The organism is Yoonia sp. R2331, from assembly GCF_041103235.1.
In the GTDB taxonomy this organism is placed as follows: domain Bacteria; phylum Pseudomonadota; class Alphaproteobacteria; order Rhodobacterales; family Rhodobacteraceae; genus CANMYO01.
In genome coordinates, this window is record NZ_JBGCUN010000003.1 from 167278 (window position 1) to 346391 (window position 179114).

Consider the following 179114-nt stretch of genomic DNA (forward strand, 5'->3'; position numbering starts at 1 on the left):
TGGCCCAGAAGATCCAGATCAGGCCAATCATGCCCGCAAGACCGGCGGCAAAGGCGACGCGCATGCCAAGGACGACCATGACCAGCAGACCGCCGGTGACCCAAAGGCCAATGTCGATGGGTTCCATCAGTCCTGCCCCTCAAGTTGTTCGGCTTCCATGCGAGCTTGCGTGGCGGCGTCGGCGACAAGCGGCACGGCAATCGCGCGGCCGGTGGCGATGGCCCGCAGGTAGGCCCAGACTTGCAGACACAGACGCAGGCACAGCACGCCAAAGGCAAGCGGGGCCATGAGCTTCGCGGGCCAGATCGGCAGGGCAATATCCATAGAGCTGTCGCGGCTCCACAAGGGTGCGGCGAAATCAAAGCTACGGGCGAAATGCGCCCATGATCCCCAAACCAGCAGCGCCATCAGAAGCAATACGGCGAGGGTGGTAATCAGTTCAACGATATAAAGTGTGCGACCGTGCAGACGGCCCACAAGAATGTCCATGCGGATATGCCCGCCTTCGCGCATGACATAGGAAATCCCCATGAAGGCAATAAGCGGCATGGCCTGTTCGATCCAATCGACATAGCCCGGCAGCGGGGCGTTGAACCCGTTGCGCCCGGTCACAGAAACCACAGCCAGCACCATCAGGGCAAAGACACTGATCCCACTGATCAGGGCAAAGGCCCGTTCAAGGCGCAGCAATTTCAGGTCGAGTTTGCTGAGCGTGCTGTCATCTGTCAGCACAAGTGATGCAGTCGCCATCGGTCTCCCCCCTTGCGATGTGCAATCTTCAAAAATTGGCCCCGCGCGATGCGCGCGCGGGGCCAAAGGGAGGTTACATGCTTTCGGCAATCATGCCGGTCACAAGATCATACAGCTCTTGCGCGGGCAGGCCTGCGGCAGTGTTCTGCTCGATCCAGGCAGCGGCAGCAGGTTCGGCTGCGGCCTCTTTGAAGGCCGCGATCTCTGCATCGGTGAAGGTCACAACTTCGATCCCGCGCTCTTCCAGCGCCGGGCCCCATGCGTCCATCGTGGCACCGTTGTAGTTGGCGACGTAATGTTCGAGCGATTCATCAATGGACCCCAGCAGCGCCTCGCGATGTTCATCGGACAGACCGTTCAGCGCGTCGGTGTTGGCCACAACCGGGCAGTTCACCGTGCCGGGGTTCAGGTTCGACGTCCACCATGTGGCGTTTTCGATGGTGCCAAAGGACATATGCGCGTGCGGTGCAAAAGCCACGGCCTTGACCACGCCGGAATCCATTGCCTGGCGCACCTCGCTGGCCGACATAGAGGTCGGGACAGCGCCTACGGTTTCCATCGCGGCACCAATCCCACCGGTCGCCCGCACGCTGAGCCCGGCAAATTCGTCCAGTGTTGACGGCGCTTCGCCGACGCCCACGATATTGTACTGCGGCAGCGGCGACGGCATCAGCAAGGTGGCATTCCAACGGGCCAGATCGGCCACGGTGGCGGGATGCTGATAGACGGCCATCGACAGCTCGATCTCTTGCTCAAGCGAGCTGACGCCAAGGAACGGCAGTTCCAGCACGGTGATCGAGGGGTTCTTATCGCGGTGATAGCCGGCACAGAATTGCGCCATCTCAAATGCACCGATGGAGATGCCATCAAGGTTCTCGCGGTTGTTGGACAAACCACCATAGCTGATGTTCAGGGTAAATTCACCGTCTGTCTTTTCGCTGACAAGTTCAGCCAGCTTTTCAACATGCTCGGTAAAGGCGCGCTGTTTGCCCCAGAGCGAGACGTTCCATTCCTCGGCCATCGCATCGCCTGCAAAGGCCGTCACAAGTGCTGCCGCAGCCGCACGGGTCATAAGCGTTTTCATATTCGATTTCCTCCCAGAATATGGTGAGACACATTAAACCGCAAAAACCGCGCGGAATGCATGAAGAAAAATGCGCAGGCTTTTGTGGCCGCCCTGCGGATTTCCGCAGGGCTACAGCAGCGCGTCCTTATCAAGGCCCAGTTTGACGATTTTCTCGTTCAAGGTGCGGCGTCCTATGCCCAGTTCGGCGGCGGCATCATCCATACGGCCCGCGTGGGTCTGGATCGCCTTGCCAATCATCTGCCGTTCAAACGCAGCTACCGCCTCGCGCAGGCCGGGGCGCGGGGCGGCGCTGGTATCCGCGCCAGACATCGCATCGCCCATCGTGCCAAAGCCTTGCCGCGCGGCCATCACCCGCCGTTCCGCCACATTGCGCAATTCGCGCACATTGCCGGGCCAGTGATGCGACATCAGCGCGGCCAAATCCGCCTCTGACAATTCAGGCGGGGGCATTTCGAACACCGCCGCGGCCTCGGCCAGGAAGCGGATCACAAGCAACGCCACATCATCCAGCCGAGCCTGCAAGGGCGGCAAGTGTAGTGCGAACCCTTCCAGACGGTACAGCAAATCGCGCCGCAACCGCCCTGCCGCCACAGCTTCGGCGGTGTCCTCGTTGGTGGCCGAAACCACGCGCAAATCAATGCGTTCCGGCGCGCCCTGCCCCGGTTCCAACACCTCTTTGGCTTCGATCAAGCGCAGCAGCATCGGCTGGATATCCGCAGGACAAGCGCAAATCTCATCCAGAAACAGGGTCCCGCCCGCCGCACTACGGGCCACCAGCGGCAATTGCTCGGGCCCGATCTGGGCCGCATTCACCGCGATGAATGGCCCGTCGCACCGGCCCGAGATGTCGTGCAAGGCGCGCGCCACAAGGTCTTTGCCCGTCCCGGTATCACCATGGATCAAAACAGAGGCGTCAGCGTCGGCCATCATTGCGATGTTGTCGCGCAGGCGGGCCATCACCTCGGTTTGGCCCAGCAGAACGCGATCCAACCCCGACAACTGTTGCAGCCGCTCTTTCAGGCGCTGATTGCTGTTGCGCATCTGATGCTGTTCGGCGGCATGCGACAGGATCAGAAGTAAGCGCTTGGGGTCATAAGGCTTTTCCACAAAGCTATAGGCGCCACGGTTCATCGCATCGACCGCCATCGGGATATCCCCATGTGCCGAGATCAGCACAATGGGCGGCGGCGCATCCAGCGATTGCAGCAGTTCCAGCCCGGTCATCTCTGGCATCCGCACGTCCGACAGGATCACATCCGGGCGAAACTGGGTGATCCAGCGCGCGGCATCGGTAGCGCGCGGCAAGTCCTTGGCGACCCAGCCCGCCGCTTCGATCAGGTCCACAAGCGAGGTGCGCATCATCCGGTCATCATCAATCACAAGCACACGAAAGGCCGTCATGGCGATGCCTCCCCGGTGTTGCGCGGCAAGGTGACCCGGAACAACGCGCCGCCCTGCGCGCGGTCGGATGCGGTGATCGTGCCGCCATGGTCTGACACGATCCCGGCTGAAATCGTCAGGCCCAGTCCCATGCCCCGCCCGCTTTCGCGCGTGGTGGCAAAGGGTTCGCGCAGGTCGTCAAATGACTGATCCCCCAGGCCATGGCCGCTGTCTGCGACGGAGAACCAGACGTCATCATCCGCCTGCCCCATCTCAATCGCGATGCGGCGTTCGGCAGCATCCTCCATCGCGTCCAACGCGTTACGCACGATATTTGTCATCACCTGTTCGATCCGCAGCGCGTTGGCCCAAAGCGTGACATCGGATGTCGGGCGCTGAAAGTCCACCGTCGCACCGGTATGTGCGATCGTGGGCTCCAGCAGATCCAGCGCATTGGTCATCGCCGCCGCAAGGTCGATCTTTTCGAACTTGTCCCGGCCTTTACGGGAAAAGAACTTTAGCTGCCGGGTGATGTCCTCCATCCGGGCCACAAGGCCCTGCATTTTGTCGTTCAGCGTACTAGGCCCGGAGGTCATTTCGGCCGCTGCCAACCGATTACGCATGGCCGCAATTGGTTGACCCAATTCGTGCGTGACCGATGACGCCAGTTGCCCCAAGGCTGCCAACCGCCCGGCGCGCTCCAATTCTGCTTGGGTCTTTTGCAGGTTCTGTTCCGCGGCGCGGCGTTCCTCGATCTCGACAGCAAGACGCGCGTTGGCGGACCGCAACAGCGCCTGATCCTCTTCCGACTTTTGCAAAGCTGCGCCGATGCTGCGCACCCGACGCACCTGCAACGCGATCAACCCCAGCACACCCATCAGCAGCACGAACCCCGCACTGAGCGAGGCGCGGGTAACGGCCTGATCGTCGGGCACAAAGAAATGCAGCGACCAGTCGTTGGGCAGATCACGGGTGCGCAGATACAGCAAATGCTTGCCACCCACATTGGCCGTTTGGGCCGTGATGTCGCGGGTCCAGTCCAGCGGGTCCAGCGGCTCCTGCCCAAACTGGCGGGATGCGATAATCCGGTCGCGCTGATCCGCTGTCAGCGGGTCCAGCACGCGGTAGCGCCACGCCGGATCAGAGGCCAGAAGTACCACACCATCGGCATTGGTCAGCATGATCCGCTCGCCCGAGGCTTGCCAGCTGTTTTGCAGCGCGGACAGATCCAGCTTGATCGCGATGACGCCCTCCGCCGCCGCGCGCGATTGCACCGCCAGTGCATAGAAATACCCCGGAATGCCGGTGGTGGCCCCGATGCCATAGAACTCGCCCAGTGCGCCATCGCGGGCCGCCTGAAAATACGGACGGAACGCATAGTTTTGCCCGACAAAGCTGTTGGCAGCCGCCGCGTTCGAGGCCGAGATCGTCAGCCCCGCATCGTCCATCAGATAGATCGCATCCAGCCCCGCACTTTGCGCAAAGCGTGCCAGTCGCCGGTCAAGCGCGGTGGTATCGCCGCCTTGCAGGGTGGCCGCAACAAACGGGTCTTGCGACAAAAGGAACGGCAGATGGGCAAAGTGGCGCAGCTCTGCCTCGACCGTGCTGCGATACAGCGTCAGGCGGGCGGCGGCTTGTTCACGGACCTGCGCGCTGAAATAGGTGTAGGACGCCCAATACACACCCAATGTGCAGGCGACCAGGATCGCAATCGGGACAAGGTTCAGGTGCCGCATAACGCCCGTGGTGCCCGGTGGATGGCGGAAAATCAACCGCCACGGCAGATCAGCGCGCGCCAAAGATCCGGTAGTACATCCAGTCAGGCATGAATTGCGACAGGCGGAAAAGCCACGAGAACACCATCGGGAACGACTTTTTGAAGGCGTCATCGTTCATGTGGTCAAAGACCTCGTTGGCGGCATCCTCGGGCGTCATGATGAACGGCATGTTGAAATCGTTCTTGTCGGTCAGCCGGGTCTTGATGAAGCCGGGATTGATCACCTGCACCTTGATCGGGTGGGTGCGCAGATCGGCCTGCATGGATTCCGCCAGCGCCATTAGCCCGGCCTTGGACGCGGAATAGCCAATCGCCCCCGGCAGCCCACGGAACCCCGAAAGTGAACCGGTCAGAACGATGTGCCCCGCACCCCGTTCGACCATCTGCGGGATGACCTCACCCACCACGCGAGATGCGCCAAGATAGTTGACCTGCGCCATCATCTCGGCCTTGTCGTTATCCCATTCTTGCGCCTTCATCGGCCAGTAGACGCCCGCCAGATAAACCACGCCGTCGATCTGGCCGACCTTCTCGGCGGCTGCGCGCACGCTGTCCATGTCGGCCACATCCACGGTCACACATGACGCAGTACCGGGGAGTTCTGCGACCAGTTCGGCCAGCCGGTCCTCTGACCGGGCGGAGACGATCAGCTCTGCCCCGGCGCGCGACATCACATGGGCCACAGCGCGGCCCAATCCTTCGCTTGCGCCGACCAGCCAGTAGCGCTTTCCTTGCCAGCTTTGCACGTTATTCGCCCGCCACGGCGCGCGCATGCGCCGGGCGCATGGTGGCGACAAGCTCGGCCACCTTGATCCCGAATTTGCGGAACTGGCTGCGGTTCATCACGGTGCCGTTCGACATCAGATACATCCAGTCTGTGGTATCCAGAACGTGACCGCCCGCCTCTTCGGCCAATTTGATCCGGTAATTCAGCAGCACCGCAGAGCCGTTTTGCTGGCCCGATCCCGCACCAATCACATCGGGCGCCTCAGCCTTGATGCGACCGTCATTGCCCAGCGTCAGGGTCCAGACCCGGTCTTGGACATTGCCGCTATCGTAATGAAACACCTCTTTCATGGTGCAGACATTGCCATCCCATTGCGCATCGAAATGCGCAACAAACCGTGACGTGACGCGGCCAAATGGACCATAAATGATACCTTCGCATTCAATCGGGCCCTGAAAGGTGTCGCGGATGTTGAAGGTAGGGCCATCGGCATAGTCGTTCGGTTTCTGCGCCCAGAAGGACACATAGCGGGACTTGGCGATTAGCCCGATCAAAACCAAGGCGGCCCCGATCAGAATTGCAGCGAGTGACATTATCTGTCCTCTAATTTGGTGGCGACCAGCAGGCCAATTGCCACGAGTTTCAAAAGGCATGGCACCCCTGCGTAAAGGAGCGTCAGCATTGTCAGCGCCGCCTGCGGGTTGGTCTCTGCCCCTGCGGCAAATCCGGCCTGTTCCAGCAGCGGCAAAAGCACCACAGCGGCAAAGGCCAGCGTCAGTTTGTTCACCAGCGACCAAAGCCCAAAACCCTGCCCACCGTTTGGAGAAACCTGCGCCATGCGTTTTGCAAACATGGCAGGGAGGAGGGTCAGGTCTGCTCCGATCGTTGCACCACTTAGTACGCAGACAATGCTGAACTGGATCAGGTCGCCTGTGCCCAATGTCAGCGTGTAGCCAAATGACAAGATCGCCAGCACCATCGCCGTCAGCAGCACCGGCTTGGGGCCAAAGCGCGCCGCAAGGCGCGACCAAAGCGGGGCGGACATGGCCGCAGCCAGAAAAAACAGCACCAATAAAGGGCCTTCCCAGCCAACCGCGCCCAAACGGTCATCGACGTAGAACAGGAACAGGGTGGAACTGACGGCCAGCGGTGTGGCGTTGAACAGCGCCAAGATCAGAAGGCGTTTGGCCAAGGGGTCGGACAAAATGTCGCGGATGCCCATAGGTGCCGATGACGTGCGCCCGGTCCACTCGGGCCACATATAAAGCGCGGCCAGGGCTGTCAGCGCGGCAAAGCCATAGGCAAAAATCGCGAAAGGGCTTTCGGTCATCCCCATCAACACAGTGGGCACAATCGCCGCGATGCAGACCCCCAAAAGCGCGCCGGTTTCCCGCCATGCCGCAAGCCGGACGTGGCCCGCGGGGTCCGGCCCCGCCTTCGCGATGCCTTGCGCGTAAAAGTTGATGGTCAGAAAGCTGAACGCACTGAATAGGCCTGTGACGGTGATGGCGAACCACCAGATCGCCGGGATCGGCGGGGCCACGGCAAATAGCCCGATCATCGAAATCGCCAGAAGTGCCACGCCACCAGTCACGGCGAGCGCTTTGCTCCGGTTCAGGCGTTCGCTGATCCAGCCCAGCACCGGGTCCTGCACCACATCAATCAGCCGCAGCACAAACAGCACCGCACCCAGTGCTGTCAGACTGACACCATAGGATTCAGCGTAATAGGCTGGCGCATAGATATAGATCGGCAGCCCTGCGGCGCTGATGATGGCGGCAAAGAGTGAATAGGCGGGCAGGCGGTCGCGCACGGCGCTCACCTTGTGACCTCTTCGCTGGGGGGTGTGGGCTGACTGCGGAAAGTCGCGCCCTTCCACCACAGCTTGATCGCTTGCCAATGGATCAGCGTCAGCACCCGGCGCGATCCAAACGGGCGGCGCAAGGCAGCGCGCAGGATACCGGTGTCGGTCAGCGGCGCACGTGGACCTTTGAGCGTGGCAATAACCCCGCCATTGCCGCGGCTATAGTCGATGATGATGTGAATATTCTGTTCCGAAATATCAAATCTGAACACATATCCGCCTTCAATCGGCTGAAACGGCGAAACATGCATGATTTTCTGCGCAGCGAGTGTTTCATCCTTCGTGATCGGGCGCAGGTCGTCATGGGCACACAGATAACTGTGGCGGTCACCAAAGGTATTGGTCACCTCTGCAATCACGCAGCGCAAGACGCCGTCATCGTCATGGCACAGCCAAAAGCTGACCGGGTTGAACACATGGCCCAGCAGACGCGGCTGCGCGAGCAATTCGATCCGCCCCGACAGGGTAATCTGATGCGCCTGCAAGATATCGCGCACCCAAGCCGCCCCCATGCCTTGCTTTGGCGCGCCACCGTGATCGCTGTCTTGCAGCGACATCAGCGCGGCACGGTTGCGGGCAAACAGCTTGGGCGTTTGCAAATCAGCTTCTGCGTCCAGCAGCACATAGTCTATGGAATAGCGAAAGGCGTTTTTCACCGCCCCGCGCCGACCGTGATAGGTCTCTCCATTGATGTGCTGTACAGTGCTCACTCTGCTGCCATCTCCAACCGTTCAACCGCATTCAGGGCATGGACCACGTCATAAGCAGACGACAGCCCGTCCTCGTGAAAGCCATTCTTCATCCACGCACCGCAGAACCATGTGCGGTTTGATCCGTTGATCGCTGCCGCGGTTTTCTGGGCTGCGAGTGCGGCCATATCATAAACCGGATGCCGCAGGGTGGCGGTGTCCCAGATCAGATCATCGCGAATGGGCCGCGTGGAATTGAGCGTCACCATATAGTCACCACCGCTGATCGACGGCTGCAGCGAATTCATCCAATAGGTCAGGTCGATCTGATCCGACTGCTTGCCGCGATCCTCAGTATAGATCCACGACGACCAGACCTGTCTTCGCTTGGGCATTACAGCGGTGTCGGAATGCAGGACAATGTCGTTGGGCTGATAGCGGATCGCGCCCAGCGTGGCCTTTTCCGATGGCGTCGGGTCAGACAACATCGCCAGCGTGTCGTCGGAATGGGTGGCAAAGATGATCTCGTCAAAGCTTTCCCAATCTCCGCCTGCCTTGACGTCAACGCCAAAGGGCGTGCGGCGCACGGTTTGGATCGGGATGCCAAGGCGGATATCAACGCCGCGCCGCGCCATGTCTGTGCCCAGACGGTTCACATATTCAATGCCGCCACCGGTCACGGTGTACCACTGGTGCTGACCATGCACGCCCAAAAGCGCGTGATTGTCGAAGAACCGCAGCAGCGCATAGGCCGGGAAATCCATGATCTGTTCCTTGGGGGTTGACCAGATCGCGCCAGAGAACGGCAAAAGATAGTGATCGCGAAAGAAATCCGATAGGCCCAGTTTCGCAAGCAACCCACCCACGGTCAGGCTTTCGTCCGCTGCAGCTGCCAGCCCGTGTTTGTTGAAATGCAAAAGGTCACGGACCAGTCGCAAAAACTTGGGGCTTAGCGCGTTCATCCGCTGCGCGAATAGCGCATCCAGCGAGGTCAGCGCATATTCAAAGCGGCCCCCGTCAAAGCTGGCGCCAAAGCTCATCGTGCTCTTCTCGACCGGCACATCAAGGTGGTCAAAAAGGGCGGTCAGTTTGGGGTAGTTGGCGTAGTTGAAGACGATAAACCCGGTGTCCACAGCCACGTCGCGGTTTGGCCCCGCCATACGAGTACGCGCATGGCCCCCCAGCCGGTTTGCCGCTTCGAACAGAACCACGCGGTGGTCTTTGGCCAGCAAATGTGCCGCCCCCATGCCGGATATGCCAGCCCCGATGACGGCCACCTTACGGGGGGCCGCAGTTGCAGTTTCAAATGGCATGGAAGGTCCTCGTCGCTTTGTCTTTGGTCTTAGTACGTCACGCGACGCGGGCCGGATGAGTTTCGGTCAATAAAACAGAAATTTCTGTGATCCGATACCCGCGGGCCTGCGTAGACAGATCATGTTGACGACAGTGGAAGACAGCACAAAACCGGATGCGGCGGTTGCGATGGGCCTGTATGGTCCTGATAAATCGCGCCCTTCCGGCGCTGTAAAGGCAGATCGGTTGAACACGACGGACACAAGCAAACGGATGATGTGGGTCGCCCATGTCGTGGCCATTCGTGACCAGCAGGACAAGGATGCCTTTGCCGAACTCTTTGCGCATTTTGCGCCACGGGTGAAGTCGTTCCTGATGAAGTCGGGCACTTCGCCTGACATGGCAGAGGAATGCGCACAGGACGTGATGGTGACACTGTGGCGCAAGGCGGCAATGTTTGACCCCGCCAAGGCCAGCGTCAGCACCTGGATTTTTACGATCGCGCGGAATCGTCGGATCGACATCCTGCGCAAAGAACGCCGCCCCGAACCCGAAGAGCTTCCTTGGGGCCCCGAAGCAGAGCCCGATCAGGAAGAGACCGTGGCGCTGCAACAAGAGACGCAAAAACTGGGCGCGGCCTTGGCCGAACTGCCCGAAAAACAGCGGACACTGATCGAAAAGGCCTATTTTGGTGACCTTTCTCACAGTGAAATCGCAGAACAGACAGGGTTGCCGCTTGGCACGATCAAATCCCGAATCCGGTTGGCGCTGGAACGCCTGCGCCACGTTATGAAGTGAATGAAACCATGACACAGATTAAACACCACCTGACCGACGCCCTGCTGATGGGCTATGCCGCTGGCACCCTGCCTGAGGCGTTCAACCTTGTCGTCGCCACGCACATCAGTATGTGCGACACCTGCCGCGCAGCGCTTGCCGAATTCGAGGCGGTGGGCGGCGAGGTGATGATGGCCACCGATGCCGCATCGCTGGCAGAGGACAGCCTGACCGCGACTCTCGACAAGATCGCCAATGCGCCCGCAGCGCCCAAGGTGCCGGCGCGCAAAAAGGGCATCTTTCCTTCACCGCTGCAAAGCTATGTGAACGGTGATCTGGACGCGGTGAAATGGCGCAAGATTGGCGGAGGCGTCAGTCAAGCTGTATTGCCGACCTCTGAAGGGGCCACCGTGCGCTTGCTGCACATTCCCGCGGGCACCGCCGTGCCGGACCACGGCCATCGCGGCACAGAGCTGACGCTGGTGTTGCAAGGCGCATTTGTGGATGAAACTGATCGCTTTGGCGCAGGTGACGTCGAGGTCGCAAACGAAGACCTGCATCACACCCCCGTGGCCGAGGCGGGCATGGATTGCATCTGTCTGGCGGCCACCGATGCGCCGCTAAAATTCAATGGGCTGATGCCCCGCATTTTTCAGCGTTTCGTCGGGATCTAGGTCCCCCTCACACACAGGCAAAACGCGCGAAAGCCCCGGACCGACGTCCGGGGCTTTTTGCTGTTTACAGGGCCTTAAGCGTGGGCGAGCGCGCGTGCCGCCTTAAAGGATACAAGCCGCCGGTTGGCGCTGTCCCACAAGTCCAGCTGGGCGCATTTGAAGCTTTCCAGCAGGGTCATGCGGCTGCAATCCACCAGCTCTTCATGATCGCGCAACACCTCGTTCAAACGATAGAACGGAATACGGCTATACAGATGATGCACATGGTGGATGCCGATATTGGCGGAAAACCAGCGCAGGATCAGTGGCAGGTCATAGTGTGAACTGCCGTGCAGCGCCGCTTCGTGCAACTGCCAATCGTCATGTTCGTCCCAATGGGTCTGCTCAAACTGGTGCTGCACATAGAACAGCCAGACGCCGATAGACGCCGCCACCAGCGATGACGGCAGCATGACCAGAAACAGCGCGGCCCAGCCGCCGAAATAGACGATCACCGACATGATCAACAGGATCGACGCATTGGTGCCCATCGCGGAAATCCAATAGCTGCGGCCCTGGTCCATGAACCCCTTGGGCACGCGGTTTTGCAGGAGGAAAATGTAGCTCGGCCCGATCCCGAACATCACAATCGGATGGCGGTAGGCGCGATACAGAAACCGGCCGAACCGGCTGCGCTGGTGATATTCCTCGACCGTCAGGGTCATGATGTCGCCAAGACCCCGGTGCGCCAGATCACCCGCATGGCTGTGATGGATCGCATGGGACCGGCGCCAGACATCGTAAGGCGTCAGCGTCAGGACACCAAGTGACCGCCCGACCCAATCGCTGACATTACGATTGTCAAAGAACGACCCGTGGCCGCAATCATGCTGAATGCAAAAGAGCCGCAGCAAAAAACCACCATTCACAACCGAGATCAGAAAGGCCCCAAGGTAGCTATAGTTTGCGACCCAACAGGCCAGCACCCAAAACGCCACAAATGGCACCAAGGAAATCGCAAGCTCAAACGAGCTGCGCAACGTGTTGGGTTCACGATATTTGGCGAGGACGCGGACCCAGTCGCGGGCCGTGTCGATGGCGGGCGTTGTTGTTTTTGTCATGTTTGCCGATTTACTGCTGCTGGCTTGCGATACAGCAAACAGGACGTTGTGCAAATGAACTTTTTCGCCAGATGCGAGAACGCCCTTGAACCTGGCGCTATTGCGTGCGGGTTTCCAGCCCCTGCCCCTGATCGGTCACACGGGTCACGGCCCAGTTGCTGATCGGGCTTTCATCGTCCCAGGCCAGCGGCACAAATTGGCCATTCTTCTTCATCCAGCCATCGCCACCGGGCGAAAGATAAAAGGTGCGACCGGCATAAGCACCTGTAACGACGGCGTAATCCGGCGTCATTTGCAAGGTTGCCGCGCGCCCATGGGTTGACCCCGCACAAACGGTGGCACCACCCCGACAAGGGGCAAGCGTGTAGCTGTGCAGCTCTCCGTGTTCCTCGGTCAGGATTGTCACAGGGCCGGTATCAAATGGTTGGTCGGAAAACGCATTGGCCCAGGCGCGCTGCACCTGAACCGGGTTTTGTTCAAACGTCAGCGGCTCACCCGGCGCGCAGGCGGTAAGGGCCAGAAGGGGCAAGGTCAGGGCAAGGCGCATGGGACACTCCGTTTGGCGATTGGTGTGATCCTGCCCTCAGGTGCCGGGGGGCGCAAGGGGCACCACCTTGTCGTCGGCATCGGGGGCAAGTTCCTCAAAGTCGAAATTTCCCAGCCGGTTTGCACGTTTGCCCGCCTTGCCTGCGGAAATTTTGATGTCCTCGACGTCCTTTGAGGCTTGCGCAAAATGCTTGTCCAAGTTGCCGACACGGGTGACCAAACGATCAACGTCCCCGCCCAATAGCGCCAATTCCTTGCGGATCGCCCCGGTCTGTTCCCGCATTCGCGCATCTTTTAGGATCGCGCGCATGGTGTTCAATGTCGCCATGCAGGTTGTGGGCGAGACGATCCAGACCCGCGCATCGAACCCTTCGCGCACGATGGCAGGCAAGCGCGCGTGAAGCTCTGCATAGACTGCTTCGCTGGGTAGAAACATGATCGCACCATCGGCGGTCTCACCTTCGATGATGTACTTCTCGGATATCGCCTTGATATGCACCCGCACCGCATTGCCCAGATCGCGCAGCGCGATCTTCTGCATCTCGGGCGTCTCGGCAGAGGCGAGCGCCTCGTAGGCCTCAAACGGGAATTTCGCGTCAATCACAATCGGCCCCGGCGGATTGGGCAGATGGATCAGACAATCCGCGCGCTTGCCGTTGGAAAGCGTCGCTTGCAGGGCATAAGCATCCGCTGGCAGCGCCTTGGACACAATATCGGTCAGTTGGATTTCGCCGAACATGCCGCGCCGCTGCTTGTTGGACAGGATGTCCTGCAAGGTCAGCACATCGCCTGACAGCTTTTCGATGTTCGATTGCGCCTTGTCGATGGTCGCCAGCCGTTCTTGCAATTCGGTCAGCTGCTTGGTCGATTTTTCGGACGACCCGGTCAGGGTCTCCTTCATCTTTTCCTGCATTTCCGACATCGCGCGCGCAGATTTCAGCGCGTTGTCGGCCAGCCGTTCGGCCACTTGCGCATTTACCTCGGCCAGCCGGGTCTCCATCGTCTGGATCACGCGCACCTGTGCCGTGGCCTGCGCGTCGCTGACTGTCTGAATGTTGCCCGCCAACTGGCTTTGGTTCGCGTTCAGCACCTGCACGTCGTCGCCCAGACGGCTGACTTGCGTGGCAACAAAATTGACGGCCTGCGCCGATTGCCCGGCGCGGCGGACTGCAAGGATCAGCAGGACCACGATCAGCGCCGCCAAGACGGCAGCGACGATGATCCCGATAACGGCCGGTTCGCTCAGGTCGATTGATTGTCCTGCGATTTCAATCATGTGCGCCCGAAAAGCCGTTCGATGTCGGTCATCTTGAGTTCAACATAAGTGGGCCGCCCGTGGTTGCACTGGCCGGAATTCGGCGTCGCCTCCATCTCGCGCAGCAGGGCGTTCATTTCCGGCGCAGACATGCGCCGCCCGGTGCGGACAGAGCCGTGGCAAGCCACCCGCGACAGGATGGCGTTCAGCTTGGATTCCAGCAGTTTGCTGTCACCCTGATCAGTCAGCTCATCCAGAATGTCGCGGATCAGAGCGGTGGCATTGACCTCGCCCAACAGGGCCGGGGTTTCGCGAACAGCGATCGCACCGCCACCAAAGGGTTCAATCGTCAGGCCAAGGCGCGCAAGGTCGGGGGCAATCGCCAGCAGTTGCGCGGCTTCATTGTCGGTCAGGTCGATGATCTCGGGGATCAACAGCGCCTGTGCTGCGACACCATTGGCGGCCATTTGCGCCTTGAGTTTCTCATAAACCAGCCGTTCGTGGGCGGCATGAGCATCGACAAGGATCATGCCAGAGGTGGTTTGAGCAAGGATATAGTTCTCGTGCAATTGCGCACGGGCAGCACCCAGCGGCAGCGCCTCTTCGGTTGCTTGCGCGCCCTCATCGGCAGGTGGTTCAACACGGGCCGAACGATGTTCGGCAAAGCCGGACTGGAAGGTCATGGATTGCGCGGTGAACCGGGGTGCGGGGCGGTCCATCTGGTAGACGCGCGGTTCTGCCGACGGGATCTGCATCGCGCCCAGGGTCGCATCTGCGACGGTGCTCGACGCGCGGTGACCCGCACTTGCCAGCATGTGCCGCAGACCCGAAACGATCAGCCCGCGCACGGTGCCGGGATCGCGAAACCGGACCTCTGATTTTGCCGGGTGGACGTTGACGTCGACCAGCGTGGCGTCACAGTCGATGAAAAGTGCCGCGACCGGGTGACGGTCGCGTGACAGCACATCCATATAGCCCGCACGCAGCGCCCCCAGCAGCATCTTGTCACGCACCGGACGGCCATTGACGAACAGGAATTGCGCCACTGCAGCGCCCCGGCTGTAGGTCGGCAGCGCCGCATAGCCAGTCAGGTGAAAGCCGTCACGCGTCGCGTCCAGCGGCACAGCATTATCGGCAAATTCACGGCCCAACACCGACCGCAAGCGCCCGTGCAGCGCATCAAACAGATCACCGGTCTGGGCATCGGCCCTGAAAACCGTGCGCTGATCCCCGCCTGAAGTATCGCGCAGGACAAAGGTGATAAACGGCTCTGCCATCGCAAGACGTTTGACCACATCCGTGATCGCCTGGTTTTCAGCCCGGTCAGAGCGGAGGAATTTCAACCGCGCAGGTGTCGCATAGAAAAGGTCACGCAGTTCCACCACGGTGCCCTTGTTCAGGGCTGCGGGTTTGACAGCACCGGGCTGCCCGCCCGCCACGCTGATCGTGGCGGCATCCGCGCCTGCACGGCTGGTGATGGTCAGACGCCCGACCGCACCCAGCGACGGCAGCGCCTCGCCCCGGAACCCAAACGAATGAATGTTGAGCAGATCGGTGCCGTCGATCTTGCTGGTCGCATGACGCGACAGCGCCAGTGGCAGGTCACCGGGTGCAATGCCGCAGCCGTCGTCAGTGACACGGATCAAGGTCTTGCCGCCATCAGCGATCACCACCTCGATCCGGGTGGCCCCGGCGTCGATGCTGTTTTCCACCAACTCTTTGACTGCAGAGGCAGGGCGTTCCACGACCTCGCCCGCCGCGATCCGATTGATGGCGGCGTCATCCAGCTGCCGGATCACCGGCGCGGGCTTTATCTGGGGGTCAGCGACAGACATGCCACAATTTGTAGCATGATTGCAGGCGATTCTACGAGGGGAAAACCGACAGCCAGCAGCGGCTATTGCGCCACGCGATAGGCCACCAGACAATACCGTTGTCCGTTGTCACAGCGGACCAATCGGCCCTTTGGCGTGGTCAGGCGTTCGGCAAGGCTGGTCGGTTGAAAAACCGTTAGGGCCTGCGGGTCCAGCCCGCGCGGCCTGATCCGATCCAACCCGTCCGCCTGCTGCCCCAACAGCGGCATCAGCAGCCCCGCCAGTCCGCGTTTTTGCGAATACCGCCGCACCGGCATCTGATGCGGCGTAGCCGCAGCAGGGTCGTCAAACGTCAGATCCGCCGCCGCCACACGCGGGCCAAACGACAGCCAGAAGACAACAACCAAAGCACTCAGAACGAACCATCCAAGATCACGCATCACATGCTCCTGTCGGCCCCCCGCCGCCTGCGAGGGTTGAGCATCATGATGAACGAAAGGTTAAACCTGCCCCGGTGTTACAGTGCCGACAGATTTCGTGATTTTATTTAATGTTAACAAAGCGCCGTTAAGGGTTTCTTTAACTGTATGAATGTCGCGCTACATCTGCGCGCCCCCACATTTGCATTTCACGTTCAATCGTGCGTAAGCTATGACTTACATATATTTGGGGGAAACGATGCGCATTTTGATCGTCGGCGGCACGGGGTTTCTGGGGGCCGCAACGGCCACGGCGGCGGTGAACGCAGGCCATGACACCACCGTCCTGACCCGAACCGGCCCAGTGGTGACCGGGGCGACGGCGCTGGTCGCGGACCGGATGGCCCTGCCTGATCTGCAGGGTCAGTTTGATGCGGTGATCGACACCTGTGCCTATGGGCCGGATCACGTGGCGGCCTTGCATGATGCGCTGGGGTCAGTGGGCCAATATATCCTCGTCTCGTCCATTTCGGCCTACGATGATTTGTCGCAACCGAACGCGGATGAGGCAGCACCCGCCAGCCCCGCAACACCGCAGCAAATCGCGGCCTATCCGGTCAGGGAACACGGCGCCGATGCAATGGCCTATGGGTCCGCCTATGGTCCGCTCAAACGCAGTTGCGAGCTGCGCGCGCTGGACTGGGTGCCGGGGGCCGCGCTGATCCGACTGGGGCTGATCGTCGGGCCAGGTGACAAGACGGACCGTTTCACTTGGTGGCTGCGGCGGATTGATCAGGGCGGACAGGTGCCTGTGCCAATGGACCAGAAGGTGCAATTGATTGATGTGGCTGACGCCGGGCGCTTTCTGGTGCATATGGCAGAAACCGGTCAGGGCGGCGTGCTGAACCTGACTGGCGAGGCATCCGCGCTGACAGATATGCTGGCAAAAGCGGTGGCCGTTGCAGGCGCAAAGACGGTTCTGGCGCCGCGTGACATTGCGGAATTCGCCAAGGCAGAGGTAGCATTCTGGACCGACCTGCCGATGGTCGTGCCACCCGATGGCAAAGCCGCCGGGATGCTGGACGTGTCCACAGCCCGCGCGCGCAAGGCCGGGCTGGTCACGCGGCCCCTGGCGCAAACCATCGCCGACACGCTTGCGTGGGATCGCGGGCGGCGCGATGTGCCGCTGACCTGCGGGCTGTCAGCGGCGCAAGAGGCGCGTATTTTGAACGGTTAGAAGGGCAGATTGCCCATCCTAAAGGCCCTCGGGTTGCCCGACGACCACAAAGTGCAGGTTGTCGGGCTGCAACAAATAGGCCGCCACGCGGTTCACATCTTCAAGCGTCACGGCATTCAAAATGTCATTGCGGTTGATCACATAATCCGGCGGCAGACCGGTCAGCTGCATCCCGACAAGGATGCCCGCGATATCCGCATTGCCGTCAAACCGCAGCGGATAGGCACCGGTCAGATAGGTCTTCATCGCGTCCAGCTCGTCCTGTGTCACACCGTTCTCGGCAAAGTCGCGCCAGACCTCGCGTGTCACTTCAATCGCTTGCGCAATGGTCCCGTTGGACGATGCAACCTGACCGATGACCATTTCGGCATGAAATTTCGGCACCAGATAGCTGCGGATGCCGTAGGTCAGCCCGCGCTTTTCCCGGACCTCCATCATCAGGCGTGACTCAAAGCCCGATCCGCCCAACAGCTCGTTCAAGATATAGGCAGCCATATAATCGGGGTCGTCACGCTCAATCCCTGTGTGCCCGAACAGGGCAACGGATTGCGGCGTTTCGTAGTCGATGATTGTGGTTCCACCGACAAGACCAAAGTCGATGTCGTCAGGCAGGGGCGGCCCTGAAGCGGGCAGATCACCCAAAAGCGCGTCCAGAAGCGGGCCAAGCTCTTCGGCTGTAATATCCCCCACTGCACCCACATAGATCCGGTCACGGGTCAGGGCATTGCGGTGCGCGGTGATGATGTCCTCGCGGGTCAGGGCAGTCACGCTTTCCACTGTGCCATCCATCACAGAACCGTAGGGATGGTCAGGGAATGCCGCTGCATTAAACGCGTCAGAGGCAATGGTATTGGGGTCTTTTGCATCACTTGCCAGCCCCGACAACACCTGCCCGCGCACCCGGTCAATGGCGTCCTGATCAAAGCGCGGGTTGACTAAGGCCTCGCGCAGAAGCGCCAGCGCCTCGTCCCGGTTTTCGGTCAGGAACTCGGCCGAGATCGAGGTCAGATCATCGCCCGCCCGGAACCGGAAAGATGCCGCCAATTCTTCGCGCCGGGTCTGAAAGGCCTGCGCATTCATATCGCCTGCGCCTTCTTCGATCAGGGCCATCATCAGGTTGGTGGCCCCGCGCTTGCCCGGTTCATCCAGTGACGCCCCACCGCGAATACGGATTTCGAGCGCTGTGAACGGGATCGAAGGTTCTTCGACCAGCCAAGCGTCGATCCCACCGGGCGAGGTGATTTCCTTGATCTCAACTGCGGCAAGTGCAGCAGAGGCGGCAAAAGCAACCCAAAGGGTCAGGGCAAAGCGGATCATTTCGCGTCCTCCCGGCTTGCGACAACCCAGCCGGTGACGGCCTGATCAAGGTTGAGCACTTCGGCGGCGACCGCCTTGATATCGTCTTCTGTCACAGCTTGCAGGATGTCGGGCCAGGCCTGCACATCCGCGACCGTCAGCCCTTGGGTCAAAGCCGCGCCATAGCGTCGGGCAAGGCCTTGGACGTTGTCTTTGGCGTAAATCTCGGACGCACGCAGCTGACTGCGGATGCGGTCCATGTCTGCGGGGTCAATCGGGTTTGCCATGAAGTCCGCGATGACCTGATCCATCGCGGCCTCGGCCTCTGACAGGGTCACACCGGGCACGGGCACCACTGTGACGCCAAAGCTGGTGTCATCCAGCGCGTTGCCAGAATAGCCCGCGTTGGAATAGATCACGGTCTGGGTGTCGAACTGCAGCGCCTTGCCAAAGGCAGACGTGAAAGACGACCCCCCCAGCAACTCTGACAGATAGACCAGTGCTGCGGCCTTTTCCTGCGCACCGCTGTCGCGTTCCGGGGCAAGGTAGCTGCGGGTCAAGTAAGGTTGGCTGACACGGGGATCGACATAGGTGATCCGGCGTTCGGCGCGTTGCGGGGGCTCCTCAGGGCGGACACGTTCAGGCAGGTCGGGTTCCGCCGGGATCACGCCATAATACTCCTCGGCCAGTGCCAGCACTTCGGCGGGTTCCACGTCGCCTGCGACCACAAGGATCGCGTTGTTGGGGCTGTAGTAGAGGTCATAGAAATCCAGCGCGTCTTGCAGCGACAGGTCTTCCATCTCGTGCTTCCAGCCGATGATCGGCACGCCATAGCGGTGGTTTTGATATAGTGCCGCGCGGAACTGCTCCTGCGCCAAAGCACCGGGGTTGTTTTCGGTGCGCTGATTGCGTTCTTCCAGCACGACCATACGTTCCGTCTCAATGTCTTCGGCACTGATGCGCAGGTTGTTCATCCGGTCGGCTTCCATCTGCATCATCAGCGGCAGACGATCCGCTGCGACGCGTTGGAAATAGGCGGTGTAGTCATAGCTGGTAAAGGCATTGTCGCTGCCGCCGTTGGCCGCGACAGTGGCCGAAAACTCGCCCGGTGCGAGCGTATCGGTGCCTTTGAACAGCAGGTGTTCAAGGTAATGCGCCACACCTGAAGCGCCGACGGGTTCATCCGCTGATCCGACCTTGTACCAGACCATATGCACCACCACCGGCGCGCGGTGGTCTTCGATCACAACGACATCCATGCCGTTATCAAGGGTGTAGGTTGTGACCTCTTCCGCCTGAACCGTGAGTGGTGTCATGAATAGCAGGCAGGCAGCAAACGCTTGGCGGAGCATGGGGGACCTTTCGCGGTGTTATGCGCGTCAACCTACGTCACAATCCGCTGCGGGCAAGGCCTACCTACAGGTTTGTGACGCGGCGTGTGAAACGCCGCGCCACACACGTTCCGGATTACTAAGGCAAAAGCCGTTGCCCGTGCGGGTTGTCAATCACCATCAACCAGGCCCCGTCTGCCTGCCGCAGCAGCACCGCCACTGACAGGCCGCTCTCGGAAATGGCCGGACCGTCTGGCACTTGTCCGGTCATTGTCCAGGGTGTGATGTGCAGCGCCGTATCGCCGCTGATGATCACTTCGTGTTCCCCAAAGGTGAATTTGGGATCAATGCCAAAGACCTCGGTGAACCGTGCCTTGATCGTGGCGGCATCGGCAATCGGCGCGCCAGGGTCAAAGACGACGGTCGCGCCTTTCGCATAAGTCGCCATGATCCCGTCCAGATTGCGGGCCTCAAAGGCAGTGGTCATGGCAGTGATGGTGGACAGGGCGTTGGTTTGGTCAGGTGTCATATTGGGTCCTTCTTCTGACAGGGTTGGGGTTGGCAACAAGGCACACGCCAAGAGCCATGAGAAACGCAGTTTCATGGGATATCCTTTGGTTTGGGGTGGGGTTTGGGGTGTGGCCGCCTATGTCGGCGGGTCAAGGATGCGCAGCACGCGTGCTGCCAGCGTGGCCGGGGTGCGCAGTGTTCCGGTGGCGGTCTGCAGCTTGGCGGCTTGCAGCGCACCGGCCAAGGCCTGCGCCTGCCCGCGCACCGCGGCAAAGTCAGGTGCATCGTCCGGGGCCAATAGCTGCGCGCCGTCAATGCGCCCGGCGGCAAGAGCGGCGGGTACCCGGCGCGGGCAGCGGCAAGGGGCCGCGTCGTTTGCCAGCCCGCAACTGCGCGCGGTAAAGTCTGTTACGGCTGCGCGTGCGCGGGTCAGCCGCTGGCGATAGTTTGCCTTGGTGATGCCCAGCACGGCGGCAGATTCGGTCTGGTCCAATTCCAGCACATCACCCAGCACATAGGCCGCGCGCAACGGCGGGTTCAGGCACAGCAGCATTGCCATCGTGCAGGCAATCCGCACTTCGGTGACCAACACATGATCCTCTGCCGGGGCGGCGGTGTCATCGACAAGCCCCTGCATCAAATCCTCTGCAAACAGATCAAACGTCAGGCCGGGATCGCGGGCGCGGACTTTCTGCGCCGTCAAAAGGTAATTGGTACCGACGCGGTAAACCCAGGTCTCAAACCGGCTTTGCCCTTCAAAGGTCGACAGCTTGGTGACCACGCGGATCAAGATCTCTTGCGCGGCATCGCGGGCCGCTTCGGGGTCCGCCAGCATCCGCAGGGCAAGGTGATAAACGCGCGGGGTAATCTGCCGGACCACCGCATCCAGTGCGGTGGCTTCGCCGGTTTTGGCGCGCGCGACAAGTGCGGACAGGTCGTTGGGGTCGGTCATGCTGCATCCTTGGTGTCTATGTCAGGTTAGACAACCGGCAGCAGCGATGTGTGACAGATTATTTTGGCGCGGCTTACTGCGGCGGGGCCGTGGGCGTGGCGACGCCCAGATTGCGGAACTGGATCAGCGTTGCATAAGCATCAAGCGCCTGATTGGCATAGGCCTTGAAATAGCGGTCGCCGCCAAAGGGGTTCAAGGCGCTCAGCCGGGTTTTGCCAGCCCGAAAGGCCGCGTCTTCGCTGGCAAGTGTCTGGCGGATGTTCGCGGTCACCCCATTACGCCCGGCGTGGGCCACAAGGGCCGCATCATTGCTGGGAATACCACCGGCAAAGGCGGCTGCAGGGTTGCCGCCAAGTGCTGCAATCGCCTCGCCTTTGGGGTTGGCGTCTACCGGATTGGTACCACCCGGCGTGGGCGGTGGCAGAACAGACAGGTTTTCAGGGATTGTCAGCGGGGCCACGGGCAGCACGCTGAACTCATCAGGACCATCGGTGCCGGTGCTCAGGTCTCGCAAACCGCCGCCTCCCGCACAGGCGGATAGGCCCAGAACAGCCACACTGGCCAAAACAAACGTGCGCATCGTGATCCCTTTGGTCTTTGTTGCGGGCATGGATAACCGATTGCAAAGGCCGCGTCACGCCTTGAAAAGACGCAAGGATTTGCAATTGGCGCGCGGGCCAAGCAACGCCCCAACCGGACCATAGGCGCTTTGACGGGCGCCCCGCGCGTCAGGACAGCCCAACATCATAGGCGCAAATGTCATGGTACTGCAGCGTTACAGCCCCCCGATCCAGCGTGACGACGCCCATCGCCGGGGCCTCTGCTGCGGGGACAAAGCTGTCCCAATCCCACGCGGGCTGTGGGGGCGGGGCCTGATATAGAACCGACCGCATCGTCGCAAAAGGGATTCCGCGCACCACGCCTGTGATAGGCCGGTGCACATGACCGATCATCAGGTGGCGCAAGTTTCCGAACCCCGCGATGGCGTCCAGAAATGCCGCGCCCCCGGCCAGCCGGTCCTGATCCTGCATCGGCAGGCCCAGCGGCATCGGCGGGTGGTGCATGAACAAAACCGTGGGCGCGCCCTGCTTTAACACGTCCGTCAGCCAACCCAGCCGGGCGGCGCAAAACGCACCGCTGTCAGCGCGCGGGTCAAGCGTATCAAGGCAGGCGATTACACCATCCGGGGTATCAATGCGGTACTGCACAAAACCGTCCAGCCCCGCAGGCACATGCATATTTGCCGCCAGCCGCGCCCGGTCGTCGTGGTTGCCGACCATCGGCAGCACCGGCACCGTCAACCGCCCAAGCTGCGCGGCCAGTGCGGCATAATCCGCATCGGTGCCACGGTTCACCATGTCGCCCGAAATCACGCAATAGGCCGCGTCGGCATGATGCGCATTGATCCGGTCAATCGCTGCATCCAGCCGCACGCGCGGGTCATGGCCCAGCACATCGCCAGTTGCGGTAAAGTGTAAGTCAGACAACCAGATCAGCCTGTTCGGCATCAGCCCTTGGCCCGCGACTTGCGCGGTTTCTTGGCGCTGCCATCGGGCAAAAGCGCCAGTCCGATGGCGCCCACAAAGATCGCCACATCCGCCACGTTAAAGGCATAGGGGTTCTGGAAACCGCAGCACGACATGTTCAGAAAGTCGGCCACTGCACCGTAAATGATCCGGTCCAGCACATTGCCCAGCGCCCCACCAACCAACACGCCGCCTGCGATATAGCCCCATTTGGTCGCCCCCGACCGCCACAGCCAGATCACCACAGCGGCAGAGATCACCAGCGCCACGGCCACCAGCACCCAACGCATATCCAGCCCCGCGCCGATGCCAAAATTCACGCCCCGGTTCCACGCCATGCGCAGCACAAGGAAGGGCGGAAAGACCTTTTCTTCGGGCGCATAAGGCAACACACCATCACTGGGACGCAACTGGGCCCAACTGAACCCAAATACCCCCAACAACACTGTAAGCTTCGTGACCTGGTCAAGGACCAGAACCCAAGTGGCTGTCCAGAAAAGAAGGCGCATGCGGTGTTCCTGCAACGATCAAGGGCCGCCCCTGACAACGGGGGCTTGGCCATTACCTTAGTGCTTAAAGTGGCGCATACCAGTCAGAACCATCGCGATGCCGGCCTCGTCTGCGGCGGCGATCACCTCGTCATCGCGCATTGACCCACCGGGCTGGATCACGCAGGTGGCACCGGCAGCGGCAGCCTCCATCAGGCCATCGGCAAAGGGGAAAAAGGCGTCGGATGCCACGGCAGAGCCTTTGGTCAGCGCCTCGGGCAGGCCCAGCGCCTCGGCCATACGCTCTGCCTTTTTGGCGGCGATCAGGGCACTATCTAGGCGGCTCATCTGGCCTGCACCCACGCCCACCGTCGCCCCGTCCTTGACGTAGACAATTGCGTTGGATTTGACGTGCTTGCCGACTTTCCACGCGAATTTGAGGTCTGCCATCTGCGCATCGGTCGGTTTCACCTTGGTCACCACGCGCAGATCGTCATCAGCCACATGACCTGTGTCCTTGTCCTGCACCAGCATCCCGCCCGCGACCTGACGATAGGTTAGCATCGGCGCGCGCGGATCAGGCAGCGCGTCAGTGGTCAGCAGGCGCAGGTTCTTTTTTGCCGCAAACACGGCCTTGGCCGCGTCAGACGCACCGGGGGCAATCACCACCTCGGTAAAAATCTCGACGATGGCCTTGGCTGTGTCCTCGTCCAGTGGCTGATTCAGCGCCACAATGCCGCCAAAGGCGGATGTCCGGTCGCAGTCAAACGCCTTCTGGTAGGCCTCCAGCAAGGTCGCCCCCTGTGCCACGCCGCAAGGGTTGGCGTGTTTGATGATCGCCACCGCCGGGCCGTCCTGAAATTCAGCGACCAATTCAAAGGCCGCATCGGTGTCGTTGATGTTGTTATAGGACAGCTCCTTGCCCTGATGCTGCGTGGCGGTCGCCACACCCGGACGGCCAGAGCCATCGGTATAGAACGCCGCCTGCTGGTGCGGGTTTTCGCCGTAACGCATGGTCTGCCGATGCTCACCGGCAAAGGACCGGCGGCGCGGCTCTGCCAGATCGGTGGCCCCTGCCATCCATGTGCTGACGGCTGTGTCATAGGCCGCCGTGCGACCATAAGCCGTCTGCGCAAGCCGCTGCCGGAACGCCAGCGTTGTCTGACCGCCATTGGCGTCCAATTCCGCCAGCAGTTCAGCGTAATCAGCCACATCCGTCACCACGTTCACAAACGTATGGTTTTTGGCTGCAGAGCGGATCATCGCAGGGCCGCCGATGTCGATGTTTTCGATGCAGGTGGCGAAATCAGCGCCCTTCGCCACGGTCGCCTCAAACGGGTAAAGGTTCACCACCAGCAGGTCGATGCCGCCGATGCCGTGCTCTTCCATCGCCGCGACATGGCCCACGTTATCGCGCACGGCAAGCAGGCCGCCATGCACCACCGGATGCAGCGTCTTGACCCGGCCATCCATCATCTCGGGAAAGCCTGTGACCTCTGCCACGTCTTTGACATCGAGCCCCTCATCGCGCATCTGCTGCGCCGATCCGCCGGTGGACAGCAGTTCCACCCCGTGGCCTGCCAGCGCGCGCGCCAGGTCAATCATGCCGGTCTTGTCGGATACGGAAATCAGTGCGCGGCGCACAGGGTATAGGTCGGTCATCAAGGGTCCCCAGGGTTTAGTCGTCCAAGCCGCCGGGTGCAGGGGCAAGGTCACGGACCACATCAGGCGTGTCCTGCGCCTTGCTCAACGTCCAGCGCACGCGGGTCGCATAGGCCATTGCGGCCCCGGATAAAACCACCTGTTGCGCGTGTCGGGGCTTTATTCGCCCGTTTTCCAGATAAACCGAAGGCTCAAGCGACAATTCAGCGACGCCATCGTGCCGAAACACCCAGATTTCACCCGATTTCAGCGCCAGCGACACCGCCGCACCGCCCAAATCAACCGAGGCTTCGACATCGGGGTGCAGATGGAACCGGATCGCATAGGGCACGCCTTGCAGCGCGGTCATGTCCAGCGCGCGGTCAAAGCGGGCCTTGTCACTGTCATCGAGCGTGGTGATCAAATCCTCACCCACCAACCCGCGCCCGTGGGTCGCCAGATCAAGGATGCGGGCATGGGTCAGCCCATGGGTCGGTTGAAACCCGTTGTGCGACAGCTCTAGCCGCTTGCCATCATCCAGTTGCGACACTTCGCATTGCACCAGCTCTGGCGTATCGACCAGCATTTCCTGTTGCCCTTGCCCCAACCGCGCAGGCGCGCCCAGACGGGACGAGGAATAGCCCGCCAGCCCCAGCGTCGAATGGCTGGGCGTCGCCCGGCCTGCGCGCCGCCAATCGGGGCCAAAACTGGCACCGGACCCGCAATTGACGATCAGCGGGCGGCGGCCTGATGTCAGCTCGAACGCCAGCGTCGACGCATGAGCATTGACCGACGGGTCGCCCGTAGGCGGCGGGCTGGCGTCCACAATCAGCGATGTGCGCCCGGCACTGGCCCGGACATATCCCATATGCAGCCCTTCACCCGGCTGCGTGCGCACTGCACAGGTCGCAAGTGCCGTATCCAGCCGCCCATCAATGCCGCGCCCACCGCCATGAAACCGCGCCAGTCCGCCATCCGCATGGCGCAGGGCGCGCAGGGTCGGCGCCACGCGGGCAATCGCATCCGTCAAAGGCGCGGGCGGGGTCTGGCCCGATTCCCCAATCGCCTGCACCGCCCAATTGAGCAGCGTGAAAACTTCCAGCAGTTCTTCGGGGTTGCGTGTCGGGATGCCGCCTTGCGCATTGATCTGGCGGTCGCAATCCTCGGCCAGTGCGGAAATCGCAGGGCCCACATGTTTTTCCATGCCTTCCAGCGACAGACCCGCATAGATCATGCCGGTCAGCGCCTCGAACCGGGGCAGACCCGCGCGCGCGGTACGCCAGCGTTTCGACAGGAACAGCGTCTGCCGCCCCAAACTGCGGAAAAAGCGCTGGCTTGCGTCCTTTTCCACACCGCGCAGCAGGAAAATCCCGTGGTTGATCCAGCGGATCAGGCGGCGGCCCGTCAGGTCAGGCGTCCAGCCCGGACCGGTGCCATTGCCATACCGCGTGATCCAGTCCTGCACCCAGGCCTGCGCCTTTTCGCGGGCGCGGCTGTCGCCCACGGCGGCCAGATCATCCAACCAGGCACAACCTTGGGTTTCCGAGGTGACCAACCCGTCACCATTCACATCCCAGACCGACCCGTCCTTGGTTTCGGTCAGCGTGCCTGCAAACAGCAGGTTTCCGGCGACAAGTTGCCGACCGCGCGCAAAATGGCCGATGGTGCGTGGTTCGGGTGCGGTGACAAAGGCCGTCGCGGGTTTGGCACGCGCCGCGCGGCGCGCGGCAACGCGATGCATGAAAGCCGTGCGTCGCGCACGCCATGTCTGCGGTTCGGCCAAATCTGCTGCCTCGGCTTGCGGCGTTACGCCGTCTTGTTTGCAAAAGGTTAACGCAGTGCAAGATTCGTGTCACGCCGGTTTGGTCAAAACCGCCATATAAAATCCGTCCATTCCGCCCAAATCGGCCCAAAAATCTGGCCGCAGGCGCAATCCACCCTCCGGCGTGATCCACGCCGGATCGAGGCCGGGACGCGCCAAAGCAGCGCGATCCACGGTCAGATCATGGCGGGCAAGCGCCTCTTCCACCTGCACCTCGCCCTCATCCGGGAGAAGCGAGCAGGTGCAGAACACCAGCCGCCCGCCGGGCCGTAGCAAGCCTAGCGCATGGTCAATCATTGCGCTCTGTTGGTCGATCAGCATCGCGAATTCCGCCCCATCCTTGGCGTGCGGCAAATCGGGATGGCGGCGGATCGTGCCGGTGGCCGAACAGGGCGCATCCAGCAGGACAGCGTCCCACTGGCCCGTGACGTCAAAGGCATCACTCACCGCTGTGTCCGCTGTCAGCTTGGTCCGGGTCAGGTTTTCAGCCACCCGCGCCATCCGACCCGCTGAGGCATCGACCGCTGTCACCTGCGCCCCCGCTGCGGCCAGTTGCAAGGTCTTGCCCCCCGGTGCCGCACAGAGGTCCAGCACCCGCAGGCCCGTGACGTCACCCAGCAAGGTCACCGGGATCGCGGCTGCGGCATCCTGCACCCACCAGTCGCCCGTGTCATATCCCGGCAAGGTCGACACCTGCCCGGCATTGGCCAGCCGCACCGTGCCCGTAGGCAGCACTGTACCACCGGTGGCTGCGGCGACGGTTGCGGGGTCCTTGGCTGTCAGATCAAGCGGCGCGCCTGCAAAATGCGCCTTTTCCATCGCCGCCATCGCCTTGCGACCCCAGGCGGCGACCAACGGCTGGCGCAGCCAGGGCGGCATGATCGGCACCGGGGCGGCGTCCCATGCCGCGGCCGTGACTTTGCGCAGGACGGCATTCACCAACCCTTTGAGGCTGCTCGTGCGCTTGTTGCGCGCCACGATTTCCACGTAAGCATTGACCACACCATGCGCAGCCTCACCCTGCCCGATCTCGGCCACGCCAAGGCGCAGGGCGTTGCGCACGAAAATGGGCGGGTTCTTCTTCAGATGCGGCTTCAGCAACCGATCCGCACGGTCCAGCCCGCGCAGCGCCTCGGTCGCCAACCGCTGCGCACGGGCACGGTCAGCGGCGTCCAGCCGGTCCAACGCGCCACCGCCGATCAATTCGGACATCAATCGCCCCTCGGTGGTGATCTGCTGCAGCAGGGCATGTGCCGCGCGGCGCGGGGCGAGGCCGGATGTGTCGGGCTTGTCTGTCATGCGTTGCGGCGTATATCACTGCATCATGACCGACAAGCCAACAGATTTGCCCCCCGCTGCCCGCCGTGCGCTGGCCGAGGCCGAAGAGCGCCGCCGCCGCGCGGCAAGCGATGAGGCAGCACCCAAGGAATACGGTGGCCGTGACGGCCCTGAACCCGTCCGCTACGGCGATTGGGAAAAAAAGGGCATCGCGGTTGACTTCTAAACCGGTCGCGCGCCGCCTGACGCTGGATGATCAGCCCGGCATCATGCGGCTCTACAGCCACTTGATCACGAACGAGGCCTTTCCGACCGGCGACGCAGCAACCGGTCTGCTCGCCGCGATCCTCGATCACCCCGGCACATCACTTTTTGGGGCCGAAGCCGGCGGTCAGTTGCGTGCCATGTGCACGATCCACATTCTGCCCAATATCACCCGCACAGCACGCCCCTACGCCCTGATCGAGAATGTTGTCAGCGACGCGGGCCATCGCGGTCAGGGCTTTGCCCGCGCCGCAATGCAAGCCGCAATCGCCGCAGCGTGGGACGCCGATTGCTACAAGGTCATGCTGCTCAGCGGGTCATCTGACGGACACGGCTTCTATCCCAAACTCGGCTTTGACGGCGACGCCAAGCGCGGCTTTATCCTGCGCGCGCCCTAGCGCAGCCGGAATGACGCGCTGTCTCCGGCACCCTGATCGGTGGTGAACCGCATCTCGTTGCCCGCGACCTCGACCAACTGACAGTTATAGGGGATCGGGTCGCCGCCCCAAGCCATCTCGCGGCAGAAAAAGCCGCCCTGCCAGGACCAGGTGCCTGTCACGTCCCAGCCCATTGCAGACCCCGCGATCTGCCCCGATGGGGCCACGTCAAGCGACAGGTTATACAGCCGGTTGGTCAGGCTGCGGTCCGCAATCAGGGCCAGAAACTCGGACTGATCTGTCACGGGGCGATAATCTTGCGCCTCCGCAGGTAGGGCAAGGCCAACGGTGATGGCCGCAATGGTCAGCGCAGTTTTCATGATGTCCTCCGGCGTCAGTGTCTTTCTCAAGATACGGCGCAACCGGCGGATCGGTTCAGTTTTGGTGCGAAAGCCCGGCGAATACCGGCCTAAAGGCCCAGCACATCCATCATGTCGTAATGCCCCGGCTTCTGGTCCTGACCCCAAAGGGCCGCCCGGATCGCACCGCGCGCAAACAAGGCACGATCTGTCGCCATATGGCGCAACACGATACGTTCGCCGGGGGCTGCAAAGAGCACATCATGCTCGCCCACGATGTCGCCGCCCCGGATCGCGCTGAACCCGATGTCGCCCTTCTTGCGCGCGCCGGTGATCCCGTCGCGCCCGCTGTCGCGCACATCATTCAGGGCCACGCCGCGCCCTGCGGCGGCGGCTTCACCCAGCATCAGGGCGGTGCCAGAGGGGGCATCAACCTTGTGATGGTGGTGCGCCTCGATCACCTCGATGTCAAAATCGTCATCCAATGCGGCGGCAACCATCTTGGTCAGCTTGGTCAGCAGGTTCACACCCAGTGACATATTTCCCGCCCGCACAATGACCGCGTGATGGGCCGCATGGCCGATGGCAGTAATATCATCCTCGGTCAGGCCAGTGGTGCCGATCACATGCACCGCGCGCGCCTGCGCGGCCAGTTCTGAAAAGGCAACCGTGGCCGCGGGCGAGGTGAAATCAATCACCGCCTGCGCCTGTGCGAACGCCGGAAGCGGATCGTCAGTGACGGTCACACCAACAGGTTGCCCACCCATCGCAGTGCCCGCATCCTGCCCAACCCAGGCGTGGCCGGGTCGTTCCAGCGCGCCCACAAGCCGCGCCTTATCGCTCTCGGCAATCAGCTTGATCAGCGTCTGCCCCATACGGCCAGAGGCGCCTGTGACAACAATACCGGGTCGTTCAGTCATTGGATCTATCCTACTGTGTGCGGCTTTCTTAACGGGGCGTGCCAAGACAGGGAAGGTGCTGATTGGATCGCAGCACCGCGACCTGCATCCGGGGAAACAAATCCTTGCAAAGGATTTGGGGCCAGACTTTCTGCGAAAGTCTGAGGCCCGCCTAACCCACACCTTGGCAACAGCCGCCCGAACCCTTAGGTGGGCGGCATGGCAAAGAACCGATCATCCGAAGGGCGCGGGCCCTCCCAACGGCAGCTGCGCGTCGGCGAACTGATCCGGCGGCGTCTGTCAGAGCTGTTGCAGCGGGGTGAAATCCACGACCCTGATCTTGAACGCATGTCCATCACCGTGGGCGAGGTGCGCTGCTCGCCCGACCTTGGCGTCGCCACCGCCTACCTTTTGCCGCTGGGCGGCGAAGGCAAAGAAGAGATGCTCGCACTTTTGCGTAAGAACCGGCACGAGATCCGGCGCGAGGTCGGCAAGGCCCTGTCAATCAAGTTCACGCCCGAAATCCGGTTCCAGATCGACGACACCTTTGACCGCATGGACGCCACCCGCAAACTCTTTGAAGACGATCACGTCCGGCAGGACCTGGACGACTGATGCGCGCGTGGCTGGCCATCGCCGCGCTGTGGGCTACCCCCGCCGCTGCGGTGACCTGCGAAGACCTGACCTTTGAAGACCACAGCCTGACCGCCTGCACCGTTGACGCGGGCGAGGATCTGCGCTTGTTTCACAGCGATGCGGCGGGTGATGTCCTCGGCGGCTTCAGCGCGGTTGAGGGCCACGCAGGCGGCACGCTGGCTTTCGCGATGAACGCCGGTATGTACCACGACAACCGCGCGCCTGTCGGGCTTTACCGCGAAAATGGGGTCGAAACGCAGCGCCTGATCACATCTGACGGACCAGGCAACTTTGGCCTTCTGCCTAATGGTGTCTTCTGTTTTGGCAATGGCCGCGCGCGGGTGATCGAAAGTCTCGCGTTTCAGGCCGCCGCCCCCACCTGCCCACACGCCACGCAATCCGGGCCCATGCTGGTGATCGACGGCGCGCTGCACCCCCGGTTGATCCCCGATGGCACCTCAAAATTCACCCGCAATGGCGTCGGCACCCCTGCCGATGGCAGTGGCGCGGTCTTTCTGATCTCAAACGATCCGATCAATTTCCACACCTTCGCGCGGGTCTTCCGCGACGTGCTTGGCCTGCCCAACGCGCTTTACTTTGATGGCAAGGTCAGCAGGCTTTACGCCCCGCAACTGGGCCGTGCCGATTTCGGCTTTCAGCTTGGCCCGATTGTCGGCGTCGTCGAATAGCACGTGGCCTCTGCCGACGGGGGCATCGGCAAAGGCCAGTTTTGCACGCAATCAGGCAGGGCATCCCGATCGCGCGGGGCACGGGACCGACACTTCAGGCGAGGCGCGGTCTTTTAAAAACATCCCAAGCGCCGGGCTTCAGGCCACATGGCGCGTGATCATACCGATCATGATTCACGAATGCGGCTGTCCGCGTCTCCGTGAAGGGGTGGGATACATCGTCAACTGGTATGGGTACATCTGCTCTGTTGGCAGGGGCTTGGGTGCGCAATTTGCGCAGCTTGTCCCTGTAACTTTGCGCACCTTCCTCGGCCATCATGTGGCGGGCAAGGTAGTGCGCGACGTCTTCTTGGGCCATGAACACGGGAACACTTGTCTTCGTTTCCACAACGTTCAGATGATATTTGCGCAATTCCAAACGACCGCGCAAAAGGACGGCCTGCATAGGCGTTTTTTGGTGTGTCATCTTAGATCCTTTGGTTTTGAGGTGAGATATCGTCTTCCCCGGCAGCACGCTGCCACGTGCCGAATAGCCCCCTGGGCTTTGGCACGTGGATGCCTTCGTCAAAGAATTCCTGTTGGGGGATGCCATCAAGTTGGTTGTTATCCATTGGATACTCCATCGTTGTGCGGCGTCGGACCGGCGCACCATCGCGCGAGCCTCCGACCGGTATCAATTCTATATCAATCATCACGTTAGACAGGGGCGCTCATCGCCTCGCGAGTTTCGACGTCACTCTGCAAACGCTTGCAAACACGTCGAGTTCATGCAGTCTTAGGTTGAACAAGTTGCACCTTGTTAGAGATTTTCGAGGCCTAGCAGGGGCCGCGCCAGCCGTGAACCGACCGTGAAAGTGACGCTGTTTTGTCGAACTACCAAAGCCTGACCGCCCCACAAATCCTCACAGTCATCGACCTTTACGGCACATTCAAAAACTGCGGACGCAAAGAAACCCTCAAAGAAATAACGGGCCTGCGGATCAACCCAGGGCGCGCGAAGGACCGCAAATCCTATCCCCCCGGCTTCACAGAGGATCTGGCCGCGGCCGTGTCGAAACTGCCCGCATATGAAAAGGCCGCAATCGACACCTACGTCGCGGGCGCAACCAGACAGGCCAAACCAACGCTTGAATCCACCTTTGCCCGCTGGATCACCAAGGACGACATCGACAGCCGCGCATTTGCGGACAAATGCGCCAACGGCGTCGGCGACTATCTGATCCTGCGGATGCCCTCACCCAAGAAACTTGTCGCCGCACATATGAAGATCAGCTTTGACCCCGCGACAGATCTGATGCCGCACTTTGAAACATCGTCCTACTACGGCGGCAAACTGGCACGGCAGGTGTGCGGGCAGATATTTGCAAACGGCAATTACGCCTATGCGGTGGGCAAAGTGACCAACAATCCGGGACTGCGGGTGTCAAAACTGCGCCCGGCCACGCTGCCAACCGGGCAGACCGATCTTTACGGAATCCGTCTGGGCCAATCGAGAGAGGTCAACCGCCCCTACGGCCACCTGATCTATTGCTTGCAACTGGTCGACAACAAACCGGACGATGTGCTTGCCGATCTGCAAAGCGAAGATGGCATGACGCAAAGAAAGCTCGCGCAGCGGCTGCCTGATCTTGCGCGGATCATGAACTTGCTGAAACCGCAAAAGGCTGCCGAACTGGGGCTGACCGCCAACGCTGACTTTGGATGACCCCCGCCGGTTGACGGCGCGCCTTGGCAGGTTTAGCTGACCGCTTCACGTTCAAGAGGCTCATATGGCACGCAGGAAAAAAGGCCGGGATATTTCGGGCTGGCTGGTGGTGGACAAACCCGCCGGGATCACCTCGACCGCTGTGGTCAACAAGGTGCGTTGGGCGTTTGAGGCCAAGAAGGCCGGCCATGCAGGCACCCTTGACCCCGATGCAACCGGCGTGTTGGCCGTGGCATTGGGCGAGGCGACAAAGACCGTGCCTTTCATCACCGATGCGCTGAAGGCCTATCAATTCACCGTGCGGCTGGGGCAGGCCACAAACACCGACGACGCCGAGGGCGAAGTGATCGCCCAAAGTGATGCGCGCCCGTCTGACGATCAGATCAAAGACGCCCTTGGCGCCTTTGTCGGCGACATCATGCAGGTCCCGCCGCAGTTCTCTGCCGTCAAGATCGACGGCGAACGCGCCTACAAACGCGCCCGCGACGGCGAAGAGATGGAGATCGCAGCGCGCCCGCTCTGGGTCGAGGAACTTTTGCTGATCGACCGGCCCGATCCTGACCACGTGACGTTGGAAATGACCTGCGGCAAGGGCGGTTATGTCCGCTCCATCGCTCGTGATCTGGGCGCGGCTCTGGGCTGTCATGGCCACGTGCGCGAGTTGCGGCGTATCTGGTCGGGGCCTTTTGATGCAGCCGACGGGGTGTCACTCGACCTGATTGATGCCGAGGCACGGACCCCCGATCTGGACGCGCGCCTCTTGCCGTTGGAAATCGGCCTCTCCGACCTGCCAGAGGTGCGCTGCCTTGCGACCAGTGTCGCCAAACTGCGCAACGGCAACCCGGCAGAGGTGATCGCCAGTGACGCCAACTATGGCGACGAAGTCTGGGCCTCTTACGATGGCAAGGCGGTAGCCGTGGGCCAGTATCTGGGCGGCAGGATCCAGCCCAGCCGGGTCTTCAACACCCCATGATCACGCGGTCGCATGTGGATGACAGGGCGCGCTCAACCGCGCTTTACTCCGACTGCGAAACCTACCGCTATACCCTGACGCGCACATGGGGCGACGGGCCAAAGTTGCTTTATGTGATGCTGAACCCCTCCAAAGCCACCGAAACGGCGAACGACCCCACGATTGAACGCTGTGAACGCCGCGCGCGCGCTTTGGGTTACGGTGCGTTTTGCGCCACCAACATTTTTGGCCTGCGCGAAACCGACCCGCACAAGATGCGCAAGCATACCGCACCGGACGGCCCCGACAATGACGCTGCCTTGCGGGATGGGGCCGCTTGGGCGGACGACATTCTCGCGGCCTGGGGCGTTCACGGCGCGCATCGCGGGCGCGGGCCGCAGGTGGCACAGCTTTTGCGTGACACCGGCACCCCGCTCTATCATCTTGGACTGACCAAAGACGGGCATCCGCGCCACCCGCTTTACGTGGCCTATGCCCAGCCCCTGATCCGGTGGAGCGATGATTGAAGGGTTTACCCAAAGCGACGTAACCTGCGGCGACGTCCGCCTGTCCGTGCACCGCGCAGGCGCGGGCGCACCGCTGATCCTGTTGCACGGCTACCCGCAGAACCACCACTGCTGGGAAAAGGTGGCACCGACGCTGGCCCAGCATTTTGACGTCATCGTCCCTGACCTACGCGGCTATGGCGACAGCGATGCACCGCCCGACAATGCAGACCACAGCACCTATTCCAAACGCCAGATGGCGGCGGATATCGTGGCGCTGATGGATGCGCTGGACCTGCCGCGCGCGCATATCCTTGGCCATGACAGGGGTGGGCGCGTGGCCTATCGCTTTGCGCTGGATCACCCCGACCGGCTGGACCGGCTGGGGATTATCGAGATCGTGCCAACAGGGGATTTCTGGGACAGTTGGAACGCCGATCTGGCACTCAAAGCCTATCACTGGACCTTTCTGGCGCAGCCCGCCCCCCTGCCCGAACGGATGATCGGCGCGGATCCCGCGGGCTATATGGAATGGACGCTCAGCGCCTGGAACAACACCAAAACGCTGGCCCCGTTCAGTGCTGCCGCATTGAAAAGCTACACCGCGCAGGCCCAAGACCCCGCCCATCTTCACGCGATGTGCGCCGATTACCGCGCCGGGGCCACCTTTGACCGCGCGCTCGATAACGCCGACAAGGGCCGCACCATCGCAGCGCCCCTGCATTTCCTCTGGGCAGAGGGCGGTTTCCCGGCGCAAACCGGCGACCCCTTGGGCCTTTGGCGCAGATGGGCACCGCAGGTAACCGGGCAATCCTGCGTCTCGGGCCATTTCGCGATGGAAGAAAATCCCGATGCGGTGCTGGCCGCCTTCCTGCCGTTCTTTCAGGGTCATTAACCATAGGTACAGATTCATGGTTTGTTCTGGTCAATCCCGTGCTATGACCGCGCAGGTCGGGGGCGACCGTTTGAGGGTGCGTCATGTTTGAAATTCTGACTTTGTTTGGTGTGGCCTTGTCTGCCGCACTTTTTGCCGACTTTGGCGGATCGTCAGATGACGCGGATGACCAAGCCGCCGCAGCCCCCGATGAAACCGCCAAAATCACCTCTGTCAGTGACCTTTTGTCCGAAGGGGGCGAGGCGATGCCAGGGGCAGAGGCACTGGACCTTGGCGAGGACGAAACGCCCGTTGATCAGATCATCTATGCCGGGGACGACGATACCACGCTGATGACCGAAGGCGGAAATGACTTTCTTTTTGGCGGCGACGGTGCCGATGATCTGCAAGGCGGTGCCGGGCAGGATGACCTGCACGGCGGGCGCGGCGATGACGTGATCTTTGGCGAAGACGGCGATGACCAGTTGTCCGGCCATGTGGGCGACGACCAGCTTTATGGCGGCGCCGGTGCGGATACGTTGAATGGCGGCGATGGCGACGACATTCTTGATGGTGGCGAAGGCGACGACATCATGACCGGCTATCAGGGGGACGATACGCTTTATGGCGGTGCGGGTGCTGACATGCTCAATGGTGGCGCGGGCAATGATGTGATTGATGGCGGCGACGATGACGTGCGCGATTTCCTCAACGGTGGCGCGGGCGATGACCTGATCACCGCCGGACTGGGGGATCACCTCAATGGCGGCACCGGCGCGGATACCTTTGCGTTGCTCGGTAATACTGGCGCATTCATTGACGATTTCGACCCGGCCGAAGATGTGATCGAACTGGGCTACGACACCATCCCACCCATTCTGACCACTGCTCAGGGCGATGATGGCCTGACCCTTTTCGCCGATGGCGAGGCGGTGGCGACACTCGCCGGGGTCACCACGCTGGACCTGACGGCGGTCAAGCTTGTGGCGCTGCCCGCCGTCTAGGCGCAAGGGCGGCAACAAAACACTTTCATTTCACCACGTTTTTGCCTAAACGCACGCATCCGCACCGGGAATCCCCCGGCACGGACCCTCCACGGGCCTTTCTGGACGACATCCCGGATCGCGCCATCAACCCTTTAGAACAGGAGACCCCGATGTCGATTACTGCCGAAGACAAAGCCAAGATCATGAAGGACTTCGCCACCAAAGACGGCGATACAGGCTCCCCCGAGGTGCAGGTTGCGATCCTGTCCAGCCGGATTGCCACCCTGACCGAGCACTTCAAGACCCACAAGAAAGACAACCATGGCCGCCGCGGTCTGCTGAAGATGGTGGCCCAGCGCCGCAAGCTTCTGGACTACACCAAAGCCAAGGACGAGGCCCGCTATCAGGACCTGATCAAGCGTCTGGGTCTGCGCCGCTAAGCCGCGCACCACTGGAATTTTCGAAAACGCCCGCCATCGCGCGGGCGTTTTTGCGTCAGGCCCTTTGCCTGCGCAGCACCAAAAGCCCACCCAGCCCGGACAGCAACAGCAGCATCCCCGCAGGCAGCGGCACGGCGGTCAGGTCCAGCTCTGTCAGTCGGTAAAACTTGCCCGTGCCTTCCAAAAGCACCCCCGCGGTGCCATCGGCATAGGTGAACAGCCGTGGATCGGCCCGGCTGCCGCCGGCAAGTGACAAAAGCGATGTTGCGGCGCCCGTGCCATCCACCAGATTGACCGCAAAGACATCGTTCAGCGTGCCCCCAAACCCCGCAGTTGTGGCATAAAGCCCGCCCTGCGACAGGTCGCTGAACAACAGGTCAATCACATCAAATGACGCATCAGATGCAATCGGCCCCGAAACGGCGATAAAGGTCTGGCCCGCAGGTCGGCCAAATTGGGCATAGGGCTGAATGAACCCGGCCTCTGGCACCGGGGCGGTCCCAATGGCGGTCGCTGTCGTGCCGGGGACTGAAGTCGCACCGTCATTGATGTAGAATGTGCCTTCGCGGGCATTGCCATCCGCATTGCGGCCCCAGCCGAAATTCTCGACCGCCGTCAGGTCCGTCAATTCGGCAACATCGACGATATTCACCTCTTCCGCCGTGGATGCGCCGATATCGCCAAAGGCGATCTGGGTCTTGCTGTCATCGGTATAGGTCATCTGCTGAACATTGCGCACGCCTTTGCCTGCAACGGTCACAGCGCCACTGGTCCGGTCAACGATCAACAACTTTGAAACATGTTCACCGTCTTGCTGTGGGGCCGCCAACCCATCGCGGTTGAACGTCAGATTGTCACCGGTCGCATACAGCAGGTTGCCATCGGGCAGAACAATCATGCCGCCGCCCCGATGCCCGCGCGATACCGTTTCAAACGCCGTCAATGCGGTCGGGTTGGACAATGTGCCATCTGCGGCACGCTGATACTTGTAAACCACCTGGAAAACGGTTGGCGTCGCATCATACAGCGGATCGCTCGGCAATGCTGATGCCGTCATGCCGCTGGGCAAGGTGCTTGAGGTGAAAGCGACAAACACCTCATCGCCCGCCCCATCGGCGATGTTCACCACCGCTTGCGACCCCACCGCAGTCACCCCCGGTGGCGCGCTGGCCGCATCAAGGACAGTTAGAAATCCTGTAGCTGTCTGTTGCTGAACGGACCCGCGTTGATCCACGAACAACAGATCGCCATCCACGCTGACCGGCGATGCATAATTGTTGCCGGGTGCCGCAGCCCCGACCTGTCCGATCTCTTCGATCTGCACGGTAATGGATGACGGTAGCACAGCATCAGGCTGCAGCGTCGCAGCCCCGGCCGAGGTTGCAAACGCCCAAAAACTGATCGCAAGTAAGATCTTTCTCATGCCGATGCCCCCATCATTCAGGGCTCAGGTTACCCAAATACAGGGGCAAAGTCTTTCGTTTTGTACCTGATCCCGCTCAGGCAACGCGCACCCGGCGGACCCGCGCGCCATCAATCACGAACAGCACCACCCCCGCAGTCAGCGCCAAAGCGCAGCCAATCCAGGCAGTGCCGATATAATCGGTGAAGGTTGCAGCACTGGCCAGCACGGCTGCGGCAAACATCGTGCCGCCAAAGTGCGACACCGACACCAGCGCAGATCCGGCTCCGGGACGGTCGGCCATCAGGTCTTGCACATAGCCCACGGTGATCGACAGCAAAATGCCCGCGCCGATACCACCGGGGATGATCATGACCCAGGCGCTGGCGATGTCCGGCATCGCGGCCAACCCGCCCAGAAAGCCGACATAGACCAGCACCCCGCCAAAGATCATGCCGGTCCGCGTCACATGGCGCAGCGCCGCCGCTGACAGCAGCATCACCGGCACCTCGACCAGCGCGACACCACCCGCAAACCAACCCACGTCTGCTTCTGATCCGCCAAGGTTGTTCAGGATCAAGAGCCCCAGCAAAATGTTGTAAAGCGCATTCACCCCGGTGATCACTGCGATCAAGGCCAGCCGGATAATCACGCGCAACTCTGACACCTCGCGCAGCGATGCAAAGAACCCCAACCCCGACTGCTTGTTGAGCGCGCTCTGGTCACGCGGCCATGACCGCGCCACCAGCAGCAGCACGATCACGTTGATACAGGCCACAAACCCATAGACCGACAACAGGTCCAGCCCGCCCGCCACCGCAATCGCCAGCACCGGCGGGGTCAGGCCAAAAGCGCCCGCAAAGGCTGCGCGCACCAGTGACAGGCTGACGTCCTTATCCAGCGCCGGGTTGTTCGCCGCCGACAAGCTCGCCATCGCGAAGTACTGCGTGAAGGTGGTCGACGCGATGGGAAACAGCACCACATGCGCCAGAACAAAGGTCGCCTTGGCGGGCAAAAGGAACACGCAGAGCCCGGCCAGAATGCCAACGCAGGTGCATCCCATCAGAAACTCGCGATAGCGCCCGGTCTGATCGGTGTAGATCCCCACCCAGACAGAGGCCACCACGCTGAAAAGCGCGCCCAGCGTGGTGATCAGCGCATAGGCGGCATTGGAAAAGCCCAACCGCTCAATCCCGATGACGGACTGAAACGGCACAATAGAGGCAACCGCGATCCCCATCAGCGTGATGCACAGGAATGCCAGCCGCAGCAGACGGTCGTTCCACGAATTGACAATGATCTGAAACACGGGGCGGGCGGTCCTGTCGGGCAATTGCCGCAACCCTATGCCGCAATGCTCACAATGACGAGGGCACATCAGCCAGCGGGGCCGGTTTTCATTTCATTCCCCTTAGACTGCCGGGGCCAACCGGGCACAAGGACCCCAATAAGGAATGAGGGAACACCATGAAGAAACAAATCGCTGAATTTGTCGGCACATTCACACTTGTGCTGATCGGCTGTGGCTCTGCCGTGATAGCTGGCGCAGACATCGGATTGACAGGCATCAGTTTTGCCTTTGGTCTGGCGCTGATCGGCATGGCCTATGGTATCGGGCCGGTCTCGGGCTGTCATATCAACCCAGCCGTCTCACTGGGGGCCGTTGCCGCCGGGCGGATGCAGATGGGCGAGGCGATCAGTTATATCATCGCGCAAGTGGCCGGTGCGATTGCTGCCGCTGCCGTGTTGCTGCTGATTGCCAGCGGCAAGGCCGACTATAGCGTCGCCGAGAACGGTCTAGGCCAGAACGGCTGGGGTGCCGGGTACTTGGGCGAATACACGATGGTCGCTGCCTTCGTGTTCGAAGCGGTCGCAACCTTCCTCTTTGTCGTGGTGATCCTTGGGGCCACCGGCTCTGGCGCGCCTGCGGCGATGGCCGGTCTGGCGATTGGTCTGACACTGGTGGCGATCCACCTTGTGGGGATCAACGTCACCGGCGTTTCCGTGAACCCCGCCCGGTCCATTGGGCCGGCACTTTTTGCAGGCACCGGCGCATTGTCGCAGCTTTGGCTGTTCATCGTGGCCCCGATTGTGGGCGCGGTTGCTGCCGGCCTGCTGTTCAAAACCGGCAATCTGGACAGCGACGGCTGACGATCCCAAGCTGACAGTTCACCGGTCAACGCCCGCGGTTTCCCCGCGGGCGTTTTTGTTCAGGGCCGCAAGACCAGCTTCATCAACGCTGGCAGACCTGTCGCAATGTCGCCCGACCCTTTGGCCGTCAGATCATCCAACCCCAGATAAACCGCATAGATTGCTTGCGGCAAATCGGGATCCGTCAGGCCAAACTCTGACAGCAGTTTGGCGACAAAGGCGGTCCGAATGGCGTCAACCTCCGACAGCGCGGCCTTTACATCCGGGTCGGTCAGCGCCCAAGCACGCACGGCAGGCTCAATCGCGCGCCCGCCGAATTGCTCGGGCGGCGGAAGTGCTGCGCGGGCTAGCAAGTGTTGCAGCTGGGCGGCCACGCCGGGGGTCTGTTCAACCGCGTCTATCACCTCTGTTGCGACCTTTTCGCGCCACAGTTTCAGCATTTGGCGCTTGTAGTCAGGCACGTCCTTAAAGTGCCAATAGAACGATCCCTTGGTGGTGTTCAGGCGACGGGCCAACGGCTCTGCCCGCAAAGCCCCGGGGCCTTCTGCCGCCAGCGCGCGAAAACCCGCAGCAAGCCAATCTTCTTTGTTAAGGCGCGACGTTTCGACCATGCCGCACCATACGCAGGCGTATTGACTTGCGCAAGAATCCATTCCATACGGCAGCGTATGTTTTGAAACGGGAGTTCCGATATGACGACTTATCCCAATACGACCGTATCCCATCGCCTGAACCTGTGGCACCTGACAGCTGCTGCCCTGATGGCCCTGACCACCCTGATCCATGTCTTTGTCGGCGGACCAGAGGTGATGGACCCGATCCGCGCCAGCACGCTTGATCCCCTGGTGATCGGTGTCGCCTCTGTCGTCTGGCACGCCATTACACTGCTGCTGGCGCTGTTTGCCGTGGCGCTGCTCTGGCTGGCGCGCAATAGCAATAAACCGCTGGTCGCACTGCTGCTTGCGATGCAACTTGGCTTTGGACTGATCTTTCTGGGCTATGGCATCGCTGATCTGGGCACCATCTGGCCGATGCCGCAGTGGATCATCTTTTTCGCAATCCCTGCTCTGATGCTGGTGGGGCAGCGCGGACGCAAGTGAACCGTTTGAGTCTCTGGCACCTCAGCGCCGCCGCCCTTTTGATGCTGGTCACGTTGGTTCATGTGTTTTACGGCGGATACCGCGTCATGGATCCAGTGCGCGCCAGTGACCTGACACCGCTGATTATCGCGGTCACCAACGTAATCTGGCACGTCGCAACCTTGCTGATGGCGCTGCTGGCGCTGGCAACACTCTGGCTGGCCCGCCATCCCAACCGCCCGCTGGCGGTGCTGATCATAGCGATCCATCTTGGCGCGGCCCTGCTGTTTCTGGGCTACGGCGCGGTTGATCTGGGATCACTGCGCCCGATGCCACACTGGGTCGCCTTTCTCATCCTCCCCACACTCATGCTGATCGGTGAAAGGAACCGAACATGACGAACCTTCGCAAGTTGCACCGCACGACCGCCATGATCCTTGCCACCTACATCGCGGCGCACCTTGGCAATCACTTGCTGATCTTTCTTGGCACCGATTGGCACCTCTGGGCGATGGAGGGCTTGCGCGTCATCTACCGCAATCCCGTGGTCGAGCCGCTGTTGCTGGCCGCCTTTGCGATCCAGATCGCGCTTGGCCTGCGCCTGCTCTGGCAGCGCGGGTGGCCCAAACGGTTCTGGCCGCGCTTGCAAATTGCGTCGGGCGCTGTCCTCGCGCTGTTCCTGATGCAGCATATCGGGGCCACGCTTGCGACCCGGATGTCTTATGCAGAAATCGACACCAATGTCTTTTGGGCCGCCGCCGTTGTCGATCGCGCGCCCTTTGTCTGGTACTTCGCGCCCTACTACACGCTGGGTGTTGCCGCTCTCTTTGCGCATCTGGCCGTCGTCCTGCATCGTTACCCCGCGCAGCGGAAATGGGCAGTCCCGGTGCTGGTCCTTGGCTTTGCCACAGGCGCTGCAATCGTCGCGGCCCTGATGTCCGTCACCCTGCCGCCCGCTTATGATGCCTATCTGACCGACTTTTGGTTCTAGGCCCGCGCACACAACGCTTCCCATCAACGTCAACTTCCTGTATGGCCCCCGCATCTGAGACGTGGCGCCCTGACCCCGGCGCCATACAAAGGACAGGGGTCGGCGGCATGGGGCCGCCAATTCATAGGGCACTCGGACCGCCGAGACTGGCCCATTCAGAAAGACGATAGATGTTCAACGAAGTGAAAAAATCCATCCAGTGGGGTCCTGAGACTCTGACACTGGAAACCGGCAAGGTTGCCCGTCAGGCCGACGGTTCAGTCATTGCCACGCTGGGCGAAACCAGCGTCATGGCCAACGTAACGTTCGCCAAGAAACCAAAGCCGGGGCAGGACTTCTTCCCGCTGACCGTGCACTACCAGGAAAAATACTACGCCGCCGGTAAAGTCCCCGGTGGCTTCTTCAAGCGCGAAGCGCGTCCCACCGAGAAAGAGACGCTGACTGCACGCCTGATCGACCGCCCGATCCGCCCGCTTTTTGTGAGTGGCTTCAAGCATGAAGTGCTGGTGATGTGCACCGTGCTATCCCACGATCTGGTCAACGACCCCGATATGGTCGCGATGATCGCCGCCTCTGCCGCGCTGACAATTTCCGGCGCGCCGTTCATGGGCCCAATCGCTGCATGCCGCGTCGGCTATGAAGATGGCGATTACATTCTGAACCCTGAAATGGACGACATGCACAACCTGCGCATGAACCCAGAGCAGCGTCTGGACCTTGTTGTCGCCGGCACCAAAGACGCCGTGATGATGGTCGAATCCGAAGCCTACGAGCTGACAGAAGACGAAATGCTGGGCGCTGTGACCTTTGCACACGAGCAGATCCAGCCGGTCATCGACCTGATCATTGATCTGGCCGAGGAAGCCGCGAAAGAACCCTTCGACTTCCAGCCGCCAGACTATTCAGAACTGTCTGCCGCTGTGAAAGCCGCTGGTGAAGACAAGATGCGCGCCGCCTATGCGATCCTCGACAAGCAGGAACGCACCGGTGCTGTGGCACAAGCCAAGGCTGACATCGTTGAGGCCCTGACCGAAGAACAGCAGGCCGATGCAAACCTTGGTTCCGCCCTGAAGGGTCTGGAATCTTCCATCCTGCGCGGCGCTGTGGTGAAAGACAGCAAGCGGATTGACGGCCGTGCGCTCGACGAAATCCGCGACATCGTGTCCGAAACCGGCATCCTGCCACGGACCCACGGGTCTGCCCTGTTCACACGCGGCGAAACCCAAGGTCTGGTCGTGACCACTCTGGGCACTGGCGACGACGAACAGATGATCGACGCGCTGTCGGGCATGTATAAGTCGAACTTCATGCTGCACTACAACTTCCCGCCCTATTCGGTTGGTGAAGCTGGCCGCGTGGGCCCTCCGGGTCGCCGTGAGATTGGTCACGGCAAACTGGCATGGCGCGCGCTGCAGGCGGTTCTGCCTGCCGCAACCGACTTCCCCTACACCATCCGTCTGGTGTCCGAGATCACTGAATCCAACGGCTCTTCCTCGATGGCTTCTGTCTGCGGCGGTTCGCTGTCGATGATGGACGCTGGTGTGCCGCTGAAATCGGCCGTGGCCGGTGTGGCCATGGGTCTGGTCATGGAAGAAGACGGGTCATACGCGATCCTGTCCGACATCCTGGGTGACGAAGACCACCTGGGCGACATGGACTTCAAGGTTGCGGGTACAGAGAACGGCATCACCTCGTTGCAGATGGACATCAAGATCGCAGGCATCACGCCCGAGATCATGAAGAAAGCGCTGGAACAGGCGAAAGCAGGCCGGATGCACATCCTGGGTGAGATGGGCAAGGCGCTCTCCACATCCAATGATCTGGGCGTGCACGCACCGAAGATCGAGACGCTGCAGATCAACACTGACAAGATCCGTGAAGTCATCGGATCAGGCGGTAAAGTGATCCGCGAAATCGTGGAAGTCTCTGGTGCCAAAGTCGATATCAACGACGACGGTATCATCAAGATCGCCTCGAACGACGCTGATGCGATCAAAAAAGCCCACGACATGATCTGGTCCATCGTGGCCGAGCCGGAAGAGGGCAAGATCTACAAAGGCACAGTTGTAAAGCTTGTGGACTTTGGTGCTTTCGTGAACTTCTTTGGCAAAAAGGACGGCCTTGTGCACGTCAGCCAGATCGAAAACCGCCGTCTGAACCATCCGTCCGACGTTCTGAAAGAAGGTCAGGAAGTCTGGGTCAAGCTTCTGGGCTTCGATGATCGCGGCAAGGTCCGCCTGTCGATGAAAGTTGTCGATCAGGAGACCGGCGAAGAAGCCAAAAAGGAAGACGCTGAATAAGCGCCCTTTCACTCAGTTCAAAGGCCCCGGTGGGAACACCGGGGCCTTTTTCGTTTAGGCTGCGACAGCCAGATCACGTCCGCCAGCCGCAACCCAACGGTTGGCCGCTTCAGCGACGCGTGCGCCATAGTATTCAGCCGTCAGAATATCGGCAGAGGGCGGTGCAACATCCGGCCCCTGATCGGCCAGGGATTGCGCCATTGCACCCAGACTGGCGCCCATGCGGTTCAAGTTATCTTCGCTGCCATGGGTAGAGTTGTTGCCCGGCGCCAGGTCCATCCCGACCCAGATCATCCCATGCTGCGCCGCAAAGATCGACATGGCCTGCAACGTCGCAACCTTGTCGCCCGACTGGCTGGACGAATTGGTGAACCCACCTGCAATCCGATTTTTCCACCCCTGCTCCAACCAAATACCGGAAGACGCATCCATGAAGCTTTTGAAGGGCCCCGAAACGCTGCCCATATATGTGGGCGACCCAAAGATCAGGGCGTCAGCATCGGCCAGTTCATCCAACCCTTGCGACAGGTCAGCCACATCAATCAGGCTGGCGTCACTGACCTGCGCCGCACCGCGCATCACCGCCTCAGCTTGCACTTTCGTGTGCCCGTAACCGCTGTGATACACGACGACCACTTTTGCATTCTGCGTCATTTTCATATCCTTTATTTCCACGCCAATCGCGTTGAGGTTACAAATACCGACTGGATTACTTTATAAAAGTAGGTATCAATAAGTAACCAAGTTACAGAGTTGCGAAATGGCTGAAATCAAAAGAGAAGTTTCTTGCCCCATGGATGGGCTTTTGCGTGTCATTTCAGGCCCTTGGACAACCTATATCCTCTGGCGTCTTGGAAATTACGGCGAAGTCCGATTCGGAGAGTTGAAAAGACTGGTGCCGGGTATCTCTTCAAGGGTGCTGACAGAGCGGCTGCGCAACCTTGAACAGGCAGGCCTGATCTACCGCAACCACAAACCGACGATTCCGCCGCAGGTCAGCTATGGGCTCACGCAGAACGGATTGGCCTTCAAAGACATCCTCAATGACATGAATGATCTTGCAGTCCGCATCGGCATTTCCGGCAATTGCGAGCACGACGCCGACGAACATCCCAGCCAACAGGCAGTGTGACCGCGAAACCGCACCACGCAGTTGCAGCGAAAATCACCCTCTCGGTGAAGTCCGACCAAAATGCTATGACCGCGTTCAGAAAAAGCCCGAAACGGGCGTGGACGAGCAGGTCTAACGATGTTGACACGACGCAAATTCGCCGCCGCGGCTGCGGCTTCTTTTCTTGCGACCCCATCGGTCGCAAACGCCGCATGGATCCCGTACAAGTTTCGCCCGCGCGAGGTTGACGTCAATGACGCCCTGCCCGCCGGTGAAATCCACGTGGTCAAGAATGACTTCTATCTCTACTGGACCTTGGGCAATGGCCGCGCACGCCGATACGGCATCGCCATCGGTGACGAGGGCCGCAATTATACCGGCGTACTGATGATCCGGCGCAAGGCTGAATGGCCCAGCTGGATCCCGACCCGCAACATGGTCCGGCTCGAGCCGCATATCTACGGCCCCTACCGCGATGGATTGCCCGGTGGGCATCCCAAGAACCCCATGGGGTCCCGCGCGCTATACCTGCATGACAATCGGGGGCGCGACACCTATTTCCGCATCCACGGCACACCGCAGCCCGAAACCATCGGCAGAAGCTTTTCCTCAGGCTGCGTGCGGCTGACCAACGAACACGTGGCAGAGCTTTACGACATGGTGCCCGTCAATACGCCGGTCTACCTGTTCTGATCCAAATGGGGGCGGGCGACGGCGATCGCTCACTGGGGGGCTTTGCGGACCTTCATCGCACGTCCGCAAAGCCGGTTGACCCGGTGTCATGACACTGTCGCCAGCTAGATTTCCCCGTCATGCAAGAAGCATCTTTTGTTGAACAGTGACAGATCGACTGGGTTTGGCAGCCGGATGTCCGTAATGCTTGGCATCACACTTGAAGACAGCTCAAAAACGCGATCAACCTGCGAAATCATGACGATAATCGCACCACGCGCGATGGCAAATGTCTTTAGCGCCCGAACTTGGGCCGCAAGCGAAGGATTGCTTCGCTTTTGATCCAAAAGCTGCAGGTAATCGACCACAGCGAGTGCTTGATGCGGCGCATTGCTCAGGCGTTCAATGATATGTGCCGCGCAGATGTCGTCCGATGTATCAACAACGATTTGACAGTCAGATTTCTGCCGATCGAAACCAAGTTTTTCAATCCTGTCCCAGACGTCCGCTTCATTATAGTCCAATGAAAAAACGTAGCCGACGCGACTTTTCTTTTCTGCCAACGCAATCAGCTCCAGCCCCAAAAGGGTCTTGCCGTGGCCGGGGCGCGCACCGATCAGCATCATATCGCCCGGGTTAAGCTGGCTCATGATGTCGGCGGCTGTGGTCGCTTTGGACGTACTGGACGCCAAGTGGCTCCAGTCCCTGAACCCCTCTTTGGTGGCGATTTGGTTCAGTGCTTCGTGAAGCCTGATGTCACTGTCGCGCGCCAGCAATTTTGCGTGCCGCTTGAGCGTGTGGATTGGTGATGAAAGTCTCATCCTGAACCTCCTTTGGCGAGCGGTCTTCGCAATCCCTCCTTATGCGTGTGCTCGAACAGGTTAGGTTCGAAGTGGTATCGCTCTGCATGTCAAATGCTGCCCCGGTGGAGGGGGGAGGCCCGAGCAAGGCCATGAACAAAAGTTACCCTGACCGACTGGAAAACTCAATTGGGTTTGACCATTCGCTGTCCACCGACAAGTGCCAAAGGTGGGCTCCTCCACCGCTCGACGACAAAGCGTCCCGCCCGCGCCGCATCATTGCCGGGCAAACCTTCCCCACAAAAAAGCCCCCGCCATTTCTGACGGGGGCCGTTGCAACCGGATCAATCCGATTGCTTACAGCTTGGTCATCCGCAGATAAGGCAGCACGGTGCGGAAATCGCCGAACTTTTCCTTCGCGGCCTCGTCAGACACGGCAACCGGGATCACCACATCGTCGCCGATATTCCAGTTGGCAGGCGTCGCCACGCCCTGCCCCGCAGCAGTCTGCAACCCGTCCAGTGCGCGGAGCACTTCGGCAAAGTTGCGGCCCACATTCATCGGATAGGTCATCGACAGCTTCAGCTGCTTGTCCGGTCCGATAATAAACACCGACCGCACAGTAGCCGTGTCGTTTGGTGTGCGGCCATCAGGCAAATAGGCCTCGGCGGGCAGCATATCAAAGGCCTTTGACAACTCCAGCGCAGTATCGGCCACAATCGGGAAAGTCGGATCAGCACCGCCGGCAGTCTTGATGTCCCCTTTCCACTTCTTGTGGTCCTCAACCCCATCGACAGAAACGCCCAGCACCTTGGTGCCGCGCTTCTCCCATTCGTCGGCCAATTGCGCGACCGCCCCGAACTCGGTCGTGCAGACCGGGGTAAAATCCTTGGGGTGGCTAAAGATCACGGCCCAGTTGTCGCCAACAAAGTCATGCAGGCTAATTGTGCCAGTGTCGGTTTCGACAGTGAGATTTGGGATCGTGTCGTTAATGCGCAGGCTCATGGTGGAACTCCTTTTGCTCCATTACGTTTGATCACATCATATGTCGTGTCGCAGGCGCTTGAAAGGGCCTGCGCGCAGTGCCATCTTGCGCCACACACCAGGGCGGAGATTTGCCATGACTGACACAACCAAATTCTACATCAATGGCGCATGGGTGGCCCCCGCCGCGGCGCGCCCGCACGACGTGATCAACCCCGCCACCGAAGAGGTCTGCGCCGTGATCTCGCTCGGCGATCAGGCCGACACCGACGCCGCCGTCAAAGCCGCCAGTGACGCCTTCCCGTCCTGGGCGGCCACCCCGCCCGCCGAACGCGCGGCTTATGTCGGCAAGATCCTTGAACAATATAACAAGCGCGCAGAAGAAATGGCGCAGGCCATCAGCACCGAAATGGGCGCACCAATTGATCTCGCGCGCAATAGCCAGGCCCCCTGCCTGCCCTGGCACCTTGAAAACTTTCTCGAGGCCGTGGACGCCGTCGCATGGGACCGCCCACTGCGCGATGACGCCCCCAACGACCGTATTATCATGGAACCGATCGGTGTCGTCGGCCTGATCACGCCGTGGAATTGGCCGATGAACCAAGTCACACTGAAAGTGATCCCAGCCCTGCTTGCGGGCTGCACCATTGTGCTCAAACCTTCCGAAGAGGCGCCGCTTTCCTCGCTCCTCTTTGCTGAGTTCGTGCACGACGCCGGCGTGCCCGCTGGTGTGTTCAATCTGGTGAACGGCGATGGTCTGGGTGTAGGCACACAGCTATCGACCCACCCCGACGTGGCGATGATCTCTTTCACCGGCTCCACCCGCGCGGGCACCGCAATTTCCAAAGCAGCAGCAGAAACCCTCAAACGCGTCACGCTGGAGCTGGGCGGCAAAGGGGCCAACGTGATCTTTGCCGATGCCGATGCCAAGGCCGTCAAACGCGGCGTGCTGCATTGCATGAACAACACCGGCCAGTCGTGCAACGCCCCAACTCGGATGCTGGTCGAATCCTCGATCTATGACCGGGTTGTCGATGAAGCCGCCGAAGTCGCGGCCAAAATCACCGTCGGCCCCACAACCGAACCCGGCCGCCACATCGGCCCGGTGGTGAACAAAAGCCAATGGGACAAGATCCAGGGCATGATCCAGATGGGCATCGACGAAGGCGCGCGCCTTGTCGCGGGCGGCACCGGCCTGCCCGAAGGCGTGAACCGCGGCTACTACGTGCGCCCCACGGTCTTTGCCGATGTGACCAACGACATGAATATTGCGCAACAGGAGATCTTTGGTCCCGTGCTGTCGATTATTCCCTTCTCGGATGAGGCAGAGGCCATCACCATCGCCAATGACACCGCCTACGGCCTGACGAACTATGTCCAGACAACCGACGGCGCGCGCCGCAACCGCATGGCCCGCGCATTGAAATCCGGCATGGTCGAAATGAACGGCATGGACCGCGGCGCAGGTTCACCCTTTGGCGGCATGAAAATGTCAGGCCGCGCCCGCGAAGGCGGTCTGTGGGGGATCGAAGAATTCCTCGAGGTTAAAGCCGTCTCCGGCTGGGACATCGCCGCGGAATGAACAAACCGGACGCCCGCCACCTTACGCGGGCGTCCCGCTTCTTCTGGCCAGAATAATCCCCGCCGGAGGCTCCAACACCGGCCACGCGCGGACACGCCAAACCCAAAGGCACACACTCGCCACTCGCACCCCGATTATTCGTCGAATAATCGCGGCCCCGCCCCGCAGGGGCGCCGCAGGCGTAACCTCAAAACGGCGTTTTTGCGCTGACCTTCATCCCTGCGCCACCGTCCGGATGCCGAAATTGCAGCGCCTCTGAATGCAGCATCAACCGCGGAAACGCTCGCGCGGCCCCAGTGGCATAAAACGGGTCCCCCAGAATCGGATGCCCGATTTCCTTCATATGTACCCGCAACTGATGCGACCGCCCGGTCTTGGGCATCAACCGCACCCGGCTTTCGCCATCCCGCGCCCGCACCACGCGCCAATCGGTCTGCGCCGCCTTGCCATTGTCAAAGTCCACATGCTGCCGCGGCCGGTTCGGCCAATCCACGCACAGCGGCAAGTCCACCGTCCCAGTCTTCTCGGCCATCTCACCCCAGACCCGCGCCACATAGACCTTCTTGGTCTGTCGCTTTTCAAACTGCAGCCCCAGATGCCGCTGCGCATGGGACGTCAGCGCAAAGATCATCACACCTGACGTATCCCGGTCCAACCGGTGGACCAGCAAAGCCGTGGGAAACACCTTTTGCACCCGCGCGATCAGGCAATCAGCCAGATGCGGCCCCTTGCCCGGCACCGACAACAACCCGGACGGCTTATTGACCAGCACCACCTCGTGATCATCATGCAGAATGTCCAGCGGATCCTGCGGCGGGGCGTAATCGTCGCTCACCCGTAGTCCCGCGCACCAAAAATGGCAGAACCGACGCGGATATGCGTGGCCCCCAGCGCAATCGCGCTTTCAAAATCCGCACTCATGCCCATCGACAGGCCCTTCAGCCCGTTGCGTGCGGCAATCTTGGCCAGCAGGGCAAAGTGTAATGACGGCTCTTCATCCACCGGCGGAATGGACATCAGCCCTTTGACCGGCAGATCAAGCGCCAGACAATCTGCGATGAACCCATCCGCATCTCTGGGCATCACCCCGGCCTTTTGCGCCTCTTCCCCGGTGTTCACCTGAACGAACAGATCAGGGCAGGCACCTTCTTCTTGCGCAATCCGTGCCATCGTCTTTGCCAGCTTTGGCCGGTCCAGCGTGTGGATCACATCCGCCAACGCCATCGCCTGCCGCGCCTTGTTGGTCTGCAGCGGTCCAATCAAATGCAGGGTGATTCCATCAAATGCCTCGCGAAAACCCGGCCATTTGCCCGCCGCTTCCTGCACCTTGTTCTCACCAAAGCTTCTGTGACCTGATTCCAGCACCTTTTGCACCCGCGCATCCGGTTGCACCTTGGATACGGCAATCAGCGTGACGTCCTTCGGGTTCCGCCCGGCGCGCGTGGCTGCGGCATCTGCGCGTGCTGTGATCTCGGCAAGTGACATGCCATGCTCCTGAATCCATTGAAGGTTTCCATGTTTCCCCCTCAATATGCCCGATGACCACCCTTGTCATGTCAGATTGTTGCAAATTGTGTGTGTGACACAGATGCACCATTTTCCCCGTACCCACCCGATCAGGCCCCAATTTACTTGAGTGTGCAGCCCGTTAGGCGCAATTACACAGGCAATGCCGGACGTTCTGGCATCTTGGGAATGCAAACACGAGGGAATCATCCATGAAAAGCATCCTTCTTACATCGACCGCCCTGGTTGCCTTCGCTGGCGCCGCTGCGGCCGAAGGCCACGCAGAGTCTGGCATCACCTTCGGCGGTGAAGCAACTCTGGGTTACAACGACGCTGGCGACCTTGGTGGCGGCGCAGCTGGTGACGGCTTCTACTGGGACGCAAACGTCGCAGTGACCATGACTGCTGTTCTCGACAACGGTCTGACCGCAACTGCAACTTTCGATTTTGACGCTGTCGACGGCGGCACAGGCATCGATCTGGAATCCGGCGGCTACGTCTTGTCGCTGTCTTCTGACATCGCAAGCTTGTCTGTTGGCGATCTGGACCCAGTCGCAGAAGATCGTTGGGGCGGCGTTGACGGTTCGACCGTTGCTGACTTCAACGACCAAGACACGCACTTCGACGTAGCTGGCTTCGAAGCCATGCTGGTCGGTGAAGCAACAGTTGCTGGTTTCACAGCTGCTGTGTCCTACGGCCTTGACTCTGGCGCAGGCAACGACCTGACCGGCGAAACGCTGGACGCAATGCAGATCCACGTTGCAGGCACCTTCGGTGACTTCGGCGTTGAGCTGGCCTACCAGGAAGAATTCGGCCCGACACCTGAGATCATGGGTATCGGCGGTTCTGCTTCCTTCGCTGGTGCAGACATCGCAGTGTCCTACATCGACGATGGCACTGAGACTTCGACCGGCATCTCTGCTTCTTACCCTGTTGGTCCAGTGGTCATCGGCGGCTACTACAGCATGAACGACGTTGCAGAAGACAACTACGGTCTGTCGGCTGACTACGACAACGGCCCGATCTCTGTCTCCGCAGCTTGGGACGTAGACGGTGGCGAAGGCGGTGCTGACGATGTTGCTTCCTTCGAAGTCGACGCTTCTTACGACGTTGGCAACGGCCTGACCGTTCTCGGTGGTGTGTTCGGCACCGACGTTGATGGCGACGACATGGGCTTCTATGCCGCAGCAACCTACGACCTGGGTGGCGGTGCAGAGCTTCTGGTGTCTTACGCTGACGACGGCGACGACGCAGTCCTGGGCGAAGACCTGGGCGGCCCAGAGTACAAAGAAGGCGCCACAATCGAGGCATCCTTCGCATTCTAATCGAATGCAAACGATCTAAGTCAGAGCGGTCCTTCGGGGCCGCTCTTTCATTTTGCGCCATCCTGATGCGCCACAACTGCACGCAAAGCCTTGTGAAACAAAGCAATAGGCTTGTGACACCCCCGCCCCTTCGCTACACATTTCCGCAAGACTTGTATGGGACGAGGGGTCTATCGTGATACCAGCCATCCGCACCACAAAGCCGCTTCTGGCGCTTGGCCTTATCGCCGCCCTTGCCGCCTGCGGCAGCAGCAGCCCCTTTGGCAGCCTCGGGCTTGGCGGCAGCACCCCGCCCGATCAGGCCGTGCGCCAGGCTGCCCGCACCACCGGCGCGGAAAGCGTCGCCGTCAACCGCTACCTTTGGGCGGCATCGCTTGATGTGCTGAACTTCCTGCCAATCCAGTCGGTTGACCCCTTCACCGGCGTCATCGTCACCGGCTTTGGCACGCCCCCCGGCGGCAGCCGCGCCTATAAGGCCACGATCTATATCACCGACCCCGCACTGGATGCGCGTTCCCTGAACGTCGCCCTGCAAACCCGCAGCGGCGCGGCTTCGATCGAAACCCAGCGCGCCGTCGAAGACGCGATCCTGTCCCGCGCACGCCAGCTACGCATCGCGGACGGCCGCCTATAGCCTGCCGCCCCCAATTGGCCTATATCCACGCCGGGCCCACCGCCCGGCGTTTCCCGTTTCAGAAAGACCCGACATGTCCAGCTACACCCCGTCCGAGATAGAGCCGAAGTGGCAAGCCGCATGGGACGCCGCCGAGGCGTTCAAGGCCACGCGCACCGACGACAAGCCGAAGTATTACGTGCTGGAAATGTTCCCCTATCCTTCTGGCCGGATTCACATGGGCCACGTGCGCAACTACACGATGGGCGACGTCATCGCGCGCTACAAGATCGCCACCGGCCACAACGTGCTGCACCCAATGGGCTGGGACGCCTTTGGCATGCCTGCCGAAAACGCCGCGATGGCCTCGGGCGGCCACCCCAAGGATTGGACCTATCAGAACATCGCAGACATGAAGGCCCAGATGAAGCCGATGGGCTGGTCGCTGGACTGGTCGCGCGAACTGGCAACCTGTGACCCCGAATACTACGGCCAGCAACAGGCCATGTTCATCGATTTCCTCGCCAAGGGACTGATTTACCGTAAGAAAGCTACCGTCAACTGGGACCCGGTTGATATGACCGTGCTCGCAAATGAACAGGTGATCGACGGCAAGGGCTGGCGCTCTGGTGCGGACGTGGAACGCCGCGAGCTGACGCAGTGGTTCTTCAAGATCAGCGACTATTCCGAGGAACTGCTCGACGCCATTGACCGGCTCGACAATTGGCCTGCCAAGGTCAAGCTGATGCAAGCCAATTGGATCGGCAAATCCCGCGGCCTTGAATTTAGCTTCGCCCGCACCGATGGCGGTGATCCGATCACCGTCTACACCACCCGCCCCGACACGCTGATGGGCGCGTCCTTCGTCGGCATCTCACCCGACCACCCGCTGGCCCGCGAACTTGCCACCAACGACCCCAAAGTCGAAGCCTTCCGCGCCGAATGCGCCAAGGGCGGCACCACCGAAGAGGCGCTGGAAAAGGGTGAAAAGCTGGGGTTTGACACCGGCCTCACCGTCCAGCACCCGCTGAACCCCGACTGGCACCTGCCGGTCTGGATCGCCAACTTTATCCTGATGGATTACGGCACCGGCGCGATCTTTGCCTGCCCCGCGCATGACCAGCGCGATCTTGATTTCTGCCGCAAATACGACCTGCCAGTGATCGACACTTTCTTTGCCACGGGCGATGAAACCCCCGTCACCGACACCGCTTTCGTGCCCCCCAAGACCGAAAAAGTCACATGGGTGAACCACTTTGCCGGCCTGACAGTGGCGACGGGCCAAGAGGCGATCGACACCACAATCGACTACGCCGAAAAACAGGGCTGGGGCACCGGCAAAACCCAATTCCGCCTGCGCGACTGGGGCCTGTCGCGCCAGCGTTACTGGGGTTGCCCGATCCCGGTTGTCCATTGCGACGACTGCGGCGTAGTGCCTGAAACGAAAGAGAATTTGCCGATCGAACTGCCCTATGACGTCAGTTTCGACATCCCCGGCAACCCGCTTGACCGCCACCCGACCTGGCGCGACTGCGCCTGCCCGACCTGTGGCAAACCCGCGCAGCGCGAAACCGACACGATGGATACCTTCGTGGACTCCAGCTGGTATTTCGCCCGCTTCACCGCCCCCCGCGCCGACACGCCAACCGTGCCCGAGGATGCCGCCTATTGGATGAACGTCGACCAGTACATCGGTGGCATCGAGCACGCGATTTTGCACCTGCTTTATTCCCGCTTCTTCGCCCGCGCGATGAACATGACCGGGCATTTGCCGCAAGGCACGGCAGAACCCTTCGACGCGCTTTTCACCCAAGGCATGGTCACCCACGCGATCTATCAAACGCCGTCAACCACCGGCGGCAAGCCGACCTATCACTATCCCGAAGCGGTCGAAGAACGCGACGGCAAGGCCTACCTGATCGAGGGCGGCGCTGAAGTTGAAGTCGTCCCCTCCGCCAAGATGTCCAAGTCCAAAAACAACGTGGTCGACCCCGACCGCATCGTTGCGGAATACGGGGCTGACACCGCGCGCTGGTTCGTGCTGTCTGACAGCCCGCCGGAACGCGACGTGGAATGGACCGCGTCGGGGGCAGAGGCCGCCTCCAAACACCTCGCCCGCGTCTGGCGCATCGCGCAGGACGCCGCCACCTCCGAAGAGGGCGCGTCAGCAACCGATGAGGACCTGAAAAAAGCCACCCACAAGGCGATCCACGACGTCACCTCCGGCGTGGAAACCTTTGGCTTTAACGCAGCAATTGCAAAGCTTTACGGCTTCACCAACACGCTGTCGAAATCCAAGGCGGGCGCTGACACCAAACGCTGGGCCACCCAGACTCTTGCGCAACTCATGGCCCCCATGACCCCGCACCTGTCCGAAGAAATCTGGGCGCTTCTGGGCGGTGAGGGCCTGATCGTCAACGCCCCCTGGCCACAGGCCGACCCCGCCATGCTGGTCGAAGACACGGTAACCCTGCCGATCCAGATCAACGGAAAACGCAAGGCAGAGGTGCAAGTCGCCGCCGACGCCGACAAGGCCGATGTCGAGGCGCTTGCGCTGGAAACGGTGGCGCGGCAACTTGACGGGGCCACACCGAAAAAGATCATCGTTGTCCCCGGCCGGATCGTGAACATTGTCATCTAAACCCGCCTTGCCTGCCCGCCGCCTCGCCCTTCTGGGGCTCTTGGCGCTGGCAGGCTGCGGGTTTTCCCCGGCCTTTGGCACCGATGGGGTGGCGACACCACTGCGGAATGCCGTAGCTGTCACCGCCCCCGATACGGTCGCCGGGTTCCGCCTGCGCACCCGCATCACCGACCGTCTTGGCGCGGCAGACACGCCGCGATTTGCGCTCAATGTCACGCTCCGGCAGGACCAGACCGCCGCCGCGATCACCACCGAAGGTGACACCACGCGGATCAACCTGCGCGGATTTGCCGATTGGACCCTGACCGACACCGCAGGCGCGGTGCTGACCTCGGGTAGCACTCAGACCTTCACCAGCTATTCGGCCACCGGGTCCACTGTGGCGACACAAGCCGCCGCAACCGATGCGCAGGCGCGGCTGGCCACGGCACTTGCTGATATGATCGTCGCGGACCTCACCGCAACTGCCGGGGATCTGCCCCAATGAAGCTGACTGGTCGCGACGCCGCCGCCTACCTGAAGAAACCGGACCCCGCCCATGCCGGCCTGCTGATCTTTGGCGCCGATGCCATGCGCGTGGCCGACAAGCGACAGGCCGCGATTGCCGCCCTGACCGGTCCAGGCGCCGAGGAAGAGATGCGCCTGACCCGCATCGCCGCCGCAGACCTGCGCAAGGATCCCGCAATTCTCAACGACGCGCTCAAGGCGCAGGGATTCTTTCCCGGCCCGCGTGTCGCCTTTGTCGAAGGGGCCACCGACGGGCTGTCCAAGGTCTTTGCCGCCGCCCTCGCCGACTGGCAGCCCGGTGATGCCCAGATCGTCGCCGCTGCCGGGCAGCTCACCGCCAAATCCGCCCTGCGCAAGGTCTTCGAAGGCCACCGCGCCGCTGTCGCCATCGGCGTCTATGACGACCCGCCCAGTCGCGCCGACATCGAAGAAGCACTGGCAACCGCAGGCATAAATGATGTCCCCCGCGACGTGATGGAGGCGGTGACAGCCTTGTCACAGTCCCTGCAACCGGGTGATTTCCGCCAAACGCTGGAAAAACTCGGCCTCTACAAAAGGGGCGATTCGGCCCCTTTGACCGTGGCAGAGCTGCAGGCCATGGCACCGCAATCGGCAGAAGTCGACGTGGACGACATCATCAATGTCGTGGCAACCGGGGATGCGCAGGCGATCGGACCGACCTTGCAGGAACTTTATGCCCAAGGTGTCGCCCCCGTCACACTGTGCATCGGCGCGATGCGGCATTTCCGGCGGTTACATCAGGTCGCGGCCCACCCCGGCGGGCCGGGCCAAGGCGTCGGCAGCTTGCGGCCCCCGGTCTTTGGTCCGCGCCGCGATCAGATCACTCGTCAGGCGGGGCAATGGGGTCGCGACAGGCTGGAACGCGCGCTGACCGCGCTGACCGATACCGACCTGCAAATGCGATCCGCCAACACCGCGCCGACCCATGCGCTAATGGAACGGACCCTGATTCGACTGGCGATGATGGCGCGGCGCTAACGGCCTAGTGACAGGAGTTGGCCGACCACGGCCAACGAAACGCCCCAGCCCAAGAAGGGCGGTCTTATCCATATCCACAGCCATGATCCTCGATGGTTCAGGCATTCCCGCGGCAGCAGGCGTGGTTGCTCATCCGCCCAAACCGATGGCAAGGGTCAAAGCCAATGAAATATAACGTATCGGTCACTTCAAACGCAAAAGGACGCGCCGATCAGGCACGTCCTTTTGACCGAATTCTGTGGCGTTCAGGTCTTAGAAAGAACCCGAAGCGGCAACCAGTGCGGCCAGCAGGCCCAGCACAACGTAGCCAGAGTTGATCGAGCCAGCAGGTGCAGGCGCGTCAACGACGACAACCGGCTCCATGATCTCAGGGGCCAGACCACCGGCGGTGGCGGCAGAACCAGCAACTGCGATGGCAGCGGCGGCAGCAAGAGTAGTAGTAATACGCATTGTCAAATCTCCGTAGGTTTAGATGTGAGAAAGGCTGGCACGAGGCCAGCCTTTCCTATTCAAGCTTCTAATCGGGTGATTAGAAAGAGCCGGAAGCAGCAACCAGAGCTGCCAGCAGGCCAAGAACAACGTAGCCGCTGTTGATAGAGCCAGCAGGAGCAGGCGTGTCAACGACGACAACTGGTGCTTCCATGACTTCAGGGGCCAGGCCACCAGCGTTGGCAGCGGCACCAGTAACAGCGATTGCAGCTGCGGCGGCGAGAGTAGTGGTAAGGCGCATGTCGGTACTCCAATTAGATGCACTTTGATTGACGATCACGAATTGTCTATCGGCGTTTTGGTGTCAAAACAAGCCACTAATTCGATTCCGCCCGCGCATCGGCCACATTACGGACGCTCAAGAACCAGGAATCCGGTCGCAGGCGACACAGCCTGGCTGCTTTTTATGATAGCGCCACCAGCGGCAACCCAGTAAGTGTTTGAAAAGGCTGTACTTTGCCCCTCGCACGCTTCACTATAGCGTCGTGTCGGCGTTGATTTGCCCAAAATTTCAACGGTTTCCGCACCATCCAAAACGATGCTGCACTGCAACACCTCTTGCGAAATTTGGTCGAGGTCGGTGATGGTTTCATGGATTCTTTGCGCTTTTCCGCCGCCCGCCGCTATGGCCGCGCGCACACCATTTGCCTGCGCTGCGATCAGATCACGGGGGAATCCCCGCGTGGCCACGATGATTCCATTTTCCAGCGTCACGGTGACATTGTCGGCACTTAGCCATGTCACTCGGTTGCCATTGGCCGCCGCCACCACCAGCGATGCAACCGAATTGCCGCCATAGGCCGTTACCAGCAAAAAGGCCCCCGGATTGGCATCCGCCTGCGCCCGTGTCAGCACCGGTGCTGCGGGCTGTGCCGGCGCGCCGCTCAGCCCGGCTACGCGTTGTTGCACGACGGCCAAAAATCCTTTGGCTGCAGAATTGTCGTAGATCGGGCCACAGGCCGTCAGCAACGCCAGAGTTACCCCGAAAATGGTTGTTCTTTTCATCGCCAAAAGCGTCCCCAGGTATCATCAATGTCAGCCAGCTGACCACCGCGCACGGTGTCATACAGCCGTCCCTGCACCTGAACACGTGCCCCGCCATCTCGGGAAAGGGACTGAAGTGTCGTGCTGGTGGTGCGGCGCGATGGGGTTCCGATAAAGTAATCATACGGGATCGTTATCCGAATACCCTTGTCAAACGACCCCTCACCGAACTGGTCAAATGGCATGTCAGTCAGCGTAAAATACCCGCCGATTTTCCAACCGTTTTCGAATTCATGATCCAGCGCGAATGTCGCGCCCCAATCGCCTGCCAAGTAACGTCCGACATCCATCCGGGCCTGAAAACCGTTCCCGACGTCGTAGTAGGCCGACAAATGCCCGGAAAGTACCGTGTAATCACCATCCTCGACTCGATTGCGAAAGCCGGTGACCGGGTCGCGCTCTGTCCGGTATTGCGCAAACCCAAGACCCATATCCTGATCGCGCATCGCAAGATAGTTAAGCTCGGCCCCAAAGGCGAGCCGACTTCCAACCGGCGCATACAGCACTTCGGTCGAAACGCCACCGTACATTTGCTCGAGGTATCCAGCCGTCACACGACCGTAAACTTCCGGTGCTAGCCTTGTATAATAGGCCGCCTGCAAGAAACGCAGGTTCAGATCGCCATCACGACCAAAGAACGCCTGATCGGTCCGCACATTGGCGTAGTCGTTGGGATTGTCGAAAAAGCGCAACGCTTCCTGTGGACCAAGCGCGCTTTGGCGGACCTGCCCAGAGATGACAAAATTTCGGTTCAGCTTGTATTCAATGTCGGCCTGAATTCCCACATCAGCCTCTAGCGAGCTTGTGCCGCTGAAGATCACCAGATTCAGGTAAGGACCAATCCCCCATGAAAGTCGTGGCGTGTCAGATGGCTGCAAAACCAGCCCCTCGACCGGCCCGGCCTGTCCAAATCGCGCAGCCTGATAGATGGCATCAGTGCCGCCAACCCGGTTCTCAAGGGCCTCGATCTGCCGCCGTGGCAAAGTGGTCGATGACAGTGGCAGTCCAGCTTGTGTTGGTTCAAGAATAAAGGTCTCGACCGACGGCGGAATGATCTGGGTCATCATCCGGGCCGCGCGGCCCATCGCCTGTGCCTCCGACCGAAAACGCGTGTTCTCATAGCGAAGCCGCGCAGTCCTGTCCGTGATCTCAAGCCCGACAAGCTCGATACCCTCAATCTTCAAAAGCTGGGTCAATCCAGCACGTACGGCCGGTTCTGGTTGCTTGACCTGGTCCCAGGTCTGCGCGGCCCGCTGGTCGGCGGTGCGCACCCGCACTGGCGCCGGGGCAGGATCAAGCCCACTGAAGGTGGGGCGCTTCTCAGGGTTGATCACAAAGGTCGCACTGGCTGACAGGTCTTCGCCGTTCAGATAGGCCGCATTCAATTCAATGCCCGGCCGTGGCCGATAGGTCAGACCAAAATTCAGCGGCGAACTGACGTTAACTGCGGGCGTAAAAGTCTCCTTCAGATAGGCGTTTGAGGAATATTCGGCCTTAATGCCCAGATTGGGCGTCACCTGATACTCGAAACCACCAAAAAAGGCCGCATCGCCGCGGAAGAACTGGTTGATCGAAATCGTCCCGCCATTGCCCGCGTCATCATCGTTGTTTTGTACGCGATCCACATAGACGGGACGCGTCTCAAGCGAGGAGGAAAGGACGCTCAACGGGTTGGTAAATCCATTTCGACTTGCCAATCGCCCCCAGCCAATGCCGCCGGTGACAATCAGGTCTGACCCAACGCTCTTGGATCCGACAATGTACTCTGACCCAAACCGCCCGGTGCCAAGAAAGTCGCGCAAGCCAATCGCAATCGCCGGAAGGTACCGGCTTTCGTCCGTCAACCGGTACTGCAGATCAAAGCTGCGGTCGAAGGTTTGCTTCTTACGTGCGGCATCCGGATCATCGGGATCAACGATCTGCCAGTTATCGAATGTCGAGTAACGGAATGCGCCGGACAAGCGATCCGTCAGCTGATAATTGAAAGAGGTCTTGTACCCCCCCGATCCTGCATAGCTTAACGTCGCTGCGATGTCGCTGCGGCTCGCGCTTTCTGCGGTCGGCATCTCCAAAAGACCGGGTGTTCCGAAAATCGTATACGACGGCCCGGTGTCCTGCGCCTGCGCCGCAGACCCCATGGCCAGCATCATCGCCGCATATCCAACCGTCCACACAAACCCGCTGCGCATTTCGCAACCCCCGCCTCGCATTTCTTAGACAATTGTCTAACCCGGTGCGGGCGGGATTGGAATCGGCAATTTAGGACACGGGCAAGGTGTTGCCCGCCCAGCGCAGCGCGCCCTGGGCCGCGTGCCGGCCCGTCGCAAGGCAAGCGGTGATCAGATAGCCGCCTGTCGGGGCCTCCCAATCCAGCATCTCGCCTGCCGCAAAAACCCCCGGCCTGTCCCGCAGCATCAGGTGATCGTCCAGCGCCTCAAACCGCAGACCCCCCGCCGTGGAAATCGCCTCATCCAGCGGGCGCGGACCCTGATGCGCTACAGGCAACCGCTTGATAAGACGCGCGAAATCGCCGGGAAACGGGCGGCCCCATTCGTTCAAAAGCGCGATCTGCACCGGGTCCAGCCGCAGAACTTTGCGCAGGTGGTTGGACAGGCTCGCCTTGCCGCGCGGGCGCGCCAGACGCGCGCGCACTTCGGCCTCAGTCAGGTCCGGGGCAAGGTCCAGCAGCAAGGGCGCGCCGTCGCGTACAGCCGCAGAGACCGCGTAGATTCCGCCGCCCTCGACCCCGCGGGCCGAGATCACAATTTCGCCACGTGACACCAGATCACCGGCGTGCAGCGCAATCCCCTTGACCGGTGCGCCCAGATGCCGGGCCATGTGATCCGACCAATCCACGATAAACCCGCAGTTCGCCGGCCGAAAGGGCGCGACACCGTCCATCAGACCGGCCCAAGCCCCATCGGACCCCAACCGCGCCCAACTGGCCCCGCCCAGCGCCAGCACGGTCAGATCAGCGGCAATCGCGGGCTGACCTTCAAATGCGGCCGCCCCGTCCTGCCAGCCGGTCCAACGGTGCCGGGTCCGCAACTGCACATTCTGCGCATCCAACCGCTGCAGCCATGCCCGCAAAAGCGGCGAGGCTTTCATCGCCTTGGGAAATACCCGCCCCGTGGATCCGGTGAAAAGCGGCTGACCCAGCCCCTCGGCCCAACCGATCACCGCGTCCGGCCCAAACCCGGCCAGTGCCTGCGCAAGGGCGGGCGGCATCGCCCCGTATCCTGCGTCAAAACACTCTTCTTCTTTGGTCAGGTTTAGCCCCGACTTGCCCGCCATCAGAAACTTGCGCCCGACACTGGGCATCTGGTCGGCCACAGTCACCGACACGCCTGCGCCCGACAGCACCTCTGCCGCCATCAGCCCCGCAGGCCCGGCCCCGATCACCAATGCGGTGGTCACGCCTTCTCAGACACCGGCAAAGCGCCCTTGATCTCGACCACGCGCTGCGGGAACGGGATTTCGATGCCCTCAGCCTTCAGCGCATTCCAGATCAGGAACATCACGTCGCTGGCATATTTGTTCTTGCCGTCGTCGATCCCCTCGACCCAGAATTCCACGCCAAACTCGATCCCGCTGTCGCCAAAGGCCTTCAGCTCAACATCCGGTGCTTCGGGTTCCTGCAACACACCGGGGTGCTTGGACACCGCAGCATTTATCAGCTCTGGAATGCGATTGATGTCTGTGTCGTAGCTGACGCTGAACTCCACCTCCAACCGGTTGGCGCTGCCGCTGTCAGAATAATTGACCACCCGCGTTGTGATGAAATCCTCGTTCGGCACCACAATCCAGCGCCCGTCATAGGTCTCCAGAATGGTGGCCCGCGCGGTCATCTTGATGATCGTGCCCGCCTCACCGCCGTCCAGCTCAACATAATCCCCAACCGTGGCCTGCCCCTCGACCAGCAGGATCACGCCCGAGATAAAGTTCGATGCGATCTTTTGCAGACCAAAACCAAGGCCGACACCCACCGCACCACCGATGATGGCCAGCGACGACAGGCTGATGCCCATGATGTTCATCAGCAGCAGGAAAGCAAAGCCAAAGATCGCAAATTCAGCAGCCTTCACAAGCAGTTGCCGGATCGCGGGCCGCATCGGTTGCTTCTCGATATAGGTGGCGGTCTGGCTGTTGGACCAGGTGCCAAGCCAGAACAGGATGCTGCCCGCAATAATCCCCCGGACAATCGCCATGATCGAAAACTTGATATTGCCCACACCAACGGTCGTCTCGGTCAGGAACAATGACACATCGTCCAGAATGCCCAGCGCATAAAGGGCAGCAATCGGCACAACGACATACCGCGCCAGCGTCTTCAGGAACGGTTCCTTGATGATCTTGTCGGCCAGCGCCCGCGCCGCCAGAAAGATGAACACCCGTTTGCCAAAGGCGATCACCGCACCAGAGCCAAAGATCGACCGCGTGACCTGTTCGCCGACCGCCGTCAGCCCATAAGCCAGCAGCGGCAGCAACAGCGGCAGGAACATAAGCAGATACAGCCGCCCCTTGGACAGGATCGACGTAGACCCCTCAGGCGGGGTCAGTACTGTGGTGATCCGCCGCGACATGATCCGGTTGATCAGCCGCGCCAGCAGATAGGCAACGATCAGCAGGCCAAACTGCGACCATGCCGCAGGCGACAACAGCCAATCCTGCGCGATCACCAGCCCCTGATCCAGATAGCCGCGCGCCGTTTCGATAAGGTCACTGTCCATAGTTTGATGTCCCCGAACGTCCCGCCTTCCGTCTTGCCGCGCATGGGCCGTGGACTCAACCCTTATGACGCAGGATCGGCGGATCTGCCCAGAGGCTGGGCAATAGGCCCACCACCCGGTAAAAGGTGGCATGACCCATCCGCTGGAAGATCTGATTAACAAGATGATGGCCGGGGCCGCCGCCCGAGGCGACTTTGACAACCTGCCGGGCGCGGGCAAACCGCTTGACCTGTCGGGCGATCCCAAGAACCCGCTCTTGAACCGCATGATGACAGAGGCGCAGGCAAAACCACCCGCCATCACCCTCAAAGAACAGATCGCAAAGGCACAAGCCCACCTCAAGACCCTCACCGATCCGGCCGCGCGCAAGGCGCAGATGAAAGTCATCGCTGATCTGCAAACCCGCCTCGCGATCGAGGTCGAGGCGATGCGCCGCTATGGCTGACGCCTGTTGCCGATGACCGCCTTGCAACCGGGTCTGCGCAAGCTCTTGACCGCTCAGATCCCCGCTGATTTTGCCGATTGGCTGGATGTGGTGGCGATCAGCGCGCTGCTCGCCTTCGTCTGGCAGGTTGACACCTATGTTTTTGCCCTGCTCGCCGTGGCCATGGGACTGCCCTACCTGATTATTGGTCCCTTGGCGGGCGCTCTGGTTGACAGGGTCGATACGCGACGGGTGCTGATCTTCGCCAATCTGGGGCGGGGCTTTGCCACCATTGCCTTCTTTCTGGCCGGTGAATGGCCCGCCTTGCTGGCACTCATTGCCCTGCGCAGCGTGGTCGACACTTTCTATTCCCCCGCCAACCAATCCGCGATCCAGGCCCTGTCCGACCCCGCCACCCGTATCCGCGCCAACGCGATCAGCCACGGCATCAATCAGGCGTCCAAGATCGTGGCCCCCTCGGTTGGTGGCGTGCTTTTGATCTGGTTCACGCCACAGACGGTCTTTCTGGCCAATGCCTGCGCGTCCTTTCTGGCAGTGGCCCTGTTGCTGCGCCTGTCCAAACTGCCCGCCGCGCCCCGCGATGCGGACAGCCCCGGCCTGCTGGCAAGCCTCAAAAGCGGCCCAGCACTCTTGCGGGACAGCGCGGTATTGCGCGCGGTGCTACTGATGATGGCGGCCGGGTATTTCGCGATGTTCTTCTATGACAACCTGATCGCGCCCCTGACCCGCGACCTTGGCTTTAGCCAGACCCACCTTGGGCTGCTGCTGGCCGCTGTGGGTGCGGGTGGCGTGATCTGCGCTGCGGTCATGTCGCGTCTTCGTAGCACGCCGCGCCCGTTCTTGCTGATCACCTGCGGTGCGCTGATCGGCGGCAGCACCGTGGTTGCGGTCGGACTGGCAGAGGTCACGGGCTTCCCCCTCGCCCTTGCCACCTATCTGCTGGCATTTTTCGTGCTGGGCGTGACCACCGCGCTCATGGTCGTGCCGATCCGCACGGTTATCCAGAACAACACCGACAGCAGCAGCATCGGTCAAATCACCGCGCTGAGCGAGGCGGCAAATACGCTCGCCCTTCTCACTGCGCCCTTCATCGGCGCATGGCTGGCGACCGCAACGACCATCGGGGCCGCTTTTGTGCTCGGAGGGGCCGTGATGTTGGGCCTCGGTCTGCGCGCGTTTACCTTGCGAAATATAAGCTAAATCAAAGCCTTGATTGCACCGACATGACTGTGCTCTGCGCTCAGGGCCGCCGCACACAGATCGCGCGCCACTGGCATCACATCGTCAAAGACGCCATCCACCAGCCCTGCATCCAGCGCCTGATCCGCCGTCCACTTCTGGCCCGCCATCAGCAACAGCTTCGCTCGCGACGGCCCGACCAGCGCCTTCAGGCGCCCCGGATCGGACGGCTGCGGCAGGAACCCCATCTTCATCACCGGATAGAAAAACTTGGCCCCCGGCACCGCAACCCGCAGATCACAGGCCAATGCCATGCCAAAGGCCCCGCCTGCCAGCGTCCCGTTCAACGCCGCAACTGTCAGCCCCGGTGCGGCCGCTATGGCGGATGACAGCTCTTCCCACAGCGGGCTTTTCGCCAATCCCTTGGGGGCTTCGTCCAGATCAGCGCCCGCGCTGAACACTGTGCCTTCGCCGGTCAGGATCACCGCCTTCGCCCCGCCGGCGATCTTGTAGATGCCAATCAGCTCGGTAAGCATATCCGCCGTCAGCGCATTGGCCTTGTCCGCCCGATCCAGCGTGACAATCCACAGATCGCCTTCGCGCGCGACCCGGATCAAATCAGACCCACCTTGCGGCGCACGTCTTCATCGCGCAGCGATACGTCGCCGCCCAGATAGCCATCGGCATCCGCCGAACACATCCACATCAGCGCCTGCGCGGGCCACTCGGGCGGGATATGATCCTCCCACGCGAGTTGACTAACCGGGTTGATGCCGCTGGCCTTGATCTCGCGCTGCATCTCTGTGGCCACGGTGCCGGGGCTTAACCCCAACACCCGCACGCCGTTCTCGCGCGCTTCCTTGTCGCCCACGCGGGTCAGCATGAGCGCCCCCGCCTTGCCGCTGCAATAGGCGGCCCACCCCTCAACCGGGCCGTGGGCCGCGCCGGATGAGATGTTGATGATCGTCCCCGACCCTTGTGCAATCATTCCCGGCAGGGCCGCGCGCATCCCGTGCATCACGCCTTTGAGATTGATGTCGATGGTGTGGCTGTACGCCTCTGGATCAATGGTGGACAAATGCCCGATCGGATCAATCACTCCGGCGTTGTTAATCACCACATCCAACCCGCCAAAGGCATCGCGGGCCGCGGTCATCGCCTGATCCACTTCCCAGTAGCGCGACACGTCACAGGGGATCGCCAGGGCATTGTCCCCGATCTGTCCGGCCAGTTCCGCAATCGCCTCGCGCGAGCGGGCGAGCAGCGCCACATTGGCCCCGGCGGCTGCAAAGCTCTGCGCGGCTGCGGCCCCAATTCCGCGACTTGCCCCCGAAATCAGGACGGTTTTGCCCTCAAAATCCACATTTTTCATCGCTTTCCCTTTCGGTTGCCACCATGCGGTCATATTCTCTGGGTCAGGATGCCCCGACCTTGACCCGCGCAGCAGCGCGGCAAATCATAGACCAGACCCGTATTTCCGAAAGGTAACTCTGATGACCAAACTGCAAACATTCAAGACCGGCGTGTGCCTTGCCGCCCTGTTCAGCGGACAAGCGGCGCTTGCCGATGTGACCGCAGCGCAAGTCTGGGAAAACTGGAAATCCAGCCTCGATATCTACGGCGATGCCGGAGTGACCATCGGCAACGAAGAGATCGGCGATGGCACCGTCACCATCACCGGTCTGGGCTTGTCGATGGATGATGGCGACACAGCCGTAACCGCCGACATGGGCACACTGACGTTTACCGAAAACGGCGACGGCACAGTGGCGATCACCATGGCCGAGTCCGTTCCGATCAGCATCACCAGCAGCGACGGGTCTACGGCGGATATGTCGGTGACCAACAGTGGCCTGTCGATGACCGCCTCTGGCGACCCGGATGCAATCAACTATGACCTCAGCGCGGACAAATACAGCTTTCAGGTCGATAACATCACCGAAAACGGCCAGACCATCGACGCCGATGTCCTCTTTGCGGGCAACGACGTGGCAGGCCGCTATACCGTCACCAACGGTGACATCCGCAACCTGACCTATGCGCTGACCATGGGATCGGTGGACCTGCTGGTTGATGTGACCGACCCCGACACCAACACCGTGGCGCTGATTTCCGGCAAGGTGAACGGCCTCTTTGTGGATGCCGACATGGACCTGCCAGAGGATTTGTCCTTTGACGATCCCGACAACGTTGACCTCACCGGCTTTGCGGTGGCGGCGAACTATGGCCTGAACGACGGCAGCTATATCTTCGACATCTCCGAAGGCGGCGAACAGGTGGCTGGCAGCGTCAGCACCGGATCGGCTGCGATTGACCTGGGCTTTGACAGCGATGCGCTGACCTACAACGTGCTGACCACGGACATTGCGATGGATATGGTGGTGCCCAATGTGCCGGTTCCGGGCATGCAACTGCCGCTGAAATTGTCGCTGGCGGAATACGGCATCGGCGTTGCGATGCCGCTCTCCAAAACAGACGAACCGACCGATTTCGCCTTTGGCCTCAACCTGACCGACCTCACCATCAATGATGAGATCTGGGCCATGGGTGATCCCGCCGGTGCCCTGCCCCGCGATCCGGTCACGATCAAGCTGGACCTTGCCGGCACGACCCAGCTGTTCTTTGACATCCTTGACCCTGCGCAGGCCGACGCGATGGCCATGGCCGAAGTGCCGGGCGAACTGCACAGCCTGAAGCTGAACGAACTTCTGGTCAGTGCGGTGGGGGCCAAGCTGGACGGCACCGGTGATTTCACCTTTGACAACACCGACTTTGAAACCATCCCCGACATCCCCCGCCCCGAAGGCTCGGTGACGCTGAACCTTGCCGGGGCCAATGCGCTGATCGACACGCTGATCCGGATGGGTCTGCTGCCAGAGGATCAGGCGATGGGCGCGCGGATGATGATGGGCATGTTCGCTCGAACCACCGGCGATGATCAACTGTCCTCGACCGTTGAGGTCAACGCCGAAGGCCACGTGATCGCCAACGGCCAGCGCATCCGCTGATCTTCCGATAATGCCCCGCGCCACAGATGCTGGCGCGGGGCTTTTGTTTTTCTGCATGATTGGACCTTTCATGAAACTGACCCGCTTTGCCCTGCCCTTCGCCCTGATCCCTGGTGCCGCCCTGGCTGACGTCACGCCACAGGATGTCTGGAACAATCTGACCGCGGCCTATGGTGCCGCCGGGCTGACGCTTGATGGCACTGTCACACCCGATGGCGACAACCTGACCCTTTCGGGCGGGGTCCTGCGCGTGGACTATCCCCAAGGGCTGGGCAGTGCGACGCTGACCTTCCCCAATACAACACTGACCGCGATGGGCGACGGCACCGTGGGGATCGTGACCGACCCCACCTATTTGATGGAACTTGCGGTCGACGTGCCTGACACCGGCCTTCTGACCGGCAATATCACCATCGCCCAAACCAATGTCAGCGCCGTGGCCTCGGGCAATCCGGGCGACGTGACCTACACCAGCTCTGCCGACAAGGTGGACGTGCTGATCAACAACGTTTCGATCCCCGGCGAAGAGCTCGATTTTTCGCTCGAAGTGTCCGGCGACGGCTACACCTCGACCACCCGCGTGACCGAAGGCGAAAACCTGACCATCACGCTCGACAACCTCAATGGCGCAGCCACATCCAACTTTGTGATGGCCGCGGGCCCGATGCGGCAGGAAAGCACCAGCGCAGGCGGAGAGTTGCGGATGCTGGGCACCATCGTGTTGCCGCCAGAGATGAACATCATGGACCTGACACCTGCCTTGCTGTCGGGCCTGTCGATGACGCTGACCACACAGGCCGCCGCCTCCGAAGGCACCAGCAAAACCTTCATGGACGGCGCGCTGACCAACGAACAAATCCAATCCACCGGGGCCACAACCGCCAACATGACGCTGAACGCGGATGGCTTTGCCGTTGATGGCACGGCAGATGGCTTTGCCCTGACCTTCACAGACCAGAACCTGCTGCCTTTCCCGGTCTCTGTCGCAGGTGGGGAACTTGCCGTTGACGTGGCCGTGCCCCTTGTGGCCCGCGACACGCCGCAAGACTTCAAATACGGCGTCAGCTTTCAGGACCTCAGCATTGATGAAAGCCTTTGGGGCATGTTCGACCCCGCGGGATCACTGGATCAAAGCCCTGCTGACCTGACCATCGACGTTTCCGGCAGCCTGAACTGGGGTGTGAACCTGCTCAACGTCGAGGAATTGATCGCGCTTGAAGATGCGCAAACCTCGCCGGTGACGATCAATTCCCTGTCGATCAACGACATCGGACTGGCCGCGCTGGGGGCCGCCGCCAATGCCACCGGTGCCTTCACCTTTGACAATGCCGATATGGACACGATCCCCGGCATGCCGCGCCCCGAAGGCAGCGCCAAGATCACCGCCACCGGCTTGAACGCTGCGATTGACCAACTGGTCGGCGCCGGGTTCATCCCCGAAGAAGAGGCGATGATGCCGCGCATGATGATGGGCATGTTCGCCCGCACCGTGGGTGAGGATCAACTTGAGACAGAGGTCGAGGTCAACGCCGAAGGCCACGTCATCGTCAACGGTCAGCGCATGCGCTGATCGCGCGCGCCGCGTCCCTGTTGGACCGGCAATGAAAGATCTGGGCGCTGGTTCCGGCCAGCGCCCCTTTTATGTTCGCCCGAAACGCCGCATCTGCCCGCAAGCTGCGCCAGCCAAACCGCCACTGCTCTGCAAGCCGATCCACATTGCCCGGCGGCAATTCGGGCCGCGTCGTTCCGCGATGCCGCAAGGGCCGTTTCAGCAACCGCCACGCCCGTTGCCACAGCGGCGGGTCCAGCCAGATCACCACCTGCGCCCGGGGCAAGGCCAGCGGCAGCAGGCTCGGCCCGCCCTCGATCACCCAGCGTTCTTCCGCGACCAGCCCGGCCAGATCAGCGAGGATCTCGGCGCGCGGCCTTTGCACCCAATGGGTCGTCAGTTTGATGGCATCAAACGACACCACACCGCCCAGCCTTGCGGCCCAATACGACTTTCCGGCCCCATTGGCACCGGTGATGATGATGCGGTCCATTGCAACGGGTCTAGCAGCTCCTCAGGGCCGGTCAATCGCGCGTGCATCCAGGAACTCATGCATCTCCCATCGCGCCTGCTCCAGCACGCCGCGCGGATAAGTGACCTCTGCACCGCCTTTCACAACGGCAACGGATTCGGGTGTAGCCTTGAACAGAACCGGGCCGGCAGGCGTTTCCACAAACCAGTGGATCTCGGGGCGCGCGCGATCCATCAAGGTAATCCGGCCTTGCTCGAAATAGTCTTTCTTCGCACGCGCAAACGCTGGGTTTGCCGGATTATGCTCAGCCAGCTCTTCACCAGACCAACCCAATTGCGCAGCCTCTGGCAGATAACACGCAATGGCCAAGGCCCGCAGGCCCTGATCCTTTTTTGACCGTCCCGCGATCTGACCCAATTTCCAGGACCGCTTGTCGCGAAAGATTGCACCCGCCAGCGCCTCGCCCGGCAAACCCCAGCGATCAAGAAGCATCTTCAGGGACGGATAGCTGAATATCCCGCGACGCATTGCCAGCCGATACAGCGTGGCGGCTGTGTCGTCCTCTTGCAGGGCAAAATGGGCGCTTTGCCCTCGGATCAGCGCGGACCTCCCATCGGGCCAGTCCTGCATTGGCATTTTGCCATTCAGGTAAAGGCCCGACCGCGCCTCTGTTCCGATCGCCTGCCCCAGCGCATAAGACCGGTGTAGCGCGTCATCAGACGGCAAGGCCTTATACACTTCGAGAAGCTGCCGCGCTTGCAAATCTGTTGCAGCAAACGGGCTTTGCCGAGCGACCTCTTCGATTTGCGCTGTCCAGTCCTCGGAACTGGCAATCACCAGATTCGGATGCTGAAAAAGCCAGACCCAGGCATCCAGGTAATACGCCGACCGACTGCCGGAATAGAGATTGAGCAACATATCGAAACGTTTGCCCATCTCTTCGCGTAAATCTTCCCCAAGTCGGTCAAGGCCCATTGCAAGCCGCTCGATACTCCGCTCGGCCGACCATGCGCCTTGGGAAACCTCCAACCACTCTTTCAGCGGGCCAAATGCGGCAATCGCGTCATCCATCGCGTCCTGAACAGTTTCATCTGCCGGGCGATCCGCAATGCGGCTGACAAAGGCCTCTTTCCACGTCTGCGCGGCGTCAGGGACAAAGACATGCGGGGTCAGCCGGTCGCGCACCTCCTGCGTTTGCTGATTCAGAAACGCGCGCATCTCATTGTCGGACAGCTGCAGTGCAAAGAATGCCTTGTCACATTCTTCCAGCGCTTCGGCACGTTCAGAAAAGCCGTTTTGTTTGACCGCCTCATTCGGGTTCCCGTCGATCCAGCCAGCGCAGCGTTCAAGAACCGCAGCCAATCCATCACTGCCGATCATGCGCGCCGCGCGCAGGGCCCGCGGCAATTCCGACTTCAGACGCGCGCCCGAATTTCCGATGTATTGACTGTGACCGCCGTTGTTGACCTGCCCAACGTAGAAATCCAAAAGATACAGATCCGCATAGCTTTCAAGAATGCTGTGTGGGTCGTAACCCGCCCCATAGAGCGCGTTGACATAGTTGACATGCGCCTGCACGGCATCGACCACGCGGCCGCCAAATGCCCAATCCATCAGGATCAGCGGCAATTTGGGATCATTTCCGTCGTATGCCTTCATGGTTCAGCCCGCCTTTCTGACAATGCAAACAACCGCTTAAAGCTTGGCATCGGCATTAAGACCTTTCATGAAACTACTTGGTGTTCAACTCAGGGTGGTTCGGGGCAGGTGCGCCATAATCGCGCGCCCTTGCGGGTGGGCCGCCTTCGGACTACCTCAGGACGTAGCAAAGGATCACCCATGACCGCACTTTCCGACCTGACCCAGCGCCTGCTGGACGAAGCCCGCAAAGCCGGGGCCGATGCCTCTGACGCCATAGCAGTCGACGGCACCTCCGTTTCCATCGACGTGCGCGGCGGGGCGTTGGAAAATGCCGACCGCTCCGAAGGGATTGACGTCGGGCTGCGCGTGCTGATTGGCAACCGGCAGGCCTGCGTGTCCTCGTCCGACACCAAGCCAGAGACATTGCGCACCATGGCCGAACGCGCCGTCGCGATGGCCCGGATCGCGCCGGAAGACCCCTATGCGGGCCTCGCCGATCCCAGTCAGTTGGCAACGAACACAGCCACCGAAGACCTCGAACTTTATGACGCGACCCCCGAACCCGATCCCGCCGCCCTGCAGGATGACGCCGCACGGGCCGAGGCCGAAGCGCTGAAAAACCCCGGCATTAGTCAGGTGCAACAATCCAGCGCGGGCTATTCGCACCGGCGCATCCATCTGTCTGCCTCCAACGGCTTTGACGCCGGTTACGCCCGCACCGACCGGGGCATTTCCTGCCTTGCGATCACCGGCACCGGCACGGCGATGGAACGCGACTATGACTACGACAGCCGGATCTTTCAGGCCGATTTGCGCGACGCCGCCGAGATTGGCCGCATCGCCGCCGAACGCGCTGTTGCCCGCGCCGGGGCCACGCGACCCAAAACCGGTGCCTATCCGGTCATGTTCGACGAACGTATCGCATCTTCGCTGATCGGTCACTTGCTGCAAGCAGTGTCTGGCGGGGCGATTGCGCGCGGGTCCAGCTGGCTTTTGGGTGCGCTGGGCGAACAGGTCCTGCCCAAGGGCCTTTCGGTGATCGAAGACCCGCACCGCGTGCGCACCTCTGGTTCCAAACTCTTTGACGCCGAAGGCCTGCCCACCACCCGCCGCGCCATCGTGGATGACGGCGTGCTGACTGGCTGGACGCTGGACCTTGCCACCGGGCGCAAGCTTGACATGGCCTCCACCGCGAATGCGTCCCGCGGCACCACTGCCCCGCCTTCGCCCAGCCTGACCAACGTGGCCCTGACCCAAGGCACCCAAACCCAGGCCGAGATGCTGCGCGACATGGGCACCGGCCTGCTGGTGACATCCATGATCGGCTCCACCATCAACCCCAACACCGGGGATTATTCCCGTGGTGCGTCGGGCTTTTGGGTCGAAAACGGGGAAATCACCCACCCGGTGAACGAAATCACCGTGGCGGGCAACCTGCGCGACATGCTGATGCGGATCACCCCCGCCAATGACGCGCGCACCCATCTGTCACGCGTTGTGCCATCGCTGCTGGTCGAAGGGCTCACCCTTGCCGGAGACTGACGTCGCCCTGTTGGCCGCAGCCGCGCGCCGCGCCGGCGAGATTGCCAAATCGCACTTTGGTCAGAACCCCGAAACTTGGGACAAAGGCGATGGCGCAGGTCCGGTGACTGCCGCTGATCTGGCGGTTAACGCCATGCTGCACGACACGCTGCGCGCCGCCCGGCCCGACTATGGCTGGCTGTCCGAAGAAGACCCCGACAGCGCAGCGCGGCTGTCGTCCAAACGCCTGTTTGTCGTTGACCCCATCGACGGCACCCGCGCCTTTATCGCAGGCGACAAGGATTGGGGCCATTCCATCGCCGTGGTCGAAAACGGCGTGCCCGTGGCCGCCGCCATCGCCATGCCGATGCGCGGCCAGATCTACACCGCAGCCACCGGCACCGGCGCGTTCCTCAACGACGCCCCCATCCGCGCCAGCACCCAGACCGACCCCGCCGCGACCACTGTGCTGACTGCCAAGCCCAATCTCGCACCCTGCTACTGGACCCCCGCCGGGCCGCCGCCGTTCAAGCGCAGCTTTCGGTCCTCGCTCGCTTACCGCATGGCGCTGGTGGCATCGGGCCGGTTTGACGCCATGTTGACCCTGCGCCCGACATGGGAATGGGACATCGCCGCTGGCACGTTGCTGGTGACAGAGGCAGGCGGCACCGTCACCGACCACACCGGGGCCGCACTGCGGTTCAACAACCCGCACCCGCAAGTCGCCAGCGTGCTGGCGGCAGGCGCTGTCCACGCGCCGATAAACGCCGCACTGGCCTAACTGTTACTTTGGTGTGGCGGCAATGATCGCCCGCCGCAACCGATCCACGATCAGATCAACATCGTCGCGAGTGATCATTAGCGGCGGCGACATGATGTTCAGATGCCCGATTGGCCGCACGATCAGCCCCAGCTTTTCGGCGGCATTCGAAATCCGCTTGCCAATGTTCAGCTTATCGGGGAACAGCGCCTTGGTCGCCTTGTCCGCCACGCTTTCCACACACATCATCATCCGCATCCCGCGCACATCGCCCACTGTCGGCAGCTCTTTGAGCGTGGCCAGTTGCTCCTCGAAATAGCGACCCACCGTGTCGGCATTGCCCAGCAAATCCTCGCGCTCGATAATTTCAATGTTCTTCAGCGCTGCCGCACAGCTCACCGGATGACCGGCATAGGTGTAGCCGCTGGCATAATACCCTTCGGCGTTCTTCGCTGCGATCACGTCATGGATGCGGTCGGAATAGATCATCGCCCCCAACGGCAAATAACCAGAAGTCAGCCCCTTGGCCGAGGCGATGATATCCGGCACCACGCCAAACACCGCCTCTGACGCGAACCACTGACCCAACCGCCCCCATGCGGTGACAACCTCGTCTGCGACAAACAGAATGTCATGCGCGCGACAAATGGCGTGAATACCGGTCAGATACCCCTCTGGCGGCACCAATACCCCGCCCGACCCCATGATCGGCTCTGCGAAAAACGCACCAATCTTGTCCGCCCCAACGCGGTCCACCAAGTCGCTGAATTCCTGCACCAGTTGCGCGGCATAGTCCGCCTCGCTCAGTCCCGCGGGCCTGCGATAAACATCCGGTGCGCTCAGATGGTGGTGACCGTCCTCGATATAGGAAAACTCTGGTGGCCTGTCCCCATCGCGGTTGCCAATCGACATCGCGGCAAAGGTGGACCCGTGATAGGCGCGCTTGCGGGCAACAATCTGCACCTTCTCGGGCCGCCCCATGCAACGCTGATAAAACTGCATCAACCGATAGGCGCTATCAATCGCCGTGGACCCGCCGGTGGTGAAATGCACCCGGTTCAGATCACCCGGCGTCAGGCTTGCGATCTTTTCGGCCAATTGCGTCGACACCGCATTGGTCATGTCCGTAAAGGTCGAGGAATAGGCAAGCGTCCGCACCTGATCGGCAATCGCATCGGCCATCTCGTCCCGGCCCAGCCCGATGTTGGTGCACCACAGCCCGCCAACCGCATCCAGATACCGCTTGCCCGCACTGTCATAAAGCCAGGCACCCTCACCGCGCGCGATGACCAGCGGCGCATCTCCTTCGTCGGCGTGCAGGTTGATCCACGGCCGCAATGCATGCCGCTGGTCGGCGATCACTGTGGCCTGCGCTGTGTTGCTTTCCGGCGTGGTCATGTCCATTCCCTCTGCCACCGATGCCCGACTGTGGGCAACGTCGAAAGAACCCCCGGTTTTGTCAAGCAGCCCGTCGTGATCCAAGTATGGACGACACGACCCGTTTTGTGTTGCTATTGGTGGTCACCACCGCTGGGGTGGAATCGTTACGGGGTTAGGGCGCGCGCGTATGAAAAGGTGGTTGAGTTCAGAAACCGGTCGCGGTTACCTGATGATCTCTCCGCCATTTGTCTATGCGATCCTGCTGTTGGCCGTACCGCTGGCGCTTGTCCTCGCGATGAGTGTCTGGACACAGGATTTTCTGGATATTCAGCGCGGCTTTTCGATGGCCAACTACATCGAGGCTTGGACCAATCCGCTTTACCAGACGCTGATGCTGCGCTCGCTCAAGATCGCGCTCATCACCACGCTGGTCACCGTGCTGATCGCTTATCCCATCGCCTACTACATCTCCTTTGTGGTGCCCGACCGGCAGAAACCGATCTGGATCTTCCTGATTACGATTCCGTTCTGGACCAGCTACCTGATGCGGATTTTCCTGTGGAAGGTGATCCTGGGCTTTAACGGCGTGGTAAACGGGTCGCTTATGGAACTGGGCCTGATCGCGGAACCGCTGGACTTTATCCTTTATAATCAAGCCGCTGTGGTCATCACGCTCAGCCATGCCTGGGTGCCTTTTGCGGTGCTGCCGATCTTTGTGACAATGGAACGGATCGACCGCAGCCTGCTTGAAGCGGCGCGTGATCTGGGCGATTCACCCTTTTGGCGGCTGATCCGCGTGACCCTGCCGCTCAGTATGCCGGGCGTTGTGGCCGCCACGCTGATCGTCTTTGTGCCGACGATTGGTGACTATATCACCCCGCGCCTTGTGGGTGGGCCTGATGGGCTGATGATCGCCAATATGATCGAAGTGCAATTCAAGAAATCGAACAATGCACCCTTGGGGGCGGCCCTTGCGGTGTCGTCGATGATGCTTGTCACCGCCGTGGCCCTGATCTTTGTCTGGCTCAACCGCCGCCACATGACGCGAAGGGGCTAGACCATGCGCATCCTCTTCACCGCCTTTGTCGTGCTTTTCTTCATCGTGCTTTATGGCCCCACGTTCCTTCTGCCGATCTTTGCGTTCAACGACAGCAGCATCGTCGCCTTCCCGCTGGGTGGCTTCACCTATCAGTGGTTCGTCGAGCTGTGGAACACGCAGGCGCTCAAGGACGCGGCCTTCAATTCGCTCCTGATCGCAAGCGTTGTGGCGGTCGTCTCGACCTGCCTTGCGATGTTCGCCTCGCGCGCCTCAACCGCCTACCGGTTTCGCGGTCAGGGTGCGGCAATGGGGCTGATCATGGTGCCGATGGTGCTGCCCGAAATCATCGTTGGCGTCTCGCTTTTGGTGGTCATCTTGCAATTGGGCCTGCCCCTTTCGATCTGGACGATCATCCTGGGCCATGTGCTGATCTGCACCCCTTTTTGCATCGCGATCCTGCGCGCGTCCTTCCAACAGCTTGACCCCAGCCTGGAAGAGGCCTCGCTTGATCTGGGACAGTCGCGGATCAACACCTTCTTTCTGGTGACCTTGCCGCTGTTGATGCCAAGCGTGATTTCCAGCTTGCTGATCGCCTTCATCATCTCTCTGGATGAGTTTGTGATCGCATTCTTTTTGTCCGGCACCGAACCCACACTGCCAGTCTACATCTGGTCGCAACTGCGTTTCCCGCAGAAAATCCCCTCTGTCATGGCGCTGGGCACCATCCTTCTGGTGCTCTCGGTTCTGCTGCTTAGCCTGTCGGAATTTTTCCGTCGCCGCGGCGCGCGCAAGACAGGCGCTTCATTTCTGGAAACCGCCACATGATCGACATCGCCCACATCGAAAAGTACTACGGCACCTTCCACGCCTTGCGGGATGTCAGCTGTTCCATCGGCGCAGGCGAATTCTTTTCGCTGCTCGGCCCCTCGGGCTGTGGCAAGACCACGCTTCTGCGGGTGATCGCCGGGTTTGAGGATTTCAAATCCGGCACCCTGACTATCGACGGCGTCGATATGCAGGGCCGATCCCCCGACAAGCGCCCCACCAATATGGTGTTCCAAAGCTACGCGATCTTCCCGCACCTGACGATTTCGCAGAACGTGGCCTACGGGCTGCGCGCGCAAAAAGTGCCGAAAACCGAATGGCCCGCCAAGGTGGGCGAGGCGCTCGAAAAGGTTGGCTTGTCAGGCTACGGCGAACGCGCCGCACACCAGTTGTCCGGCGGCCAACGCCAGCGCGTGGCACTTGCCCGCGCCCTGATCCTGAAACCCAAAGTGCTGCTTTTGGATGAACCGCTCTCTGCGCTTGACCGCAAGTTGCGCGAAGACATGCAATCCGAGTTGCGCCGCCTGCAACGCGATCTGGGCATCACCTTCATCATGGTCACCCACGACCAAGACGAAGCACTCACCATGTCTGACCGCGTCGCCGTGCTGCACGAAGGCGAGATACAGCAGATCTCGACCCCTCAACAACTTTACCAGAAACCTGAACGCCGGTTCGTTGCAGAATTCTTCGGCATGATGAACCTGCTTCCCGCCAAACTGACCGCGCAGGACGGCGACACCGCCACCGTTGATGTCGCAGGCTTTGGCCCCTGCGCCTTCCCCGCCTCTGCCGTGCCCACCGGCCCGCTGACCGCCGGCATCCGCCCCGAACAGATGACCCTGCTTTATGACGACCAGCCCGCACAGGGCGACGTGCTGTCAGGCACCATCGCAGAAGTGACCTATCGCGGTGATATGACCTACTACGATATCACGCTCTCGGGTCTCGATCAGCCGATCTGGCTGTCCATGCGCAACACCTCTGGCCGCCGTATCCTGAAAACCGGCGAACCGGCCCGCATCCAATGGACGCGCGACGCGCTGCTCCTGCTCAATGACACCTGAACAAAACCACTCAACAAGGAGAACCTGATGAAACACCTTTTGAAAGGCACCTGCGCGGCCATCGCCATCGCCGCCCCGCTGACAGCGCTGGCGCAAGATCCCGGCCTGATCGTGCTCGACTGGTCCGGCTACGAAGACCCCGGCTTTATCGGCGCTTATATTGAGACGCACGGCGATGTGCCCTCTTATTCCTTCTTCGGTGACGAAGACGAAGCCTTCCAGAAACTCCGCTCTGGTTTCAAGGCCGATGTGTCCCACCCCTGCTCTCAGTCGGTGGAAAAGTGGCGGCTTGCCGGGCTGATCGAACCACTGGATACATCCCGGATCGACCGCTGGGATGACGTCAACGCGGTCAAGGAAAGCTTTGTCCACGACGGCGAATACTACATGCTCCCGATGGACTGGGGCACCACCGCGCTGACCTACCGCTCTGACATGGTGGACGCCGCTGACATGACCTCGCTGCAGGTCTTCCTTGACCCCGCCTTTGCCGGTCGCACTTCGTTGCCCGACAATGTTGATGATGTCTATGCGCTGGCTTTCCTAGCCACTGGCGTCACCGACTGGACCGAAGTGACCCCCGAACAGGTCGCCGCCGCCTCTGACTGGCTGCGCAAGGCCCATCAGAACGTGCGGACCTATTGGGCCGATGGCGCTGAACTTCAGCAGCTCATGGCCTCGGGCGAAGTCACCGTTGCATGGGCGTGGAACGAAGTGCCCACCACCCTGCTGGCCGAAGGTCACCCCGTTGCCGTCAACCGCAACACCGTTGAAGGATCATCATCCTGGTTCTGCGGCTACGTGAACCTTGTGGACGGGCCCAACGACGAACAGAAAATGTACGACTTCCTGAATGCATGGATGGAACCGGATTCGGCTGAATACATCGTCAACGAATGGGGCTACGGCCACGGCAACCAGACCGCCGTTGACGCGCTCGGGACCGAAGCGCTGGAAGGTGTCGGCCTGGGTGCCACCGAAACCCCGATCCTGGCACAGGCTCCGATGGATGTGCGCGTCCGCGAAGGCATGGTCAACGAATTCGAAAACATCAAAGCCGGGTTCTGATCCGGCAGGCGGGGCGGCACCGCTGCCCCGCCACGCAAGCGCGACCTGACCAACAGATGATCCGATCGCCAAACCTGCGTTGCGGGTCCGTTTTGGGTCTCTTTCGCCCCCGGCGCTAGTACGGCCCGCGAATATGCGGCGCGACGTTGGCGTCATAGTAGTCACGCAACGCCGCCGTATAGGCCGGATCAAGAGGGGCAAGCGCAGACACCGCCGCATTCCGCTGAATTTGCGCAGGATGTGACGCCCCCGGAATAATCGTGCTGACGGCCCGATGATCCAGAATCCAGCGGTTCGCCACCTCCGCCATGGTCAGGCCCTGCGGAAGATCGCCCTTCAGACCATCAACAAGTTCCACAGCCTTTTCAAACGGGATGCCCGCAAATGTCTCTCCGACGTTAAAGGCTGCGCCATCGCGATTGTAGTTGCGGTGATCGTTCTCCGGGAACGTCGTGTCCTTGGTGAATTTGCCTGACAGAACCCCACTTGCCAGCGGCAGCCGCGCGATAATGCCCACACCCTTTGCCTCGGCCTGCGGTAGCAGCTCTTGCACCAGCCGTTGACGAAAGGCATTGAAGATCACTTGAAGCGACAACAGCCCGTCCTGCTGAATGGCAATCAGGCCCTCTTCGATGGTTTCAACACTTGCCCCAAAGTGTGCAACCAGGCCTTCAGATTGAAGGTCTCGCAACCAATCAAACACATCGCCTTGCCGCAGGACATCCGTCGGAATGCAATGCAATTGCACCAGATCAAGCTTGCTAAGGCCAAGGCGTTCAAGCGAGCTTTCCACCCCTTCGCGCATCGCGTCCTTGGTGTATCCATCAGGAAAAACGCCACCGCCCCTGCCAAACTTGGTGGCCACTTTCGGGCGGTCGGGATCTGGCAGATTGCGCAGGAACTGCCCCAAGGCCCGCTCACTTTGACCGCCGCCATAGACGTCCGCAGTATCAAAGAACGTCACACCCGCGGCATGTGCAGCCTGCAGGATCTCCTGGCTCGTGGCGTCCGACGTGTCGCCCCAATCCCCACCGATCTGCCAGCACCCAAGGCCGACTTCACTCACGTCAAAGCCTTCGCCCCCCAGTTTGCGTGTCTTGATCTGTGTCATTTGCACTCTCTCTTTCGTCTCGTTTGTCGCATTTGCATTACTTGGATCAGCCTTGATCCGGGCGACCTCGCTTTGCGTCAGCAGACACCACCTTTTGCGGATGCTCAAAGACGAGGGGCAGCGCGGCCGCGTTGGGCGCATTCAGTGCGCTCACATTGGCAGAAGTCCAGCACGAAAAGACGGTTCAATGCGAGCTTTGAAACCAATGCTCTTTTTCTTGCTGTGGCGTCGCCCAAAGCTCTTGGCCAATCGCAAAGCGCAAGCCTCCGTCACAGACAATCGTCACAGTCCCCAATCCGGGCACATCCAGATGCAGGATGGTATTGGCGCCCAGACGCTCGATATGGCGGATCGTGCCTTGCCACTTCCCGTCCGTGGTCGAGACATCAATATGCTCAGGCCGGATGCCGTATGTCTTCCCCGGTCCGCCAAGCGTTTCATGCCCCTCAAACAGGTTCATCTGCGGTGAGCCGATGAAGCCTGCGACAAATGGCGTCGCGGGGGATTCGTATAGATCCATCGGGCTTCCGACCTGCTCGATCTTTCCGTCTTTCAGGATGACGATCTTGTCGGCCATTGTCATCGCTTCAACCTGATCGTGGGTGACGTAGACCATTGTGGATTTGAGGCGGGCATGCAGGTCCGTCAGCTCAAGCCGCATGTTGGCTCGCAGGGCCGCGTCCAGATTGGACAGCGGTTCGTCAAATAGAAACACCTTGGGATTGCGCACAATCGCCCTGCCGATGGCCACGCGCTGGCGCTGCCCGCCAGACAAGGCCTTCGGCTTTCGATCCAGATAATCCTCGAGCTGCAGAATACGGGCTGTTTCCTCAACACGCGCCTTTATCTCTGACTTCGGGGTCCGGTTCAGGCTCAGGCCAAACCCGATGTTTTCCCGCACCGACATATGCGGATAAAGCGCGTAAGACTGGAACACCATCGCAATGCCGCGTTCCGACGGTTCGGCATCGGTAACGTCTTTTCCGCCAATCTCGACCTGACCGCTGGTGCAGTCCTCCAACCCCGCAATCATCCGCAAAAGCGTCGATTTTCCGCAGCCCGAAGGGCCAACAAACACGACGAATTCACCCTCCGAGACCTCAAGGTCGACCCCCTTGATAACCTCGACCGCGCCATAGGATTTGGTCACGTTTTGAAGTGTAAGACCCGACATCGCGTCCCTAACCTTTCACTGCGCCGGCGGTCATGCCTTCGACGATTTGCTTGTTGAAGAAGATGAACACGATCAGCGGTGGGATCGTCACCAAAAGGATGTTCATGAACAGTAGGTGGTATTGCGTCGCGAACTGGCTCTGGAAATTGTAAAGCGTCAGCTGCACGGTGACGTTGTCCTTGCCCGGCAGGTAGTACAGCGGGTTTGTGAAATCGTTGAAAATGGCAATCGACTGCACCACGATATTGGTCACGGTCACCGGTTTCAGCAGCGGCAAGATCACCTTGAAGAACAGTTGCAGCGGCGATGCGCCATCAATCCGTGCGGCTTCGTCCAGATCACGCGGGACCGTCGCAACAAACGCCCGGTACAGCAGGATCGAAAAGGACAGATTATAGGCGATCTCGATCAGGATCATGCCGTGAATAGTCTTGAACAGCCCGATCTGTTGCAGCAGCCAAATGGTGGGAACCACAGCCGGGGGCATCATCAGCCCGGCAAGGACGGCAAAATTGACCCATTTGTTCCACTTGCCCGGTCGTCGCTGCAGGACATAGCCGACCATCGCGGAAAAGATCACCAACCCCGTCACCGCACCCACGGTGATGACCGTCGAATTGAAATAGGCCAACAACAACTGGTAGTCGCGGGCTTGCACGACCTCGATCAAGTTCTGAATGAAATAGGTCTGCGACGGCCACGAAAAATCAAGCAAGGACGATTCCTGCCGATCTTTCACGGCCTGCAACGCGATGAACCAGAACGGGATCACAAAGACGACGCCAAAAACCAGTAACGTCGAAATGCCAAGCAAGGCAGGGCGAAGCGATTTCATAGGTCAAGCTCCCGCCGGTTGAAGTAAGATACCAAGGGCATGACCAGCACCGTGATGAGAACGAACAGGATCACATTACCCGCCGTCGACAACCCATAGAATCCGGCCTGATACTGCTTGTAAATGACCGAAGCGATCACATCCGAAGAGAACCCCGGCCCGCCCTTTGTCATCGTCCAGATCAGCTCAAACGACCGCAGCCCGTAGACAACCGAAAGGATCATCACCGTGGCAGTTGCGGGACGTACCAGCGGCAGTGTGATGCGCCAGAATTGCTGCCACTTGGTGGCCCCATCAATGCGCGCGGCCTCATAGTAGTCCCGTGGGATCGACACCAGCCCCGCGATGAAAATGACGCTGGCAAGCCCCACACCGCGCCAGACCTCGACAAAGGCCACAGAATACAGCGCCAGCGACGGCGTCGTCAGCCAACCCGGCCCATCTATCCCGATCACTTCCAGCGCAACATTGATGATGCCTTGGGTCGGATGCATCATGATTGTGAATGTAATCCCGATCCCGATTACCGAGACGAGGACGGGAAAAAAGGCGATGGTGCGCAGCAGGCCACGCATCCAGATGTTCGATGTCAGCAGAATGCCAAGGCCCAGGCCAATGATGCACTTCAGAACGGCCGTCAGCACAGCAAAGATGATCGTGTTGATCAGACCCTTGACCAGAAAGGGCTCCTGAAAGAACGACACAAAGTTATCAAGACCGATAAACGTCGAGTTAAACAGGTTCCAACGGGTCAGGCTGAAATAGACAGACGCGAACGTGGGAACCAGGAACAACACCCCATAGATCACGCCCGCAGGCAGAAAGAACCATGCCGGATAGGGCGACCGCTTCTTGCGGGCCGTTTGTCTTGCGGGTGTCATCACAACTTGGGCTCCGATTATGCCATCACTGCCCGGTCACCTAAGACCGGGCAGTGATACAGCAGCGTTGAATATGCTTACCAGTTCGGCAACCCAAGTTGTTGCGCTTGTTTCTTGACGTCGTTGTCATAAAGCGCGGCACCATCAGCAGCAGGGCGAATGCCGGATCCAACTTCGACGGTGATCTGCTCCAGCGCCGGACCTTTGATCGGCGACAGGAATTCCAGCGCAGGGGCGGTGTTGCCACCCTCTTGGAAGTAGGGCAACAGATCCGCAACGGCCCCCGGCACGTCCTCGGGAAGGGTGCACCCATCAATCAGATACGGCCCTTGCGCGCCAACTGTTGCGTTCTGGATGTCGCAGCTTTCAACACTTGCCACGAAACCAAGGAACTTGTGGGCCTCTTCAATGTGCTCGGACGTCTTCGGGATATAAAGGCCCGAAGGCATCCAGACGGTCAGACCATTGTTGTCGGCGTCATCACCGGGCTGGGCAAAAAAGCCGATGTCGTCAATATGCTCGGGATATGTTGCCTTGATGGCCCCCACCGCAAAGGTCAGCATCGGATAATGCGCAGCCTCGCCGGTTGCGACCATGCGCAGGCCCGCGTCAAAATTCGCAGCGCCGAAATCTTCGTTCAGAAAGCCACCGTCAAACACCTCTTGCAGCTTTTCAAAACCGCGCAGGGCTGCGGGGGTCGTCGCAAACTTGGCTTCGTTCTGGGTGTAGCTTTCGGCAAAGTCGGGCACAGCGGCTTGCACGTTGTAGTAGTCAGACAAAACGAACAGCTGTGACGTCCACGTATCACGATAGGTCTGCGCGACGGCCACCATGCCTGCGTCCTTGATGGCCTGATTGTTGGCCATGAATTCAGCCCAGGTTGTAGGTACTTCAAGGCCAAGCTTTTCGTAGATCGGCACGTTATAGAAAATGCCACCCCCCATCGCGGTCGAGGTCGGAACCCCAAAAATATCGTCGCCCGCAGTCACGGTCTGCAGGAAGCTTTGGTTGATGTTCTCCGCATAATCCTGACCGGTAATCGGGACGAGGAAGTTTTCCGGGTTGATCGCCTGAAACAGCGAGCCGGTGTTATACAGGAACACATCCGTCATCTCGCCGGTCGCAAGGCGGGTCTTGACCATGTTGTCGCCTTCGCCACCGCTTGGACGGGTTTCAATTTCAACCGTGATACCTGGATTCGCCTCTTCAAAGGCTTCGATGATCGCCTCGAAGACTGCAATCGTGTCAGGGGCCACGTCCAGCAGAAATGTAAGTTCAGTGTCTGCGACAGCCGCGGTCGAGACCATCGAGGCGGCAAGCGTCCCAATCAGCAAGGGACTTTTCCGATATTTCATTTTCTTCTCCTCCGTTTGTTGTTTGCGTCTTATTGCGACGCCTTCGAATTCAATCTGTCAGTTTGAACGTCAGGGTGTGTTGACCTGCGGACAGCGGCACCTCTTCGTCTGCTTTGAATGGCGCACCATCAACCACCAGATCGGTTTGGTTTGACGTGCCTACAAAGGTTCCTGTGGCACCCTCAGGGATCGTCACGACGTAAGTGACCGCACCCGCATCAATCGACCACTCCGCCGCGACCCAGCCCGCTGCACTTTCATGGTGGGCCTGCACATGTCCCAACTCTGGGATGATCACCGGCTGAAATCGGATATGCGCAAAACCGGGCGCTTCTGGATCGGGCTGAAACCCAGCCACGCTTTCAAACAACCACTGGCACACCGCCCCAAAGGCATAATGGTTAAAGCTGTTCATTTCGGGATCATGGATGCTGCCGTCAGGCGCCATTGCATCCCACCGTTCCCAGATCGACGTTGCACCCTGCGTGACCTGATACAGCCAGCCGGGCACATCGGTCTGCAGAAACAGCTGCGCCGCCAATTCGTTTTCACCAATCTTGACAAGCGCGGGCAACAGCGCGGGCGTGCCGATAAAGCCCGTGCCGATTGTGCCCTCGGAAATAGCAACCGCCTCTTTGAAGTATCGCTTTGCCGCGGCGCTGTGTTGCGACGGGATCAGGTCATGCAGAAACGCCAGCGCATAAGATGTCTGATCGGAATAGGCCAACCGTCCAGACGGCGTGATGAACTCCTCAGCAAAAGACGCACGGATCAATTCGGCCCTCTGCCGATACGCATCCGCATCGTCTTCGTGGCCCAAAACCTTTGCGATTTTCGCAATCAAATCCGTCGTGATGAAATGATAGATCGTAGCCGCACAATCATCACCAATGGTTGGCCGCGGCTTGCGGTTGTCGCCCACCGGCTGAACCCAGTCACCAAAGGTAAAGCCATCGTCATGCCAACCCACCGGTGGCCGCACGATTGGCCCATCCGAGATGTTCCACACAAACCCCGACCAGCGTTTCATCGCCTCATAGCATTCAGCCAGAACCGCGCGATCCCCATAGTGGACATACAATGTCCAAGGAATAATGGTGATCGCGTCCCCCCACCCGGTCGACCCGAAATAGCCCCTGAATGCGCCGGGGTGAAGCCGCGACGGGTCTGGTGAGAAATGCGCAATCGCCCCGTTGGGGCGCTGATCTGCCATGACATCACGCAGATACTTGCGCAGGAACGCATGGCTGTCGGCAAAATAGCAGGCGGTCCCGCAAAACACCTGCGCATCTCCGGTCCAGCCCAGCCGCTCGTCCCGCTGCGGACAATCGGTTGGTACTTCGATGAAATTGGCGCGCTGCGACCAAAGGGTATTTTCCACAAGGCGATTGACCAACGGCTCAGCGCAGGAAAAGCTGCCCTTGGCCTCATGCACCGAAGAAATCGGAACCATGCAAATCTCGGTTACGTCCGCCCGACCCTCAACAGTCACCCGCGCATAACGAAACCCTTGGAAGGTGAAAGAGGGTGCATAGTGTTCGGGGCCATTTCCAGCCAGAACATATTGCAGCTCCGCCCGGGCAGACCGGTAATTCCGGTTGTCGAAATGCTTGTTCGGCCCAAGGACTTCGGCATGTTCGACCCGCACCCGTGCGCCAGCCTCACCCTCTACCGTGAACGCCACATATCCTGCCGTGTTTTGACCGAAATCATAAACCCGGCGTCCTTGGTCATCGCTAAATGTTTCGACAACGGGTATGCGTGGCAGCTCTCGGACGGGAGGACACTCCTGGGCCGTCAGCAACCCGTTGTCGAAATCGCAAAGCGAAACAGCATGGGTTGGTGCGATCTGCGCAAGTCGCGCATCATAATCCTCACCATGGTAAATGCCCGATTGCAGGATTGGCAGCAGACCGCTCCGCCAGCTTTCGTCGGTCTTGACCACGACCTTGCCGTCTTGCACGACCTCTGCAATCGCGCCGATCTGCGCACCCCAACAGTCAAAAATCGGGTCGCGGCCCCACATCAATTGAGACCTGTGCCAACCATCGCCAAGCCAGATCTCAATCGTGTTGGTCCCCGCAACCAACAGCTCCCCAATGTCGTAGCTTTGAAATGGCAGCCGGGTATCGTAGCAAACCCACCCAGGGGTCAGAACATCACCGCCGACGCGCGTTCCATTGACAAAGCACCGGTACAGCCCCTGCGCAGAGATATGCAGCACCGCACCCGCCGGTGCCTGATCCGCTTCAAATTCGGTGGCCAAAAAACACGCCTGCGTGCCCTGCCCCGCGTCACAATCGGGGGAAATCATCTGTGCAGACCAACTCTCGCGACGCGAAATGCCCAAAGAATCTATCGTTGCCTGTCCATCCATGGCGGTGTCGCGTTCCGTATTTGTGTATCGTTGCACGTATAACGTTACACGAACCCCTTCATTGCGCAAGCGGTAGCATTGTTTGGGCCGGAAAATTGTGGGATGATGACGATCTGTCCCACAGAAGTGCGGTACAACAGATTGGTTCGCATGAAGAAAAGTCCCCGGATCACAATCAAGAATGTCGCCGAGGATTCGGGCGTGTCGGTCTCTGCGGTGTCCAAGGTGCTGCGAAACGCCTACGGCGTCAGCGACTCACTGCGGGAAAAAGTCGAGAGATCAATCAAGAAACTCGGCTACCGCCCGAACACGGCGGCAAGAGCTCTGCGGGGACGGTCGCGGACAATTGGGCTACTCGTCTCCGACCTGCGCAACCCCTTTGTGCCCGATCTGATCGACGGCGTGCGAGAGGCCGCCGACGAAAACAAGTACCGCATCATGATCGGTGTCGGCCGGGCCGAAAACGCGAATGAACAGGCGCTTGTGGATTCGATGATCGACCAACAGATGGACGGGCTGATCCTGATGGGTCCGCGGCTCTCCACCGAACAGATCGAGGCCTACGGCAAGCAGATCCCCGTTGTGTGCCACGCCTATCACCACCCCGATGCTGCGCATTTCGATACCGTGAACTCTGACGACGCGGATGGCGCAAGCCAGGCGACAAGACGGCTGATCGCCACGGGTTTGGCGCGCATCCACATGGTGTCGCTGAACCAATACGACAATTGGAAGACCAACGTCTTCTACCAGCGGGAACAATCATATCTGAAAGAAATGGACCGCTGCGGGCGGGTCGCAGAGGCTCAGGTCCACCGTTTTCCCGACCCAACCCGACGCGCGGCGGATTGGGCAGAACGGTTCCTCGAGACTCTCCAATTGCCATGCGCCATTTTCTGTTGGTCAGACATCGACGGCATCGCACTGCTCAGTGCCGCACAATCGATGGGCATCGACGTCCCGCAAAGTCTGTCTCTGATCGGCTTTGACGATTCCGCCGTCGCCGCCCTTCCGCAGATCGGCTTGGCAAGCGTTCATCAGGACGGCTTTGCGCTGGGGCGCTCTGCAATGCGGGTGCTGTTTGAACGCATAGAAGGACGAACAGACACAACCCACTCCCTCATCGGAACCAAACTTGTCGAACGTAACAGCGTCTTGGCCACCAAGGCGTAACCCGACGGGCGCGCGCGGTTTGCCCTACCTTCTCGCTGGCCCCATCAGGCTGCGGGCTTGGCGCAAACATCTCACCAGCATCCGCAACTGATTTGCCGATCCCACGCCCATGGCCGCAGAAGTTCCCGTCACAAACTGATGTAGCCAGCGCCTTCATTCTGAAGATTTCACCCGGACAACAAGCCGCACACCTGATCCGCGCAAAACGCCCTAACACTTGGTCAATGCGCGTGGCGTGTATGATGAACAAAACAGCCGTTCGCTCCTGTTCTTGGTGAACACTCACGCCCCTTAATGCATCTTAACACCTCCATCCGCCCACTTTGTGCATGGTATGTGCATGGATTGTGCATCCCCGTCCGGCGGCTTAAGTTGTCGCTACACCAACACGCAATTTCACGGATATGCCCATGACCCAACGCCTGCACCTTGTCTTCGGCGGAGAGCTGATCGACCCGACCCAAAACGCCTTCAAGGACGTCGATGCCATTGATATCGTTGGCATGTTTCCTGACTACGCCAGCGCCTACAACGCTTGGAAGTCGGCTGCGCAGCGCACCGTTGATGATGCGCATATGCGCTACTTCATCGCGCATATTCACCGTCTGCGGGACGAGGAAACAGCCGCCTCACCGACCGAAGAGCTTGGCGTTTAAGCCTTTGAAATGACTGCATTCGGGGGGCAAAATGCGGGTGATCCGGTCGTTTGGATCCGCTGCGAAGACAGCTCCCGTTTGCCCGCCATAGATGATCTGACGCGACGCCTTAACCATGATGGCGACGCTGTGCGGATTGTGACGACCCAGCGCAATGACCCCGCGATGTCGCATCCCAAGGGCGGGCGGGCCCTGCGCGTGTTCCTTGCCACCCACCGCCCGGTGCTTGTGATTCTGGTCGGCGGGGTAATTGATACGCAGATCCTCTCAGCCTGCGATGCGACGCAAACTCCTGTAATTGCAGTGGAATCTCGCCCCGATACCCTGCGAGAGATGACCGGCGGCTGGTTCCGTGCCAGCGCCCGGCCTGCGTTGTCAGGCGTGGCCTCTGCCTTCGCCTCTGACGCGCGCGCGGCGGATACCCTGCGCAAACTGGGCGTGCCCTCTGGGCAGGTCCACGCCATCGGCCCCCTCGAACAAGCCGCCCGCATCCTGCCGCACAGTGACGCGGAACGTCATGAAATTGCTCAGTTTTTACGGAACAGACCGGTCTGGCTTGTCCGCGCGGCGCAGCTCTCTGACGCAGAGGTTTTGGCCGTCGCCCACCGCCACGCCAGCCGCAAATCGCATCGGCTTTTGCTGGTCGTGATTCCCGAGCGCCCGATTTTTGGCGCGGATTTTGCAAACACTTTCAGTGACATGGGCTATTTCGTTGGGCTCAGGTCGCGCGGTGATGAACCCGATGAGGCCAGCCAGATTTACATCGCCGATCTCGACGGCGAAGACGGGCTCTGGCTGCGCCTCGCGCCCATCTGTTTCGCCGTTGGCACCCTCACCCGCGGCGCCGCACACGACCCGTTCGAAGCCGCGGCACTTGGCTCTGTCGTGATTCACGGCATGAAAACAGACCCTTACGCGGAACGCTTTCGCCGCCTGCTGCGTGCAGGAGCCAGCCTTGGGATCGCCGATCCGGCAAAGCTTGGCCTGACGGTGGAACAACTGCTGTCGGCAGATCGCGCCGCCGAAATGGCCGTCGCCGGCTGGGAGGTGACCTCAAGCGGGGCAGAAATCAGCAACCGGTTGATTGGCCTGATCCAGGACCGCCTTGATACGGTGGGGCGCTAGGTATGCGGCCCCCCGGCTTTTGGTCACACCCGCCCGATCGCCCCGGCTGGCAAGCGCGGATGCTGGCACCAATTGCCGCGATATATGCGGCGGCAACGCGGCGACGTGTCGCTCAACCTTCTGAATTCAAAGCGAATATCCCGGTCATTTGCATCGGGAACATCAATGCCGGTGGCACCGGCAAAACCCCCACCGCGATTGCTTTGGCCGAACGAATGATCGGCTGGGGCATTGACGTCCACATGGTGTCGCGCGGGTACGGCGGCACCCTGACGGGTCCGGTGCAGGTCGACCCGAGGCGCCACGATGCGGCGGATGTCGGGGACGAACCACTGCTGCTGGCAGCCTTTGCGCCAACTTGGGTCGCCCGCGACCGCGCCGCCGGGGCACGCGCCGCACAACTGGCCGGTGCGCAGGCAATCATCATGGATGACGGCCATCAGAACCCCAAGGTGAAAAAGGACCTGAGCATTGTGATTGCCGATGCATTTCAAGGGTTTGGCAACGGTCGCGTCATTCCTGCCGGTCCCCTTCGCGAGCCCGTCCAGGCAGGCTTGGATCGCGCTGATCTGCTGCTGACCATTGGATCAGACGCCGACCAATCCCGGTTCGCCGCCGCTTGGCCCGATACCCCCCACGACCTGCGCGGAGAGTTGGTGCCCCTTGTCACCGGCATGCCGTGGCACGACTTGCGCCTTTTGGCTTTTGCCGGGATCGGACGGCCTGAAAAGTTCTTTCAAACTTTGCGCGCGATGGGGGCGGACGTGGTCCGCAGTGAGGCGCTGGACGATCACCAGCCCTTGACCGAAGCGCTGATGACCCGGCTGGAGCTTGAGGCGAAAACCCGCGTGGCACAGCTTGTCACAACTGAAAAAGACGCCGTCCGCCTGCCCGACAGCTTTCGCGCCAAGGTACTCACCTTGCCCGTCAGATTACAGCTTGCAGACTGGGCACCGCTCGATACCCGTTTGACTGAACTAGGCCTAAAACCAAATACTTAACCGTCCAATAAACCTTGATCCTGCCCCAACATCGGGGCCGGGCCGCGCGGATCAGTATCACCATCCGACATGCGGATCGGTGACCGCACACCTGGAATACCACCCAGTTCCACCTGCAAACCCCGTGCCTTGATCTGCGGGTCGTCAAAGACCTCTGCCATGTTGTTGATCGGCCCGGCGGGGACACCGTGATCTTCGCAAGCAGCCAGCAAAGCGGCCTTGGTCATGGTTCGCGTGCGTTCCGTCAAAGCATCCGTCAGCGCATCACGGTCCGCCAATCGATCCGCGTTAGTCGGGTACGTGGTGGACAGCTCCGGGCAACCCAGCAAGGCACACAGCTTGGCGAATTGCCCGTCGTTCCCCGATGCGATGATGATATGCCCGTCCGCACAGTCAAAGACTTGATAAGGCACGATATTCGGGTGCGCGTTGCCCAGCATCGCGGGCGCGTCACCGGTGGCGAGGTAATTCATCGCCTGATTGGCCATCACGGCGGTCGCCACATCAAGCAACGCCAAATCGATATGCTGGCCGCGCCCCGTCGTCTGACGCTGATGCACGGCGGCCAGAATGGCGGTGCTGGCATACATGCCGGTGAAAATATCAGTGACTGCAACGCCCACCTTTTGCGGCTGGCCAGCAGGGTCGCCGGTCACCGACATCAAGCCTGACATGCCTTGTATGATGTAGTCGTACCCCGCCCGGTTGGCATAGGGGCCATCCTGCCCAAACCCGGTGATGCTACAATAGATCAGACGCGGGTTCAGCTCTGACAAATTGGCATAATCAAGCCCGTATTTGGCAAGCCCTCCGACCTTGAAATTCTCGATCAGGATGTCAGCGTCGGCCACCAATTCGCGGATCTGCGCCTGCCCCTCTGCGTTACGAAAATCCACAATGACAGAGGCTTTGCCCCGGTTACAGCCATGAAAATAGGCCGCATCATCGCCGATGAAGGGTGGGCCCCATTGGCGGGTGTCGTCGCCTGCGGGGGCTTCGACCTTGACCACCTCTGCCCCTAGATCAGCAAGTGTCTGACCGGCCCAGGGTCCAGCCAGAATACGTGCCATTTCAATGACCTTGAGGCCCGCGAGGGGCTGCATCAGCCCGCGATCTTGTCGTCCAGCAGTGCCGAGAAATCAGCATAGGACATGTTGGAGTATTTGGTGCCGTCGATCACGAAAGACGGGGTGGAATTGATCCCGTCACGCTCTTGGTTTTCCTGGAACCAGGTCACAAGGCTTTGCGCCATGTCAGCGTCCTGCATACAGGCATCAAGTGTCGCGTCATCAAGACCGGCAATCTTGCCAATTTTCTTCAGCTCTTCAACGATCTGCGCAGGGTCGCCACTGGCGGTCCATTCGCGCTGCTTTTCATAGATCATGTCCGAGATACCGAAGAACCGGTTGGTATCCCCACCACAACGCGCAATCATCGAGGCCCACAGGCCGAAACGATCAAAATAGACTTCACGGTAGACGAATTTGATCTTGCCGGTGTCGATATAGTCGGACTTGAGCTGCTTGAAGGCCCCTGCGTGGAAACTCGCGCAATGTGGGCAGGTGTAGCTGGCGTATTCGATGACTTCGACTGCTGCGTTTTCATCGCCCAGCACCATGTCGGTGATCATGGATGTATCCGCTGACGCCTCTTGCGCGTTTGCCATGCCCACCAGCAGTTCAGACGGCTGACCCGCGCCCCGGCCATTCTGAACGACCCAAGCGGCACCAAGGCCCACTGCGACGGCACCGCCGCCAATGAAAAGTCTGCGATCCATGAAATACCTCTAAGGTTTACGTTTTGCGTTTGGATAGAACATTTGTCGCCAGCGCCTCAAGCGCAGAGCGCAGATCATCGCTGGCGATGTCCCTTGATACTTTCGCCGCCTCGGCCCGGATGGCCGGGTCTGGTGCGGCGGGCGCTGCAGGTTTGTGCTGAAACGCGACGCGGCCATCGGCAAAGCCGGTGGGTGCGGTCTGAGTGATCCGCAACCGGGAAATGGCGCGGTAGCCATAGCAGGCGTTCACCTTGTCGCGGATCTGTTCCTTTTGCATCTCTAGCATCGGCGCCATCGACCCGGTGGTCAGCAACGTCAGCGTCGCACCCATGCCGCCCTTGCCATAGGACACATTCACCGGGCGAGCCATGTCGGCCACTTGTTGGCCCACGATCTCGGCCCAATGGGTCAGCAGTCGGGTCTGGGCAAAGCCACGTTCTTCGCTGGCATGGCGTACGCGGGACTGGACCAGCGTGGCGGCACGGGCAAAGCCCCGGCCCCGTTTGGGATATGAAGCTGGCTGTTTCATCATTCCGGTCTAATCTATGTCGAAACACGCGCCAAGACACCGGCGCGAAAGAAACAGGGGATAACTTGTGCGTGACCGGGCAGGTGAATTGCTGGAATGGTATGATGTGCATGCCCGCGTCATGCCGTGGCGCGTCGGTCCGACTGCACGCAAGGCAGGTGCCCGGCCTGATCCCTATGGCGTCTGGCTGTCAGAGATCATGTTGCAGCAAACCACCGTCGCCGCGGTGCGCGACTATTGGCGCAAGTTCATGGCCACTTGGCCCACGGTCCAGGACCTTGCCGCTGCGGAAGATGCCGATGTCATGGCCGCATGGGCGGGTCTTGGCTACTACGCGCGGGCACGGAACCTGCTTAAGTGCGCAAGGGCGGTGGTGGCGGATCACGGCGGCGTCTTTCCACAGGACCGGGTCACACTGCTGACCCTGCCCGGCATCGGCCCCTACACCGCCAGTGCGGTGGCCGCGATCGCCTTTGACCAGCCCGAAACGGTGCTGGATGGCAATGTGGAACGGGTGATGGCGCGGCTGCACAATGTGCATGATCCATTACCGGGGTCTAAGCCGCATCTGATGACCCTGGCAGAGGCCGTGACCCCCAGAACCCGCGCCGGTGATTACGCGCAGGCGGTGATGGACCTTGGGGCCACGATCTGCACCCCCAAAAACCCCGCCTGCGGCATTTGCCCGTGGCGCGCAGACTGTGCGGCGCGGATCGCAGGCGTGGCGGCAGAACTGCCCAAGAAAACACCCAAGAAAAAGACGCCAACCCGCCATGGGATCGCTTATGTTGCGCGTCGCCGGGACGGCGCGTGGTTGCTGGAAACACGGCCCGAAAAAGGGCTGTTGGGCGGGATGCTGGGCTGGCCGGGGTCCGATTGGTCGGATGCGCCGACGCCGCACCCCCCGCTGGATGCGCCTTGGCAGGAACTGGGCGCAACTGCCCGCCACACCTTCACCCATTTCCATCTGGAATTGCGGATCATGATTGCAACGGTTGATGACCTCGCCACACCCCATCGGGGCGTATTCATCGACAATACACAGTTTTCGCCCACATCATTGCCAACAGTGATGCGCAAGGTGTTCGATTTGGCCGCAGCGACGCTACGCCACGATTGAGCGTGCGCGCGCGGGCGGCTAACATCGGCGCGAGCATGAAAGAGGCTGACATGACCGCCACCGCCGACACACCTGACGCGCGCCGCCTGCCTGCAGTCCTGCCCTTTTGGCTGGCGCTTGGGCTGATCCCGCTGGCATGGATTGCAGCCATTTATGGCGGCTGGGCCTTGCTGCTGTTGCCGCTGGCAACGTGGTATCTGTTTTCGATCCTCGATCTGTTCATCGGGTTGAACACCGACAACGCCGACCCTGACACAGATGACGCGGCCTTGTTCTGGTACAAGGCGATCACGATTATCTGGGCGCCGCTCCAGCTTGTGACGATCTTTGGTCTGCTGATCTATGTCACCCAGACCGACCACCTTGCCGCATGGGAGGAATGGGCGCTCTTTGCCGGGGCCGGTGTGATCTCTGGCACGGTGGGGATCAATTTCAGCCATGAATTGATGCACCAAAAGCCAAAGCTGGAACGCTGGATGGCCGACATTTTGCTTGCTGCCGTGCTGTATTCGCATTTCCGGTCCGAGCATCTGCTGGTGCACCACCGCTATGTCGGCACCCCGCGTGATCCCGTAACGGCGCGCTATGGTGAAGGATTCTGGCGGTTTTTTCCCCGCGTCCTGCGCGCGTGCTATGTCTCGGCCTTCAATGCTGAAAAGGCGATGCTGGCGCGCAAAAACCTGCCGTGGACGCACCTGAGCAATCCGTTCTGGCGCTATTGGGGCTTGCAGGCAATTTTCCTGATCGCTGCCATCTGGATTGGCGGGCTTTGGGGGCTGTTCCTTTTTGGCACGCAAGCCGTCTGGGCCTTTTTCCAGCTTGAGTTGACGAATTACATCGAACACTACGGCCTGACCCGCAAATATCTGGGCGACGGCAAGTATGAACATGTCCTGCCCCGGCATTCGTGGAATTCCGCGCAGCGCGCGTCAAACTGGCTGCTGATCAATTTGCAGCGCCACTCCGATCACCACTACAAACCCGATCGGCGGTTTCCGCTTTTGCAGAACTACACGCAGCAAGACGCACCGCAATTGCCCTATGGCTATCCCGTGATGACCCTTGCGGCCCTTTCGCCGCGTCTGTGGCGCAAGATCATGAACCCAAAGGTGCAGAACTGGCGGGCGCAGTATTACCCCGACATCACCGACTGGACGCCCTACAAAGACGCTACGAATCCGCCGCCCCGCTAGGGCGCGGGTTCAAAACCGCGCGCGCGAGACGCGGACAGAATCGGCTGCCAGAACCCCATCTCTGCTGCCTCGTGCGGGTCATCAAGGCCCGGATCCGGCCCTATTGCTGTGGCGGCATCATGCAGGGCCGCCGCCGCTGCCGGGGTGCTGTGGGCCAGGTAGATGGTGTCGAGCAGCGTCGTTGCCTGATCTTCAGGCCGTTGGCCCAGCGAGTAATTCAAAGGTGCGGCAATAATCGTGCCGGGGCGGGCCTGATCCAGGATCTGCCCTTCCAGCTGAACCTGCAGCGCACGATCCTTGATCGGGCGGTACATGTAGATCACGTCATAGCTGGCGAAATCAGTGAATTTCAGCGCGTCACCCTGCATGATCCGACAGCCCGGTGCGCCGACCCGACCCAGCCAGTCCCGCGCATGGGTCACGTAACCCGCATCATACTCCAGCCCGTCGCAAACCTCAAAAAACGATGAGGCAACAAAGACCTTGGTGCCGCCGCCGCAGCCCACATCAATGAACCGCACAGGGCGCGGCAGGCCTTGGGCGCGCGTGATCCGGTAAATCGCGGACATCAGATTGACAAAGTAGTCGCCCGTCAGCCCGATGTCGCGATGGTTCAAGTCTGGCACCCGGTCATGGTCCTCTGCCAGCGGATTGGCAAGCGTGAAGAGCGCGCGCATCATGTTGTGCAAATAGCCGTCCTCGCGCCCGCGCCGGCGATTGTTCGTCTCAGTGATCAGCGGCGCGTGAAACGGCTGAACCTGCCGCGCAACTAGCGCGCCGATCCGGTCCCATTGCTTGGCGCGGATCGGCCCAAGCCGCTGAAAGCCGCGCCGCCGTTCAGCCATCGCTGCATCGGCCAGCGCGTAGTCATCCGCACCGCGACGGATGGCGCGGACCAATTCGGCATAGGGCCATGCCTGCGCTGCGATCTGTGACCAAAGTGCGGTGATGTCATCAGCGCGGCCTGGATGATCCGGTGCTGCAATCGCTGCGGCCAACCGGGTTGTCAGGGCGTGCAACCCTGCCTCCACTTCGGTCAGTTGGCGCACCGGATTGTCCATCAGCAGGCCATCAGGGGTCGGGCCCCACTCGCACCAGTTGCTTGCCGAAATTGCCACCGTTCAACAGCGAAAGGAAGGCATTCGGCGCGTTTTCCAGCCCCTCAGCCACGGTTTCGCGGAACCGGATGCGCCCGTCAGCCACCATCGGCGCCACCTCTTTCAGGAACGCGGGGTAGCGGTCGAAGTGATCAAAGATGATAAATCCCTGCACCCGCAATCGGCGGGTCAGGATATTGCGCCAGACCATCGGCAAAGGGGCGGCGTCTGCGATGCCCTTCCCAGAATACCACGCGATCATGCCACAAAGCGCGATCCGCCCCTGCGTGTTCATCCGTGTCAGCACCGCCTCTGTGGTCTTGCCGCCCACGTTTTCAAAGTAGCAATCAACACCCTTAGGCGCTGCCTCTTTCAGCGCCGCCGCCAGCGATTTCACGTCATGCGCACGGTGGTCAAGGCAGGCGTCAAGGCCAAGTTCGTCGACCGCATAGGCACATTTTTTAGCGCCGCCCGCCACGCCAATCACCCGACAACCGCGCGCCTTGCCCAATTGCGCGGCCAGCGACCCCACCGCACCCGTGGCCGCAGAGACGACGACTGTTTCGCCCGGTTGTGCGGCCAGAATATCGGTCAGCCCCACATAGGCCGTGATCCCCGGCATCCCCAGCACACCCAGCGCCGTTGAAATCGGGGCAAGGGCCGGGTCCACACGGCGAATGCCCACCCCATCGCTTAGCGCATGTGTGGCCCAGCCGAACTGCCCGGTGACGATGGTGCCGGTCGGGAATTCAGGATGCGCGCTAGCCACCACCTCGCCCACGGCGCCGCCTTCCATCACGCCACCAATGGCGACCGGATCAGCATAGGATTTCGCGTCGTCCATACGCCCGCGCATATAGGGATCAAGCGACAGCCAGATGTTGCGCACCAGAAACTGCCCCTCTGCCGGATCGGACAACGACAGATCGGTCAGTTGAAAATTCTCTGGCACAGGCTGCCCCTGTGGGCGACTGGCAAGGGTGATGGCACGGGCGTTGGTCATGGTGTCCCCCAAATGGTTCACCGTGACCTTAGCGGTTTCACGCCGGGATTGAAGCGGCCACCGACGTTGTCTGCGGCAGATGCCCGGTTTTGACGTAGATCAGACACCCGTCATCCGACCACGGGTGATGTTGCGACAGATGCGGGCTGCGGATCCAGGACCCTGCTGGATAATCGCCATGCTCGTCCTGGAACGTGCCTTCGATGACGAAGATCTCCTCCCCGCCCCAATGCTGATGCGCGGCAAATTTGGTTCCCGGCGCCCAGCGCACAAGCGCCACGTTTTCAGAGGCCGCCGCGTGCAGCGGCAGCACGCTTAACCCCTCGGCCACGCCGGGGCGAAAAGTGGCCGTGCGGGTGTCGATATGGAATTGCGCCGTGTCATCCGCATCAAACTGATGCAGTTTGACAAGGATCGTGGCCCCGGTCGGCCCAATGTGCGGCGTGTGATGCGTACCGATGGGATTGCGGACATAGGTGCCCGCCGGATAGTCGCGATGTTCGTCGCTGAAGACGCCGTCCAGCACCAGAAACTCTTCACCGCCACCATGGGTATGCGCGTCAAAGCTGGTGTTGGGCGCAAAGCGCACAATCGTTGTGGCGCGGGCGACTTCATCCCCGATCCGGTCCAACATCATACGTTCCACCCCGGCTGCGGGCGACGCGACCCAATCGTAATCCTCGGGCCGGACCACAACACGCTGTGCGAAATCTGCGTTTAATTTCATGGTGTTTCCTTTGCTGTGCGCGCGACAAGCAAGGCGGTCGCCGCGTCAAAAAGTGCGGGTTCTGACGCGGCGCGCGCCATCAATTGCGCCCCTTCCACAAGCGCCATTGCCGCCTGCGCCTCGGCCAATGGGAGTGCAACGTCAGCAATGGTTCGGTCGGTCATTGCGGTTTTGAAGACCTGCGCCAGCCAGTCAATGACATCGGCCTGAAAGCGGTTGAGTTCGCCCAGGGTCGCGGCATCAAAACTGTCGCGGCTGGCGCTCATCGCGACGCACAAACAGACCGTTTCGCCATTGCCCAATGCGGTGCGGTAGACGGCCAGAAATCCGCGCAACCGGGTCGCCGCTGTGCCTGACAGCGCGCCAAGCGCTTGGGCCACATCGCCCCGATACCGCGCGATCAGCGCCTGGGCGAGGTCCGATTTGGTGGCGAAATGGTAGTGTACGCTGGCCTTGCGAATGCCCGCACCTGCCGAAAGGTCGGCAAAACTGAACCCGTTGAACCCGACAGAGCGGGACAGGTCCTCGGCATGATTTAGAAGTGTGGTGCGCGTTTCCATGCCTACCTACTAGTAGGTAGATATGCAACTGTCAACGCTGCATCACTTCGACCGACAAAACCGTGGGCAAATGCCGCGCAATTTCAGACCAAGTGTCGCCTTCGTCGATACTTGCAAAGATGGACCCCGAATTGGTGCCAAAATAGACGCCCGCCTGATCCCCTTGATCAACGGCCATGCCTTGCCGCAGGACGGTGAAAAAGCAATCCTGCGTTGGCAGACCATTTTGACACGCCTCCCAATTGGCCCCGCCGTCGCGCGACCGCCAGACGGCGGCAGAGGCATCAGGCGGGTAGCGGCCCATGCTGTCGCCATTCAACGGAAAGGTCCAGATTGTCTGCGGATCGCGCGGATGCACCCCAATCGGAAACCCAAAAAGTGACGGCAGCCCTTCGGTGATTGCAGTCCAGTTCCGCCCGCCATCGGGGCTGCGGAACGTGCCGTGGTGGTTCTGCTGATAAATCAGATCACCGTCGCCCGGTGCGCGGACGGCGTTGTGGACACAGGTAAAAATCTCGGTCGTGCCCATGGGCTCGCCGTGGAAATCAGGCAGATTGGTGCGGTCTTCGTTGCTGCGCCGCAGACGCGATTCCCACGTGGCGCCGCCGTCTTCAGATGCGAAAAACCCGGCCGCCGATATGCCAACCCAGATTTTCTGCGGGTCCGTTGGGTGGGTCAGGATGGTGTGAAGCGTCAGGCCTGCAGCGCCCGGCATCCACTCTGCCGCGCCGTCCTGCGCGGTCAGGGCGGGCATCCGCTCCCATGTCTCAGCCCGGTCATGGCTGCGATAAAGTTCCGCTGGCTTGGTGCCTGCATAGATTACGTCACCCGCTGGCCGCAGCGACCATAACCCCTCTGCTGCCTCCTCAAAGGTGTCCTTGAAAAACTGCCAGTCACCATCAACACAGCGCCAAACACCAAGCGGAAACCACCCCCCGCCAGCAGCCGCAAAAATGTCGCCGGTGTCCGCGTCACCGATCACATGATTGACAGGCATACCGTCACAAAACGGGCCGCTGACCGCCCAACTCCGGCGATCCGACGACAACAAGATGAACGCACCTTTGGTGGTGCCGACAAGAACCGATGTTTCCATGTGAAGCCCCCTGTTTCGGCACATCATAGCACGAAACAGAAAAAACCCCGCCACGAGGGCGGGGTGAAGTTATGTGCTTGTGGACTTGCCACGTTGGACAAGCGGGCCACAGGCACCGGCGGTATGCGATTAGTTGTGCTTGGCCATCTCTGACCTGATCTGCTGGCGCAGCAGGTCGATGGGAACTTTTTGTCCGTCACGTTTGAACTGCCAATAGGTCCAGCCGTTACAGCTTGGCGCGCCTTCAAGATGGGCACCGACCTGATGGATTGAGCCCTTGATATCATCGCCCACAAGCGTGCCATCAGCGCGCACCTTGGCCTTGTGACGGCCATTCAGGGACCACAGCTCTTCGCCCGGGCGCAGCATGCCGCGTTCAACCAGCACACCAAAGGCGACGCGCGGTTCGGCGCGTTTTGACTGACTGACCTCAAGCGCTGCCTTGTCGAACTTGCGGATTTTCGACAGACGCTTTTCTGCGACCTTGCGGTACGCGGCTTCGCGTTCGATCCCGATGAAATCGCGGCCCAGCATCTTGGCGACAGCGCCGGTGGTGCCAGTACCAAAGAAGGGATCAAGGATCACGTCGCCGGGGTTTGTCGTGCCAACCAGCACGCGGTGCAGCAGGCTTTCCGGTTTTTGCGTCGGATGCGCCTTGTCGCCGTTGTCATCCTTCAGGCGTTCATGCCCGGTACAAATCGGCAGCACCCAATCGCTGCGCATCTGCACGCCTTCATTCAGGGCCTTCAGCGCCTCGTAATTGAATGTGTATCTGCTGGCCTCTTGCTTGGACGCCCAGATCAGCGTTTCATGCGCGTTGGTCAGGCGTTTGCCCCGGAAGTTGGGCATCGGGTTTGACTTGCGCCAGACCACATCATTGAGAATCCAGAACCCCTGGTTCTGCAATTCAGCGCCCATGCGAAAAACATTGTGATAGCTGCCAATGACCCAGATCGCGCCATTGGGTTTCAGCAAACGCCGCGCGGCGGCCAGCCAATCGCGGGTGAAGCGGTCATAGACCTTGAAGCTGTCAAACTGGTCCCAGGCATCATCAACCGCATCGACCTTGGAATTATCCGGGCGATGCAGATCGCCTTTCAGCTGCAAATTATAGGGCGGATCCGCAAAAATCAGGTCAACCGAACCAGCGGGCAGGCTGTTCATGACTGCAATGCAGTCACCGTCAAGAATAGTGTTCAGCGGAAGCGTTTTCGCCTCCGGCACCTTGGTTTTGGTCGTCATATCTGCCTCTTCGTCCCCGGCGGATTTTCCCGCTCGTTGGTTGCTCCTAATGTGAGTCAGAGGCGATTCGCTGGCAATAAATAAATTGAATCAATCACTTGGATTTTTCTCTTGGCACAAGATGTTGTGGACTGGTGCGAAAGAACGGCGATGATGTGGACTGACACCGTGTCTTTTGAGTCCCGCTTTGTGCGCAGGCGTCGGATAGCCTGCGTTTTTCTCCCAGCCATAGCCGGGATGCTGTTGCGCCAAATCCACCATCAGACGGTCGCGCCACACTTTGGCCACAATTGAGGCCGCCGCGATGCTGAATGATCGTGCGTCGCCCTTCACAACGGTCTCGCACGGCAGGTTCAGACCGCGCGGCACCATATTGCCGTCGATCAGCGCGTAATCGGCCGGTGTGCGCAACCCGCCCAGCGCACGGACCATCGCGATATGGCTGGCGCGCAGGATGTTGTGCTGGTCAATCTCGGCCACGCTGACGTCGACAATGCAGACATCCGCGCTCTCCATGATCGCATCATAAAGGGCATCGCGCCGCTTAGCGCTCAACTTCTTGCTGTCGTTCAAACCCTCAGGAATACGGTCAGGGTCCAAAACAACAGCCGCGGCCGTCACCGGCCCTGCCAAGGGGCCACGCCCGACCTCATCCACCCCGGCGATACGGGTATAGCCGCGCAGATGCGCGGCCGTTTCAAAGTCAAAGCTGGGGGTCAGGGGCAACATGGCCCGTTTTGACCGGACGGACACCCGCACCGCAAGCCAAAAAGAAAGAGGGTGTCAGGCCATGTCCGAACCTGACACCCTCTGCGGGCTGCAGTCGCTGGGGCAATGACCGCAGCCCGATCCGATCAGCGCCGGTGCGCGGTGGTATAGCCTTCGCGGCGCAGGCAAAGCGGATCAAACCCGTTGTGGGCCGCATTGCGCGTCAACACGCGCACCGCACATTTCTGCGGCAGGCGCGCCGCAAACCGGTAGTGCTGGTTCAAGCAATTGCGCGCCAGCATCGTCTGCGTGCCAAAGCGTGTTTCAACAGTCTTGTAGCAGCGACGCGGCAGCACATTGGCGTTCTGGCGATGGCCGTTGCCACGCGGTTGCAAACCACCACGGTCCCGTCCGCCGCCGGGGTTCAGCCGCGGCGGATTGCGATTTTCGCGGTGCCGCACCACCGGCGGCTCATAATGGTTCGGGTTCAAGGCATGTGACCGGGAAGGCTGATAGGTTTGCGCCGTGTCGTCACGGCGGTCGCTCAGCGCCTTTGCCACAATCCCTGCGGCCACAAGACCAAACAGAAACTTGCCAAAGTCGTCTTCGTTGAATTCCTGTGCCTGCAGCGGCGTAATTGTCAGTGACAGGGCAGCAACCCCGGCAATCAGTGTCTTGAACATCGTTTCACCTTTCGTTTGCGCGCCCTTGGCAGAGGTGCGGGACGCCCGGTGAAACCAATTTGGTGGCAGCAACCTCCGCCAAACAATATCTGGCTCTGGTTATCGGATTTCGGCGGGGGTAACATGGCCCGATATTGAATATCAGCACCACAATGGGAGACATGAGAGCCATGAAAACGCTGACTTTCCTCATCCCTGTGCTGCTGATGGCAGCCACTGGCGCGCAGGCGGCCTGCTATGCCGACTACAAGGCCAAGCAGGACAACCCGCTGCGGCTGCACTATGGCGTGGCCGAGATTAATGGTGACTGCACCGTGGATCGCGCCCGCAACCAACTGACCCGCCGTCTGAATGCCGACGGTTGGACCCTGTTGAACGTGCTGGGCGTCTTTGACGACGCGGGGCTCGAGGAACGAAAGGACAGCGCTGGTGACTACTTCCTCCGCTACTGAAGCGCGCGAGATCGGCAACCGGATTGTCGTTGGCGGGATTGTTGCGATTGTCGTGATCTTGGGTGTGGCTGCTGTCTTGCTCTTTATCAACCTGCCGGATGCCAACGCCTTTAACGCGCGGGTCGAACAGCTGTTCATCGAGAACGACAACCTGACTTCGAACGCGGAAATCAAGCTGCTGGAAATCCTCGCCGGATCGGGCACCGCGTTTTCGGACACGCTGTCATCCTACCGTTTTGTTATCTTCGTGCTGCTCGTCTTTGCCACTGCCCTGCTGATCGCGGCGGTGGCCTTTCTGGTGATGCTGATCGCGCTCAACCGCCGCATGGGCCAGATTGAGCGTAAGGGGATTGAGGTGAATTCTCTTTATATCTCGCGCGACGAAAAGGCGGTCTATCTGAATGACTTCCAGTTCAAGCTGACCGATGCCGCGATGGAAACCCTGTCGGTCTTGGCAGAGGCGCGGATGGATGATGAAGTCATGTCCGGCGCACAGATCGAAGGGGTGATCTCGGGCCGTGATGCCTCCGATTGTGACGAGGCAGCGGGCGCGACCCGGATCAAACGCTTGCGCGACACGCTGGGCAACCAGATGGTCAGCGAGCTGTTGGTCAAGAACATTGCGCGCAAGGGCTACATGCTGGCGATCGATAAAGACGTTATTCGCATGCGCTAGGCTGACCGATGCCAGATTTCACACGACGCTGATTTCTGGGCACGCAAAGAAGTCAGCGCAATTCGGCCATCGGGACGAAATCCATATCAGTGAAATCCTGGTTGTCTCCAGCCATCGACCAAACAAAGCTGTACCGCCCCGTGCCCGCACCGCTGTGAATGGACCAGCCGGGGGACAACACAGCCTGTTCATTCGTCACGAGCATGTGCCGGGTTTCAGTTGGTTCGCCCATGAAGTGGAACATCCGCGTCTCTTCGGCCATATCGAAATAGAGATAGACCTCTGACCGGCGGTCGTGCGTGTGGCAGGGCATTGTGTTCCAGACACTGCCATCCATGATTGTGGTAATCCCCATCACGAGCTGGCAACTTTCGCAGACATCGGGGTGAATATACTGCCGCAAGGCGCGGACGTTGGCGTCCGACTGCGTGCCCAGTTCAAGCAGGTTGGCATCTTCTGGCGCAATCTTCTGCGCTTTGTAAGCATGGTGCGCAGGCGTGCTGACAAAGTAATACCGGGCCGGATTTGCGGCGTCGTCACTGGCAAAGATCACGTCCATGATGCCCATCGGCAGATAAAGACAATCGCGCCCTTTCAAGGCATGGCTTTCGCCATCTGCAGTGACCGTCCCAGGGGCGCCGATATTGATGATGCCCACTTCGCGGCGATCCAGAAAATTCGGTGATCCAATTTGCTTGCTGGATTTCAGTGCGAGCGCCGCGCCGGTTGGAACCGCCCCACCCACAACGGTCCGGTCAAGGTGGCTGTAGGTCATCGTGACTTCGCCCGCGCGGAAAATATCCTCGATCAGATAGTTTTCACGCAGCGTCTGCGTATCGAACGTCTTGGTCTCTGAGGGGCTGCAGGCTTGGCGAATGGCGATGGTCATTGTGTCTCCGAATTTTTGGTTGGACGCGCCCGTCAGGGCATTGGTGGGTTAGACGTTGACCAGATTGTTGAGGTCCGCATCGTGAATGAAAAAATCCGGGTTCGCATCGACGACATACTTGATGTGGTGTTGCAGGCCATTCAGGTGGATGTCCATTTTCTGGCGGGCAACCTCGGGTTCGTTGTTTTCGATGGCCGTAACGACGTCCGTGTGCTGGCCCAGCGCCATATGCATCCGGCCGGGTTCAGGCAGTGTCAGGCGGCGGAAACGGTCAATCTGCAGCTTGACCTGTTGGACCATCGCCCACAGACCCGGCAGGCGGCCGATCTCTGCTATCTTTTGGTGAAGCGCCTCATCAGATGCGTGGAAGCCCTCAAAATCGCCTAAATCGGCAAACTCGCGCTGCCGCTCAAGCAACGCATGCAGTTCAAGTTTCTGACTACGGGACGCTTCTTTTGCGGCGGCAACGGCTGTCACACCTTCCAGTGCGCGGCGCGCAATCAGAGCTTCAGGCAAAACAGACACCGGAATGCGCGCAACAAACGTTCCAGATTTTGGCGCGACCTCAAGCAGATCTTCACGGGCCAGCCGCAAGACGGCCTCACGGACGGGCGTGCGGCTGACACCAGATTGCGCTGCCAGTTCAGATTCCGAGATGGCAGCACCGGGCAGCAACTCCATCGAGACGATGCGATCACGAAGCTTTTGGTATTCGCTTTCCGCAAGCGTGGGCGCAACCCCGGAACGGAACCGCGCCTGACTGGTCGGCGAGGCGTTTTGCGCGCGTTTTCTTACATTTGACAACTGATGCACACCCATTGTTTTGGTCATTGGTTTCAGCTGTCCAGTGTAGGTTAGCCACGCCGTCCTGCAAATGGCTTGCGTTTCGCAACAACTAGTATATTAGATATACCAGATGTCGTCAACTCTTTGGAGGAAAGTCAAGAGTTGCGGCGAAACCGCCTATTTCTGGGCACCAAGGGAGAGAACTATGTCGATTCGAAATTTTGCATCTGTAATAGCCGCAGGCTGTTTTGCACTGGCTGGCCCGACGGCCGCATTTGCACAAGAAACACTGAAGTGGGCTCATGTGTATGAGACCGGTTCCGCTTATCATCAGGTCGCCGAATGGGCCGCCGAGGAAATCAGCGAACGCACCGAAGGTCGCGTTGAGATCAACATTTTCCCAGCATCAAGCCTGGGCAAGGAAGTTGAAATCAACGAAGGCCTTGGCCTTGGCGCAGTTGACATCATCTACACCGGTCCGAGCTTTGTTGAGCGTTACTACGGCCCAATCGCGATTTCCGACTATCCGTTCATCATGCGCGGCTGGGATCATTGGCTGTCCTATCGTGGCAGCGACCTGTTCGCTGAACTGTCAGACGGGTATCACGATGCAACCGGCAACCAGGTTCTGGGCCTTGTCTACTACGGCCAGCGTCACGTGACGTCGAACAAGCCGATCCTGACGCCGGCAGATATGGAAGGCCTGAAAATTCGCGTTCCGAATTCGCCTGTCATGCTGATGTTCCCGAACGCCGTTGGCGCAAACCCGACCCCGATGGCCTTCTCCGAAGTCTACCTTGCACTTCAGCAGGGCGTTGTGGACGCGCAGGAAAACCCGCTGCCAACCATCCAGTTCAAGCGGTTCTACGAAGTGCAGTCCAACATCAACCTGACAGGTCACATCCTGAACTCGTTGCTGGTGATTGCCTCTGATGATGCGCTTGATCGCATTGGCGACGACGCAGCTGTTGTGCGCGAAGTGCTTGATGCAGCTGCACTGAAGGCCTCTGAAGAGATTTATCAGGCCGAACTTGAGCTTGTCGCATGGTTCCGCGAGCAGGGCATCACTGTGAATGAAGTCGACAAGACCCCGTTCCAGGATGCCGTTAAGCCGATGCTCACGGGTGACGATGTTCCCTACACGATGGAGCACTTTCAGCGCCTGGGCGAACTCTAAGATCACGTAGGGAGTTCGGTTGTGCAAAATAACCCGAAACCAACGGAGGGGCGCGCCGACAGTGCGCGCCCCGAAATCACCTTCAAGGATTCTGATGTCGACGTATCCGACTTTGGGGTCGTCGATCTTCCAGGGCTTATCGCACTCTGGATTCTTGCATTCATTGTCTTTCTTCAGTTCTTCACACGGTATGTCCTGAACGACAGCCTCGCATGGACAGAAGAAATCGCGCGTTATCTGCTGATCGTCGTCGCTTTCTTCGGCGCGATCTCAGTCACCCGCAAGGGTACGCATATCTTCTTGGAATTTTTCTACCGCTACCTGTCAGCCCGCGCCGGCAAATGGCTTGCCGTGACGATGGAGGCGCTTTCGCTGGTCTTCTATGGCTATCTGACGATTTTGGCGGTCGAACTGGCGCAAAAAACGCGAACCAAGATGGCGTCGGTCGAGATACCGAAAAGCCTTCTATATTGGTGCGTCGCAGCGGCCTTGTTGGCCATGACTGCATTCTCGATCTACTGGCTCCTGCGCAAAATCCGCCAATCACCCGAAGCTGTTCTGCAAGAGCTGGAAGAGCATTCACTTCACGACATATCAAACTGACTGGCGGCACCTCCAAATGGCCCTTACACTTCTCTTCTTGCTATTGTTTTTGTTGCTGATCGCTGGTGCGCCGGTTGCAGTTGCCTTGGGCGTAGCCTCGTTGGTCTTCATCATATTGGACGGACTGCCGAATGTGGTCGTGCTTCATAACATGGTCAACGGGATCAATTCGTTCCCACTGATCGCCGTGCCATTCTTCATTATGGCAGGTCACCTGATGAACTCGGCCGGCATCACCACCAAGATCTTTGCTTTTGCACGGGCCACAGTGGGATGGATGTACGGCGGCCTGGGCCACGTCAATGTCGGCGCCAGTGTGATTTTTGCGGGCATGTCAGGTGCCGCGGTGGCGGATGCCGGGGGGCTTGGCAATATCGAAATCAAGGCCATGCGCGAAGCAGGCTACGACACCGACTTTTCGGTTGGCATCACGGCTGCATCTTCGACAATCGGCCCGATCATTCCGCCGTCGCTGCCACTGGTGGTCTATGGCGTGATCGCAGAGACATCGATCGGCCAGTTGTTCGCCGCGGGGTTGATCCCGGGACTGCTGATGGCTTTCGCACTGATGACCATGGTCGCAATCTTTTCCAAGATCAGAAACTACCCGCGCGACGAACGGTTTTCACTGCGTCTGTTCTTCTCGACCTTGTGGCACGCCATTCTGCCGTTGTTCACCCCAATGATTATCGTGGGTGGCATTCTGACCGGTATCTTCACACCCACAGAAGCCGCAATCGCGGCTGTGGCCTATGCCATGTTTCTGGGGATGTTTGTCTATCGCACGCTCGATGCCAAACGTCTGCTACGCGTGTCGATGGATACGGTTGAAACAACAGCCTCTATCATGATGATCGTCGCGGCGTCGTCGATTTTTGCCTGGATCCTGACCTCAAACCAAGTCGCTCCCAAGTTCGCCGCCTTGATGCTTGGGTTTACCGACAACCCGGTTGCGATCCTGTTGATCATTATGCTGATCGTTCTCGTGGTCGGCTGCTTCATGGAGACACTGGCGGCAATCACGATTTTGACGCCGGTTTTGTTGCCAGTGGCGATGCAAATCGGTGTGGACCCCGTGCACTTCGGAATCATCCTCATCCTGAACCTGATGATCGGGCTTTTGACGCCGCCTGTGGGCTTGGTGCTTTATGTCCTGGCCAAAGTATCTGATGTGCCATTCGAACGCTGTGTTGTCGCAACAGCACCGTTCCTTGTGCCACTTGTGCTGGTCTTGTTGTTGCTGACCTTCATCCCCGCGCTGTCAATGTGGCTGCCAGAGATGATCTACAGATAGCACATCAGGCCGATACGCCTCACTCACTGAACAATTGGAAGACAAATGACTGCAGAAAACCTGTTTGATCTAAGCGGCAAGACCGCACTCGTGACCGGCTGCAAACGCGGCATCGGACGTGGCATGGCAGTTGCCTTGGCGCGGGCTGGTGCCGATGTCATCGGCGTCAGTGCAACGCTTGAAACATCTGGCAGTGACGTTGAAAAAGACGTCGTTGCGCTTGGTCGGTCCTTTCGCGGATATGCCTGCGACTTTTCCAACAAAGACGCCATTCTGACGTTTGCGGAACAAGTTACGCAGGATGCCGGACAGATCGATATCCTCGTCAACAATGCCGGCACCATCAAACGCGCCCCTGCGGCTGAACATGCCGATGATCTGTGGGATGAAGTGATCGAGGTCAACCTCTCCTCTCAGTTCCGTCTGACCCGAGAAATCGGCAAGACAATGGTCAAGCAAGGCTCTGGCAAAATCATTTTCACGGCGTCGCTCCTTACATTCCAAGGCGGCATCAATGTGCCGGGCTATGCCGCGTCCAAGGGCGGAATTGGTCAGTTGACCAAGGCGTTTGCCAATGAATGGGCCGGGTCTGGCGTCAATGTGAATGCCATCGCGCCGGGTTATATTGCCACCGACAACACGCAAGCCCTCAGAGACGATCCCGATCGCAACGCGGCGATCCTGGGACGCATTCCAGCGGGCCGCTGGGGCAAGCCCGAGGATTTTGATGGGCCGGTGGTCTTTTTGGCGTCGGACGCATCCGAATACGTCCACGGCACCGTGCTGACCGTGGACGGCGGCTGGATGGGTCGCTGAACGCGATGAAAGTTGCATGTGTCGGCGAGGCCATGATCGAACTGTCGCTCGACAGTGCGCAGGACACCGCTTTTCTTGGCGTCGCAGGGGATACGCTCAATACCGCGATCTATCTGCGGCGTGACCTGCCGATGGAACATGACGTCGCATTTGTCTCTGTTCTTGGCCGTGATGAGTTATCCGATCGGATAATGGATTTCATTGCCAAGCATGGGGTTTCAACCAAGAGCATCCAGCGCCATCCCGACCTTTTGCCCGGCATCTACGCGATCAGCATCGATGATGGCGGCGAACGGGCATTTTCCTATTGGCGCGACAACTCTGCCGCCCGGACCTTGTTTCAACGCCCCGATGGCAGCACCTGTTTTGACGATCTGGAAGAGTTTGACGTCATCTACACATCGGCCATCACTCTGGCAATTCTACCGCCGCTGCAACGCGACAGGTTTCTTGACTGGATCGCGACCTTTCAAAATCGCGGTGGCAAGTTTGTCTTCGATTCCAACTTTAGAGCACGGCTCTGGCAAGACTTGGGCGAAGCACGTCGCGTGGTCGCGCGGGCCTGGAGACTTTGTGACATTGGCCTTCCGTCCGAAGACGATGAACGGGCCTTGTTTGGCGACAAAACGACCGATGAGATGCTTGAAAGGCTGAAAGGGTATGGCCTTCCAACTGGCGCGCTCAAGCGGGGCATCTGCGGCCCTTTGCCCATTAATGCACCCCTTGATGCGTCAATCGAATACCCACCTGCGCAAGTGGTCGTCGATACAACCGCCGCCGGTGACAGCTTTGGCGGCGCGTTTCTGGCTTCCTTTTTGACCAAAGGCGATCTTAACGATGCAATGCGCGCAGGCCATGCGCGCGCCTCGATTGTCGTGGGCCACCGGGGCGCAATCGCGCAGGATCAAGATAATTAGCTACGGCTTGGTGGCAAGGCTCCACCTTTCCCAACTCCGCTATTGGGTCTTGACTGAACGCAATCACGAAGCCCCTGATGTTCGTCTTGTAAATACCGCACAGTAACGGCGGTCAAAACAAGCAAGGAACCCAGTCTCTGAAGGCGTTTTTGGCGACCCCGGCAGGATTCGAACCTGCAACCTGCCCCTTAGGAGGGGGCTGCTCTATCCAGTTGAGCCACGGGACCACACCGCAGATATCCCCTTGTTTGCGCAAACGGTCAACCGATCTGATCGCTTGAGCCTTTTACATCGGCCCACCGGCCCGCTAAGTGTTATGCAACAAACTGGTAACGATCAGGACGGACAACTTGACCATCCCCCCTCGCCGCCCGCTGACACTCCGCGATGTTTCTGAGGCATCAGGTGTCAGCGAAATGACCGTCAGCCGCGTATTGCGCAACAAGGGTGATGTCAGCGCTGCAACGCGCGCCAAGGTTCAGGAAGCCGCCAAACGTTTGGGCTATGTGCCAAACAAGATCGCCGGATCACTGGCATCAAGCCGGGTGAATCTTGTGGCCGTCATCATCCCGTCGCTGAAAAACATGGTGTTTCCAGAGGTGCTGTCGGGCATCTCGGAAACGCTTGAAGACACCGTACTGCAGCCGGTCGTGGGCGTGACCGACTACTTGCCCGAGAAAGAAGAAAAGGTGCTGTTTGAAATGCTGTCCTGGCGCCCCGCAGGCATCATCATTGCGGGGCTTGAACATTCAGAGCCATCGCGCGCGATGCTAAGCCAAGCAGGCGTGCCCGTGGTCGAAATCATGGACACCGATGGCGAGCCAATCGACACCTGCGTGGGCATTTCGCACCGTCGCGCCGGGCGTAAAATGGCAGAGGCCATTCTGGACGCGGGCTACCGCCGGATCGGTTTCATGGGCACCAAGATGCCGCTGGACCACCGGGCCCGCAAACGGTTCGAAGGGTTCACCCGCACGCTCGCGAAGTCAGGTATCGAGATCATTGATCAGGATTTCTATTCCGGCGGATCCGCCTTGGCCAAGGGGCGCGAAATGACGGCAGAGATGCTTGGCCGTAATCCCGACCTCGATTTTCTGTATTTCTCAAACGATATGATTGGCGCAGGCGGGCTTTTGTACCTGCTCGAACAGGGGATCGATGTGCCTGGTCAGATCGGTCTGGCCGGCTTCAACGGGGTCGAACTGCTGGACGGTTTGCCGCGAAAACTTGCCACGATGGATGCTTGTCGGCACGAGATTGGTGTGAAAGCGGCACAAATCATCGCGGACCGGACCAAGGGGATCGTCGACATCGAACCGATGAACACGCTCAGCCCCACAATTGCGCTAGGCGATACGCTGATCCGCCGCACCTGACGCAGCGGGCGCCCTTTCCGCGATGTCCCCGCGCTGTTCAAGGTAGCTTCGGAGGTCTGCCAATGGCATCGGTTTGGCATGCAGATAGCCCTGCGCGCTGTCGCAGTTGAAACGCAAAAGCATGTCCTGTTCGGCTTGGGTTTCCACCCCTTCGGCCAGCACATCAATCCCAAGGTTCTGTGCCAAATCCAGGATCGCACGGGTGATTGTCTGCAACTCCTGATCGCCATCGATATTGCGCACGAGGCTGCGGTCGATCTTGATCTTGCTCACGTCGAACTTGCGTAGCGTCGCGATGGCCGCGTGGCCGGTGCCAAAGTCGTCAAGCTCAACCCGGAAGCCTGCGTCGATCAACCGGTGCACGTTTTCAACAATGAACCCCGCACGTTCGTCCAGCAATGTCGATTCAAGCAATTCAATCCGCAGGTTCTGATGGGTCAGCCCATGCTTGCGCATACAGGTGTTCAGCCGCTTGATCAGGTGCGTATCACTGATTTGCGCCATCGACATATTCAAGCTGATGCAGGGGCTTTGCAGGCCCCAGTTCATCATCTTGCGCAGCGCGCGGCAGGACTGCTCCATCACGATATCGTCCAGCATTTCTGTCAGTCCGGCGTTCTGCGCCACTGACAGGAACTCTCCTGCCGGGACCGGATCGCCACTTGACGGAATCCAGCGGATCAACGCCTCAAACCCGATGATGCGACCCGACCGGGCGTTCAGCTGGGGTTGGAAAAAGGATACGAATTCACCCCGATTGATCCCCGCCTGCATCCGTTGGGCCAGATCACTGTTGCGCAGCGTGGTTTCGCGCATGTGTGGCTCAAACAGGACCGTATCTTGCGCTTCGCCCCGCTTGGCCTGCCCAAGTGCGATGTCCGCGTCTGATAGCGCCTCTGCTCCCGGTCTGGTCGCAGAGGGGTTCACAAAGGCGGCGCCCATCGAGGCCCCGACGTGGCACAGGTGTCCGTCATAGCTGATCGGCTGAGAAAGCTTATCGCTGATCTGATCGGCATAACGCAGGACTTCGGTGCGCGACTTGCGCGTCACCAGAACAGAGATGAATTCATCACCATCGATCCGCGCCACAATCCGCGGCCTGACACGGCCGCCCGACAGGATTTCCGCGGCAGTGCGTAACACGAAATCACCGGCATCATGGCCAAAGACATCATTCACCGTTTTGAACCGGTCCAGGTCAAGGTGCAGGATCACGATCCGCTCGCGCGGTTCAAGCGTCTCAAGCAGCGCGTCAATCTCTTCGCTCAGCTTGTAGCGGTTGCGCAGACCGGTCAGATCATCGGTGCGCAGCAGGTTCCTCAAGCGCGCCTGCTGGTCCTTGAGTGCCGTGATATCAATGCGCAATCCGACGCGCCCACCATCACTGGTCGCCTGTTCAACAATCCGTAGCCAGCGCCCGTCGCTTAGCTGCTGTTCCAGATCGACATCGCATTTGACATGCTGTTCCATTCGCTTGCGAAGCCATTCGTCTTCCCGGCCGATAGCGGCTGCGTATTGCTTTTGCTCAAGCCCATATCGCAGAATATCTTCGAACTTCGTACCAGGGGTCATAACCGCCGCACTCGGGCCGTACATCGACCGATAGGTCTGATTGCACATCACCAGCCGGTCGTCCGCGTCGTAGACGACAAACCCATCTGACAGCGCATTGATGGCGGTCGCCAGCCGATCCTCTGCCTGGGCTGCGTGCATCTTGTAACGGTTCAGCAAGGTAATATCCCGCGCCATCACCACAAAAACCGGCTTAGTCCCGCGTTGGTACATGATGGTGAACGCCAACACCCGGCCAGAACCGAGCACATCATGCAGATAGAAATCGAACTTGGCCGCCTTGCGCTCTTTAACCCGCGCAAAGACCCGGCGGACGCGATCGGCGTTCAGACCGTTCATCAGCGACCAAGGCGTAGCCCCGACAAGGTCCCGCATAGTCTTGTCCAGAAAAACCCGCGCTGATTGGTTGGCCGCGATCAGTTTCAGCGATGCCGCGTCGAACGTATATAGCTGCGACGGCGCGCTATCGTACAAATGAAACAGCACATCGCGCGAGATCAACTCTCGCGCGGCGGTCATTTCAGCCATTTGGACCGGATCAGTTTGCATCTGGCACCGTTAAAAGGTTCGGCCAGACACTAATCCTGCAACTGTGAAGCAAGCCTTAAGCCAGAGCAGACAATTTTCACAAAATCAAGTCAACGTAACCTCAATGGACCTATTCAGCCCAAGGCCCATGCTGGCCTGTCTCACCGTTATCCATCCGGGCAAAGCCGTGGCGCCCGAAATAGTCACGCTGCCCTTGGATCATGTTGGCAGTGCCTCGCGCGGTTCGCATCGCGTCAAAATAGGCAAGACCAGAGGCCAGCGCAGGCATCGCGATGCCATGCAGCGCGCCTGCCGCCACCACCGCGCGCAAGGCCGCGTGATTGTCGCGCAGATAGGCCGAAAAAGTCGGCGCCAGCATCAGGTTGCGGTCGGCATCCTCGCCCAGTGCTGCAGCCATATCGTTCAGCATGTCAGAGCGGATGATGCAGCCTTCGCGCCAGACCTTGGCGATCTCGGGCAGGGGCAAGGCCCAACCGTAATCGTCAGACGCCGCTTCGATCATCGCAAAGCCTTGCGCATAGCATAGCACCTTGCCGGCGATCATCGCGCTTTCCAGTTGCGCCAGCGTCAGGGCATCACCCATCGGTGCCGGTGCCGCGCCAAAGACCTTTTCCCCGGCGGCACGCTCGGCCAGTCGGGACGACAGGTTGCGCGCAACCACCGCGGCCTCGATCGCGGGGATCGGGGCGGCAAGTTGCTGCGCTTCGATCACAGTCCAGCGGCCCGTGCCCTTTTGCCCGGCCGCATCCACGATCACATCCAGCATCGGCTGCCCGGTGGCGGGATCTGTGGCCTTGGCAACCGCGCCCGAAATTTCGATCAGATAGGATTTCAACGGACCTTCGTTCCAACCCGCAAAGACCTCTCCGATGGCGGCGGCATCCATGCCCATGCCATCGCGCATGATGCCATAGACCTCGGCGATCATCTGCATGTCGGCGTATTCGATGCCGTTGTGCACAGCTTTCACAAAGTGGCCCGCACCCTCTTCACCCATCCAGGTGGCGCAGGGCGTACCTTCGTATTTGGCGCTGATCGCTTCCAGAATATGGGCAACGCGGTCCCAATTGGCGCGGACACCTCCGCCCATGATGGACGGCCCAAACCGCGCGCCTTCTTCGCCGCCGGACACACCGATCCCCAAGAATGGGCCGGTCGCTTCGCGCGCGCGGCGGTTAGTGTCATGAAACAGCGCATTGCCCGCATCAATGATCAGGTCATCGGCATCCAGCAATGGGCGCAGCGCCGCAATCTGATCATCTGCCGGCTGCCCGGCAGGGACCATCAAGATGATCGCGCGGGGCGTGGCAATTGACGCGACGAGGTCTTCCAGCGTTTCTGTGGGGGTGATCCTGGGTGCCAGATCACCGGCATTTTTGGCAAAGTCCTGCGTGACAGATGTGGTGCGGTTCCAAACAGCAATGTCAAAGCCCTTGTCCGCAATGTTCGACGCCAGTGCGGCCCCCATTGTCCCAAGTCCGATCAAGCCGATCTCTGCCAATGCCATGCGGCTTCTCCCTTATGTTACCCGTAACAGCTTAAAGTGCGCAGGGGTTAAATTGTAAAGCCCCGGCGCAGTCACGACACGCCCAATGGGGGAGGTCACAAAGAAAAGGCCCGCCAGTTGGGCGGGCCTTTGAATGTTCTCTCGGACCTTAGTCGTCTTTGTGCTTGTGCGGCGCCCAAAGCTTCTTGTTGGTCAGGTACAGCAGCACCGACAACACGGTCAGGAAGATCACGCCGGTCAGACCGGCCTGCTTGCGCGCGACCAGCTTCGGCTCGGCCGTCCACATCAGGAAGGCGGCGATGTCTTCGGCTTCATGCTCAAGGCTGTTGGAATGGCCGTCGTCGAAATCGACATCCTCACCCCACAGCGGCTGCGACATGGAAATCCACGAACCGGGCACCATGTGCTTGCCCTTTTCGTCGATGCAAGTCTCAGGGAAACCACCCGCAGCAAAAGCCACGTTGTAGAAACCATCCATCGGCGGGTCCATTTCCAGCGCGCATTCAGGCTCTTCGTGATAGCCGGTCATCAGCGAGGCGATGTATTCCGCTCCACCCATGCCTTTGAAGAGTTGCGCAAGACCAGTGCCGTAGGGCCCGTGGAACCCGGCGCGTGCCTTGGCCATCAAGGACAGGTCAGGCGCATTGGACAGCGAGGACCCGGGGAACTTGTCGGCCGGTGTGGCGGGGCGGAAATCGCCTTCACCATCAAACAGCGCCTGATCGAACACTTCGTATTGCTCGGCAAAGGCGCGCATCTGATCCTCTGGCAGACCGGGGCCGCCTTCATCATGCAGGTTGCGGAACGCGACCAATTCCAGCCCGTGACAGGCTGAACAAATCTCGGTGTAGATCTTCAGACCGCGTTGCAGCTGGTTTTGATCATAGCTGCCGAACGGCCCCTCGAACGAGAATGCGAAATCCTCAATCTCAGTTTCGACTTCTGCGGCCAGCGCGGGGCTAACCGTCAGGGTCAGCGCCGCAACAGCGGAAAGTGTCAGGTGACGGATCATTGTCATGTGTCCTTTCTTACTCGGCCGGAGCGGCAGAAGCTTTGCCATCCGATTTTGCCGGGTAGTGCGCATTGAAGTCGTCTTCGATTGTGGCCGGTTGCGGCAACGGTTTCTCGATCACACCCAGAAGCGGCAGGATCAGCAGGAAGTAGGCAAACCAGTAGGCCGAGGCGATCAGCGAGATCCAGTCATAGGGGAACTCTGCCGGGCGTGCGCCCACCCACATCAGCACGATGAAGTCGATCACCAGCAGGGCAAACCACCACTTGAACATCGGACGATACCGACCGGACCGGACGCGGGATGTATCCAGCCACGGGGCCAGCGCCATCACCGCAATCGCGCCGAACATGGCCAGCACTCCAAAGAACTTGGCGTCGATAATGCCGAAGCTGAGGAAGTTCACGATCTGCACGACCCAGACGTCAGCGGTAAAGGCCCGCAGGATCGCGTAGAACGGCAGGAAGTACCATTCAGGCACAATGTGCGATGGCGTCGCCAGCGGGTTGGCCGGAATATAGTTGTCCGGGTGGCCCAGATAGTTCGGCATAAAGCCCACGATCGCCACGAAAATGACCAGGATCACAGCCAGCGCGAACAGGTCTTTGATCACAAAGTACGGCCAAAATGGCAGTGTGTCCTTTGCGGCATCCTCTTTGCTCGTGCGGCGGACCTCAACACCGGTCGGGTTGTTGTTGCCCGTGGTGTGGAACGCCCAGACGTGAACAATTGTCAGCCCCAACAGGACGAACGGCAGCAGATAGTGGAGCGAGAAGAAGCGGTTCAGCGCAGGCTGACCCACAGCCGAGGCCCCAAGCAGCCATGTCTGAATGCTTTCACCGATGAACGGAATCGCGCCAAACAGGCCGGTGATCACTGCAGTGCCGTGGAACGACATCTGACCCCATGGCAACACGTAGCCCATAAAGGCCGTGCCCATCATGACCAAATACATCAGCATGCCGATGATCCACGTCACTTCACGCGGGGCCTTGTAAGACCCATAGTAGAGCCCTCGGAACATGTGCGCATAGACCGCCACAAAGAACAGCGATGCGCCATTCTGGTGGAAATAACGGATCATATGGCCGCCGTTCACGTCGCGCATGATGTGCTCGACCGAGTTAAACGCCATATCGACGTGGGGCACGTAATGCATCACCAGCACAATGCCGGTCACAATCTGCAGCACCAGCGTAAACGCCAGCACGATGCCCCAGATCCACATCCAGTTCAGGTTCTTGGGCGTCGGGATCATCAGGGTGTCATAGGCGAGGCCCAGAATCGGAAGGCGAGTGTGAAGCCACTTTTCGCCGCCAGACTTCGGTTCGTAGTGGTCGTGGGGGATACCAGCCATGATGCTCTCTCCTTAACCCAGTTGAATCGTTGTTTCGTCAACAAAGGACGCGACAGGCACCGGCAGGTTGCGCGGCGCTGGCCCTTTGCGAATACGTCCCGAGGTGTCGTAGTGCGACCCGTGGCACGGGCAGAACCACCCGTGGAAATCGCCCTGCTCGGCCAATGGCACACAGCCAAGGTGCGTACAAACACCCATCTGCACTAGCCAGATACCCTCTTCATCCAGCGAACGGTTTTCGTCCGTGGCAGGGACCGGGCCAAGGTTTTCGTTGTTGGCGTCCGGGTCAGGCAGGTCAGAGACGTCGACGGCGCGCGCTTCTGCGATCTCGTCTTCGGTGCGTGACCGAATAAAGACCGGTTTGCCCTGCCACAGCACGGTAATCTGCGTGCCCGGATCAATCACACTGATATCAACCCGGATCGAGGCCAAAGCCTGCACATCCGCCGATGGGTTCATCTGATTGACAAGCGGCCAGACTGCCGCGCCCGTCACCACTGCGCCAGCTCCCGCCGTTGCATAGTAAAGAAAGTCGCGACGTGTGCCCTGATGTTCGTCTGCATGTGACAAGGGATACATCTCCGATTGTTGCGGGTATTTCGACCCATAGCAAAGACATAGGCCAAAGGGCCCAGCCGTCCGTTCGCGCGGTATGTAGCCCTGTTCTGTGCCCCAGTCCAGCGGACAATCCAGCGCAGGGCCTCCGCATGATCATATGAAGTGTGTGACCACAGCCCAATGAGGTCGGCATTTCAACGACAATGCTTAACAAACTGCTACGTCGTTGCACAATTTCGCCAAAGTTATCGTACAATAAACGTCGGGGCTGACAGATAACCGTATGTTGATTAATGTTGGATTCATAAAGACTTGTGACAGTCAAAAGTGCGTTCTACACAAAACAGACCTGATTAGGGATCGGACGATTCTCATGTTGGCCCGCTTTGGCACGATCATATTGCTTCTTCTCGCAGCCCCCGCAGCTGCCGAGATTGAGTTGAGCTTTTATGGCGGCGCGCAGAATGCGCCCCATTCTGACGTGTTCATCACAGGTGATTCCAACTATCCGGCAAAAACATTTATCGGCTGGGAAGGCCGCTCGTTTGAGGCGCCACCTTACTATGGCTGGCGCGCAACGATCTGGCAGTCGCAGACCTTTGGCTACGGGATCGACTTCACCCACAACAAAATTTACCCGCAGGCGGGTGAGTTGGACGGAACACCGTTTGAAACACTTGAGTTTACCGATGGGCTGAACACCCTGACCGTAAACGCCTATCGCCGCTGGCCCGGGGCCTTTGGCGTGGCGACGCCCTATGTCGGCGGCGGCCTGGGCCTTTCTGTTCCACATGTCGAGGTGTCGAATGGCATCACCGAAACCTTTGGCTATCAGGTCACAGGCCCTGCCGCGACATGGATCGCTGGTGCCAGCTATCCGATCAATGATACTTGGTCGGTCTTTGGCGAATACAAGGGCACATATAGCCAGAACACCGCCGACCTTGACGGCGGCGGCACACTAGAAACTGACGTGATCACCAATGCGGTGAATGTCGGGATCAGCTTTTCGTTCTGACCGCCCGGGCGGATCGCGCCGCCTTCATCACCGCTATTCCGGTTTGGTGTCCATCATCGCCTGATGCTGGCAGAACTGCGCATGCCAATCCGTCAGCGCCTTGTGGCCCTCGCGCCAGCCGCGATTGTCGTGCCGCAGATCAATGTAGGACAGCGCACAGGCCACCCCGATCTGCGCCATGTTCAGTGGGCCTGACAGATGGCTCATCCAGCGGTCATTGATTGCCGTGATCGCCCGGTCCGCCTTGGCCCATTGCGCCTCGACCCATGTGGCGGATTGCTCGTTCTCGGGTCGCAAACGCGCCTCGTAAGACATCGCAACGGTCGCATCCATGATCGCATCTGCCGTCGCTTCAAGGGTCAGCACCTCCCACAGGCGCGACGCGGGATACAGCCCGCTACCCGCATGGTCATCCAGATAGCGCGTAATGACCCGGCTGTCGTAAATCGCGGGGCCATCATTGCGGATCAGCGCGGGGATCTTGCCCAAGGGGTTGGTGGCCACGACCTCTGGTGCGGAATTCAATGGCGTGGTGATCACTTCGACCTCTTCCACCGTGTCCATCAGGTTCGCCATGCGGATCAGAACGCGGCATTTGCGCACGAACGGCGAAGCGGGAGAGATCAACAGTTTCATGACGGGTCCTTTCACATTCAGGGAAAGCTGACCTGATCCTGTCCCGGTTGCCAAGGGGGATATTTCCCCATGATCGCCGCAAACTCGGGCGAGGCGAGAAACTGATCCAGCCAGCGGATCAAGTGCGGCCAGCCCTGCGCGTCAAACCAGCTGCGATCAATATTGGCAAACTGCCGGACAAAGGGCAGCAGGGCGGCATCAGCCAGCGTAAAGTCCTTTCCGTTCAGAAAGGCCTGCCCGTCTAACCGCGCATCCCATTCGCGCAAGATCGCAGCGGCTTTTTCACGTTCTGCCGCGGCATCCAGATCAGGATAGCGCACCGCATATTTGGTGTGATCCAGCGCCGTCTTGAACGGCCCGTCACATTGATCAATCAGCGCCTCTGCCGCGTCCCGTCCAGCCAACCATCCCCTTGGATCCTGCTGCGACAACGCCCAGATCATCACGTCGCGCGATTCGTCGATAACCTCGTTCGCCTCCAGACACGGCACCGTCCCCGACGGCGATGCCGCCAGAAACGCTTCTGGCTTGTCCCGTAACAGAATCTCGCGCAGTTCGACCCGCACGCCCGCGGCCAGCACCGCCAACCTTGCCCGCATTGCATAGGGACAGCGCCGAAACGACCACAGGATCGGCAGGCCGATGTCTTGCATCAAGCCACCAGCTTGCCGTCCGCCGCACCGGTGATCCGGGCGGATACAATCTGGCTTTCGGGTTGATCACTCGCAAAATGCACCTCTGCAAATTGCGGTGTGCGCCCCATGCGCGGGTTTTCCATCAGCACCGCATGGGTCTGACCCACCTGCGCCGCCAGATGTCGTTCCACAGCCGCTTGCCCCGCTGCCCGCAACCGCGCCGCACGCGCCTTGATTACCGCACCGTCCACCGCAGGCATCCGCGCCGCAGGCGTGCCTTGCCGCGCGGAATAGGGGAAGACGTGTAGCCATGTCAGGTTGCAATCTTCGACGAGTGCCAGCGAATTCTCAAAATGCGCCTCCGTCTCCGTCGGGAATCCGGCGATGATATCAGCACCAAAGGTCATGTCAGGTCGCAGCGCCCGCGCCTCTTGTGCAAAGCGGATCGCATCGTCGCGCGTATGCCGCCGCTTCATCCGCTTCAGGATCAGCGTATCGCCATGCTGCAAAGACAGGTGCAGATGCGGCATCAGGCGCGGCTCAGTCGCGATCGCCTGCATCAAGTTCTCATCCACCTCGATCGAATCGATCGACGAAATACGCAGACGCGACAGGTCAGGCACCAGCCGCAGGATACGCATCACCAGATCACCCAACTTGGGCGCGCTCGGTAAATCGGCACCCCAAGAGGTGAGATCAACACCGGTCAGCACCACCTCATTGTAACCGCGATCAACCAATCGCTTAATCTGATCGACGACCACACCCGCTGGCACTGACCGCGAATTACCGCGCCCAAAGGGGATAATGCAAAACGTACAGCGGTGGTCGCAGCCGTTCTGCACCTGCACATAGGCACGGCTGCGGGTGCCGAACCCGTCAATCAGATGCCCTGCCGTTTCGGTCACCGACATGATGTCATCCACCTGCACCGGCTCTGTCTTTCCGATCAGACCATTCCACGTGGCGGGCTGCATTTTTTCGGTATTGCCGATGACCACATCAACCTCTTCCATCGCGGAAAAGGTCGCGGGTTCAGTCTGGGCCGCACAGCCTGTTACAATCACCCGCGCGCCGGGGTTGGCACGGCGCAGCTTGCGGATGTCCTGCTTGGCCTTGCGCACCGCCTCTGCCGTCACAGCGCAGGTGTTTACAACCACCGCGTCCTGCAGACCCGAAGCGGTGGCAAGTTCCTTCATGGCTTCGGTTTCATAGGCGTTCAACCTGCAGCCGTGGTTGGAAAAGACCGGCGGCTTAGCCATGCCAGACCCCGTCAAACACATGCGCCGTGGGTCCGGTCATCCAGACCCCATCGTCACGCCAATCGACCCAGATCGTGCCGCCATCCAGATCAATCTGCACTTTGCGCCCGGTCAACCCGCGCCGCGCGGCGGCCACCGCCGTGGCGCAGGAGGACGAGCCAGAGGCAAGCGTGATCCCCACGCCCCGCTCCCAAACCCGCATCCGCAAATGATCCGGCCCTACAACATGGGCGAACTGCACGTTGGTGCGTGCCGGATAAAGCGGGTGATGCTCGATCTCGGCCCCCCGCGCGGCCAGATCAATCGCCTCGGCATCATCGACAAAAAAGGTGCAATGCGGATTGCCCATGCCGGTGGCCGTTGGCGCCCCCTCAATCGGCAACGCCAGCGTGTCCATTTCATGCGCCAGCGGCACCTCAGCCCAGTCCAACTGCGGCTGGCCCATGTTGACCGAGGTCAGCCCACTGCCCGCATCCACCGCCTGCAAAACACCGCGTTCTGTGGTGATTGTCAGTGCGGTACGCCCGGTACGGTTCATTTCATAGCGCGCGATACAACGGGTCGCATTGCCGCAAGCGGCAGAAGTGGACCCGTCGCTGTTGTAAAACGTCAGATGCAGGTCATCGCCGTCGGTAATCACCGCCAGCTGGTCAAAACCAACCCCACGATGCCGGTCCGCAATCGCACGCGCCAGCCCTGCATCCACAACCGGACCGCCGGCACGCTGGTCCACGACAACGAAATCGTTGCCAAGGCCGTGCATCTTCATGAACGACAAAGAGGTTGGGGCTGCATCAGTCATGAGCGGGCATATATGCGAGGCCCGCAAAGTTATCCAGTCGCATCACCATTTGAGGGGTTGACCCGGTGCCCCGGTGTTCCTAATTAGCCGCCCTAGTGGGCCGTTAGCTCAGTTGGTAGAGCAACTGACTTTTAATCAGTGGGTCGCAGGTTCGAATCCTGCACGGCTCACCACTGTTTTCAATACGTTGGCGTATCGATGCCGTGCATCGGGGACCGTTTCTGCAAGCAATTCTCTGACGCCCTTGCGCCTAGCCCAGATAGGCGCTCAGCGCGGCTGGGGGATTCGCAAAAAGCGGGCCGGTTGCAGTCGGGGCCCCCGCCACGCCCCCACTGACAAAAATGACCTCTTGCGCGATTTGCCGGGCATCACCCGGATCGTGGGTGACCATCAGCACGACGCGCCCGGCCAGTTGATCGCGCACCAGATCCAGCATTTCGGCCCGCAGACCCGGGCCAAGGGCGGCAAAGGGTTCATCCAACAGCACAATCGGACGGTCCGCCACCAAGACGCGCGCCAGTGCGGCGCGGCTTTGCTGACCACCCGATAGCGCGGCGGGCTTGCGCCCCTCCATCCCGTCCAACCCAACTGATCGCAACGCGCCCGAGATCTTTTCGGCATCGGCGTCCGATAGCCGCAGGTTCGGGCGCAGGCCCAGACCCACGTTCTGCGCGATGGTCAGATGCGGAAACAGGTTGTTGTCCTGAAACAGCATCGACACCGGGCGCGCATGGGGTTTGGCCCGCGTGATGTCCTGCCCCTCCCATGTCACCCGACCTGCGGCGCAGTCCTGAAACCCGGCGATGGCCGTCAGCAACGTCGATTTTCCGCCACCTGACGCGCCAATAATTGCGGTGATGCCGGGCGTGACCGTTAAGTCAGCGTGCAGTTGGAAAGCGCCCACAAAAATGCGCAGCCCCTCAAGCGTCAGCATTGCGTCGTCCACCCTGATCGCAGATCCAAAACACCACCAACGACAGCATCAATAACACCAACCCCGCACCGGCAGCGGCCTCCATCTGGTAACTGCCCATCAAGCGATACATCGCCAACGGCAGCGTTTCTTGCGCGTTTCCGGCGAAGAGCGTGATGACACCCAAATCCCCCATCGACAAGGCCGCAGCCAGCCCCGCCGCAAACCCCAGCGGCGCGCGGGCGCGCGGGATCACGACCAACCGCAAAAGGTCCAGCCCGCGCAGGCCCAAACTGTCGGCCAAACGCCCATAGTCGCGCCGCGCGTCTGCCACCGCAGGGCCAATGGCGCGCACCGCAAAGGGCAGCGCGAGTGCCGCATTTACGACTACCGTGACCGGCAGCGCCACGCTACGCGGCGACACGAAAGGATAGACCATCAGGAACAACCCCGTCCCCATCACCAGCCCAGAGGCCGCCAGCGGCAAGACCCCGATGACCGACGCGGCCAGTCCACCGCGCATTGCCAGTGCCAGCGCCAAGGCCACGCACAATGCGGCAGAGGCCACGGCGACGCTGATCGACCGGCCCGCCGCCGCCCAAACCGCTCCGGGCATCTCGAACAAGCCCGGCACACCGCGCAGCACAACCATCAACAACGGCAACATCAAAAAGGCCGCCACCAGGGTCAGCGCAGCCACATCCAGCGAAAGGCTACCCGCGTCCCAGCGTTGCACCACCCGGTCCAGCCCACGCCCCATGCCCTGCAACGGCGTCACCCGCCACGCCACAAAGGCCGCACTCAGCCCCAGCGCGAACTGGATACAGGCCAGCATCGCCGCTCGCCCAAGATCAAAATCAAACTGGATGGCTTGGTAGATCGCCAATTCTACCGTTGTGGCGCGCGGCCCGCCGCCCAAGGTCAACGCCACAGCAAAACTCGTCAGGCAAATCAAAAAGACGACAAGCGCCGCACCGGGCAGCACACGGGCCAGCATCGGCACCTCTAACAGGCGAAAGACCGACCCGTTCAGCGACGCCGCAAGGCGAAACCGCTCTGACGGGATCGCCTGCCAGCCCTGCAGGATCAGACGCACCGCCAGCGGCAGGTTGAAAAAGACATGCGCCAGCACCACGCCCCAAAAACCGTAGATGCTGATCTGTGGCAGGCCTGCTGCTGCCAGAAGGCCGTTCAACGCTCCGCCCCGGCCAAAGACCGCAAGCAGACCCAGAACAGCCACAATCACGGGCAGCAAAAAAGGTGCCCCCAGCAGGGTGATCAACGCGCGCCGCCCGCGAAACTGACGACGCGCCAGCGCGCGGGCGGCAGGCACCGCCAGCACCACACTCAGGGCTGCTGACATCAGCGCCTGCGCGACGGTAAACCGCACCGCCGCCCAATCCGCAGACGACAATCCGCGCCCCAGTTCTGCCCGCGTGGCGACAGCGACCAACGTGCCAAGGGTCAACCCCAGCACCAGCGCCATCGCCAACCATGCGGGCAGACGCCGGATCACTGCGACAGCGCCGCGCGCCACTCTTCCAGTGCCGCATCGCGGGCCGCTGCAGCATCTTCGGCCGACAACAGCAGCGCCGTCTCAGGCGTCACCAGCGTCTCGAAGCCATCCGGCAACCCACCCTCGGGCAGCTTGGCGGGGTACATCCAGTTGGTCGTCGGAATGATCGACTGGAACCCGTCCGAGACCATGAAGGCCAGGAATTGGTCGGCCAACTCGGATTGGTCAGTGCCGGCCAGCTTACCTGCGACTTCGACTTGCATGTAGTGGCCTTCGTCAAACGCCCATGCGACCTTGCTGTCGTCTTCCTCTGCGATCAGGTGGTAAGCAGGCGATGTGGTATAGGACAGCACAGCGTCCGCCTCACCTTCCAGAAACAGGCCGTAAGCCTCGGACCAGCCCGGTGTCACGGTGACCACGTTGTCGGCCAGTGCCGCCCAGACATCCGCCGCCTCATCGCCATAGGCCGCCTTGACCCACATCAACAGGCCCAGACCGGGGGTCGATGACCGGGGGTCCTGGATCAGGATCTTGGTGTCGCTTTCGGCCAGGGCCTTCAGCGATGTGGCCGCATCTTCGCCCGCGTTCCCGACAAAAGCAAAGTAGCCCCAGTCAAACGGCAGAAACTCTGGATCGTCCCATGCGATGGGCAGATCAAGGTCTGCATCCACACCATGCGGTGCAAATAGCCCCGTGGCGCGTGCCGCCGCGGTCAGGTTGGTGTCCAGCCCCAGTACCACATCAGCGTCGGTGCCCTTGCCCTCGAGCTGCAAGCGCGCCAACAACGCAGCCCCGTCGCCTGACCCGGTGAACACCAGATCGCAACCGCAGACCTCTTCAAAAGCGGCCTCTACCGCGGGGCCGGGGCCCCAATCGCTGACAAAGCTGTCGTAGGTCAGCACGTTCAGCACCGGCGTCTCTGCCGATGCGCTTGTTGCAAACACTGCTGCTGCAACGCCGATGGAATAGGTGATCTTCATGTCGTCCTCCAAAAGCGGGCAGGCGAATGGGGGACTGCGGAATTGCAAGACCTTCCCTCCGCCGGTCCTAACCGGTTCAGGTTCAACGGGTCAGCTTTCGCAATCTCAGGCCAATTGGCCCCCCCGAGGTAGGGCGGAACCTAGGACCGTCTTAACCAAAGGGCAAGGGCATCATTCCGCCGCGACCATGCGCCGCGCACGGCGCGTCGCCCACCATGCGGACAGGTTTGCACCCAGCATCAACATGGCCGGTGTCACCACCAGTGTCAGGACAGTGGCAATGACAAGTCCGCCAGCGATCGCACTGGACAATTCCGTCCACCATTGTGTCGACGGGGCGCCAAAAATCACCGTGCGTTCGATGAAGTTCAGATTCACACCAATGACCATCGGCATAAGCCCCAGCGCCGTGGTGACAGAAGTCAGCACCACCGGCCGCAAACGTTGCGCGCCCGTGCGCAGGGCCGCTTCTTTTGCGGACATGCCGGTCTTGCGCATGTCGTTGTAGGTGTCGATCAGAATGATGTTGTTGTTCACCACAATCCCCGCCAGCGCGATAATCCCGATCCCCACCATCACGATGCCAAACGGCCGCCCGGTCACGATCAGCCCCAGCAGCACACCCGCAATCGAAAAGACAATCGCGCTCATCACCACAAAGGCCTGATAGAAGCTGTTGAACTGCAACACGAGGATCACGAACATCAAGAAGATCGCCGACATGAACGCGCCGATCAGAAAGGCCATCGTTTCGGCCTGATCCTCGGCTTCCCCGGCAAAGCTGTATTCGGCACCTTCCGGCAATCCCGCCTGATCCAGCGCAGCAGTTAGCGCCAGCACCTGATCGTTGACAAGCACATCTGGGGCCACGTTGGATTCGATGGTGACCACGCGCTTTTGATCCAGCCGGATGATCGTTCCGACCCGCTCTGACGGCTCAAACGTCACAAAGTTGGAAATTGGCACCAGCCCCGATGACGTGGGCACCCGCAGGTTCCCAAGCTCGGCCAGCGACCGCTCTTCACGCGGGAACCGCACCCGAATGTCCAATGATCCATCGGTGTCATCGGGCCGGTAATCGGCCACCGTGATCCCTTGGGTCAGCAGTTGTACCGCCTGCCCCAACAGGCTGACATCCGCGCCAAAGCGCGCCGCCTCAGCCCGGTTCACGTTGATCGACACCTCTACCCCCGGCAGCGGGCGGGTGTCGGTGACATCGGTGAAGCCCCCGATCTCATCCATCAGGCGGCGCACGGTTTCGACGGCTTCCGCCTGCGCCTCTGCCGAATTGGCGCGGACCTCAAGGCTGATGGGCTTGCCGTCTGACGGCCCGCCACTGTCGGTTTGCACCTGCACATCAATACCCGCGATATCCGCCACGCTGGCGCGGATATCCACGCCAATCTCTGCCGCGGTGCGCCGTGTGTCCCAATCAGTCAGCTCAAGTTGCAGGATGCCAATGGTCTCTTCGTCGCCCTGTCCTGCACTCATCATCGAATTGGCATAGACGCTTGCCACTTCTTCATAGCCCAGCAGCCGGTCCTCGACCGCGCGCACCAATGCGTCCCGCTCGAAGATCGAGAAATTGTCCCGTGCCCGCACCTGAACCTGCATGAACTCCGGCTCAACTTCGGGGAAGAACGTCACCCCTCGCCCGAATTCCGCATAAAGCGCAAAGGACCAAAGCAAGGCAGCAAAGGCCAGCAGGAAGGTCGCCGTTGGCCGCAGAATGGCCCATTGCAGAAGCTTGATGTATCCGCCCGTAAAGCCGCCGATCTCGCGCGGATCACCCGCCTCTGCGGCGTGCAGTGCGGCCTTGGCCCGCGCCGTCTGCGGCTGGCGTTTGCCAATCAACCCACCGACAACCGGGATAAAGACCAGCGCCATGAACAGCGACGCAAAGAGCGTCAGGATCACAGTGATCGGCAGGAACTTCATGAATTCGCCCACCATGCCGGTCCAGAACAGCAGCGGAAAGAAGACGCTCAACGTGGTCATCGTGGACGCGATGATCGGCCAGGCCATCCGCTTGGCGGCAAAGGCATAAGCCTCTTTGGCGCTGGCCCCTTCCTGCAGCCGCCTGTCAGCCAGTTCGGTGGTGACAATCGCCCCATCCACCAGCATCCCGACCACAAGGATCAGTGAAAACAGCACCACGATATTCATCGTGTAACCCATGATCCACAGCGCCGTGACACCTGCCAGAAACGCGCCCGGGATCGCCAGCCCCACCAACACGGCAGAGCGTGGCCCAAGCGCAAAAACCACCACGATCATCACCAAAATGACGGCGGCAATCACGTTGGCCTCGAGGTCCGCCAGCATCGTCTCGACCTGCTCGGACTGGTCCTGCAAATAGGTCACTTTGACCGTATCAGGCCATTCGACGCGGATCTCTTCAACCAGCGCCTGCACCTCTTGGACCGTCTGAATGATATTCGCGCCCGACCGCTTCTTGACCTCAAGCGCCAGCGCAGGCTGGCCGTTGATCCGGGCAAAACTGGTCGGGTCCTCAAACGTGCGGCGGATCGTGGCGACATCGGCAAAGGTCACAACCGCATTGCCGCGCACCTTGATCGGCATCGCCATCACGTCGTCCAGATCTTCGATCAAACCCGGCACTTTCAGCACGATGCGCCCAGCGCCGGTTTCAATCGCACCCGCAGCGATCAGGCGGTTATTGCGCTGAATCTGGCTGATCAGCTCGTCAAAGGACAGATTGTAGGTCTGGAACACCGTGGGGTCGATCAGGACCTCCATGAACTCGGTCCGTTGCCCGGCAATATCGACCTCCAGCACGCCGCTTAGACCTTCCAGCTGGTCCTTCACGTCATCCGCCAGATTGTTCAGCGTCCGCTCTGGCACGGGGCCCGACAGGATCGCAGTAATGATCGGGAAAAGGGCGGTGTTAATCTCGGTGATGGTGATATCCTGCGCCCCTTCGGGCAGCTCACCATTGGCGCGGTCCGCGGCCTCGCGCACCTTGTCCAGTCCCTCTTGCGCGTCAAAACCAGGGCTGAATTCCAGCTGCAAACTGGCGAACCCTTCAGAGGCATGAGCCTCCATCGATTCCAAACCGGTGATTGACCCGAACTCTGTTTCCATCGGTTCGATGAGCAACCGCTCGGCGTCGCCGGGGCTGATCCCGTCCAAACTGGTCGAGGCATAAAACAGCGGGATCGGAATTTCCGGGTTCGCCTCTTTGGGGATCGCGGAATAGGCATAGGCGCCGACGGTCAGCACCATGACAAGGGCCAGCGCAACAACGCGGGTCCGCGAAAACGCGGCGTCGATCAGCCCGTTCATGCCTGCGGCTCCTCTGGCTGGGGCGACACCACCTCACCTTCGCTGACAAACCCCTGCCCTACGGTCACCACGTCCGCCGTGTCTGGCAGCCCGGTCACCCAAACGCCGTCAATTTGCGCACTGACCACATCAATCGGGAAAAAGACGATCCGGTTATCAGCATCCACCGTTTTCACGCCCAACCGCCCGTCTGTGTCCAGCGACACGATGCTGGGCGACAGGAAGTGCGCCACCACATCGCCCGTGGGGATGCTGATCTCGGCAGAGATACCCGCCGGGATCGACCCATCGGCATTGGGCACTTCGATTTCTGTCAAAAAGGTTCGCGTCTCAGCGGCCGCTGACGTCCCGACAAAGCTGACCTCACCCTCGCGCACCTCGCCGGTGATAAAGGCCACCGTTGCGGGTTGACCGTCCGAGATGGCATTCAACGACTGTTGCGGCACCTGAATGGACACCGTCAGCGGTGTGTTGTCCACGATCCGGCCGACCTCTGTCCCGGCAGAGACGAATTCACCCTCGTCCAGATCAAGCGTCTCAATCCGCCCGTCGAACGGGGCAAGGATCATCGCGTTCTCAACCGCATCACGGGCCGCAATCTCCTGACTGCGGGCCGCGTCTAACGTGGCCTGCACCTGTGACACGCGGTCTGCCGTGGCGACACCACGTTCAAACAGTGCCTGCACGTCTTCAAGATCGTCACGTGCGCGGGTCAAATCCTCTTCGGCCCGCGCAAGGTCCGCCTCTGCCCGTGTGACAGAGATCCGCGCAATGGGCGCGCCACGCTCAACGTTTTCACCCTTTTGAACAAAGACCTCTGCCACCTCGCCGGTGGTTTCTGCCCGCAAGGCACTGTCGCGATCTGGCAGGGCCTGCCCTTCCGCCTGAAAGAACTGCGTGACCGCCTCGGCCTGTGACCGGCGCACCGCAACCGCCACCGGGGCCACCTCTTGCACGGCTGCAGCAGCTTCGGCTTCCTCCGACGGCAGGAAAATCCCGCTGGCCATCCAGCCGATTGTGCCCACGGCAATCAGCGCGGCAATCCCCGTTGACCTGCCCGCACCCTTGTCATCTTGAAACGTCAATGTGTCGGGCATTTTTGGCCTCCGGGGCATATCTTCAAATTTTCGCTATCTCGCCGTGATATATGGATCATGCGCCGCGCTACTAGGGCCTAATCCAGAATATCTCGGCGAATTTGGTCAAAGATACGCACCCCAACCGGGATCAGATCATCGGGAAAATCGTAATCGGGGTTGTGTAACGCGGCATGGTCTTCACCAGGCCCAAGACACAACATCGCAGCCTTGGCATCCCAGCCGAATACGCCAAAATCCTCTGACGCGCGCATCGGTAAGCCCTGCGGCCCATGCGGCACGCCAATCGCATCCATCGCCGCCTGCGCCACGGCAGTCGCCTCTGCATCATTGATCGAGGCGGCAAAGACATCGCAATCGGCAAACGCCACCGTCAGACCATCTGCTGTGGCCATTTCCTCTGCCACCGCGCGCGCATCCACGTGCATCTGGTCCAGCACCGTATCCTGCGCCGCCCGCAACGTGGCATTGATCACTGCCGCACCGGGGGCCACGCCAAACGTCGGCTCTCCCAATTGGGCGTGGGTCACGGTCACAAGGCGAAAGTCATCATCCAGCGCCCCGCCTTGCCCCAAGGCACCCAGCGCCGGGATCAGCGCAGACATCGTTAACGCAGGCGATATGCCTGCCTCTGGTTCAGCGGCATGAGCTGTCTTGCCGGTCAGCGTGATCTCCAACCCGCGAGAGGCGCAATTGATCAACCCGACCCGCGTTGCCACAAACCCAAAGGGCCGCCCCGGTTCGTTGTGAATGGCAAAGGCCCAGTCCGGCGCGATCTGCGCAAATCGCGGGTCAGCCACCACAGCCCGCGCGCCGCTGCCATCCTCTTCGGCGGGCTGAAACATCAGCACCACCCGGCCGGTGCGAGGCGGATGGCGCTGCACCAGACGCGCCAACCCCATCAGCATGGTCATATGCCCATCATGCCCGCACAGGTGCCCCTTACCTGGCACCTGCGACAGCCAAGGCATATCGTTCAACTCGGTGATCGGCAGCGCGTCCAGCTCGGCCCGGAACATGACCGTGGGTCCGGGCGTGCCGCTGTCGAACACCGCCGCAACACCGTGCCCGCCCAGTCCCGTCAAAACCTTTGTCGGGTTCAAGGCGGCCACCGCTTTCGCGATTGTTGCGGCAGTTTCCACCTCTTCACCCGACACTTCCGGCTTTTGGTGCAGTGCGCGGCGAAACGCGGTCAACGCGGTGATGTCGGAATTTGTCAGCATCCTCCCACTCAAAGCGCAACACTTGCCCGCGTCAAGCGCGCCGGGGGCTTCCCCCGCCCGCACCTTTGCAATATCGGAGGCGCGAACAAAGGACGCGCAGCCATGTCGATCAACAGCTTTGGACATCTCTTCCGTTTCACCACCTGGGGCGAAAGCCACGGGCCTGCCTTGGGTGCGACAATTGACGGCTGCCCGCCGGGCATCGCAATCGACGCGGCCATGATCCAGCACTGGCTGGATAAACGCCGTCCCGGCCAGAACAAGAACACCACCCAGCGCAACGAACCTGACGCCGTTGAAATTCTGTCCGGTGTGTTCGAGGGACGCACCACCGGCACGCCGATCCAGCTGATGATCCGCAACACCGATCAGCGGTCCAAGGATTACGGCGACATCGCCAATACCTTCCGCCCCGGCCACGCCGACATTACCTACCACCAGAAATACGGGCTGCGCGATTATCGCGGCGGTGGCCGGTCCTCGGCCCGTGAAACCGCCGCGCGTGTCGCCGCCGGTGGCGTGGCGCGCGCCGCCATGCCGGACGTGCAGGTCAAAGGTTACATGGTCCAGATGGGCACCAAAAAGATCGACCGCAGCCGGTTTGACTGGGACGTGATCGACCAGAACGACTTCTGGTGCCCCGATGCGCAGGCCGCCTTGGAATGGGAAGACTACCTGCAATGGCTGCGCAAGGACGATCACAACTCTGTCGGCGCAATCATCGAAGTGGTGGCCCGTGGCGTCCCCGCTGGCATCGGCGCGCCGGTCTATGGCAAGCTTGATACCGATCTGGCCGCCTCGATGATGTCGATCAACGCCGTCAAAGGCGTCGAGATCGGCGAAGGCATGGCGGCCGCTGCACTGACAGGCCGCGACAACGCGGACGAAATCTTCATGGGGCCAAACGGACCAGAGTACTCCTCTAACCACGCCGGTGGCATCCTTGGCGGCATCAGCACCGGGCAGGACGTCGTGGTGCGTTTTGCTGTCAAACCCACATCTTCGATCCTGTCCCCCCGCAATTCCATCCGCATGGACGGCACCGCCACCGAGGTCGTGACCAAAGGCCGCCACGATCCTTGCGTCGGCATCCGCGCCGTGCCCGTGGGCGAGGCGATGATGGCCTGCGTGATCCTCGACCACATCCTGCTGGATCGCGGCCAGACCGGTGGCATCCGCGGTCAAATCGGTTGATGCGCGACCGGCTGCGCGCCCTTGTCGCGGACCTCGCGCAAGGCGATCCAGCGCACGACATCGGCCACCTTGACCGGGTCTGGCTCAACGCCCAACTGATCGCCACAGACACCGACGCCGACCACACCGTCTTGCTGGCGGCCAGCTACCTGCATGACCTTGTGAACCTGCCCAAGGATCACCCCGACCGCGCGCAAGCCTCAACCCTGTCCGCGCAAGAAGCTCTGCCGCACCTGCGCGCCCTCGACCTGACGCCTGCGCAAATCAAAAACACCCAACACGCGATCACCGCGCACAGCTTCTCGGCCCGCATCACACCCACAACGCCAGAGGCGCAAATCCTGCAAGACGCCGACCGCATCGACGCCCTTGGCGCCATCGGCCTGGCCCGCTGCTTTGCCGTCTCCGGCGCACTGGGCCGCGCGCTTTTCGATCCCGAAGATCCCTTTGCCGATCACCGACCGCTTGATGACAGCCGCTTCACCATCGACCATTTCGCAACCAAGCTCCTGACGCTCCCCGACACGATGCAAACGTCCCGCGGTCGCGCCCTTGCCCACCAGCGCGCCGATGTCCTACGCCGCTACCTTGCTGATCTGGCGCAGGAACTTCCCGCTTCTTCTGGCTAAAAATATCCTGGGGGAGGCCGCAGGCCGGGGGCAAAGCCCCCAATCAAACCGCCGGTTGCTTACTGACCTGCACCGCCAGAATCCCGCCCGCAATAATCGCGACACCCAGAATGTCCAACCATCCCAGCGCCTCGCCCAGCAGCGCCCAGGCCACCAGCACCCCCAGAAACGGGTTCAGGAAATGAAAGGTCGAAGCTTTGACCGCCCCGATCCGGCCCACCAGCAAGAACCAGACCAGCGTGGCTGCCAGCCCCGGCACCAGCGTGGTATAGACAAAGGCGACAATCAGCTGCCAACTCCACGTCACCACCCAGCTTTCCAGCGCCAGCGCCGGGACCCAAAGCACCGCACTGCCAACCAGCATCTGCAACCCCACGATCATCAACACATTGCCGCCTGACGACGCGCCGAGCACTGCCAGCGTTGCCACCGTCAGCGCCACGACGCCCACCACGCACAACGCGAGCCCATAAAGGTCCGTGCCGCCCTGCAAACGCGCGCCCATGATCAGGCTGACGCCGATCAAACCGGCCATCAAACCCGCAATCCCCAACGGACGCACCCGCGTGCCAAAGACCAGCCAACCAGCGACGGCCACCAGCAATGGCATGGTGGATGCAATGATCGCCGCCAGCGACGCCTCGACCGTCTGCATTGCCACAAAATTCAGACCCAGGTACAGCGCGTTTTGGCAAACCCCGAAGATCAACACACCCAGCCACTGCCTGCGCGACAAGCGCATCGACTGCCCCAGCCAGAACGCCACAGCCACACCAATCAGCCCTGAAATCAGAAACCGCAGCGCCAGCGCGGTCAGCGGCGGCGCATATTCAACAATCACCCGGGCGGATGTGAACGCAGACGACCACATCGCCGCAAAGGCCAACCCCATCAGAATTGCTTTGATATCCAAGGCTCGACCCCATCGCGACGCAGGGTCCGTTATGCCTGATGTCGCCCGGTTCGCAAGCCGCGTTCGGCCTGCTCAGGCGCCCGTGCCGTTCAGTACCGCGGCGCCGGTTTTGGCCAGAATGCGCAGATCCTGTGCGAACGACATGTTCTCAACATAGCGCACGTCCAGCGCCACCCGGCGCTGATAGGTCACCGCGTTGCGCCCTGACACCTGCCAAAGACCCGTCACACCCGGTGTCGCTTGCCCATAAGCCCAGGCGTTGCTGCCGTAGCGCGCCAGTTCTTCGTTGGTCACCGGGCGTGGCCCGACAAAGCTCATCTCGCCGCGCAGCACGTTCCAGATCTGCGGCAGCTCATCCAGACTGGTCTTGCGCAGGATGCGCCCCAGCCAGGTGATCCGGGGATCAAATTTCAGCTTGTGCGACAGCTCCCACTCGGCGCGCGCGTCAGGGTTTTGCACCAGATATTCAGCCAGGCACTTCTCTGCTTGCGGCACCATCGACCGCAGCTTCCAGCAGCGGAACATGCGCCCGTTGCGCCCCACGCGGGGGTGGCCGTAAAATCCTGAACCGCCATCGCACCGCACCAGCAGCCAAAGCACCGCGACAAGCGGTCCGATAAGCGGGATCAAAACAATGCTCAGGGCGATGTCAAAGGGCCGCTTGAAGTGGCGCGCATAAAGCGAGGATCGTGATGCACGTACCGGACCAGAGGCGGTCAGGATCGTTGACGCATCATCCGCTGCGATGTCGCGAATTTGGTTCATCCCTGCTTGACCCTCACTTGCCACGTGCCGTTCAATAGCCAATGGCACACCAATAAAATATCAAACGAACTCGACTAAAATGCGTCTCTCCACAACTTGGATAGTCCGAATCGCCACGATTCGCCACAACTCACAGGGTTAATGCCCGGAAATGCGGCGGATTTTGCCGATTGCCCCGGAAATGGGCAATTCTCAACGCAAAAGGCCGCCGAGACGGCGACCTTTCAAGACATTGCTGTGGCACGACCTTAGTCGTTCACGCTGTCCTTCAGTGCCTTCGCAATGGTCATTTTGACCACTTTGTCGGCTTCTTTCTTGAACTGCTCGCCGGTGGCGGGGTTGCGCACCATGCGCTCGGGGCGCTCGCGGCAGTAGATTTTGCCTACGCCGGGCAGGGTCACAGCACCGCCGCCGGACACTTCGCGTGTGATGATGCCGGTGACAGCGTCCAGAGCGGCGGAGGCCGCTTTCTTGTCTGCGCCCATTTCTTCGGCCAGTGCAGTGACAAGCTGCGCTTTGGTCATTGGTTTCGTCGCCATTTTCTGGTCTCCTACGTTTTGCCCGATCTCTAGGGCCTCTGCCCGCGATGATAACGGAATGTGGTGGCACACCACAACGTTTTGTGGCCTCTGGCAAGGGAAAATAAGGGGTTTTCAGCTGTTTTTCGGCATTTCCATACGTCAGAGGAAGGCGGTTTCCTCAAAAGACCGCAATTTCCGGCTGTGAATCCGCTCCAGCGGCATCTCGCGCAGCCGTTCCATCGCCCGAATTCCGATCATCAAATGCGCTGCAACCTGCGTTTTGTAGAACTCTGACGCCATACCCGGCAGCTTCAGCTCGCCGTGCAGCGGCTTGTCCGACACACACAGCAGCGTTCCATATGGCACCCGAAACCGGAACCCATTGGCCGCAATCGTCGCACTTTCCATGTCCAGTGCCACCGCGCGGGATTGGCTTAACCGTTGTACCGGGCCCTCATGCTCGCGCAGCTCCCAGTTGCGGTTGTCCAGCGTCGCCACCGTACCCGTCCGCATGATCCGCTTCAGCTCGAACCCTTCCAGCTTCGTCACATCGGCCACTGCACTTTCCAGCGCCACCTGAATTTCGGCCAGTGGCGGGATCGGCACCCAGACCGGCAGGTCCGCATCCAACACAGCATCCTCGCGCAGATAGGCGTGCGCCAGCACGAAATCACCCAACCGCTGACTATTCCGCAGACCCGCGCAATGGCCAACCATCAGCCAGGCGTGCGGGCGCAGCACCGCAATATGGTCGGTTGCCGTCTTCGCATTCGACGGCCCCACCCCGATATTGACCAGCGTGATCCCCCCGCCACCTTTGCGTTTCAGGTGATAGGTCGGCATTTGCGGCATCTTTTCCGGCACCGGGATCACCGCATCGGGCTCCGTTATCTCAACGTTCCCGGTGCTGACAAAACTGGTGTAGCCACTGTCAGGGTCGGCCAGGACTTCCCGGGCATACGCCTCGAATTCCTGCACATAGAACTGGTAGTTGGTGAACAGCACGTGGTTCTGGAAATGCTCGGGCAGGGTCGCGGTGTAATGCGATAAGCGTGCCAGAGAATAATCCACCCGCTGCGCCGTAAATGGCGCCAGTGGGCGCGCGCCGTCATCATAATGAAAACCGGTGCCATTCACGATGTCATCATTGGTCGTGCTTAGATCCGGCACGTCAAAGACGTCGCGCAACTGAAACTCCAGCGCGCCACCATGCGGCACGGTCAGGCTCTCGTTGTTGGCCACGGCAAAATGCACTGGCATCGGCGTGGTCGAGGCACCAATCACTACCGACACGTCATGGTTTTGCAGCAGCAGGTCGATCTGCTGTTCCAGATAATGGGCAAACAGATCTGGCCGCGTCACCGTGGTCGCATAGACCCCCGGTTCAATCACGTGACCAAATGACAACCGGCTGTCGGCTGCGGCATAGCTTGTCGTCGTCAGCCTGATCTCGGGATAAAAGGCCCGATACCGTGCCGTAGCAGCCCCGCCGCTCAGAACCTTCTGAAAATTCTGGCACAGAAATTCCACCGCATCGGTGTAAAGCTCCTGCAGACGGGCGACCGCCGCTGCGGGGTCATCAAATGCCTCTGGTGCGGGCACATCAGGTGTTTTCAAGCGCAATGTCGGATCGACGTTCATTCCGTATCCTTAAAGATATCTGTCAGTTCAAATTTCGTGACGTCGACCAGCCCAAGATCACTGATCCGTAACTCCGGGATCACCACAAGGGCCAGCAACGAATGTTGCATATACGCGTTGTTCAGCGTGCAGCCACACGTGGCCATCGCCGCCACCATCCGGTCCGCGGCTGCGGCCACATCGGCGGCGGGGCTGTCGCTCATCAGGCCCGCAATCGGCAGCTTGACCAGCGAGATTTCGGCGTCGTCTTTCCAGACGCTGATGCCCCCACCAACCTCACCCAACCGGTTCGCCGCCTGCGCCATTAGCGCGCGGTCGGTACCAACCACGATCATATGGTGGCTGTCATGTGCCACGGTCGAGGCCATCGCCATCCGCCCCTCATACCCAAAGCCGCTGACAAAACCGTTGACCACATCGCCCGTCGCGCGGTGCCGTTCGACCAGCGCGATCTGGCACACCTCGCCTTCGCCTTCGACCACACCGTCCACTACGGGCAAATCCGCCTCCAGCGCCTTGGTCGGGGCTTGGTTTTCGACCACACCAATAACGCGCGCGGTGACGCGGTTGCGGCCTTCAGGGGCTTTCACCTCAAAATCCGTGGCCGCCAACGCCTTGCCCATGCGCACCGTCGCCCGTGCATCATCCGGCCACGCAAAATGCGGGCAGTCCACCGTGATCACACCGTCCCGCGCCACGGTCTGCCCGCGCGCGATCACCTCTTCGATCGGCAGCTCCGCCAAATCAGAGGTCAGGATCATATCGGCCCGCCGCCCCGGTGCGATGGACCCCAGCTCACGCTCCAACCCGAAGTGCGTCGCTGTGTTGATCGTGGCCATCTGAAGCGCCACCACCGGGTCACAGCCGCGGGCAATCGCATGGCGCACAACGCGGTTCATATGCCCGTCATTCACCAGCGTCCCCGCCATACAATCATCGGTACACAGGATGAAATTCCGCGGGTCCAACCCCTTTTCAGTCACCGCCGTGATCTGGCTTTCAACGTCATACCACGCAGACCCCAGCCGCATCATCGACCGCATACCATTGCGCACACGCGCAATGGCATCCGCCTCTGCGGTGCCCTCGTGATCATCCGCCGCACCACCGGCAACATAGGCGCTGAAGGCCACACCTTTGTCGGGGCTGGCATAATGCCCGCCCACGGTCTTGCCTGCGTTCATCGTCGCGGCCATCTCGGCCAGCATCTGCGCATCACCGTTGATCACACCGGGAAAGTTCATCATCTCGCCCAGCCCGATGATGCCGGGCCAGGCCATCGCTTCGGTCACATCCGCGGCGCTGATCTCAAACCCGGTCGTTTCCAACCCCGGCGCAGACGGTGCGCAGGACGGCATCTGCGTGTAAATGTTCACAGGCTGCATGAGCGCCTCGTCATGCATCATCCGCACACCGCGCAGACCCAGCACATTGGCAATCTCATGCGGGTCGGTGAACATCGTTGTGGTGCCATGCGGAATGACGGCTGCGGCAAACTCTGCCGGGGTCAGCATCCCGCTTTCGATGTGCATATGCCCGTCGCACAGGCCGGGGATCAGGAACCGCCCTTCGGCCTCGATCACCCGTGTGTCCGGCCCAATGCAATGGCTGGCATCCGGACCTACATAGGCAAACCGCCCCGCGGCCACGGCAACCTGCCAACCGTCCAAAACCTCGCGGCTCTGCACATTGACCAGCTTGCCGCCGCGCACCACCAAATCGGCAGGCGCGCGCCCTGCCGCCACCGCCACAAGGTGCGGCGCTGTTTCGGCCCATGATGTAATGTGATGTTCCATCCCCAAAAATGTCACCCTTTCCGGGCAGCTTCAAGGGGGGTCACAGCTTGTGGATCTCCAACGGCTTCTGATCGGGGTTCAGCTGCACAACACTATAATTCAACGCAGCCGCCACAGTGACCCACGCCATGTAAGGTACAAAGGCCAGCCCCGCCCAGACATCCAGCATGAAAGACGTGATCAAACAACCCAGCACCGCCAGCCACAACCCCGCCATGGCCATCAACGAGGCCTTCCAATGCCGCAGGCCAAAGAACACCGGCGTCCACAACGTGTTGAAGGCAATCTGCAACGCCCAGAACGCAAGTGCATAGCCGCTGCCGTCGATCACCGCGACCCGTGCACCGGCGAACGACATCAGGATGTAAATGCTGGTCCATGTGATGGGAAAGACCCAGTTGGGCGGCACCCATGTGGGCTTGTTCAGGCCCTTGTACCACTCACCCGTGGGGAACAGCCCGCCGGTGGCACCCGCCGCGCAGCAGCACAGAAAAAACAGGGCAAACAGTGTCAGGTCCATCTTGCGGCTCTCCTTGTTTGGACCTGCCTACGCCTGCGGCGTGCCCTTGCCAATCCCATCCCGTGCCGACAGCTCTGCCAGAATGCCGATGACAGCGGCCGAACGCGGCTCGTTCCGCTGCCCCCGCGCGGCGGCATCCACCAGAAACGCGACCTCGGGCAAAGGGGGTGCATAGATCGACGCCGGGCGCGGCATTGCAGTGGACACAGCGGCCATTACGCCAGCCTGCCCCATCCAGATCAGTTTCTGCCACGTCGCCGTGTGCGCCCGCGTCGTGATCGAATTGAAATGCTGCTGGCGGATTTGCCCGCCGATCCCGTCATAGATCAACCGTGCCGCCCATATCCCCATGCGCGCCCGCGCGGGCAGCGCGCTGATCCCCGCCTCTGACCGGCGATAAAGGCGGTCCGCCTCGGCCAACAGCGTCTTGACCATCCGTCGCACCTGCGGCGTGGGCATTGGGTTGGTCATAAAGGTTTCAGGCGAAAACCCATCATCCGCCAGCCAATCGGTTGGCAGATAGATCCGCCCGGCGCGTGCATCTTCCCCCACATCGCGCGCGATATTGGTCAACTGCATCGCCACACCCAGATCGCAGGCCCGCGCCAGCGCATCCCGGTCGCGTACCCGCATCAGCACGCACATCATCGCGCCCACAGCACTTGCCACCCTTGCGGAATAGCTGCGCACATCCGACAGCGTCGCATAGCGCCGCACGGCGGCGTCCCACGCCAACCCTTCCAGCAATGCTTCGGGCAGCGCGCGCGGCATCTCGAAATCCTCGACAATCGCCGCAAAGGCCCGGTCCTCGGGCGCATTCTGGGGCCGCCCCGCATAGGCCAAATCCAACCTGTCGCGCAGCTTCAGAACTGCCGCGGTCTTGTGCTCCCCCTCATCCACCTCGTCATCCGCAAGACGGCAAAACGCATAAAGCGCCAACGCCGGGTCGCGGACAGAACCGGGCAACAGCTTGCTGGCCGCATGAAACGACAGAGACCCGGTGCGGATCACCTCGCGGCAATGTTGCAGATCATCGTTGCGTATCATTCCGCCGCCACCTTCACCGCTGGACGCGCGGGCGCGTTGGGGATCAATGTCTCCAGCACTTCGGCACTGCTAATCACCCCCGGCACCCCCGCGCCGGGATGCGTGCCAGCCCCTACCAGAAACAGGCCCTTGGCCTCTTCACTGATGTTGTGCGGCCGGAACCAGGCGCTTTGCAGAATGCGCGGCTCGATCGAGAAGCCAGAGCCATTGGGCGACAGATACCTGTCGCGAAAATCCTCGGGCGTGAACACCACCTCTTCGGTCAGATGATCCTGAAAACCGGGGATCAGCCTATCCAGCACTTTTGCCACCTTCGCCTTGTAGGTCGCGGCCTCTTGTCCCCAATCCACCGGGTTATCATGGCCCAGATGCGGCACGGGGCTGAGCGCATAAAAGGTATCGCCACCCTTTGGCGCCACGCCGGGATCCGTCACAGCCGGACGATGCACATAAAGCGACATATCCTCGGCCAGCTTGCCCTTGATAAAGATATCGCGCAGCAGCCCTTCGTATCGTGGTCCGGCCATGATCGTGTGATGCCCTACATCCGGCCATAATTCGTCGGTCCCCTTGGTGCCGAAATACCAGACAAACAGCCCCATCGACCACTTGCGCGTCTTCAGCTTTCGGTTGCTCCAGCGCTTGCGCGGCGCGTCGCGCATCAGGTCCTGATATGTGTGGCCCGCATCCGCATTGCTGATGACCAGCGGGGCTTTGATCTGCGCCCCGTCCTTCAGCGTGACACCTGTGACTGCACCCCTCGCGACATCAATCCGGTTCACCTCTGCGCCAAACCGGATCTGCCCGCCCTGGCTGCGCACGACAGCGGCCATCGCATCGGCAATCGCCTGCACGCCGCCCATCGCATAATGAACGCCAAATTCCTTCTCAAGATAGCTGACCAGCGCGTACATGCTGGTCACGTTCATCGGATCGCCCCCGATAAACAGCGGATGAAACGACAGCGCCATGCGCAAACGCTCGTCCTTGACCCGCCTGCGCGCCAGCCCAAGGATCGACTGATCCGCGCGCAGCAGCGCAAATTCTGGCAGCACCTTCAGCGTCTCCCAAATCCGATGCATCGGTTTGGTCAGCATCCCCTCGAACCCCACGACATAACGCCGCTGCGAGTCCCGCAGAAACTTCAGATAGCCCTTCACATCGCCGGGGCTGAACTTGCGCACCTCTTCCACCATGGCGTCGGTATCGCCGCGCGCGGTAAAGACCGACCCATCGGGCCAGCGGATTTCGTAGAAGTCGCGCAACGGGCGCAGGTCCACATCCTTGTGGAAATCCCGCCCGCAAGCCGCCCATAGTTTTTCGTAAACCTGCGGCACCGTCACAATTGTTGGCCCCAGATCAAACCGGTGGCCGCCCTTGGCGATGCTCGACCCGCGCCCCCCGGCTTTGTCCAACCGTTCCAGCACAGTCACCTCATAGCCTTTGGCGCCCAGCCGCATTGCCGCAGCTAAGCCGCCCAATCCGGCACCAATCACAATGGCCGAGGGATCATTCAGGGATTCCATGTGCCCAGACTAAGTGTGTCATCTTTACTTGACAATCGCCTTGTCGGCTTAGTTGACATATACCCTCGGAATCGCGTCCTATGTCAGTGTAGGTTTACACCGAAAGGGCTGTTTTGGGCCAAATCGTCACCCTGTCGTTTTTCCGCTTTGCCGGGCTTTCCGCCCGTGCCTGGGCGCTTTTGATGATGGGTGCCGCGCGCAAACCATTGGGGCGCACGCCCGATATCGGCTTCTGGAAACTCTGCGGCTCAGGCACCGGACAAGGGTTCAACGTCACGCTCAACCCTGCGGTGATCGCTATCGTCGCCGTCTGGCCCGATGCCGAAACGGCCCGTGATAGGGTCTCTTCCGCGCCTGTCTTTGCCCGTTTCCGGACACGCGCGGTCGAAAGTTGGTCAATCCTGCTGTCGCCGACCTCTGTGCGCGGCCAATGGGACGGCAGCATGCCTTTCGCTGCCCACGCCGAACACACCAGCGGCCCGATGGTCGCCTTGACCCGTGCCGCGATCAAACGGCGGATCATCCCACGTTTCTGGCGGCAGGTCCCCGACATCTCGGACAGCATAGGGCAAGACCCTAACGTCGCCTTCAAGATCGGCATCGGTGAATTGCCCATGCTGGACCAGATCACCTTTTCGATCTGGCCCGACAAATCCGCAATGGACGCTTTCGCGCGCTCTGGCCCGCACGGCGCTGCAATCAAGGCGGTCCGCAAAGGCGACTGGTTCGCCGAAGAGCTTTTCGCCCGTTTCACCGTCCATTCAGACATCGGCACATGGGGCGGCGCATCGCCCCTCGCAAGATTGGAGGCCGCATGACCCACCCCTTCCCCTTCTCTGCCATCGTAGGCCAGGAAGAGATGAAACAGGCGATGATCCTGACCGCCATTGACCCGTCCATTGGCGGCGTGCTGGTCTTTGGCGATCGCGGCACCGGCAAGTCCACTGCCGTGCGCGCGCTGGCCGCCCTCTTGCCCCCCATCCGCGCTGTCAAAGGCTGCCCCGTGAACTCTGCCAAAGCAGGTGAAGTGCCCGAATGGGCCGGTTTAGGGTCGAAACGGACCGCCGAGCGCCCCACCCCCGTCGTCGATCTGCCCCTTGGCGCGACAGAGGATCGCGTCACCGGCGCCCTCGACATCGAAAAGGCACTCGCGCATGGCGAAAAGGCCTTTGAGCCCGGCCTTCTGGCCCGCGCCAACCGCGGCTACCTTTATATTGATGAGGTCAACCTGCTCGAAGATCACATCGTTGATCTGCTGCTCGACGTAGCCCAATCCGGCGAAAACGTGGTCGAGCGTGAGGGCCTCTCGATCCGCCACCCCGCCCGCTTTGTGCTGGTCGGATCCGGCAACCCGGAAGAGGGCGAATTGCGGCCACAGCTGCTCGACCGGTTCGGTCTTTCGGTCGAAGTCACCAGCCCCAAAGACGTCGAAACCCGGATCGAGGTTATCAAACGCCGCGATGCCTATGAGAATGACAATGCCGCCTTCATGCTGCGCTGGCAGGCCGAAGATGCCGCCATCCGCGACCGGATACTGAACGCGCGCAAGGCCCTGAAACGGTTAAAAACCCCGGAACAGACACTGCGTGACGTCGCAGAACTCTGCCTCGCGCTCGGCTCTGACGGGCTGCGCGGTGAATTGACATTGCTCAAAGCCGCCCGCGCCCACGCCGCCTTTCGCGATGACACCGCCCTGACACGCGGACACGTTCGCGCGGTCGCACCGATGGCCCTGCGGCACCGCCTACGCCGCGACCCGCTGGACGAGGCCGGTTCCGGCACCCGCGTCACCCGTGTGGTCGAAGATGTCCTTGGTTGACCCTTGGACACAGGCCGTTCTGGCGGTGCGCCTGCTTGCCATCGACCCCGCATTGGGCGGAATCACAATCCGCGCACGCGCAGGCCCAGTGCGCGATGCCATTGTCGCTAAACTCGCCGTCCTGCGGCGCAATCTGGTCAAGCTGCATCCATCAATGACCGACGACGTCCTGCTGGGCGGGATTGATTTGTCATCCACGCTTTCAGCCGGAAGGGTGATAAAGAAACAGGGTCTATTACTGGGAAAAGCGCCACTTTTGCTGACGATGGCCGAACGCGCAACTCCTGCCTTTGCCGCTCGCGTCGCGCAACACCTCGATGCAGGCGGCGGCCCCCTGATCGCGCTTGACGAAGGGGCCTCGGTGGAAGAGGCAGCACCGGCCACCATCACCGAACGGCTCGCATTTCACATTGACCTGACAGACGTCCCCTTGTCACAGACAACACCGCAGCCCCCCAGTCCAGCGACATCACGGCCCGTCACGCACACCGCCGAACACCTCAGCCAGATCGTCACCATCGCCGCGCAATGCGGCATCGACAGCCTGCGCGCCCCGGCCTTTGCCCTGCGCGCCGCACAGGCCCACGCTGCCGTGCAGGGGCGAGACGTGGTGGACGACACCGACGTCACCATCGCCTGTCAGCTGACGCTTGCCCATCGCGCCACCCGCATCCCCGAACCCGATGATCAGCCGCCTCCACCGCCAAAAACAGGCACTGATACAGCCGAAAAGAGCCAGAATAGCGAACTTGATCTGCCCCAAGACATCCTGCTGGACGCCATCCGCGCCATGCTGCCTGACGACCTTTTGGACCGGATCGCCGCCACCCGCGCGCGGTCGGGCAAGGGCAACGGATCGGGTGCCGCGCGCAAAGGCAACCGGCGCGGGCGCCCCCTGCCGTCGCGGGCCGGTCGCGCCTCTGACAACGCGCGCATTGACCTTGTCGGCACCCTGCGCGCCGCTGCACCCTGGCAAACCATCCGCCGCAACGCGACCGGACGCGCGGGCCTCCATGTACGCGCCGCCGACATTCGCACCAAACGGTTCGAGGAACGCTCTGACCGCTTGCTGATCTTCGCAGTGGATGCCTCCGGCTCTGCCGCTCTCGCCCGACTGGCCGAGGCGAAGGGCGCGGTTGAGCTCCTGCTGGCGCAGGCCTATGCCCGCCGCGATCACGTCTCGCTTGTGGCCTTTCGTGGCACTGCGGCAGAGGTTCTGCTGCCCCCCACCCGATCGCTGGTGCAGACCAAACGCCGTTTGGCCAGCCTCCCCGGCGGCGGCGGCACCCCCCTTGCAACCGGGCTCGAGGTGGCGCTGTCACAGGCCCTGCACGCCCAGCGCCGCGGCTTGACCCCGACGCTGTGCATCCTCACCGACGGGCGCGCCAACATCGCCCGCGATGGTCGGGCCGACCGCCCGCAGGCTGCCGACGACGCCCAAACGGTGGCCGGTATGATCCGGGAACAGGGCGTTGATGCCTTGGTCATCGACACTGGCAACCGCCCGGCATCTGCGCTCAAATCCCTTGCACAGACACTGAATGCGCCCTATCTGCCGCTGCCGCGTGCCGATGCCAATCGTCTGTCTGCTGCCGTCTCAACCGCGCTAGGTGATTGATCCATGCGCTGGCCGCCCCCGCCGGAATGGCCGATGGCGGATCACAGCCGCCAGGTGTTTTGCCGGCCCCACCGCTGGCACGTGCAAGAGGCCGGAACCGGCGACACCATCCTGTTGATCCACGGCGCAGGCGGTGCCAGCCAAAGCTGGCGAGGTATTTTCCCGATCCTCGCCAAGTCCAACCACGTTGTTGCGATCGACCTGCCAGGTCAGGGTTTCAGCCAATCGGGCGCTGGGCAGCGTTTTGGCCTGCCGCCAATGACGCAAGACCTGATCGCGCTTTGCCACGCACAAGGCTGGACGCCAGATCACATTGTCGGCCATTCCGCAGGGGCCGCCATTGCACTGCAAGCGTCGGCACAACTGCACCCCGCCCGGATCACCGGCATCAACGCCGCGCTGTCGAATTTCAAAGGGGTTGCCGGGTTCCTGTTCCCGCTCTTGGCCAAGGCGCTGGCGATGACGCCCCTGACCGCGTCTGTCTTTGCCAATACCGCCACAGCAGACACCGTGCACCGCCTGATCAAAGGCACTGGCTCAGTGCTGACCAAAGAAGATGAAACGTTCTATCTTCGCCTTGTCCGCGACACCGCCCATGTGGACGCAACACTGTCGATGATGGCGCAGTGGGACCTTGACCCGCTGCTGTCGAAACTGCCGCAAATTGCCACGCCGACCCATTTCATCACCGGCAAGCTTGATACCGCCGTGCCGCCACAAACCAGCGCCGACGCCGCAGCGGCAATGCCCAACGCGCGCCTGTCCGCGCTGCCAGACCTTGGCCACCTTGCCCATGAAGAAGCCCCCGGCCAGATCGCGCAGCTAATCCTATCCACATAGAAATGGGGCCGCCCGGCATCCCGAACGGCCCCTTGATCTGACTGGCGCCAGATTTACTCTGCGGTGAACGTGGCCAGGAAGGCGTAAAGGTCAATCGCCTCTTCTTCCTTACGCACCTGATAGGCCATCTTGCCGCGCGCACGGCGATTATCCAGCTTTTCGCGCAGCCAATCGGTCGGGTCCTGCACGTAGCCCACGAAATTCTCTTCTGTCCACACCTCACCAGCTTCGCCCAGCTCAACGATGCTGTCGCCATAGCGGAAGTCTTCGACAACGCCCAACTGACGCCCGGCCAGACCATAAAGGTTGGGGCCGGTCTTGGCATTGCGCCCGGCGAGAACCTCGCCCGCGTCATCCATCACCACGTGACAGGCCACACACTGGCGGTTGAACTGCTCTTCACCGGCGGCAGCATCGCCCGTGGCCGCATGGCCGTCTGCAAATACCGGTGCCGCAACCACACTCAATGCAGCGGCAAGTTTAATCGTCTTCATAGTCTTCTCCCTTAGAAGCAAAATCTTGGACCGTTTGCCCCAGTCTTTTCCCAACCTAGTCTGCCACGGCACGGGGTCCAGCCCTAATGACAAAAAGGTGCAGCCCCCTGCCTATGCGACCGCATGCGCAATGGCGCATTGCTTCCACAAAGATGCCAAAGCCCGCACAAGATATTCAATATCAGCATCCGAATGCAGCGGTGACGGCGTGAACCGCAACCGCTCTGTCCCCTTGGGCACAGTGGGATAATTGATCGGCTGCACATAGATCGCCCATTCATCCATCAGATAGTCGGCCAGCATCCGTGTCTTGACCGGATCCTTAATCAGCACCGGCACGATATGGCTTTCGTTCATCATGTGCGGAATGCCTTCGCGGTCCAGCAATCCCCGCAGATAGGCGACCTGACGGCGCTGTTTGGCGCGCTCCATGTCTGATGCCTTGAGATGCGCAATCGACGCCCGTGCCGCCGCCGCCACCGCAGGCGGCAGCGCGGTGGTAAAGATGAACCCGCTGGCAAAGGATCGGATGAAATCACACAAGGCCGCTGACCCGGTGATATAGCCGCCGACCACGCCATAAGCCTTGCCCAATGTCCCCTCGATCAAGGTGATCCGGTCCGCCAGCCCGCGTTCCTCTGACACGCCGCCGCCGCGCGGACCATAAAGGCCAACCGCATGGACCTCATCAAGATAGGTCATGGCCCCGTATTTCTCGGCCACCTCGACAATTTCCTTGATCGGGGCAATGTCGCCATCCATCGAATAGACACTCTCAAAGGCCACGATCTTCGGGCAGTTCGCAGGTAACGCGGCCAGTTTCGCCTCCAGATCAGCGACATCGTTGTGCTTCCAGATCACCTTTTGCGCCTTGGAATGGCGGATGCCCTCGATCATGCTGGCGTGGTTGCCCGCATCCGACAGGATCACGCAATCCGGCAACCGCGACCCCAGCGTGCTCAGCGCCGCCCAGTTCGACACATAACCGCTGGTGAACAGCAAAGCCGCTTCCTTGCGATGCAAATCGGCCAGCTCGGCCTCCAGCAACAGATGATCGTGGTTGGTTCCGCTGATATTGCGCGTTCCGCCTGCGCCCGTGCCAGTGCGCTTGACCGCCTCGCACATCGCCTCGATCACCGCCGGGTGCTGCCCCATGCCCAGATAGTCGTTCGAACACCAGACTGTCACATCCCGCACGCCATCCGCGGCATGGTTCGCAGCCCTTGGAAATTTGCCCGCCTTGCGCTCCAACTCGGCAAAATAGCGGTAATTGCCTTCATCTTTGAGCGTTTCAAGCTGAGCGTTAAACAGCGCGTCAAAATCCATGGGTCTGGTCCTTCTGGGCTTCGGTCTTCGGCGCGGGCAACATCCAGCGCCATAGTTTTGCATCCGGCAGCGGCACCACCATCAGCCAATGTTCCAATAGCGCAAGTGCCGTCAGCGCAGTCAGCAGGCCAAAGCCCGCAATCGTTACTTCATTCCCCGCGTGCCACAACCGTTCGGCACAGACCGCCAGCACAGCGGTCAGCACGGTGATCGCCACCGGAAAGGCAAACGTGATCGGCCCTTGGGTGAAATAGGTTTTCAGATGCACCAACCGATCAGGCACAAATTCGGTGTTGATCCGGGGCACCCCAAAGAACAGGTTCAACTTGGCGCAGATGCGCGCCAGAAACAGCACCAAAAACGTGCCCAGCGCCATGCGGTTCTCTGCACCACTGCTGACCGCGATCAACCCCCACAACCCCAACACCAGCAACAGCTCGTGATAGGATACGGTCCCAAAGGCGCGGACAAAGCGCGGCAGCCCGGTTAGGTCTTGCGGACAAGGCTCTGTGACGGGCCCGGTGACGATACCCGCCAGAAACGCAAGTTCGATCCAGCCCCAGATCAGCAAGGCCCCCACAAAGCCCAGATAGGCACCCAAAACGCTGTTCAACCCCAGTGAAGCGACAACCAGTGCAGCACCCATCACCGCCACCGGCACACTTCCCAGCACCACCAGCCGATGCTGCCCGGTGCGGTCCGCACGGCGCACCACAAACAGGATCACCCCGGTGGAAAACCACCAAGCAAACAGCGCAAAAAGGGCCGCGATCCAGCTCAACCGTTCATCCTTCTTCTGGCCATAAATATCCTGGGGGGAGTCGCGCTTGCGCGACGGGGGGCAAAGCCCCCCAAAAAGGGGTGGGGGGGCGGGCCCCCCACCAAAATATCCACACGCGCTCCGGTCAATAAGCTGGCTCCAACCGTGGGCTTTGCGGCACCGCATTCTTTTCCACCGGAATGGTCAACAGCGACACAAAGGCAAACCCCGCCCGCGCCGATCCCACCATGCGCTTGACCCAACCACCCAGCCCACCTTGCTTGCGACCATCCGCAATCTGCACATTGGCCGCCTGCATCCGGTTCAGGTTCGGGATCCAACGCGGATGATCAATATCCAGCGTCATCGGGAACACCTGCTTGGAAATCTCCGATGTCTTGCGGAACACCTCTTGCCCGTACCACGCCGGATCGACACCCAATGCCTTGTGGAACGCTGGCCGCTGATGATCACGCACCCACATGGTCGAATAGACCGCCGTCAAAAAGAACTTGATCCACAAACGATTGACCCGCGTCTCGGTCAGTGCCGGATCAGTCTTCATCAGCAAGGCAAAAGCCTCGCCGTGCGAAAACTCGTCATTGCACCACTCGCGGAACCACTTGAAGATCGGGTGGAACCGCTTGTCAGGGTTGGCCTCCAGATGCCGGTAGATCGTGATATACCGCGCATAGCCGATCTTTTCGGACAGATAGGTGGCGTAATAGATGAACTTGGGCCGGAAATAGGTGTATTTCTTGGCCTGCGTCAGAAACCCAAGGTTCACCGCAATACCCGCCTCGCGCAGTGCATCATTGATGAACCCTGCGTGCCGCGCCTCGTCCCGTGCCATCAGCTGAAATAGCTGCGTGATGTCCGCATTCGACCCACGCCGCTTCATCTCTTTGTACAGCACACAGCCCGAAAACTCGGCCGTACAGCTGGAGATCAGGAAATCAATGAACTCCGCCTTGAGCGCCGGTTCCATCCCGTCCCAATCCACCGCATCCCAGTCCTCGTTCTTCTTGAAATGCCCCTTGTTCGGGTCTGCTTTCATCGCGTTGATCAAGGTGTCCCACTCTTCGCGGACACCCTCTACGTTGATGGCATCCATCTCGTCGAAATCGGTGGTGTAGAACCGTGGCGTCAGCAGGGTGTTGGACATGGCCACCTGCGTCGCCTCTTCGTTGGTCAAGGGCGGCAACGCCTCTTGTGCGGCAATCGCCTCTTCTGCGGTGGTGGCTTCTGATGAATGCATATTCATGACATCACCTCTTCGCTGAATGAAAATTCGCACAGCTCCATGAACTCAAAATCACCCGTCGCACGGGTCCACAATTGTTCCAACTTGCTGGCGCGGGTGATCACGGCAGTGCGCTTTTCCTCGATCATCTCGCCAAACGGCGCCATGATCTCGGGTCCCTGCACCTGCACGGTGTCACCGGGGTGCACAACGGCCCCGTTGTCAAAGCGCACGTGCGCGCTCAATTCCTCAAACCGATGACTAACCGTGACCGTGCAAGGTGCGGTTTCGCGTTCCTTCGTCAATAGTCCCATGTGAGTTCCCTTTCACATTGCAATGGGGCGGCGAACCCCGTCGCGGTTTCAATCCAGCAGCCGGGCAAAGGCCGCCACGTTGTCTTGCCCATATCCAATCAGTTCCACCGCCATCCCCGTCGTCGGGTCCAAAATGGCGATGTTGTCATTCACGCGGCGCACCACTTGCACCGGCGCATCGCTTTCCACGTCATGCACCAGCCGTTGCCGGTCGATGACCCGGCCCATGACACCCAGAAATCCGGCCTTGTCCTCGGACGACACGGCAATCTGCGCGCCGCTTGCGTCCATCACCCGGTAAACCCCACTGCGGTCTCCCAGCAGCACGATGTCGCGGCTTTGCACAACCTCGGCCACCTGCAAAACCCCGGTCTGGGGCACACCGGCCAGCTTGGCATAGCTGACAAGGCCCAACGAACAGACCATCAGCGCAAACATCGCCTGCACCAAAACCTTTGGCACCATCTCGCGGTCTCTGTGCCGCATCTGTTGTTCAAGCTGGCTCATCTCGTCCCCCTATTCCGCCGCGACAGCATCGCCGCCCTGATCATGCCGCGTGACAACCGGCTGGCTGATCCGGGTCTCTGCGGCTTCTGCGAATATCGCCGCCACCTCTTGCGCATCCTTGATGCAGCGCAGCGCGGGCTGCGTGCGCGCCATCCGCCAGGGCCGCACATGCGGCCAGCTCATCAGGAATGACAGCCGTGCCTCACCGATCAATTCAAACGCAAGCGTGCCGTGGCCCGACTTGCGCACATCCAGCGACGCCGTTCCGATCCATGTGTAAGGCAGGTTCAGCGTCATGGTCAGCGCCGCCCCGATCCGCATCGCCACCCGCTTGTTGGTCAGCGTGTAGACCGCCGACCGCGCCTGAATGACCGCCAAAAGGTACAGAACCCCGCAGGCCAAAGCCCCCGACAGCACAAACGGCACCCCGTGCATCACCGCGATGCCCAAGGGAAAATCCGCCGAGGACACACCAACCCGCCACAACGCCAGCAAGGCGAAATAGGCCGCGACCCACCGCACCTTATAAGCCTCGCGCGCCAGCATCCCGGCATCGGGCGACCCCTGCCACAGGATGTGCTCATCCTCGGGCAACTGCTCAGGCAATCCCCTTACCGGTTCAAAGTTGAAATCGTCGTGGCTCATCTTGGTCCCCTTGGTGGTCAGGGGCGGCTGGCGACGCCGCCCCACGTGTGGTTAGGCGTTGCCCTTGGCGTAAAGCGTACCGCCGGCGTAATAGGCCATGATCTTGTCTTCCTCGAGCAGTGTGACCTGATCGGCGGCCTTGGTTTTTGGCACACCTTCCCAGTTGTGGGCGTGCAGGCTGCGCACGGTGACGCGGTCACTGCCAATCTTGGCCATGTTGATCGGGATCAGCCGGGTCTTGCCGCTGCCTTCGGGGTTCAGATCAACCGTCAGGAACCGCACCAGCGCTTCGGGCACATCCACCCACATGTCGGTGCAGCGGCCTACGACCTCTCCGTCGCCACCCAGCACAGGCTTGCCGCGTGGGTCACGGCCCGCGCTGACGTGGAAATCACTCAGCGTGTCCATCGGCCTGATCTTCACATGGCCATGCGCATCCAACTCGGGCGCATCGCGGCGCGGGGCCCAGCTTGCCGGACCAACCCCATCCAGCATCGGATCACCCGTCGGCACCCAAGGCGCACCGGTCGCGGTGGCAGAAGGTGCCAGCGCCAGATCAGTGCGCATCTTGCTGGTCTCGTAGTCGATGCTTGGCACCGTCAGCTCGCCGCGCCCATCGCGCAGCTTAAAGGTCTTGGCCTTGGGCAGCGGCAGCAGGCTTTCGTTCGCCGGCACACCGTCGTCATCATCACGCAGCGGATAACCTTCGCGCTGGTTCTCCGTTTGCAGGTAGTAAATCAGCCCTGCGAAAAACAGCCAGAACAGCCAGATCGCGGCACTCGCCAGATCGAAGTCGCCAAAGAATGTCTCACCAACCATATCGTGTCCTCTCGGTGGTCATGTCGGAAAATCCGCCAACTGCAGTTTGGCGGTCCGCTCAGTCGTCATCGCCCGAACCCTTACCAGGGGCCCCAGAACGATCAGGGTCATGAAAAGAAGGCCAATCTCGGTGTGGTAAACAACCGAATAGCCCGTGGCAGGCGTGGCGAGCGCCTCTCCCAAAGTGCCGTTCCCAGCGGCATGGTTCACGAGGTCACGCACCGTGCCCCCGATAAAGATGGATAGCCCGGCACCGGTGGCCTGTGCGGCCCCCCAGGCACCCAGCGCAAGCCCCCGACCGGCCATACCGGTCGTTGGCATCGTCATGGCAGCCGTCAAGGTGGCAACCCCGAACAAACCACCGCCAAAACCAATCAGCGTGGCCCCGGCGAAAAACAAAGGCGCGGAATTGAGCGGTGCGGCAAATATCACCGCCGCGAAAGCCGCCACGCCCACCAACAGGCCGCGCACGGCCATGCGGTAGGGATCAATGCGCGCCGCCAACCAGCGCGCGGCCAGCCAAAACCCCAGCAACGCGCCACCGGCCCATGTGGCCGTCAGCAGCGTCGTAGCACTGACGCTCAGCCCCAGAATTTCGCCGCCATAGGGTTCCAGCAACACGTCCTGCATGTTGAAGGCCATCGTGCCCAGAAACACCACCGCCAACAGACGGCCCGCATCACCGCCGCTTGCAAAATCGGCCCAGGCGTCGCGGAACAGCGGGCGCGGGGCCTCGCGCTCGGCCCGGCTCATCGGTTTGACCTTCTCCTGTCGCCACAATGCGATCAGGTTCAACAGCAACGTGACCACCGCCGTGCCCTGCACCACTTGCACCAGCCGCAGCGATGAATAATCCCGCAGCAAGGCACCGATCACGATGGCACTCAGCGCCATGCCAACCAGGAACATCACGTAAAGCAGCGCCACGACCCTTGGCCGTGTCTCTTCTGTCGCGCGATCCGCGGCCAGCGCCAGCCCCGCAGTCTGGGTCATGTGCATCCCCAGCCCGGTCAACAGAAACGCCAGTGCCGCACCGGCATAGCCCGCCCAGGCCGCATCAATCGTGCGCTGGCCCGACAGCACCAGCAAGGCCATCGGCATGATTGCCAAGCCGCCAAACTGCCACATCGTCCCGAACCACAGATACGGGATCCGCTTCCAGCCGATTGCACTGCGATAGGTGTCCGACTTGAACCCGAGGAGCGCCCGCAAGGGAGCGACGAGGACAGGTATCGCGATCATGCAGGCGACCAGTGTCGCGGCGATCCCCTGCTCGACAATCATCACCCGATTGAGCGTGCCCAACAGCATGACCGACGCCATCCCGACCGAAACCTGAAACAAGCTTAGCCGCAGCAGCTGGCTCAGCGGCAAGTCATCGCTGACTGCATCGCTGAACGGCAACAGCTTCAGGCTGACAGATTTCAGGGCATCGGCCTTGAACAGCATCAGCGGACCCCCTCGAACGTCAGACAGGTCGAGATATAGAACCCCGATTTCACCCGTTCGATCTTGCGCAGGTTGCCCCGCACACCGGCATCGCGCAACGCGCTGGCCACGCCTGCCGCGCGGTGCGGCACCATCTGCGGCGACCGGTCCGCGCGGGGGAATAATTTGCCCGCCCGGAACATCGCCATCAAAAGCGGTGTGCGCGGTGGTAAGGTAAATATTGTCTTTCCATCGACGCGCTTGGTTAATTTCCCTAACAGCGCGGCAATGTCTGTTGCTGAATAGTAAATCAGCGAATCCATCGCCATCACGTGGTCAAAGGCGCCATTGGTCGCCTCCAACATATCGCCCGCGACAAAGTCGATCTGCCCACGCAATTTGGCCGGGCAACGCTCTTGCGCGATGCCCACCAGTTTGGGTGAGATATCGACCGCCACCACCGTGGCCCCACGCTGTGCCAACTCCACCGCCATCGCGCCTGTGCCGCATCCTGCATCCAGAATGCGCGCACCACGCAGATCCTCGGGCAGTTGCGCCAGCATAAGGCTGCGCATCCGGTCACGCCCCGCCCGCACGGTTGCGCGCACACCGCTCACCGGCGCGTCAGAGGTCAGACGCTCCCAGACTTTGGTGGCGCTCCGGTCGAAATAATCCTCGACCCGGTCGCGTGTGGCGGCGTAATTGCTCATCCGGTTTGCCCCTCGCCACCTTGCGGGTTAACGCGAATTAAGACCTTGGGCTGCATAGGATGTGCATGGGGTGTGCATGGTTTGTGCATCAATCAAACCCCAGCAATTCAAAGATCTCCCGATCCGGCAGCGGGGCCGGTGCCAAAGGCTCCGTTCCGTTCCACAGGGTTTCGGCCAGCCGAATGTATTCCTTGCGCACCTGAACGATGTCTTCCTCGTCCGCCATCTCGAAAAGAGTCTTCTTTTTCAAACGGCTACGGCGAATGGCATCCAGATCAGGCATATGCGCGATGCGGTTGAACCCCACGGTGCTGCAATAGCGGTCCACCTCATCCGTCTCGCGGCTTCGATTGGCCACGCAACCTGCTAACCGCACCTTATAATTGGCAGATTTCGCCTGAACCGCCGCGATGATCCGGTTCATCGCATAGATCGAATCAAAATCATTCGCCGTCACAATCAACGCCCTGTCCGCATGCTGCAAAGGGGCCGCAAACCCGCCGCACACCACATCGCCCAAGACGTCGAAAATCACCACATCAGTGTCTTCCAGCATGTGATGCTGCTTGAGTAATTTCACTGTCTGTCCAACGACATAGCCGCCACATCCGGTGCCCGCTGGTGGCCCGCCCGCCTCGACACATTTCACCCCATTGAAGCCCTCGAAAACAAAGTCTTCGGGCCGCAATTCCTCGGAATGGAAATCCACATCCTTCAGGATATCAATCACCGTCGGCACCAGCGATCCGGTCAGCGTAAAGGTGCTGTCATGCTTGGGGTCACACCCGATCTGCAACACCCGTTTGCCCAGCATCGAAAACGCCGCCGACAGGTTGGAAGAGGTTGTCGATTTTCCGATTCCCCCTTTGCCGTAAACCGAAAAGACCTTGGCCCCCTCGATCTTGGCGCTCTCGTCCTGATGCACTTGCACAGAACCCTCGCCGTCTAACCCCTTGAGGTTTGGCACATTATCCTTGGGGCTCATGACAGCCCTCCTTTCATCGGGGCGCCGCGCCCCACATTGGTATTTTGTTCAAACATTGCGGGCATCATTCGGCTGCGACCCCCTCAACGTGATCTTCCAAAGCGTCCGCTGCATCTTGCAGCGCCGCCAATGTGTCCTGATCCGGCGCCCAATAGTCCCTATCGCTGGCTTCCAGCAGGCGATTCGCCATTCGGGCGCTGGCTTGCGGGTTCAAATTCGCCAATCGGTTGCGCATTTCGTCGTCCAGCACAAAGGTCTCTGACAGGCGCTGGTAGACCCACGGCTCCACTTCGCCAGTCGTCGCTGACCAGCCCACCGTGTTTGTGATATGCGCCTCGATCTGGCGCACGCCCTCGTGGCCATGTTTCAGCAGGCCCTCGTAAAACTTCGGGTTCAGCGACCGCGATCGCGTCTCAAGCGCGACCTGATCCTGCAAAGTGCGCACCTTGGCCCCACCTCGCGTTTGATCGCCAATATAAACCGGCGCGGCCTCACCCTTGGCCCGTTTCACAGCCCGTGAAATGCCGCCCAGCGTATCAAAATAATGATCCACGGTGGTCACGCCCAACTCAACCGATTCAAGGTTTTGATAGGCTAAGTCCACGTCTTTTAACGCTTTTTGCAGCAACGCGGGGTTCTGTGCCGCCTTGCCATCGGTGCCATAGGCAAAGCTTTTGCGCGCCTCATAGGCATCCGCCAACTCATCCTCATCCCCGAAGGCAGAGCTGTCGATCAACTGATTGACGTTCGACCCATAGGCCCCTTCGGCATTGGAAAAGACCCGCAAAGCAGCATTTTCCAGATCGCATCCCATCTCGGCGGCATAAGTCTGCGCATGGGCCTTGATAAAGTTCATCTCTGCCGGTTCATCAGCCTGCGCACATTTCAACGCAGCCTCCGCCAGCATCCGGGTTTGCAACGGCAACAGATCGCGGAAGATGCCCGACAGCGTCATCACCACATCAATCCGGGGCCGCCCCAACTGCTCTAGCGGGATCAATTCAGCCCCCGCCAAACGCCCGAAACTGTCAAAGCGCGGCGCGCAGCCCATCAGCGCCAGCGCCTGCCCGATTGGTCCACCGTCGCTCTTGATGTTGTCCGATCCCCACAGCACCAACGCCACGGTCCGCGGCAATTTCGCATGGGTTTCCAACAGCAATTCCGCCTGTTTCGCCCCTTCCGACAGGGCAAAGGCCGTGGGCATCCGGAACGGGTCAAAGGCATGAATATTGCGCCCGGTGGGCAGGATGTCCGCGTTGCGAATGACATCACCGCCCGGCACCGGCGGGATAAACTGCGCATTCAGCGCCCGCATCATCGCAGGCAATTCGTGGTCTTCTTTCAGCAGCTTAGCGACCTCTGGTGTGGCATCCACCATCAGTTCCAGCATCTCTGCATGGGCCACATCCGTCATTGGCCGGCCAACAATGTGCAGCCCGTCCGGGATCAGCGCCCCTTCGGTTTCCTGCACCGTCAGCCACAGCTTTTGCAGGTCATCCGCTGCCAGATCGACCACTGCGGCCTGATCGCGGATCAAAGCCTCAAGATCACTTCGGGCAGCGTCCGCATCTTCCATGCTGCGCCAACGGATCAGGCTGTCTTTCAGCTCTGCCAAGCCCTTATAGAGCCCCGCCTGCGCCAGCGGCGGTGTCAGATGCGTGACCGTGACGGCACCGCTGCGACGCTTGGCAAGGCTCGCCTCGCTGGGGTTGTTGGCGGCATAAAGATAGACGTTTGGCATCTCGCCAATCAGGCGGTCCGGCCAGTCGCGCCCACCCAATCCGGCCTGTTTGCCCGGCATGAATTCCAGCGCCCCGTGCATCCCAAAATGCAGCACCGCATCAGCGCCGTAGGTGTCGCGAAGCCATTGGTAAAACTGTACAAAAGCATGTGTCGGGGCAAAGCCGCGCTCGAACAGCAGCCGCATCGGGTCGCCCTCGTAACCAAACGCAGGCTGCACGCCGACAAAGACATTGCCAAAGTGCTGGCCCAGCACAAAGACACCACGCCCATCCGACTGAACCCGCCCGGGCGCTGGCCCCCAGGCCGCTTCAACCTCTTCCAAACAGGCGGTATCGCGCACAATGGTTTCGGCATCCACATGGGCCGCCACATTGGCCTCTTGCCCGTATTGCTGGGCGTTGCCTTTCAGCACGGCATCCCGCAGGGCATCAACCGAAGACGGCAGATCAACCTGATAGCCTTCCGCTTTCATTTGTTTCAAGGTGTTGAAAAGGCTTTCAAAAACGCTCAGGTACGCCGCTGTCCCGACAGCACCTGCATTGGGTGGAAAGCCGAACAAAACAATGGCAATTTTCTTGTCCGCATTGCCCTTGCGTCGCAGATTTGCAAGGCGCACCACCTTTTCCGTCAGACTGTCGACGCGTTCATGGCATGGCGCCATCGCCTTATGGGCATCGCGGGCCTGACACATGTGCTTGCAGCCCTGACAGCCTGTATTGCCGTGCCGCCCGGCAAAGACCGTCGGGTTGGTCGCGCCATCAATTTCCGGCAAGGCCACCAGCATCGTGGTTTCAATTGGGCCCAGCCCTTGATCGCTGTCGGACCACTGGCCAAGTGTCTGAAATTCCAACGGCTGGGCCGCGACATAAGGGACATCCAGCCGCTGAAGCAGGTCCACGGCAGCCGCACTATCGTTGTACGCCGGACCACCCACCAGGGAAAATCCGGTGAGCGAGACCATCGCATCGACCTTGCCCATAAAGTAGTTCTCGACCGCGGGACCGCCATCCAAGCCGCCTGCAAAGGCCGGAATCACCCGCAAGCCTCGCGCTTCGAAGGAACGGATAACGGCGTCATAGTGCGCCGTGTCGCTGGCCAGAATGTAGCTACGCAGCATCAGCACGCCAATCGTACGTGCGCCGCTGCCAGCGGCGGGTAAATCGTTGATATCCGTGATAATATGGTGTCCCGGCAGATCGGGGTGATACAGCCCAACCTCGGGGTATTCGATTGGCAGGTCAGCGGTGACCTTTTCCCAATCGGGGCGATCTGCATAGCGATCCAACAGATACCGCAGCATGCTTTCGATGTTGTCGTCTGACCCGCCCAGCCAATACTGCATCGACAGGAACCAGGCCCGCAAATCCTGGCTTTTGCCGGGGATCAGCTTCAGCAGTTTCGGCAAGCGCCGCAGTGCCTTCATCTTCTTTGCACCGGACTGACGATCCTGTTTGCCAGACCCGCGCAGCTTTTTCAGCAGCGCCATTGCGCCGCTGGCAGGCTTGGCCATGTCCAGATCACCCATGCGGGTCGCTTTGACGATGGCGCTATCCGAAATCAGCCCGACCATTGCATCGCAATCGTCGCGACGTGCTTCCATCGCGGGCAGGATCGCGCTGACGTGTTCATCCAGAAACAGGAGGTTCGCAATAATGATATCGGCCCGCGCGACGGCGTTCTTGGCGGCGTCAAGGGCTGCGGGGTTCTCACCCCATTCAGCGGCTGCATGCACCTGCACGTCCAGCCCCGGAAACTGCGGCGCAAGACGTGGTGCCACACGCGCAGCAGGACCGGCCGAATGCTGGTCCAGCGTCACGATCACGACGCGATAAGGTTTATGCATCACCTCATCGCGCATAATGGGCCTTTGCTTCGTAAAGCGTTTCGAGGCTGATCTCGGCCAGTCCCTTTTGGGCGGCAAAGGTTTCGGTATTCCGCCGCGCTTTGCCACGCACGAAGAACGGAATCTTCTTCAATTCCCGTTCAGCATCCACCAACCAGATCAGCACATCCGCACCGGTCTCTTGCGTCTTCTGGCCAGAATGATCCGCGGGCGCCGCCGCCTCTGCCGGGCGATGGGCTGGGCCCCCGTGATGCGACGGTCCGTTCGCGTCGTGGAACTCGAAATCCTCGCGGAACATCGTCAAAAGATGCTCTTCAAGCCCCATCACCAACGGGTGGATCAGGGTGTCAAAAATCACGTTGGCCCCTTCAAACCCCACCTGCGGTGAATAGCGTGCTGGAAAGTCCTGCACATGCACAGGGGATGAAATCACGGCACAAGGAATCCCCAATCGCTTGCCGATATGGCGTTCCATCTGAGTGCCAAGGATCATTTCGGGGCTCAGCGTTTCGATGGCGGCCTCGACCTCTAGATAGTCGTCGGTGATCAGGGCTTCGACCCCAAATTCCTTGGCCAAAGCCCGAATGGGGCGTGCCATTTCGCGGTTGTAGCAACCGATGCCAACCACCTCGAACCCCATCTCGTCGCGTGCAATGCGGGCGTGGGCCGCGACATGGGTGCCGTCGCCAAAGATGAAGACCCGCTTGCCCGTTAGATAAGTGCTGTCCACTGACCGGCTCCACCACGGCAGGCGCAGACGGCTTTCGTCTGCAACACATGGCAGCCCTGTGATCGCCGCGACCTCTGCGATGAAATCGCGGGTCGCGCCAACACCAATGGGCACAACTTTGGTAAAGGGTTGGTCATGGGTCTTTTCCAACCAGCGCGCTGCAGCCTCGCCAGTTTCGGGGCAAAGCAGGACATTGAAATGGGCGGCGGGTAGATTGGTAATGTCTTCAGGTGTTGCTCCAAAAGGGGCCACAACATTCACGCTGACGCCGATGTCCGACAACAGACCGGTCAGCTCTTCGACATCATCGCGCGCCCGAAAGCCCAACGCCGTTGGCCCAAGGATGTTGCAGGTGACGGCTGCTGTGCGGTCCTGCGGTGCCGCAAGCGCACGGACGATCTGATAAAACGTCTCATCCGCGCCGAAGTTCTCTTTGCGGCTGTAGCTGGGCAGTTCCAGCGGGATCACGGGGATGTCGAGGCCCATTGTCTCGGCCAGTCCGGCGGGATCATCCTGGATCAGTTCTGCGGTGCAGGACGCGCCGACAATGATCGCCTCGGGTTCGAACCGCGCGACGGCGTCGTGGCAAGCCGTTTTGAACAGACTGGCAGTGTCGGACCCCAGATCGCGGGCCTGAAAGGTCGTATAGGTCACCGGGGGGCGATGGTCGCGCCGTTCGATCATGGTGAACAGCAAATCCGCGTAGGTATCACCCTGCGGGGCGTGCAGCACATAGTGCAGCCCTTTCATCGCCGTGGCGACACGCATGGCCCCCACATGGGGTGGTCCTTCGTATGTCCACACGGTCAGCTTCATTCTGCCGCCTCTATCTGCAACATCGACTTGCGGCGCATTGGGCGGCTGAACAACCCGGCAAGATCACCGGCCTGTTCGTAGAAATGGACAGGTGTGAACACCAGTTCGATGGCCCATTTAGTCGTCAGACCTTCGGCCTCGAGCGGGTTGGCAAGGCCAAGGCCGCAGACCGTCAGATCAGGGCGTGCCGCGCGGGCGCGATCAAGCTGGAGCTCGACGTCCTGCCCTTCGCTGATCTGCGGGCCAGCGGGCAACAAATCAAGATCAGGCCCGTGCAAGGCGTCGTGGATATAGGGCGACCCCACTTCAATTGCGGTCATCCCGCACTCTCGGGTCAGAAAGCGGGCCAGCGGCACCTCTAACTGGCTGTCAGGAAAGAAGAAAACCGATTTACCCTGCAGCACCTCGGCGGCCTGCGCGATGGCCTTACGGGCGCGGGCGCGTGGGGCGGCCGTAACTTGATCAAAGATGGCATCCGAAACACCGAACTCTGCCGCGACGGCGCGCAACCAAGCTGTTGTGCCCTCTTCGCCAATTGGGAACGGGGCCGCAATGTGCCGCGCACCGCGCCGTTCAAGCGCCGCATGGGTGTCGCCCAGAAACGGTTGTGTCAGGGCAAAGACGGTATTTGGCCCGACTGCGGTTGTGTCATCAATCCGGCGTGCAGGCAGGAGGCGGATGTTGTCGATCCCCATCGCGGTCAGTAGGCCGATCATCTGGTCCTCGACCACATCGGGCAGCGCACCAACCAGCAACAGCTCGCGTGCGGTGGTGTCCTTGAGCACCGGCACCATGCTGGCAAGGCAGGCATCTTCGCCTTGGGTGAACGTCGTTTCGATCCCCGACCCGGAATAGTTCAGAACGCGCACGTGCGGCGCATGAATCTGGCTCAGCCGTTCGGCAGCGCGGGCCAGGTCGATCTTGATCACCTCGGACGGACAGGACCCGACCAGAAACAACTGCCGGATGTCAGGGCGACGTGACAGCAGGCGCGCAACCTCGCGATCAAGCTCGACGTGTGCGTCAGCCATCCCTGCCAGATCGGTCTCTTCCAGAATCGCTGTGCCGAATCGCGGCTCTGCGAAGATCATCACACCAGCGGCCGATTGCAGCAGGTGGGCGCAGGTCCGGCTTCCGACAACCAGGAAGAATGCGTCCTGCATCTTACGATGCAACCAGATGATCCCGGTAAGGCCGCAGAAGACCTCTCGCTGGCCGCGTTGTTTCAGAACCGGTGCCGTGCGGCAACCACCACTGGGCGGAGGGGTCAGATCATTCATGCGCGCACCTCTGCATCCAGTCGCGCACGGCGCAGTTTCAACAGAAATTGCGTGGCGTTGATGACATAGGCCGCATAGGCCGCCAGTGCCAAATACATCAGCCCATCGGGCGGTAGAGCGCCGGTGAAAAGCGCATATAAATAGGTCAAATGCAGGGCGATAACGGCGAAGCTGAACACGTCTTCCCAGAAGAAAGATTCAGCAAAAAGGTACTGGCCAAACACGACCTTTTCCCAGATCGCACCGGTCACCATGATGACCAAAAGAAACGCTGTCTTGATCACAATCGACAGGGTCGCAGCGTCATAGCCTAGGCCAGTCAAAAGATAGCGCAGCACCAACGCGCAAGAGATCAGAAAGACAACAAATTGGGCAGGCGCCAACAGGCCCTGAACAAGGGTCCAGCGCGTTTCGTCGCGACGCATACGTTGGGCCGGAGTGTAAAGAGGTCGCGCCACCGGTGGTGTGCTGCCCGCCTCGCTTAATGTGGACATGTCCACCTCATCTGACAGTGCTTAGTGTAAAGGTTAGGTCCGCAATTGCAGATGTGTCAACCTTGCGTTACATATTGCGCGCAGCTTCACTCGGCGCGGTCGCAGGCGTGCCCCGCGCCGCTTTTTCCTTTGTTTGATGGCAAATGGCTCGCAATTGTTCACGTAGGCTTATTGGCTATGTCAATTTGCTTTGACATTACCCCAGCCAAACATGACAATGCGGAAAGGTTGGATTTTCGGCTTCTGAAGGCGAATCCGACAAAAGGACGCGCGAATGCCCGATGACCACAGATATGACGGCGCGACGCAGACTCGTGGATCGCCCGGCGCGCAGCGACCGGAACGGTCAGGGATTCCATCAACAGCCAACACAAGTGCCCTGACGGACCGGTTGGAACAGGCCGCGCTGTCGTCGGACCCCGAAGCAATCCCGCGTATGTTGGCCCGGTTTCTGGTTGAGGATGTTGGCCCCCATGACATTGCCGACATTCATATCCCTGCGGCGGCCCGAAGTTTGGGCGATGCGTGGTGCAAGGACGAGATTGGTTTTGCGAACGTGACAATTGGCTGTTCCCGGCTGCAATCCATGCTGCGCGAGCTTGGCCAATTCTGGACGGGAGACGGCGTTCTGGGCGCGGATGCACCGACCGTTTTGTTGATTGTGGGTTATGACATCCACCACACGTTGGGTGCGATGGTTTTGTCGAGCCAATTGCGGCGCAAAGGCATTTCGGTGCGGGTGATGCTAAACGCAAAAGCGCAGGATGCTGCACTTGCCGCGCGGCGCGGAAACTACGATGCCATATTCATGTCCGCCAGCTGCGGCGAAAGACTTGAAAGCTTGCGCTATATCGTAGAATCTATCAAGCGAGAACAGGAACATCAGACCCCGATCGTCATCGGCGGCACGATCCTGACCGAAGCAGACGATGTCCAGGCTAAGACCGGGGCAGACTATACGACGAATGACCCGGACGAGGCCCTTGCTCTTTGCGGACTAACCAACACAAAAAGATCGACCCCAAAGATCAGGGAACTGAGTTAGATGGTCAGGACAACGCAAAAGCAAAGCGTTCGCCCATGACATCCCGTGGGACAAAATACTGGAATTCCGGAACTATTCCGCTGATCGCACCCGATATTCTGGGCGACATCATTGCGGAGGTTGCGGACCTTGGCATCGTTGTGAATGACGACGGCACAGTTTTGTCTGTGCTGGTCAATCCCAGCTATGAGGCTTTCCGCAAGTTGGAAAAGATCGAAGGGCAGGACATTCGTCAGGCGTTGACCGTCGAATCCGTCGCCAAATTCAACGAACGTTTTGGGGCGTTTCTTGAAGACCGTTCTGATGTGCGTCCGGTTGAGTTGAACCATTCGGACGCGACGGCGCGGTGGGAATTTCCTGTTCGATATAGCTTTCATCATATCGGGCCTGATGGTGCGGTGCTGATGTTGGGCCGCGATTTGCGTCCGGTCGCCGAGATGCAGCAGCAGTTGGTCAAAGCTCAGCTGTCGCTGGAACGGGACTACGAAGCGCAGCGCGAATATGAAACGCGGTTCCGCGTGTTGATTGAAAATTCTGCCGATGCCATTTTGTTGGTGTCACTGCAAAGCGGCAAGATCACGGATGCAAACGCGCACGCTGGCAATCTTCTCGGACGCAGCAGAGAGCGCGTTGTCGGCATGAACTTTTCTGCGGGCTTTGCCGACAACGGTGAAAACAAGGTTCTGGACAGTCTGGCCGATCACGCATTGTCCGAGGCAGATGGCCCTTTTACGGCGCGTTTGGCCCATGACGCGGCACCCGTTCTGATCCACGGGACAGCGTTCCGGGTTGCGGGCGAACGGCTGATGATGTGTCGGATTAGCCCGAAAGAAGGTACCGAAACTGCCGCCGACCAACTGACAGACAATCTGCGTAAGCTTTTTCAGACCGGACCGGATGCAATTGTCTTTGCGGCGCAAAACGGCACAATTCTGTCTGCAAATGACGCATTCCTGAACTTGTTGGATACCGCCCACGACAATCGCGTGCGGGGCAAGAACCTTGCGGACTTCATGCTGCGCGGGTCTGTGGACCTGAAGGTTATGACCGAAAACGCGGCGCGGTCCGGCAGAATGCGCATGTATGCAACCAAGGTTGCGGGCGAGTATGGCAGCCCGCGCAGTGTTGAGGTTGCAGTGACCGAGCTTCAGGCAGGTGATACGCCGGTTTTTGCCTTTGCCCTGCGCGAGGCGAACCGCATGGATGCACCCACATCCGCAGCAGAAGCAATTGACGAAAATATGCAGTCGGTGATGGAGCTTGTGGGCTCTGCCACGCTGAAGGACATCGTCGCAGAAACCACCAATGTCGTCGAAAAGATGTGTATCGAAACGGCGATTGAGCTGACGATGAACAACCGCGTCGCCGCTGCCGAGATGCTGGGGCTGTCGCGCCAATCGCTTTACGTCAAGCTGCGCAAGTTCGACATCATGAGCCGCGACTGAACCAGTTCTGGTTCAGAGGCCGCTGTGATCATGCCCATCATCTTCCACCGGCTCGACTTGGAAAACGACCTCTAGCCGTCCCGCATTCTCAAAGATCAGAACCGCTGGAATTTCTTCGCCTACTTCGAGCGGATCCCCATTCAGCCCCATGAACATGACGTGCTTGCCGCCGGGTGCAAAGGTTACCGTCTCACCGGGGGCAATTGGCACGGACATCAGATGTTCCATCTTGGCGACATCGCCATCCATGACCGTATCGTGCAACATCACACGCGGGAAATCCGCCTCAATCGCGATCAGGCTATCGGCTGTGTCGCCAGTGTTTTCGATGCTCAGATAACCGGCTCCGGCCTGCGCGAGCTTGGCCGTCTCGCGAGCGACCGGATGCATTACTTTCAACTCGCCGACTTCGTAGTCATGCGCCGACAAAGTGGTCGCGAACAAAGTCAGTAAGGCGGCAATCGTCATACGCATGGGGGTTCTCCTATTTGAAAGCCGAATTAACCCACTCAAACCGTATTGACCACCGCAACCTAACGAGAAAAACAGGAAGTTCCCGCCGTAGGATTTTGGTCGCGCATACACGTAAAAGTTGATAAAATTTCGGTCGACATCTGGTCGCCCACTTGAAATTGACCTAGATTATGACCGAAACCGCTTGCAGGGAAACGTAATGGCCGCGCGTGACTTGACGGAACCACTATTGAAACCGCAGCCGCTCATTATTGGCATCGGCGCCTCGGCCGGTGGGTTGGAAGCACTTCAGGATTTTCTGGCCAATCTTCCGGACAATCACAAGTATGCCATTGTAATCGTTCAACACCTTGACCCTGACCATGACAGCCTTTTGTCGTCATTGCTGGCAAAACGCACCAATACACCCGTGCAAACCGCCGTTGAGGGAAGTGCAGTCAAAGCTGGCAACATCTATCTGATCGCACCCGGCGATTCACTCACCGTGGCAGATGGTGTGCTGCACACAGAGGATTTTGCAAAGCCGCGTGGCCGTCGCCGCCCGATTGATCAGTTCTTTGAATCGTTGGCCGACAATTCGGGGTCTAATGCCGTCGCGGTTGTATTGTCCGGCACTGGAAGTGATGGAAGTAACGGCATCCGCGCTATCAAGGAACAGGGTGGGTTGGTCTTTGTCCAAGACCCCGAACAGGCCAAATACGATGGCATGCCCCGTTCTGCCATCGAAACGGGTGCGCATGACTTGGTCTTGCCTGTCGGCGAGATGATCGAAGTACTGAACGACTATTTCAACCACCTTGGCGGGTTAGAGCCGGAACACTTGACTGATGCCCAGTTCATTGAACGGGCCATGAAGCACGTCCGCTACCGCACGGGACATGATTTCAAGAACTACAAACCGGCAACGCTGCTGCGCAGGATCGCGGTGCGGATGTCGGTGCTGGGGATCACACAGCCCAATGATTACCTCAAGCGGCTGATCGAGAGCCCATCAGAAGTGAACCGCCTGTTTCGCGATATCTTAATCAACGTCACCAGCTTCTTTCGCGACCCCACAACGTTTGAACTGCTGGCAGATGAGGTCATTCCCGAAATCTTGCAAACCGGCGAACCTGACCGGGAGGTGCGCATCTGGGTTCCAGGCTGTTCGACCGGACAAGAGGCCTATTCCATCGCGATGCTTTTCGCCGACGCGATTGAACGGCTTGATCTTTCTCGCAAGGTGTCGATCTTTGGAACCGACATTGACGACGATGCCCTGCGGGTCGCGCGGCAAGGCGTCTATCCCAATTCCGCCTCGGACGAGGTGCCCGACAATCTGCTGCACAAGTATTTCAACTGGCGGCCCGACGGTTATGAAGTCTCTGGCAATTTGCGCGACATGGTCCGGTTTTCGAACCAGTCGATCATCAAGGACCCGCCCTTTTCGCGGCTTGATCTGGTCACCTGTCGAAATGTGCTGATCTATTTCAACAATGAACTGCAAGATGTCTCGATGCGGGTGTTCCAATATGGCCTGCGTGAGCGGGGCTTCTTGCTGTTGGGGTCCAGCGAGAGCCCGGGCCTTGTTGACGAGTTCTTTGACGAGGTGTCGCAGAAGCATCGCCTTTATCGCCGCAGGCCGGGTCAAGCTACCCGACTTGATCTCAACGGATCGGCGCGGGCCGCCTCTGGCCGATCATCCTTTGAACCCAAGAAATCCGCAAAGAAGCTCGCCCCCTATGCCGAGCATCTGTTCGAGGATTTTGCCCCCCCCTATGTGGTGCTGAGCCATTCAGGTGAATTGCTCTTTGCATCCGATGGTGCCGCTAAGTACCTGCAAATAAAGCCCGGGCGTCCGCAACTCGACATTGTCAAATTGATGCGGCCAGAGCTTTCGACGGCTGTACGCCGGATCCTGAACCGCAAACTGGCCGATCAAGACATTGTCGCGCAGGACTTTCAAGGCGAGTTGGGCGATGAAACCGTCCGCATCCGCATCAGCCGTAAAATCCTACCCGATGAACAGCAGTTGCTTGTATTTCAAGACAAGCTGATGGCGATTGATGTTGATGAGACCCGCAATGCGATCCCTATCGTCAGCCCGCCGACAGAATATATTCAGGAACTCGAGGTTGAGCTGGACGAGGCCCGCCAGACCATCCGCACCACCGTCGAAGAACTTGAGACATCAAACGAAGAGCTCAAAAGCTCGAACGAAGAAATGATGTCGATGAACGAGGAGTTGCGGTCCGCCAACGAAGAGCTGACCACTACCAATGATGAGTTGAACAACAAGATCGCAGAAGTCCGAGAGATTAACGGCGATCTGGAAAACCTGATCAGCAGCACACAAATTGCCACCGTCTTTCTCGACAGCAACCTGAAACTGCGCAGTTTCACACCAGAATCGCAAAAGATGTTTCGCTTTGTCAGCAACGATCAGGGGCGCCGGATCGATGATATTGGAACCGATCTTGATATCCGCCAGTTGATCAATGACTGCTCGATCGTTGCAAAGGACGGTCGACCAATCGAGACTGAGTACCCGACGCTAGGCGAAGATCGCGTTTATCGTGCGCGCATTGTGCCCTATCTCGAAGATGACCAGATCACTGGCGGCATCGTCTTTACACTGGTCGACATCACCGAAATCCGCGGGCTGGCGGTTGAGGCCGATCGCCAGAAAAAGCTGGCCCAACAGCACTTTGCCGAAATTCAGGAACTTTATGACATCAGCCCTCAGGCCATGGCGCTGATCGAAAGTGATATGACCTATTCGCGGGCCAACAAGAAATTAGCCGCAATGAATGGATTGGAGATTGCCGATATTGTCGGCAAAAAGGTGAACCAGGTTATCCCCGAGATGAGCGAGCAGATCATGCCGGTCATCGAAGAAGTCTTTAAGACCGGCAGGAAAGTCGAAAGCCTGCGCACAATTGGTGAAACGTCTAGTGGCCGCAGCGACGAGCGTGTGTGGGAGGCGGACATCTATCCGGTTTTGTCTGGCACGGATGTCCGCGGCGTTGGGGTGAATGTGCGTGATATCACCGAGCACGCGCGCATGTCATTCGAACTGCGCCGCATGATGCAAGAGCTGCAACATCGCGTAAAAAACATGCTCGCCAATGTCCTCGCGCTCGTGTCGCGTGCCAGCCGAGACGCCAAGCAGGAAAAGGAGGTGTTTGCCGCGCTGTCTCAACGCATCCAGGCACTGGCGCAGACCCACAAGCTGCTGACGCAATCGAATTGGAGCTCCGCCAAACTGCACGAGTTGCTGATCCCCGAACTTGTTGATGTTTATGGCGCCGACCGCGTGAAGTTGAAAGGCCCGCAGATCGAGATCAACGCGCGCGCGGCGCTGTCGTTGGGGATGGCTGTCCACGAACTGGCGACGAATGCGGCAAAATACGGTTGCTTTTCGGTGCCAGAAGGCAGCGTGAGCCTGAATTGGATTCGGCAGGATGATGGCGAAACAAATGACTTTATCTTCACCTGGAAGGAAACCGGCGGACCAGCCCCATCCAAGGACATCAAGGACGGTTTTGGTAGCCAATTGATCCGGTCCACCATCGAAGGCAGTCTTAGCGGCGCTGTTGAGATTGACCACGGCAAAAACGGTCTGGTGTGCAGCATGCGCATCCCCGCAAGCGCACTAACAGAGATACCAGATGACACGATCTACGACATGCTCACCCCCTAAGGTTCTTTATGTAGAGGACGAAGTTATCGTCGCGTTGGATGTGGCTGACGGGCTTTCGCAAGAGTTCGGTTTTGAGGTGCGCGTCGCACACAACCTGACGGCGGCCTACCAGATGATCGCGCGTGAAGACTTCACCTTTGCGCTGCTGGACATGAACCTTGGCCACGGCGAACGCAGCACAGAACTGGGCAAAACCCTGGCAGCGTCCGGCACACATGTCGTTTTCGCGTCTGGCTACAACCGAAACGAAATTGATGAGATCGCCAATTTCCAACTGATCGAAAAGCCGTTCATGTTGTCAGACATCCACAAGGCGTTTACGGCCGCCTAGCTTGTGCAAGATCTGACACCCATTCTGATCAACTCTGCCCCCGAGACACGATAGACCCCGTTGATCCGATTGCGGCCTTCGTTGATGAACCAGGTCTTCAGGGGCTCTGGGTAATAGTGCGCCATGACCCGGCTCACATGATCGAAATCGGATGGAGACATCGGGCGACCATAGTAACTGGGCCCGTGAAACCCAAAGGTGGTGCTGGACGCGACACAGGTTTGCGGCAGGCCAATCAACATCGTGCAGGTTGAATAACAAATGTCCCCGGTGATTTGCACCGGCCGGCCGCTGGCCCGCAAATTGCGCAACTCGATCAGCCGGTCCCGAACAACGCCGCCGCGGTCGTTACCGACAACGACCGTTCCATCGGCAAGCGTCATCTGCGCAACAGCGGTTGCAGGCACAAGAAAAGCAAAACAAACAACCAGCCACTTGATGACAAGCAGCGTACGAACAAGCGCAAAACACATCGCAACACCCAATCCTGACAGGCATCGAATAGGTCGACACCGCGCGCCCCCACGGCACGGTCAGAAGTGGCACAATGGCCGTTAACACCGGATTTCCGGCGCGATGCATTGTTCTTCAAGATTGACTCAATTGTGGGCCGCATTCATGGAAAATGCGGTTCCGGAAACGGAAAACGGCGCGGTCAGAAACCGCGCCGTTTTTATCAATTCTCTGAATTGGATCAGTTGGTGCCGGATGTTGTTGGGGTCGTTGGCGTACCGCCGCCACCACCACCACCGCCGCCGCCGTTACCGCCGCCGTCGCCGCCACCGCCGTTACCATCGCCGCCGCCGTTACCACCACCGCCGCCGCCGCCAAGCACAGCAGCACCGGCAACAATCGCGGCCGGGCCAAGCACCGGCGCCAGACCGGTTGCGCCAAATGGCAGAAGGGTCAGGCATTCGTCCAGTTCAGCATTTTCAGGGTCTTCGCAGTCAACCGATGCAGCAGGATCCACCGGCGTTACGGGTTCGGCTGCACCTTGCGCAAATGCGGCACCAGCGGTCGAGGTGATCGCCAGCGAAGCGAGTAAAATACGAAAATTCATAAGACGGCCCTCGTCATAAAAGTCGAAGCCTTCTTAACAGAATTGCTGCGCCAGCAGAAGGCCATTTTTCCGACATAATTAACCGTGAGGCCCGAGTCATCGCAATTTTTGGGCTAAATGCCGCTTATTTCAGCGCTAGCATGAAGAATGCGGCATTCACGCGGTGCGTTGCTTTTTGCCGTTTTTCGCGGCACACCTCGATGGTGTTGAACGTGGGGAATGCGATGAAAGACGATGGATCATTGAATCGCGCTGTTGATGCCGCCGATGCGCGGTCAGATTCGCTCGATTTGCGGTCCCTTGCTGGTACATTGTGGCGGGGCAAATGGTTGGTGATCCTCACCAGCCTGCTGGGGCTGGTGCTGGCAGGCTACTATGCCTTTGTGGTGGCAGTCCCACACTATCGTGCCACAGCGGTTGTCATTCTCGAAACCCAGCAGGAAAGCGTCGTTGACCTGCAAAGCGTGGTGGGTGGGATTTCTGGCGATACTTCTGCCATCAATTCCGAAGTTGAGGTTTTGCGCGCGCGATCCCTAATGGGCAAGGTCGTGGATCAACTGGATCTGACCAAAGACCCGGAATTTAACAATGCCTTGCGCGCGCCTTCCATGCGGGCCCGCCTGCGCGCCCAATTGAACGACGTCTTGGGACGCAACACCACAACGTCATCCTTGACCCCGCAAGAGGCCGCCGCCCGCGAAAGAGACGCAGTCGTGACACGGTTGCTAAGTCAGATCACCGTGCGAAACGTGCCGTCCAGCCTGGTGTTCCAGGTCACCGTTGAAACTGAAAGCGCGACAAAGTCTGCCGAAATTGCCGATACAATTGTGTCTTCCTACATCCTTAACCAGCTTGAGGTGAAATTCGAAGCGACCGAACAGGCCACAAGCTGGCTGTCTGATCGCGTAGCTGCCTTGCAGATCGAGCTGGAAGACGCCGAAGCGCGGGTCAAGGATTTCAGCGCCGGAACAGAACTCGTTTCGGTCGAAGGCCTGCAAGCGCTTGAGCGTCAGATCAAAGACCTGCGTGACCGGATCACGGCCGCAGAAGCGGCCCAGGTGTCCAGCTCGGCGCGGGTCGCGGCCCTGACGGCCGCATCCGACAGAGACACGCAGGCCGAAGTTGCGTCTGATCCGCAGCTTGATCGGCTATTGGTTCGCGCGCGCAGCGATGACGCGATTGCCACCGCCTTTGACACGCGGTTTGGTCAGATCCTGACACGCGCCGAGCTTGAGGCGACGCGGACAACACAACAGCTTCAGGCGCTTCAGAATTCGCTGGCGCCACTGGAAGATCAGATCGCCCGGCAGGGTCAGGATCTGATCGCGTTGCAGCAGTTGCAGCGTGAGGCCGAAGCGTCTCGACTACTTTACGAATATTTTCTGGGGCGCCTGAAAGAAACTTCTGCCCAAGAAGGCATCCAACAGGCAGACAGCCGGATTTTGTCCGACGCTGTTGTCCCAATCGAACCATCCGAGCCGCGCAAGACACTGATCACGCTTGTCGGCGCGATCATGGGCCTTTTCGCGGGCGCGTTGATCGTGGTTCTGCGCGAAAGCGGCAAGAACGATTTCCGCACCGCGTCAGAACTGGAACAGTTCACTGGCGAGGCGGTGTTGGGTCAAATCCCGCTGATCCCCGGCCGCGCGCGCAAGCGCACACTGGAATACCTGTCTGAAAAACCGACATCCGCCGCAGCCGAGGCGATCCGCAACTTGCGCACATCTGTGCTATTGTCGAACGTCGACAACCCGCCACAGGTCCTGTTGTCCACTTCATCGCTACCAGCGGAGGGCAAGACGACCAATTCACTCGCGCTTTCGCAAAACTTAGCGGGCATGGGAAAGAAAGTGCTGCTGATTGAAGGCGACATTCGGCGACGCACGTTTCAGGCCTATTTTGATGGCCTTCCCAAACGCGGCATCGTCTCTGTCATGACAGGCGAGGTGCCTTTGGATGACGCCGTGTTGAAGGACGCATTGTTAGGTGCGGATGTGCTGGGTGGCGAGCAGACATCGACCAACGCGGCTGACCTCTTTTCATCCGAAAAGTTCAAGGCAATGCTGCAAGACATGCGGGCCCGCTACGACTTTATCGTGATCGACACGCCACCTGTGCTGGTCGTTCCAGATGCCAGAATCATTGCGCAGCACGCTGATGCGGTGCTTTTCACCGTCAAATGGGATAGCACGACCAAACCACAAGTGGACGAATCCCTGCGGCTGTTTCGGGATGCGAATTTGCGTATCGCTGGCCTTGTCCTAAGTCAGATCAGCCCGCGCGGGATGAAGCGATATGGCTATGGCGGCAAATACGGGGCTTATGGTGCGTATGGCGCTAAGTACTACACCAACTGATACGCGCCGGTGCGTTGGCATTGGTGTCAGACGCATCATCTTGTCATTGCTGTGTATGTGTGTGCCCGGTGTGACGACCGCGCAGGTTTCGGCTGAGAAATCACTGGCCCTGGATGCCGAAATCGCACCCGATAGCGGTCACGTCACGCTCAATTGGTTTGATGAAAGCCGCACAGACGCAGGTGCCGTGACCGTCAACCGCCGTGTGTTGTCAGAGGTTGGGGCCGATACCTGGCTGCCCCTCGCGCCAGAGCTGGGTACGGTCTTTTCGTTCGAAGACACCACAACAGAACCGGGAGTGGCTTACGAGTATCAGGTCCTGCGCACGGGCCGCGAGTTGATTGATGTCGGGTATTGGGCGGCTGGAACCGATATCCCTGCTGTCGTCCAGCGTGGTCAGGCCTATGTGATCGTGGACGAAACCCTTTCAGACCCCTTGTCGGCCCATCTGGATCGTTTCAGGCAGGACCTGATCGGTGATGGCTGGCGCGTCACAACGCGAATGGTTCGGCGCCACGACCCATCAGACCCAATTCGCAACCTTGAAACCGCGAGCCGATTGCGCAGCTGGCTGGCAGAGCAATACAAGGACGCTCCAGAGCAGGGTCATGCGATTGTTCTGGTTGGTCGGGTGCCAATTCTACCTTCAGGCCGGTCCAACCCCGACGGACACGATCCCGTGCCGCAGCCAACAGATCTGTTCTATGCGGATCTGGATGGTGACTGGCGGATCACAGCGACAGGCGCGCTGGCCGATAACCGTGTCCCCAGTGACGCGATTGAGATGCAAGTCGGCCGCATCGACTTTGCCAACCTCAGCGACCGAGACCCGGACTTAGAGCTGCACTTGCTGCGGGCCTATTTCGACAAGAACCACCATTGGCGGCATGGCCTACATGGCGATCTACGGGAGGCATATGGCCAAACCCATCACTTGAAGGTCGAAACCAATGCTTTGCGCAATGTGGTGGGTCCAGGCCGGATTACGGCCGGTGGGCATCATGACGCGGGTGAAGAACAGCCTTGGCTCTGGGGTGTGGACTTTGGTGATTGGAACGGACGGCGCTACGCCGAGAACTACGCAAACAAGGCGATCTTTACGATCAACTTTGGCAGCGGAAAACAACACTTTGGCGCGCCGCATAACCCGATGACGGCGCTATTGGCGCAGCCGTGGTATCCAGTTGCCGCAGGCTGGGGCGGACGCCCCGCATGGTGGCTGCACCACATGGCCTTGGGTGGCACGATTGGCGAAGTTCACCTGCGCACCGTCAACAACGGGCAGGCGAACAGACCCTATCGGGACAGCATGGAGTATTATCCAACTGGCAGCTACCTGTGGCGCAATCCAGTTTGGGTGAACTTGTTGGGCGATCCAACCACCCGTGCCATTCCCTTGCTCCCACCGCGGGGGGTTGTTCTGCTCCAAGAGGAGGATCAAGCCGTGCTGCGCTGGGGCGCCTCGCCCGATCCCGATACAACCGGTTATCGCGTCTTTCGATCCCCCACGATGGATGGTGCGTTTACGGAGATCAGCCCGCCCGATGGGATAAGCGGCACAGAATTTATAGACGATCAGCCGCTTGAAGGTGCGATTTATATGGTGCGTGCCTTTGGGAAAAAGACGGTGCATGCAGGATCGTTTTTCACGCTGTCGCAAGGGGCCTTTGCCGACGAAGAGACGGTGAGCGTATTGGAAAGGGGCATTGTGGTGAAAGTCCCGTCAGGCGGCTCTGTCAGCCTGCCCGCAAAATTTTCGGCCCCGGAGGGCCAAACCATCCGCGCAGTGGTGGCCGGACCAGGCACCGGCACACTGACCTTTCAGGACGGCGATTGGCGCTATGCCGCACCAATTGGTTTCAGCGGTGATGTCCTGCTGCGGTACACGATCTGGAACGGCATGAAGACCCAGGTCGGTGCACTCACGATCATTGTCGAATAGCGGGGCGCGTCACGTCTGGTAGTAGTCTTTGTACCAGGTCACGAAACGGGCAATGCCATCACGGAAATCCGTCTGAGGGGCGTAGCCGGTCAGGTGCTTCAAAAGCGTGGCATCGGCCCATGTCGCAGGCACATCGCCCTTTTGCATTTCCACGTAGTTCCGCTTTGCCGGAATGCCCAGGCAATCCTCAATCGCATCAACAAAATCGAGCAAACGCACTTTGTCAGAATTGCCGATATTGACCACGCGATAAGGTGCGACCGGTGACAGGCTGTCCCATTCCGGCACATCCTCTTCCGGTTCTGGCGTGACGGGCGGGACCTCCATCAGCAGTCTTATGCCCTGCACCAGATCGTCAATATAGGTAAAGTCGCGAAACATGTCGCCGTGGTTGTAGATGTCGATCGGGCGACCATCGAGGATCGCGTCGACAAACTTGAAAAGCGCCAGATCGGGCCGCCCCCATGGACCGTAGACGGTGAAGAACCGGAACATCGTAGTCGGCAGATTCCACAGGTGCGCATAGGCATGGCCCATGCTTTCATTGGCCTTTTTGGTCGCGGCATAGATCGTCAGCTGCGCGTCGGCCTTGTGCCGTTCAGCATAAGGCATATCCGTGTTCGCACCGTAAACCGACGAGGTAGAGGCCATCATCAGATGCGCCACCGCATGGCGGCGCGCGGCCTCCATCACGTTGAAGGTGCCGACCACATTGCTGTCGATGTAGGAACGCGGGTTTTCAAGGCTATACCGCACACCTGCTTGCCCCGCGAGGTGGATGATCACATCCGGCGCAAACGCATCAACCGCCGCATCCAGGCCTTTGACATCTTCCAGCAGGCATTCGGTCATCGCGAAATTCGGATGCTGCAAAAGCATCGCATGGCGGCGCTGCTTAAGCGTGACGTCGTAATAGTCCGTCATCCCGTCCAGCCCGTGAACGACAAAACCATCGTTCAGCAGCCGCTGGGCCAAATGAAAACCAATGAAGCCCGCAGTGCCGGTGACGAAAATACGCTTCAATTGGCCGACCCTTCCAAGACGTGCGCCACCCCACAATGGGGTGGCTTGTCTTGTTCACACCACGTCATAGGTCGCAGCGCAAGTCACTGGATGTGGGGACGCAGGGTCTTAGACCTGATCGAATGCGTCCTCTGCATCTTCAAGGTAGAGGCGTGTGAAATCGGCGTCGTCCAACGGTGGGTGCCCATTGGTCAGCGCGTCCCACAGATCAGACCCGATCAGCCCGTCCTCTTGGTCACCCGTGGTTCTGACGCTGAACGTGCCGCTGCCCGAACCGGGGGCCAACATGCTGAGCACGACGCTGTCGGTATCGTAGTCGATGATTATCTCGGCGTCTTGCTGCGCTCCAAGCCCCGTAATCCGAATGTCATCGAAGTTGCCGATCAGACCGTCCACATCGATTAAGGTGTGATCGCCCGCTTGACCCGCAAGGTCAGACACGTCGATTTCAAGAGAGGCTTTTTCAATGTTCACACCGCTTTCGACGTCGGGACTGTTACCCATCGCGCCAGAGCGGATCTCTGAAATGGCCGAAAATCCGGTATCAGAGGCAATGAACTTCAGATCACCATCGTCCTCGAACCGCAAGACGGCGGTATCACCATTGGCGTCGTCAAAGCCGACTTTCGCGTCGTCGCCTTTGATCGTGATCCGGCTGCCTGCACCCACATCGTAGTTGCCACCGTCGGTGGCCAGAATGGCCTGACCATCACTGACATGCATGTTGGTCTTGCCAGAGACATCGCCAGTGTTTGCAAAGCGTCCGCCGTCAATGTCGATCTTCAGCTTGTTGCCATCGGCATAGCCGTCGATCCAGACTTGACCGGCACTATCGATGTTGAACTCTCCGCCACGTGCGCCGGTTTCAATCGTGCCATCCACGGTCAGCTTGCCGTGTGTAACGTTCAGCTCGCCTCCAGAACCGAAATCAAGATTGTCGATGACGGTCGTTCCGCCATAGTTCACCCAGTTCCCGGCCAGATCGACGCTGTCCCCATTGATCGTGCCTGGCAGATCCTCGGTCGTCCAGTTCAACCGGTTATCCCAGCGGATCCCGTCCCCGAGTTCGTTGGGCACAAAGCGCAGCGTTTCTGCATCCAGACGCACGTTCGGCGTGATCCCGAAACCTTGCTGGAAAAAGGCAATTATCAGGTCAGAGTCAACAACGTCATTCAAAACGCCATCCGCCTGCAGACGCAGATAATCACCCAGATCGGCGATTGTCGCGTTAGGGTCGCCCAGAAGTTGGGCAGCAAAGAGCTGAATCGTTGTTTGGTCCAGAACGTTCGGATCAAGGCCATCGACGTTGACGGCCGACGTCGCCCCCGCATTCACCGCATTCTGACCAAGCCAGTTGTAGATGATGGTGTCATCGTAATAGGGCGTTTGCAGATTATCGAGAGGGGAGTGTGTCCACGGCTTGTCAGCCAACTCATTGGGATTGTTTGGGTCCGCAAGGTGGGCAACAATATTATTCATCAACGTCGTATCGACGCCGCCATTAATTGCGCCAAAGCTCAAGGCGCCGATGTTCTGGCCAAGTTTGTGCGCCCCGGACGTGATTACGTTGTCGGTTACTAGCGAGTAATTGCCGGTTGGACCGTTCCCGTTGTAGTCGCCGCCAAGAAAGCTAACCGCAGCATTGTTGTCGATAAATGCATTGTCCTCGACAACGGCACCACCACGAAACTGCGCACCAAACGACCCTGCCCGCATAGAGATGTTGTCCCGGAAAGTCAGGTCAAGCGCTGATGGCTGAAAGTAAAAGTTGTGGCTGAACTGGCTCGGGGGCTGACCATCTGCGGCATTGCCATCGTCGGCATACCCGTCGGCCCATCCAGAGTGGTCGTAAATGTTGCCTTCGATCAGAATGCCCTCGGTCGCAGTGACATATGTGCCAGCAATCCGATCCGCATGAGGATGAAACGTGACACCATCGGCAGGAGTTTCTGTGACAATATCATTGGCGAATGAGTTTCGAAGCGTCAGGCCGCTGCCGTACTGGAAATCCAACATGCTGCTGAACTCGACGTCATCAAAAAGGATGTTGTTACCCGACAAGCTGCTGAATCTATCTGCGAACTCGATGTCAGAAAATACAACGTTATGGCTGTCGAACTGATAAATCCGGACAAAGTCGTCGATCACGGGCCGCGGACCGCTGCCGTAGGAGGTCACGTGCAACGGGTGCAACTCGTCTTCGCCAGACGCGCCCGCCATGATGACACGACCCACTGAATCGTATTCGTAGCCGCTTTCGAACCGCAACCAATGCGATGTATTGCTATTGGCGCCAGCAATTCCATACCACAGATCCATACCTGCATCTTGGTCCAACGCCATGCCTTCGCTGCCGCCGTATTCGGAATGTTCCATCAGCCAGCGCTGGGTGATGTCGCTTTCATCAAGACCTTCAAGTGCAGCAATATCTGCCCGGCTCAGCGCGTCGCTACTGTTGGTGATGTAAACCTCACGGTGAACGTCCCCGGTTTCAACGATGACGTCGTCGTTGGCATCGGTTTCCAACATAAAGAACTTGCCCTCACCCCAGCCAGCATCCTGCGATCCGGCTTGAACCTTGTGCGAGCTCTCGAAAACTTCTGTCGAGCCATCCTTGAAAGTCACCTCGTAGCGATA

General features: G+C 60.2%; 173 protein-coding genes, 2 tRNA genes and 1 riboswitch (1 of these 176 running past the window's edge). Of the genes, 64 read left to right on the top strand and 111 right to left on the bottom strand.

What is annotated here, in order from left to right:
• The 10 genes from AB3Y40_RS18745 to AB3Y40_RS18790 form a co-directional block, all read right to left on the bottom strand.
• Nucleotides 1-127: the start of a TRAP transporter large permease gene (locus AB3Y40_RS18745; protein ID WP_369440418.1), read on the bottom strand. It extends 1274 nt beyond the left edge of the window; the window shows 127 of its 1401 coding nt (coding positions 1-127); it begins with the start codon at nt 125-127; the stop codon falls past the left edge of the window.
• A complete protein-coding gene (locus tag AB3Y40_RS18750) occupies nt 127-750 on the bottom strand; it encodes a TRAP transporter small permease subunit (protein ID WP_369440419.1) in 624 nt (207 codons plus the stop codon). Before AB3Y40_RS18750 ends, AB3Y40_RS18745 begins: the two co-directional genes overlap by 1 nt.
• Before the next feature lie 73 nt (nt 751-823).
• Nucleotides 824-1834 carry a TRAP transporter substrate-binding protein DctP gene (dctP, locus tag AB3Y40_RS18755; RefSeq protein ID WP_369440420.1) on the bottom strand — a complete coding sequence of 337 codons (1011 nt, stop codon included), beginning with the start codon at nt 1832-1834 and terminating at the stop codon, nt 824-826.
• Nucleotides 1835-1945: 111 nt separating this feature from the next.
• Nucleotides 1946-3238 (bottom strand): sigma-54-dependent transcriptional regulator, encoded by a 1293-nt coding sequence (locus AB3Y40_RS18760; protein ID WP_369440421.1) that lies wholly within the window; start codon nt 3236-3238, stop codon nt 1946-1948.
• On the bottom strand, nt 3235-4953 hold the full coding sequence (locus tag AB3Y40_RS18765; RefSeq protein ID WP_369440422.1) for a sensor histidine kinase: 1719 nt from the start codon (nt 4951-4953) through the stop codon (nt 3235-3237). The genes AB3Y40_RS18760 and AB3Y40_RS18765 overlap by 4 nt, the downstream gene beginning before the upstream one ends.
• A gap of 49 nt (nt 4954-5002) precedes the next feature.
• Nucleotides 5003-5740 carry an SDR family NAD(P)-dependent oxidoreductase gene (locus AB3Y40_RS18770; RefSeq protein WP_369440588.1) on the bottom strand — a complete coding sequence of 246 codons (738 nt, stop codon included), beginning with the start codon at nt 5738-5740 and terminating at the stop codon, nt 5003-5005.
• A 1-nt stretch (nt 5741) separates the two neighbouring features.
• Complete coding sequence (locus AB3Y40_RS18775; RefSeq protein ID WP_369440423.1) at nt 5742-6314, bottom strand: DUF3833 family protein; 573 nt, start codon at nt 6312-6314, stop codon at nt 5742-5744.
• The gene (locus AB3Y40_RS18780) at nt 6314-7543 is read right to left on the bottom strand and encodes an MFS transporter (RefSeq protein ID WP_369440424.1); all 1230 of its coding nucleotides are present in this window, start codon (nt 7541-7543) and stop codon (nt 6314-6316) included. The genes AB3Y40_RS18775 and AB3Y40_RS18780 overlap by 1 nt, the downstream gene beginning before the upstream one ends.
• Complete coding sequence (locus AB3Y40_RS18785) at nt 7540-8295, bottom strand: DUF1365 domain-containing protein (protein ID WP_369440425.1); 756 nt, start codon at nt 8293-8295, stop codon at nt 7540-7542. The genes AB3Y40_RS18780 and AB3Y40_RS18785 overlap by 4 nt, the downstream gene beginning before the upstream one ends.
• Nucleotides 8292-9587, bottom strand: coding sequence for an NAD(P)/FAD-dependent oxidoreductase (locus AB3Y40_RS18790; protein WP_369440426.1), 1296 nt, complete (start codon nt 9585-9587; stop codon nt 8292-8294). Before AB3Y40_RS18790 ends, AB3Y40_RS18785 begins: the two co-directional genes overlap by 4 nt.
• 121 nt (nt 9588-9708) lie before the next feature.
• On the opposite strand from AB3Y40_RS18790, the gene AB3Y40_RS18795 reads away from it, so the two are divergent.
• Both AB3Y40_RS18795 and AB3Y40_RS18800 read left to right on the top strand, forming a co-directional pair.
• Nucleotides 9709-10365: a sigma-70 family RNA polymerase sigma factor gene (locus tag AB3Y40_RS18795; protein WP_459554010.1), complete on the top strand. Its 657-nt coding sequence runs from the start codon at nt 9709-9711 to the stop codon at nt 10363-10365.
• Nucleotides 10366-10373: 8 nt separating this feature from the next.
• On the top strand, nt 10374-11018 hold the full coding sequence (locus AB3Y40_RS18800) for a ChrR family anti-sigma-E factor (protein ID WP_369440427.1): 645 nt from the start codon (nt 10374-10376) through the stop codon (nt 11016-11018).
• A gap of 74 nt (nt 11019-11092) precedes the next feature.
• On the opposite strand, the gene AB3Y40_RS18805 is transcribed toward AB3Y40_RS18800, so the two are convergent.
• The 5 genes from AB3Y40_RS18805 to AB3Y40_RS18825 form a co-directional block, all read right to left on the bottom strand.
• A complete protein-coding gene (locus tag AB3Y40_RS18805) occupies nt 11093-12118 on the bottom strand; it encodes a fatty acid desaturase (RefSeq protein WP_369440428.1) in 1026 nt (341 codons plus the stop codon).
• Nucleotides 12119-12215: 97 nt separating this feature from the next.
• Nucleotides 12216-12665, bottom strand: a complete 450-nt coding sequence (locus AB3Y40_RS18810; RefSeq protein WP_369440429.1) for a hypothetical protein — start codon at nt 12663-12665, stop codon at nt 12216-12218.
• A gap of 36 nt (nt 12666-12701) precedes the next feature.
• Nucleotides 12702-13940, bottom strand: coding sequence for a DNA recombination protein RmuC (locus tag AB3Y40_RS18815; protein WP_369440430.1), 1239 nt, complete (start codon nt 13938-13940; stop codon nt 12702-12704).
• Nucleotides 13937-15754, bottom strand: coding sequence for a DNA mismatch repair endonuclease MutL (gene mutL, locus AB3Y40_RS18820; protein WP_369440431.1), 1818 nt, complete (start codon nt 15752-15754; stop codon nt 13937-13939). The genes AB3Y40_RS18815 and mutL overlap by 4 nt, the downstream gene beginning before the upstream one ends.
• A 62-nt stretch (nt 15755-15816) precedes the next feature.
• The gene (locus AB3Y40_RS18825) at nt 15817-16173 is read right to left on the bottom strand and encodes a hypothetical protein (protein ID WP_369440432.1); all 357 of its coding nucleotides are present in this window, start codon (nt 16171-16173) and stop codon (nt 15817-15819) included.
• A gap of 211 nt (nt 16174-16384) precedes the next feature.
• Between AB3Y40_RS18825 and AB3Y40_RS18830 the strand changes: the two genes are divergently transcribed.
• Nucleotides 16385-17389: an NAD-dependent epimerase/dehydratase family protein gene (locus tag AB3Y40_RS18830; protein WP_369440433.1), complete on the top strand. Its 1005-nt coding sequence runs from the start codon at nt 16385-16387 to the stop codon at nt 17387-17389.
• A gap of 18 nt (nt 17390-17407) precedes the next feature.
• Here AB3Y40_RS18830 and AB3Y40_RS18835 read toward each other — a convergent pair whose 3' ends face one another.
• The 10 genes from AB3Y40_RS18835 to AB3Y40_RS18880 all read right to left on the bottom strand — a co-directional run bounded on the left by AB3Y40_RS18835 (nt 17408) and on the right by AB3Y40_RS18880 (nt 28254).
• The gene (locus AB3Y40_RS18835; protein WP_369440434.1) at nt 17408-18706 is read right to left on the bottom strand and encodes a M16 family metallopeptidase; all 1299 of its coding nucleotides are present in this window, start codon (nt 18704-18706) and stop codon (nt 17408-17410) included.
• The gene (locus AB3Y40_RS18840; protein ID WP_369440435.1) at nt 18703-20037 is read right to left on the bottom strand and encodes a M16 family metallopeptidase; all 1335 of its coding nucleotides are present in this window, start codon (nt 20035-20037) and stop codon (nt 18703-18705) included. Before AB3Y40_RS18840 ends, AB3Y40_RS18835 begins: the two co-directional genes overlap by 4 nt.
• Before the next feature lie 118 nt (nt 20038-20155).
• Complete coding sequence (locus AB3Y40_RS18845; RefSeq protein WP_369440436.1) at nt 20156-20545, bottom strand: YybH family protein; 390 nt, start codon at nt 20543-20545, stop codon at nt 20156-20158.
• 117 nt (nt 20546-20662) lie between these two features.
• On the bottom strand, nt 20663-21478 hold the full coding sequence (locus AB3Y40_RS18850; protein ID WP_369440437.1) for an RNA polymerase sigma factor: 816 nt from the start codon (nt 21476-21478) through the stop codon (nt 20663-20665).
• A gap of 73 nt (nt 21479-21551) precedes the next feature.
• Nucleotides 21552-22088, bottom strand: a complete 537-nt coding sequence (locus AB3Y40_RS18855; protein WP_369440438.1) for a DUF3035 domain-containing protein — start codon at nt 22086-22088, stop codon at nt 21552-21554.
• Between the two features lie 118 nt (nt 22089-22206).
• Nucleotides 22207-22986: a metallophosphoesterase gene (locus tag AB3Y40_RS18860; protein ID WP_369440439.1), complete on the bottom strand. Its 780-nt coding sequence runs from the start codon at nt 22984-22986 to the stop codon at nt 22207-22209.
• On the bottom strand, nt 22986-23513 hold the full coding sequence (locus tag AB3Y40_RS18865) for a signal peptidase II (RefSeq protein WP_369440440.1): 528 nt from the start codon (nt 23511-23513) through the stop codon (nt 22986-22988). The genes AB3Y40_RS18860 and AB3Y40_RS18865 overlap by 1 nt, the downstream gene beginning before the upstream one ends.
• A 57-nt stretch (nt 23514-23570) precedes the next feature.
• Nucleotides 23571-25154: a bifunctional phosphoribosylaminoimidazolecarboxamide formyltransferase/IMP cyclohydrolase gene (gene purH, locus AB3Y40_RS18870; RefSeq protein ID WP_369440441.1), complete on the bottom strand. Its 1584-nt coding sequence runs from the start codon at nt 25152-25154 to the stop codon at nt 23571-23573.
• Nucleotides 25155-25170: 16 nt separating this feature from the next.
• Nucleotides 25171-26874 (bottom strand): heparinase II/III family protein, encoded by a 1704-nt coding sequence (locus AB3Y40_RS18875; RefSeq protein ID WP_369440442.1) that lies wholly within the window; start codon nt 26872-26874, stop codon nt 25171-25173.
• Between the two features lie 111 nt (nt 26875-26985).
• Nucleotides 26986-28254 (bottom strand): RsmB/NOP family class I SAM-dependent RNA methyltransferase, encoded by a 1269-nt coding sequence (locus tag AB3Y40_RS18880; RefSeq protein ID WP_369440443.1) that lies wholly within the window; start codon nt 28252-28254, stop codon nt 26986-26988.
• A 25-nt stretch (nt 28255-28279) separates the two neighbouring features.
• Here AB3Y40_RS18880 and AB3Y40_RS18885 point away from each other — a divergent pair, with 25 nt between their 5' ends.
• Together AB3Y40_RS18885 and AB3Y40_RS18890 are read left to right on the top strand one after the other, a co-directional pair.
• On the top strand, nt 28280-28459 hold the full coding sequence (locus AB3Y40_RS18885; protein ID WP_369440444.1) for a DUF1674 domain-containing protein: 180 nt from the start codon (nt 28280-28282) through the stop codon (nt 28457-28459).
• Nucleotides 28449-28895, top strand: a complete 447-nt coding sequence (locus AB3Y40_RS18890; RefSeq protein WP_369440445.1) for a GNAT family N-acetyltransferase — start codon at nt 28449-28451, stop codon at nt 28893-28895. Before AB3Y40_RS18885 ends, AB3Y40_RS18890 begins: the two co-directional genes overlap by 11 nt.
• On the opposite strand, the gene AB3Y40_RS18895 is transcribed toward AB3Y40_RS18890, so the two are convergent.
• A complete protein-coding gene (locus tag AB3Y40_RS18895) occupies nt 28892-29254 on the bottom strand; it encodes a dihydrodipicolinate reductase (RefSeq protein WP_369440446.1) in 363 nt (120 codons plus the stop codon). The genes AB3Y40_RS18890 and AB3Y40_RS18895 overlap by 4 nt on opposite strands.
• An 89-nt stretch (nt 29255-29343) precedes the next feature.
• Nucleotides 29344-30153, bottom strand: a complete 810-nt coding sequence (gene dapB / locus AB3Y40_RS18900; protein WP_369440447.1) for a 4-hydroxy-tetrahydrodipicolinate reductase — start codon at nt 30151-30153, stop codon at nt 29344-29346.
• 198 nt (nt 30154-30351) lie between these two features.
• On the opposite strand from dapB, the gene rbfA reads away from it, so the two are divergent.
• Both rbfA and AB3Y40_RS18910 read left to right on the top strand, forming a co-directional pair.
• A complete protein-coding gene (rbfA, locus tag AB3Y40_RS18905) occupies nt 30352-30747 on the top strand; it encodes a 30S ribosome-binding factor RbfA (RefSeq protein WP_369440448.1) in 396 nt (131 codons plus the stop codon).
• Nucleotides 30747-31457 carry a phosphodiester glycosidase family protein gene (locus AB3Y40_RS18910; protein ID WP_369440449.1) on the top strand — a complete coding sequence of 237 codons (711 nt, stop codon included), beginning with the start codon at nt 30747-30749 and terminating at the stop codon, nt 31455-31457. Before rbfA ends, AB3Y40_RS18910 begins: the two co-directional genes overlap by 1 nt.
• 94 nt (nt 31458-31551) lie before the next feature.
• Here AB3Y40_RS18910 and AB3Y40_RS18915 read toward each other — a convergent pair whose 3' ends face one another.
• Together AB3Y40_RS18915 and AB3Y40_RS18920 are read right to left on the bottom strand one after the other, a co-directional pair.
• Entirely contained in the window at nt 31552-31923 is a 372-nt protein-coding gene (locus AB3Y40_RS18915; protein ID WP_369440450.1) for a hypothetical protein, read from the bottom strand.
• Nucleotide 31924: 1 nt separating this feature from the next.
• A complete protein-coding gene (locus AB3Y40_RS18920; protein ID WP_369440451.1) occupies nt 31925-32068 on the bottom strand; it encodes a hypothetical protein in 144 nt (47 codons plus the stop codon).
• A 254-nt stretch (nt 32069-32322) separates the two neighbouring features.
• Between AB3Y40_RS18920 and AB3Y40_RS18925 the strand changes: the two genes are divergently transcribed.
• From AB3Y40_RS18925 to rpsO, 6 genes are all read left to right on the top strand, one after another.
• Complete coding sequence (locus AB3Y40_RS18925; RefSeq protein ID WP_369440452.1) at nt 32323-33162, top strand: hypothetical protein; 840 nt, start codon at nt 32323-32325, stop codon at nt 33160-33162.
• A 64-nt stretch (nt 33163-33226) separates the two neighbouring features.
• Nucleotides 33227-34135 (top strand): tRNA pseudouridine(55) synthase TruB, encoded by a 909-nt coding sequence (gene truB, locus AB3Y40_RS18930; RefSeq protein WP_369440453.1) that lies wholly within the window; start codon nt 33227-33229, stop codon nt 34133-34135.
• A complete protein-coding gene (locus tag AB3Y40_RS18935) occupies nt 34132-34641 on the top strand; it encodes a DUF1643 domain-containing protein (RefSeq protein WP_369440454.1) in 510 nt (169 codons plus the stop codon). Before truB ends, AB3Y40_RS18935 begins: the two co-directional genes overlap by 4 nt.
• Nucleotides 34634-35515 carry an alpha/beta fold hydrolase gene (locus AB3Y40_RS18940; protein WP_369440455.1) on the top strand — a complete coding sequence of 294 codons (882 nt, stop codon included), beginning with the start codon at nt 34634-34636 and terminating at the stop codon, nt 35513-35515. The genes AB3Y40_RS18935 and AB3Y40_RS18940 overlap by 8 nt, the downstream gene beginning before the upstream one ends.
• An 83-nt stretch (nt 35516-35598) precedes the next feature.
• On the top strand, nt 35599-36498 hold the full coding sequence (locus AB3Y40_RS18945; RefSeq protein WP_369440456.1) for a calcium-binding protein: 900 nt from the start codon (nt 35599-35601) through the stop codon (nt 36496-36498).
• A gap of 152 nt (nt 36499-36650) precedes the next feature.
• Nucleotides 36651-36920, top strand: coding sequence for a 30S ribosomal protein S15 (rpsO, locus tag AB3Y40_RS18950; protein WP_369440457.1), 270 nt, complete (start codon nt 36651-36653; stop codon nt 36918-36920).
• 55 nt (nt 36921-36975) lie between these two features.
• Here rpsO and AB3Y40_RS18955 read toward each other — a convergent pair whose 3' ends face one another.
• Together AB3Y40_RS18955 and AB3Y40_RS18960 are read right to left on the bottom strand one after the other, a co-directional pair.
• Nucleotides 36976-38343: a hypothetical protein gene (locus AB3Y40_RS18955; protein WP_369440458.1), complete on the bottom strand. Its 1368-nt coding sequence runs from the start codon at nt 38341-38343 to the stop codon at nt 36976-36978.
• A gap of 76 nt (nt 38344-38419) precedes the next feature.
• Nucleotides 38420-39631 (bottom strand): MFS transporter, encoded by a 1212-nt coding sequence (locus tag AB3Y40_RS18960; protein ID WP_369440459.1) that lies wholly within the window; start codon nt 39629-39631, stop codon nt 38420-38422.
• Between the two features lie 158 nt (nt 39632-39789).
• On the opposite strand from AB3Y40_RS18960, the gene aqpZ reads away from it, so the two are divergent.
• Nucleotides 39790-40473, top strand: coding sequence for an aquaporin Z (gene aqpZ, locus AB3Y40_RS18965; RefSeq protein WP_369440460.1), 684 nt, complete (start codon nt 39790-39792; stop codon nt 40471-40473).
• Between the two features lie 59 nt (nt 40474-40532).
• Here aqpZ and AB3Y40_RS18970 read toward each other — a convergent pair whose 3' ends face one another.
• Nucleotides 40533-41084, bottom strand: a complete 552-nt coding sequence (locus AB3Y40_RS18970) for a TetR/AcrR family transcriptional regulator (RefSeq protein ID WP_369440461.1) — start codon at nt 41082-41084, stop codon at nt 40533-40535.
• Between the two features lie 81 nt (nt 41085-41165).
• On the opposite strand from AB3Y40_RS18970, the gene AB3Y40_RS18975 reads away from it, so the two are divergent.
• The 4 genes from AB3Y40_RS18975 to pnp all read left to right on the top strand — a co-directional run bounded on the left by AB3Y40_RS18975 (nt 41166) and on the right by pnp (nt 44843).
• Nucleotides 41166-41573, top strand: a complete 408-nt coding sequence (locus AB3Y40_RS18975) for a hypothetical protein (RefSeq protein ID WP_369440462.1) — start codon at nt 41166-41168, stop codon at nt 41571-41573.
• 41 nt (nt 41574-41614) lie between these two features.
• Nucleotides 41615-41950 carry a hypothetical protein gene (locus AB3Y40_RS18980; RefSeq protein ID WP_369440463.1) on the top strand — a complete coding sequence of 112 codons (336 nt, stop codon included), beginning with the start codon at nt 41615-41617 and terminating at the stop codon, nt 41948-41950.
• On the top strand, nt 41947-42543 hold the full coding sequence (locus AB3Y40_RS18985; RefSeq protein WP_369440464.1) for a hypothetical protein: 597 nt from the start codon (nt 41947-41949) through the stop codon (nt 42541-42543). The genes AB3Y40_RS18980 and AB3Y40_RS18985 overlap by 4 nt, the downstream gene beginning before the upstream one ends.
• A 170-nt stretch (nt 42544-42713) precedes the next feature.
• The gene (pnp, locus tag AB3Y40_RS18990) at nt 42714-44843 is read left to right on the top strand and encodes a polyribonucleotide nucleotidyltransferase (protein ID WP_369440465.1); all 2130 of its coding nucleotides are present in this window, start codon (nt 42714-42716) and stop codon (nt 44841-44843) included.
• 54 nt (nt 44844-44897) lie between these two features.
• On the opposite strand, the gene AB3Y40_RS18995 is transcribed toward pnp, so the two are convergent.
• Nucleotides 44898-45497 carry a flavodoxin family protein gene (locus AB3Y40_RS18995; RefSeq protein ID WP_369440466.1) on the bottom strand — a complete coding sequence of 200 codons (600 nt, stop codon included), beginning with the start codon at nt 45495-45497 and terminating at the stop codon, nt 44898-44900.
• Nucleotides 45498-45636: 139 nt separating this feature from the next.
• Here AB3Y40_RS18995 and AB3Y40_RS19000 point away from each other — a divergent pair, with 139 nt between their 5' ends.
• Together AB3Y40_RS19000 and AB3Y40_RS19005 are read left to right on the top strand one after the other, a co-directional pair.
• The gene (locus AB3Y40_RS19000; RefSeq protein ID WP_369440467.1) at nt 45637-45975 is read left to right on the top strand and encodes a winged helix-turn-helix transcriptional regulator; all 339 of its coding nucleotides are present in this window, start codon (nt 45637-45639) and stop codon (nt 45973-45975) included.
• A 117-nt stretch (nt 45976-46092) separates the two neighbouring features.
• Nucleotides 46093-46647, top strand: a complete 555-nt coding sequence (locus AB3Y40_RS19005) for a L,D-transpeptidase (RefSeq protein WP_369440468.1) — start codon at nt 46093-46095, stop codon at nt 46645-46647.
• 104 nt (nt 46648-46751) lie between these two features.
• Here the strand turns inward: AB3Y40_RS19005 and AB3Y40_RS19010 are convergent, their stop codons facing one another.
• Both AB3Y40_RS19010 and AB3Y40_RS19015 read right to left on the bottom strand, forming a co-directional pair.
• Complete coding sequence (locus tag AB3Y40_RS19010; RefSeq protein WP_369440469.1) at nt 46752-47447, bottom strand: DNA helicase; 696 nt, start codon at nt 47445-47447, stop codon at nt 46752-46754.
• 336 nt (nt 47448-47783) lie between these two features.
• Nucleotides 47784-48431: a peroxiredoxin gene (locus AB3Y40_RS19015; protein WP_369440470.1), complete on the bottom strand. Its 648-nt coding sequence runs from the start codon at nt 48429-48431 to the stop codon at nt 47784-47786.
• A gap of 115 nt (nt 48432-48546) precedes the next feature.
• Between AB3Y40_RS19015 and AB3Y40_RS19020 the strand changes: the two genes are divergently transcribed.
• Entirely contained in the window at nt 48547-49992 is a 1446-nt protein-coding gene (locus AB3Y40_RS19020) for an aldehyde dehydrogenase family protein (RefSeq protein ID WP_369440471.1), read from the top strand.
• A gap of 187 nt (nt 49993-50179) precedes the next feature.
• Here the strand turns inward: AB3Y40_RS19020 and AB3Y40_RS19025 are convergent, their stop codons facing one another.
• Both AB3Y40_RS19025 and AB3Y40_RS19030 read right to left on the bottom strand, forming a co-directional pair.
• Nucleotides 50180-50827, bottom strand: a complete 648-nt coding sequence (locus tag AB3Y40_RS19025) for a pseudouridine synthase (RefSeq protein WP_369440472.1) — start codon at nt 50825-50827, stop codon at nt 50180-50182.
• Nucleotides 50824-51477: a YggS family pyridoxal phosphate-dependent enzyme gene (locus tag AB3Y40_RS19030; RefSeq protein ID WP_369440473.1), complete on the bottom strand. Its 654-nt coding sequence runs from the start codon at nt 51475-51477 to the stop codon at nt 50824-50826. The genes AB3Y40_RS19025 and AB3Y40_RS19030 overlap by 4 nt, the downstream gene beginning before the upstream one ends.
• A 233-nt stretch (nt 51478-51710) precedes the next feature.
• Between AB3Y40_RS19030 and AB3Y40_RS19035 the strand changes: the two genes are divergently transcribed.
• The 5 genes from AB3Y40_RS19035 to holA all read left to right on the top strand — a co-directional run bounded on the left by AB3Y40_RS19035 (nt 51711) and on the right by holA (nt 57583).
• Nucleotides 51711-52823, top strand: a complete 1113-nt coding sequence (locus tag AB3Y40_RS19035) for a porin (protein WP_369440474.1) — start codon at nt 51711-51713, stop codon at nt 52821-52823.
• A gap of 175 nt (nt 52824-52998) precedes the next feature.
• A complete protein-coding gene (locus tag AB3Y40_RS19040) occupies nt 52999-53457 on the top strand; it encodes a DUF3576 domain-containing protein (RefSeq protein WP_369440475.1) in 459 nt (152 codons plus the stop codon).
• 73 nt (nt 53458-53530) lie between these two features.
• Nucleotides 53531-56077 (top strand): leucine--tRNA ligase, encoded by a 2547-nt coding sequence (gene leuS / locus AB3Y40_RS19045; protein ID WP_369440476.1) that lies wholly within the window; start codon nt 53531-53533, stop codon nt 56075-56077.
• Nucleotides 56067-56564, top strand: a complete 498-nt coding sequence (gene lptE, locus AB3Y40_RS19050; protein WP_369440477.1) for an LPS assembly lipoprotein LptE — start codon at nt 56067-56069, stop codon at nt 56562-56564. The genes leuS and lptE overlap by 11 nt, the downstream gene beginning before the upstream one ends.
• Nucleotides 56561-57583, top strand: a complete 1023-nt coding sequence (gene holA, locus AB3Y40_RS19055) for a DNA polymerase III subunit delta (protein ID WP_369440478.1) — start codon at nt 56561-56563, stop codon at nt 57581-57583. The genes lptE and holA overlap by 4 nt, the downstream gene beginning before the upstream one ends.
• A 252-nt stretch (nt 57584-57835) precedes the next feature.
• Here holA and AB3Y40_RS19060 read toward each other — a convergent pair whose 3' ends face one another.
• The 6 genes from AB3Y40_RS19060 to AB3Y40_RS19085 all read right to left on the bottom strand — a co-directional run bounded on the left by AB3Y40_RS19060 (nt 57836) and on the right by AB3Y40_RS19085 (nt 63846).
• A complete protein-coding gene (locus AB3Y40_RS19060) occupies nt 57836-58033 on the bottom strand; it encodes a hypothetical protein (protein WP_369440479.1) in 198 nt (65 codons plus the stop codon).
• Between the two features lie 79 nt (nt 58034-58112).
• Nucleotides 58113-58313, bottom strand: a complete 201-nt coding sequence (locus AB3Y40_RS19065; protein WP_369440480.1) for a hypothetical protein — start codon at nt 58311-58313, stop codon at nt 58113-58115.
• 107 nt (nt 58314-58420) lie between these two features.
• Nucleotides 58421-59077: a YjbF family lipoprotein gene (locus AB3Y40_RS19070; protein ID WP_369440481.1), complete on the bottom strand. Its 657-nt coding sequence runs from the start codon at nt 59075-59077 to the stop codon at nt 58421-58423.
• Nucleotides 59074-61305 carry a YjbH domain-containing protein gene (locus AB3Y40_RS19075; protein ID WP_369440482.1) on the bottom strand — a complete coding sequence of 744 codons (2232 nt, stop codon included), beginning with the start codon at nt 61303-61305 and terminating at the stop codon, nt 59074-59076. The genes AB3Y40_RS19070 and AB3Y40_RS19075 overlap by 4 nt, the downstream gene beginning before the upstream one ends.
• A gap of 70 nt (nt 61306-61375) precedes the next feature.
• Nucleotides 61376-62533 (bottom strand): TIGR03862 family flavoprotein, encoded by a 1158-nt coding sequence (locus tag AB3Y40_RS19080; RefSeq protein WP_369440483.1) that lies wholly within the window; start codon nt 62531-62533, stop codon nt 61376-61378.
• A complete protein-coding gene (locus tag AB3Y40_RS19085; RefSeq protein ID WP_369440484.1) occupies nt 62530-63846 on the bottom strand; it encodes a mechanosensitive ion channel family protein in 1317 nt (438 codons plus the stop codon). The genes AB3Y40_RS19080 and AB3Y40_RS19085 overlap by 4 nt, the downstream gene beginning before the upstream one ends.
• A 130-nt stretch (nt 63847-63976) precedes the next feature.
• On the opposite strand from AB3Y40_RS19085, the gene AB3Y40_RS19090 reads away from it, so the two are divergent.
• Together AB3Y40_RS19090 and AB3Y40_RS19095 are read left to right on the top strand one after the other, a co-directional pair.
• Nucleotides 63977-64291 (top strand): DnaJ family domain-containing protein, encoded by a 315-nt coding sequence (locus AB3Y40_RS19090; RefSeq protein WP_369440485.1) that lies wholly within the window; start codon nt 63977-63979, stop codon nt 64289-64291.
• A 12-nt stretch (nt 64292-64303) separates the two neighbouring features.
• Nucleotides 64304-65491, top strand: coding sequence for an MFS transporter (locus AB3Y40_RS19095; RefSeq protein WP_369440486.1), 1188 nt, complete (start codon nt 64304-64306; stop codon nt 65489-65491).
• On the opposite strand, the gene AB3Y40_RS19100 is transcribed toward AB3Y40_RS19095, so the two are convergent.
• Both AB3Y40_RS19100 and AB3Y40_RS19105 read right to left on the bottom strand, forming a co-directional pair.
• Entirely contained in the window at nt 65488-66087 is a 600-nt protein-coding gene (locus AB3Y40_RS19100; protein ID WP_369440487.1) for an enoyl-CoA hydratase/isomerase family protein, read from the bottom strand. The genes AB3Y40_RS19095 and AB3Y40_RS19100 overlap by 4 nt on opposite strands.
• On the bottom strand, nt 66084-66842 hold the full coding sequence (locus tag AB3Y40_RS19105) for an SDR family oxidoreductase (protein ID WP_369440488.1): 759 nt from the start codon (nt 66840-66842) through the stop codon (nt 66084-66086). The genes AB3Y40_RS19100 and AB3Y40_RS19105 overlap by 4 nt, the downstream gene beginning before the upstream one ends.
• A 121-nt stretch (nt 66843-66963) precedes the next feature.
• On the opposite strand from AB3Y40_RS19105, the gene AB3Y40_RS19110 reads away from it, so the two are divergent.
• Both AB3Y40_RS19110 and AB3Y40_RS19115 read left to right on the top strand, forming a co-directional pair.
• Complete coding sequence (locus AB3Y40_RS19110; RefSeq protein WP_369440489.1) at nt 66964-68478, top strand: DUF2125 domain-containing protein; 1515 nt, start codon at nt 66964-66966, stop codon at nt 68476-68478.
• Nucleotides 68479-68548: 70 nt separating this feature from the next.
• The gene (locus tag AB3Y40_RS19115; protein ID WP_369440490.1) at nt 68549-70048 is read left to right on the top strand and encodes a hypothetical protein; all 1500 of its coding nucleotides are present in this window, start codon (nt 68549-68551) and stop codon (nt 70046-70048) included.
• On the opposite strand, the gene AB3Y40_RS19120 is transcribed toward AB3Y40_RS19115, so the two are convergent.
• Nucleotides 70026-70520: a P-loop NTPase family protein gene (locus AB3Y40_RS19120; protein WP_369440491.1), complete on the bottom strand. Its 495-nt coding sequence runs from the start codon at nt 70518-70520 to the stop codon at nt 70026-70028. The genes AB3Y40_RS19115 and AB3Y40_RS19120 overlap by 23 nt on opposite strands.
• Before the next feature lie 21 nt (nt 70521-70541).
• Nucleotides 70542-72158: a DMP19 family protein gene (locus tag AB3Y40_RS19125; RefSeq protein ID WP_369440492.1), complete on the bottom strand. Its 1617-nt coding sequence runs from the start codon at nt 72156-72158 to the stop codon at nt 70542-70544.
• Nucleotides 72159-72338: 180 nt separating this feature from the next.
• On the opposite strand from AB3Y40_RS19125, the gene AB3Y40_RS19130 reads away from it, so the two are divergent.
• Both AB3Y40_RS19130 and AB3Y40_RS19135 read left to right on the top strand, forming a co-directional pair.
• Complete coding sequence (locus AB3Y40_RS19130; RefSeq protein WP_369440493.1) at nt 72339-73682, top strand: TldD/PmbA family protein; 1344 nt, start codon at nt 72339-72341, stop codon at nt 73680-73682.
• Nucleotides 73669-74442: a 3'(2'),5'-bisphosphate nucleotidase CysQ gene (locus AB3Y40_RS19135; RefSeq protein ID WP_369440494.1), complete on the top strand. Its 774-nt coding sequence runs from the start codon at nt 73669-73671 to the stop codon at nt 74440-74442. Before AB3Y40_RS19130 ends, AB3Y40_RS19135 begins: the two co-directional genes overlap by 14 nt.
• A gap of 3 nt (nt 74443-74445) precedes the next feature.
• Here the strand turns inward: AB3Y40_RS19135 and AB3Y40_RS19140 are convergent, their stop codons facing one another.
• Nucleotides 74446-75819, bottom strand: coding sequence for an aminotransferase (locus AB3Y40_RS19140; RefSeq protein ID WP_369440495.1), 1374 nt, complete (start codon nt 75817-75819; stop codon nt 74446-74448).
• Between the two features lie 169 nt (nt 75820-75988).
• Here AB3Y40_RS19140 and AB3Y40_RS19145 point away from each other — a divergent pair, with 169 nt between their 5' ends.
• From AB3Y40_RS19145 to AB3Y40_RS19160, 4 genes are read left to right on the top strand one after another with little or no spacing between them, the layout of a single operon-like run.
• Nucleotides 75989-76858 (top strand): ABC transporter permease, encoded by an 870-nt coding sequence (locus tag AB3Y40_RS19145; RefSeq protein WP_369440496.1) that lies wholly within the window; start codon nt 75989-75991, stop codon nt 76856-76858.
• A 3-nt stretch (nt 76859-76861) separates the two neighbouring features.
• Nucleotides 76862-77665 (top strand): ABC transporter permease, encoded by an 804-nt coding sequence (locus AB3Y40_RS19150; protein ID WP_369440497.1) that lies wholly within the window; start codon nt 76862-76864, stop codon nt 77663-77665.
• Nucleotides 77662-78732 carry an ABC transporter ATP-binding protein gene (locus AB3Y40_RS19155; RefSeq protein WP_369440498.1) on the top strand — a complete coding sequence of 357 codons (1071 nt, stop codon included), beginning with the start codon at nt 77662-77664 and terminating at the stop codon, nt 78730-78732. The genes AB3Y40_RS19150 and AB3Y40_RS19155 overlap by 4 nt, the downstream gene beginning before the upstream one ends.
• Before the next feature lie 27 nt (nt 78733-78759).
• Nucleotides 78760-79800: an extracellular solute-binding protein gene (locus AB3Y40_RS19160; protein ID WP_369440499.1), complete on the top strand. Its 1041-nt coding sequence runs from the start codon at nt 78760-78762 to the stop codon at nt 79798-79800.
• A 115-nt stretch (nt 79801-79915) separates the two neighbouring features.
• On the opposite strand, the gene AB3Y40_RS19165 is transcribed toward AB3Y40_RS19160, so the two are convergent.
• From AB3Y40_RS19165 to AB3Y40_RS19190, 6 genes are all read right to left on the bottom strand, one after another.
• Nucleotides 79916-80911: an aldo/keto reductase gene (locus AB3Y40_RS19165; RefSeq protein WP_369440500.1), complete on the bottom strand. Its 996-nt coding sequence runs from the start codon at nt 80909-80911 to the stop codon at nt 79916-79918.
• A 184-nt stretch (nt 80912-81095) separates the two neighbouring features.
• A complete protein-coding gene (locus AB3Y40_RS19170) occupies nt 81096-82085 on the bottom strand; it encodes an ABC transporter ATP-binding protein (RefSeq protein WP_369440501.1) in 990 nt (329 codons plus the stop codon).
• 7 nt (nt 82086-82092) lie between these two features.
• On the bottom strand, nt 82093-82920 hold the full coding sequence (locus tag AB3Y40_RS19175; RefSeq protein WP_369440502.1) for a carbohydrate ABC transporter permease: 828 nt from the start codon (nt 82918-82920) through the stop codon (nt 82093-82095).
• Nucleotides 82917-83801 (bottom strand): carbohydrate ABC transporter permease, encoded by an 885-nt coding sequence (locus AB3Y40_RS19180; RefSeq protein ID WP_369440503.1) that lies wholly within the window; start codon nt 83799-83801, stop codon nt 82917-82919. Before AB3Y40_RS19180 ends, AB3Y40_RS19175 begins: the two co-directional genes overlap by 4 nt.
• Nucleotides 83802-83878: 77 nt before the next feature.
• On the bottom strand, nt 83879-85156 hold the full coding sequence (locus AB3Y40_RS19185; protein ID WP_369440504.1) for an ABC transporter substrate-binding protein: 1278 nt from the start codon (nt 85154-85156) through the stop codon (nt 83879-83881).
• A 49-nt stretch (nt 85157-85205) separates the two neighbouring features.
• The gene (locus AB3Y40_RS19190) at nt 85206-87422 is read right to left on the bottom strand and encodes an alpha-L-rhamnosidase (protein ID WP_369440505.1); all 2217 of its coding nucleotides are present in this window, start codon (nt 87420-87422) and stop codon (nt 85206-85208) included.
• A 261-nt stretch (nt 87423-87683) separates the two neighbouring features.
• Here AB3Y40_RS19190 and AB3Y40_RS19195 point away from each other — a divergent pair, with 261 nt between their 5' ends.
• From AB3Y40_RS19195 to lpxK, 4 genes are all read left to right on the top strand, one after another.
• On the top strand, nt 87684-88706 hold the full coding sequence (locus AB3Y40_RS19195; protein ID WP_369440506.1) for a LacI family DNA-binding transcriptional regulator: 1023 nt from the start codon (nt 87684-87686) through the stop codon (nt 88704-88706).
• A gap of 410 nt (nt 88707-89116) precedes the next feature.
• Nucleotides 89117-89362 (top strand): DUF4170 domain-containing protein, encoded by a 246-nt coding sequence (locus tag AB3Y40_RS19200; protein ID WP_369440507.1) that lies wholly within the window; start codon nt 89117-89119, stop codon nt 89360-89362.
• A gap of 9 nt (nt 89363-89371) precedes the next feature.
• The gene (locus AB3Y40_RS19205; protein ID WP_369440508.1) at nt 89372-90487 is read left to right on the top strand and encodes a 3-deoxy-D-manno-octulosonic acid transferase; all 1116 of its coding nucleotides are present in this window, start codon (nt 89372-89374) and stop codon (nt 90485-90487) included.
• A 2-nt stretch (nt 90488-90489) separates the two neighbouring features.
• Nucleotides 90490-91488 (top strand): tetraacyldisaccharide 4'-kinase, encoded by a 999-nt coding sequence (lpxK, locus tag AB3Y40_RS19210; protein WP_369440509.1) that lies wholly within the window; start codon nt 90490-90492, stop codon nt 91486-91488.
• On the opposite strand, the gene AB3Y40_RS19215 is transcribed toward lpxK, so the two are convergent.
• From AB3Y40_RS19215 to AB3Y40_RS19225, 3 genes are read right to left on the bottom strand one after another with little or no spacing between them, the layout of a single operon-like run.
• Nucleotides 91485-92594 (bottom strand): CaiB/BaiF CoA transferase family protein, encoded by a 1110-nt coding sequence (locus AB3Y40_RS19215; protein WP_369440590.1) that lies wholly within the window; start codon nt 92592-92594, stop codon nt 91485-91487. The two genes, lpxK and AB3Y40_RS19215, sit on opposite strands and share 4 nt — an antisense overlap.
• Nucleotides 92591-93265, bottom strand: coding sequence for a DsbA family protein (locus AB3Y40_RS19220; RefSeq protein ID WP_369440510.1), 675 nt, complete (start codon nt 93263-93265; stop codon nt 92591-92593). The genes AB3Y40_RS19215 and AB3Y40_RS19220 overlap by 4 nt, the downstream gene beginning before the upstream one ends.
• Nucleotides 93266-93281: 16 nt before the next feature.
• A complete protein-coding gene (locus AB3Y40_RS19225; RefSeq protein WP_459554012.1) occupies nt 93282-93794 on the bottom strand; it encodes a DUF721 domain-containing protein in 513 nt (170 codons plus the stop codon).
• Between the two features lie 121 nt (nt 93795-93915).
• On the opposite strand from AB3Y40_RS19225, the gene AB3Y40_RS19230 reads away from it, so the two are divergent.
• Complete coding sequence (locus tag AB3Y40_RS19230) at nt 93916-94914, top strand: A/G-specific adenine glycosylase (protein ID WP_459554014.1); 999 nt, start codon at nt 93916-93918, stop codon at nt 94912-94914.
• A 50-nt stretch (nt 94915-94964) separates the two neighbouring features.
• The gene (locus tag AB3Y40_RS19235) at nt 94965-96107 is read left to right on the top strand and encodes an alkane 1-monooxygenase (RefSeq protein WP_369440513.1); all 1143 of its coding nucleotides are present in this window, start codon (nt 94965-94967) and stop codon (nt 96105-96107) included.
• Here the strand turns inward: AB3Y40_RS19235 and AB3Y40_RS19240 are convergent.
• From AB3Y40_RS19240 to AB3Y40_RS19275, 8 genes are all read right to left on the bottom strand, one after another.
• The gene (locus AB3Y40_RS19240) at nt 96104-97168 is read right to left on the bottom strand and encodes a class I SAM-dependent methyltransferase (RefSeq protein WP_369440514.1); all 1065 of its coding nucleotides are present in this window, start codon (nt 97166-97168) and stop codon (nt 96104-96106) included. The genes AB3Y40_RS19235 and AB3Y40_RS19240 overlap by 4 nt on opposite strands.
• 10 nt (nt 97169-97178) lie before the next feature.
• Nucleotides 97179-98207, bottom strand: a complete 1029-nt coding sequence (locus AB3Y40_RS19245) for an NADP-dependent oxidoreductase (protein ID WP_369440515.1) — start codon at nt 98205-98207, stop codon at nt 97179-97181.
• Nucleotides 98208-98244: 37 nt separating this feature from the next.
• Nucleotides 98245-98934: a cupin domain-containing protein gene (locus AB3Y40_RS19250; RefSeq protein WP_369440516.1), complete on the bottom strand. Its 690-nt coding sequence runs from the start codon at nt 98932-98934 to the stop codon at nt 98245-98247.
• Nucleotides 98931-99494 carry a TetR/AcrR family transcriptional regulator gene (locus AB3Y40_RS19255; RefSeq protein WP_369440517.1) on the bottom strand — a complete coding sequence of 188 codons (564 nt, stop codon included), beginning with the start codon at nt 99492-99494 and terminating at the stop codon, nt 98931-98933. Before AB3Y40_RS19255 ends, AB3Y40_RS19250 begins: the two co-directional genes overlap by 4 nt.
• Before the next feature lie 31 nt (nt 99495-99525).
• Nucleotides 99526-100590, bottom strand: coding sequence for a WD40/YVTN/BNR-like repeat-containing protein (locus tag AB3Y40_RS19260; protein ID WP_369440518.1), 1065 nt, complete (start codon nt 100588-100590; stop codon nt 99526-99528).
• Nucleotides 100591-100719: 129 nt separating this feature from the next.
• Nucleotides 100720-101832 (bottom strand): site-specific DNA-methyltransferase, encoded by a 1113-nt coding sequence (locus AB3Y40_RS19265; RefSeq protein ID WP_369440519.1) that lies wholly within the window; start codon nt 101830-101832, stop codon nt 100720-100722.
• A gap of 90 nt (nt 101833-101922) precedes the next feature.
• Nucleotides 101923-102561 (bottom strand): ribonuclease HII, encoded by a 639-nt coding sequence (locus tag AB3Y40_RS19270; RefSeq protein WP_369440520.1) that lies wholly within the window; start codon nt 102559-102561, stop codon nt 101923-101925.
• Between the two features lie 125 nt (nt 102562-102686).
• Nucleotides 102687-103223 (bottom strand): hypothetical protein, encoded by a 537-nt coding sequence (locus AB3Y40_RS19275; RefSeq protein ID WP_369440521.1) that lies wholly within the window; start codon nt 103221-103223, stop codon nt 102687-102689.
• Between the two features lie 170 nt (nt 103224-103393).
• On the opposite strand from AB3Y40_RS19275, the gene AB3Y40_RS19280 reads away from it, so the two are divergent.
• Nucleotides 103394-103675, top strand: coding sequence for a hypothetical protein (locus AB3Y40_RS19280; protein WP_369440522.1), 282 nt, complete (start codon nt 103394-103396; stop codon nt 103673-103675).
• The gene (locus AB3Y40_RS19285; RefSeq protein ID WP_369440523.1) at nt 103653-104351 is read left to right on the top strand and encodes a winged helix-turn-helix domain-containing protein; all 699 of its coding nucleotides are present in this window, start codon (nt 103653-103655) and stop codon (nt 104349-104351) included. Before AB3Y40_RS19280 ends, AB3Y40_RS19285 begins: the two co-directional genes overlap by 23 nt.
• 52 nt (nt 104352-104403) lie before the next feature.
• Here AB3Y40_RS19285 and kduI read toward each other — a convergent pair whose 3' ends face one another.
• Together kduI and AB3Y40_RS19295 are read right to left on the bottom strand one after the other, a co-directional pair.
• Nucleotides 104404-105240 carry a 5-dehydro-4-deoxy-D-glucuronate isomerase gene (kduI, locus tag AB3Y40_RS19290; RefSeq protein ID WP_369440524.1) on the bottom strand — a complete coding sequence of 279 codons (837 nt, stop codon included), beginning with the start codon at nt 105238-105240 and terminating at the stop codon, nt 104404-104406.
• Nucleotides 105241-105288: 48 nt separating this feature from the next.
• The gene (locus tag AB3Y40_RS19295) at nt 105289-106071 is read right to left on the bottom strand and encodes a GntR family transcriptional regulator (protein WP_369440525.1); all 783 of its coding nucleotides are present in this window, start codon (nt 106069-106071) and stop codon (nt 105289-105291) included.
• A gap of 259 nt (nt 106072-106330) precedes the next feature.
• On the opposite strand from AB3Y40_RS19295, the gene AB3Y40_RS19300 reads away from it, so the two are divergent.
• Genes AB3Y40_RS19300 through AB3Y40_RS19320 form a run of 5 tightly spaced genes read left to right on the top strand, consistent with a single transcriptional unit; the run spans nt 106331 to nt 110833 of the window.
• On the top strand, nt 106331-107203 hold the full coding sequence (locus tag AB3Y40_RS19300) for a sialic acid TRAP transporter substrate-binding protein SiaP (protein WP_369440526.1): 873 nt from the start codon (nt 106331-106333) through the stop codon (nt 107201-107203).
• Between the two features lie 21 nt (nt 107204-107224).
• Nucleotides 107225-107806, top strand: coding sequence for a TRAP transporter small permease (locus AB3Y40_RS19305; protein ID WP_369440527.1), 582 nt, complete (start codon nt 107225-107227; stop codon nt 107804-107806).
• A gap of 16 nt (nt 107807-107822) precedes the next feature.
• Entirely contained in the window at nt 107823-109100 is a 1278-nt protein-coding gene (locus AB3Y40_RS19310; protein ID WP_369440528.1) for a TRAP transporter large permease, read from the top strand.
• Nucleotides 109101-109145: 45 nt separating this feature from the next.
• Nucleotides 109146-109916: an SDR family oxidoreductase gene (locus AB3Y40_RS19315; RefSeq protein WP_369440529.1), complete on the top strand. Its 771-nt coding sequence runs from the start codon at nt 109146-109148 to the stop codon at nt 109914-109916.
• Nucleotides 109917-109921: 5 nt separating this feature from the next.
• A complete protein-coding gene (locus AB3Y40_RS19320) occupies nt 109922-110833 on the top strand; it encodes a sugar kinase (protein ID WP_369440530.1) in 912 nt (303 codons plus the stop codon).
• 150 nt (nt 110834-110983) lie between these two features.
• On the opposite strand, the gene AB3Y40_RS19325 is transcribed toward AB3Y40_RS19320, so the two are convergent.
• Nucleotides 110984-111060, bottom strand: a tRNA-Arg gene (locus AB3Y40_RS19325).
• A gap of 123 nt (nt 111061-111183) precedes the next feature.
• Here AB3Y40_RS19325 and AB3Y40_RS19330 point away from each other — a divergent pair.
• The gene (locus AB3Y40_RS19330) at nt 111184-112209 is read left to right on the top strand and encodes a LacI family DNA-binding transcriptional regulator (RefSeq protein WP_369440531.1); all 1026 of its coding nucleotides are present in this window, start codon (nt 111184-111186) and stop codon (nt 112207-112209) included.
• On the opposite strand, the gene AB3Y40_RS19335 is transcribed toward AB3Y40_RS19330, so the two are convergent.
• The 5 genes from AB3Y40_RS19335 to petA form a co-directional block, all read right to left on the bottom strand.
• A complete protein-coding gene (locus AB3Y40_RS19335) occupies nt 112180-114309 on the bottom strand; it encodes a putative bifunctional diguanylate cyclase/phosphodiesterase (protein WP_369440532.1) in 2130 nt (709 codons plus the stop codon). The genes AB3Y40_RS19330 and AB3Y40_RS19335 overlap by 30 nt on opposite strands.
• 130 nt (nt 114310-114439) lie before the next feature.
• Nucleotides 114440-115837 (bottom strand): NADP-dependent phosphogluconate dehydrogenase, encoded by a 1398-nt coding sequence (gndA, locus tag AB3Y40_RS19340; protein ID WP_369440533.1) that lies wholly within the window; start codon nt 115835-115837, stop codon nt 114440-114442.
• A gap of 148 nt (nt 115838-115985) precedes the next feature.
• A complete protein-coding gene (locus AB3Y40_RS19345; RefSeq protein ID WP_369440534.1) occupies nt 115986-116855 on the bottom strand; it encodes a cytochrome c1 in 870 nt (289 codons plus the stop codon).
• Between the two features lie 10 nt (nt 116856-116865).
• Nucleotides 116866-118206, bottom strand: a complete 1341-nt coding sequence (locus AB3Y40_RS19350; protein WP_369440535.1) for a cytochrome b — start codon at nt 118204-118206, stop codon at nt 116866-116868.
• A 12-nt stretch (nt 118207-118218) separates the two neighbouring features.
• Nucleotides 118219-118776 carry a ubiquinol-cytochrome c reductase iron-sulfur subunit gene (gene petA / locus AB3Y40_RS19355; protein ID WP_369440591.1) on the bottom strand — a complete coding sequence of 186 codons (558 nt, stop codon included), beginning with the start codon at nt 118774-118776 and terminating at the stop codon, nt 118219-118221.
• A gap of 361 nt (nt 118777-119137) precedes the next feature.
• Between petA and AB3Y40_RS19360 the strand changes: the two genes are divergently transcribed.
• On the top strand, nt 119138-119782 hold the full coding sequence (locus tag AB3Y40_RS19360) for an outer membrane protein (RefSeq protein ID WP_369440536.1): 645 nt from the start codon (nt 119138-119140) through the stop codon (nt 119780-119782).
• A 33-nt stretch (nt 119783-119815) separates the two neighbouring features.
• On the opposite strand, the gene AB3Y40_RS19365 is transcribed toward AB3Y40_RS19360, so the two are convergent.
• The 4 genes from AB3Y40_RS19365 to dapF are packed head-to-tail and all read right to left on the bottom strand — an operon-like array spanning nt 119816 to nt 123117.
• Nucleotides 119816-120418, bottom strand: a complete 603-nt coding sequence (locus AB3Y40_RS19365) for a glutathione S-transferase (protein ID WP_369440537.1) — start codon at nt 120416-120418, stop codon at nt 119816-119818.
• 17 nt (nt 120419-120435) lie between these two features.
• On the bottom strand, nt 120436-121071 hold the full coding sequence (locus AB3Y40_RS19370) for a glutathione S-transferase (protein ID WP_369440538.1): 636 nt from the start codon (nt 121069-121071) through the stop codon (nt 120436-120438).
• Nucleotides 121071-122315, bottom strand: coding sequence for a tRNA (N(6)-L-threonylcarbamoyladenosine(37)-C(2))-methylthiotransferase MtaB (mtaB, locus tag AB3Y40_RS19375; protein WP_369440539.1), 1245 nt, complete (start codon nt 122313-122315; stop codon nt 121071-121073). The genes AB3Y40_RS19370 and mtaB overlap by 1 nt, the downstream gene beginning before the upstream one ends.
• Nucleotides 122308-123117: a diaminopimelate epimerase gene (gene dapF / locus AB3Y40_RS19380; RefSeq protein ID WP_369440540.1), complete on the bottom strand. Its 810-nt coding sequence runs from the start codon at nt 123115-123117 to the stop codon at nt 122308-122310. Before dapF ends, mtaB begins: the two co-directional genes overlap by 8 nt.
• A 97-nt stretch (nt 123118-123214) precedes the next feature.
• Here dapF and AB3Y40_RS19385 point away from each other — a divergent pair.
• Nucleotides 123215-123290: transfer RNA gene (locus tag AB3Y40_RS19385), tRNA-Lys, on the top strand.
• A gap of 77 nt (nt 123291-123367) precedes the next feature.
• On the opposite strand, the gene AB3Y40_RS19390 is transcribed toward AB3Y40_RS19385, so the two are convergent.
• The 6 genes from AB3Y40_RS19390 to AB3Y40_RS19415 all read right to left on the bottom strand — a co-directional run bounded on the left by AB3Y40_RS19390 (nt 123368) and on the right by AB3Y40_RS19415 (nt 132152).
• Entirely contained in the window at nt 123368-124051 is a 684-nt protein-coding gene (locus tag AB3Y40_RS19390) for a thiamine ABC transporter ATP-binding protein (RefSeq protein ID WP_369440541.1), read from the bottom strand.
• Nucleotides 124038-125516 (bottom strand): ABC transporter permease family protein, encoded by a 1479-nt coding sequence (locus tag AB3Y40_RS19395; RefSeq protein WP_369440592.1) that lies wholly within the window; start codon nt 125514-125516, stop codon nt 124038-124040. The genes AB3Y40_RS19390 and AB3Y40_RS19395 overlap by 14 nt, the downstream gene beginning before the upstream one ends.
• 26 nt (nt 125517-125542) lie before the next feature.
• On the bottom strand, nt 125543-126526 hold the full coding sequence (gene thiB, locus AB3Y40_RS19400) for a thiamine ABC transporter substrate binding subunit (protein ID WP_369440542.1): 984 nt from the start codon (nt 126524-126526) through the stop codon (nt 125543-125545).
• Nucleotides 126527-126562: 36 nt separating this feature from the next.
• Nucleotides 126563-126662, bottom strand: a riboswitch (TPP riboswitch).
• Between the two features lie 35 nt (nt 126663-126697).
• A complete protein-coding gene (locus AB3Y40_RS19405; protein ID WP_369440543.1) occupies nt 126698-129832 on the bottom strand; it encodes an efflux RND transporter permease subunit in 3135 nt (1044 codons plus the stop codon).
• Nucleotides 129829-130929, bottom strand: a complete 1101-nt coding sequence (locus tag AB3Y40_RS19410) for an efflux RND transporter periplasmic adaptor subunit (RefSeq protein ID WP_369440544.1) — start codon at nt 130927-130929, stop codon at nt 129829-129831. The genes AB3Y40_RS19405 and AB3Y40_RS19410 overlap by 4 nt, the downstream gene beginning before the upstream one ends.
• A gap of 77 nt (nt 130930-131006) precedes the next feature.
• Complete coding sequence (locus AB3Y40_RS19415; protein WP_369440545.1) at nt 131007-132152, bottom strand: amidohydrolase; 1146 nt, start codon at nt 132150-132152, stop codon at nt 131007-131009.
• A 102-nt stretch (nt 132153-132254) separates the two neighbouring features.
• Here AB3Y40_RS19415 and aroC point away from each other — a divergent pair, with 102 nt between their 5' ends.
• Nucleotides 132255-133346, top strand: a complete 1092-nt coding sequence (gene aroC / locus AB3Y40_RS19420; protein WP_369440546.1) for a chorismate synthase — start codon at nt 132255-132257, stop codon at nt 133344-133346.
• The gene (locus AB3Y40_RS19425) at nt 133346-133975 is read left to right on the top strand and encodes an HD domain-containing protein (RefSeq protein ID WP_369440547.1); all 630 of its coding nucleotides are present in this window, start codon (nt 133346-133348) and stop codon (nt 133973-133975) included. The genes aroC and AB3Y40_RS19425 overlap by 1 nt, the downstream gene beginning before the upstream one ends.
• A 43-nt stretch (nt 133976-134018) precedes the next feature.
• Here AB3Y40_RS19425 and AB3Y40_RS19430 read toward each other — a convergent pair whose 3' ends face one another.
• The 8 genes from AB3Y40_RS19430 to AB3Y40_RS19465 all read right to left on the bottom strand — a co-directional run bounded on the left by AB3Y40_RS19430 (nt 134019) and on the right by AB3Y40_RS19465 (nt 142704).
• Complete coding sequence (locus tag AB3Y40_RS19430; protein WP_369440548.1) at nt 134019-134888, bottom strand: DMT family transporter; 870 nt, start codon at nt 134886-134888, stop codon at nt 134019-134021.
• Nucleotides 134889-134960: 72 nt separating this feature from the next.
• The gene (locus AB3Y40_RS19435) at nt 134961-135653 is read right to left on the bottom strand and encodes a sugar transferase (RefSeq protein WP_369440549.1); all 693 of its coding nucleotides are present in this window, start codon (nt 135651-135653) and stop codon (nt 134961-134963) included.
• Between the two features lie 248 nt (nt 135654-135901).
• Entirely contained in the window at nt 135902-136192 is a 291-nt protein-coding gene (locus tag AB3Y40_RS19440) for an HU family DNA-binding protein (protein WP_369440550.1), read from the bottom strand.
• Between the two features lie 141 nt (nt 136193-136333).
• Entirely contained in the window at nt 136334-137815 is a 1482-nt protein-coding gene (locus tag AB3Y40_RS19445) for an AMP nucleosidase (protein WP_369440551.1), read from the bottom strand.
• The gene (ade, locus tag AB3Y40_RS19450) at nt 137812-139611 is read right to left on the bottom strand and encodes an adenine deaminase (RefSeq protein WP_369440552.1); all 1800 of its coding nucleotides are present in this window, start codon (nt 139609-139611) and stop codon (nt 137812-137814) included. The genes AB3Y40_RS19445 and ade overlap by 4 nt, the downstream gene beginning before the upstream one ends.
• A gap of 40 nt (nt 139612-139651) precedes the next feature.
• The gene (gene tspO, locus AB3Y40_RS19455) at nt 139652-140131 is read right to left on the bottom strand and encodes a tryptophan-rich sensory protein TspO (RefSeq protein WP_369440553.1); all 480 of its coding nucleotides are present in this window, start codon (nt 140129-140131) and stop codon (nt 139652-139654) included.
• Between the two features lie 27 nt (nt 140132-140158).
• Nucleotides 140159-141178 (bottom strand): 15-cis-phytoene synthase, encoded by a 1020-nt coding sequence (gene crtB, locus AB3Y40_RS19460; RefSeq protein ID WP_369440554.1) that lies wholly within the window; start codon nt 141176-141178, stop codon nt 140159-140161.
• Nucleotides 141175-142704, bottom strand: a complete 1530-nt coding sequence (locus AB3Y40_RS19465) for a phytoene desaturase (RefSeq protein ID WP_369440555.1) — start codon at nt 142702-142704, stop codon at nt 141175-141177. The genes crtB and AB3Y40_RS19465 overlap by 4 nt, the downstream gene beginning before the upstream one ends.
• A 113-nt stretch (nt 142705-142817) precedes the next feature.
• Between AB3Y40_RS19465 and crtA the strand changes: the two genes are divergently transcribed.
• From crtA to bchO, 4 genes are read left to right on the top strand one after another with little or no spacing between them, the layout of a single operon-like run.
• Nucleotides 142818-143522: a spheroidene monooxygenase gene (gene crtA / locus AB3Y40_RS19470; protein WP_369440556.1), complete on the top strand. Its 705-nt coding sequence runs from the start codon at nt 142818-142820 to the stop codon at nt 143520-143522.
• Nucleotides 143519-144523, top strand: a complete 1005-nt coding sequence (bchI, locus tag AB3Y40_RS19475) for a magnesium chelatase ATPase subunit I (protein ID WP_369440557.1) — start codon at nt 143519-143521, stop codon at nt 144521-144523. The genes crtA and bchI overlap by 4 nt, the downstream gene beginning before the upstream one ends.
• Nucleotides 144510-146141, top strand: coding sequence for a magnesium chelatase subunit D (locus AB3Y40_RS19480; protein WP_369440558.1), 1632 nt, complete (start codon nt 144510-144512; stop codon nt 146139-146141). The genes bchI and AB3Y40_RS19480 overlap by 14 nt, the downstream gene beginning before the upstream one ends.
• A gap of 3 nt (nt 146142-146144) precedes the next feature.
• Nucleotides 146145-146981 carry an alpha/beta fold hydrolase BchO gene (gene bchO, locus AB3Y40_RS19485; RefSeq protein WP_369440559.1) on the top strand — a complete coding sequence of 279 codons (837 nt, stop codon included), beginning with the start codon at nt 146145-146147 and terminating at the stop codon, nt 146979-146981.
• 53 nt (nt 146982-147034) lie between these two features.
• Here the strand turns inward: bchO and AB3Y40_RS19490 are convergent, their stop codons facing one another.
• The 15 genes from AB3Y40_RS19490 to bchF all read right to left on the bottom strand — a co-directional run bounded on the left by AB3Y40_RS19490 (nt 147035) and on the right by bchF (nt 163118).
• Nucleotides 147035-147475, bottom strand: coding sequence for a c-type cytochrome (locus AB3Y40_RS19490; protein ID WP_369440560.1), 441 nt, complete (start codon nt 147473-147475; stop codon nt 147035-147037).
• A gap of 111 nt (nt 147476-147586) precedes the next feature.
• Nucleotides 147587-148801 carry a 5-aminolevulinate synthase gene (gene hemA, locus AB3Y40_RS19495; RefSeq protein ID WP_369440561.1) on the bottom strand — a complete coding sequence of 405 codons (1215 nt, stop codon included), beginning with the start codon at nt 148799-148801 and terminating at the stop codon, nt 147587-147589.
• Entirely contained in the window at nt 148791-149582 is a 792-nt protein-coding gene (gene puhE, locus AB3Y40_RS19500; protein WP_369440562.1) for a putative photosynthetic complex assembly protein PuhE, read from the bottom strand. Before puhE ends, hemA begins: the two co-directional genes overlap by 11 nt.
• A gap of 124 nt (nt 149583-149706) precedes the next feature.
• Nucleotides 149707-150825 (bottom strand): magnesium-protoporphyrin IX monomethyl ester (oxidative) cyclase, encoded by a 1119-nt coding sequence (gene acsF, locus AB3Y40_RS19505; protein ID WP_369440563.1) that lies wholly within the window; start codon nt 150823-150825, stop codon nt 149707-149709.
• Nucleotides 150822-151118: a hypothetical protein gene (locus tag AB3Y40_RS19510; protein ID WP_369440564.1), complete on the bottom strand. Its 297-nt coding sequence runs from the start codon at nt 151116-151118 to the stop codon at nt 150822-150824. Before AB3Y40_RS19510 ends, acsF begins: the two co-directional genes overlap by 4 nt.
• 48 nt (nt 151119-151166) lie before the next feature.
• Entirely contained in the window at nt 151167-151625 is a 459-nt protein-coding gene (gene puhC / locus AB3Y40_RS19515) for a photosynthetic complex assembly protein PuhC (RefSeq protein ID WP_369440565.1), read from the bottom strand.
• A 9-nt stretch (nt 151626-151634) separates the two neighbouring features.
• Nucleotides 151635-152270, bottom strand: coding sequence for a photosynthetic complex putative assembly protein PuhB (gene puhB / locus AB3Y40_RS19520; RefSeq protein ID WP_369440566.1), 636 nt, complete (start codon nt 152268-152270; stop codon nt 151635-151637).
• Nucleotides 152271-152321: 51 nt separating this feature from the next.
• On the bottom strand, nt 152322-153089 hold the full coding sequence (gene puhA, locus AB3Y40_RS19525; RefSeq protein ID WP_369440567.1) for a photosynthetic reaction center subunit H: 768 nt from the start codon (nt 153087-153089) through the stop codon (nt 152322-152324).
• A gap of 18 nt (nt 153090-153107) precedes the next feature.
• Nucleotides 153108-154538: a PucC family protein gene (locus AB3Y40_RS19530; RefSeq protein ID WP_369440568.1), complete on the bottom strand. Its 1431-nt coding sequence runs from the start codon at nt 154536-154538 to the stop codon at nt 153108-153110.
• Nucleotides 154538-155227: a magnesium protoporphyrin IX methyltransferase gene (gene bchM / locus AB3Y40_RS19535; RefSeq protein WP_369440569.1), complete on the bottom strand. Its 690-nt coding sequence runs from the start codon at nt 155225-155227 to the stop codon at nt 154538-154540. The genes AB3Y40_RS19530 and bchM overlap by 1 nt, the downstream gene beginning before the upstream one ends.
• An 88-nt stretch (nt 155228-155315) precedes the next feature.
• The gene (gene bchL / locus AB3Y40_RS19540) at nt 155316-156212 is read right to left on the bottom strand and encodes a ferredoxin:protochlorophyllide reductase (ATP-dependent) iron-sulfur ATP-binding protein (RefSeq protein WP_369440570.1); all 897 of its coding nucleotides are present in this window, start codon (nt 156210-156212) and stop codon (nt 155316-155318) included.
• A gap of 64 nt (nt 156213-156276) precedes the next feature.
• Nucleotides 156277-159813, bottom strand: coding sequence for a magnesium chelatase subunit H (locus AB3Y40_RS19545; protein WP_369440571.1), 3537 nt, complete (start codon nt 159811-159813; stop codon nt 156277-156279).
• Nucleotides 159803-161344: a ferredoxin:protochlorophyllide reductase (ATP-dependent) subunit B gene (gene bchB, locus AB3Y40_RS19550; protein WP_369440572.1), complete on the bottom strand. Its 1542-nt coding sequence runs from the start codon at nt 161342-161344 to the stop codon at nt 159803-159805. Before bchB ends, AB3Y40_RS19545 begins: the two co-directional genes overlap by 11 nt.
• On the bottom strand, nt 161341-162624 hold the full coding sequence (locus tag AB3Y40_RS19555; RefSeq protein WP_369440573.1) for a ferredoxin:protochlorophyllide reductase (ATP-dependent) subunit N: 1284 nt from the start codon (nt 162622-162624) through the stop codon (nt 161341-161343). Before AB3Y40_RS19555 ends, bchB begins: the two co-directional genes overlap by 4 nt.
• The gene (gene bchF, locus AB3Y40_RS19560; protein WP_369440574.1) at nt 162621-163118 is read right to left on the bottom strand and encodes a 2-vinyl bacteriochlorophyllide hydratase; all 498 of its coding nucleotides are present in this window, start codon (nt 163116-163118) and stop codon (nt 162621-162623) included. Before bchF ends, AB3Y40_RS19555 begins: the two co-directional genes overlap by 4 nt.
• 274 nt (nt 163119-163392) lie before the next feature.
• On the opposite strand from bchF, the gene AB3Y40_RS19565 reads away from it, so the two are divergent.
• Entirely contained in the window at nt 163393-164163 is a 771-nt protein-coding gene (locus AB3Y40_RS19565) for a cobalamin B12-binding domain-containing protein (RefSeq protein WP_369440575.1), read from the top strand.
• Nucleotides 164164-164198: 35 nt separating this feature from the next.
• Nucleotides 164199-165608 (top strand): transcriptional regulator PpsR, encoded by a 1410-nt coding sequence (ppsR, locus tag AB3Y40_RS19570; RefSeq protein WP_369440576.1) that lies wholly within the window; start codon nt 164199-164201, stop codon nt 165606-165608.
• A gap of 12 nt (nt 165609-165620) precedes the next feature.
• On the opposite strand, the gene AB3Y40_RS19575 is transcribed toward ppsR, so the two are convergent.
• Nucleotides 165621-166082 (bottom strand): copper chaperone PCu(A)C, encoded by a 462-nt coding sequence (locus AB3Y40_RS19575; protein WP_369440577.1) that lies wholly within the window; start codon nt 166080-166082, stop codon nt 165621-165623.
• Between the two features lie 199 nt (nt 166083-166281).
• Between AB3Y40_RS19575 and AB3Y40_RS19580 the strand changes: the two genes are divergently transcribed.
• Nucleotides 166282-169764, top strand: a complete 3483-nt coding sequence (locus AB3Y40_RS19580) for a chemotaxis protein CheB (RefSeq protein WP_369440578.1) — start codon at nt 166282-166284, stop codon at nt 169762-169764.
• On the top strand, nt 169733-170095 hold the full coding sequence (locus AB3Y40_RS19585; protein ID WP_369440579.1) for a response regulator: 363 nt from the start codon (nt 169733-169735) through the stop codon (nt 170093-170095). The genes AB3Y40_RS19580 and AB3Y40_RS19585 overlap by 32 nt, the downstream gene beginning before the upstream one ends.
• On the opposite strand, the gene AB3Y40_RS19590 is transcribed toward AB3Y40_RS19585, so the two are convergent.
• The gene (locus tag AB3Y40_RS19590) at nt 170092-170478 is read right to left on the bottom strand and encodes a hypothetical protein (protein WP_369440580.1); all 387 of its coding nucleotides are present in this window, start codon (nt 170476-170478) and stop codon (nt 170092-170094) included. The two genes, AB3Y40_RS19585 and AB3Y40_RS19590, sit on opposite strands and share 4 nt — an antisense overlap.
• Before the next feature lie 311 nt (nt 170479-170789).
• On the bottom strand, nt 170790-171155 hold the full coding sequence (locus tag AB3Y40_RS19595; protein WP_369440581.1) for a hypothetical protein: 366 nt from the start codon (nt 171153-171155) through the stop codon (nt 170790-170792).
• 200 nt (nt 171156-171355) lie between these two features.
• On the opposite strand from AB3Y40_RS19595, the gene AB3Y40_RS19600 reads away from it, so the two are divergent.
• Both AB3Y40_RS19600 and AB3Y40_RS19605 read left to right on the top strand, forming a co-directional pair.
• Nucleotides 171356-173512, top strand: coding sequence for a GumC family protein (locus tag AB3Y40_RS19600; protein WP_369440582.1), 2157 nt, complete (start codon nt 171356-171358; stop codon nt 173510-173512).
• Nucleotides 173487-175454, top strand: a complete 1968-nt coding sequence (locus AB3Y40_RS19605; RefSeq protein WP_369440583.1) for a hypothetical protein — start codon at nt 173487-173489, stop codon at nt 175452-175454. Before AB3Y40_RS19600 ends, AB3Y40_RS19605 begins: the two co-directional genes overlap by 26 nt.
• Before the next feature lie 9 nt (nt 175455-175463).
• Here AB3Y40_RS19605 and AB3Y40_RS19610 read toward each other — a convergent pair whose 3' ends face one another.
• Both AB3Y40_RS19610 and AB3Y40_RS19615 read right to left on the bottom strand, forming a co-directional pair.
• A complete protein-coding gene (locus AB3Y40_RS19610) occupies nt 175464-176477 on the bottom strand; it encodes an NAD-dependent epimerase/dehydratase family protein (protein ID WP_369440584.1) in 1014 nt (337 codons plus the stop codon).
• A gap of 108 nt (nt 176478-176585) precedes the next feature.
• Nucleotides 176586-179114 (bottom strand): hypothetical protein (locus tag AB3Y40_RS19615; RefSeq protein ID WP_369440585.1); only part of this gene is annotated, 2529 nt, incomplete at its 5' end.

Excerpts from the sequence above, each read along its gene's own strand:
- AB3Y40_RS18750 (WP_369440419.1), bottom strand. The coding sequence starts at position 750 with ATGGCGACTGCATCACTTGTGCTGACAGATGACAGCACGCTCAGCAAA.
- dctP (WP_369440420.1), bottom strand. The coding sequence starts at position 1,834 with ATGAAAACGCTTATGACCCGTGCGGCTGCGGCAGCACTTGTGACGGCC.
- AB3Y40_RS18760 (WP_369440421.1), bottom strand. The coding sequence starts at position 3,238 with ATGACGGCCTTTCGTGTGCTTGTGATTGATGATGACCGGATGATGCGC.
- AB3Y40_RS18765 (WP_369440422.1), bottom strand. The coding sequence starts at position 4,953 with ATGCGGCACCTGAACCTTGTCCCGATTGCGATCCTGGTCGCCTGCACA.
- AB3Y40_RS18775 (WP_369440423.1), bottom strand. The coding sequence starts at position 6,314 with ATGTCACTCGCTGCAATTCTGATCGGGGCCGCCTTGGTTTTGATCGGG.
- AB3Y40_RS18790 (WP_369440426.1), bottom strand. The coding sequence starts at position 9,587 with ATGCCATTTGAAACTGCAACTGCGGCCCCCCGTAAGGTGGCCGTCATC.
- AB3Y40_RS18795 (WP_459554010.1), top strand. The coding sequence starts at position 9,709 with ATGTTGACGACAGTGGAAGACAGCACAAAACCGGATGCGGCGGTTGCG.
- AB3Y40_RS18800 (WP_369440427.1), top strand. The coding sequence starts at position 10,374 with ATGACACAGATTAAACACCACCTGACCGACGCCCTGCTGATGGGCTAT.
- AB3Y40_RS18805 (WP_369440428.1), bottom strand. The coding sequence starts at position 12,118 with ATGACAAAAACAACAACGCCCGCCATCGACACGGCCCGCGACTGGGTC.
- AB3Y40_RS18810 (WP_369440429.1), bottom strand. The coding sequence starts at position 12,665 with ATGCGCCTTGCCCTGACCTTGCCCCTTCTGGCCCTTACCGCCTGCGCG.
- AB3Y40_RS18815 (WP_369440430.1), bottom strand. The coding sequence starts at position 13,940 with ATGATTGAAATCGCAGGACAATCAATCGACCTGAGCGAACCGGCCGTT.
- mutL (WP_369440431.1), bottom strand. The coding sequence starts at position 15,754 with ATGTCTGTCGCTGACCCCCAGATAAAGCCCGCGCCGGTGATCCGGCAG.
- AB3Y40_RS18825 (WP_369440432.1), bottom strand. The coding sequence starts at position 16,173 with ATGCGTGATCTTGGATGGTTCGTTCTGAGTGCTTTGGTTGTTGTCTTC.
- AB3Y40_RS18830 (WP_369440433.1), top strand. The coding sequence starts at position 16,385 with ATGACTTACATATATTTGGGGGAAACGATGCGCATTTTGATCGTCGGC.
- AB3Y40_RS18835 (WP_369440434.1), bottom strand. The coding sequence starts at position 18,706 with ATGATCCGCTTTGCCCTGACCCTTTGGGTTGCTTTTGCCGCCTCTGCT.
- AB3Y40_RS18840 (WP_369440435.1), bottom strand. The coding sequence starts at position 20,037 with ATGCTCCGCCAAGCGTTTGCTGCCTGCCTGCTATTCATGACACCACTC.
- AB3Y40_RS18845 (WP_369440436.1), bottom strand. The coding sequence starts at position 20,545 with ATGACACCTGACCAAACCAACGCCCTGTCCACCATCACTGCCATGACC.
- AB3Y40_RS18850 (WP_369440437.1), bottom strand. The coding sequence starts at position 21,478 with ATGACCGACCCCAACGACCTGTCCGCACTTGTCGCGCGCGCCAAAACC.
- AB3Y40_RS18855 (WP_369440438.1), bottom strand. The coding sequence starts at position 22,088 with ATGCCCGCAACAAAGACCAAAGGGATCACGATGCGCACGTTTGTTTTG.
- AB3Y40_RS18860 (WP_369440439.1), bottom strand. The coding sequence starts at position 22,986 with ATGCCGAACAGGCTGATCTGGTTGTCTGACTTACACTTTACCGCAACT.
- AB3Y40_RS18865 (WP_369440440.1), bottom strand. The coding sequence starts at position 23,513 with ATGCGCCTTCTTTTCTGGACAGCCACTTGGGTTCTGGTCCTTGACCAG.
- purH (WP_369440441.1), bottom strand. The coding sequence starts at position 25,154 with ATGACCGACCTATACCCTGTGCGCCGCGCACTGATTTCCGTATCCGAC.
- AB3Y40_RS18875 (WP_369440442.1), bottom strand. The coding sequence starts at position 26,874 with ATGCATCGCGTTGCCGCGCGCCGCGCGGCGCGTGCCAAACCCGCGACG.
- AB3Y40_RS18880 (WP_369440443.1), bottom strand. The coding sequence starts at position 28,254 with ATGACAGACAAGCCCGACACATCCGGCCTCGCCCCGCGCCGCGCGGCA.
- AB3Y40_RS18885 (WP_369440444.1), top strand. The coding sequence starts at position 28,280 with ATGACCGACAAGCCAACAGATTTGCCCCCCGCTGCCCGCCGTGCGCTG.
- AB3Y40_RS18895 (WP_369440446.1), bottom strand. The coding sequence starts at position 29,254 with ATGAAAACTGCGCTGACCATTGCGGCCATCACCGTTGGCCTTGCCCTA.
- dapB (WP_369440447.1), bottom strand. The coding sequence starts at position 30,153 with ATGACTGAACGACCCGGTATTGTTGTCACAGGCGCCTCTGGCCGTATG.
- rbfA (WP_369440448.1), top strand. The coding sequence starts at position 30,352 with ATGGCAAAGAACCGATCATCCGAAGGGCGCGGGCCCTCCCAACGGCAG.
- AB3Y40_RS18910 (WP_369440449.1), top strand. The coding sequence starts at position 30,747 with ATGCGCGCGTGGCTGGCCATCGCCGCGCTGTGGGCTACCCCCGCCGCT.
- AB3Y40_RS18915 (WP_369440450.1), bottom strand. The coding sequence starts at position 31,923 with ATGACACACCAAAAAACGCCTATGCAGGCCGTCCTTTTGCGCGGTCGT.
- AB3Y40_RS18920 (WP_369440451.1), bottom strand. The coding sequence starts at position 32,068 with ATGGATAACAACCAACTTGATGGCATCCCCCAACAGGAATTCTTTGAC.
- truB (WP_369440453.1), top strand. The coding sequence starts at position 33,227 with ATGGCACGCAGGAAAAAAGGCCGGGATATTTCGGGCTGGCTGGTGGTG.
- AB3Y40_RS18935 (WP_369440454.1), top strand. The coding sequence starts at position 34,132 with ATGATCACGCGGTCGCATGTGGATGACAGGGCGCGCTCAACCGCGCTT.
- AB3Y40_RS18940 (WP_369440455.1), top strand. The coding sequence starts at position 34,634 with ATGATTGAAGGGTTTACCCAAAGCGACGTAACCTGCGGCGACGTCCGC.
- AB3Y40_RS18945 (WP_369440456.1), top strand. The coding sequence starts at position 35,599 with ATGTTTGAAATTCTGACTTTGTTTGGTGTGGCCTTGTCTGCCGCACTT.
- rpsO (WP_369440457.1), top strand. The coding sequence starts at position 36,651 with ATGTCGATTACTGCCGAAGACAAAGCCAAGATCATGAAGGACTTCGCC.
- AB3Y40_RS18955 (WP_369440458.1), bottom strand. The coding sequence starts at position 38,343 with ATGAGAAAGATCTTACTTGCGATCAGTTTTTGGGCGTTTGCAACCTCG.
- aqpZ (WP_369440460.1), top strand. The coding sequence starts at position 39,790 with ATGAAGAAACAAATCGCTGAATTTGTCGGCACATTCACACTTGTGCTG.
- AB3Y40_RS18970 (WP_369440461.1), bottom strand. The coding sequence starts at position 41,084 with ATGGTCGAAACGTCGCGCCTTAACAAAGAAGATTGGCTTGCTGCGGGT.
- AB3Y40_RS18975 (WP_369440462.1), top strand. The coding sequence starts at position 41,166 with ATGACGACTTATCCCAATACGACCGTATCCCATCGCCTGAACCTGTGG.
- AB3Y40_RS18980 (WP_369440463.1), top strand. The coding sequence starts at position 41,615 with ATGCTGGTCACGTTGGTTCATGTGTTTTACGGCGGATACCGCGTCATG.
- AB3Y40_RS18985 (WP_369440464.1), top strand. The coding sequence starts at position 41,947 with ATGACGAACCTTCGCAAGTTGCACCGCACGACCGCCATGATCCTTGCC.
- pnp (WP_369440465.1), top strand. The coding sequence starts at position 42,714 with ATGTTCAACGAAGTGAAAAAATCCATCCAGTGGGGTCCTGAGACTCTG.
- AB3Y40_RS18995 (WP_369440466.1), bottom strand. The coding sequence starts at position 45,497 with ATGACGCAGAATGCAAAAGTGGTCGTCGTGTATCACAGCGGTTACGGG.
- AB3Y40_RS19000 (WP_369440467.1), top strand. The coding sequence starts at position 45,637 with ATGGATGGGCTTTTGCGTGTCATTTCAGGCCCTTGGACAACCTATATC.
- AB3Y40_RS19005 (WP_369440468.1), top strand. The coding sequence starts at position 46,093 with ATGTTGACACGACGCAAATTCGCCGCCGCGGCTGCGGCTTCTTTTCTT.
- AB3Y40_RS19010 (WP_369440469.1), bottom strand. The coding sequence starts at position 47,447 with ATGAGACTTTCATCACCAATCCACACGCTCAAGCGGCACGCAAAATTG.
- AB3Y40_RS19015 (WP_369440470.1), bottom strand. The coding sequence starts at position 48,431 with ATGAGCCTGCGCATTAACGACACGATCCCAAATCTCACTGTCGAAACC.
- AB3Y40_RS19020 (WP_369440471.1), top strand. The coding sequence starts at position 48,547 with ATGACTGACACAACCAAATTCTACATCAATGGCGCATGGGTGGCCCCC.
- AB3Y40_RS19030 (WP_369440473.1), bottom strand. The coding sequence starts at position 51,477 with ATGTCACTTGCCGAGATCACAGCACGCGCAGATGCCGCAGCCACGCGC.
- AB3Y40_RS19035 (WP_369440474.1), top strand. The coding sequence starts at position 51,711 with ATGAAAAGCATCCTTCTTACATCGACCGCCCTGGTTGCCTTCGCTGGC.
- leuS (WP_369440476.1), top strand. The coding sequence starts at position 53,531 with ATGTCCAGCTACACCCCGTCCGAGATAGAGCCGAAGTGGCAAGCCGCA.
- holA (WP_369440478.1), top strand. The coding sequence starts at position 56,561 with ATGAAGCTGACTGGTCGCGACGCCGCCGCCTACCTGAAGAAACCGGAC.
- AB3Y40_RS19060 (WP_369440479.1), bottom strand. The coding sequence starts at position 58,033 with ATGCGTATTACTACTACTCTTGCTGCCGCCGCTGCCATCGCAGTTGCT.
- AB3Y40_RS19065 (WP_369440480.1), bottom strand. The coding sequence starts at position 58,313 with ATGCGCCTTACCACTACTCTCGCCGCCGCAGCTGCAATCGCTGTTACT.
- AB3Y40_RS19070 (WP_369440481.1), bottom strand. The coding sequence starts at position 59,077 with ATGAAAAGAACAACCATTTTCGGGGTAACTCTGGCGTTGCTGACGGCC.
- AB3Y40_RS19075 (WP_369440482.1), bottom strand. The coding sequence starts at position 61,305 with ATGCGCAGCGGGTTTGTGTGGACGGTTGGATATGCGGCGATGATGCTG.
- AB3Y40_RS19085 (WP_369440484.1), bottom strand. The coding sequence starts at position 63,846 with ATGGACAGTGACCTTATCGAAACGGCGCGCGGCTATCTGGATCAGGGG.
- AB3Y40_RS19090 (WP_369440485.1), top strand. The coding sequence starts at position 63,977 with ATGACCCATCCGCTGGAAGATCTGATTAACAAGATGATGGCCGGGGCC.
- AB3Y40_RS19095 (WP_369440486.1), top strand. The coding sequence starts at position 64,304 with ATGACCGCCTTGCAACCGGGTCTGCGCAAGCTCTTGACCGCTCAGATC.
- AB3Y40_RS19105 (WP_369440488.1), bottom strand. The coding sequence starts at position 66,842 with ATGAAAAATGTGGATTTTGAGGGCAAAACCGTCCTGATTTCGGGGGCA.
- AB3Y40_RS19110 (WP_369440489.1), top strand. The coding sequence starts at position 66,964 with ATGACCAAACTGCAAACATTCAAGACCGGCGTGTGCCTTGCCGCCCTG.
- AB3Y40_RS19115 (WP_369440490.1), top strand. The coding sequence starts at position 68,549 with ATGAAACTGACCCGCTTTGCCCTGCCCTTCGCCCTGATCCCTGGTGCC.
- AB3Y40_RS19120 (WP_369440491.1), bottom strand. The coding sequence starts at position 70,520 with ATGGACCGCATCATCATCACCGGTGCCAATGGGGCCGGAAAGTCGTAT.
- AB3Y40_RS19125 (WP_369440492.1), bottom strand. The coding sequence starts at position 72,158 with ATGAAGGCATACGACGGAAATGATCCCAAATTGCCGCTGATCCTGATG.
- AB3Y40_RS19130 (WP_369440493.1), top strand. The coding sequence starts at position 72,339 with ATGACCGCACTTTCCGACCTGACCCAGCGCCTGCTGGACGAAGCCCGC.
- AB3Y40_RS19140 (WP_369440495.1), bottom strand. The coding sequence starts at position 75,819 with ATGACCACGCCGGAAAGCAACACAGCGCAGGCCACAGTGATCGCCGAC.
- AB3Y40_RS19145 (WP_369440496.1), top strand. The coding sequence starts at position 75,989 with ATGAAAAGGTGGTTGAGTTCAGAAACCGGTCGCGGTTACCTGATGATC.
- AB3Y40_RS19150 (WP_369440497.1), top strand. The coding sequence starts at position 76,862 with ATGCGCATCCTCTTCACCGCCTTTGTCGTGCTTTTCTTCATCGTGCTT.
- AB3Y40_RS19155 (WP_369440498.1), top strand. The coding sequence starts at position 77,662 with ATGATCGACATCGCCCACATCGAAAAGTACTACGGCACCTTCCACGCC.
- AB3Y40_RS19160 (WP_369440499.1), top strand. The coding sequence starts at position 78,760 with ATGAAACACCTTTTGAAAGGCACCTGCGCGGCCATCGCCATCGCCGCC.
- AB3Y40_RS19165 (WP_369440500.1), bottom strand. The coding sequence starts at position 80,911 with ATGACACAGATCAAGACACGCAAACTGGGGGGCGAAGGCTTTGACGTG.
- AB3Y40_RS19170 (WP_369440501.1), bottom strand. The coding sequence starts at position 82,085 with ATGTCGGGTCTTACACTTCAAAACGTGACCAAATCCTATGGCGCGGTC.
- AB3Y40_RS19175 (WP_369440502.1), bottom strand. The coding sequence starts at position 82,920 with ATGAAATCGCTTCGCCCTGCCTTGCTTGGCATTTCGACGTTACTGGTT.
- AB3Y40_RS19180 (WP_369440503.1), bottom strand. The coding sequence starts at position 83,801 with ATGACACCCGCAAGACAAACGGCCCGCAAGAAGCGGTCGCCCTATCCG.
- AB3Y40_RS19185 (WP_369440504.1), bottom strand. The coding sequence starts at position 85,156 with ATGAAATATCGGAAAAGTCCCTTGCTGATTGGGACGCTTGCCGCCTCG.
- AB3Y40_RS19195 (WP_369440506.1), top strand. The coding sequence starts at position 87,684 with ATGAAGAAAAGTCCCCGGATCACAATCAAGAATGTCGCCGAGGATTCG.
- AB3Y40_RS19200 (WP_369440507.1), top strand. The coding sequence starts at position 89,117 with ATGACCCAACGCCTGCACCTTGTCTTCGGCGGAGAGCTGATCGACCCG.
- AB3Y40_RS19205 (WP_369440508.1), top strand. The coding sequence starts at position 89,372 with ATGACTGCATTCGGGGGGCAAAATGCGGGTGATCCGGTCGTTTGGATC.
- lpxK (WP_369440509.1), top strand. The coding sequence starts at position 90,490 with ATGCGGCCCCCCGGCTTTTGGTCACACCCGCCCGATCGCCCCGGCTGG.
- AB3Y40_RS19220 (WP_369440510.1), bottom strand. The coding sequence starts at position 93,265 with ATGGATCGCAGACTTTTCATTGGCGGCGGTGCCGTCGCAGTGGGCCTT.
- AB3Y40_RS19225 (WP_459554012.1), bottom strand. The coding sequence starts at position 93,794 with ATGAAACAGCCAGCTTCATATCCCAAACGGGGCCGGGGCTTTGCCCGT.
- AB3Y40_RS19230 (WP_459554014.1), top strand. The coding sequence starts at position 93,916 with ATGCCGTGGCGCGTCGGTCCGACTGCACGCAAGGCAGGTGCCCGGCCT.
- AB3Y40_RS19235 (WP_369440513.1), top strand. The coding sequence starts at position 94,965 with ATGACCGCCACCGCCGACACACCTGACGCGCGCCGCCTGCCTGCAGTC.
- AB3Y40_RS19240 (WP_369440514.1), bottom strand. The coding sequence starts at position 97,168 with ATGGACAATCCGGTGCGCCAACTGACCGAAGTGGAGGCAGGGTTGCAC.
- AB3Y40_RS19245 (WP_369440515.1), bottom strand. The coding sequence starts at position 98,207 with ATGACCAACGCCCGTGCCATCACCCTTGCCAGTCGCCCACAGGGGCAG.
- AB3Y40_RS19250 (WP_369440516.1), bottom strand. The coding sequence starts at position 98,934 with ATGAAATTAAACGCAGATTTCGCACAGCGTGTTGTGGTCCGGCCCGAG.
- AB3Y40_RS19255 (WP_369440517.1), bottom strand. The coding sequence starts at position 99,494 with ATGGAAACGCGCACCACACTTCTAAATCATGCCGAGGACCTGTCCCGC.
- AB3Y40_RS19260 (WP_369440518.1), bottom strand. The coding sequence starts at position 100,590 with ATGGAAACATCGGTTCTTGTCGGCACCACCAAAGGTGCGTTCATCTTG.
- AB3Y40_RS19265 (WP_369440519.1), bottom strand. The coding sequence starts at position 101,832 with ATGACGACCAAAACCAAGGTGCCGGAGGCGAAAACGCTTCCGCTGAAC.
- AB3Y40_RS19270 (WP_369440520.1), bottom strand. The coding sequence starts at position 102,561 with ATGTTGCCCCTGACCCCCAGCTTTGACTTTGAAACGGCCGCGCATCTG.
- AB3Y40_RS19275 (WP_369440521.1), bottom strand. The coding sequence starts at position 103,223 with ATGTTCAAGACACTGATTGCCGGGGTTGCTGCCCTGTCACTGACAATT.
- AB3Y40_RS19280 (WP_369440522.1), top strand. The coding sequence starts at position 103,394 with ATGAAAACGCTGACTTTCCTCATCCCTGTGCTGCTGATGGCAGCCACT.
- kduI (WP_369440524.1), bottom strand. The coding sequence starts at position 105,240 with ATGACCATCGCCATTCGCCAAGCCTGCAGCCCCTCAGAGACCAAGACG.
- AB3Y40_RS19295 (WP_369440525.1), bottom strand. The coding sequence starts at position 106,071 with ATGACCAAAACAATGGGTGTGCATCAGTTGTCAAATGTAAGAAAACGC.
- AB3Y40_RS19310 (WP_369440528.1), top strand. The coding sequence starts at position 107,823 with ATGGCCCTTACACTTCTCTTCTTGCTATTGTTTTTGTTGCTGATCGCT.
- AB3Y40_RS19315 (WP_369440529.1), top strand. The coding sequence starts at position 109,146 with ATGACTGCAGAAAACCTGTTTGATCTAAGCGGCAAGACCGCACTCGTG.
- AB3Y40_RS19320 (WP_369440530.1), top strand. The coding sequence starts at position 109,922 with ATGAAAGTTGCATGTGTCGGCGAGGCCATGATCGAACTGTCGCTCGAC.
- AB3Y40_RS19335 (WP_369440532.1), bottom strand. The coding sequence starts at position 114,309 with ATGGCTGAAATGACCGCCGCGCGAGAGTTGATCTCGCGCGATGTGCTG.
- gndA (WP_369440533.1), bottom strand. The coding sequence starts at position 115,837 with ATGGCATTGGCAGAGATCGGCTTGATCGGACTTGGGACAATGGGGGCC.
- AB3Y40_RS19345 (WP_369440534.1), bottom strand. The coding sequence starts at position 116,855 with ATGACAATGATCCGTCACCTGACACTTTCCGCTGTTGCGGCGCTGACC.
- AB3Y40_RS19350 (WP_369440535.1), bottom strand. The coding sequence starts at position 118,206 with ATGGCTGGTATCCCCCACGACCACTACGAACCGAAGTCTGGCGGCGAA.
- AB3Y40_RS19360 (WP_369440536.1), top strand. The coding sequence starts at position 119,138 with ATGTTGGCCCGCTTTGGCACGATCATATTGCTTCTTCTCGCAGCCCCC.
- AB3Y40_RS19365 (WP_369440537.1), bottom strand. The coding sequence starts at position 120,418 with ATGAAACTGTTGATCTCTCCCGCTTCGCCGTTCGTGCGCAAATGCCGC.
- AB3Y40_RS19370 (WP_369440538.1), bottom strand. The coding sequence starts at position 121,071 with ATGCAAGACATCGGCCTGCCGATCCTGTGGTCGTTTCGGCGCTGTCCC.
- mtaB (WP_369440539.1), bottom strand. The coding sequence starts at position 122,315 with ATGGCTAAGCCGCCGGTCTTTTCCAACCACGGCTGCAGGTTGAACGCC.
- dapF (WP_369440540.1), bottom strand. The coding sequence starts at position 123,117 with ATGACTGATGCAGCCCCAACCTCTTTGTCGTTCATGAAGATGCACGGC.
- AB3Y40_RS19390 (WP_369440541.1), bottom strand. The coding sequence starts at position 124,051 with ATGCTGACGCTTGAGGGGCTGCGCATTTTTGTGGGCGCTTTCCAACTG.
- AB3Y40_RS19395 (WP_369440592.1), bottom strand. The coding sequence starts at position 125,516 with ATGGCGCTGGTGCTGGGGTTGACCCTTGGCACGTTGGTCGCTGTCGCC.
- thiB (WP_369440542.1), bottom strand. The coding sequence starts at position 126,526 with ATGAAGATCACCTATTCCATCGGCGTTGCAGCAGCAGTGTTTGCAACA.
- AB3Y40_RS19405 (WP_369440543.1), bottom strand. The coding sequence starts at position 129,832 with ATGAACGGGCTGATCGACGCCGCGTTTTCGCGGACCCGCGTTGTTGCG.
- AB3Y40_RS19410 (WP_369440544.1), bottom strand. The coding sequence starts at position 130,929 with ATGCCCGACACATTGACGTTTCAAGATGACAAGGGTGCGGGCAGGTCA.
- AB3Y40_RS19415 (WP_369440545.1), bottom strand. The coding sequence starts at position 132,152 with ATGCTGACAAATTCCGACATCACCGCGTTGACCGCGTTTCGCCGCGCA.
- aroC (WP_369440546.1), top strand. The coding sequence starts at position 132,255 with ATGTCGATCAACAGCTTTGGACATCTCTTCCGTTTCACCACCTGGGGC.
- AB3Y40_RS19425 (WP_369440547.1), top strand. The coding sequence starts at position 133,346 with ATGCGCGACCGGCTGCGCGCCCTTGTCGCGGACCTCGCGCAAGGCGAT.
- AB3Y40_RS19435 (WP_369440549.1), bottom strand. The coding sequence starts at position 135,653 with ATGAACCAAATTCGCGACATCGCAGCGGATGATGCGTCAACGATCCTG.
- AB3Y40_RS19440 (WP_369440550.1), bottom strand. The coding sequence starts at position 136,192 with ATGGCGACGAAACCAATGACCAAAGCGCAGCTTGTCACTGCACTGGCC.
- AB3Y40_RS19445 (WP_369440551.1), bottom strand. The coding sequence starts at position 137,815 with ATGAACGTCGATCCGACATTGCGCTTGAAAACACCTGATGTGCCCGCA.
- ade (WP_369440552.1), bottom strand. The coding sequence starts at position 139,611 with ATGGAACATCACATTACATCATGGGCCGAAACAGCGCCGCACCTTGTG.
- tspO (WP_369440553.1), bottom strand. The coding sequence starts at position 140,131 with ATGGACCTGACACTGTTTGCCCTGTTTTTTCTGTGCTGCTGCGCGGCG.
- crtB (WP_369440554.1), bottom strand. The coding sequence starts at position 141,178 with ATGATACGCAACGATGATCTGCAACATTGCCGCGAGGTGATCCGCACC.
- AB3Y40_RS19465 (WP_369440555.1), bottom strand. The coding sequence starts at position 142,704 with ATGGAATCCCTGAATGATCCCTCGGCCATTGTGATTGGTGCCGGATTG.
- bchI (WP_369440557.1), top strand. The coding sequence starts at position 143,519 with ATGACCCACCCCTTCCCCTTCTCTGCCATCGTAGGCCAGGAAGAGATG.
- AB3Y40_RS19480 (WP_369440558.1), top strand. The coding sequence starts at position 144,510 with ATGTCCTTGGTTGACCCTTGGACACAGGCCGTTCTGGCGGTGCGCCTG.
- bchO (WP_369440559.1), top strand. The coding sequence starts at position 146,145 with ATGCGCTGGCCGCCCCCGCCGGAATGGCCGATGGCGGATCACAGCCGC.
- AB3Y40_RS19490 (WP_369440560.1), bottom strand. The coding sequence starts at position 147,475 with ATGAAGACGATTAAACTTGCCGCTGCATTGAGTGTGGTTGCGGCACCG.
- hemA (WP_369440561.1), bottom strand. The coding sequence starts at position 148,801 with ATGGATTTTGACGCGCTGTTTAACGCTCAGCTTGAAACGCTCAAAGAT.
- acsF (WP_369440563.1), bottom strand. The coding sequence starts at position 150,825 with ATGAATATGCATTCATCAGAAGCCACCACCGCAGAAGAGGCGATTGCC.
- AB3Y40_RS19510 (WP_369440564.1), bottom strand. The coding sequence starts at position 151,118 with ATGGGACTATTGACGAAGGAACGCGAAACCGCACCTTGCACGGTCACG.
- puhC (WP_369440565.1), bottom strand. The coding sequence starts at position 151,625 with ATGAGCCAGCTTGAACAACAGATGCGGCACAGAGACCGCGAGATGGTG.
- puhB (WP_369440566.1), bottom strand. The coding sequence starts at position 152,270 with ATGAGCCACGACGATTTCAACTTTGAACCGGTAAGGGGATTGCCTGAG.
- puhA (WP_369440567.1), bottom strand. The coding sequence starts at position 153,089 with ATGGTTGGTGAGACATTCTTTGGCGACTTCGATCTGGCGAGTGCCGCG.
- AB3Y40_RS19530 (WP_369440568.1), bottom strand. The coding sequence starts at position 154,538 with ATGCTGTTCAAGGCCGATGCCCTGAAATCTGTCAGCCTGAAGCTGTTG.
- bchM (WP_369440569.1), bottom strand. The coding sequence starts at position 155,227 with ATGAGCAATTACGCCGCCACACGCGACCGGGTCGAGGATTATTTCGAC.
- bchL (WP_369440570.1), bottom strand. The coding sequence starts at position 156,212 with ATGAGCCCCAAGGATAATGTGCCAAACCTCAAGGGGTTAGACGGCGAG.
- AB3Y40_RS19545 (WP_369440571.1), bottom strand. The coding sequence starts at position 159,813 with ATGCGCGATGAGGTGATGCATAAACCTTATCGCGTCGTGATCGTGACG.
- bchB (WP_369440572.1), bottom strand. The coding sequence starts at position 161,344 with ATGAAGCTGACCGTGTGGACATACGAAGGACCACCCCATGTGGGGGCC.
- AB3Y40_RS19555 (WP_369440573.1), bottom strand. The coding sequence starts at position 162,624 with ATGAATGATCTGACCCCTCCGCCCAGTGGTGGTTGCCGCACGGCACCG.
- bchF (WP_369440574.1), bottom strand. The coding sequence starts at position 163,118 with ATGTCCACATTAAGCGAGGCGGGCAGCACACCACCGGTGGCGCGACCT.
- AB3Y40_RS19565 (WP_369440575.1), top strand. The coding sequence starts at position 163,393 with ATGCCCGATGACCACAGATATGACGGCGCGACGCAGACTCGTGGATCG.
- ppsR (WP_369440576.1), top strand. The coding sequence starts at position 164,199 with ATGACATCCCGTGGGACAAAATACTGGAATTCCGGAACTATTCCGCTG.
- AB3Y40_RS19575 (WP_369440577.1), bottom strand. The coding sequence starts at position 166,082 with ATGCGTATGACGATTGCCGCCTTACTGACTTTGTTCGCGACCACTTTG.
- AB3Y40_RS19580 (WP_369440578.1), top strand. The coding sequence starts at position 166,282 with ATGGCCGCGCGTGACTTGACGGAACCACTATTGAAACCGCAGCCGCTC.
- AB3Y40_RS19585 (WP_369440579.1), top strand. The coding sequence starts at position 169,733 with ATGACACGATCTACGACATGCTCACCCCCTAAGGTTCTTTATGTAGAG.
- AB3Y40_RS19590 (WP_369440580.1), bottom strand. The coding sequence starts at position 170,478 with ATGACGCTTGCCGATGGAACGGTCGTTGTCGGTAACGACCGCGGCGGC.
- AB3Y40_RS19595 (WP_369440581.1), bottom strand. The coding sequence starts at position 171,155 with ATGAATTTTCGTATTTTACTCGCTTCGCTGGCGATCACCTCGACCGCT.
- AB3Y40_RS19600 (WP_369440582.1), top strand. The coding sequence starts at position 171,356 with ATGGTGTTGAACGTGGGGAATGCGATGAAAGACGATGGATCATTGAAT.
- AB3Y40_RS19605 (WP_369440583.1), top strand. The coding sequence starts at position 173,487 with ATGGCGCTAAGTACTACACCAACTGATACGCGCCGGTGCGTTGGCATT.